Source organism: Streptomyces sp. DG2A-72, assembly GCF_030499575.1.
Lineage (GTDB): Bacteria > Actinomycetota > Actinomycetes > Streptomycetales > Streptomycetaceae > Streptomyces.
Genome location: NZ_JASTLC010000001.1, coordinates 2,693,973 through 2,918,984 on the forward strand (window position 1 = coordinate 2,693,973; position 225,012 = coordinate 2,918,984).

A 225,012-nucleotide genomic window follows, 5' to 3' on the forward strand; every position below is an offset into this window, starting at 1 on the left:
TGGACCCGGAGATGGTCGTGGACTTCGCCCGTCACTTCGAGGCGCGCTACAACCGCGCATACACCTGGGACCTGTGGGGCGCCGCCTGGGTGCTGCTCGACGGGGCGAGCGACGACGCGTTCGACTTCTTCCGGTGCTGGCTGATCGGCCAGGGCCGGGAGCTGTACGAGGGTGCCGTGCACGCTCCCGACTCGCTCGCCGATCTGCTGGACGACTTCGACGAGGAGCTCGACGGCGACGGCGAGGAGCTGGGCTACGCGGCCGACGAGGCCTACGAGCAGCTCACCGGGAGCGTCGCCCCGGACCTCGGCATCCCGCCCGCGCCCTCGGAGCCCGAGGGCAGGCCGATCGACTTCGAGGACGAGCGGGCGCTGGCCGAGCGGTATCCCAAGCTGTGGGAACGGTTCCGGGACTGACGCTCACCCGGCGGTGCGCCGGCGTCCCGCGTCCGACGGGATGTACGCCTGCGTCTGCTGGTCCGCCTTCACCGCGTGGTGCATCGGGGCGGTGTTGGCCTGATCGAGCGCCGACGCGGTGACCGCGGCCGGTCCCAGGACGACGGCCACGACCGCGCAGACCACGGCCCAGGGTCCACGGGCGGTCCTGGCCCAGCCGCCGGTGTTCTCCCTGGCTTCGGTGTGACTGCTGTTCATTTCTTCCCCACCTCCAGTCAGTGCGTGTGCATGACGATAGGAGGGCCGCCTCGGGGAGACCCTTGAGACGGCTACGAGAAACCTGTGAGGGTCAGATCTTGACCCGGCCCGTGATCGCCTGCCTAGGGTGGCCCGTCCCGAAGAGGAGCACCCTGCCCATGACCAGCCCCTACGTGCGCGAGATCACGCGCGAGGACCATCTCGCCCACCTTCGGCTGCACCCCGACGCGAGCCATCTCCAGATCCCCGAGTGGGCCGATGTGAAGCCCGGCTGGCTCGGGCAGAGCGTCGGCTGGTTCGAGGGCGAGTCGCTGGTCGCCACAGCGCTCGTGCTGTACCGCCCGCTGCCCGGCACCCGGCGCTTTCTCGCCTACCTCCCCGACGGGCCCGACATCGACTGGCGTACCCCGCGGCTGGAGCGCTGGCTGGACCCGCTCGTAGCGCATCTGGCGCGGGAGGGCGCGTTCGCGGTCCGGATCGGGCCGCCCGTCGTCGTACGGTGCTGGGATCCGTCCGTCGTCGCGGCGGGCGTCGCCGATCCCGCCGTACGGCATCTGCGGGAGCTGCCCGCGGCCGACATAGACGGGTTCGCGCTGGACGCCGGGGAGCGGCTGCGGCAGCTCGGGTGGCGGCGGTGCGAGGAGGACGAGGACAGCGGTTTCGGCCTCGGGCAGCCGCGGTTCGGCTGTCTGATACCGCTCCAGGAGCGCTCGGTGGACGATCTGCGCGCCGCCCTCGCGCCCCACTGGGAGCAGGCCCTGCAGACGGCCGAGTCGGCGGGCGTCCGGATCGTCACGGGCACCGGCGGCGACCTGCCCGAGTTCCACCGCCTGTACACCGCGACCGCCGCCCACGACGGCTTCAAGGCCCGCCCGCTGGACTACTTCCAGCGCATGTGGAAGGCCCTGAACGCGGAGGACGGCGACCGGGTGCGCCTCTACCTCGCGGAGTACGACGGGGAGGTCCTCTCCGCCGCGTTCATGATCAACGTCGGCTCCCGGTCCTGGCACTCGTATGCCGCCTCCGGCCGCCGGGGCCGTCAACTGCGGCCCAGCAGCGCGCTGTTGTGGCGGATGCTGTACGACGCGTGGGCGGCGAACGCCGAGACGTACGACCTGCGCTCGATCACCCCCACCCTCACCGAGAGCCGACTGCTCGGCCGGCTGCTGTTCAAGACGGGGGCGGGCGGCATGGCCGTGGAGTACCTCGGGGAGTGGGAGCGGCCGGTGGGCACCCAGGGCAAGGTGCTGCAGCGGGCGGTGAAGGCCTACCTGGGACGCAGGTGAATCAAGCCATTCATCTGCCCTGCAAGGAGGCCGCCGTCTGCCTGATCTGCGGGAGCAGGGCGCTGAGGGCGGCGCCCGGACAGTTCGTCATGAAGCCGTCCTTGTGGCCCGCGAGGGCGGGGAGCCGGGCGGTCGTTCCGGCCGCGTACCGGCTCAGGCCGTTGCTGGAGACCAGGGGCACGTTCGCGCGGGGGTCGATTCCGGACAGGCCCAGTTTCCAGGCGGCGAGGCGGGCGATCGCGTCGGTCATGACTTGCGGCACGGACACGCCCGCCGTGAAGGTGCCGAGGGCGGCGATGCCGGTGGTGCCGTGGTTGAAGCCCTGGGTGTGGGCGCCGGTGACCGGGCGGTCGACGCCGCCCGCGCGGCCCTCGTATATCGTGCCGCAGCGGTCGACGAGGAAGTTGTAGCCGATGTCGTCCCATCGGCGGGAGCCGGTCTGGCCCGCGTACAGGTGGCGGATGATGCGGGGCGCGTCGGCGCAGGCGTAGCCGTTGGGCGAGTCCGTGTGGTGGACGAAGACGGCGACGACCTTGGGGTCGTAGCGCGGCGGCGGCTGAGTGCGCCGCGCGCTGCCGTCCAGCCAGGCCGACCTCGGCACGATGTGCGGCTTCGCCGCGGAGTACGGCGTGACGGCGGACCGGGCCGCGACCGGCCGTGCGGACGCGGCGCCGGTCCGCTCCACCCCACTCGCGCACAGCGCCAGCGCGGCGACCGCGGCCAGCCCGGGCAGACAGCCGAGCAGCACCCGGACGGCAGCCGGTATGGGGACGGCGATGTGCGGTGTTCGTACGGCACGGCGTCTTCGCGACCCTCGCGCCCTTCGGAAGACACGCATGACCCCACTGTCGGCCGGATCCGTTCCGCCCGCGATGTGTGCTGTGCCACCTGGTGGAACCAACGTCATGGTCCGGGACGTTTTTACGGGTACACGCACGCGTGGCTGGTTCCGGATGCCACGCGCGCGTGGCTGATCACTGGGCTCCTCTTCCGCGTATTAGGGGGTCCGAGAGAAAGGCGGCCTGGTGGACCTGCTCGACATCCTGCTGTTGCTGCTGATCCTGGCCTACGCGGCGTCCGGCTACCGGCGCGGACTGGTGGCCGGCTGTGTCTCACTGGCCGGCTTCGTCGGCGGTGCGGTGATCGGCGTCTGGATCCTGCCGTGGATGGTGGACCTGGCGCCGCCGGGTACGACGGCGGCGACGGTGACCGCCGTGCTCACGGTGCTGGTGCCCGCGGTGGTGGGCCATGAACTGGCGGGCCGCCTCGCCCTGCGGCTGCGGCGGGAGCTGGACCAGGGGCCGCTGCGGGTGGCCGACGGAGTGGGCGGCGCCGTGGCGAACTCGGTGGCCGTACTGATCGTGGCGTGGGTGGCCGCCAGCGTCCTGGGCGCGTCCTCGTCCCCGCTGGTCACCACCGCGATCCGGGACTCCCGGCTGCTCGGGGCGGTGCAGGACACCATGCCCGAAACGACCCCGGCCTGGTTCTCCCGGGCCACGTCCGCGCTGACCGAGGCGGGCTTCCCGCAGGTCTTCAACCCGTTCGAGAGCGAGTCGACGGCCCAGGTCGCCGAGCCCTCCGGCGACAGCGTCACCGCCAGCGCCACCAACGCCGCCAAGCTCAGCACCGTGAAGATCGAGGGCGTCGCCGGTACCCAGGGCCGCGAGGGCAGCGGGTTCGTCTACGCGGACGAGCATGTGATGACCAACGCGCATGTCGTGGCCGGCATCGACGACCCGAGCGTCCGGGTCGGCGGGGTCGGGCGGTCGTACGAGTCGCGCGTCGTGCTCTTCGATCCGGACAAGGACGTGGCCGTGCTGTACGTGCCCGATCTGCGCGCCCCCGTCCTGCGGTTCGACGACGAGGCCGCGCGCGGCGACGCGGCGGTGGTCGCGGGCTATCCGGAGGGCGGCGACCTCAACCTCCAGGCGGCGACCGTCGCCAACCGCGTTCAGGCGACCGGCCAGAACATCTACAACGACGACACGGTGACCCGTGAGATCTACTCGGTCCGCTCGACGGTCCGCCCCGGCAACTCCGGCGGCCCGCTGCTGACCACCGACGGCCGGGTGTACGGCGTCGTCTTCGCCCGCTCCACCTCGGACGCGCAGACGGGCTACGTCCTCACCGCCGACGAGGTCGCGGGGGACGCCCGGCGCGCGGCGGACGCGACGGCACCGGTGGACACGGGCGAGCTGGTCACGACGTAGCGAAGCGCTCTGCGGGTAGTGCCGCGATTGGCCGTCGCTCGTCTGCGGGTCCGTCGTGGCTGGTCGCGCAGTTCCCCGCGCCCCTGACGGGGCGCTGCCGACAGGGCTACCTCAGGCTGCGCCCCATGCACACGTCGTCCACGTACTCGCCGTCCAGGAAGAACTCCTCCGGCAGCACGCCCTCCACCGCGAAGCCCTCCGACTCGTAGAGCTTGCGGGCCGCGGTGTTGTGGCCCAGGACGCGCAGGGTGATGCGGCGTGCCCCCTGCCGTCGTGCCTCGTCCTGCGCGGCCCGCAGCAGCGCCCGCGCGACTCCGGCGCCGCGTGCCTCCTCCGCGACCACGAGCCCTTGGATCTGGCGGACGTGGGAGTTGCACGCGAGCGGCGTCGGGAACCCCAGCCGGATATAGCCGACGACAGCCCCGTCGAGCTCGGCGACGAGATGGTCGCGCGGCCCGAACCGGTCGTTGTAGAAGGGCTCGTACGGCGGCTGGGGGCGCGGCTGGACGGCGTGCCGCGTCGACCAGGTGTCCCGGTCGAGGCGGCCGAGCGTCTCTTCGTCGTCGAGGGTCGCGTGGCGTATGTACGGGACAGGCATGGCGGCCACCCTATGACGGCACCCCGATCCGGCTCTGCCCATGGCCCCGTCCGCGCTTTGTCGCACCCCTGCGGTCATGCTGGAGCCCATGGAGCGTTCGCGAATCGCGGTGGCCGGTGCGTCCGGTCTGATCGGCAGTGCCCTGGTGCGGTCCCTGACCGCGGACGGACACGAGGTGGTACGCCTGGTGCGCCGCGCGCCCCGGGCGAAGGACGAGGTCCGCTGGGACCCCGAGACACGGCGGGTGGACGCGGCCGGGCTCGCCGGGTGCGACGCCGTGGTCAACCTCGCGGGCGCCGGAGTCGGCAGCCGGCGCTGGACGGACGCGTACAAGACGAAGATCCGCCGCAGCCGGGTCCTCGGCACCTCGGCGCTTGCGGAGGCCATCGCCTCCCTGGACGATCCGCCGCGGGTCTTCGTCAACGGCAGCGCGATCGGCTTCTACGGCGAGACGGGCGACCGCCCGGTCGACGAGAGCGCCCCGCACGGCGAGGGTTTCCTGCCCGAGCTGTGCGTGGAGTGGGAGGGCGCCGCGGCCCCCGCGCAGCAGGCGGGCGTACGAACGGTGTTCCCGCGCACGGGACTTGTGGTGGCCCGCGAGGGCGGAGCCTGGGCCAAGCTGTTCCCGCTCTTCAAGGCCGGGCTCGGCGGGCGGATGGGCGACGGACGGCAGTACTGGTCGTTCGTCTCGCTGCACGACGAGGTGGCCGCGATCCGCCATCTCATCGACACCGACGGGCTGTCCGGGCCGTTCGACGTGACCGCCCCGGAGCCGCTGACGAACCGTGAGATCACCGCGGCGATGGGACGCGTGCTGCACCGGCCGACCCTGTTCACGGTGCCCGCGCCCGTGCTGCGGACCGTGCTCGGCGAGATGGCCGGGGATGTGCTGGGCAGCGCCCGGGTGCGGCCGACCCGGCTGCTGGAATCAGGCTTCACGTTCGCGTTCCCGGACATCGAGGGAGCGATCCGGGCCGCGCTGTAAGGCCTACGGCCCCTTGCCGGTCGTATGCGACCGTTGTGCGACCGTGCCCGGTCGATGCGCGACTTCATTTGGCCGATCAGCGCCCTAACCTCAAGCCGTACTCGGGTATCCCCGGAGTCTGTTGGGGGCATGACGTCTCCACCGGCCGCGCAACCTCGAGGAGGGGCACGTGCTTGAGCCCGCGTACCAGGCGGACGTCGTCATCGTGGGAGCCGGGGTCGCCGGCCTCTCGGCGGCTCATCGGCTGACCAGCGCAGGAGTAACGACCGCGGTCCTGGAGGCCGCCCCTTACGTCGGCGGCCGGATGTCGACCGAGAAGGTCGACGGATTCCGGCTCGACCGCGTCGGACAGCTGCTGTCCACGTCGTATCCAGAACTCGGCCTCACCCCGGGGCTCGACGCACTCGTCCTGCGCCCGTTCGCGCCGGGTGTCCTGCTGCACAGCGGCGGAGTGCGCCACCGCGCGGGCGCCCCGGCGAACGGAGGGGGCGCAAGGAGCGCACTCCACGCTGTGCGCGCCCTCGCAAGCGCCCCCTTGCCGAACTCCGTGCGCGCTCTGGCCGGTGGCCCCTTGCCGACGTCCGCGCCCCTGGGCCGCAGCGCACCGCCGGGCACCCCCCGCAGCCGTACGGCCGCCCCGCGCCCCCGGACCGGCGCCCCCCTCGGCACCGCCGTCGACCAGGCCCGCCTCGCCGCCTCGCTCGCCCGGCTCGCGGGCACGCCCGTCGAACGGCTGCTGTCCCGCCCCGAGTTGCCGGCCGGCGAGGCCCTCGCCGCCCGAGGCCTCCCCGCGCGCACGATCGACGGCTTCCTGCGCCCGCTGCTCGCCGCCCTGCTCTACGACCCGGAGCTGACCACCTCCAGCCGCTGCGCGGACCTCGCCCTGCGCGCCTTCGCAAGCGGACGGCTGTGCGTACCGGAGGGCGGCGCCGAGATGCTGCCGGAACTGCTGGCCCGGACGCTGCCGCCAGGCACCGTGCACACCGGCGTGCGGGTCACGTCGGTCGCCACGACCTCGGTGACGACCGCCGAGCACGGCGAGTTCCCCTGCCGGGCCGTCCTGGTGGCCACCGACGCCCGCACCGCCGCCGACCTGCTGCCCGGCCTGCGCGTCCCCGGCTTCCACCCGGTCACGGTGGTCCACCACACCACGGACGAGCCACCGGGGACCGGCCCCTCCCTCCTCCTCGACGCCGACCGCGGCGGCCCGGTGGCCCACACGGCGGTGGTCAGCGAGGTCGACCCCACCCGGGCCCCCGCAGGCCGCGCCCTGATCTCCTCGACGATCCTCGGCCCACCCCCACCGGAAGCCGACACAGCCGTACGCATGCACCTCTCCCGCCTCTACGGCACCCCCACCACCCGCTGGGAAATCCTCGCCGTCCACCACACAGCCGAGGCCGTCCCCGCAATGAGCCCACCCCACGACCTACGCCGCCCCGTACGCCTCCTGGCAGGCCTGTACGTATGCGGCGACCACCGAGACACAAGCACAGTCCAGGGCGCCCTGCACTCAGGCCGCAGGGCATCGGCAGCAATCCTGACGGACCTGGGCGCGACAGGCTCAATGCACCAGGCGGACCCACACCCAACAACACAGGCCGCCTGAAAGCGCCCCGTCAGGGGCGCGGGGAACTGCGCGATCAACCACGACGGCGCCGCACCAGGCACTCAACAGCCAGCCCTACGGCGATACCCCCTACCCCAGCGCAGCGACCTTGTCCCGATACCCCCGAACCGGCGCCGCATCCTTATACGGCTCCAACCGCCGCTCAAAGTCCCGCACATACTCCACCGCCCGCACCGACCGCATCTCCGCCGCGGCCCCCGCCGCCTCCGCCCCCAACGTGCACGCCTGATCAAGCTCCCCCAGCCCAAGCCGCGCAGACGCCAGCACCACCCGACAGAACAACCGACTGCGCGCATACGACGGCGCACGCAACTGCAACGACCGCTCCGCATGCTGAGCCGCCGCACGAAACTGCTGCAGATCCCGATGGCAGTGCCCGAACTCATCGGCGAGCTGCGCCTCGTCGAAGAACCGCGCCCAGTGCGGAACCTCATCGCCGGGCCGAGCCGCCTCCAGCGCCCGTTCGGCCCGCACCAGCGACGCCGTGCAAGCCCGCACTTCGCCGAGCACCCCATGCCCACGCGCCTCGACCGCGTGCAGCAGCGCCTGCACGACGGGCGGCGCGGTCGTCCCGACCCCCTGCTGCGCCACCCGCGCCAGCTGAACGGCCTCCCGCCCGTGCCCGAGATACACGGCCTGCCGGCTCATGGTGACCAGCACGAACGAGCCGTACGCCCGGTCCGCCGCCGCCTGCGCCAGTCGCAGCGCCTGCACGAAATACCGCTGGGCGAGCCCGTGCGCGGCGATGTCGTACGACGTCCAGCCCGCGAGCCGGGTCAGATCGGCGGCGGCAGCGAACAGTCGGCGGCCGGTCTGCTCGCCGTATGTGCCGCGCAGCATCGGTTCGCACTCGTGCTCCAGATAGCGCACGAGGGCCTGCCGGGCGTGGCCGCCGCCGTACATGTCGTCCAGGGTGCGGAACAGCTCACCGACCGAGCGGAGGGCTGCGATGTCACCGCCGGTGACCCGCTGGCCGGGGCCGCGATCGGCCTGGCCGCGCTGGCGGGGCAGCACCGGGCGGCCCTGCGCGGGCACCCGGGCGGGCTGCTCGCCGCGGGCCACCTTGTCGTCGGCGCGGCCGATCAGCCAGTCCCGGCTGGGCACGACGAGCCCGGCCGCGGTGAACGCGATCTTGCGCAGTTCGGTGTGGCTGCCGGAGTCCTTGCGCCACAGCCCGCTGACGATGTCGACGGCCTCCTCGGGGGTGCCGGCGAATTCCAGCCCGGCGTACACCGGCGCACAGGCGTCGAGGCCGAGATCCTGGGCGGTGAGCCGCCGCCCGAGCCGCCGGGTGAACACCTCGGCGATGAGTGCGGGCGTCGTCCCCCGGGGCTGCTGGCCGCGCAGCCACCGGGTCACGGATGTCTTGTCGTATCTGAGGTCCAGCCCGTGTTCGAGTCCGAGCTGGTCCACTCGACGGGCGAGACCCGCGTTGGAGAACCCCGCTTCTGCGATGAGCGCGGCGAGCTGTCGGTTGGGAGTGCGCTGCGCGGGTCGTTCCGTCATCTGCGGTACGGTCTCCTGCCTTTCGGGCCTCGCGGAGGCCCTGCGCTGCCCGGAACGCCGGTGAGCAGCCTTTTTGGCCTCTGTGAACGGCGCGAATGTAGCGGAGAGTAAGCACGCAATCACACACTTCGCCGCCTATTCATCCGATCGTGTGAGGATTGCCCTCAGGACTGACGGGCATCGACCGGACGTACAGTGGCGTGGGCGCGTTACGTGCCTGACACAGCCGTCTTTGAGGGAGGCGCTTGCCGTGAGTGGGTTGCGGTTCGTCCGGATGGGATTCGGAGCGGACGCCGTCGAGTACCAGGAGGCGTGGGACGAGCAGCGCCGGGTGCACGCCGCGCGCTTCGCGGACGAGATCCCCGACACCGTGCTGCTCCTGGAGCACCCCCCGGTGTATACGGCGGGCCGCCGCACGGCCGACGACGAACGCCCCCTCGACGGCACCCCGGTCATCGACGTGGACCGCGGCGGCAAGATCACCTGGCACGGACCGGGCCAGCTGGTGGGCTACCCCATCCAGAAGCTCCCGCGTCCGGTGGACGTCGTGGCGCATGTACGACGCCTGGAAGAGGCCCTGATCCGCACCTGTGCGGAGTTCGGGCTGGAGACCAGCCGGGTCGAGGGCCGCAGCGGAGTGTGGGTCCTCGGCGACCCGGTCGAGCAGCGCCCTGCCCTTGGCGGACTGTCCCTGGACTTCGACCCCCGGCTGCACGACGAGGAGTTCGACCCCCGTCTCAACGGCCCCGAGTACGCCCCCTCCAACGCCGGCCAGCGCCGCGAGGACCGCAAGATCGCCGCGATCGGCATCCGCGTGGCCAAGGGCGTGACGATGCATGGCTTCGCCCTGAACGTGAACCCGGACAACAAGTGGTTCGACCGCATCATCCCCTGTGGGATCCGGGACGCGGGCGTGGCCTCGCTGGCGAGCGAACTCGGGCGGGACGTGACGATCGCGGAGGTGCTGCCGGTCGTGGAACGGCACCTGAGGGACGTACTCGAGAACGCGGAGCTGAAGCCGCGGGAGATCGAGAAGGCGACCGTCTGAGGCCGGGAATCAGCCCTGTGACGATGAGGTTGGCCTCAGAGCAGGGCTGAGTATGCACGGGCGTACGCTGGTGTACGCCGAAGAATCGAAGCTACAGGGAGCCGACGTGTCCGCAGTCTCACCGGACGGACGCAAGATGCTGCGCCTGGAGGTCCGCAACAGCCAGACCCCCATCGAGCGCAAGCCCGAGTGGATCAAGACCCGGGCGAAAATGGGCCCCGAGTACACGAAGATGCAGAGCCTCGTGAAGAGCGAGGGCCTGCACACGGTCTGCCAGGAAGCCGGCTGCCCCAACATCTACGAGTGCTGGGAGGACCGCGAGGCCACCTTCCTCATCGGCGGCGACCAGTGCACCCGGCGCTGCGACTTCTGCCAGATCGACACCGGCAAGCCCGAGGCCCTCGACCGTGACGAGCCCCGCCGGGTCGGCGAGTCCGTGGTCACCATGGACCTCAACTACGCCACCATCACCGGCGTCGCCCGCGACGACCTGGAGGACGGCGGCGCCTGGCTGTACGCCGAGACGGTCCGCCAGATCCACGAGCAGACCGCCTCCCGCGAGGCCGGCCGCACCAAGGTCGAGCTGCTCGCCCCGGACTTCAACGCCGTACCGGAGCTGCTGGAGCAGGTCTTCGCCTCCCGCCCCGAGGTCTTCGCGCACAACGTCGAGACGGTCCCCCGGATCTTCAAGCGCATCCGCCCCGGCTTCCGCTACGAGCGCTCGCTCGCGGTCATCACCGCCGCCCGCGACTACGGCCTGGTCACCAAGTCGAACCTCATCCTCGGCATGGGCGAGACCCGCGAGGAGGTCAGCGAGGCGCTGCGGCAGCTGCACGACGCCGGCTGCGAGCTGGTCACGATCACGCAGTACCTGCGGCCGAGCGTCCGTCACCACCCGGTGGAGCGCTGGGTCAAGCCGATGGAGTTCGTGGAGCTGAAGGACGAGGCCGAGCAGATCGGCTTCTCGGGCGTCATGTCCGGCCCGCTGGTCCGCTCCTCGTACCGCGCCGGGCGGCTGTACCAGATGGCTGTCGAGAAGCGTGGCGCGTACGTCGCGTCGCAGGCTGTCTGACACATCGTCACCTGCCTTGCCCCGTAAGGTGTGCGGCAAGCGTGTGAATTCGCGCACAAGAAACTACCCGCCGGTAGCGGCGGAATCGACGCGGCTCTGAACGTCCTCGCAGATGGAGGCGTACATCAGGGCCGCGTCAGGGTTTTTGGCCCTCGCATCAAGGTTTCATTGGCGTTTGACCGGTCGGTCACGCCCTGGTAACACCATTCAGTGACGCTCGACTCACGCCACGTACACCCGCATCCGCTGCCATACCGAGGGGGGACCTCCAACATGCAGGCCGCGCCCGTCCGCGCCACCGCCATCCCGTCCGTCACCGACGCACTCCGCGCCGTCGAGTCGCTGCTGATGAGCAGCGGCCAGCGCACCGCCCGTCGTAACGCCTGGACCTCCGTCCTGGAGGACCGCCGCCGCGCCAAGGACCGGGTCGAGGCGCAGCGCGTCCTGGAGCAGGCCCTCGCCGGGCGCTCCTGACCCGGCACCCCCTGAAGCCCTCCCCCTTCGTTCCGGGCACTGCCGTCGTTCGCGCTCCCGGGGCCACGTAGACTTCGTGGCATGGCGAGGAAGGACACGGCAGCGGATGCTGCGAACCCCGGGCGACTGAAGCAGATCGCTCTGACCTACAAGATGACCCGCAGGGCCGACAAGAAGATCGGTCTTGTACTCGCGGCAGTCGGAATCGTCACCCTCGGTGTCTTCCTCGCGATCGGTTTCTTGATCGGTCACCCCATTTACCTCGGCATCCTGGGCTTCTTGCTCGCCTTCCTCGCGATGGCGATCGTGTTCGGGCGCCGGGCCGAGCGGGCCGCCTTCGGGCAGATGGAGGGACAGCCGGGCGCTGCCGCGGCGGTGCTGGACAACGTCGGCCGGGGGTGGACGACGACCCCCGCGGTGGCGATGAACCGCAGCCAGGACGTGGTGCACCGGGCCGTCGGCAAGGCCGGCATCGTGCTGGTCGCCGAGGGCAACCCGAACCGGGTGAAGGGCCTGCTGGCCGCCGAGAAGAAGAAGATGAACCGCATCGTCGCGGACGTGCCGGTGCACGACATCATCGTCGGCACGGGCGAGGGCCAGGTCGAGCTGAAGAAGGTGCGCACCACCATGCTGAAGCTGCCGCGCGTGCTGACCGGCCCGCAGGTGACGGCCACCAACGACCGGCTGCGCGCCATGGGCGACCTGATGAGCAACATGCCGATGCCGAAGGGTCCGATGCCGAAGGGCATGAAGCTGCCGAAGGGCGGCCCGAAGGCCCGTTGATGTCCGAGGGGGTCAGGCCAGCGTCCTGAAGTCCCGGTCGTAGTAGACCATCGGGGATCCCTCACCCAGCCGTACACCCGTCACCCGGCCGATCAGGACCGTATGGTCCCCGGCCGGGTGACGTGCGTGTGCCTCGCAGTCCAGCTCGGACAGGGCCTGCCTGACCGTCGGCAGTCCGCCGGGGCTGAGCCACATCCCGCCGGCCGCGAACTTGTCGGTGCCCTTGGTGGCGAAGCGCAGGGCGAGCGGCTGGTGGACCGGGGTCAGCACGCTCACCGCGAAACGGTCGCAGCGCGCGAACGACCACGCCGAGTCGGCCGAGTTCGCCAGGCACACCAGGACCATCGGCGGCTCCAGCGACACCGAGCAGAAGGAACTGGCGGTGAATCCGCGCGGGGTGCCGTCCTGGCACCGGGTGGTCACCACCACGACGCCAGAGGCAAAGCGGGCCATCGCGGCCCGGAACTCCTCGGGCGCCACCAGCGCTTCCGCCAGGGCTACGTCATCCGGTATGGCCATGTCATCCGGTATGGCTATGTCCTGCTGCTCCGTCATGCGGCCGCACCACCTGTTGGCCTCGGCGACGACTCTCACTGACCGTGTTCAAGTGGCTATGTGATCGTCACCCGCGTTCAAGGTCGACTATGACGCCGCCACCCCTGCCCAGCAACCGGACGACGGCGTCAGACGGGCTCGGTCCGCCCGTCGCCGGACAGCGCCCAGGCGCCGTAGGCCGCACCGGTCGACTCGAAGGAGAGCGCCACATGGGAGGCGGCGCTGTTCACGTCCCGCCAGAAGCGCTGCACGGGGTCGGTGGCGGACTGTCCGGACGTCCCGCTGGTGCGGAAGACCCGGCCGACCGCCGAGACCAGCAGCTCCACCGCCAACGCGAGATCCCGGGCCCCACGGACCGCCGCCTCGCCCTCCGGCGGGCTCTCCATACCGTCGGCGACCGCCGCGGTACGCCGCACGAGGAGTTCCGCGGCGTCCACCTCGGCGGCCGAGCGGGCCAGGGAGACCTGCGTCGAGGGCATCTCACGGACGGCCCGGCCCCGCCGGTCGACGCGGGAGGCGGTCCGCTCGACCCAGGCGCGCATCGCGCCCCGCACCGCGCCGACCAGCGGGGCGGCGAACGGCAGTGAGTTCACGGCGTACATCGGCACGATGTGGCAGCGCGCGTCCGACGCGGGGGCCCGCCCGGCATGGACGGCGGAGCGTGCCAGGGTGCGGTGCTCGGGCACGTGGACGTCGGCCAGGACCAGGGTGTCGCTGCCGGTGCCGCGCATGCCCACGGAGAACCAGCTGTCGGTGATGGTGAAGTCGGTCTTCGGCACCGCGAAGTACCGCACTTCGGGCCGCCCCTCGGGGTCCGCGGAACGCTCCTGAGGTACGGCCGCGCAGGCGAGCGCCCAGTCGGCGAAGTGCACCCCGCTGATGTACTTCCACTCACCGCTGAGCCGCCAGCCGCCGGCCACGCGCTCCGCCGTGCCGGACGGCATGAGCGCGGCGGCCACCAGGGCGTCCGGACCGTCCGCCCAGATCTCCGCCTGGCCCTCGGCGGGCAGGAACGCCGCGTACCGTCCCGCGTAGGCGGCCAGCGACGCCGCCCAGGCCGCCGACGTACAGCCCTGTCCGACCACGAAGACCGCCGAGGTCAGCTCGGTGAAACCGCCGGCCGTGCCGCCGTGTGCCACCGGTACGAAGTGCCGCGCGAAACCGGCGTCCCGCACCGCGTGGACCACCTGCGGCGAGAGGCGCCGGGCGGCCTCCGCCTCCTGCGTGTGCCGGGCCGCGATGTCGGCGACCTGGGACGCCCGAGCCACGATCGTCGACATGTTGTCGTACGACATATTGTCCAACCACCTCCGCCGATATGGCGGCAGTGTTCCGAACGCGGTTCGGCGTGGACGGGACCCCGGGCCGTGGCCGGTCCGGCCGTCACCCGACCGGCGTCACAGAGGACGACCGGAGCGGCTGCGGTGACTCAGATCCGTACCTCGACCGTGCGCGCCAGCCGGTCGTGCAGCCCCCGGCCGTCGCGGTCCCAGATCAGGGCCGGGATGGCCACGCAGAGGAGGGCCGAGCGCAGCAGGGCGCGCACCGGGTTGGCCATGCCGGTGTCCAGGTGGACGACGCGCAGGCCGAAGAGGCGCTTGCCGGGGGTGAACCCGATCGTGCCGACGGTCAGGACGCTCATGACGAAGAAGATGAGCAGGGCCCAGTTTCCGGTCGCCTGCTGGTAGCCGTCCGTGATGAGGCCGTATGCGATCAAGAGGCTCAGCGCCCAGTCCACGGCGAGGGCGCCGAGGCGGCGGCCGGGGCGGGCGATCGAGCCGGGCCCCTCCTCCGGGAGACCGAGCTGCTCCCCCCGGTATCCGAAGTCGGCACCAGCCTCTTCCATGGCCGCGCGGGGGCCGGAAAGCCACGATCCGATTGCTTGCCTCTTGTCCACCCGTACACGGTACTGCGGCCTTGCCCGACCAGGGCACGGCGGGGTGTTTCCGAGCTACGGTGGAACCCGGGCCGGTTAACTTGTGCGAAACAAATGGGTCACGCCCGAGAAATCACGCGTCCCTAGGGTCGAGGTCAGCGTGTGCCACCGCACTGGCAGCACGAACGAACTACCACCCCGGCGGGACGGTCGGGAGTAGGAGGAGCTGGATGTTCCAGAACGCCGACGAGGCCAAGAAGTTCATCGCGGACGAGGACGTCAAGTTCATCGACGTCCGCTTCTGCGACCTCCCGGGCGTCATGCAGCACTTCACGGTGCCTGTCGATGCGTTCGACCCGGATGACGAGCTGGCGTTCGACGGCTCCTCGATCCGTGGCTTCCAGGCCATCCACGAGTCCGACATGGCGCTGCGCGCGGACCTGTCGACCGCCCGGGTCGACGCCTTCCGCCGTGACAAGACGCTGAACATCAACTTCTTCATCCACGACCCGATCACCGGCGAGCAGTACAGCCGTGACCCGCGCAACGTGGCGAAGAAGGCCGAGGCGTACCTCGCGTCCACGGGGATCGCCGACACCGCGTACTTCGGTCCCGAGGCCGAGTTCTACGTCTTCGACAGCGTCCGCTTCGCGACCAGCGCGAACGAGTCCTTCTACCACATCGACTCCGAGGCCGGCGCCTGGAACACCGGTGCCATCGAGGAAAACCGCGGCTACAAGGTCCGCTACAAGGGCGGCTACTTCCCGGTCCCGCCGGTCGACCACTTCGCCGACCTGCGTGCCGAGATCTCCCTGGAGCTGGGCAAGGCCGGTCTCCAGGTCGAGCGCCAGCACCACGAGGTGGGCACCGCCGGCCAGGCCGAGATCAACTACAAGTTCAACACGCTGCTCGCCGCGGCCGACGACCTCCAGCTCTTCAAGTACATCGTGAAGAACGTCGCCTGGCGCAACGGCAAGACCGCGACCTTCATGCCGAAGCCGATCTTCGGTGACAACGGCTCGGGCATGCATGTCCACCAGTCACTGTGGACGGCCGGTTCCCCGCTCTTCTACGACGAGGCCGGCTACGCGGGCCTGTCGGACACCGCCCGCTACTACATCGGCGGCATCCTCAAGCACGCCCCGTCGCTGCTGGCCTTCACCAACCCGACGGTGAACTCGTACCACCGCCTGGTCCCGGGCTTCGAGGCGCCGGTCAACCTGGTGTACTCGCAGCGCAACCGCTCCGCCGCGATGCGTATCCCGATCACGGGCTCCAACCCGAAGGCCAAGCGCGTCGAGTTCCGCGCGCCCGACTCCTCCGGCAACCCGTACCTCGCCTTCTCGGCCCTGCTCCTCGCGGGCCTGGACGGCATCAAGAACAAGATCGAGCCGGCCGAGCCGATCGACAAGGACCTGTACGAGCTGGCTCCCGAGGAGCACGCGGGCGTCCCGCAGGTCCCGACCTCCCTCCCGGCCGTCCTCGACTCCCTCGAGCGCGACCACGAGTTCCTCCTCCAGGGCGACGTGTTCACCTCCGACCTGATCGAGACGTGGATCGACTTCAAGCGCACGAACGAGATCGCGCCGCTGCAGCTGCGTCCGCACCCGCACGAGTTCGAGCTGTACTTCGACGTGTGATCGACGCCTGTGCCTCCGGCGGCGCCCCCGTTCCTGGTTCCCCAGGGCGGGGGCGCCGTCGTATGTTGGGGGTACGACTGTTCGAGGAAGGTAACGGGGATGTCCGAACGGCACGACGGGGAGCGGGAGTTCGACCTGAGATGGGCGGACTCGGCCGAGCACAAGGAGCCCTCGGCGCGGGCCCGGATGCTGGCCGCGCGGTGGAAGGAGAATCCGCCGGGACCCGTGCCGTTCCGTGCCGACCCGGGTCCGGTGCGCAGCCGTCGCCGCTCGCCCCGGATGCGGAGCACTCGCCACTCGTCCTGGATATCGACGGCGATCGTGCTCGGCTCCGTGGCCGCGATCATCGTGCTCCTCGGGTACCTGAACTTCCGGCCGACCTACTGAGGACGCTCACAGCTTCCCTTTGCAGGTCCTAGAACTGATCACAACCGCGTCATGGCGTGGCCGGGTGCACACTGGCAGTGGGGCGAGTGCCTGACTGCGAGGTGATGCAGATGCAGAGCCGATTCCGGAGTGACCGGGGCCTGACCGCGCGGATGACGGTCACGCTTTTCCTGCTGGGATTGCTGTACGTGGCCTTTGTCGCGGCGCTGATCGTGCTGCTGAAGTCCTGGGTGCTGGTCGTGGTGGTCGCGGCGGCGTTCCTCGGGGCGCAGTACTGGTTCTCCGACCGGATCGCGCTGTTCGCGATGCGCGGGCGGGTCGTGGAACGCGAGGAGTATCCGGAGCTGCACGCGGTGATCGACCGGCTGTGCACGCTGGCGGATCTGCCCAAGCCGACGGTCGCCGTGTCCGATATGGACATGCCGAACGCGTTCGCCACCGGGCGCAATGCGGACAAGTCGGTGATCTGCGTGACCACCGGTCTGCTACGGCGTCTGGAGCCGGCCGAGCTGGAGGGTGTGCTGGCGCACGAGCTGTCGCATGTGGCGCACAAGGACGTCGCCGTGATCACGATCGCGTCGTTCCTCGGCGTGATCGCCGGGCTGATCGTGCGGTTCGCGTTCTACTCGCAGCTCTTCGGCGGCGGGCGCCGGGACCAGAACACCGCGGTGGTCTTCATGGCGGTGATGGGTGTCTCCGCGGCCGTCTACGCGATCAGCTTCCTGCTGATCCGGGCCCTGTCCCGGTACCGGGAGCTGGCGGCGGACCGGGCGGCGGCGCTGCTGACCGGCCGTCCCTCGACCCTGGCGTCCGCGCTGACCAAGGTGTCGGGCGACATCGCCCGGATCCCGACCAAGGATCTGCGCACGGCCCAGGCCTTCAACGCCTTCTACTTCACCCCGGCCCTGGGCAAGGAGCCCGGCATCGCCCGGTACTTCTCCACCCACCCCAGCCTGGAGCAGCGGCTCGACCAACTGGCGCGGATCTCCGCCGAGTTGGGTGAGGCCGCGGCTCCCGGAAAGGCGTGAGCATGGGATTGCTGGACATCCTGCTCGGTCGTACGAAGCCGGCCGCGCCCGACCTCGACCAGCTCTTCGCCCTGCCGTCGGCGGCGGTGACGCTCCAGGCGGCGGCCTCCTTCACACCGACCGGGCGGGGGGCGGTGTGCTTCGCCACGGTCGAGGGCGCGGCCTTCGAGCAGACGCACCGCGAGGTCCAGGCACTGCTGGACGCGGACGCCGACCGCGACGGCCCGCCGGTGGAGTTGCGGCGCGACAAGTACGGCTACTCCTGGCTGGTCTCCCACCGCGGCCCCGACGAGCTGCCGCTCCTGGTCAACGACCTGCATGCGGTGAACAGCTCGATGGAGGTCAACGGCTTCGGCCCCCAGCTGCTGTGCTCACTCGCCGGCTTCCAGGACGAGCAGGACAGACGGCTGGCGCTGGTCTACCTCTACAAGCGGGGCACCTTCTACCCGTTCGCGCCGCTGCCCGGTGAGGGGCAGCGGCGCGACAACGCGCTGGAACTGCGGGTGAAGGCGGCCCTCGGCGACGACCTGCGGATCGAGCAGGACCTCAGCCGCTGGTTCCCGGTGTGGGGCGCCCCCGGTCTGTGACCGGCGGCGCTCACCACTCCGGGTCTCACTTGCTCTTCTGGCCCTTCTCGCGCTCCTGGCGGCGCGACTCGAAGGGGCGCTCGCGGCGGTAGCGGCGCTCCCACTTGGCCTGCTTGTCGCGGCGATCGCGATACGAACGGTAGTCGGACGGCACTGGGCCGGACCCACCCGAGGGGGAGGTCGGCGAGGAGCCGCGTCCGTACTGCACGTACAGGAAGAGCACCGCGACGGCGGCGAGCCAGTAGAGGTGGTTTCCGAACCCCAGAACGACCAGGACCGCGGTCCCGGAAAGGATGATGGTGCCCATGACGGGCCTCCGTGGGCGTGGGTGATCAGTGAGCGGTGATGAGGTGTTCCGACGGGGCGCTGGGGGTGGGCGTCCGGCCGTCGGTGCGTAGAGAGTAGCCCCACGTCCGCAAGGTGGTGCCAGTCCTGCGGCAAGCGATGGTGGGCAGCTCCGCTATGCGTGTCCAGCGTAGGGAAGCGGTCACGCGGCGTGCATCTCCTTTTCGAAGGCGGGGTCCAAGGCCTGAGGGAGACGTGCCCCATGAATGAATGGGCGCATGACTGAGCCTTCCTCGCCTTCCTCGCCTTCCTCCTTCTCGCCCTTCGTCGACGAGTACGACGGTGAACTCCTCAGAGGGGTCTACGGCGGTGACGGCGACGGTGACCCCGACGAGCGGGCCACCGTCGTTCTGCTGCACGGCGCGGGCGTACTCGGCAGCAAGGAGCGGCTGCTCCCGCTGCTCGGCGAGTTCGTCGCCCGCGGCTGCCGAGGCCTCGCCTTCGACTTCTCGGGACACGGCGAAAGCACCGGCGAGCTGAGGGAGTTGAGTCTGCGCCGGCGCTTCGAACAGGCGGTGTCCGTGATCGACACGCGCGCGTGCGGCCCGCTGGTGCTGGTCGGGTTCAGCATGAGCGGCCAGACGGTGGCCGACCTCGCCCGGCACTACGGCGAACGGGTCGTGGCCCTCGGCCTGTGCGCACCCGCCGTATACGCGGCCGAGGCGTGGGACGTGCCGTTCGGGGAGGGCGACGGCCGGTTCAGCGAGATCATCCGTACGCCGGACAGCTGGCGCGCCTCCCCCGCGCTGGACGCGCTTCGGGCGTACGAGGGCCGGGCGGTTCTCGCGGTGCCCGGCACGGACGCGGTCATCCCGCCCGCCGTGACGGAGGCGGTCCAGACGGCGCTGACCACACGCGCGCGGTTCACGCGCTTCGAACTGCCCGAGGCGGATCACATGCTGGGCCAGTGGTTCCGCGAACACGCGGACGACCGGGGGAGGTTCGTGGACACCGTGCTGACGGCGACCCGACTGTCAGTGGCGTCCGCGAAGATGCACTCACGGATGTGACGCGGCGGGTGGAGGTCGGTATGGGTGACGGGCGGCGGTATGTCGACGTGGCGGAGCGGCGGGCGCGGGTGGGGTTGCGGCATCGGCTGGCGGGTACGGCGCGGGCGGCGACGCCGGAGGAGATCGCCCGCTCACTGGTCGCGCTGCATGGCACCGATCCGGCGACGGTTCATCTGGCGGTGGGCGCGCGGCTCGGGGATGCGGCACGGACGGTGACCGAGACCGAGCGGGCGTTGTACGAGGACGGCAGCCTGGTCCGTATGCATGGGATGCGCAACACCGTGTTCGTGTTCCCGACGGACCTGACGGCGGTCGTGCACGCCTCCACGGGCATCACCGTCGCCGCCCGCGAGCGCGCCAACCTGCTCAAGCAGATGGCGGCGGCCGGGGCGCCGGACGCGGCCTGGCTCAAGGAGGTCGAGGAGGCCACGCTGGCCGTGCTGGAGCGCCGGGGGCAGGCGACGGCGGCCGAACTGGCCCAGGACGAGCCGCGGTTGAGAGAGCAGTTCCTGTACGGAGCCGGGAAGAGCTACGAGGGGCTGCACACCGTCTCGACACGGCTGCTGCGCCTGCTGGGCCAGGAGGGCAAGGTCGTACGCGGCCGGCCGCTCGGCTCCTGGACGTCGTCCCAGTTCCGCTGGGCGCCTGCCCCCGCGCATCCCGAACTGGACATCGCCGACGCCCAGGCCGCCCTCCTCGACCGCTGGCTGACGGCCTGCGGCCCCGCCACCGAGGCCGACCTCAAGTGGTGGACCGGCTGGAAGGTGACCGATGTGCGCCGGGCCCTCAAGGCGACCGGCGCGGAAGAGGTGCGGCTCGACGAGGGCACCGGCTACGTCGCCGCCGGTGACACCGACCCCGTGACCGAGCCCCCCGCCCCCTGGGCCGCCCTGCTGTCCGCCCTCGACCCGACGGCGATGGGCTGGCAGTACCGCGACTGGTACCTCTCCCCCGACCTGCGCCCCGCCCTCTTCGACCGCAGCGGCAACGTGGGCCCGACGGTGTGGTGGAACGGCCATGTGATCGGGGGGTGGGCCCAGCGGGCCGACGGCGAGATCGTGTGGCGCGTGCTGGACGGGGAGGGCGTCGGCAGCGAGGCGGAGGCCGCGATCGTGGCCGAGGCGGAGCGGTTGCGCGGGTGGGTGGGGTCGACGCGGATCACGCCGCGGTTCCGGACGCCGTTGGAGAGGGAGTTGGCGGGGTAGGGCGGGAATGCGGGGGCCGGGGGATGACGCAGCCCGTTCGGTTTCAGCGCCGGTCCGCATCATCCAACCCGTCGTGGGGGTCCACCCGCCCGAGCGAAGCCGGTTCGAGCGTAGGGGAGTCGGCGAGTGACGACAACGCGGCAGATGTGCGTGCCAGGGCCCGCGATGCCGGGCGGATCCAAACGACAGGCCCTATGGGCCGCCGAGGATCTTCGCCTCCACCTCCGGATCGAGCCCGACCGGAGGCCGGTCCGGGCGCTGAGGGGCTGTTCCTCCGACGCCGTTCAGCCACGTCCAGGTGTCGGTGACCGTCTCGGCTACTGGACGGCAGACAAGACCCGTCGCGAGCGCACGGGACACGTCGGCGCCGTGCAGGGCGGCGTGCAGCTCGCTGCCCGGCGGCACCCACACCGGCAGCTGGGTCCACGGCTCGACGCCCGCGCCGAGGACGACGTCCGGATCGGTCCAGCGCAGCTCGGCCGCCGCTCCGGTCGCCCTCAGGCACGCCTCCAGCAGTCCTGCCGTCGTCGTATGACCCTGTGGACCGATCAGGTTGTACGGACCGCTCAGCTCCCTCTCCACCGCACCGAGGATCCACTCGGCGAGATCGCGGACGTCGATGAACTGCAGCGGCAGATCCTTCGGACCGGGCGCCAGGACGGGACCGCCCCGCGCCATCCGGGTCAGCCACCACGGCAGCCGCCCGATGTTCTCGTACGGCCCCAGGATCAGCCCCGAGCGCACGAGCAGCGACCGGTCCGCACCGAACCCCGCCACGGCCGCCAGCTCGCCGCCCCGCTTGTCACGGGCGTACTCGGTGGCCTCCGCCTCGGCCGAGGCGCCCTCGACCAGGGGCGCGTCCTCGGTGTACCCGGCGGCGGGCGGCCAGGCGTACACCGAGCAGCTCGACACGTACACATACCGCCCGGCGCGGCCCCGCAGCAGCCGCGCCGAGTCCCGTACGGCACGTGGCGCCGACGACCAGGTGTCGACGACGGCGTCCCACTCGCCCTCCGCGAGGGCGGCGAGCCCGCCGGGTGCGGTGCGGTCGCCGTGCAGCGACCGCACACCGGGAGGCGGTGCGTGCCGGCCCCGGTGGAAGACCGTCACCTCCCAGCCCCGACCGAGCGCCGCCTCCACGACGGCCCGCCCCGCGAACTCCGTACCACCCAGCACCAGAAGTCTCATGACCTCGACTCTGCCGGGCCGGGCCGCGGGACGGAACGGGAATCTGCCGTCAGCAGAGGATCAACGCCCGGTCGGCGGCACGTACTTGTACCCGACCCGCCGTACCGTCTGAATCGCCCCACGGTGCTCCGCGCCCAGCTTGCGGCGCAGCCGGGCGATATGGACGTCGACGGTGCGGCCGTCGCCGACGTGTCCGTACCCCCAGACGGAGGTGACCAGCTGGTCGCGGGTGTGCACTCGGTTCGGGCGGGCGACGAGGTGGGCGAGCAGCTCAAACTCCAGGTAGGTGAGGTCGAGTTCGCGTCCGTCCACCTCGGCGGTGCGCCGGTCGGTGTCGACGCGGACGAGCTGATCGCCGTCGGGCTCCTGCGGCAGCGGCGGCTGCCGGTCGGCCGGGACGAGCACCAGGTAGCCGATCATGGGCGGCTGTCCCGGCAGGGTGGGCAAGGAGTGCTGGGGAGCGGGCAGCCAGGTGGCGCCCGGCGGCAGGAGGTCCGCGACGTCGATCACCTCGTCCCGGTCCACGGCACGCAGATGATGCCGGGAACCGGTGGAGGAGTCGAGCGTGGCGGCGGAGGACAGAGAACGAGTGTTCGCCATGAGAGGTCAGCTCTTTCGCGCGAGAAGGTCGTCGGAGAGACGTACATCGACTGCGCGCTGGCCGAAGGCCGGACGGGTGTTCGGCTTTAGAGGGCCCGCGCGTTCATCGCGCGACAACACACCCGGTCGAAGTCGTGGTGCTGACGGGAAGGCCAGAAGGGCTCGAGGTCATGGCGACCCGTCGCGGTGTGCTTCTGGAAGCCGGCCATGGGCCCATTGAAGCAGAGACGGGTGTACGACGCGAAGGGGCGCCCACCGTGCGGCGGGCGCCCCTTCCTGGAGCTCTGTGGCGGGGATCAGACCTGGCCGGCCTTCTCCAGGGCGGAGCAGCAGGTGTCGACGATCAGGCGGGTCACCACGTACGGGTCGACGTTGGCGTTCGGGCGGCGGTCCTCGATGTAGCCCTTGCCGTCCTTCTCGACCTGCCACGGGATACGCACGGAGGCACCGCGGTTGGAGACGCCGTAGGAGTACTTGTCCCACGGGGCGGTCTCGTGCAGACCGGTCAGGCGGTCGTCGATGCCGGCGCCGTAGTTCTTGACGTGGTCGAGCGGCTTGGAGCCCTCACCGAGCGACTCGCAGGCGGTGATGATCGCGTCGTAGCCCTCGCGCATCGCCTTGGTGGAGAAGTTGGTGTGCGCGCCGGCGCCGTTCCAGTCGCCCTTGACCGGCTTCGGGTCGAGGGTGGCGGCGACGCCGAAGTCCTCGGCGGTGCGGTAGAGCAGCCAGCGGGCCACCCACAGGTGGTCGGAGACCTCCAGCGGGGAGACCGGGCCGACCTGGAACTCCCACTGGCCGGGCATGACCTCGGCGTTGATGCCGGAGATCGCGAGACCCGCCTTCAGGCAGTTGTCGAGGTGGGCCTCGACGACGTCACGGCCGAAGATCTCGTCGGCGCCGACACCGCAGTAGTAGCCGCCCTGCGGGGCCGGGAAGCCGCCCTTCGGGAAGCCGAGCGGGTAGCCGTCCTTGAAGAACGTGTACTCCTGCTCGATGCCGAAGATCGGCTCCTGGGCGGCGAACTTCTCGGCGACCTCGGTCAGCGCGGCGCGGGTGTTCGTGGCGTGCGGGGTGAGGTCGATGTTCAGGACCTCGCACATCACCAGGATGTCGTCGCCGCCGCGGATCGGGTCCGGGCAGGAGAAGACCGGCTTGAGCACGCAGTCCGAGGCGTGGCCCTCGGCCTGGTTCGTGGAGGACCCGTCGAAGCCCCAGATCGGCAGCTCGGCACCCTTGGCGTCGTCGGCCATGATCTTGGTCTTCGAACGCAGCTTGGCCGTCGGCTCGGTGCCGTCGATCCAGATGTACTCAGCCTTGAAGCTCACGGGCCACATCCTTCGGGGTGGGTCTCTAGGCGCACTTGCGGGTGCTGCGGCGCTGCGGCACTGGGGCGCCGCTCTTGTTGCCCGCGAGCCTGTCAACAGGCGATTTCCCGATCATTGCTCGAATGTGAACCCCGTGTTACCTGGTAGTGCTGTGATACGACACACGGTGTGAGGGCGCCCGCGCGCGGCAGGGCGCCGCGGGCGGGGCTCGTATGTGATGGGGTTGAGCAGTGCCACGACGGTTCACTCGTCGCCGGCCGCCGCGTCCCGTACCGCGCCGAGAAACCCCTTGATCGCGGCCCGTTCCCCCTCGTCGTACGCCTGGAGCAGCTCCACCGCCCGGTCGATCAGTGGTCCGAAGAAGGCCCACCCGAGCTCGACCGCCCGCTCGTCCACCTCGACGACCACCTTGCGCCGGTCCTCCCGGCCGCGCACCCGCCGCACATGGCCGGCCCGCTCCAGCCGGTCGATGAGGGCCGTCGTCCCCGCCGAGTTCAGCCCGAGCGCGGCACCCAGCCGCCCGGCCGTCATCTCCTCGTCCGCCCGCGACGCGTCCATGAGGGCGATCAGGGCGCGCACATCGGTGGGGTGCATGCCGTTGCCGTGGGCGAACCGGGCACTGTGCAGCCCGAGTTCGACAGCCACCGCGCGCAGCAGGTGGACGATCTCCATCTCGCCGCCCTGGTCCGTCATACGTCCCCTCCGGCTATTATCTCGCTCAACGATAATCTCGCTAAACGAGATAATAGGGGGTCTCATGAGTGCCGCGTACGACAGGGACGGCTTCCTGGCGGCGTACGACAAGGTCATCGCCAAGTGGCCCGCCGAGCGGGAGGCGGTGACGGTGCCGACGCCGTACGGCATGACGTACGTCAACCTGTGCGGCCCGCGTGACGCTCCCCCGCTCGTGCTCCTGCCGGGCGGCGGGGGAGCGACCTCCGCATCCTGGTTCGCCCAGGTCGTCGACCTCGCACGCACACGGCGGGTCTGCGCCGTCGACCTGATCGGCGCCCCGGGCCGCAGTACGGCGGACGGCGACCGTCGCCTTCGCACGGTCGACGACCTCGAGGCCTGGCTGCACGCCCTGCTCGACGGCTTGGGGATCGAGGAGGCCGACCTCGGCGGCCATTCGTACGGCGCCTGGATCGCCCTGCACTACGCTCTGCGCGCGCCGGTCCGCGTACGCCGTCTGTTCCTCCTCGACCCGACCGGCTGCTTCGCCGGGTTCAAGGCGGCGTATCTGCTGAAGGCGCTGCCGATGCTGCTACGGCCCACACCGCGCCGAGTGCGCGCCTTCCTGGACTGGGAGACCGGGGGTGTACCGCTCGACCCCGACTGGCTGCGCCTCCAAGAGACGGCCGCCGGCTTCCCCTCCGTGAAGCCGGTGAGCGGTCCGCGTCCGGCGAAGGACGCGCTGCGGGGTCTCGACATGCCGGTCCTGCTGCTCCTGGCCGGGAGCAGCAGGACCCATGACACGTACGAAGTGGCGGAGCGGGCGGGTGCGGTGCTGCCGCGCGCTGAGACGGAGGTGCTGAGCGATGTCTCGCATCACGCGCTGCCGCAGGCGGCACCCGCCGAACTGGTCCGCCGCCTCACCGAATTCCTGCGCTCCTGAGCATCACCCCACCTTCTCGATCACGGCCCGGCGGATCGGGAACTTGCCGGGCTCGCGCACCTGCTCGAACGCCGCGTTGTTCAGCAGCGCACAGCTGCCGGAGACCGAAGTGACCTCCACCGTCGTGGACTTGTTGTTGTCCAGGCTGGTGACCTTCAGCCTCGTACCCGCCGGGAACTGATTGCTGGACGCGGCCGGGGCACCGCCCTCGCCGGACAAGGTGACCGTGGAGCCGTTGCCCACCTGCTCGCCGGATGCGGCGGCGCGGCCACCGGCGTTGCCTGCGGGTGCGGTCGCGGTCTGCGAGGGTTGCGCGTTCTGCTGACCGTTCTGCGCCGGCTGCGTCGCCTGGGAGCCCTGAGCCGACTCCCCAACGACACAGCCCGACGCCTCCTGCTGCACCTTGATCTGCGCGATGAACCGCTCGTTGTCGCCGAGGGCGGTGGCGAGACCCTGACAGACACCCGATTCGGCGGCGGTCTGCGCGTCGTTCGAGGCGCTCGCCAGAGTTCTCCTACGCGACATACGCGCCTCCTGAAGCGGTCGGGGAGCGTACGTCGCTATGTACGAGATACCGAACGATGTCACTCAGTAGTTACAGGAGCCAGCTGAAGTAACCTACGTCACACCGGAGTTGGGACGATCCGGCGGTGAAATCGGGCCTAGCGGGACAGGGCGTCACGTACGGCGTCGTCCGTGCGGGCGACGACCGCCGTGCCGTCGTCCGCCGTGATGATCGGCCGCTGGATCAGCTTGGGATGCTCGGCCAGTGCCGTGATCCAGCGGTCGCGTGAAGTCTCGTCCCGCGCCCACTCCTTGAGGCCCAGCTCCTTGCCGACGGCCTCCTGGGTGCGGGTGATGTCCCAGGGTTCCAGACCGAGACGGGTAAGTACGGCCTTGATCTCGTCCTCGCTCGGTACGTCCTCCAGGTAGCGGCGGACGGTGTATTCGGCGCCCTCGTCGTCGAGCAGTTTCACGGCGCTGCGGCACTTCGAGCAGGCGGGGTTGATCCAGATCTCCATGGGCCCCACGGTAGCTCCTCCGAGTGCCCGGAAAACCCGTCTTCCACCTGCGTCACAGCACCACCGAAAGCCCTTGTGGCCAGGGGCTTTTGTCAGTGGCAGACGCTAGAATAGAAGCAGTGTTCGAGGGTGTCGCCGAGGCCGCCGAAGTCCCCGGACGAGACCCTGACCGCGACAGGAGGATGCCTGTGCCCGCTGCCGCACTGAAGCCGAAGCCGACGCAGTCCACTGCGAAGCGCCCCGTCCTGCTCGACCTGCCGTACGAACCCGTGGAGAAGCGCCCGTTGCCGCCGGGCCGTCCCCGCGAGTGGTATGTCACACACAACCGCCGCCTCAAGGCCATGCGCCTCGCCATCGCCCTGCTCGACTCGGGTGTGTATATGCCGAACCAGGCCCGCAACGAGACGATACGGAGCACCGCGGAACTCATCGGCGTCCACCCGCCGTCGGACACGACGTGCCATATGGTCCGGGCGTTCATGCGTTACTCGAGGTGAGCCCTCGCGCCGGGTGCCGTGTGCTGTTCGGCGCCCGGCGTTGGGCTTGCCGTCTGGGGAGCTGCCGCCCCCAGGCCCCCGCTTCGGCCTGAACGACCTCGTCCTCAAACTCCCCCCACTATCGGCTTCGCTCGGCTCGCGCGGGAGGTACCTCCATCGCCCCCGCTCGGCTCGGCTCGGCCGAAAGGCACTGCACCTCACCAGCCGGCCTGATCCAAACGCCAGGGCCCAGCCCACGCAGGTGTACCTGGCACCACCTCCCGGTCCGGGCCCTTACCCCAGTGACCGGCCCTGTCCGCTCGGCCAGACTGACAGGCATGGACATCGACACGAGCACGACGAATGATGCCGCGCGCTCTGGGGCGCGGGGCATGGGACTGGCGGCGGTGCGGGGGCTCGGGCTCTCGCTGGTGGTGTTGCCGGGGGCGATCCTCTGTTACGTGCTGGCCGTGGTGTCCATCGCGCTCATCCCGATCGGGGTCGGCATCGTCACCACGCCCTGGGTGCTCACCGGAGTGCGGGCCTTCGCGGACTGGCGGCGCGTTCTGGCGGCAAAGTGGTGCGGGGTGCGGATCCCGTCGGCGTACCGGCCGGTCCCGAAGGACGCCAATCCGTGGACCCGTACCTTCACGATGCTCCGGGACCCGGCGACCTGGCGGGACCTGCTGTGGCTGAACGTCGACATGACCGCGGGCTACATCACCGCGTTCCTGCCGGCCGCGCTGCTCATCTACCCCCTGGAGGGACTCGCCGTGGCGGCCGGGCTGTGGCGAGTGCTCCCCGACGGCTACTGGTACGGATTCGTACAGGTCACCGGGCAGGCCTCCGCACTCGGCGCGGGCGTACTGGGCCTCGTCCTCCTCTTCTTCGCCCACTTCTTCAACACGCGGCTGCTGACGGTCCACTTCCGGCTCACCCGGGCCGTCCTCGCCCCCAACGAGGGCGAACTCGCCGAGCGGGTCCGGGTTCTCACCGAGACCCGGCGTGACGCCGTCGACACCTCCGCCGCCGAACTGCGCCGCATCGAGCGCGATCTGCACGACGGGGCGCAGGCCCGGCTGGTCGCCATGGGCATGGACCTGGGCACGATCGAGATGCTGCTCGACAAGGACCCGGAGCAGGCCAGGCAACTCCTCGCGCAGGCCCGCAAGTCCTCCGTCGAGGCCCTCGCCGAACTGCGCGACCTGGTCCGCGGCATCCATCCGCCGGTGCTGGCCGAGCGCGGCCTCGGCGACGCCGTACGGGCTCTGGCGCTGCGGCTGCCGGTGCCGACCGAGGTGACGGTGGAGCTGCCCGGGCGGGCGGACGAACCCGTCGAGTCGGCGGCCTACTTCGCGATCAGCGAGGTGCTCACCAACGCGGTCAAGCACGCCGACGCCGACCGGATCTATGTCGACCTCCACCACACCGACGGCATGCTGCGGACCTCGGTCACCGACAACGGCAAGGGCGGCGCGATCATCGGCGCCGGTTCGGGTCTGGCCGGAGTGGAGCGCCGACTGGGTACATTCGACGGCGTCCTGGCCGTCAGCAGTCCCGCGGGCGGTCCCACCATGGTCACCATGGAGATCCCTTGCGCGTTGTCCTAGCCGAAGACCTGTTCCTGCTGCGCGACGGACTGGTCCGGCTGTTGCAGGCCTACGACTTCGAGATCGCCGCGGCCGTCGAGACGGGCCCCGAGCTGGCCCGCGCGCTGGCCGAGCTGGAGCCGGACGTCGCCGTCGTCGACGTACGCCTGCCGCCGACCCACACCGACGAGGGCCTGCAGTGCGCGCTCCAGGCCCGGCGGGACAGACCCGGGCTGCCGGTGCTGGTGCTCTCCCAGCACGTGGAGCAGCTGTACGCGCGTGAGCTGCTCGCCGACGGCAGCGGCGCGGTCGGGTATCTGCTGAAGGACCGGGTGTTCGACGCGGATCAGTTCGTGGACGCCGTACGACGGGTCGCGGCGGGCGGTACGGCGATGGACCCGCAGGTGATCCAGCAGCTGCTGTCGCGGCGGGAGGCCGACGACCGGCCGCTGGGGCGGCTCACGGCCCGTGAGCGGGAGGTGCTGGAGCTGATGGCGCAGGGCCGCTCGAACGCGGCGATCGCGGCGCAGCTCGTGGTGACCGAGCGGGCGATCGCCAAACACACCTCAAATATCTTCGCGAAGCTGGGACTCGAGGTTTCGGACGACGACAACCGCCGTGTCCTGGCGGTTCTCGCCTATCTGGACCACGGACACTGATCCTGGGCGATCACAACTCCCGCGCTTTGTGGGGGAGTTGAGGGCGAATTGTCTCTTCAGTCTCTCATCAATTCCTGAGACGGCTGAACACTCCTGGGACCTCCTGCGTATGGATGGGAGCCGCTTCACTCCTGTCGGGCGTCTCGCTGCCCCGCAAGGAAGTCAGAGGAGTTCCATGGGACGCAACACACGAAAACGCCGTACGCCGCTGGCCACCAAGGCCATAGCCGCATCGGCGGCCCTAGCGCTCGGTGGGGGCGGGCTGATCTGGGCCAACTTCTATGCCTCTGCGCATGAGGAGAACTCATACGGAAACCAGACCAGGTCGGCCGGCGCCCAAGTCGCGACGATCAACTGCCCTGACGTCGGTCAGGAGCTGAACGACGTGCCCGAGGGTGCGCGCTCCGGCGTCGCCAAGGAGCTGGCGCTGCTCGACCAGCAGATCACGGACGCCTACTCGCGTCTCGCCTCGACGCGCCAGGCCCAGGCAGGGGACACGGGCTTCGTCAACAACGCCATCCTCGGCCCGCTGAAGTCCAAGCGGGTCGCCACGCTCGACCGGATCGGCATCAACATCAACCGCGTCGGCGGCAAGGCTCCGCAGGGTCTCGACCAGCTCGCCGAGTGCCAGGGCGTCCCGGCCGAACAGCCGGAGACCAACGACGGCAACGGCGGGGACCAGAACAACGACGGTCAGGACCAGGGCCAGGACCAGGGCGACGGTCAGGACCAAGGTGATGGTCAGGACCAGGGCCAGGACAACGGTCTGGACCCGGTACCCGAGGGCAACGGAGGTCAGGCCGGCAACGGCCCGGTGGCCGACGACTTCGTCAACATCGAGGACGTCCAACCGGGCTCCCGCAACCTGCCGAACGGTCTGGCCGCGAACGGGGACACCGGTTCCACCGGTACCTTCACTACAGAGTGCGGTACCAACGCGAACAACCTGTTCAACAGCGACAACATCATCGTCGCCCCAGGTGTCGACAACGGCGCGCACCACACGCACGACTACGTCGGCAACCAGGGCAACAACGCCTTCGCCAGCGACGATGACCTGGCCAACGCCGAAACCACGTGCCAGAACCAGGCCGACAAGTCCACCTACTACTGGCCGGTGCTCAGGCTCCAGGACGGCACCGACGAGTTCGACGCCAACGACGCGGGCGGTGGCGCCGAAGGCAACGTTGGCACGATCCTGGAGGCCAGCCAGGCGGAGATCAAGTTCGTCGGCAACAAGCAGAGCGACGTCGTCGCGATGCCGAAGTTCCTGCGCATCATCACCGGTGACGCCAAGGCCTTCACCAACGGTCTCGCGAACGCCAACACCTCGTTCAGCTGCACCGGCTTCGAGGACCGGCAGGCGACGGACAAGTACGTGATCTGCCCCGAGGGCAGCTCGGTCGTGCGGACGTCCAACTTCCAGAGCTGCTGGGACGGCCAGAACATCGACAGCGCCAACCACCGTGACCACGTGGCGTTCGTCCAGGAAGACGGCAGCTGCGCGAACGGCTTCCAGGCCATCCCACAGCTCCAGATCCGCCTGGTGTACGACGTGCCGGCCCCGACCGTCGAGAACGGTCAGGTGCAGAACGCGTACGCGGTGGACGGGTTCCCGGAGCAGTTGCACAAGCCGATCACCGACCACAACGACTTCATCAACGTCATGGACGAGGACTTGATGAACCAGGTGGTCGAGTGCATCAACTCCGGCCAGGAATGCCAGTAGCACTCAGCCGGTAACGCCTCATCAGGAAGCCGGCGGTGGGAGATCCCACCGCCGGCTTTCGCATGCCCGAGTCTGTTGCCCGAGTCTGTGCGGGTCAGCCTTTGTGGGAGGCGGAGTGGCCGTCCGAATGACCGGAGTGGTCGGTACCTATCTCTATGTCGCCGCCCAGATCGCCCTGCAGCGACGTCATGACGTCCTCGTGGCCGACGGCGACCCACTTGCGGCCGACGAGGTAGTAGCCGCCGTAGTCCTTGGCCGTGTTGATCCACTCGCGCTGGCCGCGGTCGGTGGCGAAGGTGGCGAGGACGTACTTCTCCTTGCCGGTCTTGCACAGGGCCTGGCGGATCTCGTCGGCGTCCGTCTGCATGTCCGGCTTGCACTTCACCTCGGCGGCCAGGTGCTCCAGGCTCCCGGTCGCCGTCTCCGGTACGGCCGCCTGGTCATCGCCGGAGCCGCAGCCCGTCAGCGCCAGTGCCGCCGCCGCGCCGACGAGCGCGAGCATCGGTCGGGTCAACCTCATCTGTTCCTCCGGTACGGGCATAGGTAGGGCACATGCCGAAGTCGGATACGGCTCCCGCGTGCGAAGCACTCAAAATGATCGGTGCCACACCGGACACACCTGTGCGAAGGTATGCCGATGACCGAGGACTGGGAAGAGCGTGTGGCCGCCGCCTGGGCCACCTTCGACGACTACCCCGAAGACCGGGCCGCGGATTTCCGGTCCGTGATCGACACGCTCGTCGCCGAGCTTCCCGCCGGAAGCCCGCTGGGCCCCTTCGAGCGGGCCTGCGCCTGGGACTCCACCGGCCACTCGGACCAGGCGGTGCCGCTGTACCGGGAGGCGCTGGCCCTCGGGCTCACCGGCTACAAGGGCCGTCGCGCGAAGATCCAGCTGTCCAGTTCGCTGCGGAACACCGGACAGCCGGAGGAGGGCGTCAAGCTGCTGACGCCGGAACTGGATGCGGCGGCGCTCCGCTAGGGGTGCGGTGATTCGTCTGCGGGTCGGTGGGGGCTGGTCGCGCAGTTCCCCGCGCCCCTTCGGGGCGCTGCCGACGTCCGGTGCGGATTGCGCCCTTAAGGGGCGCGGGGAACTGCGCGACCAGCCACGACGGCGCCGCAGACAAACGAGGGCATATCGCGGCACCCCCAGCGGAACGCTTGGCGGTAACCAGCCGTTGATTCGCTCGTTTTACTGAACGTGCAGTCACAGGATGTCGCCCCGCGCCCCACCCCCGCCGCCTCGTCCGACGGGCCCGCCGTCGATGTCGAGCAGGCCGAGGCCGCGCTCGTCGAGCACTATCCGCGGCTGGTCCGCCTCGCCTACCTGGTGCTGCCGCCGAGTCTCGGCCGCAACCGGCGCGTCCTGACCGCCCACGCCCTCACCCAGCGCACCCTCCCCCGGGGCCGCGCCTCGGCGTCCGTGATCCCGGCCCAGTCGACGGGACGGGACGGCGACCCGGGCTACTCCTTCGTCCGCCTTCAGGTGCTGCGTACGGCGCTGGAGGCGGGCCTGCCGCTCACCTTCAAGGCGTGGCCCAAGCGCTCCCAGCTGCCCCCGCTGCTCCCCCAGGTATGGGGCCTGCGCCTGTTCCCCCGCTCGGGCGGCGCCGACGAACTCGCCCTGGACCAGCGGCTGTCGGCCCTGTCCGCCCCGGCCCGCGCCGCGTACGTACTGCGCGGCCTGGAGCGGCTCGCTGACGGCGACGTACACAAGGTGCTGACCGCGGCCGGCGTCACCGACCCGGACACCGCGCTGGCCGAGGCCGACGGCCTACCGGCGCAGAACGCGCTGCTCGACTCCCCCGAGTTCGACCCCTGCTCGCTCCAGGCCCGGCCCACCGATCTGATGCGGCGCAGGCAGCACGGCAAGGCCGCGGTCGTCGCGGCGGTGGCGCTCGCCGTGTGCGGGGTGCTGCTCGGGCTGCCCGGCGACGGCTGGGGCCCCGACGGCGCCGCCGCACCGTCGTACGCGCAGAACCCGTCCGCGCAGGCCGCACTCGACCCGGCCAAGCTGACGAAGGTCGCCCCGACGGCCTGGCAGTCCTCCTCGCGCACCGACTTCACCGTCTGGCCCGCACGCGGCGACCGCACCGACGACAGCGCGCTCCTGCGCCGCGCCCTCGCCGTCTGGGCCCGCCCCGGCGAGTCCGTCCGCGTCTCGGCCACCCCCGCCACCCCGACCGGCGGCCCCGCCGGACCGCCCCAGCTCCTCTACGCCGGAACCGTCGACACCGCGCACGTTGTGCTCCTCTACGACGGTCTGCGCGTCGTCCGGTACGCCGAGCCGAAGGACGGCACGAGCGGCGCCGCCCTCGACTTCGGGCGGGCCGACGGTGCGACCCGCGCGGAGGCCGGCGCGGTGGTGCTCGCGCGGACCGACGGCAACGTCCGCTATCTGACGGCTCCTTGGGTGACCAAGGCGGTCGAGCGGGACCTGATGCAGCCGCGCTCGGGGGCGATGGACCTCGGCCTGACCGACGGCGTGACCGCACCGCTGGCGAGCCCGGGCGGGCAGAACGGCGCGTGCACGTCGTGGAACGTGCTGCAGGTGACGGACGGTTCGGGCACCCGGCTGATGACCGACCTCGGCGAGCTGGTCCCGGCCCATCTGACCACCGGGAAGCCCGGGTACACGAAGGAGGCGTCCGGTGCCCAGGCGCTGCGCACCTGGTCGCCGATGGCGTGCTCGCTGCAGGCGGTGCGGTCGCAGGGGGTGCGGTCGGTGAACGCCTGGGAGTATGCGCGGCAGTCGCTGCCTGCTCCGGGCGGCTCGGCCGCGTGGGTGTGCACGCGGGCCGAGACGTGGCGGGGTGGCGGGGCCCGGGTGCTGGCGCAGTTCCACACCCCGGGCGGGAAGTACGGGGCGGTGGCGGCGAAGGCCGAGAACTCTCCGGCGTGCGGCCCCCGCGACCCCCACGTGCTGGCCGGGGTGTTGTGGCGGTCGGATGCGGGGACCTGGTACCTGCTGGCCGCGGGCAGCAGGGACACCGCTTCCATCAATGTGTCCGGCGGGGTGAGCGGTTCCGCGAAGGGCTACCTGCTGGCGGCGGAGGCGAAGCAGGGCGCTCAGGCCAGGCTGAAGGGGACGCTGCACGACGGACGGACGATCGACGGCCTGCACTGACACGCACGTCGACCGCGCCGGCTGACACTCGCGTCAACAAGTCGCCTGCATCTGCTGCTGCCCGCCAGTGGCGAAGCCGCGGACCCTCGCCGTCGTCACCGCGCCGCGCTGCTCGCCCGGCGGACCCTGCGGCACCGCGTGCGGGCCTCGCCGCTGTGGCCGATGCCCGCCCTGGAGGAACCGGTCTCCGGGCGGCCCCGGTCGCGGGCGCTGCGGCTGCGGGTGGTGTCGTATCAGACCGTCGCCGAGGGCGTCGTACAACTGCGGCTGGAAGGGCGGGAGTTGCCGCGCTGGGAGCCCGGGGCACATCTCGATCTGGTACTGCCCTCGGGGCTGGTCCGGCAGTACTCGCTGTGCGGGGATCCGGAGGACACCTCGTCGTACACCGTCGCGACGCGGCTGGTGCCGGACGGGCGGGGCGGTTCGCTTGAGGTGCATGAACAGGTGTGGGAGGGCGGGGAGTTGGAGGTACGGGGGCCGCGCAACCGTTTCCCGCTCGTCCAGGCGGACTCGTATGTGTTCGTCGCGGGCGGCAGCGTGATCACGCCGGACCTGCCGATGGTGCGGACCGGGTGACCGTGGTGGAGGGGCAGCCCGATCTGGATCCGGTGTTCGCGAACGTGCGTGAGGGCGCCGAGCGGTTCGCGCCGCGCGTCCCGGCCGACGGCAACTGCTCCTTCGAGGTCGAACTCCGGTGCAATGGAAGGGCGTTGACCGTGGTCGCGGACAGTACTGTCCTGGCCGCCGTACGGGCCGAGTTGCCGTGACACGCCGTACACGTGCGAGCAGGGGGTTCTGCGGGACCTGCCAACAGCGGGTGCTGGAGGGCGAGGTGGAGCACCGGGACGAACTGCTGACGGATGCGGAGCGCGGAACTCGATGCTGATCTGTGTGTCGCGGGCCCGAAGTGATCGGCTGGTGCTGGACATGTGAGGGTTCATGTGAACACGGCGGTCGGTCCAGTCGGTTCGGGGCCGGATACGATCGGTAAGGTGTTCGTATGAGTACCGGGGTACGTCGCAGAATGGACGTCGAGGAGCGGCGGCAGCAGCTGATCGGGGTCGCTCTCGAACTCTTCAGCAGCCGCTCGCCCGACGAGGTGTCCATCGACGAGATCGCGTCGGCCGCGGGCATCTCACGGCCGCTGGTCTACCACTACTTTCCCGGCAAACTCAGCCTGTACGAGGCCGCGTTGAGGCGGGCCTCGGACGAACTGGCGGGCCGGTTCGTCGAACCGAAGGAGGGTCCGCTGGGGGACCGGCTGCTGCGGGTGATGCGCCGATTCTTCGACTTCGTGGAGGACCACGGGCCCGGTTTCTCGGCGTTGATGCGCGGCGGCCCGGCGGTCGGCTCGTCCACGACGAACGCGCTCATCGACTCCGTACGGCAGGCCGCGTATGTCCAAATCCTTTCGCATCTACGCGTAGAGGATCCGCCCGCGCGACTGGAACTGGTCATCCGGTCCTGGATCTCGCTCGCCGAGTCGACGGCCCTGATCTGGCTGGACGGCCGGCGCATTCCGCGGGCCGAGCTGGAAGCGCAACTCGTCCACGACTTCGCCGCGCTGGCCGCCGTGAGCGCCGCCTACGACGAGGAGATGGGCATGCTGCTACGCCGCATGCTCAAGGACGAACCGACCGACGGCCCCTTCAGCGACCTGGCCGCCCGCCTGATCGCACTGGCTTCTTAACTGTCGAACTTGCGGTACGACGGGTCGAGGTCACGCACCTCCGCGGAGGCGTGCAGCGCCAAACCCTCCGCGGGCTTCACATACTGCTTCAGCAACTCCAGGACCGTTTCGGTGAGTTGGGCCTTCGTGGCGTCCGTGCGCCCGGCCAGCAGACCGAGGGTGACATGGACGACCGCGTGCCCGTCGGCGTCGGGGCCGACCGTGGTGGCCTCGGTGCGGCGGAACTGCGTCTTGCACGCCGGCGGCTTCGCGGCCGCGATCTCGACCACGGCGGTGTGCAGCGCCTGAGCGAAACCGGGGCGGTCGAAGTTGTCCGCGAGCTGCTCCGAGTAGTCGACGGTGATCTGCGGCATGGGCACTCCTGTTCTGGGTCGGCAGGGCTCACCCTAGCCGCAGCGCCAGCATGGCGATGTCGTCCTCGTGGTCGTGGCCGAAGCAGGCCAGGAGGGTGTCGCACAGGGCGTCCAGGCCGGGCGGGGCGCCGGCGGCGGCTGCGCGGAGCTGTTCCATCGAGGCCTCCAGGTCGATGCCCCGGGTCTCGATCAGGCCGTCGGTGACCATGAGGAGCCGGTCGTCCGGGTCGAGGATCAGCTCGGTCGGCGGCGGGTGGTGCAGGCCCACGCCGAGCAGCGGGCCGGACGCCTTGGCGTAGTCGGTGCTGTCGTTGTCCCGGATGATCAGCGGCGGGATGTGGCCCGCGTTGGCGATCCAGGTGCGCCCGGTGCCCGGGTCGATCAGGACCAGGCAGACCGTGGCCGTGACCTCGGGGTGGTAGTGCTGGAGCATCCGGTCGAGGCGCTCGGCGAGCACGGCGGGGTCGCTCTCCTCGACGCAGTAGGCGCGCAGCGCGTGCCGGATCTCGACCATCACCGTGGCCGCGTCCAGCGAGTGCCCGACGACATCGCCGACGGCGGTCAGCATGCCGTCCCCGGTGCCCAGTGCGGCGTAGAAGTCGCCGCCGATCTCGGTCTGCCGGGACGCGGGCACATAGCGGACCTCGACGTCGATGCCGGGCAGCTTGGGCAGCCGGTGCGGCTGGGGCAGGAAGCTGTGCTGGAGAGTGAGGGCGACATGCCGCTCGACCTGGTACATCAGCAGCGGCTCGGCGGCGAGCGCGGTGGCCTGGGCGAGCCGGGCCACCAGGGTCTCGTCGGCCGGGTTCACCCTGTTCATCCCGCGAGTGGGCATGGCCAGGCAGACCGCGGCCTTGCCGTCCTGGGTGCGGATCAGCGCCAGCCGGGCGTCGTGCTGCACGCCGGGCCGGAAGAACCCGGCGGGCCACAGCGGCGCGGGCACGGTGGTGATCCGTACGCCGTCCTGTCCCCGGGTGAGCCGCCGCAGCAGTGCGGCCACGGTCCGGTGGGCGCCCTCGTCCGGCAGTGCGAGGGCGGTGCGGTCCCGGGAGGTGGCGCGGTACAGGTCGTCGTCCGGGCCGAGGACGAACACGGCGGCGGGCGAGCCGGTGAACCGTGCGGTGCCGTCGGCGGCGGCGTCGGCGAGTTCCTGCAGGGAGCGGGCCGCCTGGATGGTGACGATCGTCTCCGACAGCATCATCAGCCGCCTGGCCTGCGCCTGGTCGTCGGCCCGCAGCCGCGCCGCGCGCACCGCGGCCCGGATCACCGCGTCGATCTCCTCGGGCTCGGCGGGCACCGTCACATACGCCTCCCCGCCCACCTCGAGGCCCCGGCAGCGATCCTCCATGGAGCCGGCGGTGGCCGAGAAGTGCACCACGGGCAGGCCGGCCATGTGCGGGCGGGCCTTGATCCGGCGGCACAGCTCGAAGCCGCTCATGTCCGGCAGGTCCACGTCGATCAGGGCCACACCGGGAAGGATCCCCTTGCGCCGCCGTACGTCCAGTTCGACGAGCGCCTCGTTGCCGGTGGCGGCCGAGACGACCTGGTGACCGGCGCGGCGCAGCATGGCGCCCATGGCGTACCGGCTGGCCGCGACGTCGTCGACGACCAGCACGGTGGTGTCGGTTCGCTTGTCGTTGACGTCCATGTGTCAGCCCTTGGGACAGCACTGGTGGGGCAGACCAGGATGCACGGTCTGCCCCACCAAGGTAATGCCCTTGTCAGGAAGTCCGGGTAAATACCGCAACGGTCCGACCCGGAACGGCGAAGGTGCCCGAAATCCGCTCGAAGGAAGCCGACTTGGCGATAGGGTCCCCTCCCGACGCCTGCACCGGGTGCAGCCGGTAGCCGGTCCCGGCCGACGACTCGATCCGCTGCTTCTGCTCCTCGGGCGTCGCGTTGAACACGACGACCAGATCACCGAGCACCATGGTGATCACGCCGGGCGTCTCGTCCTTCCCCGACAGCGGGAAGGAGAGCGTCGACTGCACCTGGCCGGCGGTGTCGAGGGAGAAGGCCTTCTTGGTCGTACGGATCTTCAGCAGATCCCGGTACGCCGCCGCCGCCCCCTCGATCTGCTCGCAGCCGACCTTCACCGTGCCCAACAGTGGTTTGGCGTACGGCCACTTGGACTCGTTGTCGGCCGCCATCGGCAGCCCGCGCCCGAAGCCGTTGCCGTCCGCGCAGTTCCAGTGGACGGCGTTGAACCAGTCGCCGCTGTCGTACGAGTTGCGGTCCAGGGACTTGGAGCGCAGCAGGTCGGTGCCCGCCTGGGAGAGCGCCGGGCCCTGCGAGAGGGTGGCCGTGGCCATGGCGAGGACCTGCATCCGGGCGCGGTCGGCCGCGCTCGTCGTGGCGGGCAACTTGAAGGCCAGCGCGTCGAACAGGGACTCGTTGTCGTGCGCGTCGGCGTAGGCGAGAGCGTCACCGGGCGCGTCCGCGTAGCCGGCGGGCGAGCCGTTGTAGTCGACGTCGGCGCCGGTGACCTCCTTGCCGCTGGTGTCGGTGAAGGTGAACCGGGCGAGATTTCCGCTGAGCCCCACCTTGATCAGGTCCTGGTAGTGCAGCAGACGCGCCTTCTGCTCCGCCGTACTCCCGTTGCTCTCCGAGGAGTTGGGGTCCGTGTACAGCCCCGACGCGAAGCCCTGGACGCCGGGGTCCTCGTCGAAGGGGCCACCGCCGCGTACGGCGTCCCGCGCCCGGTCGGAGAAGGTCGCGATCCCTGTCCCCGCCATGTTCTTCTGCGTGGCCTGCACGAAGCGCGTGTCGTCGGCGACCTCGCCGAAGTTCCAGCCCTCGCCGTACAGGATGATCTTCTTGCCGTCGACGCCGTCCTTGGCGAGGGTCAGCGCGTCGAGGGCCTTCCTGACCGCCAGGATGTTGGCCTTCGGGTGGTGGCCCATCAGGTCGAAGCGGAAGCCGTCGACCTTGTACTCCTTGGCCCACGTGACGATCGAGTCGACGACGAGCTTGCCCATCATGGCGTTCTCGGTGGCCGTGTTGGCACAGCAGGTGCTGTTCGCGACCGAGCCGTCCGCGAGAAGCCGCTGGTAGTAGCCGGGCACGATCCGGTCGAGGACGCTCGTCCCCGCCTGACCGCTCGCCGCCGTGTGGTTGTAGACGACGTCCATGACGACCCGCAGGCCGTCCTCGTTCAGCGCCTTGACCATCTTGCGGAACTCGACCGTACGGCCGGTGCCGTCCGGGTCGGTGGCGTACGAGCCCTCGGGGACCGTGTAGTGGTAGGGGTCGTAGCCCCAGTTGTAGGCGTCCTTCGCGGCGATCTTCCCGATGCACTCCTGCTGCTTGTCGGAGTCGGCCGGGTAGGAGGCCAGGTCGCAGTCGGCGGTCGCCTGGTCGGATCGCTTCTCCGGAATGGTGGCGATGTCGAAGGCGGGCAGCAGATGCACATACGACGTCCCGGACTCGGCCAGCCGCTTGAGGTGCCGGGAGCCGTCGCTCGCCTTGTCGGTGAAGGCGAGGTAGGTGCCGGGGTGCTCGGACGTCCTGTCCTCCACCGAGAAGTCGCGGATGTGCAGCTCCTGGATCTGGGCGTCCTTGAGCGGTACGGCCTTCGGCTTTTTCAGTGACGTCCAGCCGCTGGGCGCGAGGGACTTGTCGGCGAGGTCGACGACGAGGCTGCGCTCGGAGTCGGCGGTGAGGGCGAGTGAGTAGGGGTCGGTGACCTTGTTGGTGACGACCTTCCGAACGCTGGGCGCCCAGACCTTCACGACGTACCGATAGGGCTTGTTCTGCCAGGACTTGGGGCCGGTGACGGACCAGACGCCGGTGGTGTCGTCGCGGCGCATCCGCTGGAGCGAGCCGTCCAGCTCGACGGCGACCGACTGCGCGGTCGGCGCCCAGACGGCCAGCGTGGGACGGCCCTTGTCGAAGGTCGGGCCGAGGTCGGCCGTCGTGGCGGTGGAGTAGAGATCGTCGAGCACTCCGGCGATCTGGACACCGGTCGCCGCCAGGACCGCTCCGTTCGCGGCCCGCTGGGAGGCGACGACCTGGCCGCGCAGCGCCTCGCGCACCCGGTCGCGGTCGCGGGGGTCGACGGACCAGGCGGTGTAGTCCTTCAGGTGCGGGAACCTGGCCTTCTGGGCTTCGGTGAGGGTGGACTTGGTGAGTCGGAGCCAGCGCTGGTCGTCGCCGGTCAGGGCGCCGTCCTCGACGGTGATCGAGCCGGTGCGGGAGTACAGCAGCTGGGTGGAGGCGGCCGCGTCGGAGCCGTTCCAGGCGACCGTGTTCCGGTCGATCCAGACCGCCTTGGAGGTGGTCAGGTCGAGCGCGGCTGCGGAGCCGGCCGGCTGCGGGAGCAGGTACTTCTCCTGGCCGTTCAACAGCCACACCTCATGGCCGTTCGCCCTGAGGTCCAGCGACTGGTCGGCGGCGAGGTCCTTCTCGTCGCCCTTGTGGATGATGTAGCTGAGGCTGCCGGCACCCTCGGTGAGCGGCACCTCGAAGACCGCGCCATAGGAATCAGTCTTCACCGGCTCGAGGGGGTTCGACCAGTCGGTGGGGTTCGCTGCACCCGTCCAGGTGTGCAGGCCCCAGCCGTCGTAGTTCCCGTCGGCGCGGTGGTAGTGCAGGACGGCCTTGGTCTTGTCCTGCGCCGGATACTCGGGCCGCTCCGTCTGTACGGCCTCCTTGCCCTGCTCGATCCAGACCTCGCCGGTCTTGGTGACGTCGATGGTCCGGTCGGCGGAGACGTCCTTGTTGCCGTCCTTGTCGATCACCAGGAAGCCGACACTGGAGGCGCCCGGCTTCAGCTTGACGTAGGCGAAGGCGCCGTAGGCGTCCCGGCCGATGAAGGGGTGGCGCTCGCCCTCGGCGTGCAGGCCCCAGTTCTCGTAGTCGCCGTCGGTGCGCTTGTAGTGGACGATCGCGTAGTCGCGGGAGGAGGCGGTGGGGGGCTCGGGAGCGGGCGGGGTGCCGGTGGTGGAGGCCGCTGTGGCGCTCGCCGTACGGCCCGCCGAGTCGATCACAACCGCCTTGTAGCGCAAGGCAGTTCCGGGCTGTACGTCCTTGCCGATGGTCTGGGTGACCTTGTACGGGGCGTGGTCGGCGGAGCCGAGGGTCTGCCACTTGCCGTTGCCGGTCTGCGCGGCGAAGACGACGCGGTTGAGCTGTCCGCCGTCGGCTTCGGCGATGACGGCCACTGTGCCGGTGGCGCCGGTGGCCGGGGCGTCGAGGGTGATGACCGGCTTCGAAGCGGGCTTGGCCAGGGGGCCTGCTGCCTTGAGGACGACGGCGGATCCGGCCGGGACGGTGACGGTGAGCTTCTTGTCGGCGCGGGAAGTAACGTGCGCGTCACTGCCGTAGATCCCGTGGAAGGCCATGCCCGCCGAACCGGTCGCGAAGGTCGCCGACTTGGCGTCGGCGGCGTTGTTGAAGGCGACGACGTACTCGATACCTGCCCGAGTGCGCGAAAAGGCATAGATTCCGGGCCCCTCGGCCGCGTACCGCTCGGTCTGGACGCCGTCCGTGAGGGCCGGGTTGGCCTTGCGGAGCTTGGCGAGAGCACTGATCTGCTGGTAGAGCGGTGCTCTCGTGTCGTAGGCGTCGCTCGCGTGGGTGCGGTCGGTGCCGAGCTGGTCGTCGTCGAGGTAGTCGGCGGTGGTGGACGCGAACATCGACTGGCGGGCGTCCTTGTCGCCGCCGGAGCCGGTGAAGCCCTGTTCGTCGCCGTAGTAGACCACCGGGTTGCCACGGCTGAGGAACATCAGCTCGTTGGCGAGCCTGTCCTTGGCGAGCAGTTCGGCGTCGGTGGCCTTCGGGTTGTCCTGGTTCAGGAAGTACCCGATGCGGCCCATGTCGTGGTTGCCGAGGAAGGTGACCTGCTCGTACGCGTTGGCCTTGTCGGTCGTGTACTTGTAGTCGTCGCCGAAGACGGAGGCCAGCTTCTGCGCGCTGCCGCCCTGGGAGACGTACTGTCGGGCCGCCTCCTGGAAGGGGAAGTCGAGCGTGGAGTCGAGGCGGCCCTGGGTGACGTACGGCGAAGTGATGTCGGTGTCGGCCGAGTAGACCTCGCCGAACATGAAGAAGTCGTCGCGGCCCTGCTTCTTCGCATACGCGTCGAGGGCTGTGGCCCACTGGGTCCAGAACTCCGTGTTGACGTGCTTCACGGTGTCGATGCGGAAGCCGTCGATGTCGAAGTCCCTGACCCACCGCTGGTAGATCTTCTCCATGCCGCGCACGACCTCGGGACGCTCGGTCCACAGGTCGTCGAGGCCGCCGAAGTCGCCATACGTGGAACTCTCGCCGGCGAAGGTGGAGTCGCCGCGGTTGTGGTACATCGTCGGGTCGTTGAGCCACGACGGGACCTTGGTGTTCTTCGTGGCCTTGGGGGTGCGGGGGAAGGAGTTCTCGCCCACGGCCGGGAAGTCCTTGGTGCCGTCCGCGTAGTCCGCGTCGTCGAAGGGTTCGCCGTCCTTCGTCAGGTACGGGAAGGCGCCCTTGGAGAGGTAGTCGTAGGACTTCTCCTCGTAGTCGACGACGTCCGCCGTGTGGTTGGTGATGACGTCGAAGAAGACCTTCATGCCCTTGGCGTGGGCCTTGGAGATGAGGGTTTCCAGGTCCTTGTTGGTGCCGAAGTGCGGGTCGACCTGGGTGAAGTCGGTGATCCAGTAACCGTGGTAGCCGGCCGAGGCGTTGGTGCCGGTGCCCTGCACGGGCCGGTTCTTGAAGATCGGGGCCATCCAGACGGAGGTGGTGCCCAGGCCCTTGATGTAGTCGAGCTTCTTCGTCAGGCCCTTGAGGTCGCCGCCCTGGTAGAAGCCCTTGTTGGTGGGGTCGTGGCCGGTGGAGAGCCTCGAACCGGTCAGCCCGCCCTTGTCGTTGCCGGTGTCGCCGTTGGCGAAGCGGTCCGGCAGGACGAAGTAGAACTGCTCGCGGGTGAGGTCGTGGCGGGCCGCGGCTTTCGCCAGCGCCGCGTCCGACGGCGGCGGAGGCGGGGTGTCGGCGCGGGCGGCGAGGGGCTGGACGAGCGCTGCGGCCAGCGCGGCAACGGTGACCGCGGCGACCCGTCGGGTGTGCTTGGTGCGGCGCCTCGACGGCACCGGCCATCTCGGTATCAAGATGTGGACTCCTTGCGGCGTTACGGCTCTTCGGGTCCGACCCCGCGCGACCGTATCGCCGCCGAAATGATTTCAGCAAGAGTCCTGAAACGACCGGAAAGAACTTTCAGCAGGGGGAGTTGGTCTGCATCAGCAACCCCAGCCGCCAGGGCAGGGTGCTGTACGGACCGCTCGCCGCGGGGTCCATGCCCTGGTAGAGGAACTGCAGGCGGCACGGGTTGATGGTGAGGGTCTGGTTGTTGGAGTGGCGGACCATCTCGCCGTGACTGATGTCCCGGGTCCAGGGGGTGCCGCTGAAGGCGACATTGCTCGACCGCGCGAACGGGTTGGACTCGGTGTCGGCCAGCGGGGTCCAGCTGCCGTTGATGCTGCTCGACGTCCAGGACCGGAAGTACCGCTTGCCGCCGCTGCCGATCGCCTCGTTGAGCAGCAGGTAGGTGTTGGAGTCCTTGAGCTTGTAGACGTTGGCCGCCTCCCAGAGGCGGTACCTGTTGGAGTCCTGGAGCGCGATGACGGTGTTGGTGAAGCCGTTCGGGAAGTTGGCCACCGTGGTCTCCGACCGATAGAGGTGCCCGTTGTCGGCGGAGGAGAACAGGTAGCACTTGGAGCTGTCGCAGACGTTCCAGAAGTCGACCCAGTGGCCGCTGCCGATGTTGTCCCGGATGATCTGCGGCATGCCGTTCGCGTACATCTTCTTCGGGGCGGTCCACGACCTGGGGTTGGCGATGTCCGAGGTGGTCGAGTACGCCGCGTTGTCCCCGGTCTGGTAGATCAGGTACCACAGCTTGCGCGGCTCGAAGTAGAACACCTGCGGCGCCGCCTTGTACCCGGCACCGATCGCGGTCCGGTCCAGGTAGTGATGCTGCGCGGAGCCGGCCGTCTGCCAACTGGTGAAGTTCAGGTACACCATGCTGTAGCTGCCGTTGGTGGTCGTGGTGGTGGCGAACACGTGCCACCGGCCGTTGTGGTACACGACCGATGGGTCCTTGATCGCGCTGAGCTGGTGACTCGCGTCGGACTTCGGGGAGATGAGCACGCCGCTGGAGTTCCACTGGAAGCTGCCCGGTAAGGCGGCCGCCGACGACGGCGACGCCATCACACCGAGCAACAGGGCCAGCCCGGCCGCCAGTACTCCGAGCATTCTTGTCACGCGCATTGCGACTCCTATGCTGTTCGAGCCGTTGGTGAGATACGGGGTCGCCGTCCCGCTGCTGATCCCGGTGTTCCGGAGGCGGTACGACACCTGCTGGGCACTGCTCGCGGCGTTCAGCGCCACGACCGTCACCGAACCGTCGGTGTTGCCGAACGCCGAGAACCTGAGGTTGGCGTCGGGGGTCGCGGCGCCGATGCGGGCGGCGCCGGGCCGGATGAAGCGGCTGTAGCCCGCGATCGCCCAAAGGCGCTTGGATACGCGGTAGTCGGCGCCGTCCATCTGGATCGGACCGCGCATCGCGCCGACCGAGGCGCCGTACCAGTACACGTATCCACTGGTGTTCCCCTTGGTGAGGGCGTCGTGGACCGCGGAGGCGAACGTGAATCCGTCGTAGCCGCTGCCGTCGTCCCAGTTCTCGTTCCAGGTGGTGCCGTTGGGCGACCACCGCCGTAGAACTTGGCGTACTGGACGAGGAAGTTCGCATACGCTCCGCGCCAGTCGCCGCTCGCGCAGGTGGCACCCGACAGGCCGCACAGGGTGCCGCCGCTGGCATCCGTCCCGTTGGTCTTCATGTACCCGGGCGCGGTCCACGCGTCGGCGTAGAACCGGGTGACGCCGTACGCCTTGGCCTGCTGGGCGAGCCACACCTGGCCCCTGTTCTCGGCGCCGGTGGTGCGGTTGAGCAGCAGGTCGAGGATCTCGCGCTGCTTCTGGGCCGCCAGGGACGTCAGCGTCCACCTTCTGAGTCTGCGCTGCATGACGATTCCCTCCACGGGAGCAATATGGGAGCGCTCCCATACAACGGGGAACGTAGAACCACACGCCACGAGCGTCAATCCCACGTTCCCCGCGAGTTCCAGCCTCCCTGCCAACAGGCGTTGACCGTGCTGCCGTTGCGCCCGGTGTCGCGGTTGTCGACGATCTAGATATTTCGCCGACCAGGTTGATAGTTCAAGGACAGCGCTGCAATACTCCAGTCTCCCCACACTCACAGTCCGTGATCAAAGCATTCCTTCACAGGCGCCCTCGCGGCATATTTTCGCAGCTCAGGATGGTCGCGCGCCCGGCATAAGGCAGCAAAGAAGGTGCATTATGTCCCTACACCCACCGCCAAACGACAGTTTTTACCCGCCTCCTCCACCAAACGTTGAACCTGTAAGTCCGGAGTCGATACACAACTCTCCTGAATTCCATTCAATGCGCAGCGCACACCGCTCCTTCGGCACAGCGGCGACGCTCGTCTCGGTGGGCGGATTCCTCACATACGTCCTGCTGTCGAGTTTCGCCGCCGGCCTGATGAACCAGTCGCTGATCGGCCATCTGACGATCGGGCTGGCCCTGGGCCTTGGCCAGTTCCTCCTCATGGGCACGACGATCTGGCTCTACGTCCGGCACATGGACCGGCGGATCGACCCGGTCACCCACCGCCTGCGGGCCCACATACGGGCCCAGGCACAGCGCCCCGCCCCCTCGGCAAGGCGGTCCGGCACGTGGTGACGCAGGCGGCCGGTCAACTGGTGCATCACGCAGCGGGTGTCACCGACGAGACCACTCAGAAGCTGACGCTCGTCCTGTTCATGTCTGTCGCCGTGGTCACCCTGTTCACGGTGCTGCTGACGGCCCCGCAGCGGGACGAGATCAGCGAGTTCTACCTCGGCAACCGTGACATGTCGCCGCTGCGCAACGGGCTCGCCATGTGCGGTGACTACCTGTCGGCCGCGACACTGCTGGGCAGTACCGGAATCGTCGCGCTGACCGGCTACGACGGTCTGCTCTACCTGGGCGGCACGGTGGTCGCCTGGATGATGGCGCTGCTGCTGATCGCGGAACCACTGCGCAACTCCGGCAAGTTCACGCTGGGCGACAACCTGGCGCTGCGGCTGTCGCAGGGACAGCGATCGGTCCGGCTGGCGCTCGTGCTGTGCACACTGGTCGTGTGCCTGCTGTACCTGGTCGCCCAACTCGTGGGCAGCATAGCCCTGTTGGCGCAGTTCATCGGCACCCCGAGCGGGACGGTCCGGACCATGTGCGTGGTGGTCATCGGCTCCATGGTCGTCGTGTACGCGGCGATCGGCGGTATGCCGGGTGCCACGGTCATCCAGGTGGTCAAGGCCGTGATGCTGGTCGTCGGGGTGGGGTTCACCGCCATCCTGGTGCTGCACCACTTCAGCTGGAACGTCGACAAACTGCTGTCGTCCGCCGCCGGCAACAGCGCCCTGGGCGACCGCTTCCTCGGCCCCGGACTGCGATACGGCGGGACCACCACCAACAAGCTGGACTTCTTCAGCCTGCAACTGGCCATCGTGCTCGGGCTGGCCGCACTGCCGCACATCATGATGCGGCTGCTCGCCCCGCGCACGACGCGTGTGCTGCGCGGCTCGGTGGTATGGGCCGTGGGGCTGATCGGCTTCGTGTGTCTGATGGCGGGCGTGCTGGGCCTGGGCGCCACGGCGATCGTGGGCCGGGGGGAGATCGCGAACGTCGACCCCAAGGGCGATGCCGCGGTGCTTCTGCTCGGGTACGAGCTCGGCGGCCCCATACTCACAGCGCTCCTGTCCAGCCTGGCCTTCGTCACGCTGCTCGGAGTGGCCGGCGGACTCACCCTCGCCGGGGCCTCCTCGATCGCCCACGACCTCTACGGCGCAGTGATCCGCAAGGGGAAGGCGACACAGACGCAAGAGGTGATCGTCGCCCGGCTCGCCGCTGCCGCCATCGGCATCATGGGCATGATGCTGGCCCTGCTGTCCTGGGGCACCAGCACCGCGACGCTGGCCTTCCTGGCCTTCGCGATCGCGGCGTCCGCCATTCTGCCGACGATCGTCTACAGCCTGTTCTGGCGGCGCTTCACCGCACGCGGCGCGCTGCTGAGCCTGTACGGCGGTCTGATCTGCTCGGTGCTCCTGGTGGTGTTCTCCCCGATCGTCTCCTCCACCCCCGACTCGATCTACCCCGGTGCCGACTTCGCCTGGTTCCCGCTGCAGAACCCCGGCATCGTGTCGATCCCGGCGGGCTTCCTGCTGGGCTGGCTCGGCTCCGTGCTGAGCCAGCCTCAGGAACCGCAGGTCTTCGAGGAGTTCGAGGTCCGGGCGCTGGTCGGCGCCGACGAACGGTGATTCGTCCGGAGGTCCTTGTCAAGGGCCTCCGGACCCGCACCGACGTGCGGCGTTCAGCAGTTGGACTTACCCGCGTAGATCGCGAGGGCCGTGTTGGCGCCGAGCGTGGCGGTGAACTGCCCACCGGAGTTCACCGCCACGGTCGTGTTGCTCTGCACATTGCAGTACGTCCCCGCCGGCAGCGACGTCTGATACGTCCGGCTCAGACTGCCGGACTCGTGGTTGATGGCGACGTAGCCCTTGGCACCCCGCCCGAAGGCGATCGCGTCGGCGCCGTTGTCCCACCAGTTGGTGACGGCCTCACCACGCGTGGCGTTACGGAAGGCGACCATCGACTTGATCTCGGGCCAGTTGTGCTGACACTTCCAGCCGTCCTGCCAACAGGCGCCCACCGTACCGCCGTTGGGCGGGCCCGCGTCCGTGTCGGAGAACTCGTAGCCGGAGTTGATGTCGGGGGCGCCGTAGGGCCAGGCCAGCATGAAGACGTTGGCCAGCGTGTAGTCGGCGCCGTCCTTGTAGTTGAGCGTGCTGCCGTTGCGCTCGGTGTCGTGGTTGTCGACGAAGACACCGGAGACACCGCCGCTCATGTAACCCCAGTCCTCGCCGTAGTTCTTCAGATAGGCGAGGTTCTCGCTGTTGAAGACGCGCTTGAGGTCGTAGGCGTAGCGGAACTCCTGGACGTCCCCGTTGCCGGTGTACTCCGTCGGCTGCACGGCCTCCCCGCTGCCGTGGATGACCTCCTGCTTCCAGTACACCGACGGGTTGCTCAGCCGGGACTTGATGTTGGCGAGGTCGGCGGCCGGCATGTGCTTGGCCGCGTCGATGCGGAAGCCGTCGACGCCGAGTGACAGCAGGTCGTTCATGTAGCCGGCGATGGCGCCGCGGACGTAGGACTCCCCGGTGTCCAGGTCGGCGAGGCCCACCAGTTCGCAGTGCTGGACGTTCCAGCGGTCCTGGTAGTCGGTGATCTGACCGGTGCAGTCGTCGAAGTCGGGGGACGAGTACAGGCCCGGGTAGTTGTACTTCGTGTACACCGAGCCGCCGGTGCCGGTGCCGCTGCCCGCCGACATGTGGTTGATGACCGTGTCGACGACGACCTTCACACCGGCCGCGTGGCAGGCGCTGACCATGTCCCGGAAGGCCGCGCGGTCACCGAGCCGACCGGCGATCTTGTAGCTGACGGGCTGGTACGACGTCCACCACTGCGCTCCCTGTATGTGCTCGGCGGGTGGGGAGACCTGGACGTAGCCGTAGCCGGCGGGGCCGAGGGTGTTGGCGCACTCCTTGGCGACCGAGGCGAAGTTCCACTCGAACATCACCGCGGTGACGTCCTTGGTGCCGGGCGGGGAGGCCTGCGCGGGAGTCGCGGGGGCTATGAGGGCCGCCGATGTGGCGGCGAGCGCGGTCGCGGTGACGGACCATCTCAATATCACAGGCGTCAACTCCTTGCGATGACGGCCAGGCGTCGTTGCCGGGCGCCGGCGTGACCGTACCGCCACGAAAGATCTGCAGCAAGAGAGTTGAAACCCATAGTAAGTTCTTTCATCCGTGGCCTTGACGTGCCCTCCTCAACTCACCATCGCAGCCTGGGGCGACAACCCCGAGCGCGTAACCAGCGGGCCCGCTTCGCCAAACTCTGTGGCGTCGCACCAGCCAGGGCGCGACGAGCGGGTGATGGCCGAAGGTCCTTCCCGGCGGAGTGACCTCCTGCTTCTCGGAGTGTGGAAGCGCCCCGCGGCCGACGCTCTCGCAAGAGTCCGAGGTCAAGTTGACACTCCCCGACGCCTTGCGGGGATGCCATGAGAGAGGCATCCCCGCAAGGGACAGGCCGTGACAGGCCCGTCCGCCTCGGCTACGCGGAAGGGGGGATCAGGTCGCCCACCTGTCGCAGGTGCTGGCGCCCACCCAGCGGTGCGAGCTGATGGAGTTGTTGGCCGAGTAGCCGCTGGTGAAGTAGTTGTTGGTGAGGTCGGAGGCGTAGTGCTCGCTGCGGGCGAGGCAGGTGTGGCCGCCGGTCCAGCCCGTGCCGGTTCCGTTGAAGAACTGGACCTCTTGGTGGTTGCCCTTGTTGAGGATGGACGACGCCTTGTTGGTGTCGCTGCCCCGGAACTGATGCGAGCTGTCGCCCCAGTTCGAGTCGTTGGCATCGTCCCTGCCGAGCGGCCCGACGCAGTCGACATAGTCGTAGGCGTACATGTAACCGCTGGCCGCGTTCCTGTAGTTGTCGGCGCAGCTCTCGACGGCGTGCGCGGAGGAGACGGGGATGACGGTTCCGAGAGCAGCCATGCCCAGGACGGTCAGGGCGGCGGGCAGTTTTCTCATGGGTGTAACTCCTCGATCATCTGATGGGTGGGGCTCCCCGCGGCCATGACGCCACGGAAATCTTCGGCGCACCTAACGGCTTTCGAGGTTCCTGGCCCGGGAAAGGGCGGACATCCTCATCTGCCGATAGGTCGCAAATTCTTCGGGGTAATCACGCAGCGTCTTATCTCTGTATTCACCTTCGAGAGAACGCGCGGTCTCCCCGAGGGATGTTCTGCGGGCACACTCGGCCTCGGCCACAGCCAATTTCACTTCGGCGCTCTGGGCTTGGGATGCATTCATCCCCTCGACCAGGGAGTCCCGTTTCTGACGTATCTCGTCCGGACTCCTGAAGGGGTTTTCCGACTCGTTCATGCATCGGGACCATGCCTTGACCGCGGTGACCAGGCGCTCGTCGCGGAGAATCCGCGGAACATACAGCGGAGTCAGCCCTGTCACGGTCTTCTTGACCCGGAACCAGGTCGGATAGTCGCCGTAGAGCCGCTCCCGTGCTTCGGCGTAACAGCCCTCGCGTGGTGTCCGAGTGGCGCCGCCGGCCGGCAGCTCGGCGGATATGACGTCGTCGAAATCGCCGTCGAGCGCGCGGGAGTAGCGGATGCGCTCCTGCTCAGGAAGTGAGTTGGGGTAGGTGACGCTGGGATGACTGCGGCGTGCCTCCGCGGCCGCGATGTCGAAGGTGCGACCGTAGCCGTACCGGCGAGCCCAGTCGACGTCGTCCACCACGTACGCCCCAGCCTTGCGTTCCGCGATGCCCGCCACCGGCGCCGGCCAGTAGGGGTGGCCCTGGCGCTCCATGCACTTCTCGACAAGTCTTTCTTCCGCGCGGTCGACCTCGACCTCTTCCGCGACGGTCAGGTCTCTGACCTGATTTCCCGCCACGCCGACCGCTTCGCCTTTCTGCGGCCGTTCCCTGTCCTCAGGGTTTCCGCTCTCGGCCGTGCAGCCGACCAGCAGGCAGGCGATAAAAGCAGCGGAAACGAGAACGGCGGATTTTTCCCTCACTTGACACGCCCCCTTGGCGTCTTCTTGTCCACCGGCTCCGCCCCCGTGTTCTCCGATGTTTTCCCCTCGGGCGGTCCAGTACGGAAGATTACGTGGCGGACTGGACCAAGACATGTCACGCGAACGCGTGACAACGCTTCGCACGCGCCGTCTGTCGGCCGCGCTCGCGTTCACGTAAGTTGGGAGCGGGTGTCATCGGCGTACGGGGGAAACACTGTGAGGAATGCGGTCGAATCCGCCCCTTTCTTGGCGGAGGCGGGAATTCCTCTAGTGGAGGCGGCGTGCTGACGCAGGGACCCGCCCAACTTCAGCTTCGGCGCAAGTCCGCACGCCTGTCGGCTGTCCTGAGGGCAGCGAGTGCTGTCGGAGCGGCCCTGGTCGCCGTGGTCGGTTTCGCACCGCCCGCACGCTCCGTCTGGGTGGCCGTCGCGGTCGTCGGACTCCTTCTGTGGAGCGGTCTGTTCATCGTGCTGATGTTCAGGCCGGAACCTCGTTCCTGGCTCTGTGCCGGTGACACCGCTGTCGTCGTGGTGCTCTGCCTGGCGCACGGCAACCTCGTCCCGGCCGAGGTCCTGGGAGCGAGCGCGGGCAGCGGATGGATCGACATGGTCGCCGGCAGCGGCATCTTCATCGCCCAGTTCGGTCTACGGCAGCCCCTGGCGATGGCGGCGGCGATCGCCATCGCGGCGGCTTACGCGGTGGGCGCTCCCGGCATCCGGGACGCCCCCCTGATCATGGTGCTCCAGGGACTGCTCGGCGCCACTGTCGTGTTCCTGCTGCGACACGGAGCGCGCAGGGCGGACCTCGCGCTGTCCGAGGAGGCGGCCGCGCGCGCGTCGGCGCGGGCCCGGTCCGCCGCCCGCACCGACGAACTGGACCAGCAGCGACTGCTGCACGACACGGTGCTCGCCACGCTCACCATCGTGGGCACCGGCAGCATCACCCGTGATTCCGCCGCGCTGACGGAACGGGCCGCGGCCGACCTGGCCGTCATCGCGGACCTGCGGGCGCATCCCGGCGTGGCACGCGACGCGGCGCACGAGCCGGCACCGCTGGATGTCGCGCTGCGCACCGTCGTACTGACGCGCCGCGTCGGCCTCCCGTCACTGGACATCGAGTTCGACGTGCCGCCGCTGGATCTTCCCCACGAGGTCGTGGAAGCCCTCTCGCAAGCGATCGCCGAGGCCCTGACCAACGTGGCCCAGCACGCGGACACCCGCGCTGCCGGGGTCACGGCCCGACGTGCCGGGGAGGGCGTCACCGTCGAAGTCTGCGACAGCGGACGCGGGTTCGACCCCGCGGCTGTTCCCTCCCACCGGCGCGGCCTGCGGGAATCGGTCTACGGCCGGATGCGTGCCGTGGGCGGCAGCGCCCGGGCGGTCTCGTCCCCCGGCGCCGGCACCCGGGTCGTGCTGAGGTGGGAACCCTGACCGCCGGCGTCGCCAGGGGAATGGTCGCCACCCGTTTCGCCATGGCCGTCAATATCGGGCTGGTGGCGATCGTCGGCGTCTGGCACCTGGGTCTGGACACCCTGCTGGTGCTCAGGGGCTGGCCGGTGTACGAGCCGCAGGCCGCCGCCGCGGGCTCCTGGCTGGCCCTCACGGTCATCCAGACGGTCGGGTCGGTCCTGCTGCTGCGTTCGGCGCTCAGCGGGCCCACCGCGCGGTGGCTCGCGGGGGCGGCGCTGGTCACCGGCGTCGTCGCCACCGCCACGTACCCGACGGGCGGGATGATCAGCGACGTGAGCTGGGCGTGGAACACCGTGGGCTGGTTCGGCGTGCTGCTTCTGACGCAGCGTCCGCTGTGGGAGCTGGTCGCCCTGCTCGGCGCCAACACGGCTGTCACGGTGGCCTTCCTGGCCGCCCACGACGCGCTCGACCATGTCATGGTCGCCCGTCTGCTGGCCGTGACGTGCACCACCGCCGGTGTCCAGTTGACCCTCGCGTATCTGGCACGGCAGCTCAACGACGGTGCGAGGGAAGCCACCGAGATCGCTGCCGGCCAGGCCGAGCGCCTCGCCCGTGCCACCGCCGACGAGACCGTGCACGCCGAGCGCCAGCGTCGTTACGAGTACCTGCGCAGCACAGTGGAACCGCTGCTGCGTGGTCTGGCAGAACATCAACTGGACCCGGGGGACACCGTCGTACGCCGGCGCGCCGCCGTGGAGGCGGCACGCCTGCGGAGGCTGTTCGTGGAGACGGACGACACCCCGCACCCGCTCCTGCACGAACTGCGGGCCTGCGCCGATGTCGCCGAGCGGCGTGGCGTACGCGTGGCCCTGCTGGGCTACGGCGACCTGCCCGACCTGCCGTCATCCGTCCGCCGGGAACTGGCGGAAGGGGCCCTGCTGGTCCTGGCCACCGCCGCCACCCGAGCGCGGGTGACCGTGGTGGCGACGCCCGAGGACGTTGTGGTGAGCGTGGTGGCCGACGCCCCGCCGCAGACGCTCGTCGAATCGCCGGGCCCTCTCACCGTGTCCGCCCAATACGACCAGGAGGAGGATCAGCTGTGGTGGGAAACCCGATGGCCGCTACGACCGGCCCCCTGACCGTCGCCATCGTCGACGATCACCCTGTCGTCATCGAAGGCATCCAGACCTGGCTGTCCGAGGAGCCGCGCATCTCGGTGGGGCACACCGGCGAAACCACGGATGTGGAGCCCGGCGTCGCGGATGTCCTCATACTCGATCTGAATCTGCACGGCAGACTCGTCATCGGCGACATCGCCACGCTGGCCGCCGCGGGCCAACGGGTCATCGCCTTCTCGCAGTTCACCGAGCAGCGGGTGGTGCTCGAATCGCTGGAGGCCGGAGCATGCGAGTTCGTCGCGAAGAACGAAGGACGGGCCCACCTGGTGAACGCGGTGCTGGCCGCGGCGGGAGACAGACCCTACGTCACGCCGACAGCCGCCGGAGTCCTGGTAGGTGACCGCGGCGCGAGCAGACCCAAGCTGTCCGCACAGGAACGCACCGCGCTGCTGTGGTGGTTCCAGTCCATGTCGAAGGCTTCGGTCGCCCGGCGCATGGGTGTGTCGGTTCACACCGTGGACGTGTACATCCGTCGGGCGAGAGTCAAGTACGCGCAGGTCGGCAGGACCGCACCGACAAAGGCAGACATGCTGGCTCGGGCGATCGAGGACGGCCTCGTGACGCCCGACGACATCACGGGCTACGAGTCGGCGGCGGTCAGCGGGAGTTGATGCCGCGACGTGTACGGTCGCGGCATCGGGCGGCGATTCCTCTCAGGCCGTGGTCCACCACACCGTCGTGTCGGCCGGCACCTTCGCCTCGCCGTCCGCCTCCGTCACCTCACCGCTGGCAAGCAGCACGCGACCATGCGCGGGCACCGTCACCGACTCACCGCCGGTGTTGGCCACGCACACGAACTCCCCGCGCCGGAAGGCCAGGACGCCCTCGGGAGCGCGCAGCCACTCCACCGCGTTGCCCGCGCCCAGGCCGGGCTGCTCGCGGCGGACGGCGAGCGCGGTGCGGTACAGCTCCAGCGTCGAGTCGGCGTCGCCCGTCTGGGCCTCGATGCTCAACTCGCCCCATCCATCGGGCTGGGGCAGCCAGCTGCCGCCCGTGCCGAAGCCGTACGACGGTCCCGTGCGCGTCCACGGGATCGGCACCCGGCACCCGTCGCGGAAGCCGTCCTGGCCGGCGCCCCGGAAGTACGCCGGGTCCTGGCGGACCTCGTCCGGCAGGTCGACGACGTCCAGAAGGCCCAGCTCCTCGCCCTGGTAGACGTATGCCGAGCCGGGCAGCGCCAGCATCAGCAGGGTGGCGGCGCGGGCGCGGCGCAGGCCCAGTTCGCGGTCGCCCGCCGAGCGGATCTGCGTGCCGAGACCCGGGGGGTTGGCGAAGCGGGTCGCATGGCGGGTGACGTCGTGGTTGGACAGCACCCAGGTGGCGGGGGCGCCCACCGGGCGCATCGCCTCCAGGGTGCGGTCGATGACCGTGCGCAGTTCCTCGGCGTCCCAACTCGTGCTGAGATACTGGAAATTGAAGGCCTGGTGCAGCTCGTCCGGGCGGACGTAGTTGGCGGTGCGCTCGACGGTCGGCGTCCAGGCTTCGGCGACGAAGATCCTCTCCCCCGCGTACTCGTCCAGGATCGTCCGCCACTGGCGGTAGATCACATGCACGCCGTCCTGGTCGAAGAACGGCATGACATCGTTGCCCAGCAGCTTGAGTTGGTCATGAGCACCCAGGTCCGGCAGTCCGTCCGCCTTCACCAGTCCGTGCGCCACGTCGATACGGAAGCCGTCGACGCCCATGTCCAGCCAGAACCGCAGGATCGAGCGGAACTCGTCCCCGACGGCCGGGTGCTCCCAGTTGAAGTCGGGCTGCTCCGGCGCGAAGAGATGCAGATACCACTCGCCGTCGGGCACCCTCGTCCACGCGGGCCCACCGAAGATCGACTCCCAGTCGTTGGGCGGGAGTTCCCCGTTCTCCCCCTTGCCCGGCCGGAAGTGGTACCGGTCCCGGAGCGGCGAACCCGCCCCCTCCGCGACCGCCCGCTTGAACCACTCGTGCTGGTCGGACGAGTGATTGGGCACCAGGTCCACGATGATCCTCAGACCCAGCTCATGCGCGTCGCGGATCAGCGCATCGGCATCGAGCAGATTGCCGAACATCGGGTCCACGGCCCGGTAATCGGCGACGTCGTATCCGGCGTCGGCCTGCGGGGAAGCATAGAAGGGGCTCAACCACACGGCATCGATACCGAGGTCCCGCAGATACGGCAGCCGGGACCGTACGCCTTCCAGATCCCCCATGCCGTCACCGTTGCTGTCGGCGAAGCTGCGCGGATAGACCTGGTAGATCACCGCATCCCGCCACCAGTCGCGGCGCTGGGCGACGGTGGCGAGAGCGGAGTTGACGGCCGGGTCGGCGGAGTGCTGGCTCATGGCGTCCTTGATGAATAACGGGGTCATCGGGCGTGTAAGACGAGACGGCCGCGGTGGAGCGGGGTCGGATGACCACCGCGACCGCCTCGAGTTTTCAGGAAGGGAAGGACAGCGCCCTGCTTTTAGGGGCGCGGGGAACTGCGCGACCAGCCACGACGGCGCCGCAGCCGAAACACAACTCACCCCTTGGTTCCACCGGCGGTAAGCCCTGTCACCAAGTTCCTCTGCACGAGATAGAAGAACCCAGCCGCAGGTATCGCGATCAACACTGCCGTCGCAGCCATCAGGTTCCGCTGAGCGTCATGCTCACTCACAAAGCTCTGCAACCCGACCGCCAGCGTGTACTTCGTGTCGGACAGCATGAACGTGGAGGCGAACGCGACCTCACCGAACGCGGTGATGAAGCTGTAGAACGCGGCCACGGCCAGCCCAGGCCTCGCGAGCGGCAGGATCAGCCGCGCGAACGTGCCGAAGGGGGTCAGCCCGTCGACGCGCCCGGCCTCGTCGATCTCGAACGGGATGGTGTCGAAGTAGCCCTTGAGCAGCCACGCACAGTACGGCACCGCCGTCGAGCAGTAGACGAGGATGAGGCCACCGTAGCTGTCGATGAGCTTCAGCTCCGACAGGATCTGGTACATCGGCACCATGAGTACGGCTACCGGGAACATCTGGGTGACCAGTAGCACCCACATGAACTTCCTGTAGCCGGGGAAGCGCATCCGGGAGACCGCGTATCCGGTGGTGGCGGCGACGAGCACACCGATCACCGTGGCACCCAGCGAGACGATCAGCGAACTCTTCAGCCAGTCGAAGAAGTTCGTGTCCGACAGGACGAACGAGTAGTTGTCGAACGTCATCTTCCCCCAGATCCCTCCGGGGTGCAGATAGTCGTCCTTGTCCGGGCCGAGGGAGAGGAAGACCAGCCAGGCGATCGGGAAGAGCGCGATCAGGCTCGCGGCGATCAGGATGCCGTGGGACGCGAGGGACGCGCCGGGGCCGCGCTCGCCGCGCCGGCGCACCTTGCGGGGTGCGTCGGACGCGGGGGGCTGATCGGCGGGAGCGGACGTCTTGACGGTCGTATTGCTCATGGGGGCTCCTGCCTCAGATCGCGAGCTGCTGGTCGTTGCGGTTCAGCCAGCGGCGGTAGAAGGAGGTGAAGACGATCAGGATGGCCAGCAGCAGCATGCCGTAGGCCGCCGACTGCGCGAAGTCGCGCGGCTGCTGTCCGAAGCCGAGGTAGTAGGCCCAGGTGACGAGGATCTGGGCGTCCGGGGCGGTGTCGCCGAACAGCAGGAAGATGATGGCGAACTGGTTGAAGGTCCAGATGATGCCGAGCAGTACGACGGTGGAGCTGACGGACCTCAGGCCGGGCAGCGTCACGTACCGGAACCGCTGCCAGGGGGTGGCGCCGTCCATCTCCGCGGCCTCGTACAGCGTCGAGTCGATCGACTGCAGACCACCCAGCAGCGAGACCATCATGAACGGCACCCCGCACCACGTGTTGACCATGATCGCGGCGAACCGCTGCCAGAAGGTGTCCTCCAGCCACAGCGGCGTCGGCAGATGGAGCGTCTCCAGCGCGGAGTTGATGATGCCGCCGTCCGCGAGCATGAACCGCCAGCCGAAGACGGTGACGAAGGTGGGCACCGCCCAGGGCAGGACCAGGATCAGCCGGTAGAAGGTGCGGCCGCGCAGCTTCTGGTTGAGCAGCAGCGCCAGGCCCAGACCGATGCAGTAGTGCAGGGCGACACAGGCCGCCGTCCAGAACACCGTCCAGATGAAGTGCGACCAGAAGCGGTCGTAGGCGGTCTCGCCCCACAGGATGTCGGCGTAGTTGTCGAAGCCGATGAACTTGTAGGTGGCCTCGATCTCGTTGACGCCGATCGTGCGACCGGTGTTGAGGCTGTTGGCGTCCGTGAGCGTCAGGTAGAAACCGTACGCGAGCGGATACAGCACGAGGACGCCGAGCACGATGACCACGGGGGCGATCATGGCGTAGGCGTACCAGTACTTCTGGTAGCTGTGCTTCAGGCGCTGGACGGCGACTGTCATGGTTCGACACCTTCTGGAAGATCAAGAAGATCGAAGATCGAAGATCAAGGGGTACGGCTGCGCAGGCCGATGGCCGCCGGATCCTTCCCCCCAATTCAGGAGGATCCGACGGCCATGCGGGGTCACTTGCTGAAGTCCGGCACCAGCTTGGCGATCGCGGTCTCAGCGTTGCGCAGGCCGTCGTCCAGGGACGCCTTGCCACCGGCGATGCCGTTCAGCTCGGTGTCGAGCGGGGTCCACAGGGAGCTGTACTCGGGCAGTGCCGGGCGCGGCTGGGCTACGGACAGGACACCCTGGTAGCCGGCGATGCCCGGGTCGGCCTTGACCTCGGCGGTGTAGGCGTCGTCGCGGGTGGGCAGCGTGGAGTTCTTCAGGGCGATGGTCTCCTGGGACTTCGCCGAGGTCATGAACTTCACGAACTTCAGCGCGGCCTGCTGCTTCGACTCGTCGGAGCCGGCGTACACGGAGAGGTTGTGGCCGCCGGTCGGGGCGCCCGCCTTGCCGGTGGAGCCGGCCGGGACGGTGGTGATGCCGAGGTTGGCCTTGTCCTTGAACGCGGAGCCCTTGTAGAAGTTGGTGATCTCCCATGGGCCCTGGATGATCGCGGCGACCTTGCCGCTGACGAACGCGTCCTGGATGTGGGCGTAGGCGTCGGCGGTGGTGTCGGCCTTGTGCAGGCCCTTGCCGTCGAAGAGGTCCAGCCAGGTGCCGTACGCCTTCTTGGCCTCGGCCGAGTTGACGGTGATCTTCTTGGCGTCGGCGTCGACGGTGTCGGTGCCCTCGCCATAGAGGAAGGGCTGGGCGTAGTAGCCCGCGGTGGAGCCCCAGTAGCCGTCGACGCCGGTCTTGTCCTTGATCGTGGCAGCGGCCTTCTTCAGGTCGTCCCAGGTCTTCGGGGCCTCGACGCCGGCCTTGTCGAAGAGTTCCTTGTTGTAGACCAGCGCGAGGGTGTCGGTGACGAGCGGCACGCCGTAGGTCTTGTCCTCGTACTTGGCCTGCTCGATCAGGCTGGGCTGGAACTTGCTCTCGTCGGCGAGGGCCTCGGTGCCGTCCAGCGGAAGGAAGAAGCCCTTCTTGGCGAAGGCGGGCGTCCAGCCGACCTCGGAGCGCAGCACGTCCGGGGCGCCGCTGGCACCGGCGGCGGTGTCGAACTTGTTCTGCGCCTGGTCGAAGGGGACGTTGACGTAGTTGACCTTGATGTCCTTGTTGGCGGCCTCGAACTCCTTGACCAGGGCCTGGTACGTCGGCGCCTCATTCGTGGCGTTGGAGGTGTCCCACCAGGTGATGGTGACCGGACCGTCGGCCTTGTCGCCGCTGTCGCTGTCTGAGCCGCAGGCCGTCGCCGCGAGAGCGAGGGACGCCACCAGCGCGGTGGCCGCTATGCCACGCCGCATGAGTTCTCCTTGAGGGTTAAAGCCCGAGTGGTGCAGGGGGCGGTCCCGTCGTCCGTCCCTGCGACTTGCCGACTGCGCCGTTGCGGCGGCCGGGCGTCGAGAACGTAACAGCGATGTAAGCATCGCGAAAGTCCTTGCAGCAAAAATGCGCAAGACGTCTCTGAAGTTATCCGGGCGTGACCTGTCGTCGACCGCTGTGAGACCGTTGTTCTGCGGGGTTGAGCGGGCATGGACGGTGCTGTGCAAGACTCTGCAAACTCTTGCCGTTCGTTTCCCGAGGGGACGCCATGCCGCAGCAACCCGCACCGCGCAGGTCAACCACCCGCGCCCGGCGTCCGGTCGGTGTGCAAGGCGTGGGACGGCCGGTACAGTCCAACCCCGTGACCACACGGCTTGCCGACATCGCTGCTCAGGCGGGGGTGAGCGAAGCGACCGTCAGCCGCGTCCTCAACGGGAAGCCGGGCGTCGCCGCCACCACCCGCCAGTCCGTGCTGGCCGCGCTGGACGTGCTCGGCTACGAGCGCCCCGTGCGGCTGCGGCAGCGCAGCGAGGGCCTGGTGGGCCTGATCACCCCGGAGCTGGAGAACCCGATATTCCCGGCGCTGGCCCAGGTGATCGGCCAGGCGCTGACGCGGCAGGGCTACACACCGGTGCTGGCCACCCAGACCCCGGGCGGTTCGACGGAGGACGAGCTGACCGAGATGCTCGTCGACCGGGGCGTCGCCGGGATCATCTACGTCTCCGGACTGCACGCCGACACCACCGCCGACATGCAGCGCTACGAGCAGTTGCGCGCGCAGGGCGTGCCGTTCGTGCTCGTCGACGGCTTCTCCCCCAAGGTGCAGGCGCCGTTCATCTCGCCGGACGACCGCGCCGCGATGACCCTGGCGGTCACGCATCTGGTGTCGCTCGGCCACACCCGGATCGGCCTCGCGCTCGGCCCGAAGCGGTTCGTGCCGGTCCAGCGGAAGATCGAGGGCTTCGTCCGCGCCGTACAGGACCAGCTCGGGCTGGCCACGGACACGATCGAGACGGAGCTGGTCCAGCACTCCCTCTACACGCTGGAGGGCGGCCAGGCGGCGGCCACCGCACTCATCGGCCGCAGCTGTACGGCGGTGGTGTGCGCCAGCGACATGATGGCGCTGGGCGCGATACGGGCGGCCCGGCAGAACGGTCTGGAAGTCCCCCGGGACATCTCGGTGGTGGGCTTCGACGACTCCCCGCTGATCGCCTTCACCGACCCGCCCCTGACGACGGTCCGCAAGCCGGTTCCGGCGATGGGGCAGGCGGCGGTGCGGACGTTGCTGGAGGAGATCGGCGGGACGCCCGCGCCGCACAGTGAGTTCGTGTTCATGCCGGAGCTGGTGGTGCGCGGTTCCACGGCTTCGGCGCCTGGTGAGAGGAGCGGGGACCGGAGTCGTCCCTGAGGCGGAGAACTTCCCTCCGTGGCAGTGCGCTGGTAGGAGGATGCGGCCTACGGTCGTCGTAGGACGTGCAGCCCGAACCCGACCAGGGGATGATCGGAGGGCGAAGGCTTTTCTGGCAGACTCTGTGCCCATGGGTGAGACGACCGTGACGACCGCCGAGGAAGGCCGCGAAGAGGCCGTTCCGCACCCTGTCACGGTCGAAACCGGGCCCGGTCCGCTGAGCAGGCTGCGCACTCCGCGGCGGCCCCGGCTGTGGTTCGAGATCCTTCTGATCGCGGTGAGTTACTGGACGTACTCACTGATCCGCAACGCCGTCCCGGAGCAAAAGGGACAGGCTCTGAGCAACGCCGACTGGCTCTGGCGGCTCGAGCACGATCTCGGCATCGCCGTCGAGGAATCCGTCAACCACGCGGTGGACTCGGTGACTTGGCTCATCGTCGGCATGAACTACTACTACGCGACACTGCACTTCGTGGTCACTCTCGGTGTCCTCGTGTGGCTGTTCCGCAGTCATCCCGGCCGCTATGCGGCGACCCGGATGGTGCTCTTCGCGACGACAGGTGTGGCCCTCGTCGGTTACTACCTGTATCCGCTCGCCCCGCCGCGGCTCATGAACGGCCAGAGCTTCATCGACACGGTGATGGTCCACCACACCTGGGGTTCGATGGCCTCCGGCGACCTGAAGAACATGTCCAACCAGTACGCCGCGATGCCGTCGATGCACATCGGCTGGTCGGTCTGGTCCGGCCTGACGATCTTCGCGCTGGCCTCGATCCCGTGGGTTCGTGTCCTGGGCATGCTCTACCCGGTGGCCACGCTCATCGTGATCGTCGCCACCGCCAACCACTTCTGGCTGGACGCCGTCGGCGGCCTGATGTGCCTCGCCTTCGGCTACGCGGTGGCGCGGGTCTGGTACGGGACGTTGCCTTACTCCTTGCCGAGGCTGGTGCCTGTGCGAAGTCCGGGCAGGGCGCTGTTGCCGGGAAGGTCCAAGGCGGCCTCTACTCCCCCCGGTGCACCACGTGACCACCGGTCACCGTCAGTCGTACCGGTGCCTGAGCCACCTCGTCCCCGGGAGCCGTCACCGGGTCCACCCCGAAGGCCGTGAGGCCCGCCCGAGCCGAAGCGGCGCCCTTCGGGCCGCGTGCCGTCGCCAGGACCGTCCGTACGTCGTAGTGGGCGATCGGCCGGTCCGAGCCCAGGGCGACCGTCGCGCCCGCGTCCCGCAGATCGCGCAGACGCCAGGCGTGGGCGGCCCGGGCCGGCGCCCAGGCGGCGGGACCACTCGTCGGTGCCGTCGGCGCGGGTGTAGGCGGTGTGCGGCGGCTGCAGGGAGGCGGCCACCCTACGCGTAGAAGGCGCCGCCGCTTTTGACGTGCCGGCTCATGCTCGTGAAGCCGACAGCGAAGACGGTGAGAGTGATGCCGGCGACGAGGTAGCCGACCGGGGCGCCGATGCCGCCGAGCAGGATCGCGAGCGGAGCGACGCCGGCCATGACGGTGAGCGGGGCGGCGGCGGAGACGGCGTAGAAGGCGATGTCGGCGGTGCCGCGGAGGCCGGCCGTGGCGGGCGGCGTCTTCTCCGCGGGGATGTCGGAGGCGGTCACGGACATGGGGAAGCCCTTCGAGCGGCGGACAGAGCGATACTCGGAGCCAACGGAGCACCGTTGACCTGGGCGATTCCAACGTGCCGCAGATCGCCAAGCGGCTCGGCGCGCAGACCGGCTCGGTGTATCACCATGTGGACGGCCGGGACGGCATCGTGGAACTGCTGCGCGAGCGGGTCGCGTCCGTGATCGACGCCGGGACGCTGTCCCTGGCGCCCTGGGACACGGCGCTGGAGGCCTGGGCGCGCTCCTACCGTGCCGCGTTCGCCGCACACCCGAAGGCGATCCCGCTGCTGATGACGTCACCGATGCGGGCGCCGCGCGTCCTGGAGCAGTACGAGCGGGCGGTGACGCTGCTCCTGGACGCCGGGTTCGCCCCCGCCGACGTCATGCCGCTCCTCGTAGCCCTGGAGAACCTGGTCCTGGGCTCGGCGCTCGACCTCGCGGCCCCGGAGACGATGTGGGAACTGACGCCGGACGCGCCGACGCCCCGGCTGGCGGAGGCGCTGGCGGCGGTGGGAGAAGGGCGGGCGGACCGGGCGTTCGAGGTGGGGCTGGAGGGGCTGATGACTCATGCTCGTGCGCTGAGGGTGCACGCGAAGAAGCGCTGAGGGTTCAGCAAGGTCGGTCTGCGGGTTCACGCCCCGTAGAACAGCTCCTCCACCACACCCCGCGCCCGCCTCGCCGTACGCCGGTACGCGTCGAGCATGTCGCCGACGTGTCCCGGGCCGTACCCCAAGTACCGCCCCACGGCGGCCATTTCACGTCCGTGCGACGGGAACGTGTCCCCGGCTCGGCCGCGCACCAGCATCACCGCGTTCCGCACCCGCGTCGCCAGCACCCACGCCTCGTCCAGGGTCGCCGCGTCCTCGCCGGAGACGAGTCCGGCGGCGCAGGCTGCGGCGAGGGCCTCGCGGGTGCGGGTGGTGCGCAGGCCCGGCTCGGCCCAGCCGTGGTGCAACTGGAAGAGCTGGACGGTCCATTCGACGTCGGAGAGCCCGCCGGGCCCGAGCTTGGTGTGCAGCTTCGGGTCGGCGCCGCGCGGCATCCGCTCGGACTCCATACGGGCCTTCAGACGCCGGATCTCACGGACGGCGTCGTCGCCGAGTCCCTCCGCCGGATACCGCAGCGGGTCGATCAGCTCGATGAAGCGCCGCCCCAAGTCCTCGTCGCCGGCGACGACTTCGGCCCGCAGCAGTGCCTGTGACTCCCAGACCAGGGACCAGCGGCGGTAGTAGGCCTCGTACGACTTCAACGACCGTACGAGCGTCCCGGACTTGCCCTCCGGTCGCAGGTCCGCGTCGATCAGCAGCGGCGGGTCGGCGCTCGGGATCTGGAGCAGTCGCCGCATCTCGGAGACGACCTTGTTCGCGGCGTCCGCGGCCTCCCGCTCCTCGACGCCTTCCCGCGGCTCGTGCACGAACAGGACGTCCGCGTCGGAGCCGTAGCCGAGTTCGTGCCCGCCGAAGCGGCCCATGCCGATGATCGCGAACCGGGTGGGCAGCTCCTCGCCCCAGCCCTCGCGGACGACGGCGCGCAGGGTGCCGGCGAGGGTGGCGGCCGTGAGGTCGGAGATCGCGCCGCCGACCCGGTCCACCAGGGCGCCCTGGTCCGCCTCGGCGGGCTGGGCCTCGGTGCCGTACGAGCCGACGATGTCGGCGGCGGCCGTACGGAACAGCTCGCGGCGGCGGACGCCACGGGCGGCCGTCACCGCCTGGACGGCACCGGCGGCGCGGCCGACCGCGGCGAGGATCTCCTGCTCCAGATGGGCGTGGGAGCGGGGGGCGAGGCCGCCGCCGTCACCGTCGCCGAGCAGCGCCACCGCTTCCGGCGCGCGCATCAGCAGGTCGGGCGCGAGGCGGCCGGCGGACAGCACACGGGCGAGATTCTCGGCCGCGGCGCCCTCGTCCCGCAGCAGCCGCAGATACCAGGGCGTTTTGCCGAGCGCGTCCGACACCTTGCGGAAGTTGAGCAGTCCCGCGTCCGGGTCGGCGGAGTCGGCGAACCAGCCGAGCAGCACGGGCAGCAGCGTGCGCTGGATCGCGGCCTTTCGGGTGACGCCCGAGGCCAGCGCCTCCAGGTGGCGCAGGGCGGAGGCCGGGTCGGCGTAGCCGAGGGCGACCATGCGTTCGCGGGCGGCTTCGGGGCTCAACCGGGCTTCGCCGGGGGCCAGTTGGGCGACGGCGTCGAGCAGTGGCCGGTAGAAGAGCTTCTCGTGCAGCCGTCGTACGACACTGCCGTGCCGCTTCCACTCGCGGTTCAGCTCGGCGACCGGATCGGTGCGCAGGCCCAGCGAGCGGCCGATGCGGCGCTGGTCCGCCTCGTCATTGGGGACAAGGTGGGTGCGGCGCAGCCGGTAGAGCTGGATGCGGTGCTCCATGGAGCGCAGGAAACGGTAGGCACTGTCGAGCTGGACGGCGTCGGCGCGACCGACGTACCCGCCGGCGGCGAGCGCCTGGAGGGCGTCCAGAGTCGTACCACTGCGAAGAGAGGCGTCGGCACGCCCGTGCACCAACTGCAGCAGCTGTACGGCGAATTCGACGTCCCGCAGCCCGCCCGGACCGAGCTTCAGTTCCCGGTCGACCTCGGCGACCGGGATGTTCTCGACGACCCGGCGGCGCATCTTCTGTACATCGGCTACGAAGTTCTCGCGCTCGGCGGCCTTCCAGACGAGCGGTTCGAGAGCAGAGACGTACTCCTCGCCGAGCTCGATGTCGCCGGCCACCGGGCGGGCCTTGAGCAGCGCCTGGAACTCCCATGTCTTGGCCCAGCGCTGGTAGTAGGCGAGATGGCTGCTCAGCGTGCGGACCAGGGGACCGTTTCTGCCCTCGGGCCGCAGATTGGCGTCCACGGGCCAGATCGAGCCCTCGACGGTGGTCTCGGAGCAGATCCGCATCATGTGCGAGGCCAGCTTGGTGGCGGAGCGCAGCGCTTTGCCCTCGTCGGCGCCCTCGACGGCTTCGCCCACGAAGATCACGTCGACGTCGGACACGTAGTTCAGCTCATGGCCGCCGCACTTGCCCATCGCGATCACCGCGAGCCGGCACGAGGCGGCGTCGTCGGGCGCGGCGGCGCGGGCGATGGCGAGGGCGGCGCGCAGGGTCGCGGTGGCCAGGTCGGCGAGTTCGGCCGCGGTCTCGGCGACATCGGTGGTGCCGCACACGTCACGGGCGGCGATGGACAGCAGACAGCGCCGGTAGGCGACGCGCAGGGTGACCGGGTCGCCGGCCTCGGCGAGACCGCGCTCGAACTCCGCCACCCCGGGGTGCAGGTCGCGCGGCTCGTACGTGACGAGCGCCTGCCAGTCCTTGGGGTGCCGGGCGAGGTGATCGGCGAGCGCGGCGGAGGCCCCGAGCACACCGAGCAGCCGGTCCCGCAGCGGTTTCGCCGCTATCACCGTGTCGAGCAGCTCGCGCTGCGCCAGGGGGCCGGGCTGCACCTCCAGCAGCCGGACCAGACCGTGCAGCGCGAGATCCGGGTCGGCGGTCGCGCCCAGCGCCTCCAGCAGCACCGGATCGTTCCGCATCGGCGACAGCTCCACGCCGTCCAGAAGCCGCTCGGCGGCCGAGGGATCGGTGAAACCGTGCCGCAGCAGCCGAGTGAAGGTACTGCTCCTGCGCCCCGGCGCCGTCATGCCCCGCCTCCTGTCGGATCAAGGTCGTACCCGCTTGAGCCTAACCGCAGAGCCTGAGAGAAGCGCCGATGAGTTCTGCCGCTGCGGACGGTCTGCCCTGTGGAGGGACATACGGCAGTTGGAGGCAGCTCATGACCGACACCACCCCGCAGACCCGACTGGACACCCGCTACAGCGAAGAGACGGCCACCGCGACCCCCTGGCCGGAAGCCGAGAAGCAGCTCACCGAGGCCGAGCTGTTCTGGATCTCGACCGTACGACCGGACGGGCGCCCGCACGTCACCCCGCTGCCCGCGGTCTGGGTACACGGCGCGCTGCACTTCTGCACCGGCCCCGAAGAGCGCAAGGCCCGCAACCTGGCCGAGAACCCCCATGTCGTCCTCACGACGGGCACGAGCACCTGGAACAAGGGGTACGACCTCGTGGTCGAGGGCGAGGCGCGGCGGGTCACGGACGACGCGGCGCTGCGCGAACTCGCGGCCCTCTGGGAGACGAAATACGGCCCCTTCTGGCACTTCGAGGTGCGGAACGGCTGCTTCCACCACGGATCGGGGCACGCTTACGTCTTTTCGGTGGCGCCGGTCACCGTTTTCGGCTTCGGTAAGGGGGAGCCGTTCAGCCAGACCCGCTGGCGGTTCGGCTGACGTGCCAACGGCGACCTGGAGGACCAGCGATGCAGTACACGCTCGAAGTGATCCCGCTGCCCGTGAGCGACATCGACCGAGCCCGCGACTTCTACCGCGACAAGGTCGGCTTCCACGTCGACATCGACCAGGAGGTCATGCCGGGCATGCGCATCGTCCAGCTGACCCCTCCCGGCTCCGGCTGCTCGATCGCCCTCGGCGACAGCATCTGGGACCTCACCAAGGGCGAGACCAAGCCCGAACCCGGCTCCTACCAGGGCCTCCAGCTCTGCGTCGCCGACATCAAGGCGGCGCACGCCGAGCTGCTCGAACGCGGGCTGGATGTCTCCGAGCCGACCCAGTACTCCCCCGACGACGGCGCGACGTTCATGTACTTCAGGGACCCGGACGGGAATGGCTGGTCGATCCAGGAGTACCGCCGCAGGGCGACGGAGCCGTTGCATCAGGTGCTGACGGAACAGGCAAAGCAAGGCCAGCAGTAGCGCCCCCTAAGGGGCGCGGGGAACTGCGCGACCAGCCCTCACCGGCCGCAACCGTGACACGCGCCCCTACGGTCGTGCGCACAACCCGTCCAACGCCAACCGGCTCTCCTCGTCCGCGGCGCGAAAGATCACCAACCGCTGATCCGGATCATGAAGCGGCACCAGCACTTCGAAATGCGCCGCGATCACGCCGACGTCAGGATGCCGCATCATCTTGCGCCCGCGACCATTGACCTTGATGTCCCGCTCGGCCCACAATCGCGCGAATTCCTCGTCGCGAGTGATGAATTCGGCAATGCGGTCGGTCAACGCCCGATCTTCCGGATGCGCGGCCCACGCAGCGCGCAGGTGCGCGATTCCCTCCCGCACGACACGTTCCCGGTCGACGTAGAACTCGCGTATCTCCGGATGCATCAGGCACAGCCAGATCGCATTGCGCCGCGCCGGAGGCAGGGTGTCGAAATCCAGGAGCAGCCTCGTCATTTCGCGGTTCCAGGCCAGGATGTCGTAGCGGTGGTTCATCAGCATGGCCGGTAGCGGCGACAGGTCGGCGACCATCCGGGCCAGCGGCGGCGCCGCGGTGGTGGCGGGCTTGTCGGCGTTGCGGGGGCGCTGCTGGGCCAGGTTGAAGAGGTAGGCGCGTTCGACGGGGGCCAGGTGCAGCGCCCGGGCCAGCGCCTCCACCACGTCCGCCGAGGGTCGCAGCCCGCGGCCCTGTTCCAGCCGCACGATGTAGTCGACGCTGACCCCGGCCAGTTCAGCGACCTCTTCGCGGCGCAGTCCCGGGGTCCGCCGGGCCTGCCGACGCGACGGCAGACCGAGATCGTGCGGATCCAGCCGTTCGCGCCGGGTCCGCAGGAACGCGGCCAGCTCCTGTGTGGTGTCCACGGTGTGGGTCGTCATGTCCGGTCCAACAGCCAGGGTAGGACCGGCGTTCCCAGGAACGTCCATCCCTTACCCCCGGCTCGCGGCGGTCACAGCCTTGTGCTCGGCAACGGATCACGAGCACAGGAGGACACCATGTCGCTCACCCTCGACACCTACCGGCTGCTGGGCCGCTCCGGGCTGCGGGTCTCACCGCTGGCGCTGGGCGCGGCGACCTTCGGCACCGAGTGGGGCTGGGGCGCCGAGCAGGACGAGGCACGCAAGCTGTTCGACCTCTATGTCGAGCGAGGCGGCAACTTCATCGACACCGCCAACACCTACACCTACGGCAGCTCCGAGCGCCTGCTGGGCGAATTCACCCGCGACAACCGCGAAAGCCTGGTGCTGGCAACGAAATACACGACGCTGCGCCGGCCCGGCGACCCGAATTCCGGGGGCAGTCACCGCAAGAGCCTCTTCGCTTCGGTGGAAGCGAGTCTGCGACAGCTCAATACGGACTACATCGATCTGCTCTACCTGCACGTGTGGGATTTCACGACACCGGTCGAGGAGATCCTGCGCGGCATGGACGATCTGGTCCGGCAGGGCAAGATCTTGTACGTGGCGATCTGTAACGCCCCGGCCTGGCAGGTGTCGCGCATGCAGGCGATCGCCGACCTGCGCGGCTGGTCGCCGCTGGTCGCGCTGCAGATCGAATACAACCTGATCGAGCGCACCGGGGAACGTGACCTGATCCCCATGGCACGCGAGATGGGGCTGGGTGTGATCCCGTATTCACCCCTGGCCGGCGGGGTGCTCACCGGCAAGTACAGCCGCGACGACCTGACCGGGACGAACGCCGCATCCGACGACGGCACCCGCAAGAGCTTCAACCTCGCCTTGGGCACGCTCACCGAACGCAACCTCGCCCTTGCCGATGTCGTGAAAGAGGTCGCCACGGACCTGGGCCGCACACCCGCCCAGGTCGGTCTGGCCTGGACCCTGCGGAACCCGGACGTGACGGCCCCGATCATCGGCGCCCGCACCCCCGCGCAGCTGGAGGACAATCTGGGCGCCCTGGAGATCGACTTCACCACCGCCCAACTGACCCGCCTCGACGAGGCCGGCACGATCGGACTCGGCTACCCGCACGACCTGCTCGCCAGCGACCACATCCGCAAGGTGACCGCAGGCGACCTGAAGATCGAAACCCGCCGCTGATCCCCGATCGAGCGCCGAGGGCAGCACAACCGCCGTCCTCGGGGCGATCTGCGCAGGGCCTGAGGTCGGTTGTGTGAGCGGGCGGATCTTGGTCGTGGTTGATCACGTTCTGCAGGGCGTAGTTGACGACCAAGATCCACGTCACGGTTGAGCAGGGCCGGTCCTGGAGGCGGCCGGCTGAGCCCGCCGTACAGGCCCCTCACAGAACCGGCAGAGACTTCCGCAGCTCGAAAGCCGTCACCTCGGAGCGGTACTCCTCCCACTCCTGCCGCTTATTGCGCAGGAAGTGACGCTGACCTGGCGTGACGTCGCTCGATCGACGTCGGCGCAGCGCTGACGTGGGCTCGAACGGTCGTCGTTGGTCGTTGTTGGTCACTGTGGGCCGCCCTTCGACGGCCCACAGACGGCCCCGCTTCAGCGCCGCGACAGACTTCTAGGGCCTGTTTGAGATGTTGACCAAGGCCGTGGAACGATCTTGGGATGGCTCGTGGCGATCTGACGGACGAACAGTGGGCGCGGCTGGAGCGTCTGTTGCCGCCAGTCGCGAAGATGGGCCGGCCGCCACGGGATCGGCGGCAGGTCTTCGACGGGATCTGGTGGAGTGCTCGCACTGGCTCGCACTGGCGGGACATACCCGAGCGGTACGGCCCATGGGAGACCGCTTACACGCTGTTCCGTCACTGGCAGATCGACGGCATCTGGGCCCGGCCCTTGAAGGAACTACAGGTCAAGGCCGATGCTGCTGGGCACATTGAGTGGGAGGTATCGGTCGATTCCACGATCTGCCGAGCCCGACGACCAGACACTCGGCCGCTCGCGCGGTGGCCTGACGACCAAGATTCATCTGGCAGCCGACGCCTCCTTTCACGTCCTGGCCGCTGTGGTCACCGCTGGACAGCGGGCCGACGCCCCGGTGTTCACCGAGGTCATGGACCGCATCCGCGTTCCGCGGATCGGTGGCGGACATCCGCGCACCCGCCCAGCTCATGTCCTTGCCGACCGCGCGTACTCCTCTCGAAAGATCCGCGAGTACCTGCGTCGACGGCAGATCCCGCCCACCATTCCGGAGAAGCGCGACCAGGCCGACCATCGTCTTCGTCGGGGTTCGACCGGTTGCCGCCCGCCGGGGTTCGATCGCGAGCGATACAAGGCCAGGCACAAGGTCGAGTGCCGGATCGGGCTCCTTGAGCAGGCCCGAGGCGTCGCTACACGCTACGAGAAGCTCGCCGTCCGCTACGAGGCCACCGTCCAACTCACCCTTGATACGCCAGGCGCTGTGACCACATCTCAATCACGACCCAGGTGTCGTCCAGCGGCTGCACTAGTGCTGTTCCGCGTTAGTTCGTGGAGGGGCGTTGATCAGGCTGCTTTGAGTGGGGTGCCCTCGTAGGTCCAGCGGTAGGGCTTGGCGGTGTCGTTGTGCTTGATCACGTAGCTCTCCAGCTTGTCGATCAGGTCGTCGCAGCTGGTGAAGTCGCCGTTGCGCAGGACCCGGCGGGTCAGGGTGGAGAAGAACAGCTCGGCCTGGTTGAGCCAGGAAGCGTGCGGCGGGGTCCAGTGGACGTGCCAGCGCGGGTGCGCGGCCAGCCATGCTTTCGTTTGTCTGGCGGTGTGGGAGGAGCCGTTGTCGAGCACGACGTGGATCTCCTTGTCGGGGGCGATGGCCCGGTTCAGCTGGTCCAGGAACGCGGTGAAGGTGACCGCGTCGTTGCGGGCGATCACCTCGGTGAGTACTTCGCCGCTGGTCACGTCCAAGGTGGCAACGAGGGAAGCGGTGCCGTGGTGGCAGTACTCGAACTCCTGGCGAGCGAACACGCCGGGGGCGGCGGGGCGCCCGGGATACCGGCGCGAGCGGGCGGCGATCGCAGTCTTCTCGTCGATCGAGAGCACCACCGCGCCCTGGGGCGGGTCGAGGTAGAGGGCGCACACGTCCGCCGCGCGTTCCCAGAAGCCGGGAGTGTCGCGGCGGGTGAGCCAGCCGCGGACCTTGTGCGGCTTCAGGTCCAGATCCGCCAGGATCCGCCCGACCTGTGAGGCTGAGACCGGCGCGAAGCAGGTCACCGCAACCTGCGCGGCGATGGTCCGGTGCGACCAGGTCGCCTCGGGATGCGGCGGTGCGCTGGTGGCCGTGACCACGATCGCCACTCGCACGTCGGGCCCGTAGATCCTCGGCCGTCCCGACCGCCCGGCGTCCCGCAGCCCGTCCGGGCCGCCGGCGGCGAACCGGCCCCGCCACTTGCGCACCGTGTTCACGCTGACCGCCAGTTCCCGGGCTATCGCGCCGTTGGCCCGCCCGTCCGCCGCCGCGAGCACGATCCGGGCCCGCAGCACCGCCCGCACCTGGGACTTCGACGAACAGACCGTCCGTATCAGCCGCTCGCGGACCTCCCGATCGAGCACCACCGTGACCGCCGTCCCCACCCGTCCTTCACCCTGCACGGCAGACGATCATGGCGGACGGGTGCCACACCCGGCAGGACGGGCCCGTGCCGAAGAACCCCCCGGAATCGATGCAGCACCACCTGCGCCAGCGTCTGAACACCCACGCCCAGGCACGCTGGCCGCAATTGGCCCGGATCGACGTCCGCTTCCGCGCCGGATTCGCCTACGTGGCAGCCGAGCTGAAGGACGGGGAAGAACTACCTCTGTGCCGCCTACGCTTCACCGGCGCACTCCCCACCTGGGGCTTCGCCCTCTACCTCGCAAGCCGGGGCGGCTACCAGGACAACTTCCTGCCCGCAGCGCTGCCCTCCGGCAGTCCCGAAGACTGCCTCAACTGCGCCGGTGGCCTCTATCTCGACACCCCCGCCTGACCATCCCCAGCACCCCTCCACGAACTTGCGCGGGCAGCACTAGGTCGCCAGTTCCGCCCTCCGCCTGCCGTCTCCGCGGCACCCCAGTCAGTCAGACCCTCGAAGATGGAGACGTCATCGACCTCGGCGACCGGCGCTTCACCGTCCTGCACCTTCCCGGCCACAGCCCAGGCAGAATCGGCCTGTTCGACCCCGACACCGGCACCCTCTTCTCCGGCGACGTCATCCACGACGACCAGCTCCTCGACGACATCCACGGAGCCGACCCCGCTCGATACGTCACGACCATGGCCCGCCTGCGGGACCTGCCCGTCACCGTCTGCCGCCCGGGCCACGGCCCCTCGTTCGGGGCCGCCCGCCTCCGCGAGATCGCCGACGCCTACATCACCGACCGATGCTGATGCCCGAGATGGCGCAGGACGGACGAGCCGTCACGGCGCGGCGCGCAGGCGCCTCCGGTGACGATGGCTCTTCGGATTCAGGCTCGTGTGTGACCAGCCTGACCGTTAGTCGGACGCGGAAGCGGTCTTCGCCCCCGGACCCGGTGCCGCTGTGACCTCACTGGGCGCGGTGATCTCGTGTCCGGAGGCGCAGGTCACCACGGTGTGGACCGGGCTGCCGCAGTCGTGGTGGAGCAAGGAGATCGTGGAGGCGCCGTCCGGGACGATCCACCGCTCGGCCCAGTCGTTGAGGGCGATCAGGATGGGCAGCAGGCTGCGACCCTTGTCGGTGAGGCGGTACTCGTCACGTCCACGCGCACCGGGAGCCCGGTAGCGGGTCTTCTCCAGGACGCCGTCGGCGACGAGGTCCCGCAGGCGGGCGGACAGCACGCTCGGGCTGATGCCGCAATGGCGCTCGAAGTCGTCGAAGCGGCGTGTGCCGTAGAAGGCCTCCCTGATGATCACACCCGTGGTCCGGGGGCTGAGGGACCGCAGGGCGAGGTTGATCGAGTCGGGTTCGATGTCCCACGCGTCCCGTTCCCACCGCTCCGGGTGGCCCCCAGTCGCTGCTTCGGCTGCGTCGCTCACGTCTTCCTCTCCTGGTTGCTGCGAGTCTATCCGCCTCCGTATGCTGACTACTGTTTTCCGAAGCCAGTTGAGGAGTCACCACGTGAGCATCGGTGAGAGCTACCACCGCAGTACGGTCGGCCAGGCTTGGGACGCGATCGTCATCGGATCGGGGATCGGCGGTCTGACCACAGCCGCCTTCCTGGCCCGGGCCGGACAACGGGTGCTCGTGCTGGAGAAGCACTCGACGGCGGGAGGCGCCACCCAAACGTTCCGGCGCGCCGGATACGAATGGGACGCCGGGCTCCACTACATGGGCGACGTCCACCGGCCCACCAGCGGCCTGCGCCGGATCTTCGACCACATCAGCGGCGGCAAGCTGGAGTGGGCTCCCATGCCGGACGTGTACAACCGGGTCTTCATCGGGGACCGGGAGTACGAGTACCGGTCCGGTGCCCAGCGGTTCAAGGACCGGATGAAGGAGTACTTTCCCCACGAGTCCGGGGCCATCGACCAGTACGTCGACCTGGTCCACGCGGCGAACCGCGCGGCTCGCCCCTACTTGGCCCACCGCAGTCTGCCGCACTCCGCGGGAGACGCTCTCTACGACGACCTGGCCGCACCCTTCCGCTCGTACGCGGACCACACGGTCACCGAGGTGCTCACCGACCTCACCGACGACGCGGAGCTGCGCGCCGTGCTCAGCGGCCACTACGGCGACTACTCCCTCGCCCCCGGCCGCGCCTCGTTCGGCATGCACGCCATGCTCATCCGCCACTACATCAACGGCGCGAACTTCCCCGTCGGAGGCTCCGCACGACTCGCGGAGACAGCGACCGACGTCATCACCGCGGCCGGAGGATCCGTACTGATCTCCGCGGAGGTCGAGAGGGTCACGCTGGACGACAAGGGTTCGGCCCGCGGCGTCCTCATGGCGGACGGAAGGAGCTTCCGGGCGCCGCTGGTCATCAGCGACGCCGGTGCGCTCAACACCCTGACCCGGCTGGTTCCGGACGGGGCTCCCGAAGCCGCCCGGCTCGTCGAGTCCCTGCGTGCCGTCGGCCCTTCACAGACGTACGTCATGCTCAACATCGGGATCCGGGAATCCGGTGACCGGCTCGACCTGGATGCGGCCAACATCTGGGCGCACGCCGGACCTGACATCGACGGTGACATAGCCGCGTTCGAGGCCGACCCCGAGCACCGCGCCATGCCGACGTACTTCATCACCTTCCCGTCCGTGAAGGACCCGTCGTGGGAAAGCCGCTATCCGGGGCGCACCACCATCGACATCGCGGGGCTGACCACCTGGTCGTTGTTCGAGCCGTACGCGGGAAGCGCATGGATGCGCCGGGGCGCCGACTATGAGCGCCTCAAGGAAAGGTTGACCGAAGAACTGCTGGGCCAGGTCTTCCGCTTCTGCCCCCAGTTGGAGGGCCGCATCGACCACACCGAGCTGGCGACGCCGCTCAGCTTCAACCACTTCCTCGGCCGGGAGAGGGGCGACTTCATGTCTCTCGCCCATACTCCGCAGCGGTTCGCCCTGCGTGACCTTGGTGCCCACACTCACGTCCCCGGCCTCCTGCTCACCGGCCAGGACGTGGCATCGGCCGGCGTCAGCGGCGCCATCATGGGCGGCGTCGTCGCCGCCTCGGCCGCCCTGGAGCGCGATGCCCTGGAAGACCTCGCGGCCGGATGAACAGCGGCGGTGAGGCAGCGAATGCGGCGAACACATGCGACCGGACCGGATCTCAACAGCCGACGGCCGCTTCGGCGCCGCGCATGACGACAGGCACCACTACGATCCTGAGCGACACCGACTTCGCCACCCCGATCGAGGACCGGTACTTCGAGGACTACGCACCGGGTGCGGTGTATGTCTACGGCAGCATCACCATGACGAGGGAGGACATCCTCCGGTTCGCAGACGAGTTCGACCCGCAAAGCATCCACAACGATCCACAGGCAGCCCGGCAGGGACCGTTCAGCGGTCTCATCGCCAGCGGTTGGCACACCTGTTCCGTCACGATGCGGATGTATGTCGACCACTACGTCAGCAAGGTGGCGAGCCTGGCCTCACCCGGCATCGACGAACTGCGCTGGGTCCAGCCGGTCAGGCCCGGCGACAGGCTGTCCCTGCGGGCAACAGTCCGGGACGCCCGCGTCTCGCGCTCCAAACCGGATCGCGGCCTCGTCACCACCGGCATCGAGGTCCTCAACCAGCACGGCCAGACAGTGCTGACCATGAGCGCCATGAACCTCTTCCTGCGCCGCCAGGTCATCGGCAGGCCAGGATGACGGTTCGCTGCCTCCACCCTCGAGGTCACCGGTGTAGCTCACCTGGGCACTGCCTGGACGCTTTCACCGGTGCGCGGCGGTCCCGCCGGGTGTCCGATGCTCGGGAGTTGATTCCGTCATTTCGGGCGCCACATGCAGTCAGAAGTCCATCGGGCAGCGGAAATCGACGCCTCGGATGCATCGGGAGTATTTGTCCGGCGCGTCTTCCCACTGACACGCTCCGGCATCGGTCAGGGCGGCGTGTGTTCCGGGTTCGGCAACAGGCTCGCGTTACGTATCTGCGGTGTCGATGGAGGTGGCACGTGCGACTTCTGTGAAACGCGCGCTCGATCGAAGCCGTTCAGGGGCTACTTGGGCCGATCCGAGCAGCTACCCGGGGCGAGCTGGTGCCAGTGGCCGCCGCCAGTCCGCCCCAGGGTGGCACCGAGCACACTGCCGTCTCAGGCGCCGCTGACCGGACCGGGCACGCCATGAGCGCCTCCGCCCGGCGGACAGCCCGCCGCCCTGCGCCACCTGCGGTGAACCGCCGCCATGGCCGTGCAGCAGCCGATGGCACGAGCGGTCCGGTCTTGGCGGCGCCGGTGGGGTGGTGTGCGGTGATCCGCAGCGGCCGCGACGACCTGATCGACAAGCTGGAGAGCTACGTGATCAGACACAACGACACCGCCAAGCCCTACCGCTGGACCTACGAGGGCACCCCACTCAAGGCAGCCTGACTCGCCACGGCGCCAGCCGGGATCAGCAAGCCGGTCCGGCACCCGCCGTGTCCCGAGCGCGGTGAGATCGCCGGTCACCAGCCCATGCCCTTGGCGACATCTGCTCGCGCCGCAGCGATCTCCTCGACCGTTACGCCAGGAACGTCGGTGTCCATCTCCAACCGACCCAGCAGGTCCACCAGGGCCTGTTTCTGCGCAGGATGCTCGATCGGGACCGCGTCGAGGTCCACGCTCATCAACCAGTCGAACAGGACCACCGCGTCCGCCCGCCACAAGCTGACTCTCACTACAGGCAAGTCCGGGTCCATGCCCGACATCGTGCCCGACCAGACACCACAACGCGATCAAATAGCTGCAGCAGCCTCTACAACACCCCTCCACGAACCAACGCGGAGCAGCACTAGAGTTGGCCAACCATGCCCGATCTCCTCGGAATCAACCATCTGACCCTGTCCACGACCGACCTCGATCGGCTCGTGACGTACTACACGGAGTTGCTCGGAGCGGCGCTCGCATTCGAGCGCGCTGCAACCTCTTCTGATCCTCGGATCGCAGTCATCGACGTCGGCGGGGACGACCACCTGATGATCGTGGAAACCGCTACCGCTCCCACCACTGATCTCGACCCCCTGAGCAGGGCGGGATGGGGGCTACGCGTGGGAACATACGCGCAACTGTGTGAGGTCCGCGAACAAATCCTGAGCGCCGGGTGGCCGGTCGGACAGATCGAGACACTGCCCACGCAGTGGACGATGACAGCTCGCGATCCCGATGGACGCCCCGTGGACGTTCGAGCCCATCGCCCCCGCGCCGCATCGCCGCCACCCACCACTGGCTCCTGAGGTTGAACTCGTGGTGTCGTAGGGGCTGACGGCTGGCCGTCGGCCGCGGTATCACCGGAGGCACGCGGTATCCACAAGGGGGCGGGCTGACCGCCGAACGTCAGCAGTTCTTGATCCCCAGACCGGCGGCAACCGACCTGATCGTTGCCCCGGCCATCGCATGGCCGCACTACACCGTCCTGCCGGCTGACCGGCAAACCCTGACGGCCTACGACCCGAAAGACCCTGGAGAACCAGACCACCGCGCTGGTCTCCGCCCTGCCCGAACACCGAAAATCGCGTCGGCCGCCCGACAGCAGTTCCCCCTCGACGAGTCCTCATCGCCCCAACCAAGACAGCGAGGTTGGATCGCTGATGAGACGTCTGGCCGACCACGCCTACGGGGCGCCCGCCTCCGCGACGGCCTGGGCGCCCGCTCGCTGCGCGACACGGGGATGGAGGAACTGCGCGAGCAACGAGACGCCGCACTCGCAGCCGGCCGCCAAGCAGAGACCGCCATGCAGGCACTCCGCAACGTCAACCAGCGGCTGACGGTCGAGAACAGCCGGCTGATCGCCGCAGATGCTCCGGAACCAACCCGGACAGCCCCAGCCGCCCGGCCCTTGAGAAGCCTGCCGCCGACCGACCTCTGACCGACACCCCCGGCAGCCTCGAACCCGACGGACGGAGTCGGTACGGATCTGACCGCATGACCAGGTGAGGCCCCTCCGACGCTTCGGAGAGGCCTCACCGATATCCAGAACCACCGGTACACGCCCCGGTCACGGTCTCGAACTCCTGAAGCCGAGAACTCTCCGCCGCGAGATCAACGGCGGACTGCAGGTCGTCGAGAGCCGGAACTCCACCAACGACAAGATCTTCTACGGCCGCGAGCACGCCGAGGTCTCCATGCTCGCACTCCATCTCCTGTCTCCTGCAGTCCAGCCTGGTCCTGATCAACACCCAGCTTCTCCAGGCGGTCCTCCGCGACCGCAGCGGGCCGGGAAGCTCACCGCCGCAGACCGGCGCGGGCTGTCCCCGCTGTTCTGGTCGGTGCCGCTTACTGCCCGTCGCCGTGATGCGGCGGCGGGCTCCGCGGTGGGCGCTCTCCTTTCGGTAATCCGTCAACCGTTTGCTCAGACGGGAAGTTCGGTGATGCTGAGGGCGAAGTCCAAGTTCCCCACCCCGTGGTTGGCGAGGCCCACCGTGACCAGGCCCGCTCCTTCCAGCCAGTGCGCCATTCTCAGGCCGCCGACGTCCAGCGGGCGCAGCCCGAGGGTCTCGATGAACGCCTCCACACTTGCCTTGGCCTGCGCATCATCGCCGGCGATGAAGACGTCGGGCCGCCCCTTCTCCAGGACATGACGGAAGACGGTGTTGAACGCCTTCACCACGCTGGCGCCGACCGGGGCGACCTTGGCGACTTCCTGCGCGATCGAGGTCTCCTCGCGGTGAGCCAGCCCGTCGAACGTGGAATTGAAGGGATTGCTGATGTCGACGATGACCTTGCCCGCGAGAGCGTCTACGTACTCGGCGACGACCGGCACGACACCGTCGTACAGCAGGGCCACGATGACGATGTCCCCGGCCGGAGCGGTGCCCCATTCTCCCGTCGTGGTGCCGCCGCCGAGAGCCTTGGCCAGGTCAGCGGCCTTGGCCTGATCACGGCCCATGACCTCGACGGTGTTGCCGCCCGCCACCGCCCGCGTGCCGATGGTGCGGGCCATGTTCCCGGTGCCGATGATGCTGATGTTGCTCATGAGATGTCCTTCCTGCCCTAAGTGTGTTGTGCGGTTCAGATGGCGGTGGTGCCGCCGTCGGCGACGAGTTCCATGCCGTTGACGTAGCTGGAGTCGTCGGAGGCGAGGAAGAGGGCGGCGGTGGCGATTTCGTCGGGGCGGCCCATCTGGCCGCGGGGGATGAGGGACTCGAACTGGCGCCTGGTGGCCTCGTCGAAGAGTTCTTCCTGCTTGGCGGTGGCGACCTGGCCGGGGGTCAGGACGTTGACGCGGATGCGGCGGTCCTTGAGTTCGTTGAGCCAGATTCGGGCCCAGGCCTGCTGGACGGCCTTGCTGCCGGCGTAGACGCTCCAGCCGGGGAAGGCGCCGAGGGAGGCGTTGGAGCCGGTCATGAGGATGGAGCCGCCGTCGTTGAAGAGCGGGAGGGCCTTCTGGACGGTGAACAGGGTGCCGCGGGCGTTGAGCCCGAACCAGGTGTCGAACTGGGCCTCGGTGATCTCGCCGAGCGGGGCGGGCTCGCCGCCGCCGGCGCTGGCCCACAGCACGTCGAGGCTGCCCTTCTCCCGCTTGACCGTGTCGTACAGGCGGTCCAGGTCGTCCAGGTCGGCGGCGTCGCCCTGGACGCCGGTGACGTTGCGGCCGATCTGCTTCACGGCCTCGTCCAGGGCCTCCTGGCGGCGGCCGGTGATGAAGACGTGCGCTCCCTCGTCGACGAACAGCTTCGCGCCGGCCAGCGCCAGGCCGGTGGTGCCGCCGGTGATGACCGCGACCTTGCCGTCAAGCTTTCCCATGGTCGTTCCCTTGGGTCGGTGGTGCCGTGTGTACCTGAGGCGATGCTGTTATGTACACCGCCCTGTTTATTTAAGGTACGTGGCGGACGGCCGGGACGCAAGCTATGTACACCGGTCGTTACCTAGCCGCGGTACGATGGAGCCATGACGGAGTTGGAGAAGGGCCCCACGGGCCGCCGCCGCGGCCGAGGCGCCCGCGAGCGCATCATCAGCGCGTCCCAGCAACTGTTCCGCGAGCAGGGCATCAACCGCACCGGCATGGACCAGCTCTGCGCGGCGGCCCAGGTGTCCAAGCGCACGGCCTACCAGCACTTCACCGGCAAGGACGAACTCGTCGCCGAGTACCTGCGCCGGTTCGACCCCTCCGTTCTGTCCGGCGTGTTCGACCGCACCGACCTCACGCCCCGCGAACGGCTCCTCGCCGCCTTCGACATCCCCCCCACCACCCCCCTGTGCCCCTACATCGCCGCCACCGTCGAACTGCACGATCCCCAGCACCCCGCATCCCAGTACGCACGCGACTACAAGAAAGCCGTCGCCGCGCGGCTCGCCGACACCGCCCGCGAAGCCGGCGCCGCCGACCCCGAACAGCTCGGCGAGCAGCTCGCGCTGCTCATCGACGGCGCCGCGGCCCGCACCCGGGTCCTCGATGCCGACGCCTTCCCCACCGCCGCCGCCATCGCCGCCGTCCTCATCGACAACGCCATCCCCGCCACAGCCGGCGATGACCGGCGGCGGGAGGAAGTGTCGAGTTGATTTGGCACTCCGAGGCCGGGCTGGACGCGCGACCGCATCCGCTGGTGCGCGACACCAGCCGCCCGGCACCTGGCCCGGACCTGCCGGCTTTCGGGAACCTGCTGCCCGCCTGCTGAAGGCCGCGGCAGAAGCCGCCGGGGAGATCGGCGACCCCCGAGGACCCGCCGACATGGTCGGCCTGGCACATGCCGGCCCCACACGCTGCCGTAGTGCTGAACAGCCTCAGCGCTCTGCCGGACAGCTCAGACGACACGATCGGGGCAGCAGCAGTCGTTCGGCGGGGCCGTCGTCCCGGACGACGCCATGCTCGCCGTCGCGCTTCACCTCTGCGACCAGAACTGAGCCTGCGGGAGCATGACGTGGGAGATTCTGCGCTCCCCTGGCAGCCATCTACGCCGCACTAGCGACGACCGGTTGGCTCTGCCGTTGCGTCTGTCCCGCGAGGGGGAACACGTGACGGACGCTGAGCTGACGCTGTCCCTGGTCGATGCCGAGCACCTGCACGCCGCTCTGTGCCGCGCCCTCGACGAGCAATCTGCGCCTGCGAACGCGCCCGGCTGCCGCACGCGGGTCGCGCCCGCCGACCCCAACATGGGCAACGGGAGGGCGCTGTGACGCGGTCGATCATCAGGGCCGCCGCATGGACGCTGGGGCGGAGATCGCCGGGGGCGCCCCGGCGGGCATCTACTCGGCGGAATGTCTGACCTGTGGGGCGCAGGCGCAGCCAACCGACGGGGAGCACCTGCCGGTTGAGATCTGGGCGCTGAAACACACGGGGCTCAATCCCTTTACAGGGCGCCTGAACGCTCGTACCGCCATACCGGATGGCTGCCGCTTCCCGGGCGCTGCGAGGCGCAAGGTCAGCACGCATGGCGCCCGCCCCGGCCTCCCCCGTCCGAGACGGGATACGCCCCCAACCGGACTTGGCCATTGGCCGGTTGGGGGCGCCTCAATGCTGTGGCTTCGGCCCGCCTACGCCGTCTCCCGCCACCCGTTCGTGATCGGCAGCCGTCGGTCCTTTCCGAAGCCCTTCGGTGAGATCTTCGTGCCCGGCGGATACTGGCGCCGCTTGTACTCGGCGGTATCCACCATGCGCAGCGTCTTCGTCACCAACGCGGGATCGAAACCGGCCGCGACGATCATGTCGGCGCCCTCGTCCCGGTCGACGTAGCGTTCGAGGATCGCGTCCAGGACGGGATAGTCCGGCAGGGAGTCCGTGTCGACCTGCCCCGGCCGCAGCTCCGCGCTCGGCGGCTTGGTGATCGAGTTCTCCGGGATCGGCGGCGACTGCCCCCGCTCGGCGGCAGCCCGATTGCGCCACTCCGCCAGCCGGAAGATCGACGTCTTGTAGACGTCCTTGATGGGGCCGTACGCGCCCACCGAGTCGCCGTACAGGGTCGAATAGCCCACCGCCAGCTCCGACTTGTTGCCGGGGGCGAGGACGATGTGGCCCTCCTGGTTGGAGATCGCCATCAGCATGGTGCCGCGCAGCCGGGACTGGAGGTTCTCCTCCGCCAGGCCCGACAGGCCCAGCGACCCCATGTACGCGTCGAACATCGGCTCGATCGGCACGGTACGGAAGTTCAGTCCCGTCCGCCGCGCCAGCTCCGCCGCGTTGCCCTTGGAGTGGTCGGAGGAGTACTTCGACGGCATCGAGACGCCGTACACGTTCTGCGCGCCGAGCGCGTCGCAGGCGATCGCCGCCACGAGGGCCGAGTCGATGCCGCCGGACAGGCCGATCAGGACCGACTTGAAGCCGTTCTTCGCGACGTAGGCCCGCAGGCCCACCACCAGCGCCGAGTACATCTCCTCGGCGTCGTCCAGCCGGTCCGCGTAGCCACCGGTCAGCTCCGGCTCGTACGGGGCGAGGGGCTCCTCGGACAGCACCAGCCGGTCGATGCGCAGACCGTCGTCCACGGTGCCGGTGGGCGCGTTGGGCGAGGCGGCCGGCAGGTCCAGGTCCAGGACCACACAGCCCTCCGCGAACTGCGGCGCTCGTGCGATCACCTCGCCGTCGCGGTCGACCACGATCGAGTCGCCGTCGAAGACCAGCTCGTCCTGTCCGCCGATCATGGCCAGATAAGCCGTCGTGCAGCCCGCCTCCTGGGCGCGCTTGCGGACCAGTTCGAGGCGGGTGTCGTCCTTGTCGCGCTCGTACGGCGAGGCGTTGATCGACAGCAGCAGGCCCGCCTCGGCCGAACGCGCCGCCGGCACCCGGCCGCCGTCCTGCCAGAGGTCCTCGCAGATGGCGAGGGCCACGTCCACGCCGTGCACTCGCACGACCGGCATCGTGTCGCCGGGCACGAAGTAGCGGAACTCGTCGAAGACGCCGTAGTTGGGGAGGTGGTGCTTGGCGTAGGTCAGCACGACCTCGCCGCGGTGCAGCACCGCCCCCGCGTTCCGCGGAGCCCGGCCGGCTGGCCGAACTTCGGCTGGGCGGCCTCGGAACGGTCGAGATAGCCGACGATCACCGGCAGCTCCCCGAAACCCTCCTCGGCGAGCCGCGCGGCCAGGTCGCGCAGGGCGGCGCGGGACGCCTCGACGAAGGACGGTCGCAGGGCCAAGTCCTCGACGGGGTAGCCGGTCAGCACCATCTCCGGGAACGCCACGAGATGCGCCCCCTGCTCGGCGGAGTGCCGGGTCCAGTGGAGGACCGTCTCGGCGTTCCCGGAGAGGTCACCGACGCGAGAGTCGATCTGGTTCAGAGCGAGACGAAGTTGAGGCACAGGCCCAGTGTAATCGTCAGAGCGACGCAATGGGGTGGCGTACGGGTGTGGTGCACCCCACGCCACCCCATGCGTCGGTCACCGTCGGCGATACGACTCCACGTAGCCCCGCGCGGGTGTCCCCACGCCCGTCACGTCGTCGTAGCCCTTGACCGCCTTCAGCGAGCTGTCGGTGCCGAGGGTGCGGACGGAGGTGGTCAGGCCGCCGCTCGCGTCGTAGCCGTTGACGAAGTCGACGCGGGCCACGGCGAGCCCGGAGCCGGTGGGGGCGTCCGTGACGTCGTGGTACGCCTTCGAGCCGTACTTGGCGTAGATCGACGGGTTGGCGAACCCGATCGCCTTCCCGCCGCGCGCCTCCTGCGCCAGCGCCTGCACCGCCGCGATGACCGGCGCGGCGAGCGAGGTGCCGCCGATCCGGTACTCGCTGTACTGCTGCGAGCCGTCCGGGAAGGTCTGCGTCTGGCCGACGAGGAACCCGGTGTTGGGGTCGGCGATGGCCGCGATGTCCGGGACGACGCGGTTGCCGGAGGCGCTGTTGGCCTGCGCCAGCGAGGACGGCACGACGCCCTTCTGGTAGTAGGGCTCGGCGACCGTCTTGCTGGTGCCGCCGCCCGCACCCGAGGTGTACGCGCCCGGGAAGCCGGTCCAGCTCTTGCCGTCGTCGGACAGCAGCGCCTTCTGGGTGCCCCAGCCGGTCTCCCACAGGTACGAGTCGCCCTTGCCGACCGCCAGCGACGTACCGCCGACCGCCGTCACCCAGGCCGAGTTGGCCGGGGTGTCGACCTGCTTCGTGCCGGTGTGGGCGACCTCGTCACCGTTGTCGCCGGAGGAGAAGTAGAAGCCGATCCCCTCGGCCGCGCCGAACTGGAAGACCTGGTCGTAGGCGGCCGCGAGGTCCGGCGTCTGGTGGGCCTCGATGTCGCCCCAGGAGTTGGAGACGATGTCGGCGAGGTGGTTGTCGACGACCTTGCTGAGCGCGTCGATCAGGTCGTCGTCCTGGCAGGACGCGCCACCCACGTACGTGACGTTCGCGTCCGGCGCGACCGCGTGCACGGCCTCGACGTCGAGGGTCTCCTCGCCGTACCAGCCGGCGGCGTCGCAGTCGTCGGCGCCGGTGTGCGTGTACTGCTTGGGCAGCACCTGGCTCAACTGGCCGGTCTTCCAGGCGGCGTCGCCGTGCTTCTTCGCGTAGCTCCCCGCGTCGTAGGCGATGGTCGGCGAGGCGTACGCGTCGGTGATGGCGACCCGCACCCCCTTGCCCGTGTGCGAGCCCGCACCGTACGCGGCCCGCAGCTGCTTGCCGGTGTAGCCCTGGACGACGTACGGGATCTTGGTGCCGTATGCGTCCGGCAGCGTGGTCGCGACGTTCGAGCCGTAGTACGAGGAGAACGGCCCGGCATTCTTGAACACCGTGGACGGCCCGGGCAGCTGGTCGTCGTGGCTCGCCCGGTGCGGGGCGTTGTCCAGGCCGGTGACGGTCAGGACGGCGCCGCCCAGGCTGTCGGGCGCGGACGCGGTCCTGGCGGGCGCGCGGTAGGTCTTCGTGCCCTTGCTGTAGGTGTGCAGCCGGGTGCCGAACGCCTTCTCGGCGGCGGCCACGTCACCGGTCACGGAGACGTAGTGCTGCGCGACACCCGTGACCTTCAGGCCCGCGGACGTCAGCCACTCCTTGACGGCGGCGATCTGGGCCGCCGTAGCGCCGAAGCGGGCCTGCGCCTGATCGGCGCTCAGATACTTGCCGTACGAGGCCGAATGCGGGTCGGACACGGCCTTGGCGTACGCGGCAAGACCGGTGGCGTCCCGGCCGGCGAGGTAGACCCGGGCGGTGACCGCGGAGCTGTCCGGCGCGGCCCCCTTGTCGGCCTTGGTCGTGGCCCACGCGGGCTTGGTGCCCGCGAGCAGGTCCCGGCCCGGGTCGTCCGCGGCGTGCGCGGCGGGTATCCCGAAGGCCAGCGCCCCGGCGAGCATCGGCAGCGTCGCCGCGATGCCCGCCATGGCGCGTGCCCTGGCGCGGTTGGATCTCATGGAACCCCCTGGATGCGGTTCGTCGCGAGTGATCACTCGACGGTGGCCACTCTCGCGATGAACCGTTCATGCCAGGGGAATCAGGGGGGAATGGCTCAGCCAAGAAGCACCCAAGGAACCGTATGCACAAGGGATTTGAGGCATACGTCCCCTCGGCGAGGCTCAACGCGCCTGCGCGCCCCGCTTCTTCAGCAGATCCGCCATGAGCTGGATCTCCGATTCCTGCGCGTCGACCATGCCCTGAGCGAGGTCCTTCTCCACGCCGACCGAGCAGCGCTGCACGCACCCCTCGGCCATGTGGACACCGCCCTTGTGATGGTCCGTCATCAGCTGCAGGAAGAAGATCTCGGCCTGCTTGCCGTCGAGCTTCCCCAGCTTCTCCATCTCGGTGTTGGTCGCCATGCCGGGCATCAGCGCGCCGTCCTTGCCGGAGGCCATGCCGCCCATGTCCATCCAGGTCATCGGCGGGTCCAACGACACCTTCGGCAGCCCCCACAGGGTCAGCCAGCCCAGCAGCATGCCGCGCTGGTTGGCCTGCGTCTGTGCTATGTCGTACGCCAGCCGCCGCACCTCCGTGTCGTCGGTGCGGTCGCGCACGATGTACGACATCTCCACGGCCTGCTGATGATGTACGGCCATGTCGCGCGCGAAACCGGCGTCCGCGGAGTCGGCGGCGGGCGGCTCGACACCGGAGTTGCCGTCCCCGGCGACCGCGTAGGTGATCGCACCGGCCGCGACGAGCGCGGCTGCCGCGGCCCCCGCGATCCAGCCGGCCTGCGCCCGTTTCACTTCGACAGCCCACCCGTGCAGGCGGCGCCCGGCTCGGGCGTCTGGTCACCCTGGACGTACTTCTCGAAGAACTTGTCGACATTCGGGTCGTCCGCGCCCGTCACCGTGCGCTGGTGCCCCCACGCCGAGAGCATGATCGGGTCCTTCTGCTTCTCGTCCGGGCTCATCAGCGTGTACGGCGTCTGCTTCACCTTCGCCGCCAGCGCGTCCACGTCCTTCTTGGCGGCCTTGCTGGTGTACGTCACCCAGACCGCGCCGTGCTCCAGGGAGTGCACGGCGTTCACGTTGTTGAGTTCCTTGGTGTAGACGTCCCCGTTGCAGTTCATCCACACCTGGTTGTGGTCGCCGCCGACCGGGGGCTCCATCGGGTAGCTGACGTCCTTGGTGACGTGGGTGCGGCTCAGCTTCCCGTCCCAGGTCTTCACGCCGTCCTTGCCCGTGACGAACTTCCCGGTGCTGGAGTCGCTCGCCTTGGCGTCGTCGTCGGACTGCGACTGCACAAGCACGACACCGCCGACGGCGAGACCGGCGACGACGACCACGCTGGCCGTGATGGTGAGGATGCGGCTGCGGCGCTCGCGGGCACGCTCGGCGCGCCGCATCTCCTCTATTCGCGCCTTGCGCTCTGCGGAGCTGCTCTTCTTGGCGGAGCCCATGGAGTGTGTCCTTCTAGGCAAGGGAACGGTCGGGTCAGCTGATCGTAATGGGGAAGGGGTGACCTCTCGAAGAGAGGTCACAGGAATTACGGATGTCGGCGGCAGGAGGCAGTATGGGCATGGAGCAGTACACCTGCCGTATCGGAGGCGTTCACGCCGAGGTCGGCCGGGCGATCATGGTCCGCAACGCGCACGAAATGGTGTTGTGGTGTGATGCTCAGGTGCCCGACCGCCTCGCACGGTTCCCGGGGCAGGCGGCCTGACCAGCAAGGATGGGGAAACGGAAGATGGACAAGCAGCAGGAGTTCGTGCTCCGTACGTTGGAGGAGCGCGACATCCGTTTCGTACGCCTGTGGTTCACGGACGTGCTGGGCTTCCTCAAGTCCGTGGCTGTCGCCCCGGCCGAGCTCGAGCAGGCGTTCGACGAGGGCATCGGTTTCGACGGCTCCGCGATCGAGGGCTTCGCCCGGGTGTACGAGTCCGACATGATCGCCAAGCCGGACCCGTCGACCTTCCAGGTCCTGCCGTGGCGTGCCGAGGCCCCCGGCACCGCCCGCATGTTCTGCGACATCCTCATGCCGGACGGCTCCCCGTCCTTCGCCGACCCGCGCTATGTCCTCAAGCGCGCGCTGTCCAAGACCTCCGACCTGGGCTTCACCTTCTACACCCACCCGGAGATCGAGTTCTTCCTGCTGAAGGACCGCCCGCTGGACGGCTCACGCCCCACCCCCGCCGACAACTCGGGCTACTTCGACCACACCCCCACCCACGTCGGCCAGGACTTCCGCCGCCAGGCGATCACGATGCTGGAGTCGATGGGCATCTCGGTCGAGTTCTCCCACCACGAGGGCGCGCCCGGCCAGCAGGAGATCGACCTCCGGTACGCCGACGCGCTGTCCACGGCCGACAACATCATGACGTTCCGCCTGGTCATGAAGCAGGTGGCGCTGGAGCAGGGGGTCCAGGCGACCTTCATGCCGAAGCCGTTCTCCGAGCACCCCGGCAGCGGCATGCACACGCACCTGTCCCTCTTCGAGGGCGACCGCAACGCGTTCTACGAGTCGGGCTCCGAGTACCAGCTCTCCAAGGTCGGCCGCTCCTTCATCGCGGGCCTGCTGCGGCACGCCGCGGAGATCTCCGCGGTCACCAACCAGTGGGTCAACTCCTACAAGCGCATCTGGGGCGGCTCCGAGCGCACGGCCGGCGCCGGCGGCGAGGCCCCCTCGTACATCTGCTGGGGCCACAACAACCGCTCGGCCCTCGTCCGCGTCCCGATGTACAAGCCCGGCAAGACCGGCTCCGCACGCGTCGAGGTCCGCTCCCTGGACTCCGGCGCGAACCCCTACCTCGCCTACGCCGTCCTCCTCGCCGCCGGCCTCAAGGGCATCGAGGAGGGCTACGAGCTGCCGCCGGGCGCCGAGGACGACGTCTGGGCCCTCTCCGACGCCGAGCGCCGCGCGATGGGCATCGAGCCCCTGCCGCAGAACCTGGGCGAGTCGCTGTCCCTGATGGAGCGGAGCGACCTGGTCGCCGAGACGCTGGGCGAGCATGTCTTCGACTTCTTCCTGCGGAACAAGCGGCAGGAGTGGGAGGAGTACCGCTCCGAGGTGACGGCGTTCGAGCTGCGGAAGTCTCTGCCGGTGCTGTAAGCACAGGTCAGAGCGGGTTTCCCGCTGATTCAGCTACTGGGGCCGACGGTCGGGGACCGTCGGCCCCATAGGTTTCCTCTTCCGTACGTTCGGGACCCCTCCCCATCCACCTGCCGCAGCATGGAGACCTGAGAAGGCACAAGGTCTCCTGTCCGTACGGCAGTTGGGGGAGTGAGTCGGTATGGCTGGATCCGAAGAGCCGTCGGGCGGAAGCGAGTTCACGCCGCCCGAGCCCCCGTCGTCGCCCCCTCCCCCGCCCTTCCCCCCGCTGCCTGATGGTCCGCCGGCCTCCGAGTGGCTGACCTACACGCTGCCGGAGGAGCCCGAGGACCCTGTACCCGCGGACCCGTGGCGGGTCGCGGCGGCCGGGCTGTTCAACCTCAGCGGGCTCGGGCTCGGGTACGTGCTCCTGCAACGCTGGCCGCAGGCCGCCCTGTGCTGGATCGCGTCCGGCATGCTGCTGGTGGCCGCGCTGCCCGCGGACCCCGACGGGCTGCCGGGTGGGGTGGTGTGGGCGTACGGCCTCGTGCTGGTGCTCGCCGCGGTGCACGGGGCGTGGCTGGCGCGCGGTGCACGGCTGACGTTGCCGTGGCGGTCGACGGTCGCCGCCGGGCTCGGGCTCGTGCTGCTCGCCGTGCCGGCCGGCGGGGCGGTGGGGTACGAGGCGGCGCGGGAAGAGGCGTACCAGCAGATGCTGCTCGACCGGCTCGCCGAGACGGACCGGCTGGTCACCACCGCCTCGCAGCGGGGCGGCTTCGCCGAGGGCAAGGACGACTACCAGCGGGCGCTCAAGGCCTACCGTGCGCTCGGCGACGACCACCCCGGCAGCCGGGCGGCCCAGCGCGTCCCCGACCGTCTGGACCGGTTCTACGACACCGTCGCCGCGCCGTACCGCGAGAAGGAGTACTGCGAGGCCCTGGAGCCGCTGCGCTATCTGTGGAAGCTGCCCGACACGATGGGCGGCAAGCGGCTCGGCCCCCTCGCCGACTGGCCCAAGGAGCCCCTGGCCACCTCGCTCTACGAGTGCGGCATCACGAACCTCGGCTCCAACGCCGTGACCGAAGCGGATGCGAACGGCGGCGCACTGGCCGACCTCCTGCGTACGTTCCCCGACTCGGCGCAGGCCGCCAAGGTCGGACCGGCCGTGAGCGCGGAGATCGCGAAACGGTCCAAGGCCCTGAAGGGCAACGACCCCTGCCCGGCCGGCGAACAGTTGCAGACCATCAGCCAGACCATCGTCGACCTGCCCGCCGGCAGCCCCGGTGACGGGCTGCGCACGAAAGCCGCGGGCGCGGTGGAGTCCGGCGCCTACGCCTGCGGGGTGGACGAGTTCGAGGACGACAAGTTCGGCGCGGCGGCCGTGACACTGGGCGACTTCGCCGACAAGTACAAGGACAACAAGAACGCCAAGCGTGCCCGGCAGATCGCCATCGCCGCGGAGATCGCCGAGGAACGGCCCGAGGCGGGCCGGAAGCTGCCGCCGTCCCGCAGCCCGGGCGGCTCCAGGATGCCCATGGAGATCAGCAACGACGCCCCGACCGCGGTCGAGTTCCTCTACACCGGCCCCGTCACCGGCAGCATCTACCTCCCGGCGTGCGCCGGCTGCACCAAGTACTCCAGCGAGTCGAACGCCGAGACCGCGGCCTGCAAGAACAGCGGCATCGACTACCCGACCAACTGGCTCAACCTGCCCGCCGGCAACTACCACACCCTCGTCAAGTACGCCGATGAGGACGCGGGGGAGGTGACGAACAAGGCCGACGGCATGCGCATCGATCCCGGATACACGTACACCAACTGCACCTACGTCGTGAGCGAGAGCAGCTACCCGGGGTATCCCGACATTCCGACCTTCCCGGAGCTCCCGGAGATCGAGCCCATCGAGCCCATCAAGCCGACCGGCACCTGACGGCGAAGCCCGCGCCGGTCAGGAACGCACCGTCTCCGACCGCCGCGGCACATTCCCCGCGACCAGCCGTTCCCGTCCGGCCTGGGGAGCGCGCCGCCGGTCCACGCCGTACGCCACACCCGCAACTCCCAGCCCCAGCACGGCAAGCAGCGCGCCCGCGAGCGCCGGAGACGTCACGCCGAAGCCCGCGGCGAGGGCCAGGCCGCCGATCCACGCTCCCCCGGCGTTGGCGAGGTTGAACGCCGCCTGGTTGGCGGAGGACGCCAGCGACGGGGCCGAGGACGCCTTCTCCATGACCATCAGCAGGAGCGGGGAGCTGGTGACGAAGGCCGCCGTGCCGAGCAGGACCACGGCGACAGGTGCGCTCCATGCCGTTCCCATCAGGACGGGGAACAGCGCCAGGACCGCCGCCAGCGAGACCAGCCCGCCGAAGAGCGTGCCCCTCATCGAGCGGTCCGCGAGGCGTCCGCCGAGCAGGTTGCCGGCCGTCGCGCCGACGCCGAACAGGGCCAGCAGCAGGGTCACGCTGGAGTCGGCGTACCCGGCGGAGTCGGTGAGCATCGGTGTGATGTAGCTGTACGCGGCGAACAGCGCACCGAAACCCGCGACCGTCGTGCCGAGGGCGAGCCACACGGGCAGCGACTTCAGTGCCGCGAGTTCACCGCGCAGGCCGGCGCCGGGTGCGTGCGTGCCGTCACGGGGGACGAGGAGTGCCAGGGAGACGACGGCCAGGACGCCGATGACGCTGACGCCGATGAAGGTCGAACGCCAGCCCAGGGACTGGCCCATGAGCGTGGCCGCGGGCACGCCGGCGATGTTGGCGACGGTCAGCCCGAGGAACATCAGCGACACCGCGCGTGCCTTGCGCTCGGGTGCCGCGAGGCCGGTGGCGACGACCGCGCCGACGCCGAAGAAGGCGCCGTGCGGCAGCCCACTGAGGAAGCGGGCGGCGAGCAGCCAGTCGTAGTCGGGGGCGAAGGCGGAGAGCGCGTTGCCCGCGACGAGCAGGGCCATCAGCGCGATCAGCACCGTGCGCCGGGGCATGCGCGCGGTGACCGCGGCGAGCAGCGGGGCGCCGATGACGACGCCGAGGGCGTAGGCGGACACCAGGTGGCCGGCGGCGGGGATGGAGATGTGCAGGTCGTCCGCGACGTCGGGCAGCAGGCCCATCATCACGAACTCGGTGGTGCCGATGCCGAAGGCGCCCACGGCGAGGGCGAGTAGGGCCAGGGGCATGAAGGGGCCTGTGCCTTTCAAGAGCGGAGTTCCACAGCGAGTCTATGTTCAACTGCGGAACAAAGCCTCTCGGGCCCGGTATTCCTCTCGGCTAAGAGGACGTGTCGACCTTCACACGCGCGGCCACCGGCAAGTGGTCGCTCCCGGTCTCCGGCAGCGTCCACGACGACACAGGCTCGACGCCCTTCACCATGATCTGGTCGATCCGCGCCATCGGGAACGACGCCGGCCAGCTGAACCCGAACCCGCTGCCCGCCGCGCCCTGTGTGGAGCGCATCTGGGCGGTGACGGCGTTCAGCGCGCGGTCGTTCATCGTGCCGTTGAGGTCGCCGAGCAGCACGACCCTCGGCAGCTTCTCGTGGGCGATGGCCTCACCGAGGGCGTTGGCGCTCTTGTCGCGCTGCCGGGCGGTGAACCCGGCCTCCAGCTTCACCCGCACCGACGGGAGGTGGGCGACGTACACCGCGACCTGCCCGGCGGGCGTGGTCACGGTGGCGCGCATGGCGCGCGTCCAGCCCAGCTTGATGTCGACGGGCCGGACACCGGAGAGCGGGTACTTGCTCCACAGTCCGACGGTGCCCTCCACGGAGTGGTACTTGTACGTCGACGCCAGCGCGTCCTCGTACGTCGGTACCGCCGCCCCCTTCAGCTCCTCCAGGGCGACCACGTCGGCGCCGGAGGCGGCCACGTCACGAGCGGTGCCGGACGGGTCGGCGTTGTCGGCGTTGACGTTGTGCGTGGCCACCGTGAGGTCGCCGCCGGCGCCGGTCTTGTCGGTGACCAGGCCGCCGAACATGTTCAGCCATACGATCGCCGGGACCAGCACCGCGATCAGCGCGGTCGCCGACTTCCGGACCAGCGCCAGCACGAGCAGCACCGGGATGGACAGCCCCAGCCAGGGCAGGAAGGTCTCGATGAGGCTGCCGAGGTTGCCGACCGCGTTCGGGATGCGCGAGTGCAGCACCATCACCAGGGCGAGCAGCAGTGCCAGGACGGCGACGACGAGGCCGCGGCGCCAGATCCGGGGGTCACCGCGCCAGCCGGTGGCCAGTCTGCCGAGCAGGCGCCGGGACCGGGAGCTTTGCGACTCGGGCCCCGAGCCGTCCTTGTCCGTCTCCGTCACGTATGCCTGCTGCGCCATACCGTCGCCTCACTACCTGCCGTGCACACCGTCCGTCCCCCCGTGTTCTACAGACCCTAGGGGATGATCGGCTCCGTTCCCGCCGTCTTCTGACGGCCGTACGGGCACGAGGACGTACAAGTCGGCGCGGGCAGTTCCGGTGCCGGGCGTGGAAAGCGCGCTCTGTGACGTACCACGCACATGCGGGTTACGCGGGTGGCGAACTGACGGGGCGTAGTCCGTCGAGGACCGCGTCGACGAGCTGCTCCGACATGCCCTCCGGAAGGTCGGCGTCCTGGCGCATCATGGCGCGGACGAGCATGGGCCCGACGAACATGTCGTTCATCAGCTCGATGTCGATGTCCGTGCGGAGTTCGCCGCTCGCCTGTCCCCGGCGCAGGATCTCGATCTGGCGCCGGCGCCGCGGCTCGATGACGGTCGCGTGGTAGGCGGCCCAGATCTTCGGGCTGCTCTTCATCTGGGCGTGGACATTGTGCAGCAGCACGGAGGAACGGGTCATCAGCCCACGTCTGCGCAGCTGTTCGAGGAGGGCCACGAGGTCGTCGCGCATCGAGGTGCCGGGGAGTTCGGGATCCGGCGGCTCGGCCGTGCGTACGACGTCGACGAAGAGCGCCTCCTTGCCGCTCCAGCGGCGGTAGATGGTGGCCTTGCCGACGCCGGCGGTGCGGGCGATGCGCTCGATGGACAGTTCCGCGAGCGGCACGCCCTCCTCCAGGAGCTTCACCACGCACTCGACGATGGCACGCTCCACGACTTCGCTGCGGGGGCGGCCCCGTGCGGGGCCCTCCTGCTTGGACTCGCTGCCGGCGAGGCTGCTCACGTCGGTCCGTCCCTTCTGTGGCCTGAGGTGATTCTCTCCCGGGTACGGCCCTTACTCGGCCGACACCAACTCCTGCTCCTCCTCGCTCTCCTGGCGTGCCGTCACCTTCCCCGGCAGGAACAGGCCCACCACCACGGCGCCGATCACCGCGACCCCCGCCCCGCACAGCGCGGTGAGGTGCATGGCGTGCAGGAAGGCGTCGTGGGCCGGGGTGATGAGCGACTGGCCCTGAGGGCCGAGCTTGGCGGCGACGCCGAGCGTGGCCTCGATGGACTCGCCCGCGGTGTGGCGTACGTCGGCGGGGAGCGCGCCCAGCTTGTCCTCGATGCCGGTGCGGTAGGCCGTCGACAGGACCGAGCCCAGGACCGCGATGCCCAGGGCGCCGCCGACCTGGCGGAAGGTGTTGCTGAGGGCGGAGGCGGAACCGGCCTTCTCGCGGGGCAGGGCCTGCATGATGACGACGCTGGTCGGGGTCATGATGTGCGCCATGCCGGTGCCCATCAGGAAGAAGATCACTTCGAGGATCCAGATGGGCGTGTCCGCCTCCAGCGTGGCGAACGCGGCCAGCGTCGCCGCGATGATCAGCATCCCGGCCGTGGTCGTCGCCCTGTTCCCGAACCGGTCGACCATCAGCCGGGCCCGCGGCGCGAAGATCAGCTGGGCGGCGGCCAGCGGCAGCAGCAGCAGGCCGGTCTGCAGCGGCGAGTAGCCGCGCACGCTCTGCGTGTAGAAGACGGAGAAGAAGGTCACGCCCATCAGCGCGAAGAAGACCAGCGCGATGGCGGCGATCGCGGCCGAGAAGACCTTGTTCTTGAAGTACCTGACGTCGATGGACGGATGGTCGCTGCGCGCCTCGAAGACGACGAATCCGACGAGTACGGCGAGCCCCGCACCGATCGTCGCCAGCACCTGCGGGTCGGTGAAGTCGGCGAGCTGGCCGCCCTTGATGATGCCGTAGACGAGCAGGACCAGGCCGACGACCGACAGGACCACGCCGACCGGGTCGATCCGGCCGGGCCTCGGGTCGCGGGAGTCGGGCACCAGCCACACCATCAGCGCGAGGGCGAGGATCACGATCGGCACGTTGATGAGGAAGACCGAGCCCCACCAGAAGTGGTCCAGCAGGACACCGCCGGTGATCGGGCCGATGGCGATGGCGAGACCGACGCCGCCCGCCCAGATGCCGATGGCCTTGGGCTGCTCCTCGCGCTCGAAGACGTTCATGAGGACGGCGAGGGTGGCCGGCATGACGAACGCGGCACCGAGGCCCATCACCGCACGGAAGGTGATCAGCTCGCCGGGCGAGCCGGACCAGGCGGCGAGGGCGGAGCCGGTGCCGAACAGGACGAGCCCGCCGAGCAGGACCTTCTTGCGGCCCAGCCGGTCGCCGAGGAGACCGGCCGTGAACAGCAGGCCGGCGAAGACCAGGGTGTAGGCGTTGATCGCCCACTCCAGCTCGCTCTGGGTGGCGCCCAGACCGGTCGGCGCGGGGGTCGAGATCGTCTTGATGGCGACGTTCAGGATGGAGTTGTCGAGCACCACGATCAGCAGGCTCAGCATCAGGACGCCGAGGATCGCCCAGCGGCGCCGGTGGACGGCATCCGGTATTCGAGGGCTGTCGGGGACGGCAGGCGTAGTCATGCCGCCGAGCGTAGACCCTTTACGATACGAGACCGTCTCGTATTGTAAATCTTTTACCCAGCTCTTACGTGAGGCCCCGCGCTCCTAGGTGACGAGGGTCCTCTAGCCGTCCTGTGGCACGAGGTGCCACCATGGAGGGGATCCGGGGACGCCGTCAGGGTGCCTCGAGATGACGTAAGGAGCCGTGCCATGACGCAGCTTCCGGCTGCCCAGACCGCGCAGCAGCAGAAACCTTCCGACGGCAGCAAGGCCCTGTACGGGGGCAAGAGCACTCGCCGCATCACTGTTCGCGACATCGCCGCCGCCAAGGAGCGCGGCGAGAAGTGGCCCATGCTCACCGCCTACGACGCGATGACCGCGTCCGTCTTCGACGAGGCCGGGATCCCGGTCATGCTCGTCGGCGACTCGGCGGGCAACTGCCACCTCGGGTACGACACGACCGTGCCCGTCACGCTCGACGAGATGACCATGCTGTCCGCCGCCGTCGTACGGGGCACCTCCCGCGCCCTCATCGTCGGCGACCTGCCCTTCGGGTCCTACCAGGAGGGTCCGGTGCAGGCGCTGCGCTCGGCGACCCGGCTGGTGAAGGAGGCCGGGGTCGGGGCGGTCAAGCTGGAGGGCGGCGAGCGGTCGCACCGGCAGATCGAGCTGCTGGTCGAGTCCGGGATTCCGGTGATGGCGCACATCGGACTGACGCCGCAGTCCGTGAACGCGATGGGGTATCGCGTGCAGGGGCGCGGCGAGGAGGCGGCGCATCAACTGCTGCGGGACGCCAAGGCCGTACAGGACGCCGGGGCGTTCGCGGTGGTGCTGGAGCTGGTGCCGGCGGAGCTGGCGGCCGAGGTGACGCGCACGCTGCACATCCCGACCGTCGGGATCGGGGCCGGGCCTCAGACGGACGCGCAGGTGCTCGTCTGGACCGACATGCTGGGGCTGACCGGCGGCCGGGTGCCGAAGTTCGTCAAGCAGTACGCCGACCTGCGTGAGGTCATGGGCAACGCGGCGAAGGCGTTCGCCGAGGATGTCGTCGGCGGATCGTTCCCGTTGGAGGAGCACTCCGTCCACTGACCCCAAGAGCCACTGCGGCACCACCGAGCAGCCCGCCGATCTTCCCCCGTCGGCGGGCTGCCCCCTGTCGTGGCTGGGGGTGGGTCGCGCGGCCCGGCGCTTGCGGGGTGCCGCCTGCGCCCACCCTCCCCCACTCTCGGCTTCGCTCGAGCGGGGGGACCCCCATCGCCCCAGGCGGCACGCATGCCCGCAGGCTCCGCGGCTTGTCGGCGGCCTGTCGGTCGTTTGTCGGTGGGCACTGGCACTGTCGCTGCCATGACGCGAATCGACAAGAACGCCACAGTCGCAGTGAGCGTGCGGGGGCTGGTCAAGCACTACGGAGAGACCAAGGCGCTGGACGGCGTCGACCTGGAGGTGCGTGAGGGCACCGTGATGGGTGTGCTCGGGCCGAACGGGGCCGGCAAGACCACCCTCGTGCGGATCCTGTCCACGCTCATCACCCCGGACACCGGACAGGCCACCGTCGCCGGGTACGACGTCGTACGGCAGCCCCGGATGCTGCGCCGGGTGATCGGACTCACGGGGCAGTACGCCTCCGTGGACGAGAAGCTCCCCGGCTGGGAGAACCTGTACATGATCGGGCGGCTGCTCGACCTGCCGCGCAAGGAGGCGCGGGCCCGCGCCGACGCGCTCCTGGAGCGCTTCTCGCTGACGGACGCCGCCAAGCGCCCGGTGAACACCTACTCCGGCGGTATGCGGCGCCGGCTCGACCTCGCCGCCTCGATGATCGGCCGCCCGCAGGTGCTGTTCCTCGACGAGCCCACCACCGGGCTCGACCCGCGCACCCGCAACGAGGTGTGGGACGAGGTCAAGCGGATGGTCGGGGACGGGGTGACCGTCCTGCTGACCACCCAGTACATGGAGGAGGCCGAGCAACTGGCCTCCGAGCTGACCGTCGTGGACCGCGGCAAGGTCATCGCGAACGGCGAGATCGAGGAGCTGAAGGCCAAGGTCGGCGGCCGCACCCTGCGGATCAAGCCGGCCGACCCGCTCCAGCTGCGCCCGCTCGCCCGCGACCTCGACGAGCTGGGCATCACCGGCCTCGCCGCCACCACCGTCGACACCGAGGGCGGCAGTGTCCTGGTGCCGATCCTCAGCGACGAGCAGCTCACCGCCGTGACCGGCGCGGTCGTCGCCCGTGGCATCACGATCAGCTCCATCACCACCGAAATGCCCAGCCTGGACGAGGTGTTCCTGTCCCTGACCGGCCACCGCGCGAGCGCCCCGCAGGACGCCGTGCCCACCGACGCCCGCGAGGAGGTCGCCGTATGAGCGCCATCGCTGTTGACACCGTTGACCTGAAGGACGACGCCCGCATCCCCCTGCGTGGCCATCTGCGCCACACCGGCGCCCTGGTCCGCCGCAACCTGCTGTGGATCCGGCAGGACCCCGAGTCGATGTTCGACGCCCTGCTGATGCCGGTCGTCTTCACCCTGCTGTTCGTGTACGTCTTCGGCGGCTCGATCGGGCAGGCGCTGGGCGGCGGTCAGGACGGGTATGTGCAGTACGTCATCCCGGGCATGATCGCGATGATGAGCATGACGCTCTCGCAAAGCGTCGGCACCGGCTTCAGCCAGGACTTCAGCTCCGGGGTCATGGACCGCTTCCGGTCCCTGCCGATCGGGCGCGGCTCGGTGCTGTTCGCGAAGATCTCGGTCGAGCTGCTGCGGATGCTGTTCGCGACGACCGTGCTGATGATCGTCTCCGTGCTGGTCGGTTTCGACATCAAGGACTGGCCCGGTCTGTTCGCGGCCGTCGGCCTGTCCACGGTGTTCGCCTCGTCGATCATGTGGGTGTTCCTCACCCTGGGCGTGATCCTGAAGAACGCGCAGTCGGTGCAGGCAATGGGCTTCCTGGTGCTGTTCCCGCTGCAGTTCGGCTCGTCGATCTTCGCGCCTACGGACTCGATGCCGGGCTGGCTGCAGGCCTTCACCGACTACAACCCGCTGTCCACGCTCGCGGACGCGTCGCGCGGACTGATGGTGGGCGGCCCGGTCGCGCACGACCTGTGGGTGACGCTTGGCTGGTCGGTGGCGATCACGGCGGTGATGGCGCCGGTGGCGATCCACAAGTTCCGCACCAAGAACTGACCCACCTCACACCAGGGCGGCGGCCTCCTCCGGGGAGAGGCCGCCGCCCTCCGCGTACGCCGTCTCGTACTCCTCGTCGCCGAGCAGTTCCCGGAGCGGCTGCTCGGCCCGTTCGTGGCAGGCGCGCTCCACGGTCGACCGGATGTGGCTGGGCGGCAGCGCGGCGTCGGCCGCGCCGAGGCAGCGGGCGGCGTCGCGGGCACGGCGGCCGCCGTCGAGGCCCGCCAGGGCGACGGCGGCGGTGGTCAGATACGCCGAGCTCATGTGCGGCAGCATGGCCTCGGACAGCGGGTCGCGGGCTCCCTCCAGCGCCCGCCGGATCTTGTCGAGAGCCTCCTCGTGGTCGCCGCCGACCGCGTCCAGCCAGGCCTCCGAGCCCAGGATGATGGTGTCGAACACCACGAAGTGGTGGATGGCGAACTCGCTGCGCAGCAGTCGCAGGTGCTCGCGCGCCTCCGGGACGCGGTCGGTCATGCCGAGCCACATGGCGAGGAAGAGCCGGGCGGCGGGCATGCCCTCGTTGTGGGAGCCGTTCTGCTCTGCGATGACATCGCGCAGGATGCGTTCGCCGCGCTCGGCCTCACCCGCCTCCAGCAGCGCGCTGCCGAGGCGGGCGCGGAGCATGGCCATGTGGGCACGGGCGCCGAGCCGTTCGGCCTGCTCGTTGGCCGCCTCGTAGTCGACGACGGCGAGGCGGTAGTCGCCCCTGCGTTCGCGGGCCTCGGCGCGGACGGCGAGCGCCTCCGCGGCGCCCCAGGCGTCGCCCAGCCGCCGGAAAAGCTCCAGCGACTCGTCCGCGTCCCGTGCGGCGTCTCCAGCCCAGTCGGCGCGGTTGGCCAGGAGGTTGGCGCGCATCTGGAGGCAGGCGGCCAGCTCCCACTCGTAGCCGGGCACGCCCCGGCAGGTACGGACGGCGGCGTCGCCGATCGCGCGCACCCGGCCCAGGTCGCCGGTCATCAGCACGGCGAAGAACCAGAGGATGCCGGGGCTGCGGCAGGTCTGCGGCAGTCCGGGCTCGTAGGTCGCGGCGATGGCCCGCATCTTCTCCTGTGCCTCGGGGGTCTGCCAGTCCTCCAACTCGGTGTCCATGCAGGCGAGATGGACGAGATGGACGCCGCGCCGCGCCTCGTCGAGCACCAGGCCCGTCCAGGGCGGGGGTGTGTCCGTGCAGCGCTCCCACAGCGGCTCGGCCGTGCGCACGGGCGCGGCGAAGGGGTCGGGGCCGAGGTCCTTGACCTCACGGGACCAGTTGCGGGCCTCGATACGCAGGTCGCGCATCTGCCAGTACCAGCCCAGCGACAGCACCAGACACAGCGCTTCCTGCTCGTCGCGGGCGGCGACGGCGTGGCGCAGGGCGGTGCGCAGGTTCTCGTACTCGCGCTCCAGCCGTTCGATGGCGGCGCGCTGCCCGGGGCCGCGCAGCAACGGGTCTGTGGTGCGGGCGAGTTCGCGGAAGTACGTCAGATGCGCCCGCTCGGCGGCGGGGCGTCCGCCGGACTCGTCGAGCCGTTCGCCCGCGTACTCGGCGACGGTCTCCAGGAGCCGGTAGCGCATCTCGCCGCCTTCCCCCGAAGGAGCCGCCACGACAAGGGACTTGTCGACGAGGGAGCCGAGCACGTCGAGGGCGGCCGGTCCGCAGACGGCCTCGGCGGCGGCGAGGTCGCAGCCGCCCGCGAACACCGACAGCCGGCACAGGACGTCGCGTTCGCCCTCTTCGAGCAGGTCCCAGGACCAGTCGACGACGGCACGCAGGGTCTGCTGGCGGGGCAGCACAGTACGGCTGCCGGAGGTGAGCAGCCGGAAACGGTCGTCGAGCCGGTCCGCGATCTGACGAGGCGTCAACATCCGTAGCCGGGCCGCCGCGAGCTCGATGGCCAGGGGCAGCCCGTCGAGCCGCCGGCAGATCTCGGCGGTGGCCTCGGGATCGTCCTCGATGCGGAAGCCCGGCCGGGCGGCGGCACCCCGGTCCGCGAGCAGCCGCAGCGCGACCGGCTCCGGCAGCGGCTCCACCGGCCGCACCAACTCCCCCGGCACACCGAGGGGTTCACGGCTGGTGGCCAGGACGGTGAGCCCCGGACACCGCTCCAGCAGCCGCTCCACCAGTCGGGCGGCGGCCTCGACGACATGCTCGCAGTTGTCGAGGACGATCAGCATCCGACGCCGGCCGCAGTGCTCGACAAGCCGTACGAGAGGGTCGTCATGCCGCTCCAGCCCGGCCCGTATCTCCTCCGCCCCGGCCCCGTACAGCACGGTCTCGCGAGCACCCACAGCCGTGAGCACAGCCTCCGGCACGGCGGCCGGGTCGTCGACGGGCGCCAGCTCGGCCAGCCACACCCCGTCCCGGGCCACGTACCGCACGGCCTCGGCGGCCTCCTGCGACAGCCGGGTCTTCCCCGCCCCGCCGGGCCCGAGCAGCGTCACCAGCCGGGCATCGGCGAGGTCCCCGCGGATGGCCTCGATGTCGGCCTCCCGGCCGACGAAGGAGGTGAGCCGGGCACGGAGATTGCCGACCGGCCGGCTCGAAGCCTCCGCCGGACGGAGCAACTCCCCGTGCAGCGCCCGCAGTTCTGCCCCGGGATCGGACCCGAGCCGGTCCGCGAGCAGGTGGCGTACGTCGTCGTAGGCGGCCAGCGCTTCGGCGGCCCGCCCGGTGTCGCGCAGGGCGCGCAGGCGCAGGGCCTGGAGGGGCTCGTCCAAGGGGTGGCTGTCGCACAGGGCGGTCAGCTCGGGCAGTGACTGCTCGGCCTGGCCGAGGGCGAGCGCGGCGGCGTGCCGGGCACGGAGCGCGTCAAGGCGCCGGGTCTCGCAGCGGGCCGCCTCCGCGGTGCGGTCGGGCAGATCGGCGAGGGCGGGGCCGCGCCAGAGCGCGAGGGCGTCGTCGAGAACCACGGCCGCCTTGGCGGGGTCGCCGTCGGTGAGGGCGCGCAGCCCGTCTCCGACCAGCCGCTCGAAACGATGCAGGTCGATGTCGTCACCCGAGGCGGCGAGCCGGTACCCGCCCTCCACGGACTCCACGACATTCGCGCCCAGCGCCCTGCGCAGCCGCCCCACCAGCGCCTGCACGGCCCCCGTCGCATCGGCCGGCGCCTCCCCGTCCCACACCTCGTCCACCAGCACACTCACCGGCACGGTCCGTCCCGGCCGCAGGGCCAGCACCGTCAGCAGCGCACGCAACCGCGCCCCGCCGACGGGGACGGTGGTGCCGTCGGGGTGGATTGCCTGAGTCGTGCCGAGGATGCGGTAGCGCACGGGCCCATTGTCCCTGCTGCCGCCCCCACGCTGCCTCCGGGTTTACCCGCGCATGAACCGTGCGGAGCCGGAACCCACAGCTGACCGCGAGACGTTTTCCCCCTGGGCCCGGTACCGTCGGGCAGTCGCAGCGCAGTGCAGATGAGCCAGGGGAGCCCGATGACCACCGCCACCACCCGCCACAGTGACCGGCGGATCAGTCCCGTCTTCGTCGGGATCATGGCCGTCACCGCGGTCACCGGATGGGCCACCTGGACCGGGTTCGCGGAGCAGCCCGGTGTGGCCGTGTTCCTGTTCGTGACGGCGGCGTGGATCGTCTCCCTGTGCCTGCATGAGTACGCGCATGCCCGCACTGCGCTGCACAGCGGCGACATCACCGTCGGGGCGAAGGGCTACCTGAGCCTGAACCCTCTCGCTTATACGCACGCCCTGCTCAGCATCGTCCTGCCCGTCCTCTTCGTGATCATGGGCGGGATCGGCCTCCCCGGCGGTGCCGTCTTCATCGAGCGCGGGCGGATCCAGGGGCGTTGGCGGCACAGCCTCATCTCCGCGGCGGGGCCGCTGACGAACGTCCTCTTCGCCGCCGTATGCACCGCACCGTTCTGGCTGGACGCGCTCGACGGCGTGCCGCGCGACTTCCAGTACGCGCTCGCGTTCCTGGCGCTGCTCCAGGTCACGGCCGCGATCCTGAACTTCCTGCCGGTGCCGGGCCTGGACGGCTACGGGGTCATCGAGCCCTGGCTGTCGCACAACGTCAGGCGCCAGGTGGAGCCGTTCGCGCCGTTCGGCCTGCTGTTCGTGTTCGCGCTGCTGTGGGTGCCGTCGATCAACAGCGTGTTCTTCGATGTGATCGATGCGATTCTGCGCGGCCTGGGGATCAACGACATCGAGACGTACTGCGGCTACGACCTGTTCCGCTTCTGGCAGGGCACGAACGAGTACTGCCAGATCAGCCAGTGACTTCAGGCCCGTCGGCCGGCCTTGCCGCGCTTGACGTAGTACCAGGCCATGTTGGAGGACAGCCCCGCCAGCAGCACCCACACGACGCCCAGCCAGCTGCCCTGCGCGAAGGAGACGACGGCCGCGGCGACGGCGAGGGCGCAGACGGCTAGGGCATAGACGGCGAGGCGGGGCATGGGGTCGGCTCCTGTCGGGGGGACACTGCGGATTGCGGCCTCCAGTGTCCCCCATCCCCTCATACGTCCGTGATGCGGAGCCCCGCGTGTGCCTTGTAGCGGCGGTTCACGGAGATCAGGTTCGCCACCAGCGACTCGACCTGGTGGGCGTTGCGCAGCCGCCCCGCGAAGATCCCGCGCATGCCGGGGATACGGCCGGCCAGCGCCTGCACGATCTCGACATCGGCGCGCTCCTCCCCCAGCACCATCACATCGGTGTCGATCTCCTCGACCTCCGGGTCCTCCAGCAGCACCGCCGACAGATGATGGAAGGCGGCGGTCACCCGGGAGTCCGGCAGCAGCGCGGCGGCCTGCTCGGCGGCGCTGCCCTCCTCCGGCTTCAGGGCGTACGCGCCCTTCTTGTCGAAGCCGAGCGGGTTGACGCAGTCGACGACAAGCTTGCCGGACAGCTCGGCACGCAGGGATTCGAGCGTCTTGCCGTGCCCCTCCCACGGCACGGCGACGATCACGATGTCGCTGCGTCGCGCGCACTCGGCGTTGTCGGCGCCCTCGACGCCGTACCCCAGCTCCTCGGCGGCGGACTGCGCGCGCTCGGCGGCCCGCGAGCCGATGATCACCTTCTGGCCGGCCCGGGCGAGCCGGTAGGCGAGGCCCTTGCCCTGCGGCCCGGTCCCGCCGAGCACGCCGACGACGAGACCGGAGACGTCGGGCAGGTCCCAAGGGTCCTTGGCGGGGGCCTTCGCGGGCTTCTGTGCAGCACTGTCGGTAGAGGTCATGGGCCTGACTTTACTGAGGCTCGCCTCACGTCGGCAGCGCCGGGCACCCCTGGCCCACCTGCTCTTCTGCTGAGGGTCCGGGGGTTATCCCCCGGGATAGTGCAGCACGTCTGCCCCCGCGGCCGTCACCGGGTCAGGTGAGCTGCGTCACGGGGATGCGCCGGAAGCTGATCGTCTCGTACGGGCCGAAGTCGCCCGTCTCGTAAAGCAGTCCGACGGTGGACGCGTCGACGCGGACCAGGTCGGAGTACCCGGCCGGGAGGCCGTCGACGGTGAACGCCGGCCGCCAGGTGGTGCCGCCGTCGGTGGAGGCGCGCAGGGTCATCAGGGCGCGGCCGTGGGCGGGGCCGGAGTACAGGAGCAGGTCGGGGTCGCGGAGCTGGAGGACGGCGGCCTGGCAGACGGGGGAGGTCAGTCCGGCCTGGGGGCGGAACGGCTTCACCAGGGTCCGGCCGCCGTCCTCGGAGTGGGCGTCGGCGCGGTTGCCGGGCGAGCGGGAGTCGGTGCGGGTGTTGAAGTAGACGCGGCCGTCGGGGAGTTCGGCGGCGGTGGTCTCGTTGGCGTTGAGGTAGTCGGTCGGGCTGTCGTCGACGTAGCCGAGGTACCAGGTCTCGCCGTGGTCGTCGCTGAGCAGGCAGTGGCCGCCGTTGTACTGGGGCTCGTTGCCGACGTCCGAGCCGGTGGGCGGCACGGTGTGGTTGGCGGGGACGACGACCCGGCCGGTGCCCAGCTGAAGGGCGTGGCCGGGCCCGGTGGCGTACCAGCGCCAGCCCGACTCCTTGACCTGGCCGGTGATCTCCCGGGCCGCCGACCACGTCACCCCGTCATCATCGCTGTGCTGCACCCACACCCGGCGCCCGTCCTCGTCCTTGACCTCGCCGCGCAGGATCGCGCTCTCGGCCGCCTCGGCGGCGGAACGGCACTGGACGAGCAGGACACGGCCGGTGTCGAGGACGACGGGGGCGGGGTTGCCCGCGAGGTCGCTGCCGTTGCGGGCGGCGACCTGCAACGCCCCCCAGGTGCGGCCGCCGTCCGTCGACCGCTTCAGCACGATGTCGATGTGCCCGTAGTCGCTCGCGGAGTCGACACGGCCCTCGCAGAAGGCGAGCAGCGTTCCGGAGGCGGTGGCGACGACCGCCGGGATCCGGTAGCTGGCGTAGCCGTCGTCGCCCGCGCGGAACGGGACGCTGGTCTCTGACATCGGCGTACTCCTCATGACGTGTTCGGCGGCGATCCGGCCCTGTGCCCATCATGGGCGAATTCGTGGTGAACTCCACATCACAAGTGGCGCCTTGCGGCAGGATGCCTTCGCATGGATGCCGTACGGGTCGCGCTGCTGCGCGAAGTGCTCGCCGGGACCGAGTGGTTGGGCGCCACGCGACGCTTCGCGGGGGTGCTGCGCGGTTCGGTCGTGTCGCACGGCGGGGGCCTGCTGCTGGTCGGCACACCGGAGTACGAGCCCTGGCATCTCGCCGCCCATCTCGTCGACGAGGCCGCGTGGTCGGGCACGCCGGAGCTGTCGCCGACTCTCGTACGACATGACGCGCGCCCCTCGGATCCGGCGCACCTGGCCGTGGGTCTGGGCCGGCTCGCGGCGGCCCGGCGAGGAGAGACGCTGCTGGTGGTCTCACCGGCGGGTTCCTGCACTCCCGCCACCCTTGAGCGGGTGCACGACGCACGGCGGGCCGGGGCGACGGTGCTGGCGCTCGGCGCCGACGAGGGCGAGTTGGCGGCGATGGCGCACGAAAGGCTGGCGGTGTCCGAGTCGGCCGAACTGGACCTGGACACCGTGCAGCACCTGGTCAGTGCCGCCGCCGGGGAGAGTTCGCTCCCGGTCTCCAGGGGACGGCGGAGGCTTCGGGACCGGCTGTCGCGGCTGGCGGACGAGCTGACCGCACCACCCCCCACCCCCTGGTAATTCGGTTGCCCCATCTCCAGGCGTCCTCAACCATGAGCCTCCGTGACCGACGACGCCCCCGACCCCCCTTCCGGCCTCCACGCCCTGTTACCCGACCTCGCACCCTGGCGGGCCTCCCGTGACTTCCGGCGGCTGTGGTTCTCGGGGCTGATCTCGAACTTCGGGAGCTTCCTCACCTTCGTCGCGCTGCCGGTGCAGCTGAAGGAGCTGACCGGATCGGCAGCGGCGGTGGGCGCGATCGGGGCCGTGGAACTCGTGCCGCTGCTGGTCTTCGGACTGTACGGCGGGGCGCTCGCGGACGCCTTGGACAAACGCAAGCTGATCATCTGGACCGAGGCCGGCCAGGGCCTGCTCAGCACGGCCCTGCTGGTCAACGCACTCCTCCCGCACCCCGCCATCTGGCCCCTGTACGTCGTCGCCGCCCTGTCCTCCGCCCTGATCTCGGTGCAGCGGCCCGCGCTCGACTCCCTCTGGCCCCGGATCGTGGCCCACGAGCACATGCCGGCGGCGGCCTCGCTGAACGCCTTCCGCTGGACGCTCGGCGGGGTCGCGGGCCCGGCCCTGGCGGGCGTGGTCGTCGCGTACGCGGGCGTGGGCTGGGCGTACGGCGCCGACCTCGCCACGTTCGCCGTCTCCGTCGTACTGATCCTCCGCATCGCCTCCTCCCCCGCGTCCCACGAGGCGTCGAAGCCGTCGCTGAAGGCCATCGCGGAGGGCGCCCGGTATGCGTGGAGCCGCAAGGAGCTGCTCGGCACCTATGCCGTCGATCTCGCCGCGATGTTCCTGGCGATGCCGCTGGCCGTCCTGCCGTTCCTCGCGGACGAGTTGGACGCCGAGTGGGCGCTGGGCCTGATGTACGCGTCGGTCCCGCTCGGCGCGATGCTGGTGAGCCTGACCAGCGGCTGGACGTCACGGGTCCATCGCCACGGCCGGATGGTGGTGCTGTCGGCGGCCCTCTGGGGCCTGGCGATCGCGGCCGCCGGAGTCGTCGGCGACGTATGGCTGGTGCTGCTGTTCCTGACCGTGGCGGGCGGCTGCGACATGGTCAGCGGGATCTTCCGCGCGGCCATGTGGAACCAGACGATCCCGGACGAACTGCGCGGCCGGCTCGCCGGGATCGAGCTGCTGTCGTACTCCGTCGGCCCGACCGTCGGCCAGGTCCGCTCGGGCGGCTTCGCCGCGCTGTGGGGCGTACGGGCGTCGGTCTGGTCGGGCGGCCTGCTGTGCGCGGGCGCGGTAGGGCTCCTGGCGCTCTGCCTGCCGAAGCTGATGACGTACGACGAACGCACCAACGAGCACGCGGTACGGCAGCGCGGGGTGGCTGCGCCGGCTAAGAGGTGATGCCCGTCGTTCGACTGCGGCGCCGTCGTGGCTGGTCGCGCAGTTCCCCGCGCCCCTTTGGGGCGCTTCAGTCGTCGTCGGTCTTGCCTGCCGGGGCGTCGTGCCACCTGGGGTCGTTCTCCCACTCCAGGTTGCGCTCGCGGGCGGTCGCCATGGCGTGCTCGGCCTCCGCGCGGTTGGCATACGGTCCGAAGCGGTCCTTGGCGGGGCACTCCGGCCCCTCCTCCACCTTCTTGTGCTCCAGGCAGTAGTACCACTCGCCCGGCTTTCCGACGGTGCGCTTCTTGAACAGGGCCATGACCGGCTCCTTTCACCACAGACATGTTCCCCCATGCCCGCCGTCTAGACTCGCTGGCATGTCTGGCCAGTCGCTGCTCGTACCAGGGGAGCTGTCTCCCACCCGTCCCGTGCCCGGAAACATCCGTCGCCCCGAGTATGTCGGCAAGCCCGCGCCGACGCCGTACACCGGCCCGGAGGTGCAGACGCCCGAGATGATCGAGGCGATGCGCGTCGCCGGCCGGATCGCCGCGCGGGCGATGGCTGAGGCGGCCAAGCTGATCGCCCCCGGGGCGACCACGGACGAGCTGGACAAGGCGGCGCACGACTACATGTGCGACCACGGCGCCTACCCGTCGACGCTCGGCTACCGCGGTTTCCCCAAGTCCCTCTGCACCTCGCTCAACGAGGTCATCTGCCACGGCATCCCCGACTCCACCGTCCTGCGCGACGGCGACATCATCAACCTCGACGTGACGGCGTACATCGGCGGCGTGCACGGCGACAACAACGCCACGTACCTGGTCGGCGAGGTCGACGAGGAGAGCCGCCTGCTGGTGGAGCGCACGCGCGAGTCCCTGAACCGCGCGATCAAGGCGGTCAAGCCGGGCCGCCAGATCAACGTCATCGGCCGCGTGATCGAGTCGTACGCGAAACGCTTCGGCTACGGAGTCGTCCGGGACTTCACGGGCCACGGCATCAACTCGTCCTTCCACTCGGGCCTGATCATCCCGCACTACGACAGCCCGCACGCCACCACGATCATGCAGCCCGGCATGACCTTCACGATCGAGCCGATGCTGACGCTCGGCACACACGAGTACGACATGTGGGACGACGGCTGGACGGTCGTCACGAAGGACCGCAGGCGGACGGCTCAGTTCGAGCACACGCTGGTGGTGACGGAGACGGGGGCGGAGATCCTGACGCTGCCGTAGCGCCTCACCGCCCTCGCAAGCCCGCCCTCTTTTGGAGGGCGGGCTTTCCTGTGCGTGCCCGACCGGAGCTGCGGGTACTCTTTTACCGACAGGACGTCGGCAAGTTTCCCGACAAGGGGTCGGGAAGTGGTTGACTTAGGTAAGCCTAACCATAGAAAATCAGGGCTCATGGACTCCTTCTCGACCCTCATCCGCACCGCGTCCCACGAGCAGCACGTGGAGGCGGAGACCTCGACGTTCATGAGCGACCTGCTCGGCGGCAAGCTCGGCGTCGAAGCGTACGCGCGCTACACCGAGCAACTGTGGTTCGTGTACGAGGCACTGGAGACCGGTACCGAGCGGCTGGCGTCGGACCCGGTGGCCGGCCCCTTCATCCAGCCCGAACTCCTCCGGCTCCCCGCGCTGCGGCGGGACCTGGAGCACCTGCGCGGCCCCGACTGGCGCGCGACCCTCACCGCACTCCCGGCCACACAGGCCTACGCGAACCGCATCGCCGAATGCGCCGACACCTGGCCGGCGGGCTACATCGCCCACCACTACACCCGGTACCTCGGCGACCTCTCCGGCGGCCAGATCATCCGCGACAAGGCGGAACGGACCTGGGGCTTCGCGAAGAAGGGCGACGGCGTCCGCTTCTACGTGTTCGAGGAGATCGCCAACCCGGCGGCGTTCAAACGGGGTTACCGGGAGCTGCTGGACGGGGTCCACGCGGACGACCTGGAGCAGCAGCGAATCGTAGCGGAGTGCAAGAGGGCATTCGCGCTCAACACGGCGGTGTTCCGGGCACTGGGCGAGGAGTTCCCGCTGAGCGCATAGCACTCAGTGCTCGGTACCCAGTGCTCAGCGCTCCAGGAACACGCGCCCTCCGACCTCCACCCAGCCGCCCGGCTGCGGAGCGGTGAGCATCTGAGATCCCGCCCCCTGCGCGATGTTGAGGGCCCTGCCCAACTGATCCGTGAGAAGCATGGCCGCCGCCCCGGTCGCCTCGTCCTCCTCGACACCGTCACCGCGACCGGGAAAGCCACGGGCCCGGATCCGCCCAGCGGCCTCGTCCTCCCAGGCCCAGGCGTAGATCCACTCCCCCGGCGGCGGCACGGGCAGGGCGTCGACCTCGGCGGCCGTGGCGTACCGGCGCAGGGTGCGCGGCGGAACCCACTCCGCCCGCGCCTCGATCCAGCTGAACTCCCCGTCCAGGCGGGCACCCACGACACCGGCAGGCGTGACCAGCTCCGGAACATCGAGAAGCCAGGCCGTACCGACGCAGGGATGCCCGGCGAAGGGCAGCCGTGTGCTGGGCGTATAGATGTCGATGATCCCCCGCTCGGGATCATCCACGAACACGGTCTCACTGAACCCGAGCTTCGCCGCGAACGCCTGCCGCTCCTCCCGCTCCGGCATCAGCGAGCCGTCGCGAACGACGCCGAGTTCGTTGCCGTATCCGCCCGCGGCACCGCAGAAGACACGCAGCACGTCGTAATCAGTCACGGAGGCATTGAAGCAGCACGCCGATGGCGGGCGAAGGTAAGGCTAACCCAAGCTTTGGCGCACCACCGGCTGGCTGCTGACCGTCGGCATGGTCGTCGGCCTTCTCGCCCTGGTCCCGGTCGGCGCGGTGGCCTCGATCGCGCTCGGGCGGCCGTACGGAGGTCGTGACGCTGATCCTCACGGGGATCGCCGTGAACGCGTTCTGCGGGGCGCTCGTCGGGCTGTTCATCTTTCTCGCCGACACCGCGGCGGTGAACCAGATCACCTTCTGGCAGCTGGGTTCCCTCTCCCAGGCGACCTGGCCGAAGGTGCTCGCGGTGCTGCCGTGTGCGGCGATCGGTCCGCTGCTGGCGCCGGTGTATTCGCGATCGGCTTTGTCGGTCCGGTCGTACCGCATCTGTTGCGGATGGTCTCCGGCCCAGGGCACCGGTTCCTCATTCCGGGAGTGCGCTGGGCGGGGCGGTGGTGTGCGCTTCTTGGCAGTCCGTTCTTTTTCTGCCTGTTGCGGAGGACTCGGCGTAGGCAAAGGGAGGTGGACCTAAGGAGGGTTGTGTGTCGTCTGCGGGTGTGTGGGGGCTTGTCGCGCAGTTCCCCGCGCCCCTTAGGTTCTTCAGTTCCCCAGCCCTCCACGTCCGGCTCGGTTCCCGCGTCGTCCTCCACGGAGTGTCCGTCACCGCCCGTGCCGCTGAAGTCCTTGCCCTCGTCGGGCCCAACGGGGCGGGAAAGTCCACCCTGTTGGGCGCCCTCGCCGCCGATCTTCCGGCCGCGGAGGGGGTCGTACGGATTCTCGGTCGTCCGGCGTCGGAGTGGTCCGCGCCCGAACTGGCCCTGCGTCGGGCCGTGTTGCCGCAGGCGGCGGCGCTGTCGTTCCCGTTCACGGTCGAAGGGGTCGTCCGCATGGGCCGCGCACCCTGGGCCGCAACCGCGATCGAGGACGACGACACAGCCGTGGCCGAGGAGATGGCCCGAGCCGAAGTGACCGCATTCGCCACCCGCCCGTTCTCCGCGCTCAGCGGTGGCGAGCGGGCGCGGGCCGGGGACGCCGTGGTGGTCGTGCTGCACGATCTGGGGCTTGCGGCGGCCTATGCGCACCGGGTGGCGATTCTGCGTGCCGGGGAGGTGGTGGCGGACGGGCCGCCCGGGGAGGTGTTCTCGGACCGCCTGCTCTCGGAGGTGTACGACCAGGAGGTTGAGGCGCTACCGCATCCCCGGACGGGCGCGGTCCTGGTGACCCCAAGGCGCGACCTTTGACGCTTCCTTGACCCTTCCGTGGGGTCTGTTTTGAGCCAGCGTGATCGGCTCGTGCTCATACACCGTCCATGAGAGCTGAATCACGGTACGGCGGGGTATCGCGCAGGTAAGGCTCGACTAAGTTAGGCGAGCCTAGCCGAAGCTACGTGTCCCCTGTCAGCGATTTCTCGCCACCCTCATGGAGCCTGTATGCGCCCCGCCAGACTCTCCGTCATCACCGCCGCCACCACCGTGGCGGCGCTGACCGCTCTCACCGGCTGTACCGAGAAGGGCGGTTCGGGCAGCGGTGACAACGTGATCAACGTGACCGCGACGGACGACAAGTGCGAGGTGTCGAAGCACGAGGTCCCGGCCGGGCATGTCGAGCTCGCCATCGAGAACAAGGGCTCCAGGGTCAACGAGGTCTACATCCTCTTCCCGGACGACCGGGTGGTGACCGAGCGCGAGAACATCGGCCCCGGCACCAAGCAGCGCGTCACCGCCGAAGTGAAGGCGGGCGACTACCAGATCGCCTGCAAGCCCGGCATGAAGGGCGACGGCATCCGCCAGGACATCAAGGTCACCGGCGGGACGGCGGCCAAGCGCGACCCGCGTCTCGACAAGGCCGTAGCCGCCTACCGCGAGTACGTCCAGACCCAGGCCGACGAGACGGTGCCGCTCGCCGAGACGTTCGCCAAGGCGGTCAAGGACGGCGACATGGAGGCCGCGATGAAGGCCTACGCGCCCTCCCGTATCGGCTGGGAGCGCACCGAGCCGGTCGCCGAGTCCTTCGGCGACATCGACCCCAAGGTCGACCTGCGTGAGGACGGTCTGGAGGAGGGCCAGGACCTGGAGAAGGACTGGACCGGCTGGCACCGCATCGAGCGCTCGCTCTGGAAGGACAAGAAGCTCACCGCCCGCGACTCCGAACTCGCCGACCAGCTCATCACCGACCTGAAGGACTGGCAGAAGCGGGTCGGCAAGGCCGAGATCACCCCGACCTCCATGGCCAACGGCGCCAAGGAACTCCTCGACGAGGTCGCCACCGGCAAGGTCACCGGCGAGGAGGAGCGCTACTCCCACACCGACCTGGTCGACTTCAAGGCAAACGTCGAGGGCGCGGAGAAGTCGTACGAGCTGCTGAAGTCCGTCGCCCAGGAGAACGACCCGGCGCTGGTGACCGAACTCGACAAGCAGTTCGCCGCGTTGAACGGGCTGCTCGACAAGTACCGGACGGACAAGACGTCGTACGACTTCACCTCGTACGACAAGGTCGGCGAGGCCGGCCGCAAGGAGTTGTCGGACGCCGTGAACGCGCTCGCCGAGCCCCTCTCCAAGCTGGCCGCCGCAGTTGTCGTGAAGTAGGGGGGCACCCTCATGACCGAGACCTCGGGATCCCCGTCCCGGCGTGCGCTGATCGGCTGGGGCGGTGCCGGGCTCGCGCTCGGTGCCGCCGCGGCCGGGAGTGCGGTGGCGATGGCCCGCACCGGCGACGATGTCGACCCGGCCGGCGCCGAGTCGGGCGCGGCGGTCGCCTTTCACGGCACGCACCAGGCGGGCATCGCCACGCCGGTGCAGGACCGGCTGTACTTCGCCGCGTTCGACGTGAAGACCGACGACCGCGCGCAGTTCATCCAGATGCTGAAGGACTGGACGGTCGCCGCGCGCCGGATGGCGGCCGGGCAGACGGTCGGTGAGGGCGCGTACGGCGGTCTGGCCGAGGCGCCGCCGGACGACACCGGCGAGGCGCTGGGCCTCAAGCCCTCGCGGCTGACGCTGACGATCGGCTTCGGGCCTTCCCTGTTTGAGAAGTTCGGGCTGGCGGACGCCCGTCCGGAGGCACTCGTCGATCTGCCGAAGTTCTCCGGTGACAACCTCGACAAGAACCGCAGCGGCGGCGATCTGTGCATCCAGGCCTGCGCGGACGATCCACAGGTCGCCGTGCACGCCATCCGGAACCTGGCCCGCATCGGCTTCGGCAAGGTCGTCATCCGCTGGTCGCAGCTCGGCTTCGGGAAGACGTCGTCGACGACGCCCGAGGAGCAGACCCCGCGCAACCTCATGGGCTTCAAGGACGGCACCCGCAACATCGCGGGGACGGAGACGGACCGGCTGAAGAAGTTCGTGTGGGTCTCCGACACGGACGGTCCCGGGTGGATGGTCGGCGGGTCCTATCTCGTCGCCCGGCGCATCCGCATGCACATCGAGACCTGGGACCGGACCTCGCTGCAGGAGCAGGAGGACATCATCGGCCGTGACAAGGGCGAGGGTGCCCCGGTCGGCAAGGCGAAGGAGCGCGACGAGCCGTTCCTGAAGGCGATGCTGCCAGGCGCGCATGTCCGGCTCGCGCACCCCGACACCAACGACGGGGCGACGATCCTGCGCCGCGGCTACTCCTTCACCGACGGCACGGACGGACTCGGCCGTCTGGACGCGGGCCTGTTCTTCCTCGCCTACCAGCGGGACGTCCGCAAGGGCTTCATCCCCATCCAGCGCAGCCTGGCGCCGGACACGCTCAACGAATACATCCAGCATGTGGGTTCGGCGGTCTTCGCGATCCCGCCCGGCGTCCGCGACAAGGACGACTGGTGGGGCCGGGCGCTGTTCTCCGAGGAGGCGTAGCCCGTGTTCTCCAACTACCTGATCGGACTGCGCGAGGGCCTGGAGGCCAGTCTCGTGGTCTGCATCCTCATCGCCTACCTGGTGAAGACCGACCGCAGGGACGCGCTGAAGCCGATCTGGACCGGCATCGGTGTCGCGGTGGCGCTCGCGCTGGGCTTCGGCTGCGCGCTCGAATTCGGCTCCCAGGAGCTGACGTTCGAGGCGCAGGAGGCGCTCGGCGGCTCGCTGTCGATCCTCGCGGTGTGCCTGGTGACGTGGATGGTGTTCTGGATGCGGCGCACCGCCCGGCATCTGAAGGCCGACCTGCACGGCAAGCTCGACGCGGCCCTCCAGATGGGCACGGGCGCGCTGGTCGCTACCGCCTTCCTGGCGGTGGGCCGTGAGGGCCTGGAGACGGCCCTTTTCGTGTGGGCGTCGGTGCGCGCGGCCGGCGACGGGACGCCGCGCCCGCTGGTCGGCGTGGCCCTGGGCATCGCCACCGCGATCGTGCTCGGCTGGCTGTTCTACCGGGGCGCGCTGCGGATCAACCTCGCCAAGTTCTTCACCTGGACCGGCGCCATGCTGGTCGTCGTGGCGGCGGGCGTCCTGGCGTACGGCTTCCACGACCTCCAGGAGGCGGACTGGCTGCCCGGCCTGAACAGCAAGGCCTTCGACATCAGCGGCACGATCCCGCCGGACAGCTGGTACGGCACTCTCCTGAAGGGCATCTTCAACTTCCAGCCGGACCCCACCGTCCTCCAGGTCACGGTGTGGCTGCTGTACTTGATCCCGACGCTCGCGTTGTTCTTCGCCCCGGTAGGGTTCGCCTCCGGGAAGGGGAAGGTAGCCGATGAGCAGGGATCGCGGCCTTCGAAGGCAGCTCAGCCTTCGCAGTCTTCGCAGGATTGACCGGAGCGCACTGGTAGCAGCCTCCGTGACCGCTTTGTCGCTGACCGCGAGCGGGTGCGTGGTGGTGCACGGGGAGCGCGAGGTGCTCCCCGCCGCCACCCGGGCCGAAGCCGCCAAGGCGCTCCAGCAGTTCACGAGCGCGTACAACGCGGCCGACAAGGCGTACGACAGCTCCCTGGACGCCGACCATGTGACCGGCGCCCTCAGTGACATCGACGCGGCGCGGCTGAAGGCCGGGCAGGCGCGCAGCCCCGAGGGCAATCCGAACCACGCACCGCTGAAGCTGTCGGACGTGAAGTACACGATCGTCAAGAAGGCGGGCTGGCCGCGCTGGTTCATCGCGGATGCGGCGGGAAACAAGGGCGGCAGCGCGCGCTGGCTGCTCGTGTTCACCCGCGGCGGGCTTCAGGAGCCGTGGGAGGTGGCGTATCTGACGCTGGTCGCGCCCGGCAACGTACCGGAGTTCCAGAAGGACAAGGACGGCCTCGCCGAGACCGTGCCCCTGAACTCCACGGAACTGGCCGCCGCGCCCGGCGAGTTGAGCCAGGAGTACGCCACCTACCTCAAGGACGGCGGGGAGTCGGCCTTCGCTTCGGGTGCGCACACCAGCGGGTGGCGTACCGAGCGGCAGCAGGAGGCCAAGAAGCCGGGTCTGGTCACCCAGTACATCGACGAGCCGCTGACGGACGGCGACTACGCCCCGCTGGCGGTGCGCACGAAGGACGGCGGGGCGCTGGTGTTCTTCACCACCCGCCACTTCGAGAAGGAGACGGCGGCGGCGGGTACGTCGGTGCCGACGCCGAACGATGACGTGCTGGCGCTGACGACCGGGGAGATCAAGCAGTCGCTGACGATGGAGTTCGTCTCCAACGAGGTGGCGCTGGACCCGAAGGGGCCCGGCAAGGTGTCGATCCTCGGGCGGATTCAGGGCCTCACGTCGGCGAAGGGCGAGTAGCCACTCCGGTCAGTGACGCAGGGGCCAGGCGGCCCCGGTCACATGGCCGGAGTCCTCACCGACGTAGCGGGCGCAGGCGTCGGTGAGGACTTCCAGCAGACTCAGCGGGTCGGGGAGCGGATGCTCCGGGCCGCGCAGCCAGTGCACGGTGTGGCCGTGGTCGCCGGGGAGCCGGGCGGGCGGCACCAGGACGTACGAGCCGCGGCAGTGCCAGCGCAGGCCGGGGTGCTCGTCCATCGTCTCGGGGTGGCAGTCCAGCTCGCAGGGCCACCACTCGTCCTCGTCCTCGGGGGTGCCGCGGGTGAGGGTGAAGAACAGCAGGCGTCCGTCGTCGCTCTCGGCGACCGGGCCGACCTCGATGCCGGAGGCCAGGAGCCGCTCCATGGCCTCCTGGCCCGCCTCCCGGGGGACGTCCAGGACGTCGTGGACCATGCCGGTCGCGGTGATGAAGTTGGCCTGCGGCTGGTGCCTGGCCCAGCGCTCGATCTGTGCGCGGTCGGTGGTGGACTGCGTCTGCCAGGCGAAGGAGACCGGGTGCCGGGCCGGGGTGGGACAGCCGACGCGGTCGCAGGAACAGCCGTAGCCGGCGGCCGGGTACGCGGCGGGAGCGAGCGGCAGGCCCGCCTCGGCGGCGGCGAGCAGCAGGGCCTCACGGCCGTCGTCGCCGACGGCCTCCTTCGGGCGGCGTCCCCGCAGCCACTGGGAGAGTTTGCCCTGCCGGCCGGAACGACCGCCGAACTCCGCGCTCATCTATCCCCTCGCCTCGCTGTGGTAGCGGACAGCATGCCCTATGGTCCCACCATCCTGCGCTCCGGGGGGCCGGAGCTGACATCCGGGGTAGGTGGGACGAGGCGGGTGCGGCTCCTGAATCGGGGGGCATCGACGGCTTTGGGGGGATTTATCGGGGCGCGATGCCGTGCAGGGCGTAGTCGACGAGGGTGTCCGTGTACTCGTACGAGATCGGGCCCGTGTACTGGAGCCAGCGCTGGGCGAGGGGGGAGACCCAGAGTTCGAGGGCGATGCGCGGGTCGACGTCCGGGCGCACCTGCCCGGCGTCCTGCGCGGCCCGCACCCGGTCGACGTACAGCTGGAGCGACGGTTCGAGGAGCTTGGCCATGAAGATCCGGCCGAGCTTCTCGTCGACCACGCCTTCGGCGGCCAGGGCGCGGGACGGCGCCTCGTACCGGGGGTCCTTGAGCTGGTCGACGGTGAGCCGCAGCACGGTCTTGAGGTCGGCGGCGAGGTCGCCGGTGTCCGGAATGACGTACGGCTCCTCCGCGCCCGCCTCCCGCGACGCCTGCTCGCTCAGATCGAGGAATGCCTCCAGCAGGACGTCCGCCTTCGACGACCACCACCGGTAGATCGTCTGCTTGCCGACGCCGGCGCGGGCGGCGATGCCCTCGATGGTGGTCTTGGGGTAGCCGACCTCCGCGACCAGTTCGAGCGCGGCGTCGTAGATGGCGCGACGGGACTTCTCGCTGCGACGGGTGGAGTCGGGGGCGGGGTTCTTGGCCATGGGGCGAATTTATCAGGTTGACAAGACGATGCGTCTCGCCGGACAGTGGGGAGTGCCATAGGCGAGACGATACGTATCGTGCAATACATCCGTCAGGAAAGGAGCCCGCCATGACGCGAGGCGGAGCCGGAAACATGCTCGGAGTCGGCGGCACCCGCAGGAAGCTCGGCCGCGACGCGCTGCGCGGCGGCGCACGAGGCAGCCGGGTCACAGGGTCCGTCGACCCCCAGGCCCAGAAGCGGGAACTGCTGCGCAAGCTCCAGGAGAAACATGAGGAGGGACGCACCGCAGACGAGTCATCGTGAACGGACCTCCCCCGCCCGGGGGAGAACGTCCCCCCGCACGCGGGATCTCCCCCCGGTGTCGGCCCGCTGTACTGAAGCGGTCACCGACACCGGGGAGGAATCACGATGCGCACGTGGACGAGACGCCGTCTGCTCACCTCGACGGCCTCGACAGCAGGCCTGGTCGTCGCCACCACCGTTCCCGCGGGGGCGGCAACGGGCCGCGTCCGCGCCGGGAACGGCGACGTGCTGGACGCCTTACGGGCCCTGCCCGGAGTGCGGGTGATCGAGGAACGGCCGGGCGCCGAGCCCGGGTACCGCTTCTTCGTCCTCGGCCTGCGCCAGCCCGTCGACCACGCCGACCCCGCGGCCGGCACCTTCGAGCAGCGCCTCACCCTGCTGCACACCTCGGCCGACCGGCCGACGGTCCTGTTCACGACCGGCTACGAGGCGATCCTCACGCCATACCGGTCCGAGCCGACCGTCCTGCTCGACGCCAACCAACTCCAGGTCGAGCACCGCTACTTCGGCACGTCCCGCCCGCCGGCCCTCGACTACACCCACCTGACGATCCGCCAGGCCGCCGACGACCACCACCGCGTCGTCCGCCTCTTCCGCAGGCTGTACGGCGGCGCGTGGATCTCGACCGGCGGCAGCAAGGGTGGCATCGCCAGCGTCTACCACCGCCGCTTCCATCCGTACGACGTGGACGGCACCGTCGCCTACTCCGCGCCGAACAACCTGGACGACCGGGACGACTCCGCCTACCTCCGCTTCCTGGAGACCATCGGCACCGCCGAGACGCGCGACGCGCTGAAGGCGGCCCAGCGGGAGATCCTGCTGCGCCGTTCCGACATGGTCGCCCGTTACGAGGCATGGGCGGCCTCCGCCGGCACCGGCTTCCGCATCGTCGGCAGCGCGGACAAGGCGCTCGAGATCGCCGTCCTGCGCGTGCTGTTCATGTTCTGGCAGAACGGCACGGGGGACGGCAGCACCATCCCCGGCCCGGCTGCCACGACCGACGAGCTGTACGCGTGGCTGGAGCGCACCGCCGCGCTGCCCGTGTATGCCGACGAGATCGCGACGCACTACATCCCCTACTGGTACCAACTCGGCACGCAGATGGGGTACTTGAGCGTCCCCACCGGCCACCTGGCCGGGTTGCTGCGCTACCCGCGGGCCATCGAGCCCCGCAGTTTCGTGCCACGTGACATCCCACTGCGCTTCGACTCCGACGCCATGCCGGACATCGACCGCTGGGTCCGCCGGCGCGGCAGCCGGCTGCTGTTCGTCAACGGCGCGATGGATCCGGCGGTCGCCGAGCCCTTCCGTCCCGGGGCGCACGACTCACGCGTCCTGTGGGCGCCGGACACGAACCACCACGTCAGGCTCGAGGACCTGTCCCCCGCCGATCACGCGGAGGCCGTCGCCACCCTGCGCCGCTGGGCAGGCGTGTCCTAGTCCTCCGCCTCGGGCGGCCACGCGTCGCCCCAGTCCGCATCCCGTGCCGCCTTGTAGAGATCGCCGTGGCGTTTGGTGACCGTGGTCCGGTGGAGGGCGGGTTCGGGGTCGGTCTCGCAGAGATCGAGGAGGACCTGGCCCTTGCGGATCTGTGGTTTGCGTACGACGCGGGAGGGGGCCGGGGTGACCGGGAGGCGGGTGGCGGCGACGTAGGCGAACTTCTCGTCCTCGTAGGCGAGGGAGCCGCCCTTGACCTGGCGGTGCAGGGAGGAACGGCTGACCCGGGCCGAGAAGTGGCACCAGTCCGTGCCGGGGACGATGGGGCAGGCCGCGCTGTGCGGGCAGGGGGCGGCGATGTGGAATCCGGCGGTGATGAGGCGGTCGCGGGCCTCGATGATGCGGGTGTAGCCGTCGGGGGTGCCGGGTTCGACGATCACTACGGCCTGGGCTGCGGTGGCGGCGGCGTCGATGAGGGCGGCTCGGTCGGGGGCGGTGAGTTCGTTGAGGACGTAGGAGACGGTGACGAGATCAGTGCTCTCGATTGTGAGCGCCGCTCCGATGCGAGAGCGCTGCCAACGGGTCTCCCGTAGCGCCGGGTTGGCGGCGGCGATCTCCCGACCGAGGGCGAGCGCGGGCTCGGCCCAGTCCAGCACGGTGACGCTGCGCTCGCCGGGCCAGGTCGCGGTGACGGCCCAGCTCGCGGCGCCCGTCCCGCCGCCGACGTCGATGTGGCTGCCGGGTGTCCACTCCGGCACGGCCCGCGCGAACGCCTCCAGCGCGGAGTGGGTCGCCTCGAAGGTCGCCGGCATCCGGTAGGCCGCGTAGGCCGCCACGTCGGCTCGGTCGCGGAGGATCGGGGTGTCGGTCGGGGTCGCGCCACGGTAGTTGGCGATCAGCCGGTCGACGGCCTGCGCGGCCTGGCGGGGCGGCAGGCCGTCGAGGAGGGCGGCGAGGGTATCGCGCAGTGTCTCGGCCGGGCGTACGGGGACGTTCACCCAGCGATTCTACGAGCGCGCGCCGGTCGCCCCCGCCGCCCCTACCCGTCCCATCCCTGGGGGCTGCGCCCCCAGACCCCGCTTCGGCCTGAACGGCCTCGTCCTCAAACGCCGGACGGGCTGAAAAACCAGCCCCTCCGGCGTTTGAGGAGCGGGGGTCCGGGGGCTGGCCCCCGAAACGGGGTCGAAGGGGCGGAGCCCCTTCAGGATGGGACGGGTAGGGGCGGCGGGGGCGAGAGACACCCTGCGGTGCCGCTACAGCGCCCGCACCGCCCGTGCCACCCGCGTCCCCGCCCGCGCCCTCGGCCTGCTGTCCGCAGCCCGCCTCCGCGGATGCACCGCATTCGCCAGCAGCACCAGAAACGTGTCCGTCGCCGGATCCAGCACCAACGACGTCCCCGTGAACCCCGTATGCCCGGCCGCCCCCTCCCCCGCCAGCTCCCCCATGAACCACGGCTGATCCACCGCGATCCCCAGCCCGGGCGGCGTCAGCAGCAGCTCCACGAAGTCGGGACCGAGGATGCGCGCGGGACCGTAGGAACCGCCGGCAAGCAGCGCCCGGCAGAACACGGCCAGATCCCGCCCCGTCGAGAAGAGACCCGCATGCCCGGCCACCCCACCCAGCGCCCAGGCGTTCTCGTCGTGGACGACCCCCCGCAGCATCCCCCGGTCCGCCTTGGCCCACGGCCGGCGCTGATCCTCCGTGGCCGCCGCATCGGGGCGGGGACCGTAACCCGTCGCCGTCATCCCCAGCGGACGTGTGATGCCGTCGTGGATCAGGACATCGAGCGCGCGGCCAGTGATGCGTTCCAGCACCTGCTGCAGCAACAACGGATTCAGATCGGAGTAGCAGTACGTACCGGGCCCCCCGACCGGCGCCTCCGCCCGCAGCAGCGCCAGCCGTTCAGCCGCGTCGGCGCAGTCGTACAGCGGGAGTTCGGGCCGCAGCCCGGAGGTGTGGGTCAGCAGCTGCCGCACGGTGATGCCGTGCGCGGCGGCGGCCGTGAAGTCGGGCAGATACGCACCCACGCGCGCGTCGATACCGAGCGTCCCCCGCTCGATCTGCTGCACGGCGGCGACGGCCGTGAACAACTTGGTCAGGGAAGCGATGTCGAAAGGGGTGCCGGTCGTCATCGGAACCCGTTCGGACGACGGCAGCTCCACGCCCGCGTCGGCCTCCGCGTCGTAGCCCTCGTACCGTACGGCCCACCCCACCGCCTCCTCGACGGCGATGACCGGCCCGCGCCCGACGACCACGACGGCGCCCGCCGCCCAGGGGCGTTCGCCGGTGGTGAGGTCGCTCACCTCGCGGACGAGGCGGCGGAGCTCCCCGGGGTCGAGTCCGGCCCGTTCCGCTGTGCCGCTGCGCAGTCTCGGCGCGCTCAGCTCCCTGCTCCCTCCGAATCCGTACGCCTGTTCCAAGGACGGCACATTCCCACGAAGCAGGCCAGTGCCACCAGTGCCGCCGCCAGTTGGACGACGGCCATCGGGACGGCGGTGTCCTCTCCGGCGATACCGACCAGCGGGGAGGCGATCGCGCCGATGAGGAAGGAGGACGTGCCGAGCAGGGCGGAGGCGGAGCCGGCGGCGCGCCGGGTGCGCATGAGGGCGAGGGCCTGGGTGTTGGGCAGGGTGATGCCCATCGCGGACATCAGCACGAACAGCGCGGTGGCCACCGGCACCAGCCCCACCTCGCCGAACACGTCCAGGGACATCAGCAGCAGCGCGGTAGCGGCGGCGATGACGATCACCAGCCCGACGGCCAGCACCTTGTCGAGGTCGAACCGCCCGACCAGCGCCTTCCCGTTGATCTGACCGACGGCGATCAGCCCGACCGAGTTGATCCCGAACAGCACGCTGAACGTCTGCGGCGAGGCCCCGTAGATCTCCTGGATCACGAACGGCGAGGCGGATATGTAGGCGAAGAGGGAGGCGAAGGCGAAGCCGCCCGCGATCATGTAGCCGGAGAAGGCGCGGTTGGCGAGCAGCCGCCGCATCGAGCGCAGGGTCTCACCCACCCCGCCGTCGTGCCGTTCGTCGGGCGGCAGCGTCTCCGGCAGCTTCGCCCAGACGACGGCGGCCAGCGCCACCCCCACGACCGTGAGCACGACGAACACGCCCCGCCAGTCGGTCACCTGCAGGATCTGCCCGCCGATCAGCGGCGCCACGATCGGTGCGACCCCGGAGATCAGCATGAGGGTGGAGAGGAAGCGGGCCATGTCCATGCCGTCGTACAGATCCCGTACGACCGCCCGCGCGATCACGATCCCGGCCGCGCCCGCGAGCCCCTGCGCCAGCCGGAAGGCGACCAGCGCCTCGACGGTGGGTGCCAGCGCGCACAGGGCGGTGGCGACGATGTAGACCGCGAGACCGATGAGCAGCGGACGCCGCCGCCCCCACTTGTCGCTCATCGGGCCGACGACCAGCTGCCCGAGCGCCATGCCGGCCAGACAGGCGGTGAGCGTGAGCTGCACGGTCGCGGCGGGCGCGTGCAGGGACTCGGTGACCTGCGGCAGCGCCGGGAGGTACATGTCCATGGTCAGCGGCGGCACGGCGGTCATTCCGCCGAGGATGAGGGTGACGAGCATGCCGGTGCGGCGCACAGCGCCGGCGGCCGGTGCCGGCTTCGGTGCCGGTACGGCCGCCTGCGTCTCGTTCTGCGTCTCGTTCAATATGGAGGCCCTGGATGCCCCACGTTCGGGCATGCGCCCTCCCTCTCTCCGCGATACGGCCCCTATGCTCTCAGTTCGAACACAGTGGCTGGGGTCACATGAACGAGGGCGGGACGGGATGACGGCGGAGAACGTGCGGTGGGGGATCCTGGCGACGGGCGGCATCGCGGCCGCGTTCACGGCGGATCTGGTGGATCTGCCCGACGCGGACGTGGTGGCGGTGGCCTCGCGCTCCGCGGACTCGGCGAAGGCGTTCGCGGAACGGTTCGGGATTCCCCGGGCGTACGGCGACTGGGGCTCCCTCGCGACCGACGAGGACATCGATGTCGTGTACGTCGCCACCCCGCACGCGGCACACCGGGCAGCCGCCGGTCTGTGCCTGGAGGCCGGGCGCAACGTGCTGTGCGAGAAGGCGTTCACGCTGAACGTGCGCGAGGCCGAGGAACTGGTCGCGCTGGCGAAGGAGCGCGGGAGCTTCCTGATGGAGGCCATGTGGATGTACTGCAATCCCGTGATCCGGCGGCTGAAGGCCCTCGTCGACGACGGCGGGATCGGCGAAGTACGCACCGTGCAGGCCGACTTCGGGCTGGCGGGCCCCTTCCCGCCCTCGCATCGTCTCCGCGATCCCGCACAGGGCGGCGGCGCGCTGCTCGACCTCGGGGTGTACCCGGTGTCGTTCGCGCAGCTGCTGCTCGGGGAGCCGTCGGACATCGCGGCGCGAGCAGTGCTCTCGGACGAGGGCGTCGATCTCCAGACGGGAGCACTGCTCTCCTGGGAGAGCGGCGCTCTCGCTTCGGTGCACTGCTCTGTCGTGGGCGGTACGTCCGTCTCCGCGTCGGTCACCGGCTCGCAGGGCCGCATCGACATCCCGTACGGCTTCTTCCACGCCGACCGCTTCGTCCTGCACCGCGACGGCCGCGAGCCGGAGGTGTTCGCCCACGACACGGCCGCCGACCCGCACAACAGCCTCAAGTACGAGGCCCGTGAGGTGATGCGGGCCCTGCGGGCCGGCGAGACCGAGTCCTCGCTCGTCCCGCTCGACGGCACCCTCGCCGTGATGCGGACGCTCGACGCGATACGGGACCGCATCGGCGTCCGCTACCCCGGCGAGGCCGACCGGGAAGCCGTACCGGCCGTCACACCGGCTTGAGCCCCGGCGAGGGCAACGCCCCGGCGCTCACACCGGCTTGAGCCCCGGCACCCCCGCCTCCGTCACGAAGGACGCGGCCGTCGTCAGCGGCGCGCCCGGCGTCGTCGCGTAGGCAAGGGTCTTGAAGTCGGCCCGCGCCGACTCCCGGCCCAGCGCGACCGTCGCATAGCCGCGCCGCCCGTTGTAGAACTTCATATGCGGGTTGGCGGCCATGTAAGTGGCCCAATTGGCAGGCTTCTCGGAGCCGTTGCCGCCGCTGGCGATCGAGGTGGCGACGATCTCCGTGCCGACGGTCGGGGAGTCGGGGTCGGCGAAGTCCCGCTTGATGTCGAAGCCGTAGCCCACGTGGACGTCGCCGGTGAGGACCATCAGGTTCTCGATGCCGGCCGCGTCGGCACCGGCGAGGACGCGCTCGCGGGAGGCCGGGTAGCCGTCCCAGGAGTCCATGGAGACCGGGGAGGGCGGCGTGGTGGTGTTGTGCCGGCGGGAGAAGGTGACCTGCTGCGGGACCACGTTCCACAGCGCGCGCGAGCGGTGCCAGCCGTCGATCAGCCACTGCTCCTGCGCGTCGCCGGTCAGCGTGCGCGCCGGGTCCTCGGACTCCGGCCCGGGCAGCTGCCAGCCGTCGCCGTACGCCTGGTTGGAGCGGTACTGCCGGGTATCCAGCACGTCGAACTGGGCGAGCCGGCCCCAGTGCAGACGCCGGTAGAGCTGGAGGTCGGGGCCGTCGGGCAGCTGGGGGCGGCGCAGCGGCATGTTCTCCCAGTAGGCGCGATAGGCGGCGGCCCTGCGGATCAGGAACTCCTCCGGCGGGACGCTGTTCTCCGGGATGTCGTCGGCGTAGTTGTTCTCGGTCTCGTGGTCGTCCCAGGTGACGATGAACGGGTGGGCCGCGTGCGCGGTGGCGAGGTCGGCGTCCGACTTGTAGAGCGCATACCGGAGCCGGTAGTCCTCCAGCGTCACCGTCTCGCGGTTGAGCAGGTCGGGCAGGGTGCCGGCCGGGTAGGCGCGGGCGCCGCCGACGGAGCTGACCGGGTACTCGTAGAGGTAGTCGCCGAGATGGAAGACGAGGTCCACGTCGTCCTCGGCGAGGTGCCGGTAGGCGGTGAAGTAGGCCTGGTCGTAACGCTGGCAGGAAACCACGCCGAAGGTCAGCGCGGAGACCTTGCTGCCGTGTCCGGGAGCGGTGCGAGTGCGGCCGGTAGGACTGATCCAACGGCCCACCCGGAAGCGGTAGTAGTAGACACGGCCCTCGTCCAGGCCGTCGACCGCGACATGCACGGTGTGGTGGAACTCGGGGTGCGCGGTCGCCGCACCCCGTCTGGCGATCCGGCGGAAGTTCTCGTCACGCGCCACCTCCCACTGGACGGTGACACGCGCGGCGGGCAGACCGCTGTCCGGTTGGAACGGGGCGGGCGCCAGCCGGGTCCACAGAAGTACGGACCCGGGCTGCGGGTCGCCGGAGGCCACGCCGAGCGTGAACGGGTCGTCGGCGATCTGCGCCGCGTCGAGCTCGGCGGCACTCGCGGTGCCCGCGCCGGGCAGATTCACCGCGAAGGCGAGCGCGGCGGCCGCGCCGGTGACGGTCAGAAAGCGGCGACGGCCCAAGTGGCGGGCGACCGCACGGAGTTCGGGGGTGTGCTGGGACTGACGAGCTGCGGATGTCATCCGGGTCCTCCCCTGGCAATGGGATGCAGGACGATTGGAGTGACCCAGGACGACCCCCGTTTGGCACGTACACAACACCCAGATGGCGGTCAGATGAGTTCCACTGGGCGGAGGCCAACGGCAGCACCCCGAAGGGGCGCGGGGAACTGCGCGACCAGCCACGACGAGCCCGCAGACAAGCGACGGCCAATCGCGGCACTCACCGCGGAGCGCCTACGCTTCGGCGCCATGAACCCCATGCAAATGAACAGGCAGACCGGCGACGAGACACGCGTCGCGGTGGTGACCGGCGCAGGCTCCGGCATCGGCCGCGCCGTCGCGGTGGAACTGCTGCGCGCCGGCTGGTCGGTAGCGCTGGCCGGCCGACACCCCGAGACCCTGGAGGAGACCGCGGCGCTCGCACCCGACGCCGCCGCCATCGCCGTACGGACGGATGTGTCACAACCGGAAGACGTCACCGCACTGTTCGCCGCGACCACGGACCGGTTCGGGCGGGTGGACCTGCTGTTCAACAACGCGGGAACGTTCGGCCCCGGCGGGGTACCCGTGGAGGAGCTGCCGTACGACGCCTGGCGGCACGTCGTGGACACCAACCTCAACGGGGCGTTCCTGTGCGCGCAGGCGGCGTACCGGCAGATGAAGGAGCAGGACCCGCAGGGCGGCCGGATCATCAACAACGGGTCGATCTCCGCCCATACGCCCCGCCCGCGCTCCGTCGCCTACACGGCGACCAAGCACGCGCTGACCGGCCTGACGAAGTCACTGTCGCTGGACGGGCGGCCGTACAACATCGCGGTCGGACAGATCGACATCGGCAACGCGGCGACGGACATGACGGCCCGGATGCAGACGGGGGCGTTGCAGGCGAACGGCGAGGTCGCACCGGAGCCGGTGATGGATGTGGCCGATGTGGCGCGCACGGTGCGGCACATGGCGGAGCTCCCGCTGGAGGCGAATGTGCAGTTCGCGACGGTGCTGGCGACGGCGATGCCGTACGTCGGACGCGGCTGAGCACACCACTCGAGCACACCCCTGACACGCAAGATTCACAACTTGCACAACCGGAATGTGACCGTCCGCTGCATTGGGGCCGGTGGGAGGCTTATGCTCAACACCTCTCCACAAGAGCTTCACAGTTGGAGTGCTCAGCTCCCGTCAGCCACAGCGAGGGGGAGACGGCAGCTGTTCCACGGCACCGGGTGGGGGGCCTCGCGCGGGACCGCGAGGTACGCACCGGACCGTGGAACAGCTGCCACAAGGCCGGTCCGCTCACCGCCCCAGGATGCCGTCGATCTCGGCCAACTGGGCGGCGGCGAGCGGCCCATGGGCGAGCGCGCCGGCGTTCTGCTCGGCCTGGGCAACCGTACGGAACCCCGGGATCGGCACGGTGCGCGGGCTGCGCGCCCAGATCCAGGCGAGGGCGCCCTGGGCGAGCGTACGGCCGCCGCTGGTGAGGATGTCCTTGAGCGCGTCGACCCGCTGCACCCACTCCGGGTCCGCGCCCGCACCCTGCGAGAAACCGGGCAGCCAGGCGGGCGGAGTGCTGCGGATGTCCCCGGCCTCGAGCGCCTGCCCGGCGGCCCGCTTCCCGGTCAGCAACCCCATCGCCAGCGGGCTGCGGTTGATGCTGGCGAGCCCCAACTCCTCGCACAGGGCGAGCATTTCGGGGGCGTCCTGGAGGATGTTGAGCCGATGCTGTACGGCGGCACAGTGAGCGCCCTCAGCGAAGACTGCGGCGCGGGCGGGGTCGTCGGTGCTCCAGGCGTACGACCGTATGAGCCCCTCGCTCACGAACTCCTCGCATGTCTCGCGGAGTTCGGCGGCCTTGTCGGGGTCGGCGTCGGAGAGGTGCAGTTGGTAGAGGTCGACGTAGTCGGTGTCGAGGCGGCGCAGGGAGGCGGTCAGGGCGCGGCGGGCGTAGGCCGGGGAGTCGTCGCTGCCGGTGAGGGTGCGGGTCTCCTCGTCGAAGATGTTGCCCCACTTGGTGGCGAGGACCACGTCGGCGCGGCGCTTGCCGAGCGCCCGGCCGAGGACGCGCTCGCTGTGTCCGGCGCCGTAGGTGTCAGCGGTGTCGAAGAAGGTGACGCCGAGGTCGAGGGCGCGCCGGACGGCCCGTACGGACTCCTCGTCGTCGACCGTGCCCCAGCCGAGCGGCTGCCCGTCCGGGTCCTGCCACTCACCGCCGATGGCCCAGCAGCCGAAGCCGAGGGCGCTGACTTCGATGCCGGTGCGGCCGAGGGTCCTGGTGTGCGAGATCGTCTCCATGACCCGGGACGCTATGGGTTGGAGTGCACTCTAGGGCAAGGGTTTTCTGAGCGGAATTTCGTTGCACTAGGGTCCGTTCACGCCTGGCCGGTCTCGAAGCGCCGGATCTTGCCGCTGTCGTCGACGTCGAAGCGCCACTGGGTGCGCATCTCGCCCCAGGTGTCGTTGCTGTAGCGGGCGACGAGGGCACGGCCGCCGTCGGACTCGCGGTCGACCTCCATGTGGCCGTGGGAGTCGAAGATCTCCCGGTTGATCCACTCGTCGAGGTCACGGTCGGAGCCGTCGTCCGCCATCGTCGCGTCCGGGGTGAGGAGCGCGAGGAAGGCATCGCGGTCGTGCGCGTTGACGGCGGTGACGAAGTCCCGGACGGCCGGGTCGCTGAGGTTCTTGGGCTGAATCGTCATGACTGCCAGACAAACACCGCTCCCGGGACCGCGCCACCCGAACGGCGGCCCGGGGAGGCTGGGTGGGTGTCATCGGTGGGACGGTGGAAACCCGTGAGGGGATGCGGGGGGACTGGAAAGCCACGGGGGAACTGTTTCTGCCGTCTGCTCCGGGAGTCACCGTGACCTGTTACGACCGACGAGATCTGGGCCTGCTGCTGCTCCGACTGGGTACCGGCGGAGTGCTGGCCGCGCATGGCGCGCAGAAGCTGTTCGGCTGGTTCGGCGGACACGGGATCGAGGGGACCGGCCAGTTCATGGAGTCCGTCGGCTACCGGCCCGGCAAGGCCAGCGCCACGGCGGCGGGGCTGGCCGAGTGGGGCGGCGGCACGCTGCTGGCGCTGGGCCTGGCCACCCCGGCGGCGGGTGCGGCGGCGGCCGGCGGGATGGCGGGCGCGGCCACGGTGCACATGCCGAACGGCTTCTTCAACCAGGAGGGCGGCTACGAGTACGCCGCGACCCTGGGCCTGGCCGCGACCGGCATCGCGGTGGCGGGCCCCGGACGCCTCTCCCTCGACCACGCGCTCGGGCATGTCTTCGACCGCGGCTGGATGGTCCCGGCGGCACTCGGGGCGACGGCGGCGATGACGGCACTGGTCATCGGGGCGCGGAACAAGAGGCTGGACGAGGCGAAGAAGGAGGAGCAGGCGGAACAGTTCGGGGAGCAGGATGCCCTGTTCGGGGAGTAGGGGGTCCGTTCGAGGAGTAGGAGCTCTGTTCGGGGAGTAGGAGGGTTTCTGCTCGCGGAACAGCCATGGCATGCCATGCCAAGCTGCCCGCATGACTGATCAGTGCGCCTCCCCCGAGACCTCCGCCGACTTCTGGACCGACATCGACGCCCTGTGGACCTGGCTGGACGAGAACCAGGCGCACGGCGACCAGGAGGGCCTGCTGCTGCGCATGCTCAAGCTGTCGGAGGAGGTCGGCGAGGTCGCCCAGGCCGTGATCGGCGCGACCAGCCAGAACCCGCGCAAGGGGACGACTCACACCGGGGAGGACGTCCAGTCGGAACTCTGCGACGTGGTGATCACGGCGCTGGTGGCGCTGCGCACGCTGACTCCGGACACGCGTGAGGTGTTCACGCGGCATCTGGCGAGGGTGAAGGAGCGTTCGCTGGGCGGGTCCTGAGCGCTCGCGGGGCGCGTCCTGAGCGACCACTCGACTGAACGGCTGATCGGCGGAGACGCGCCGAACGATCAGCCAATTCGGGGCGTTTCACCATAAGAGTGGGCGAATGCAGTCCCCCGCACTCACCCCCGCCCCACCACAGCCGACAGCACGCCCGCCCCAGCGCCACACCCCCTCGGTCCCGCTCATCACCACCTGCGCGACCCTCCCCCTCTACGGCATCTGGGCCACCCTCCTCGCGACGGGAGGCGGCGACCTGGCGGCCCAGTACGCCTGGGCAGGCTTCGCGGCAAGGCACCCCGGCACCCCATACGCCCTGTTCTGGTACGCCGGCACGCACACCGCCAACTACAGCGTGCTGTCACCGCCGTTGATGGCGCTGCTGGGCGTCCGTACGGTGTCGGTCCTGTCCGGCGTGACAGCCACGTGGCTGCTGTCCGCACTCCTGGCCCGGACGCTCGTACGATCCCCGCTCTGGCCGTCCCTGCTCGGCGCACTGGGCGTATGGGCGAACGTGGCCTCGGGCCGTACGACCTTCGCGCTCGGGCTGGTGTTCGGCCTGGCGGCACTGCTCGCGGTCGCGGACCGGGCCCACCTGAAGGTGGCAGCGCTCGCCGCGTCGCTGGCCACCCTGGCGAGCCCGGTGGCGGGCCTGTTCCTGCTGGTGGCGGCTGCGGGATACGGACTGAACCGGCGGTACGCGAAGTCGCTCGCGCTGGCACTCCCCCCAGTTCTCTTGGTGGCGTCGACGACCCTCCTGTTCCCCTACCAGGGCGAACAGCCCATGTCCGCGGGCAGGTTGGCGTTGCCGTTGCTGCTGTCGGCGATGGTGGTGTGGTCGGCGCCGCGCGAGTGGAGGGTGGTGAGGGCGGGCGCCGCGGTCTACGCGATCGGGGTCGTCGTGACGTGGCTGGTCCCCTCGCCGGTCGGCACGAACGTGGAGCGCCTGGCCATGCACGTCGCCCCCGCCGTACTCCTGGCAGCACTCCTCCACGTGGGCCGTCGCACCGTAGCCCTGTCCGCAGTTGTCGCGATCTCCGTCCACTGGTGCGTCCTGGCGACGGTGACAGACCTGCGCGTCACGACCCCCGTACCCGCCTGGGCCAGACACACCACCGGAGTCCGCACCGAATTGACCGGCCTAGGCGCGACCCGGGCCAGGATCGAGATCCCCCCGGCCCGCGACCACCGCGAGTCCACCCTCTTCGCCCCCCACATCCAGCAGATGCGCGGCTGGAACCGCCAACTGGACGTGGAGCGGGCCAGATTGTTCTACGACGACCACCTCGACGCGTCCCGCTACCGCGCCTGGCTGCACCACTGGGCGATCACGTACGTCGTCCTCCCCCGCGCCACCCCCGAGCCCCACTCCATCGCCGAGTCGACCCTGATCCCCCGGGCCCGCAAGTGGCTGCGCCCGGTCTGGCACGACGCCGACTGGCAGATCTACCGCGTCACGGACCCGACCCCGCTGGCCTCTCCCCCGGCCCGGGTACTGCGCGCGGACGAGGCGGCCGTACACCTGAGGCTGCCGCACGCGGCGACGGTCACCGTGCGGGTCGCGTACTCGCCGTGGCTGCGGGCGGAGGGGGCGTGCGTGCGGGAACGGGAGGGGTGGACGGAGCTGACCGCTGCGGAGGCCGGGGAGTACCGCCTGACGTCGAGCTATGCGGGGTTGTTGGAAGACCAACCGGGGTGCGGACGAACGTAATTACGCACGGCCTCGCGCAATCACACTGTGGATGAGCTGCCGCAGCTCGGCCCGAGCCAAGTCCTCGGACGTCCGCAACTTGACGTGCCGATGCACTCTCCCCCGCCCTCCACAGCCCCGCCGGATCGGGGAAGCTAGCGCCACCGGCGATGCCGAGCGTGATGTGCGCCTTGCTTGAAGTGCACCCCGACGAGCCGCACCGAGGCCGGGTACTCGACGAGGAAACGCCTCGTCCATACCCCCATGAACCACCCATCGGTGAACACTGCCGACGGCACCGAAGGATCGGAATCCCACAGGCGGGCGGGTCCACCCAGCTTGATGAACAGATGCGCCGACGGCATCGGCGGAACGTTCATCCGACGGTGCCGCGGCACCCCGGTCAGGCAGTAGATGTCATCAATGAACCGGTCGAGCGGCGGGGCGGGCACCCGGCCGACGAATTCCATGGAGTCAGTGTGGCCGACGGGGGGTTCGGTTCGCGAGGGAGCCGATCGGACGCGGATCGGCCGACGGCCGTGGCCAGGCCACGCGCGTGAACCACCCGCGCACCAGCGGCTCGCAGAACGAAGGCGCCCCGGCCGTATGCCGCCCCGAACGCCGGTCATCGACCGCCGGTCATCAGGTCACCAGCCCGTGCCGGTAGGCGTAGACGACGGCCTGGACGCGGTCGCGGAGGCCGAGCTTGGTGAGGATGCGGGAGACGAACGTCTTGACGGTTTCCCGGCTGATCAGCAGGGCCGCGGCGATCTCGCTGTTGGACAGGCCGTCCGCGATCAGCCGCAGGACCTCCAGTTCGCGGGGGGTCAGCGGAATGTCCCGGGCCGGGCCGTCCTCGGCGGGACGGATACGGGCGGCGTACTTGCCCACCAGTTGACGTGTCACGTCGGGGTCCAGCAGGGCGGCGCCCATGGCCACGGTGCGGATGCCGTGCAGCAGCCGGTCCGGCGGCGCGTCCTTGAGCAGGAACCCGCTGGCTCCGGCGCGCAGCGCCTCGTAGACGTACTCGTCGAGGTTGAACGTCGTCACCACGAGCACCTTGGCGGGGTGCGGCACCCCGGACCCGGCCAGCAGCCGGGTGGCCCCGATGCCGTCGAGTCCCGGCATACGGATGTCCATCACGACGACGTCCGGACACAGCCGGCCGACGAGATCGACGGCGGCCTGTCCGTCGCCGCACTCGCCGGCCACCTCCATGTCGGGCTGGGCGTCGATGATCGTCACCAGCCCCATGCGGACCAGTAGTTGGTCGTCGCAGACCACGACCCGGATCGGCTCTGTCACGACGGGCCCTTGGCGGGGATGCGCGCCCGCACCACGAACCCGCCGCCCGTGCGCCGGCCCGCGCTGAACTCGCCACCCAGGACGTCGACCCGCTCCCGCAGCCCGGCCAGGCCACGTCCGCTGCCGCCGGGGGATGTCGCCCGCGAGCCGGATGCCTCCGTAGTGACTTCCACGGTTATCTCCTTGTCGCCGTGGCGCACCATAACCGAAGTGCGAATGCCGTGGGCGTACTTGAGGGCGTTCGTCAGGGCCTCCTGCACCACGCGGTAGGCCACCAGGTGGGCGCTGCCGGTGGACTCCGGCGGGGTGCCCTCCTCGGTGAACTCCACCGGCTGGCCCGCCCTGCGCGTCTGTTCCACCAGGGTGCCGAGGGTGCCGGCATGCGCAGTCCTGTCCTCGGTCGGCTGCGTGCTGTGGTCGGGGTTGAGCAGGTCGAGCAGGTGCCGCAGGTCGCCGATGGCCTGCCGGCCGGTTTCAGAGACGGCGGTCAGGGCTTGTTCGAGGCGCTCGGGAGCGGAGGTCAGATAGCGGGCCGCCTCGGTCTGCACGACCATCGCCGTCACATGGTGGGTCACCACGTCGTGCAACTCGCGGGCGATGCGGGTGCGTTCGGCGGTGCGGGTCTCCTCGGCGACGCGGCGCCGGCGTTCGGCTTCCGCGATGCGGGCGGCGCGCAGCCACGCCCCCATGCCCCAGACCAGGGCCGTCGCCACGTAGAACATCACGAACCCGCTCGTCGACTCGCCAGAGCCGAGCCGGGAGAGGACGACGGCCAGCGGTACGTACGCCACGGAGAGGGCGAGGACGGTGGCGCGGCGGTGCTGTTCCGCTCGGGACCCGGCGCCCAGCAGCGCGAGGGCCAGCGCCGTACCGGCCAGCGAGTGGTAGCCGAGCAGTTGGTCCATGGCGAAGCCCACCGACACCAGTGCCACGCAGGCCAGCGGCCACCGGCGGCACATCATCAGCGGGAGGCTCTCCAGGGCGATGACCACCACGGCCAGCGCGTCGAAGGGCCGGTTCGGGACACCGCCGAGTTGTGTGCCGTGGCTCTGCAGCGAGGGGAGGAAGGACGCTGCCAGCAGCAGCGGGCCGAGGACGAGGTACCAGGCCGTCACGTCGAACTGGAGCCACTGGCCCGGGGTCCGGCGGAGCCGGATGCGGAGGAAGGCTCTCCGGCGGGCGATCACCGGACGAGCCTAGTGGTGGCGTCGTTCCGGTCGGTGCGTCGGCGGGGCACCACGTGGCCGCGCCGGTGGGCCAGCCACATGAACGCGATCGTCACGAGCACGCCGAACAGGATCGCGTACACACTGCCCTCCGGGCCGAAGTCGCCGCCAGTGAGCAGTTCCGGGCCCGACATCGAGGAGTTCAGCAGGCCCTGCGGGGTGTCGTTGCCGGAGACCTCGGTGCTGAAGATGCCGGACGCGGCGAAGTTCCAGCCGAAGTGCACGCCGATCGGCACCCACAGCCTACGGGTGGCGACGTACGCGGCGGTGAGCATGCCACCGGCCTCGATCGCGATGGCGAAGGCGCCCCAGAGGCTCGCGTGCGGGTTGAGCAGGTGCGACGCGCCGAAGAGCAGGCCGGTGAGGATCAGCGCGATCCAGGTGCCGGTGTGTTCCTCGACGATGCGGAACAGCACACCCCGGTAGAGGACTTCCTCCGTCACGGCGGCGGCGGCCATGAAGCCGAACAGTCCCACTGCGCCCGTCGGCGATCCGAGGCCGTCGACCTCGTACTGCCCGGAGGAGAAGAGGTTCACGATGACGGCCGAGAACATCGCGGCACCGATCAGCAGGCCCCGGCCGACCGCGGGGGCGGCGCCCTCCATCCCCACTTCCGTGGACGGGCGGTGCTCGGTCCGTCGCACCACCCAGCCGTAGACGAATATCGCGAGTACGGCGGCCAGGCTGCCGACGACCAGTTGAAGCCACGGATTTCCGTCCACCGCGGCAAGGCCCTGACCGCCTGCGAACGAAATTGCCACGACGGCCAGAAGCTGCCAGATGAACCTCATGAGAACCCCTCTGAATTCCTTCGGAAAAAGCCCGTTCGGCGTGCGCGCCGCGGCCAGGACAAACGCTAGGGATTTCGTGGTCCGGGATCGTCACCACGCAGAGCGCACTTGGGCGTAGCTCCCGTGGGGGACGGGCGCCGACTAGCGCTTGTTCCCGGCGGCCTGTGCGGCCTGTGCGGCGACGCGCTGGATGGCCTCGACGGCGATGTCTGGGCGGTCGACGTGGATGTAGTGGCCGGTCCCCGCGGCGGTGCTGAGCGTGCTGCGGGAGGACAGCGCGCGCCACTGCTGCTGGCCCTTGGACCACATCGTTTCCAGCGCGGGCCCGTACTCGGGGACCTCGGCGTACTGGGACTCGTGCTTGATGATCTGCACCGGGATCTTCCCGGCGGAGCGGACCTTAGTGTCGGCGATGATGAACTGCTCCGGGTTCTGCCCCTCGTTGACCGCAATGGTCTGGTCGCGCAGTTCGGCCGCCATGCCGGTGGCCGACTCGGGGATCGCCTTCGAAATGTCGGCGGTCAGGGCGGGGATGGTGGCATCCATGAGCACCAGTCCCTTGATCCGGTCCGGGTGGTCGGGGGCGTACCGGGCGGCGATGTACCCGCCCAGCGAGTGGCCGACCAGGACGACGGAGCGGTCACCGGCGAGGCGGTCGAGGACGCCGGTGAGGATCTTGGCGCTGTCGTCGATGGTCTGGGTGCCGTTCGGCTGGTCGCTCTTGCCCTCGCCGAGCCGGTCGTAGGAGCAGACCCTGCCCTTCTCACTCAGTGTCTTCTGCAGGTCGGCCATGGTGTCCAGCCCGTCGCCCCCGCCGGCCATCAGCATCACGAGAGGCTTGTCCTCCGTCGCGTTGCCCGAGCAGGAGACGTTCACGGAGTGCTTTCCGACCCGGATCTTCTTGGTGCCGGAGAACTGGTCTCCGTCCCGGTCCTCGTCCCCGAGGTTCTTCTCCGCGCTCTCCTCGGTGACCTTGCCGGCGGTCTTCTCCGCGGTCGACGCGGGTCCGTCGCAGGCGATGAGCGCGGCGCCGGCCACGACGGAGGAGAGTGCGGCGATGGCGGTTGCCTTGATCCTGCGGTTCATCCCTTGCCTCCATAGAGCGGTACACATTTCAAATGCGGTGTGTATTTCAAAGCGGTGTCTGTTTCGGGGCTCTGCGGCCACGACCAGAACGCTATGGAAAGCGAGGCGTGAAATCGTCACTCCCTGGCGCGCACTTGCGTGTGGCTCATCAGGGGGACAGGCAGGGTTTCGGGCGCAGTCGCACGATGCCCGGTTCGTGATCAACCGAGGGCGGAGGAGGAGTGCGAGGGGGCGGCGAGGGTCGCGGGCGTTGCGACGGAAGCCGGCCGCGATGTTCTTCGCCCTGGCCGCGCGGAGGGCTTCGATGGCGAGGTTGCGCCAGGTGGACCCGGTCTTACCGAAGCCCGTGCCGGTGGTCACCAGCGTCGGCTGCGGCTGGCGCCCGTCCTTGCTGGTCAGACGGGCGAACGCCTCGGCCTGATGCGCGTACGGCGGCGGGAAGTCCGCCGGTTACCAGTCCAGGTGCAGCTGTCGCCCGTCCGCCTCCGGACAGAGGGGACGGCGGATCCGTAGATACGACCCCCCGGAACAGCCCGTCGACCGGATCGGTGAGGAAGTCCTCCAGAGCGTCCTGGGTGTCGGGCTAGGCCAGCGCGAAGGTCGTCGTCAGATACTCGACCGTGGTGTCGCGCAGTGTCTGCGCGGCCAGTGTGGGTCTCATGACGCGCTGCGGCCCCGTCTCCCGCTGCCGTCCCGCCGATCGGAATCGATCACGTTCCACTCTGCGAGGAGGGGCCGACAACGCCACCCGGTTTCGCCGAGGTCAGATGAGATGCGGCGGCGGCACGATCAGCACCACTGCGACGAATCGGGCGTGCGGAATGGCTTGGGTCTCGAACCAGCCGCCGCACGGCAGCACATGCCGGCGTGCGCTTCTTCCCGCCGGCTCGCCGAGGTCGTTCGGATCGACTCCGAGGTTGGCCAGCTCGATGACCTTGCTGGTCATTTCCCTGACCTCATCCTGAACGATCTTGGGAAAGGACAGTTGGTCCTCAGCCGCGAAAGCGTAGTCCCACGTCCACTCGTCGCTCACCGGCCGGTGTCCTCAGGAAGGACTCCGGCAGCGATGGCGGCGGTGCGGCGGATGGCGGCGATCTGCCGGACGATGTCGCGGGCCTCCGCGAGGTCGGTGACGACGTCGGCCTTGTGTTCCAGAGTGCGCAAAAGGGCCGCGGCGTCCGGGTCCCGTTCTATCGCGACCTCTACCGCCCACATCTCGGTGAAGACCCGGAGCGGGGTGGGGTCGGTCGCCTCCCGGGCCTGTCCCGTGGCTTTGGCACGGGCTTCGTCGAACTCGGCGAGCCGGTGCGGGGCGACCTCTGTGAGAACGGCCCGCAGGGCCTCGGGGGTGGCGGGCATCTTACGGACTGCGGTCATCGGGTGCGGCTGCTCCTCAAGGTGTCGAGCTGTCTTCCGAAGGTACCGGGGCCGCAGGGCGAGGGCGAGCGGTTCGAAGGCCGAGGCCACCGCCGAGTGATCCGTCACTCACCGAATCCCTTGAGGTAGGCGCCGCGCCCGACGGACCAGGGGCTGGGCGAAGCCGGGAGTGTGTACTCCGCCCAGACCGTCTTGCCCGGCTCGTCCGGGCGCGGGTGCCAGTCCCAGCGCGTGGCCAGCCCCGATACGAGGACCAGCCTGCGGCCCGCCTCCTCCTCGGGGCCAGGCCCATCCTGGGGGGCAGGGCGGCGCGGGAGACATTCCGTGCGGGTGTCGGTGACCTCCAGCCCCTGAACGGCGAACGCCCTGTCGGAGTGAGGACCATGATCCTTTCCTCGACTCGCAGGGTCTCCCCGGAAGCACGACAGCCTCGATCCCTCCAGCAGAGCCTTGGGCCCCAGCCATCACCGGTGGCGAAGACGCCATTTGAACAGCAGCACCGACAGCTCGTTGGACAAGTGCTCAGCCTCGGCGAGCGGCGCCGTCCGGCCACACCACGTCCACGGGGATACCCGCCGCCTGGGCTTCAAGCACCATGTCGGCGGTGCCGCCCTTGCCGGTGGGCGGTTCACCGTTCCATACGGCAACGACTCGGTCGGCGCGTTGGATGAGTACGGCATTGGCGGCCTCGTACGCCTGCCGGCTGGCCGTCTCGTGCGGGAGGACGAGAACTTCCTCGGCAGCTTCGACGAGGCGATCGAAGATGAGGACGTGGTCGGGCTTGACCTTGTTCTGGCGGTAGTCCTGGGAGGGGACGACGACGGTAAGACGGCCGCCGGCGGCGAGAACGGCTTCGGCGAAGAGGGAGTCGGCGCCCTTGGCGATGCAGGAGACGCCGACGAGACCGCCGTCGTCGGCGTACTGCTTGAGCAGATCGTCCAGGGCGATGCGGACCAGAGGGACGCTGTCCTCGGTCAGGTCCATGTGCCCGGTCACCGCGATGGTCGTCACGGTCCTCTCCATCTGGACGTCACGCATCCGTCGGTGTCCGCGTAGCGCAGCAGCAGCGCTTGCGCCACGTCAGCACCGGAGGGCACATTTTCTCCACGAATCGGTGCAACCTTTTCCGTATTCGGAGAGTCCGCGTCTACATGCATACGCACGCCTTGGACGCGTAGGCCCAGTCGGGCCAGCTCGCCCCGCAGCCGGTCCCGCTCGGCCAGGCCGAGCCCCAGGGTTCGCATGCTCTGCGCGAAGACCGGCTCCGGCACGGCACCGTTCACGGCGGCACGCCTCAATCGGACAGCAACTCCCCCATCGCGGGCTCGCCCCGGAGACAGGAGCGCCACAGACTATGAGCACCCCGCAGTACCCGTCCAGTCCGCGTCCCTCGGACTACGAGCTCGACGCATGGCATGCCATCCAGCAGTTCAAGGGCCGCCCACTGTCGCGAGGGATGAGAAACGCCGGCGAGCAAGTGGCCAACGGCGTCGCGGAACTCGGCAAGCGTGCCGCGAAGCAACTGGAGAACCGCCCACGGGCGAAGTCGGCGGTTTCGCGTGGACAGGAAATCGTCGCCAAGGGCGCTCAAAAGGTCGGCGCTGGGGCGCGCGGAGCCGCCGATGCCCTGCCGGGCTGGAGCGGTACCGCCGTGCAGTCCATACGGCAGACGGTGGGGCGGGTCTCGCGAGCGGGACTCTCCTCCAAGCGGGTGGTGACGCTACACAAGAAGCGCGGGCACGACGTCGCGTCGCTGCCCGATCTGCGCCGCCTCGACCTCGAACAGATCGACGCGGTCCGTGGACGGGCGGTGAACTGGTACTACCCGGCCGCCGCGGCGGTCTCGGGAGCGGGTGCCGGACTAGTGATCTCCGGAGGGGAGCTCGTCATCGCCGCCTCCGCCGGCGCCGCGGCAGCGCCTTCAGCAGGTGCGATCGCGGGGGCTTTTGCTGCCGATACCGCAGCCGTACTCGGACTCGCGTCCCGCGCCGTCGGCCATGTCTCGCTGTTCTACGGCTACGACCCCGAGGAGCCTGCCGAGAAGCTCTTCGTGATGTCTGTCGTCAATGTCGGGACGGCAAGTTCGGCCACCTCCAAGAACGCCGCGATGGCCGACATCTCTCGGCTCACCCAGGCGCTCTTCCGCGGCAAGACGTGGGAGGTCCTGAACGGCGCGGTTGTCACCAAGGTTTCCCAGCAGTTCGCGAAGGCGTTCGGCTTTCGACTCACCAAGAAAGGACTCGGCAAGGCCGTACCCGCATTCGGGATCGTCGTCGGAGGCACCCTCAACTGGACCACTCTGGAGGGGATCGTCGACGCCGCCGAGATGGCGTACAGGCGGCGGTTCCTCCTGGAGAAGTACCCGCATCTCGCTGACGAGGAGGCATCCGGATCATTTGTCGACACCGGCCCGGACATCCCGGACGACGCCGACGAGGAGATCAGCTTGCTCGACGAGATAGCCGAGGCGGGCGGACCCAACCTCCACTGACTCGGCGTTCTGGCGGTGAACGTCTTCATGCGACCGCCAGGACGAACGCGGCTCAGGTGCCCCCGCCGCGAACCCGCTCCTCACGCCCGACGGCGAAGTGCGGGCGTGCCACGTCCTTGGAGTGGCGTACATGCACGGCCTGTTCGGGTACACCTCCACCCTCACTCCCCCAACCCCCAGGCCACAACCCCCGCCACCCGGCACCGAACCGCATCCGCCGGGCGGCAAGACCGTTTGGGCCGAGGTGGGTAACCGGCCCAGTTGACGAGGAACCTCCCGCCCAACTGGTCGGCTAAGGTTGCCCGTTCACTGTCCGTGGTCACCTTCGACGCGCTACGGTCCCAGCAGACGAACGCGAGGGGACGGGACGCCCCTCGGACGCGGCATACGGCGACGACGGGAGCGCAATGGCAGAGGACGCGGCGGCCGGGGCGGACAACCGAGGCCTCTTCGACGACTTCGGCGCCTTCCGGACCCCGACCACCGAGGACTTCAACTCCGTACTGACGCACGGCCTGGTCGCCCCCGACGCCAACGTCCTGTTGAACCTGTACCGCTACACCGAGCAGGCGCGCGGCGACCTGCTGCGCGCGCTCGGGGCCTTGGAGGACCGATTGTGGGTGCCTCACCAAGTCCTCGTGGAGTTCTGGCGCAACCGTGAGAGCACTCTCAGCGACGCACGGTCGTCCGGTGCGCAGGCCGCCGAGGACATGGCCGGTCACGCGGACCAGGCAGAGCGGACGCTGCGCACCTGGGCCAATCGTGTGGCCCTGCCGGAGGAGGAGACCGAGCATCTGCGCAGTCAGCTGAACAAGGTCTTCGACGACGCGCAGGAGACGATCGTCAAGGTCGGCGAGGGTGAGTGGCAGAACATCACCCACGACACGAGCACTGATCCGGTCATCACGGAACTGGAGCCCGCGCTCGACGGCCAGGTCGGTGCTCCGCTGAGTCCGGAGGATCACGACAAGGCGATCGCGGAGGGCATGCGCCGCGTCGAGAAGCGGCTGCCTCCGGGCTACATGGACAAGACGAAGGAGGGTGTGGGAGCCGCCGCCGACTATCTCGTGTGGGAGCAGATCCTCCGGGAGGCCGGCCGCCGCCAGTGCGACGTGCTGTTCCTGACGGCGGACGTCAAGGAGGACTGGTGGCGCAAAGAGCAGGGCTTCAACCGCGGCCCTCGGCCTGAACTGACCGAGGAGCTCAGGACCGCGGGCGGCGGACGGCTCTTCATGCTCACGCCCAAGCGGTTCCTGGAGGTCGCCGCGCCGATCCTGGAGTTCGGTCTCCGGGAGGGGTCCGTCGAGGACATCGAACGCGTCGAGCGAATCGGGACCGACGACGGAACCTACGGAGGCTGGACGACCGACGCGCTCCAGGAACTCTTCGACCGGCTGACCTACGAGAGCTACGAGGACAGGGTCGCCGTCATCAAGTACGCCGCTGAGATGGACGGTGTCGCGGACGCCAAAAGCGTCTACGCCATCTGCCACTACCCCGAGAGCCGCTCCCTGAGAGGCTTCACCAAACCGGTCACGCGCATTACCGGCCTGCTGCGCAACCTGGGAAAGATCCCGGAGTCGGCCGTCCAGGTCCTGAAGGCCGAATACGACGCGGGTCCAGGCCCCGCGTCCGGCTTCTGCGTCCACCCCCTCCTCGTACCGCTTGTCAACGAGCTGGGAGTCGAGGACGAATCGTGACCGCCAGCCGGGCATCTCACGTCACGGAAGCAGTTGGCGAAGCCGCGTTGTTACCCTCCGCGCCATGCCCCATTCAGCAGCGCGGGAGATGCGTCGTCCGATCCTGTCGATCCACCCGTACGTACCGGCCATTGAGCAACAGGGCGATGTGATCTGCTCCATGGCCTCGCGCGGCGACTGCGACCACAAGCTCATCGCGGAGGTATGCCCCGAGTTCAGCGACGGCACCACACCCCGCTGGTGGGTGTGCGGCGAGTGGCTGACCAGCCACTCGTCAGCCATCGCCCATATCACCACGAACGGCTTCCAGGTGCCCGCCGTACCTTAACGGGTCAGTGCCGGAGCCCTGCGGTGGCGACTACGCCGACCGGTACACGGCCTGATCCGGATCCGGCCTCACGATCACACCGTCCTGAGCGAGCTCGCGCAGGTTGCGGAGGGCCTCCTTGCCCGCGGCATTGTCGTCCGCCGGTCTGTACCCGGCGACTCGTAGGGCCAGTACGGCACGTTCGGTGTCCCAGGTGCCTCCCAGTGCCTGGATCACCTTGGCGAGCGCCTGCTTGTGCGACAGCGACTTCTCGGTCATCTCACCCTCCCCTTCCAGAAACCGCCACAGCATGGCATACGGCGGCAGGGCTACTGCCGACCGGACCAGCTCAGAATCGGAAACTGAAGAGACCGCCCTCCTCGCTCGCGTCCGTCAGCCGTGGGCCGATGACACGGTACTCGGCACTGAAGCCGCGCTGGACCGCTACCCGTCAGCAGCCACGCCTTGAGCAGGCGTCACACGCGCCTCTTCGCCATTTATCCGGCGTTTGCCAGTTGCCATGTCATGGGCATTCTGTATGGGTCTGATCACCTGCGTGGGTGCAGCCTTGGGGGGCCGATGTCACAAGGGGACGTCTGGGCGGGAAAGGGCACCACCGGATCGGTCGCAGACCTCGTCACCCGGTTCGGCCAGGAGGTCAGGGCCAAGCTGCAAGGTCCTGCCGGGGCGGTCAGCGGCAAGGAGGAGAGCCTCACCACGCCGGTGGAACACCTGCTGCGCGGTATGGCCTCGAGGCAACGCCTCAAACTCATCGCTCACGGTCAGAGTCGCGTCAAGAGACTCAGGATTCGACCGGACTTCGCCATCAGCTGCGGCGGCAGGACCATAGGGCACGTCGAGCTGAAGCAGCCGGGCAAGGGGGTCGATCCAGAGAAGTGGTCTGTGAAGAGCCACGACCGGAAACAGTGGGAGAAGATCAAGGCCCTCCACAACGTGCTGTACACCGATGGATACCAGTGGGCGGTCTACCGATTCGGTGTGCAAATCGGCCCTACTGGGCAACTCGTTGGAGATCTCCAATCCGGTAGTCGGCAACTCGTCGTCGCGGACGACGGGTTCGAGCGCGCCCTCACGCACTTCTTCACGCCGGCGCCCCTCACTCACGGCAGCATCGGCGAACTGGTCAAGCGCATCGCGGGAATCTGCGCCCTGCTGCGCGACGAGGTCACCGAACGTCTCACCCGCGAGGAATCCGGAGAGGCCAACGCATCGTTCTCGATCCTGGCCGGGAACTGGAAGGATCTACTCTTTCCCGATGCTCGTGCGGAGGAGTTCGCGGACCATTACAGCCAGACGCTGACCTTCGCCATCCTGCTGGCCCGCCTTGAGCGCATCGATCTGGACAAGCTCTCCCTCCCCGATGTAGCGATCCGATTAGGCAAACGGCACTCACTGATGGGCAAGGCGCTGGCGGTACTGACGGACGAAGCCCTCGACGATCTGCGCGGGATCACCGACACGCTGATCGACGTCATATCCGCCGTCGACCCCGAGATGTTCAAGGACGAGACCGGAGACGCCTACCTCCACCTGTACGAGGGCTTTCTGAGCGCCTACGACCCGGAACTGCGACGGCGGACAGGGACGTACTACACACCCGGCGAGGTCGTCCGCTTCATGGTCGGGTTCACCGACGAGGTGCTGCGGGACCGGCTCGGCCAGGAGGACGGGTACGGAAGTGAGGACGTCACGGTGGTCGACCCTGCCATGGGCACCGGGACCTTCCTCATCAACATCATCGACCACGTCGCCAAGAACCTGTCATTGAAGTACGGCAAGATTCTCAAGTCCGGACTCCTCCGGGACCTGTCGAGTCGACTCGTCGGTCTGGAGAAGCAGACCGGGCCGTACGCGGTGGCCGAACTCCGTGTGCACCACGCCTTCCAGTCCCACGACGCCGATGTCACCGGTCACCCACCGAGGCTTCTGGTGGCCGACACACTCGACGATCCCTCCGTCGAGCACCACCTGGGCTTGATGTACGAAGCGATCGCCCGCCACCGCCGCATGGCGAACAAGATCAAGGCGGACGAGAAGGTCATGGTGGTCATCGGCAATCCGCCCTATCTGCGGGGTGCGCGACAGTCGGGCGTCGGACGCTGGGTCACCGACGGCAACCCGAACGATCAGGGCCCGATCCTCGCCCGTTTCCATCCCGAGGACAACGGGCGTGTCGGATACGCCCTCGACAACCTCTACGTCTACTTCTGGGCGTGGTCCACCTGGAAGGTCTTCGACCAGGTGACGGCTTCGGGCACGCCGAAGGCGCCCAGCGGGGTCGTCGCTCTCATCACCAACTCCGGATACCTGGACAGTGAGGGCGCGGCCGGCATGCGTCACTACCTGCGCGAGGCGGCCGACGAGGGCTGGGTCATCGGTCTCTCCCCCGAAGGCCCCTACTCCGACACACGCACCCGTGTCTTCCAGGACGTGAAGCGCGAGGTCTGCATCGCCGTCTTCGTCCGCCGGGGTTCCCCGGACGCGAGTAATCCGGCGCGGGTGTGGCGACTCGACGTACCGGCGGGTACGCGCGAGGAGAAGTTCGGCTGGCTGGAAGCGCTCGGCGTCGAGGGCCACCGGAACGGGACTTCCTGGCAGCTCTGCCCCACACAGTGGACCGCGCCCTTTCACGTCACGCCCGACTCCGAGTGGTCAACCATGCCGCCGGTGGACGCCCTGCTGCCCTGGACGAGCACCGGCAACACGAACAACCGCAGTTGGCCCGTCTCACCCAGCCAGGACGTTCTGGAAAGGCGCTGGCGCAGGCTCGTCCAGGCTCCGACAGAGGCCAAGGCGACGCTGATGAAGAGCACCGGGGATCGCCGTCCGGACAAGCCCGAACCACCCCTGCCCGGCCAGCAGGAGAAGGGCAGTCTCGCCGCGGAGAAGGAGACGGTTCCGGTCATCGTCCGGTACGGACGGATGACCTTCGACCGGCAGTACATCATCGCGGACCGGAGAGTGATCGACCGGCCGCGGCCGGCCTTGTGGTTCGCCCACGACGACCGGCGTCAGATCTACCTGTCCGAACTCCACACAGAGTCAGGTCGGCCGGGCCCGGCGGTGAGTTTCACCGCCCTTCTGCCCGACGTTCACCACTTCAAAGGCACCGAAGGTGGCCGCGTCGCGCCCCTCTACCGCCACTCTCACCGGGCGGAACCGAACGTGACGCCCGGACTGCTGCAGCTGCTCACCAAGACGCACGGCGTGACGGTCACCGCCGAAGACCTCCTCGCGTACATCGCGGGCACAGCCGGCCACAGCGGCTACGCCCGCCGCTTCGCCACGAACCTGGCCGAGCGTGGCGCCCGCGTCCCCCTGACGCGCGACTCGGCCTTGTGGGCGGAGATGGTGGAGATGGGCAGGCGTACGGTGTGGATCCACACGTACGGCGAGCGTTTCGCTTCTCACCACCACAACAGCTCGCACGGACCGACACCGAGACTGCCCCCGGCAGAGCAACCGGAATGCGTCGTCGCGATCGGAGAGGACGACGGGCTGCCGGACAGCATCTCCTACGACGCGACGACGCGAACCCTCACGGTGGGCACTGGCTCCATACGTCCTGTGGCACCGGAAGTGTGGGACTACCGGATCGGCGGGGTGCAGGTGATCCGCAAGTGGTTCAGCTTCCGCAAGCGCAAGCCGGACGTGGAGCGGCAGACCCCGTTGAACGACATCCTGCCTCCAACCTGGCCTTCCCGGTGGACCATTGACCTGCTGGACCTCATCAACGCGCTCGGGCTCCTCGTATCCCTCGAGCCCCGACAGGCCTGGCTTTTGGACGCCGTCAGCAGCGGCCCGCTCATCACCACCGACGACCTCCGGGACGAGGGCATCCTGCCCGTGCCTGCCTACGCGACCAAGGAACCGAAGCCACCGCGGACGTCTCGGCGCAGTCCCGGGCCAGGTCAGGAGAGCCTCGACTTCCCAAGCTGACGCGCGCCCAGCCTGAGTTCCCGGCGGCCGTACCGCAAACGGAATGTGCCCGTGCTATGACGCACCGTACGGGCCGCACTCACACATGCGCGGAAGCTTCGCTGTGAACGACCCGCACAGGCCGATGTTGAGCGCCGTCAGTCGCTGCTGGCCGTCCAGGATCGCTGTGATTGCCCGGCTGCCCAGCGGACCAGTCGGTGCGCAGTGGGCGTTGTCAGGCTCGTGATAGTCGCGCATGAAGTCGTAGAAGGCGAAACGGCCGGAATTGCCCTCCTGAACCTGCCACATGAGGAACGAGCCGATGGGATAGCCACGCATCAGGCTGTCGTACAACCGCGTGATCTTGTCCCGCGACCAGACGAACTCACGCTGAATCGCCGGCAACACGTACTCGCGACGATGGATCGCACACCGTAGCGTCCGAAGTCAGGGCGTCGCAGCGAGTGGTAACACTCAGGCCGCCGGTTTCCAGCGGTACCCCTCGCGAGTTTCGTCGTACGGACGCGACAGCGGTTCAAGCTCCGTGCGCACGAGTTCGGCGTCAGGGTCAGCGACCCCCGCCGGTGCCGCGCCCCGGGCTACTGCCAGGCCCGTACCAGGTCTTCGGGTCCCCAGTGGGCCGCAAGGGGAAGATCGCCGGTCACGCCGCTGCGGGACACTGCGACCAGCGGGGTGTCCGGGCCGGCGCCAGGTACGGCCGGCACGTCCCGGACGAGAGTGTCGTATTCACGTCTGCCGAAAGGCTGGGACTCCAGCCACTTGATGGAGCCGACGAAGTGCACCGCGCCCGCCACGGGTTCGCGATCCGCGCCGATCAGGTCGACCTCGGGGTTGTTCTGCCGGTTCCACCAGCCGCCCACCGCCTCTGTCTCAGGCCAGTGCTCGTCGGGCAGCAGCCGTAGCAGTGACTCGCGAACGACCGGCTCGACGGCGCGTCCCCGCCAGGTCGTCCATGAGCGCTCGATGCGCTCCAGGGCCAGATCGCCGCGACCGCGTTCGATGAGCGGGATCCCTCGCTGCAGGAAGGCCAGCCAGAACCGCAGGTATGGATCGGCGATGCGGTAGCGCTTGTTCTTGGTGTCGGCCTTCCCGGACAGTGGCAGATCGGCCGCCAGGACCCGCTTGGTCTGCAGGGTGTTCAGCAACGGAGACAGCGTGCCCGACGGCAGCGCTCCCGTCCCGCCGGCCTGGGCGGCGATGGCGGAGAAGGTCCGCTCGCCGCTGCCCACCGCCTCCAGCACCGCCCGCGACAGCGAGGCTTCGGGAAACTCCCCGAGGAGCGACAGCTCACCCGCGACCAGCAACGGCGACAGCGGGTTGGTCACCGCCGCCCGCAGGAAGTCCGCCCGGCTCAGCCCCGGCCGCCACGACTGGACGATCTCCGGAAAGCCTCCCGTGATCAGCAACGCATCCACCGCGTCCGCTGCGTCGAGTTCCGTCATCGCCTGCACATCGGCCAGGTGCAGCGGCTGAACAGTCATCTTCGTCGCCCGCCCGAAGAACGGACGGCCGTAGGACTGCAGGGCCTCCATCACCGACATGTCACTGCCGACCAGGACCAGCAGGACCGGCTTGGCGGACAGATGGCGGTCCCAGACCGTCTGCAGCGCCCCCTCGAATTCCGCGTCCTGCTCCACCAGCCACGGCACCTCGTCGATCACAGCGATGCTCGGGGCGTCGTCCGGGAGCGCGATGGCCAGTGAGCGCAGCGCCTGATTCCAGTCCGCAGCCTGCAATCCGGCCACCAGCTCCGCTCCCGGCAGAGCAGCGGACTGCGCCAGCGCCGCGGTGAAGTCCGCCCGCTCGGCCGTGGCATTACGGCCCCGGGTTGCCTGGAACACCACGTACGGCATCCCGGACCGGTCGCAGAATTCCTGAACCAGACGAGACTTCCCCACACGCCGCCGCCCCGTCATGATCACGGCCTGCCCCCGAGTGCCCCCCGCACCTTCGATCACAGACCCGAGCTGTCGGCCCAGCAGATCGAGATCGGCCGCTCTGCCTTTGAAGTCCATCGGCGACCCCTCAGGAAGGAAAGTTAGATTGCATCTTACGTAGAAAGAATCTAACGCAGATGCCAGGAAATTTCCTTGAGATAAAATGGCCCGCCTCCAAGGCCATAAGTCCAGGTCAGAGCCGAGAAAGCAGACGAGTCGGGCTGTACGCCGGGTTCTGTCCCCCAGGTTCCTCGCGGAGCCCAGGGCGACGGCCATCCATCTAGGACCGGCGTTGCCGCCGGCCTCGTGCGGTCTACCCGCGGACTTGGGCGGGCAGCCCTCGAACGTCCGCGCAGAGACGCCCCTCTTTCGAGAAGGCGGCTCCTCTTGACCTTGCTCCGGGTGGGGTTTACCTAGCCGCCTGAGTCGCCTCAGGCGCTGGTGGTCTCTTACACCACCGTTTCACCCTTACCGAGGACCGAGATCCCCGGCGGTTTGCTTTCTGTGGCACTGTCCCGCGGGTCACCCCGGGTGGCCGTTAGCCACCACCCTGCCCTGTGGAGCCCGGACGTTCCTCGGGGAGGTCCATAGGAACCTCCACGCGGCCGTCCGCCCGGCTCGTCTGCCGTGTCGACCATGTTACCGGGCGTGGGTCCTTCCTCGATCCCTTCCTCGATCCCTTCCTCGACCCCCTCCTCGGTCCGTTCCTCGGTCCCGCCGCCGACGTCGCCAGCACCGAGCCCGCCAGGATCAGCGTGAAGGCCGCGACGATGCCTGCCGTCAGCGGCTCGTCCAGGAAGATCGCGCCCGCTGCCACCGCGACCGCCGGGTTGACGTACGTGAAGACCGTCGCCCTGGTCGGGCCCGCCTCCTTGATCAGCTCCAGGAAGGCGACGAAGGCGACCGCCGTGCAGACGGCGCCCAGGGCAGCCAGCGCGGCCAGGACCTGGGTGGAGGGCAGCTCGGCAGGCCTGGTCACCGCCGCCGCGGGGGCGTAGACCAAGGCCGCGAGGGCCAGGCAAGGGGCGATGAGCTGGAGGGTCGGGATGTCCTTGAGGTAGCGCGCGGCGATCAGGGGGGCGGTCGCGTAGCCGATCACCGTTACGAATACCTCGGCCAGGGAGCGGGCGTCGCCGCCGGTCAGGTGCGGGACCGTGAGGACTCCGACGCCGGCCAACCCCAGCGCCAGGCCCGTCGCACGCCGTACCCCCAGCCTCTCCGTGTGGCCGAAGAAGCGGGCCAAGGCCACTCCCACGATCGGGACTCCGGCGATCAGCAGGCCCGCCGTGGAGCTGGACAGGTGGCGTTCGGCGTCGGTCAGGGTCCACCAGGGGCCGATGATCTCGATGCACGCGAAGGCCAGCATCGGGCGCCAGTGGGTCCGTATCGTGCCGGGCAGGCCGCCCTGGCATATCGCGAAGGGCAGGAGCAGGGCGGCGCCCAGCGCGCAGCGCGTGAACACCACCGTCGACGGGGACAGCGGGGCGTCCACCGCCACTTTGATCAGCAGGTAGGGGATGCCCCAGACCACTCCCATCAGGGAGAACAGGAACCAGCCGCGTGCAGTCATGCGGCTATGATCACCGGATCAGCGGCGCCCGTCTTGAACGCTGTTGCGGTACGCCGCCGGCGTCACCCCCAGCACCCGCCGGAACCAGCGCGTGAGGTGTGCCTGGTCGGCGAAGCCCACCATCCCCGCGACCTCGGCCGGCCGCAGTCCGGACTCCAGCAGTCCGCGGGCCCGGCCCACCCGGTGCTGGGCCAGCCAGGCGTACGGCGGTATCCCCATCGTCGTACGGAAGGCCCGGAGGAGTTGGTAGCGGGACAGCCCCAGGTCGGCGGCGAGCTCGGCGAGGGAGGGCGGCGCCAGGAGCTCGTCGGCGAGCCGGTCGCGTACGACGTGGGCGATGTGCGCGGCACCGGGCACGACGTCGTTCGCCGCTCGGGCCGTCGAGTGGCGGCGGGCCAGCGCCGTCAGCAGCCACGGGAGGCGGGACTCGGCCTCCAACGGGTCGGGGCAGGCGCTGAGTTCGGTGTGGGCGCGGTGGAGGGCGGTGGCGAGTTCGGGGTCGTCGAGGAGGGGCTCGCGGAAGTACGGGAGGCTGTCGCCGAGGGTGCCTTCGGTGAGCAGGGAGGGGTCGGGGTACAGGGCTCGGTAGGCGTAGCCGTCGGACGCGGCGGGGCGGCCTGTGTGCATCTCGCCGGGGGCGAGTACGACGATGGAGCCCGGGCCGGGGCGGAGGTGGTCGCCCCGGTAATCGATGACCTCGGAGCCGCCGACGCAGATGCCGATGCTGAACTCCTCGTGCGTGTGCGAGGCGTAGACGTGCCGGTCGAAGCGGGCGGTGAGCAGGTCGAGCGGGGGGCCGCAGCGGCCGAGCCGTGCCCTGGTCCAGCTGGCCTGTTCCCGTGTGCTCACCTCGCACCCCCTCAGTCCGAGGGGATCAGAGGAAGTCCGTGGTGTCCAGTTCGAAGGCGAAGGGTTCGGGGAGGGCGAGCGGTTTACCGAAGGGGCGGGTGCAGTGCTCTCGGTAGTCGTCCTGCCTCGGGTCGCTGAAGAGTGTGACCTGGGAGGTTTCGCGGTCGGCCAGCAGATAGAGCGGGATGCCGCCGCGGGCGTAGCAGCGGCGCTTGGCCTCGCGGTCGGCCTGCGGTTTGGTGGAGGTCACCTCCAGCACCATGGCGACGCCCTCGCAAGGCATCCAGGAGTCGGCGCCCCCGAAGAGGTCGGATTCGACTGGCGCGAACGTGACGTCCGGGATCGCGTGGTTCTTCGGGCAGGCTCCCCCGCTCTTCAGCCTCAGGCCCTTGTTCCCGGAGAGATCCATGTCAGTCCGGGAATTCTTGATTACTTGCCGCACGATCCGGCTGATGTACTTCTCGTGCTCCCCGTCCGGCGGCGGCGTCACAACGATCTCCCCCTCGATCAGTTCTGCCCGGAAACCCTCCGGGGTGTCGAGGGACATAAAGATCTCCAGCAGTCCCTCAGCCGGCGTGGTGGGCTCATGAGCCACGGCAGTCATGTCACGCCCCTCCTTCGGTCGCTCGCCAGACTGGGACATCGGCTGATCACCTGTACGTGAGATCGGGATCCGTTCCCTCGATCGTGGCACACGATCACGGTCACCGTCAGAACACGTCTCGCTTGACCCTGCCGCAACGTCAACGTCTCTACTAAAGCCATGCGGATCGGAGAACTCGCCACAGCCGTCGGCGTCACCACGCGCACCGTGCGGCACTACCACCACCTCGGCCTGCTGCCGGAGCCCGAGCGGCTGTCGAACGGCTACCGGAACTACACCCTGCGCCACGCCGTCGTGCTCGCCCGTATCCGACGGCTGACCGAGCTGGGGCTCGGGCTCACGGAGGTACGGGACGTCCTCGCGGACGATGCGGGCCGGGACCTCGCCGAAGTGCTCACCGAGCTCGACGAGGACCTGGCCCGGCAGGAAGCAGCCGTCCGGGAGCGCCGGGCGCGGCTCCGTGCCCTCCTCGACTCCGAGGAGGATCTGCCCGCCGAAGGGCCCGTCTCGCCCGAACTGGCCGCGCTGTTCGCCGAGATGGCCCACCCCGACGAATCCCCCATGGCCGCCAAGGACCGCGAGATGCTCGCGCTCATCGAGACCACGGCCCACCCGGAGGAACGGGAGCGGCTGATGGGTCTGCTCGGCGGCGCCCTGGCCACACCCGGCGGTGTCGAACAGGCCCTCGCGGTCTACGCCCTCCTCGACGCCCTCGCCGACGCCCCCACCGACGATCCCCGCGTGGACGAGGCCGCCCGTGCCCTCGCCGACTGCATCCCCCGCGAGCTGCTCCCGGACGACGTCGGCATCGACCACGACGACAGTTTCCTGCGCGCCTTCTACGCCGACTTCGCCCCGGCGCAGGCGGAGGCGATCCGGCGCGCGCTGCGGATCGTGACGGGGGAAGAGGAGGGGCGGCCATGAGGATGACCATGCGGATCGCTGACGCCCTCCTCCGGCACGAGCTGCGGCTGCTCGTCAGCCTGGTGCTGTGGGCCACCAAGCGGCGGCACGGGACGGGCGGCGGCGGGCAGGCCTTCGGGTACGCGCGCGGGCAAGGTGCGGTGATGTTCGGGTTCGCGTTCGTGTGCGTGATCGAGACGCTGACGATGTCCGTCCTGCTGCGTCACTGGCCGACCGTCGAGCGGGTCGTGCTCGTCCTGGACGTGTACGGCGTCGTCGTCATCGTCGGCCTGCACGCCGCCTCGGTCGTGCGGCCCCACGTGCTCAACGACGGCGTGCTCCGCGTCCGTTACGCCGCCCACGTGGATCTGCGCATCCCCGTCACCCACATCGCTTCCATACGACGGGAGCTGCGGACCACGCACCAGCGCACCGACGGTGAACTCGACATCCCCGTGGGCTCGCAGACCGATGTCACGATCGAACTCACCGAGCCCGTCACCCACTTCACCTTCTTCGGGCGGCAGAAGACCATCCGACTCGTTCGCCTGCACGCCGACGACGCCGACAGCCTCGTACAAGCGACGAAGCAAGCGACCAAGGAAGCGATCACGCAGGCGCGAAACGCACCCTCGCCGCTGCCGGATCCGCTTGGGTGAGCCGTACGCGGAGGCGTTCGCCGAGGGGCAAGGGCTCGGCGTCGCTCTCGATGGGGGCTACCACCGCCGGGGACTCCAACTGGATCTTCCCGACCCTCGGACGGCGCTCCTCCACATCCACCACGCACCCGTCGAAGAACTCGCCCACCCGGTCCTTGAGCAGCGCCGCCTCCACGATGTCCACGCAGGCGCGCTCCACCTGGCCCGCCCTGCGCGTGCCGTCGGCCATCTCCTTGGGGAGGGTGTCGAGGGCGACGAGTACCCATTCGGGCACAACACCTCCGGAAACCGTCGCCAGGCAGATCTCGGTGGCGTAGCGGTCGGCGAGGCGGCGAAGGGGGGCCGTGCAGTGGGCGTAAGGCGCTGCTACGGCGGAGTGCGTCGTGATGTCCGGCAGGATCTCGTTCCGGAAGACCGTGTAGCCCGCGCCGCGCAGCAGCGTCGTGCACTCCAGCAGGAACGCCGCGTGGTGCGGGCGGTGCGGGTCGAGGGAGCGGATCAGGGCCGCGTACGAGACGTGGTGCGGCCAGTCGATGTGCAGCGCGTGTGCGGTACGGCGGAGGCGGCCGACGGCGCCGTCGGGGGCGGCGGGCAGGGTGCGGAGTACGCCGGTGCCGGCGCCCAGCATCAGATCCGCGGCCGCCATCCCCGTGAGCAGGGAGATCTGGGCGTTCCAGCCGTCTGCGGGGAGTGGGGCGCGGTAGCTGAGCTCGTATGTGTGGTCGTGCTCTACGATCTCCTGCTCGGGCACGTTGAGCGAGATGCCGCCGCGTTCGATCTCCAGGCGTTCCCTCGCCTCCCCGATCTCCTTGAGCAGCGCTAGCGGTTCCTCGGCCGTCTTGGCGTCGATCTGCTTCTGCACCCCCGCGTAGTCCAGCTTGGCCCGGCTGCGGACCAGGGCCCGGCGGACGTCGACGGCGAGCGTGCGGCCGTCCGCGTCGAGGTCGATGGTCCACAGGGCGGCCGGGCGGGGCTGGTCCGGGAGCAGGCTTGCCGCTCCCTCGCTCAGCAGCACCGGGTGCAGCGGGATCTTCCCGTCCGGGAAGTACAGGGTGGTCACCCGGCGGTGGGTCTCCAGGTCCAGCGGCGACCCGGGTACGACGAAGGCGGCGACGTCGGCGATGGCGTACCGGACGCGGTAGCCGGTGCCCTGGCGGGAGAGGTGCATCGCCTGGTCGAGGTCGGTGGAGGTGGGCGGGTCGATGGTGAAGAGGGGGATGTCCGTGGCGTCGTGCTCCGGCACGGCGGGTGTGGCCGGGACGGCTTCGGGCGGGAAGCTCTCGGAGACGCCTAGTTCGGTACGCAGCGCGGTGAGGGCGGCCCGGAGAGGGGCTTCGGGGGCGCCGGTCACGCGGATGTGGCGGCGGGGCATACCCATGAGCCTAGGCACAATTCGGCCCGGACGCCGGTGCGGAGCCCTGCCGAAGTACGCCGTACGCTGTCGCGAAGCCCGAAACACAAGGAGAACCCGTGCTCGTCCTGCTGCCGCCTTCCGAAGGCAAGGCCTCGTCCGGCCGTGGCGCCCCGCTGAAGCTGGAGTCGCTGTCGCTGCCCGGGCTCAGACCGGCCCGTGAGGCCGTCCTCGGCGAACTCGTCGAGCTGTGCGCGGGCGACGAGGAGAAGGCGCGTGAGGTGCTCGGGCTGAGTGAGGGGCTGCGGGGCGAGGTCGCCAAGAACACCGAGTTGCGGACGGCGGGGGCGCGGTCCGCCGGGGAGATCTACACCGGTGTGTTGTACGACGCTCTGGACCTGGCCTCCCTCGATACGGCGGCGAAGCGGCGGGCGGGGCGCTCTCTGCTGGTCTTCTCGGGGTTGTGGGGTGCCGTCCGGGTGACGGACCGGATTCCCTCGTACCGCTGCTCGATGGGTGTGAAGCTGCCGGGGCTCGGGGCGCTGGGCGCGCACTGGCGTGCGCCGATGGCCGACGTCCTGCCCGAGGTCGCCGGGGGCGGGCTGGTGCTGGATCTGCGGTCTTCCGCGTATACGGCTGCCTGGAAGCCGAAGGGTGACGTCGCCGGGCGGACGGCGACCGTGCGGGTGCTGCATGCGCCGACCCGGAAGGTGGTCAGCCACTTCAACAAGGCGACGAAGGGGCGGATCGTACGGAGTCTGCTGGCGGGCGGGGTGGCGCCGAAGGGGCCGGCTGAGCTGGTGGAGGCGCTGCGGGACCTCGGGTATGTGGTGGAGGCGGAGCCGCCGGTGAAGGCGGGGACGGCGTGGGCGCTGGATGTGCTGGTGGACGAGATCCACTGATCATTGATCCTGGTCGTTGCATCATGCGCAATGACCTTTGCGCATGATGTGTGCCAACGGCACGATACTGAGCATGAGCGCCTCCCTCCTTGATCTCGCCCCCGTCGTCCCCGTGGTCGTCCTACAGGACGCCGCCGACGCCGTTCCGCTCGCGCGGGCGCTGGTCGCGGGTGGGCTGCCGGCGGTCGAGGTGACGCTGCGGACGCCGGTCGCGCTGGACGCGGTCCGGGCGATCGCCGGGGAGGTGCCGGACGCGGTGGTGGGGGCGGGGACGGTGATCACGCCGGAGCAGGTGACCGCGTCCGTTGCAGCCGGGGCGCGGTTTCTGGCGAGTCCGGGCTGGACGGACGTACTGCTGGAGGCGATGCGGGCGTCCGGGGTGCCGTTCCTGCCGGGGGTGTCGACCACGTCGGAGGTCGTGGCGCTGCTGGAGCGGGGCGTGACGGAGATGAAGTTCTTCCCGGCGCAGGCGGCGGGCGGTACGGCCTATCTGAAGTCGCTGGCCGGGCCGTTGCCGCAGGCGCGGTTCTGCCCGACCGGGGGGATCGGGCTCGCGTCGGCTCCGGAGTATCTGGCGTTGCCCAACGTCGACTGTGTGGGCGGGACTTGGATGCTTCCGGAGGATGCGATGGCCGCGCGGGACTGGGGGCGGATCGAGTCGCTGGCCCGCGAGGCGGCGGCGCTCAGCGCAGGTGCGACGTGTCGTTGAGGAGCCGTACGCTCGCGTTGCCGTCCGCGTAGTACGCCACCGCCGAGAGTGAGGCCGCCGAGAGTTCCATGCGGAACAGGGACTCGGGCGGGGCGCCGAGGGCGAGTCGTACGAGCGTCTTGATCGGTGTGACGTGGGTGACCAGCAGGACTGTGTGGCCTGTGTACGCCGCCACCAGCTTGTCCCTCGTCGCCGCGATCCGCGTCGCCGTCGCCGCGAAGCTCTCGCCGCCGCCGGTCGGTTCGGCCTCCGGGGACGCGAGCCAGGCGCTCAGGTCATCGGGGTGGCGCTCCTGCACCTCGGCGAAGGTAAGGCCCTCCCACGCGCCGAAGTCCGTCTCGATCAGCCCGTCCTCGATGCTGACGTCCAGGCCCAGACGGGCGGCGACGATTCCGGCGGTCTCGCGGGTACGGGCGAGGGGGGACGCGAGGATGGCCTGGATCGTCCCGCGCCGGGCGAGAGCGTCCGCCACGCGTTCGGCCTGTTCCCTGCCGACGTCGGACAACGACGGGTCGGTACCGCCCCTCCCCGAGAAACGCTTCTGCGGCGTCAGGGGCGTTTCGCCGTGCCTCAGCAGCACGAACGTGGCGGGCGCACCGAGGTCGGCGCCACCCCACCCGACAGTCGGCGTCGCCACGTTCCGCGCGGCGCGGACGTCGGCGTCAGCCCTCGCGGCTCCACCGCCCAGCCCTCCGGCGTCAGCCCTCGCCGCTCCACCGCCCAGCCCTCCGGCGTCGACCCTCGCCGCTCCACCGCCCAGCCCCCCGGCGTCAGCCCTCGCCGCTCCACCGCCCAGCCCCCCGGCGTCAGCCCTCGCCGCTCCACCGCCCAGCCCCCCGGCGTCGACCCTCGCCGCTCCACCGCCCAGCCCCCCGGCGTCAGCCCTCGCCGCTCCACCGCCCAGCCCCCCGGCGTCAGCCCTCGCCGCTCCGCGGCGCAGAGAACTGGCGGAACTACCGGTGTCCATCGCCTCGTTCGCCAACCTGTCCGCCCGTCTGTTCATCTCCCGCGGAATCCATTCGTACGTCACCTGCCCCACCCCGAACACCGCCGCCGCCCGCGCGGCCAGCGGCTTCATGTCAGGGTGCTTGATCTTCCAGCGGCCCGACATCTGCTCGACGACGAGCTTGGAGTCCATCCGGACGTGGACCGTGGCGCCCGGGTCGAGGGCGTGGGCGGCGCGCAGGCCGGCCAGCAGCCCCCGGTACTCGGCGACGTTGTTCGTCGCGATGCCCAGGTACTCGGACGTCTCCGCCAGCGTCTCCCCGGTCGCCGCGTCGGTCACCACGGCTCCGTAGCCCGCGGGCCCGGGGTTGCCCCGTGACCCGCCGTCGGCCTCGACGATGAACTCCCGCACCGGAAAGGCTCCTAGAGGCCCGACTCGGACGTACGCACCAGGATGCGACGGCAGTTCTCGCACCGCACCACCGTGTCCGGCGCGGCGGCGCGGATCTCGTTGATGTCGGTGATGGACAGCTCCTGACGGCAGCCCTGGCAGGTGCGCTGGTAGAGCTTGGCCGCGCCGACGCCGCCCTGCTGCTCGCGCAGCTTCTCGTAGAGCTTGAGCAGATCGGCGGGGACGGACCCGGCGATGACCTCGCGCTCCTTGGTCGCCGAGGCGATCTCGCCGTCCAGCGACTCGCACGCGGCGTCCCGGCGGGCCGTCGCGTCGTCGATCTTCGTCTGGACGGAGGAGACCCGCTCGGTCAGCTCGGCGACCCGCTCCTGTGCGGACTCGCGGCGCTCCATGACCTCCAGGACGACGTCCTCGAGGTTGCCCTGCCGCTTGGCGAGGGAGGCGATCTCGCGCTGAAGGTTCTCCAGGTCCTTGGGGGAGGTGACGGCGCCGGAGTCGAGGCGCTGCTGGTCGCGGCCGGCGCGCTGGCGCACCTGGTCGACGTCCTGCTCGGCCTTGATCTGCTCGCGGGCGCAGTCGCTCTCCTCGGTCTGCGCGGCCACGAGCAGGTCGCGCAGCTGGGTGAGGTCCTTGGTCAGCGACTCGATCTCGGCGTGCTCGGGGAGCGACTTCCGCTTGTGGGCGAGCTGCTGGAGGCGGACGTCGAGGTCCTGGACGTCGAGGAGTCGGATCTGGTCGGCGGGCGCGGCGTTCAGTTGGGGGCTCCAATTGACGGGGAGTGGATGGTCCACGGGTCGGTGACCGTCTTGGACACATGGACGCGCAGGTCCCAGCCATTCCGGTCGGAGATCTCGTCGAGCTGGGCTGCTGCCAGCTCGCACCAGGGCCACTCGGTGGCCCAGTGCGCTGCGTCGAGCAGCGCGAGGGGACTGTGGGCGCGGGCCTCGGACACCGGGTGGTGTCGCAGGTCCGCGGTGAGGAAGGCGTCGACACCGGACGCGCGTACGTCGTCGAAGAGGCCGTCGCCGGAGCCGCCGCTGACCGCGATCGTCCGTACGACCGCCTCGGGGTCGCCTGCGACGCGGATGCCCTGCGCGGTGGCGGGCAGGCGTTCGGCGGCCCGCACAGCGAACTCGCGCAGGGGCAGCGGGTGGTCCAGCTCGCAGATCCGGCCGAGGCCCCGACGCCCGGACGGGTCGGCCGGGTCCGGCACGAGCGGTCGTACGACCCGCAGGTCCAGGGCGCCGGCGAGCGCGTCGGAGACGCCCGGGTCGGCGGTGTCGGCGTTGGTGTGGGCGACGTGCAGCGCGATGTCGTTCTTGATGAGGGTGTGCACCACGCGGCCCTTGAAGTGGGACGCCGCGACCGTCGTCGTACCGCGAAGGTAGAGCGGGTGGTGGGTGACCAGCAGGTCGGCGTCCAGCTTCACGGCCTCGTCGACGATCTCCTGGACCGGGTCTACGGCGAAGAGAACCCTTGCGACCTCCTGGCCGGGGTCGCCCACGACGGTGCCGACCGCGTCCCAGGACTCGGCCCGCTCGGCGGGCCACAGGTTCTCCAGCGCGGCGATGACTTCAGACAGACGGGGCACGCGCTCAAGGCTACCTGGAGGTTCTGTGCCGCTGAACCTGCGCCGGGGCCCCACCTGGGCCGTCGCCCCGTCCAGCACATCCGCCCCCGTTTCCTCAGGCGAATCGAATCGTGGCCACCCTTATGTGTGAAGCGAGTGCCCGGCGGTCCCCCGTCTGTGCGTGCGAAAACTAGCTTCGTCGCCGGAGGTGATCGACCGATGACGGCCTGTGCGATCGAACCCACCGCGGAGAACGAGGACGACCCGACCCCGCCGACGGGGTGCGCGATCACCGTGGACGGCTGCTACGCCGCACGCCTCGCCGCGGACGGCGACTCCCTGTTCCCGGAGCGCTGGACCCTGGACGGACCCGAACCGTACGCCGTGCCGCTGCCCGGCAACCAGCCCGAGGAGCCCGGCACCGAGGTACAGCCGATGAGCGACGGCCGGGTCCTGATCCGGCGCCTCACGGACGGACGGCATGTCTTCGCGCTGCTCTACCCGACCGGGCCCGGCACCGGTGAGCTGCCGCTGGGGGCCGTGGAGTGCCCGGACCCCGGCTCCCGGCTGCGGCTGCTGCCGCCCGCGCCGGGCGGCGACAAGGCGTACGCCCTCGCCGTGGGCCGGCGCTCCAGCGCGGTGTGGCTGGTGGCGGGCGGTGCCTTCGGGCCCGAGCAGCTCGCCGAGATCCCCGGGCGCTGCTCGGGCGGGGTGTGGCTGGACCGCGCGGGGCGGATACTGGCCCTCGACCGGGAGGTCGGCGGACGGACCAAGACCGTCGTCGTCGACCTGGAGCGCGGCGGCGAGGTGTCGCCGCTGCTGCAGATCGCCGCGGACAGCGAGGACCGGCTCCTGCTCGCCGACCCCGACAGCGGGCTGCTGCTGATCAGCTCCGACGCGCCCTCACCGGGGCAGGCCCGGCTGGGCTGGGGGGTGCTCGGCAGCACGCTGCCGGTGCGGTTCCCGGAGAGCCTGCGGGTGGCGGACTGCACGGTCACCCCGTTCGCCGTCCAGCCGGGGCAGATGCTGATGCCGGAGAGCTGTGCGGTGGCGCTCCGCGTCGACGGGCCGGTGAGCAGCTGGCTGGGTCTGTGGCGGCCGAGCGAGCGGCGGGTACGTCATCTTCCGGGGCCCGAGGGGTGGTTGGCGGGGGCGGGGGTGTTCACGCGGGACGGGGTACTGCAACTGCCTTATGCGTCGAGGGTGGTGGCGTGTGGGGTGGCTCGGGTGGAGGCGGGGGCGGGACCGGAAGTGCACGAAACGCCGCCGGAGGAACCGGCAGATCCCGCCCCCTCCGAGCCCGTCGTCACGCGCCCGGTATCCCTTCAGGAGGCACTTCTGCACGGTCGTATGGCGACCAGGTAACGAAGTCGTGGCGGTTGGCGTGTGCGGCTGGATTCGGTGACTGGTGTGCTGGTTACACTCGCCCGGCTGTAAGAAGGATCATGTTGACGGGGTGAATTTCTTCCGATGAGTGACGCCACTACGACCCAGCAGCCTGCCCAGACCCAGGAGTCCGCCGGTCGCGGCAAGCACCGGGGTCCGGTCTCGTCCCACGAGGGTGAGGCGGCCCCGCGCGGCCGTCATCGCAAGCCGGTGGAGCAGCAGACCGAGACGGCTGCCTGAAGGTAGGTCGATCGGCCCCGCTCGTCCAGTGGACGGGCGGGGCCGTTGTCGTAGGGGGAGTTGTCGGCTGGAGAGTTCGGGCTACCGGCGTTTGAGACCGAGCACTTCCGCCGCCGCGAACGTCTCGCCCTTCGTGTCCGCGTAGTGCTGCGTGAGTACGGCGTCCAGCTCGCCGTAGCTGAAAGTCTCCTGCTTGCTGTCGAACTGGGCCTGGACACGCGGACGTTCGACGATCGCGACCATGCCGCCGTGGACGACGAGCAGCTGGCCGTTGACGCGGGCGGCGGCCGGGGAGGCCAGGTAGCCGACGAGGGGGGCGACGTGATCGGGGGCGAGGGGGTCGAGGCCGCTGTCGGACACGTCAGGGAAGACGTCCTCCGTCATCCGGGTGCGGGCTCGCGGGCAGATCGCGTTGGCCGTCACGCCGTACTTGGCCAGGGCGAGGGCCGTGGAGGTGGTGAGGCCGACGATTCCGCCTTTTGCGGCAGCGTAGTTGGGCTGTCCGGCGGAGCCGGCGAGGAAGGCCTCCGAGGAGGTGTTCACGATCCGCCCGTACACCGGCCTGCCTGCCGCCTTGGACCGCTCGCGCCAGTGCGCGGAGGCGAAGCGGGTGGTGTTGAAGTGGCCCTTGAGGTGGACCCGTATCACCGAGTCCCACTCGTCCTCGGTCATGGAGAAGACCATACGGTCGCGCAGGATGCCCGCGTTGTTGACGAGGACGTCCAGCTTGCCGAACTCCTCGATCGCCAACTCCACTAGAGCGCGGGCCTGTTGGAAGTCGGCTACGTCCCCGGTGTGGGCGAGTGCCGTGCCGCCGGTCTTCCGGATCTCGGCGGCGACCTCCTCTGCGGGGGCGGCGGACGCCTCGCCGGAGCCGTCGCGGCCGGGCTGTCCGTGGTCGTTGACGACGACGGCCGCGCCGAGCCGGGCGAGTTCCAGCGCCTCGGCCCGGCCCAGACCGCGTGCGGCGCCGGTGACGACGGCCGCCAGGCCCTCAAGTGGCAGTGACATCAAGGTCCTTTCGCGAGAGGGGAGTCGAGAGCGGAGAGTCGAGAGCGGAGAGTCGAGAGCGAGGAGTCCCGAGAGCGGGGTCAGATCTCGATGCACGTGCGCAGTGCCGTGCCCGTCCGCATCTGGTCGAGGGCCTCGTTGATGTCGGCGAAGGCGACGCGGTGCGTGATCAGTCCCTCCAGGTCGATCCGGCCGGCCCGCCAGAGGGAGATCGTCCGCTCGTAGGAGCGCAGGACGTCGCCGCCGCCGTACATGGACGGCAGGATGCGCTTCTCGTCGAAGAACAGCTCGAACATGTTGAGCTGGAGGAAGTCGTCCATGGCGCCCGCGCCGACGACGACGAGGGTGCCGCCGCGGCGGGTGTTCTCGTAGGCGGTGCGCGCGGTGGCGGCCTTGCCGACGACCTCGAAGACGTAGTCGAAGCCCTCGCCGGCGGTGACGTGTTGCTTGACGTCGGGCAGCTCGTCCGGCGAAACCGCCTTCGTGGCACCGAACTTGAGCGCGGACTCGCGGCGCGAGGCGACCGGGTCCACGGCGACTATCTCGGCGGCGCCCTTGAGGCGTGCGCCCTGGATGGCGGAGACGCCGACCCCGCCGCACCCGATCACGGCGACCGACGAACCCGCCTCCACATCGGCCGTGTTGAGGGCCGCGCCCAGCCCTGTCGTCACCCCGCAGCCGATGAGCGCGGCGATGTCGAAGGGCACGTCGTCCGGGATCGGCACCGCGCACCGGGCGTCGACGACGACCTCCTCGGTGAAGGTGCCGGTGCCCGCCATGCCGAAGACGTCGCCGCCGGGGCGCTTGAAGTTGGGGGTGCCCGCGTTCATGAACCCGGCGAGGCACAGCTCGGTCTGCCCGCGCTTGCAGGCGGGGCAGGTGCGGCAGGCGGGCAGCCAGCACAGGACCACCCGGTCGCCGACGCTCAAGTCGCTCACGCTGTCGCCGACTTCGAGGATCTCGCCCGCGCCCTCGTGACCCGGCACGAAGGGCGCCGGCTGCGGCAGGATGCCGCCCATGGCGGACAGGTCCGAGTGGCAGAGCCCGGTGGCCCGCACCCGGACCCTCACCCTGCCTGGGCCGAAGCCCACCGCCTCGATGTCGTCGAGGACGTCGAGTTTGTCCTGGCCGATCTCGTGCAGTACGGCTGCGCGCATGGTGCGGCTCCCCTCGGAAGGCTCTTGGCTCACGAGTGCTGGACGATGGTGTCGGCGAGGACGGGCGCGTCCTCCCGCTCGACGGCGCTGACGGCCACGCGGATCACGGCCCCGGAAGGCCGCCACATACGGATGCGCAGGGTCTCGCCCGGGTAGACCACCCCGGCGAACCGTGTGTCATACGACCGCACGCGGGCGGTGTCGCCGCCTAGCAGCGTGTCGACGACCGCCTTGAGCGTGATGCCGTAGGTGCACAGCCCGTGCAGGATGGGCCGCTCGAACCCGGCGACCTTGGCGAACTCCGGGTCGGCGTGCAGCGGGTTCCAGTCGCCGGAGAGGCGGTAGAGGAGGGCCTGGTCCTCGCGGATCGGCCGCTCGACGACCTTGTCCGGCTCACCGGCGGGCGGTTCGAGGCGCGCGGACGGCCCTCGGTCGCCGCCCCATCCGCCTTCTCCCCGTACGAAGATCTGCGCGTCGTTGGTCCACAACGGGCCCTCGGCGTCGGTGACTTCGGTGCGCATGACGAGGACGGCGGCCTTGCCCTTGTCGTAGACGGCGGCGATCCGGCCGGTGGCGGTGGCGGTGCCCTTGACCGGGATCGGGCGGTGGAGGGTCAGGGACTGGCCGCCGTGCAGGACACGGGCCAGGTCGACCTCGACGCCGGGCATGGACAGGCTGCTGATCACGCCGGGCGAGCCGCTGCCCGCGACGGTGGCGAAGCTCGGCAGGACGTGCAGCCGGGATTCCAGGGTGTAGCGCAGTTCGTCGGGGTCGGTGGAGGGGGTCTCCTTGTCAGGATTCGCGCCGGCGCCCACCCCCAGGTGGTACAGCTGCACATCCTTGTGGTCCCAGGCGATCTCGCCGGAACGGGGTTCGGCGGCGAGCGCCTTGGCTGCGTCGATGGGCATAGGGCTCAGGACTCCTGACGACTCTCCCGGGCAGAGAACCTCGGCGCGGCCGTCCGCACCGTCGGCCGCACCGAGGTCGTTCACTGGCCGACCTAGAACGCGTTCCAGTCCGGCGCCCTCTGTATAGCCCAGGGCTCCGCAGTTGTGAAGGCTCCTGACAGGGTGTCAGACGTGTGCGGGGCCGGTTGGGCCATGACATTTGTCCCGTGGGAGTCCGTACAAGCGCATCTGCCCTGCCGGTGCCGCGGGTCCGTAGCGTCGAGGCATGACACAGACAGAACCTGCCGGGGCCTTCACGGGGGCGGCCGTGTCCTTCACGGGGGCGGTCAAGACCTTCGGCGCGGTACGGGCCGTCGACGGCCTCGACCTGGAGATCGCGCACGGCGAGACGGTCGCACTGCTCGGCCGCAACGGTGCGGGCAAATCGACGGCGATCTCGCTGCTGCTCGGCCTGAACGAGCCCGACGAGGGCACGGTGGAGCTCTTCGGCGAGCCTCCGGAGCGGTCGGTGCGGGCGGGCAGGGTCGGGGCGATGCTCCAGGAGGCGCGGGCGGTGCCCCGGGTCACCGTGCGCGAGCTGGTCTCCTTCGTGGCAGGCCGCTATCCCGCCCCGCTTCCCGTCGGCCAGGCGCTGGAACTGGCCGGACTCGCCGGGTTGGCGGAGCGACGGGTGGACCGGCTCTCCGGAGGCCAGACACAGCGGGTGCGCTTCGCGGTCGCGCTGGCCGGAAACCCTTCCCTCATCGTGCTGGACGAGCCCACCGCCGCCCTGGACGTGGAGGCCCGCCAGTCCTTCTGGCGCTCGATACGGGCGTTTGCGCGGCGCGGCCACACCGTCCTGTTCTCTACGCACCACCTGGAGGAAGCGGACGCGTATGCCGACCGGATCCTCGTCGTCGACCATGGCCGGATCGTCGCGGACGGCTCGGGCGAGCAGCTGAAACGGGCGGTCGGCGGCAGCGTCGTGGCGGTGGATGTGCCGTCCGGCGTGGACCTGGAGACGCTGCCCGGGGTGCGGTCGGTGGAGGTGCGCGGGGGCCGGGCGCGGTTGCGCACCGACGACTCGGACGCGACGGTGGTCGCGCTGGCGGCGCTGGGCGCGGTCCGCGGACTGGAGGTGGCTCCGGCGTCGCTGGAGGACGCGTTCCTGACGCTGACCTCGACCTCTTCCTCGACGTCGACCTCGACCTCGCTTGTCGCGGAGGCGGTGTGATGTCCGCGATCTCGGACTATCTGCGGCTTGAAGTGCGCCGGACGCTGCGCGACCGGGGGTTTGTGATCGGCGGGATCGCGATGCCGGTGATGATGTACCTGCTGTTCACCAACCTCGGTGCGAACGACGGGAGTTGGAAGGCGCAGTCGATGGTCGGAATGGCCGCGTACGGCGCGCTCGGCTCGGCCCTGAACACCGGTGGCGGGGTCGCCGAGGACCGGGCCATCGGCTGGCTGCGGCAGCTGAGGGTGACCCCGATGAGCCCGCGTGAGGTGGTGATCGGCCGGGCGCTGACCGGCTCGGTGACGGTGCTCCCGGCGATCGTCGCGGTCCTCGCGGCCGGCGGCCTGGTCAACGGCGTCCGGCTCGCCGTATGGCAGTGGGCGGCGATCGCGGTGCTGCTGTGGCTGGGGTCGGTGCCGTTCACGCTGCTGGGTCTGGGCAACGGCTACGGGCTGACCGCGCAGACCACCGGCGTGGCGAACATGCTGTGCAACCTGGGCCTGTCGGTGGTCGGCGGCCTGTGGTTCCCCATCGCTCTGTTCCCCGACTGGCTGCGCTCCCTGTCGACGTACACCCCCTCCAACCGCTTCGCCCAGCTCGGCCGGTCCGTCGTCGAGGGTCACGCACCGGCGGCCGCCGCGATTGTGGTGCTGGGAGTCTGGCTGCTGGCCTTTGGTTCGTACGCTGTGTTGTCGTACCGGCGGAACGCCGGGACCGTCTGATCGGGGGCAGGACATGTCCTGGTTGCGGAAGATCTCGTGCCGGATGGACGCGTGGCAGCTGGCGTACCAGCACGCGCGGGAGAGTCAGCAGTACTGGGAGGACAACAAGGAACGCCTCAAGGCCGCCCGGAAAAACGGGAAAGTCCCTGCAAACGCGGGCCCGGCTCCCACCGGCTTCAGCCTCCTGCCATGGCTGTTCATGGGAATGGGCTCCTTCTCCAACCTGTTCCAGGGCGAGACCTCGGACCCGTGGATCGCGGGCCTGGGGCTGCTCACCTTCAACTCCCTCTACATCTATGTGGCGTTCCGTGCCTTCCGGCGGGAGACCCGTGAGGCGACCTCCACTCGGGTGGCCCTGGTCCTGATGGGGCTGGTGACCTGCGGTCTGGGCATCGGGTACGGCGACACCTGGCTGCTCTTCTTCCCCCTGTTCGGCCTCGCGACGGGTGCGGTGGTACGGATGCCGCACCTGCGGTTGGCCGGCGCGATCGTGACCGTGCTGGCCGGCGTGGTGTCCGTCATCCGTGACGGCTGGGGCGGTCTCGACATCGCCTACGCCACGTGGATCTCGACGTTGGTGACGGCGGCGATCCTGTCCCTGTCCGAGGCGGTACGGGAACTGCTCGCCGCCCGTGAGGAGTTGGCCCGCCGTGCCGTCGAGGAGGAACGCCTGCGCTTCTCCCGCGACCTGCACGACCTGCTCGGCCACACGCTCTCGGTGATCGTCGTCAAGTCGGAGGCGGCCCGCCGCTTGGCACCCCGCGACATCGACGCGGCCCTCCTCCAGGTCAGCGACATCGAGTCCGTGGGCCGCCAGGCCCTGACCGAGATCCGCGAGGCGGTCACGGGCTACCGGGAGGGCAGCCTCACCACGGAACTGGACCGGGCCCGCTCCGCCCTCTCCGCAGCGAACATCGACTCCACGGTCCACCGCTCCGGCCCCCCTCTCCCCCGCAGACCGAGGCCCTGCTGGGCTGGGTGGTACGCGAGGCGGTCACCAACGTCGTACGGCACTCCGCCGCGGCCCGCTGCGAGATCACGGTGTCGGGGGCGACGGAACGGGTTCGGCTCACGGTGACGGACGACGGGACGGGGACGGGGGCGGGGGCGGGGGCGGCGGGGACAGCCGAGGGGACCGGCGCGGATGACGGGACGGGGACGGACGACGGAACGGGGACGAGGATGGTCGGGCGCAATCCCCTGGAGGGCGGCGGCACCGGTCTCAAGGGGCTGACCGAACGCCTCGCCACGGCGGGCGGCTCCCTCACGGCCGGGCCGGGATCTCGCGGGGGCTTCACGGTGACCGCGGAGTTGCCGGTGGACGCGACGGCCGTGCCACGACCGATACCGGCGGAGCAGCTCGCGTGACCGATGGGCGCCCTACTCTTGCCCCGTGAACGAGATGCCCCGCGATCATCGCCCGGCCAGGTCCATCCGCGTTCTCCTCGCCGAGGACCAGGGCATGATGCGCGGCGCCCTCGCCCTGCTGCTCGGGATGGAACCGGACATCGAGGTCGTGGCCCAGGTGTCGGCCGGCGACGTGATCGTGGAAGCGGCACAGACCCACCGTCCGGACGTGGCCCTGCTGGACATCGAGCTCCCCGGCAAGAGCGGTCTGGACGCCGCCGCCGAGCTGCGTGACCAGGTGCCGGACTGCCGGGTGCTGATCCTCACGACCTTCGGCCGCCCCGGATACCTGCGGCGGGCCATGGAGGCGGGCGCCGCCGGTTTCCTGGTGAAGGACGGTCCGGTGGAGGAGCTGGCCGCCTGCATCCGCCGGGTACTCACCGGGGAGACGGTGATCGACCCGGCCCTCGCCGCCGCCGCACTAAGCGCCGGCCCCAATCCGCTCACCCCCCGGGAGTGCGAAGTCCTCAAGGCGTCGGCGGACGGCGCGACGGTCTCCGACATCGCCTCCTCGCTCCACCTCTCCGAGTCCACGGTCCGCAACTACCTCTCCGCCGCGATCGGCAAGACGGGCACCAGAAACCGGATGGAGGCACTGCGGGAGGCCCGCCAGCAGGGGTGGCTCTGATCCCGCTGCCCCCGCCTCATCCCACGGACTCCTTGCCTTATCCCACGGACTCCTTCCTGTCCGGTTTCGCCACGAGGAACGGCACCGGCCTGGAGCGGTCCGCGTAGAACACGTCCCACCATGAGGCGCCCCGGCCCGTCCACCGGTCGGCGTCCGGCGCGAACCGGCCGTCCAGCAGCCGGAGTACGTCCTCCACTGCGCGTATTGCGGCCACTCCCCTACTTCGTCACCTTCACTTCCTGGTAGGCCGTCCCCTCCGGTGCCACGCACACGAACCAGTTCACGGGGGATCCGTCCACCGGGCGGATCACCTGGTCGTCGCTGTTCACGTCGTACCCCTTCGGCACCCGGTGGACGTCGGTGGTCGTGCCGTTCTTCCAGGTGCAGGTGACGCGCTGGACGGTCGGGGCGACCTGGCCGACGACCAGGCGCTGGGCGGCGTCGGAGTCGGTCGTCAGGCGAATCGCGCCGGCTTCGATGTCCGCGCCCGACATGGTGTCGTCGTGGGTCAACTGCCCTTCCATGACGGTCGTCTCCTCCCCCTCACCGTCGAGCCGGTACACGAAGTACGTGCTCTTGCCGATCAGTTCGGAGTCCTGGCGCAGGCCCGCCGGGAACTCCCCGTGATCCGTCATCGCGCTCACCTGGAGCCGCGCCTCCGACTCGTCGCGTGGTGCCGTCCAGACGTCGATGGCGACCTGCCAGTCCTTGCCCCCGTCGGTACCGAACCCCAGCAGGGTCCGCTGAGGATCCACCACGCTCGGAGCCTCGGTCGTCGGCGGCCGAGTCGCCACCACCGAGCCCCGGTCCCGGTCGCCCCCCGGCATCCCCGCGATCGCCAGTGTCCCCGCCGAACCGGTCAGCACCAGCGCCGTCGCCGCCACCACCGCCCAGCGCCGCGCCCTGCGCCGCCGGCCGCCGCGGATCACCGCCTGGTAGGGGGCTATACCGATCTCGACCTCGTCCGCGGCGTCGGCCAGCAGGAGGGCGATGTGAGTGTTCGTCATGTCGTGGTTCGTCTCCCGGTCCGCGCTCATCACTTCCGCCCTCCCTGCGTCACCGTCTCCGCCAGCCCCGGTATGGCCCGGAGTTTCGCGATCCCCTTCGCCGCGTTGCTCTTCACCGCGCCGACGGAACAGCGCATCGCCTCGGCGGTCTGGGTCTCCGTCAGGTCCTCCCAGTACCGCAGGACCACCGCCTCCCGCTGCCGTGGCGGCAGTTGGGCGAGCGCCTTCAGCAACTCGTTGCGGTCATCGGCCTGGGCGATGCGGTCTCCGCTGTCGGGCACCTCGCGCACGAGGCCCGAGTCGTCCTTCGGCGCCAGGTACTCCTTCAGCCGCCGACGGTGTCTGCGCGCATGCGCGTTGACCATCACGCGTCGTACATACGCCTCCGGGTCGTCGGCCGAACCGACCCTGCGCCAGGCCACATAGACCCGCTCGAGCGTGGACTGGACCAGGTCCTCCGCGGCGTGCTGCTCCCCCGTGAGGAGAAATGCCGTCCGCATCAGCCGCGGCCAGCGGCCGGTGACAAAGCTCTGGAACTCCGTGTCCCGAGCCTCCTTGCGATCCCCCATGGGCACCTCCTAGATATTCAAAGGAGTCCATGGGCCACGCGAACCGTTGCCCCGCCACTCAGAAATTTCTCTTGGCCCCCAGGCCTCTCAGTGCCCGGATTTTCTCCCCGGCAGCCACACCATCATCAGCACCGCCCCCGCCACCAGCACCCCCACACTCACCCGGAACGCCAGCGCGTACCCCTCCGTCAGCGCCTGAGGCGCAACGCTTCCCGCCGAACGCGCCGCCGCGATCGTCGACATGACCGCGAGCCCCAGCGAACCCCCCATCGTCCGCGAGGTGTTGACCAGCCCCGACACCAGCCCCGCCTCCCCCGGCGCCGCCCCCGACGTGGCCAGCGAGGCGAGCGGCGTGATCGCGAGGCCCGCGCCCAGCATCATCAGGATTCCCGGGACCATGATGGCGGTGAGGTACGGCCCGTCCGTGGTCAGCGTCGACTGCCAGCCGAACCCGGCGGCACCCACCAGCGTGCCCAGGACGGCCAGACCGCGCGCCCCGATCACGGGCATGAAGCGGGGCGCGAGCTTCGAGCCGAGGATCACGGCCAGGGAACTCGGCACCAGCGCGAGCCCGGCCTCCAGCGGCGAGTAGCCCCGTACGTTCTGGGCGTACAGCGTCATGAAGAACCACATGCCGAACATCGCCGAGCCGCTCAGGAACATCGCCACGTTCGCCGCGGCCACCGACCGCACCCGCAGCAGTCCGAGCGGCATCAGCGGAGCCGCCGTACGCGCTTCGACGACGAGGAACAGCCCGATGAGCGCGAGCCCGGCGAGCAGCGGGACGACGGTGGCCGACGCCGTCCAGCCCTCGGCCTCGGTCTGTGAGATGCCGTACGCCAGACTCGCCAGCCCCCCGGTCACCAGCAGTGCGCCGGGCAGGTCGAGGCGCCGTCCGTCCCCGGCCCGGCTCTCCGCCAGCCACCGCAGGGACCCGAGCAGCACCACCGCGCCCACCGGCACATTGATCAGCAGCACCCACCGCCACGACAGGGCGTCCACCAGCGCGCCGCCGACGAGCCCGCCCGCCGCTCCCCCGCCCGCGCCCACCGCGGTCCAGGTCGCGATCGCCCGAGCCCGCGCCGGCCCTTCCGGCACCGCCGAGGTCACGATCGTCAGCGTCGCGGGCGCCAGCACCGCCGCGCCCAGGCCCTGCACGGCCCGCGCCAGCAGCAGTTGCCACTCCTCCTGGGCCAGTCCGCCGCCCAGGGAGGCCAGCGTGAACAGGCCGAGCCCCGCCAGGAACATCCGCTTCCGGCCGTACAGATCACCGGCCCGTCCGCCGAGCAGCATGAACCCGGCGAAGGCGATCGCGTAGGCGTTCACCACCCACTGCAGGCCGGGAGCGCTCAGCCCCAGGTCGGCCCGCATCGAGGGCAGCGCCACGTTCACGACGGAGACGTCGAGCACGACGAGGAACTGCCCGGCACACGCGAGCGCCACCACCAGCCAGGCGGGAGGCGCGGTACGGCCGGCTATGGGGGTGGTGTCAGCGGCTTGGAGCATGGGCGTCATGCTCTCAACCGGGTTACGCCCATTGCATCGGGATTTCGCGCCACCCGTCCCTCGGTCATAGGTAGTAGGACCGCTGGCGGACGATCAGATCCCCATGAGACGGTCAAGAAACCGTTAGTGAGCCAAAGCATCGGAATAGTTGCCCGGGCACACCGGGTTCATGATGCACATGAACCCAACACCGACCGACCAGCCCACCCCGAGAGCCGGCGGTGCCGTCGTCCCGGTGCTCGCCTTCGCGGGCATCGTGGTCGCGGTGATGCAGACCCTGCTCGTCCCGGTCATCAAGGATCTGCCGCAGCTCCTCGACACCTCACCCAGCAACGCCACCTGGGTCCTGACCTCGACGCTTCTCTCGGGAGCCGTGGCCACGCCGATCATGGGCCGGCTCGGTGACCTGTTCGGAAAGCGGCGGATGCTGATCCTCAGCCTGGCCGTGATGGTGGTCGGCGCGCTGATCAGCGCCGTCACCAGCGACCTGCTTCCGATGATCGCCGGCCGTACGCTCCAGGGCTTCGCGATGGGCGCGATACCGCTCGGCATCGGCCTGATGCGCGACATGCTGCCCCGCGAGAAGCTCGGCTCGGCGATGGCCCTGATGAGCTCCTCGATCGGCGTCGGCGGCGGCCTCGCGCTGCCCGCCGCGGCCCTGGTCGCCCAGCACACGAACTGGCACGCCCTCTTCTACGGCGCCGCCGGCCTCGGCGTCCTCTCGATCGTCCTCACCCTCCTCGTCGTACCCGAGTCCCCGATGCGCGCCAAGGGCTCCTTCGACCTGCCGGGCGCGCTCGGCCTCTCCCTCGGCCTGGTCCTCTTCCTGCTCCCCATCACCAAGGGCAGCGACTGGGGCTGGACGTCGGGCACCACACTGGGCCTGTTCGCGGGCGCCGTCGTAGTCCTGCTCCTGTGGGGCGTCTACGAGCTGCGCACCGCGGCCCCCCTCGTCGACCTGCGCACCACCGCCCGCCCGGCCGTCCTCTTCACCAACCTGGCGTCGATCATGGTCGGTGTCTCCTTCTACGTCGTCTCGCTCGTCCTTCCCCAGCTGCTCCAGCTCCCGAAGGCCACCGGCTACGGCCTCGGCCAGTCGATGGTCGTAGCGGGGCTGCTCGTGGCCCCGCTCGGCCTGACGATGATGTTCACGGCCCCCGTCTACGCCCGCCTGTCGGCGAAGTACGGCCCCAAGAGCACCCTCGTCCTCGGCATGCTGATCATCGGGATCGGCTACGGCGCCGGGCTCGGCCTGATGAGCGCCGCCTGGCAGTCCCTGGTCATCGCGGTGGTCCTGGGCGCGGGCATCGGCCTCGCGTACTCCTCGCTCCCCGCGCTGATCGTCGGCGCGGTCCCGGCCTCGGAGACGGGCGCCGCGAACGGCCTGAACACCCTGATGCGTTCCATCGGTACGTCGGTGTCGAGCGCCGTGATCGGCATGGTGCTCGCCAACACCGCGAACGACGCGAACGGCGTCGCCGTCCCCACCATGCACGGCTTCCGGGTCTCCTTCCTGATCGCCACGGGCGCCGTGGCCGTCGGCCTGCTGATGGCCCTGTTCCTGCCGAAGCCGAACCGCGCGCCCCAGCTGCGCGCGAGCAGCGAGGAGGACTCGAACCTGGCCCGCGCCGAGGAGGCACTGCGCGGCTTCCGTGGCCGCGTCCTGGACGCCGGCGGCACACCGGTCGCCCGCGCGAAGGTCACCCTGATCGACCGCCGGGGCCGCCAGGCGGGCGCGACGCTCTCCGCCGACGACGGCAGCTACGCCCTGACGGTCCCCGCCCGGGGGGCATACGTCCTCGCCGCCCGCGCCACCGGCCACGCCCCGCTCGCCTCCGCGGCGACCCACGCCGGCGACGACCGCCCGGTCGACGTGGACCTTGCGCTGCCGGGTGAGACCGTCTCCGCACCCTGAGCAATCCGAACCCTGAGCAATCCGAACCCTGAGCAATCCGAAACCCTGAGGAATCCGAACTCTGAGCAATCCGAGGCGATTTCTTCCCCTCGAATCCATCCGGCGTTCATGATCAGAAAGGATTCCCCCCGCACCATCCATCTCTGCGATCTCCGTGTGACCGGAGATCAGCGGCACGCGCCTGACGGGGGTTCAGGGCGGGAGGGGGCGGGGCGGGATGATCGGGACGCTGTTCCGGAGCGAGGACGTGCCTGCGGAGGACAGGTTCGACCTCTGGCGAGAGCGCGTCGGCCGGACAGTCGCACCCGCCGACCTCACCAGTGACCACGCCGCCGACTACTGGGCGGAGCAGCGGCTGTTGCAGCTGGGACCGGTGACGGTGTGGCCGACCTCGTTCCTGCCGTCGCGGTTCCGCCGGAACGCGAGAATGGTGCGGCAGTCCGACCCCGAGCTGTACCACCTGAGGCTGGTGCTCGGCGGAGGGCTGGCGGTCGACCACGACGGACGGTACGACACGTACGGCCCGGGCGACCTGTACCTGGCCGACAGCTCACGGCCTGGCGACGTGCGGGCGTACAGCGACGGCGAGCGCCGCGCCTGCACGGGCGTGGGCGTGGAGGTTCCCAAGGCACTGATGCATGTGCCGCCACACCGGGAGCTGTTGGGCAGACGACTGTCCGGGCGGGAGGGAATCGGCGCTCTGCTGACGGACTTCCTCACCGGCCTGGACCGGCAGGCGGACACCCTGCGGCCGTCCGACGCACCGCGCCTGGGAACCGTCCTCGTCAACCTGCTGTCGGCCTGGATCGCCCAGGTGCTGGAGGCGGAGGGCGCCCTGCCGCCGGAGACCCGGCAGGGCGCCCTGATCACTCGCATTCACGCGTTCATCCAGCAGAACCTGCACGACCCGAATCTGGCACCGCCCGTCATCGCCGCCGCGCACCACATCTCGCTCAGCTACCTGCATCGCCTGTTCCAGGAAGCGGCGCAGGGCGAAACCGTCGCGGCCTGCGTCCGCCGCCGCCGACTGGAGGGCGCCCGCGGCGACTTGGCCGACCCGGCCCAGCGCACCACGCCGATCCACACGATCGCCACCCGCTGGGGTCTGCCGCGCGCCTCCGACTTCACCCGCGCCTTCCGCGCCGCGTACGGGATGTCACCCAAGGAGTACCGGCTCCAGGCGCTCGCCGTGCGGGAGTAGATCCACCGCCAAGTCTCAGTGGACTCACAGCTAACGACTTCCCCAGGAACTGCATCGCATTCTGATCAAGTCGCTGCGGGACCGTCCGACGGTGAAGACAACGATGGAAACAGAGAGGTTGCTCGATGTCATGCATATGAAAAACCTGCCCCGCGTCTTCGCGGCCGCCCTCATGGCGCTGTGCGCAGTCGCCGCCACCCTGGTGTACACACTCGCCTCGTCCACACCGGCGAACGCGGAGGACGACTGGAGAAACCTCCGCAACCTCAACGCGGGAAGATGCCTGGTCGTCCCGACCTCCAGCACGGCGAACGGCACCGGCCTGGTCCAGTGGACCTGTACTGAGGACTTCGACCAGGACTGGACGTTCACCAAGGTGGCGGGCGGCAACGGGGACCGCTACCTCGTCCGCAACCGCAACAGCGGCCAGTGTCTCGCCATGCCCAACTCCAGCCTGGCCGACGGGACACAGGCCGTTCAGTGGCCCTGCAACGCCGCGGGCAACGAGCAGGTCTGGGTCCACGACAGCTGGAACCGGTTGCGGAACCTGAACAGCGACAAGTGTCTGGCGGTCCCCAACTCCACCACCGCCAACGGCGCCGCGATCGTCCAGTGGACCTGCTCGACGAACCTGGACCAGCGCTGGGTGTGGTCCGAGGACACCTCGACCTACGCCCGTCTCTACAACTTCGGCACCGGCCAGTGCCTGGCCAACCCCGGCTCCAGCTACGACAACGGCATCGCGATGATCCAGTGGTCGTGCAGCAACAGCGACAGCAACTACTGGGCGCTCCAATCGGTGTCCGGCGGCTTCCGGGTCGTCAACAAGGCGAACGGCAAGTGCCTGGCCCTCGCGGGCGCGAGTACGCAGAACGGCGCCAAGGTCATCCAGTGGCCGTGCGGCGGCGGCGACGAGCAGGTCTGGGTCCGCATCAGCCTGGACCGGTTCCAGAACAAGAACAGCGGGCTGTGCCTCGCGATCCCCAGCTCCAGTCAGACCCCGGGAACGGAGGCCATTCAGTGGACCTGCTCGACAAGCGGGAGTCAGCAGTGGATGTGGTGAAGCTGGTGAAACGCAGACGGGCATGGCCCGCACTCCTGACCGCACTCGTCCTCACCGTCCTGTCCGGCCTGCTGCTGCCGGGGTCGGCCGCCGCCGAGGGCACGTCGTCCGAGTCGACGGTCTACGCGAACGTCGTCACCGGGGGCGACGGGACGCGCACCCCCGACATCGTCAGCACCAGCGCGAACAACGCGGTCGTCGCCTGGCGGGAGGGCCTCCGGCCCGGCAACGTCGACATGGGGTACATCCGGTACTCGTACACGACCGACGGCGGCGCCAACTGGAGCCGCCCCCAGATGCTGGCCCAGGAGACCAGCGCGTTCGCCTGGCACTACGTCATCCTCTACAAGGCGGGCAACGAGCTGTTCGCGTTCCTCGGGCGCACGCCGATCCGGGACACGGACAACGACGACAAGGACGACACCGCGGACGACGGGATCAACCACAACGGCCTGCCGATCAGCGACACCGTCGTAAAGCGCAGCACCGACGAGGGTCACTCCTGGCAGACCTACCCCGCCACCTTCCCGGACATCCCCAACATGGTCTTCGCCGGACACCCGCTGAAGTGGACGAACCCCAGCAACCCGGACGACGTCAGGCACGTCATGCCGTACTGGGCGAGCAAGCGGGAGAACGGAGTGCTGACCTCCACGGACATGAAGACCTGGTCGAAGGCAGGCTCGGTGATCAATGGAAACGACGACGCCGTCAAGGCCGGCGAAAACCAGATCGCCCTCTCCCAGTCCGGCACGGCCGGGAACGAACTGGTCATGGTCGCCCGCAGCGCCAACGACTACGCCATGAAGGCCACGAGCACCAACGGTGGCGCCAGCTGGTCGCCCTTCGTGCGGGACACCAGCCTGCCGAGCGCGGACACGTCCAAGGCCTACTTCACCAAGGACAGCAACGGGCAGTACCTGTACATCTACAACTACCCCGTTCGGAGCGCGAACCCACCGGACCCCGCCTACCGCGACGTCCTCTACTACAAGACCAAACGCCGCGATGGAAGCTGGAGCGCCCCCAAGTTCTTCGCCAACGGCACGGAGCCCGAGGTCGACTCTCCAGGCACCACAGGGGAGGGCTGGGACACATACGCGATGGCCGATGAGTACGCCCCGGGCAAGTTCTTCGTCGTCTGGGAGTACGACACCAGCCGCATCAAGGTGAACAGGCTCGACATCTCCGACGCACCCTGATCCACCCCGCCGTACCGCCGTACCCCCTGTCGCCCGCCGACCAGGGGGTACGGCGGCGTGGGCCGCCCAGACGCACGTACGACCGGAAGGCCCCCGCCCATGACCCCGGCCCCCAAGCCCGAGATCCTGGCCGCGTTCGAGGCGGCGAAGGGCTTCATGCCCACGGGTGAGGGCCTGGCCCTGTACGCGGCGGCGCTGGAGGCCGGGCGGCTCGGACTACCGATCCTCGAGGTCGGCACATACTGCGGGCGCTCCACCATCCTCCTCGCCGACGCGGCCCGCGAGGCGGGAGTGACGGCGCTCACGGTCGACCACCACCGCGGCAGCGAGGAGCAGCAGCCCGGCTGGGACTACCACGACCCGGAGACAGTCGACCCCGAACTCGGCCTGATGGACACGCTCCCGACGTTCCGCAGGACCCTGCACAGGGCCGGGCTGGAGGAGCACGTCGTCGCCCTGGTCGGCCGCTCCCCGCAGATCGCGCAGATCTGGAACTCCCCCCTCGGCCTCGTCTTCATCGACGGCGGCCACACCGACGAGCACGCGGGCGCCGACTACGAGGGCTGGGCCCCCCATGTGGCCGACGGCGGCCTGCTCCTCATCCACGACGTCTTCCCGAACCCGGCGGACGAGTTCACCGGCCAGGCCCCGTACCGCGTCTACCTCCGCGCTCTCGCGTCCGGCGCCTTCACCGAGGTCTCGGCGACCGAATCGCTGCGCGCGCTGCGGCGGACAGGAGCGGGAATCTGACGTCCCCTGCTGCCGAACAATGGGGTTGACTGCAAAATGACGACGCTGACTATAGAATGCAGTCATGACTGCGTTCACCGTGCGAGACGTCCCCGACGACATCGCCCGCACCATCAAGATCCGCGCCGCCGAGGCCGGCCAGTCCATACAGGGCTACCTCCTCGGCCTCATCGTGCGGGAGGCGTCGAAGCCCAGCCTCGCCGAGATGGCCGCCCGCGCCGAGCGCTACGCGAGCGACCAGGTCACCCATGACGACATCCTCGCCGCCTTGGACGAGGGACGGAGCGGCCGGTGATCGTCGTCGATGCCTCGGCGGTCACGGAGTTCCTCACCTCCAGCGGCATGCTCGCCCGGCGAGTGCGCGAGCGGATCGCGACCGAGGACGAGATCCACGCCCCGTACCTGATCGACACGGAGGTGGCCTCGTCGGTCATCGGCATGGGCACCAGGGGCGGCAAGCCGAAGCTCAGCAAGGGCGAGGTCGACCGCTACCTGAAGGAGTTCGCCGACCTGCCCCTCACCCGCCATCCGGCACTTCCCCTCACGGCCCGCGTACGCACGCTGGCCGCGAACCTGTCGGTGTATGACGCGACATATGTAGCGCTGGCCGAGGTTCTCGATCTCACCCTGGTGACCACCGATTCCCGTATCAGGCGAGGCATCGGGCGGATCGCCAAGTGCGACATCGTCGACTTCAACGCCTGACCGGACAGACCAAAGGTCCCGGAACCAGATCTGTTCAGGGTCCGCAGGGTGTGCGACCAGCGCAAGATTACCCAAGCCCGAGATCCTGGCCGCGTTCGAGGCCGCGAAGGGGTTCATGCCCACGGGCGAGGGCCTCGCGCTCTACGCGGCTGCCATGGAAGTCGGCACGTACTGCGGCCGCTCCACGATCCTGCTCGCCGACGCGGCCCGCGAGGCCGGAGTGACGGCGCTCACGGTCGACCACCACCGCGGCAGCGAGGAGCAGCAGCCCGGCTGGGACTACCACGACCCGGAGACAGTCGACCCCGAACTCGGCCTGATGGACACGCTGCCCACCTTCCGCCGCACCCTTCACCGCGCCGGACTGGAGGAGCACGTCGTCGCCCTGGTCGGCCGCTCCCCGCAGATCGCGCAGATCTGGAACTCCCCCCTCGGCCTCGTCTTCATCGACGGCGGCCACACCGACGAGCACGCGGGCGCCGACTACGAGGGCTGGGCCCCCCACGTGGCCGACGGCGGCCTGCTCCTCATCCACGACGTCTTCCCGAACCCGGCGGACGAGTTCACCGGCCAGGCCCCGTACCGCGTCTACCTCCGCGCTCTCGCGTCCGGCGCCTTCACCGAGGTCTCGGCGACCGAATCGCTGCGCGCGCTGCGGCGGACAGGAGCAGGGATCTGAGGGCCCGGTTAGAGTCGGCAGACGTTCCTGCGGCGGCCGGTCGCTACCGGCGCGTGCCGCGGGCCTGGACGATCAGAGTGCCGATGTGGCCCGGCTTCGGGGCCTCGATCACCTCCGCCTTGGCCGTGGCGAACCCGGCCCGGGTCAACAGCCGCTCCCACACCGCGGGCCGGTAGCTGTACCGATAGGCGTACATAGCCTTCCCTGCAAAGCCGCCCTTGTACATGCCCTGCGGCCCGTAGGCGCCGGGGATCGCCGTCGGGTGGGAGAAGACGAACGTCCCGTCGGGCTCCAGCCGGGAGTGCACGAGAGGGAAGAGCCGACTCGGGTCGGTGAACCAGACCGCGCCGAAGATGCTGTAAATGGCGTCGTAGGTCTCGCTGCTGGCAGCCAGGTATTCGAGGACCTCAACCTGGTGGAAGACGGCCCCCGTTGCTGCCCACTTCTCGCTGGTCTTCTTCACCATGACCGGGGACAGGTCCACGCCATGCTCGGTGACGCCCTGCTCGGCCAGGTACGCGAGGGCGCGGCCAGTGCCACAGCCGAAGGTGTCCCACAGTTCGGTCTCGGCGGCGATGTCGTGCGGTATGGGCACGGCGCGTTCCTTCGGCTTGTCGGGATGCGGGAGCCCCCGCCCTCGGGGAGATGTGAGGGCGGGGGCCGACTGTAGCGGGGTCAGTGGCTGTCGGGGACCTTGTCGTCGCACGGGGAACAGTCCGCGCCGTCGATGGCCCACAGCTCCTCGTCGATCGCCCAGCCCTGACTCTTCAGGAAGTCGCCTGTGCGCAGACACAGGCCGTCGCGGCGGCGCTCGATGAACGGAGCGTGGTGCTTGAATCGGCCGCCGTGCATTCACGCAGGCGCGCGCCGAGAGCCTCGCGGGCGGTCTGGAAGTCGGTGGTCACACGGTGGAACGTACCCGCTCAGCGAATTCCACAGCAGGCACGGCGTGATGCCAGGCCGCATCCCGGGCCTGGCAGGCGGCGAGGACCTCGGCCGGGTTCTCGGTGACGTACACGCCGAGGGTGGTGTCGTCCTCGTCGAACGCGAACCAGGCCAGGATGCGTGAGTCGAACAGCCAGAAATCGAAGTCCGGCAGCCTGTGCTGCACGGCGTCGGCGCGGGTGAGGTCACGGATGTCCTCCCCGGCAGCGACGTTGCTGGGAGCGCGGGCGAGGAGGAACTGCTGTCCCTGCGTGGGTGGTTCGTCGATGAGCCGTACGCGCTCGAACCGCTTGCCCGCGGCAGTCTGCTCGGCGACGTTCGCGCGCCAGGCGTTGGCCGACTCGTTGGTCACGTCCTCCCCGGAGAGGAATCGTGACCACAGCGGTGAGCTGCGGTCGGAGGCATAGCCGCGGCGGGTCTCCAGCCGCCAAGCGGTGTGCCGGAACTCCTGGAACAGGTGCGTGATTGACGCGAACGGGTGGAGCTGGGGCGCCTCGGTACGGGGTGCGTAGCGAGTGAGCAGGTCGCGAGGAACCCGTACGAAGGTCTCGGACGGCTTGACGTCGCGCAGCTGCACGAGTGGCTCGGGTCGGTCTCCCGTTCGCCTTGTACGAGGATCTCGTCTGTGCCATTGACCTCGTACAGGGTGGGGCAGTCGCCGTCGTCGCTGGTCGTGCCAAGGAACCTGAGCGCCATGTCGCCTCCGCAGCGTGATGGTTGGAGGTTCCAGAATGCGCGTGCAGGGATGGCTGCGCCGGAGGATTGCGGCAAATTGCGCGCTCGCTTGGCTGCCAGACGATTGCGCGCAAGTGGCTGCGGTGTCACTGCCAGTCGTCGCCGAGCACCTCACGCCGCGCCACCTCAGCCCGCCGGTTGAGTGCGCTCGTCATCCGGAACAGCGCCATAGTCAGCGCGAGGAAGACGACGAGTTCCACCCGAACCAGATCCGGAGCTTCTCGACACGTGCGGCCTTCTGGACCTCGCTGTAGCCCGTCATGGTCCCCCTGGACACGTGTGTTGGAGAGGGCATCATGCGGGCTGATGTGCACGGCATGGAGGGCATGTGCCCGAGTTGTGATCCCAGGTGGGGTGATGCGGCTCGCTTCACGAGCAACCCCCGACCGCATAGGGGCGCCGGGCTACACCTTCGGGACTGACCACTCGGCGGGCGACGAGAGTTGACCCCGCCACCGCACGCAGAGCCCACCCCGTGGAGCCACCACCGGGACGGACCTTCACTCCTTGCACTCATACTGGTAACAGAATCCAGCTCACCTCTTCACACAACACCTACATCCGATAACGTCCCCCATCTCACGAAACACCGCACCAAGGGGGGGCACATGAGCCAGCAGTACCCGCAGGAACCCGGATACGGGCCTCCGCAACAGCCGGGATGGGGAACACCACAACAGCAGCCGACGCAGTGGGGCGCACCACACCAGCAGCAGCCCGGCTGGGGCGCGCCATCACCGCCGCCCCCGAAGAAGAACAGCACCGGCAAGATCGTCGGCATCGGATGCGCCGGCGTTGTCGCGCTGTTCGTCATCATCGGGATCTTCAGCGCCGCCCTCGGCGGCGGCTCCGACGACAGCAGCAGCAAGGGCAGTACGGCCAGCTCTGAGGCCACCACAGAGGACTCCGGCACCGGCGACGACAAGACGGCCGAAGCGGAACAGGAGGAGCCCACCGAGGAGGCGCCCCCGGAGTCGCCCGTGAAGGTCACCGCGAAGAAGACGGCGTTCACGAAGAGCATCCTCGCTGACGGCAGCAACTACACGAGCGTCCTCGTCACCATCGCCAACAACGGCGACGAGCAAGTTGACGTCAATCCGCTGTACTTCACCATCACCGACACCGACGGCACGAAGCACACCGCCGAGCTGGCAGCCGACGAGAACCAGATCGACACCGTGGACCTGGCCCCTGGCGAGAACGTGTCCGGCACCATCACGGGCAAGGGCAAGTTCACTGCGAAGTACGTGACGTACACCGATGGGCTGCTCGGCGACTCGCTACGCGCCGACGTGCCCTGACGGAGGATCTGGCCCCGCGTTGCACACTGACGGGCCTGGCTCGCGCGGGCCCTCATCGTGAAGGCCATCGACGCACTGCACTGATCCGGCTGACGTTTCGGTACTCCCGATGTCGACCGCGCAGTACTGTTTGCGCACTCAAGTCAGAGGGCTGATGAGCAACGGAAGCTGCGGCGCGGTTGACGCTGGGTGTTCGTCGCGGCGCTCGTGCTGCTGTTCGTGAGCGTCGTGCGGGGCTGACCGGTCCTCGGGTGGCTGTGCGGCGCGGTACTGATCGGCGTCATGGTGACGAACGCCGCGCGCCGGCAGCGGGCACGCGACCGGCCGCCGTCGAGCGGGGAGCGGCCATGGCGGAGGAGTTCGGAGTAGCTCCTGCCGGATTCCGTGCGACCTTCGCCTTGTCTGTCGGTCGGCGCCGTGAGGATACGAGCACCATCCGGAAATCCGGAGGCAGGGACGGCCAGGGCGCAGGGAGGGAGGCGCGGCGGGGGCTGCCCCTGACGGTCGACGAGGCGATCGCCCGTCTGTCCGCGTAAAGCACGCCCCGTTTCCGGCCTCCCCAAGGGGTGCGCCTCCCTGGCCTCCCTGTGCCACGTATCCGCAGGCCAGCACAGGGAGGCGGTCAGGGAGAACTCCCTCGGATCTCGGCGCCTCTCTCCTCCTCGGAGTCGTCTTCCATCACGGCGAGGCGCTGCAAGATGGCGTCCTCGACGCTCTCACGGGAGACCATCATGACCCCGTCGTTCTTCTACGGCTTGGCCCCATAGGCTCCAGCTCGGCCTTCAGATCGGCGAACGTCCAGTCCGCATACACGACGTCGTTGCGCGATCGGAGCCGGTGCAACACCTCCTGCGTGCGCACCCAGGCGTCCTCTCTGAGGACGGCGCAGATGCCTGCGAGGTAATCGACCGGGCTTCGACGTCCAGCGCCTGCCCGGTTCTGACACCCGACCTGCGTGCCTTGGCCCGGCCGGTGAGGACGACCGCGTCGTCCCCGGAGATGTACTGCGTGCGCACGGTCACGGAGGCCTGGCCAGGCCATCTTGACGCCACCCGGGACGACCAGAGTTCCGTGGTCGAGGTCGCGGCGCAGCTTGTGCGGGGCGGCGCCTGCCCGGACCGGCCACCTCGCCGAGTGCCATCTTCGCCTGCGATTCGGTGCCCAGGACGAGGCTGCCACGGATGTGGTTGCCCTCGCGACCGCTTGGGCAGGTTCTCGTCCGTCGGGTTCTGCGTACCCTCCCAGATGGGGACGTTGACGGCCCGTCCCTGGTGCCTGAGACGGACTCCCACAGCCAGCGGATCTGTCGCTGCCGCGCGTGCGGCAGCCAGGCGTCCACGAGCAGCAAAGGCAAGCCACACTCGCCGAGCGGGAAGGCGCACTGCGCCCGCGAGTCCGAGTCGGCCGCCGAATCCTGACGGGAGCGACGGCCGTCTCACGCTCATCTCACAGACCTGACGGAGCCTGACTCACGGCTTCCTGAGCGTCACTCCGGCGGTCGTCATGGAGCCTATGGTCTCTGCGGACGGCCGCTAGGGTGGCAGACGTGTCGTACGTAGGCCCTGACTTCGAACCGCCCCGTCCCCGCCGCTCCCGGCGCGGGCCCCTGACTGTCGCCGTTGCCGCGCTCGTGCCGGGTGCGCTGCTGGGGTGGCTGGCGTATGAGGCGGTGGGTGGTACGGGGGGTGGCGGCGAGGACGACCGCCCGCAGGCGTCCTCGACCAGCTCGCCGGCCGTGGCTTTCCCGACCGAGGAGGCCGCCTCCCCGACCGAGGACGGCAAGGAGCCGAGCCCGACGCCCACGCCCGCCAACTCCTCCGGGTCCGGGCCCCTCGCGGGCAAGGTCGTCGTCATCGACCCCGGCCACAACCCCGGCAACTTCCAGCACACGTCCGAGATCAACCGCAAGGTGGATATCGGGACGGGCTTGAAGGAGTGCGACACTACGGGCACTTCCACCAACGCCGGTTACACAGAAGCCAAGTTCACGCTCGACGTCGCCCACCGCATGCGGACGATCCTGGAAGCCCAGGGCGCCACGGTGAAGTTGACCCAGGACGCCGACCGGCCCTACGGCCCCTGCATCGACGAACGCGCCCGCATCGGCAACGACGCCCGGGCCGACGCCGTCGTCTCCGTCCACGCGGACGGCTCCGGAACCGGCGACCGCGGCTTCCACGTGATCCTTCCGGGCTCAGTCGACGCCGGCGCCGCCGACACCCGCCCCATCGTCGCCCCCTCACGCGACCTCGGTGAGCGCATCGCGGGCAACTTCGTACGCTTCACGGGCAGTGCGCCCTCCAACTACGTCGGCGACGGCACCGGACTCGTCACACGTAAGGACCTTGGCGGTCTCAATCTGTCAACGGTTCCCAAGGTGTTCATCGAGTGCGGCAACATGCGCGATAGCAAGGACGAGGCGCTGCTCACCAGTGGCGCGTGGCGGCAGAAAGCGGCGCAGGGGATCTCTGAGGGGATTGTGAGTTTCCTGCGGGGGTAGTGCTCGGCGGGCTGATCCCTGCGGACACCCTGGTCGGGCGGACGATAGTGTCGTCCTTACGATGAGGGGCCACCCCCGCGCTTCACACCGGGGCCTTACGGCGACATGGTGACAGCGACGCCTCTACCTACGACGAGACGACCTACGAAGGACCTGAAGTGAATATCCGCTCCCTCACTCGAGGCGACGGCGTGGTGATCGGAGCAGCGGTGTTGCTGTTGATCGCGTCGTTCCTCGATCTCTACTCGATCGACGGTGCATCCGACAGCAGCGATCTCCCGAGCCTCTGGGGAAGCGGGCCGGTCGTGCTCGGTGTGGTGCTGGCGGGGCTGATCGGTGCAGCGCTCGTCGTCGTCACCCGTGCGCTGCCGCAGCCGCGCAAGGTCGCGGGGCTCGATCTCGGTCAGTTCGGCGCCGCCTTCACGGTCTTCGCCGCGTGGAGCGCCCTCGGCAACATCTTCGACCCGATCGGCGGCGTGGACAACGTCGGCGGTGCGACCGACGGTCCCAGCCCTGGCATCGGCCTGATCCTGGCCCTCATCGCGGCCCTGCTCATGGCCGCCGCCGCCATCGCCACCCCCCTGGTCCCCGCCCTCCAAGCCGCCCTCCTCCCGGCCCCCCGCCCCGCCGCCCCCCAGCCCTACGGCGCCCAGCCCCCCGGCGGCTACGGCTACCCGGGCGCCGGCGCCCGCAGCCCGGCCAGCCCTACGGCGGTCAGCCGCAGCCGGGCCAGCCCTACGGTGCGCAGCAGCCGCAGGCACCGCAGCCGCAGGCCGCCCAGCCCCAGCCGCAGCCCGGTGGGGACTTCTCGCCGTTCTGGTTCGCCGTGCCCGTGCCGCGCCCTCTGTTCGCGGAGGACGGTTCGCAGCAGCCGATCGCCGAACTGGCGCCGGGGACCTGGTACCTGGCCGTCGAGCAGCGCGGTCCGGGGCTGGTCGCGCAGACGCAGGACGGCCGTCGGGGTGTGCTGCAGGACACCTCCGGGATTCAGCGCGGCTGAGACCGGCAAGTAGCCGTACTACGGCCCCTCACCCTTCCCGGTGAGGGGCCGTTGTCGTACAGTCGCAGCCCTTGAAGAATAACTGACACCCCGTCAGGAGGAGCGGCGTATGCGGCTCGGTCTCGCACTCGGCTACTGGGGCCGCGGCCCCTCCTCCGACCATGTGCCGCTCGCCCAGGAAGCCGAGCGGCTCGGGTACGACTCCGTGTGGACGGCGGAGTCCTGGGGGTCGGACGTCTTCACGCCGCTGACCTGGATCGCCGCGCAGACGTCGAGGATCAAGCTGGGTACGGCCGTTGCGCAGATGGCGGCGCGGTCGCCCACCACCACCGCCATGCATGCGCTGACCCTCGACCATCTCTCCGGTGGGCGGATGATGCTCGGGCTGGGGCTGTCGGGACCGCAGGTGGTGGAGGGGTGGTACGGCCGTCCGTTCCCGAAGTCGCCGCTGACCGCGACCCGGGAGTACGTCGATGTCGTACGCCAAGTCCTGCGCCGCGAAGCCCCCGTCGCGCTCGACGGGCGATTTCACTCCCTTCCCTATCGGGGCGAGGACGGTTCCGGGCTCGGTAAGCCCCTCAAGCCCATCACTCATCCCCTGCGCGCCGAACTCCCCGTCCTGCTCGGCGCGGAGGGGCCGAAGAACGTCGCGCAGACGACCCGGATCGCCGACGGCTGGCTGCCGCTGTACTGGTCGCCGACCCGTCCCGAGGTGTACGAGGCGTCGCTGACCGACCTTCCTGAGGGCTTCCTCGTCGCCCCCATGGCCCGGGTGCACGTCTGTGACGACCTCGCCGAAGGGCTCCTCCCCGTCAAGACGATGCTCGGTTTCTACATCGGCGGCATGGGCCACGCCTCCCGCAACTTCCACGCCGATCTGATGGCACGGATGGGGTACGAGGAGGAGGCGCGGCGGATTCAGCGGCTGTTCCTGGAGGGGCGGCGGGAGGAGGCCGTACTCGCCGTTCCGGACGCCTTCGCCGACGAGATCTCCCTCGTCGGACCGCGCGAACGGATCGCCGAGCGGCTGGAGTTGTGGCGCAAGGGGCCGGTGACGGACTTGCTGGCGCTGGCGCCCGACCGGCGGTCGTTGCGGGTGCTGGCCGAGCTCAAGTCGTAGGTCAACTCACCGTCGTACGGCCGGTGTTCACTGGAAGATGGAGACCGGGTTCAGTGTGAGGACGCGCGTCGCGGCGTTCCAGGTGCGCACCCTGCCCAGGCAGGTCGCCGCGAACTCCTCGTCCTCCGCGTAGCTGTCCACCCCGAACTCCTCGCGGACCCAGGACTCCTCGCAGGTGATCTTCACATGCGCGGGTGGCATGAGGTTTCCGTAGCGGGCGCGCAGGACGACCTGGTCGCCGTCCACTCTGCGGACCGTGAACATGCCGGACACCGAGACATAGGCCGGCGGTCTGACCGCGCTCAGCGGTGCGCTGTGCTCGTCGTCGGTGCCCCGCAGTTCGTTGGCGAGGGTCGCGGTGGGGACGAGTTTTCCGGTGGTGAGGTCGGCGTCCACCACCATGTCCCGCTCCCGGAGCCGGTCCATGATGAGGCGGATGGTCTTCATGGGGGTGTTGGGCTCCCAGTACTCGGTACGGGTCGCCGTGCTCGTGTCACGCTTCGCGTTGCCGCCGCCGACGGTGAACTTGCTGAATACGCCGAACCCGGTGGAGACGCTGGTCTCCTGGGAGACGTTCATGTCCGCCTTCGGTATGCCGAGGTAGTCGGCGACGCCCTCGACCCGTGTCTCGTGCAGGTAGATGCACAGGCCGGAGACCGTCCCGCCACCGCGCCGGCGGACGCGGCGCCTCGCGATCCAGCGCGCCAGCACGTACTGGACGACGACGGCGAAGCACACCGCCGTCAGGAGCCAGACGACCATCCATGGCCACCGCATGCTCCACCACTGACTGTCAATGACACCCACGGATCTCCTTGAAAGCGTCGGAGAGTGAGGAAAGGTTGGCGTCGACCATGCGGCCACCGGTCGCGGTCGCGGCCTTCTCGAGTGCTCCGGCGTCGGCCTCGCCGAAGTGGACGGGGAAGGTGGGTACTTCGCGTGCGTCGGTCCCGAGCCGGGAGTGGCGGCGCAGGAACTCCGCATAACTGATGCCCGTGTTGCTCTCGCCGTCCGTCATCAGCACGATGGACACGGGCCGTTCGGGCGCCTCCTCCACGGCCGCCGCGGCGATGCGGTAGCCGCGGTCGAGGGCCGACCATACGGCGGTGGCGTCGTCGAAGTCGTCGGCGGCCACCACCTCGGCCAGGGTGCGGAGATCGCCGTCCCCGCGCACGGTCACCGTGCGTTCCTGAAGAACGCTGCCGCCGAATCGTACGACTGTGAGGTGCTCGCCCCGGTAGAAGCGGGCGAACTTCCCGGTGGACGTGGGGTCGGCGCCGCTGAGGCCGGCGAAGGCGGCGCGCAGGCCGGTGATCCGGTCGCCGCGCATGGAGGTGGAGAAGTCGAGCAGGAACACCACCTGGTCGGTGGTGGCGCTCGCGGGATCGCCGTAGTCGGCGACGAGTCGCTCGACGATGGACAGCCGGTCGGGGAAGGAGAGCGCGTTGCCGACCGGTGCCTGGAGGGGTTGGGCGGGCGTGACGTCCTGGTTGACCGGGCGGCGCCAGGTGCGCTTCATCAGCTTCTGCTGCACATCGGCGCTCAGCAGCCAGTCGACCACTTTTCCGTACGCGGTCCGCTGATCGGAGTTCAGGAGCAGCAGCGGGAAGTCGGACAGCACCATGCCGTCCTCCGGGTGCACGATCTGAAGCGGCTCGCGCAGCTTGTCCGTGGCGTTCAGGGACAGCAGCTCGGACTCGTGCGCGATCAGCGCGTCGGCCTGGTTCTGGTTCCGTACGTAGGCGTCGAGCAGCTCACGCGAGCTGGCGCCGGTGAGGGTCTGGCCCGAGCGGAAACCACGCAACCGGTCGCAGGAGACGTCCTGTTCGCGCAGCGCACTGCCCGTCCCCGCCGCCGCCGTGGCGACGCCGACGAGGGCCGCGCGCCCGGTGTCGCTGCGCCGCGGGTCGGCCATCCCGAACCGTACGGTCCCGTCGGCCGCCGCATCCGCGAGGTCCGCCCACGACAGCCGCCCGCCGGGCACCTTCGCCTTCAGATCCTGGGCGGCCTCGGGGGTGAGGCCGACCACCACCGGCGAGCGCATGATCGGGGTGGACTCGGGCCGGGCGGCCCGCTCGCCGGAGTCCTCCAGGCGCAGCAGGAAGGAGCGGTTGGAGGTGGGCCAGGCCAGGTCGTACGACGGTTTCCGGGCGCCCGCGAGATCGGCCGTGGCCCGATAGTCCATCTCCAGCTCGACGCCGGTGTCGTCCTTCAGCTCGCCCAACAGCGGTTCCAGGTCGGCGAGTTCGGGGCTGGCGAGGACCCGCAGGGTGACGTCCTCTTCGCCCGTGCCGCAGGAGGTGAGGGTGGCGAGGAGGGCCAGGGTGAGGGTGAGGGAGGCGGCGACGGTGCGGGCGTACCGGTTCATGGGGTGTCCCGTTCGGGCGGCGAGCACCCGCCGACGTCATCGATGATCCGCTCCAGGACCTCCAGGTCGGGCTCGTACATCGCGGTCTGGTCGGGATTGTCCACCGGCGCCTGTATCCCGTGCTCGCGCAGATACGTGTCGAGTTGCTTGCCGGTGCCGTCCTCGCCGGAGACCCGGACGCGGAAGCCCAGTTCGATGGCGCGTCGACGCAGGTCGCGATCCTCCTTGATGAGCTCGACCAGCCGGTCTCCCTTCTCGCTGAGGGAGATGAGCTGCGGCTTGGTGAGGGCGGAGGGAGAGGGGTAGAGCAGGACCCGGCGGGGGTCGGGCTGGTTGTGCTTGCGCACGTGGTCGATCTGGTGGGCCAGGTACTGGTGCTCGTAGATCAGGGCGATGGGGACGGTGTCGCCGACGTCGGAGAAGTAGCTGTCGGCCTGTTCGTCGTCCCACATTCCCTGGAGGGTGATGAGGGGCTTGATCTTCCGGGCGACCTCCTCGGCCTCCTTGATGGCGTCCTTGTCGTTCTCGTCCGCACCCGGTGTGCTGTCACCGTTCGCCACGAAGGCGAGGATGCTGAGGTAACTGCCCGCGGAGTTGGACTCGCAGACGTCGGAGGTGCGGACCAGGACACGGTTGCCGTTGCTGCGCCCGTTGCCTGTCTTGTCGAAGCCGATGCCGTTCCAGGTGTCGGCGCGTTCTTTGAGTTTGTCCCTGTCCTGGTGGGCGAGCACGCGTCCCTTGTGCAGGCCGTCGAGCAGATCCATGAACCTGGCCATGTTCAGGTCGTAGTAGAGCGTGTCGCCGCGGCCGTCCGTCGTCGGCTGCGCGGTCGCCACGCCCGCCTTCACCAGGGTCTCGGCGTACTGCTGGAAGGTGCCGAGCACCAGCGGTGTGACGAAGGGGCGTGCCGAGTCCACCGATTGTTTCTGCCGGTTGAGGATCAGCTTGGCCGCGGGCTGGCCGGACGGGAAGACCACGTCCATGCCTTCCAGGGACTGTGTGGCGATGCCGCGGGAGCCGAGCCGTTTGATGTCGACGCGGATGCCGTGCTTCAACAACAGCCGCTGTACTTCCGGGTCTTTGAAGTAGTCGGACTTGGAGGCCATGCGGGCGTGGATGGTGATGACGCGGTCGAACGGGCGCAGTGCGTTGCCCGTGACGAGCAGGGCGATCAGCCCGGTCAGGGCGAGTGGCAGTGCGATGGCGACGTGGAGTGGTAAGCGCCGGCGGCGGCGCTCCCTGCTTCGGGTGGCGAGCCGTGGTTCCGCTGCGGCGCGTGGTCTGTCGGCTTCGGATGTGGCGTGCGGTCTGTCTGCTTCGGACACCGGCTCTCCTGCCCTCTCCGGGGGCAGGATCATCGGTGATCACCTCTAACACCGGCCCTTGGTAGGGCCGATTTCGGTGGAACAAGGGGTGAACGGCGGTTGGCGGTGCGTTGCCTGAGCGCCGCTCACCTCGGCTTTTCGGCCACTTGGTTTGATTCAGGGTTCAAGGGCAATCCGCAAGGTATGTCTCCTACCTCTGGCTCCAATCAGGCCGGGAGGGTCATCGCCCTCGTCGCGGACGTCATGGCCGCCATCCTCGGGCTGTGGATCCTGATGTATCTGCTGGACGCGAACGGCGCGAACGACTTCGTGCAGTTCATCCACGACGCGGCCCGCTGGCTTGCCGGCTGGTCCCATGACCTGTTCACCTTCGACGAGCAATGGGCGCGGGTCGTCTGCGGCTACGGCCTCGCAGCGGTCGTGTACCTCTTCGTGGGCCACGCCCTGGCCGGCCGGATCGGCAAGCACTGAGCGCCCCGTAGGGGCGCGGAGAACTGCGCGACCAGCCACGACGGACCCGCAGACGAAGCACCGCAATTCCAGCGGAGCTCAGCCGCAACAGTCGGGGTCCAGTCCCCTCGGCAGGCGGTCCCCACCGAACACCGCGCACGTGGCCTCGTGGCCGCCGAGAGCGGCGACCGCGAGGAGAAGGGAGCCGGCTGTCCAGGTGGTCAGCTCGCGGGGCCAGACCGTGTGGTCCTCGAATACGTAGCCCGTCCAGTACAGGCCGGTCTCCGGGTCCCGCAGGTGCTGGATCGACTGCAGGATGTCCAGCGCGTGGTCGGACTCGCCCATCGCCCAGAGTGCCAGGGCGAGTTCGGCCGATTCCCCGCCCGTCACCCACGGGTTGGGGTCGACGCAGCGCACCCCGAGGCCGGGCACGACGAAGCGGTCCCAGTCCGCCTCGATCCGGGACTTGGCCTCCGCGTCCGTCAACACGCCGCCCAGCACCGGGTAGTACCAGTCCATCGAGTAGCGGTCCTTGTCGAGGAACCGCTCGGGGTGCCGGCGGATCGCGTGCCGCAGCGCGCCGACCGCCAACTCCCAGTCCGGCTGCGGCTCTTCACGCTGCTCGGCGATGGCGAGCGCGCAGCGCAGCGCTTGATGGATCGACGAACTCCCGGTCAGCAGCGCGTCGTTCACGCCCGTGCCGTCGTCCTCGCGCTTCCAGCCGATCTGCCCGCCCGGCTGCTGGAGGCACAGCACGAACTCGATCGCCGCGTAGACGACGGGCCACATGCGGTCCAGGAAGGTGTCGTCGCCGGTCGCCAGGTAGTGGTGCCAGACGCCTACGGCCGCATAGGCGACGAAGTTCGTCTCGCGGCCCCGGTCGGTGACCGCGCCGACATCGCCGTCGTGGTACGCCGCGTACCACGAACCGTCCTCGTTCTGATGGGCCGCCAGCCACAGGTACGCCCGCTCGGCGGCCTCGTGTTCACCGGCCGCGTCCAGGCCCATCGCCGCCTCGACGTGGTCCCACGGGTCGAGGTGATGCCCCCGGAACCACGGGATCGCGCCGTCCTCCCGCTGCACGGCGAGGATGCCGGCGACGGTCGCGGCGGCCTCCTCGGGGGTGAGGACCCCGGGCAGGACGAGGTGTTCTGTCCGGGGGGTGGTCACTTGGCGGCCACCTCGGCTTCGGTGAGACGCGGGAGGTGGGGCTTGGTCGCGTAGACCACGAAACTCTTGCCGATCAGCGGGTTCAGCGCCTGCTCGGCGACCCTCGTCGCCAGGGGCTTCTTCATGATGTCCCAGACCAGCAGCTTGTGGTACGCCTTGACCGGCAGCGCCTTGTCGTTGTCGACGCCGAACGCGCACTTGAGCCACCAGTAGGGGCTGTGGAGGGCGTGGGCGTGGTGACTGCCGTACGGCTCGAGCCCCGCCTCCTTGATCTTCCCGACCAGTTCGTCCGCCTTGTAGATGCGGATATGGCCGCCCTCGACCTCGTGGTAGGCGTCGGACAGGGCCCAGCAGACCTTCTCGGGGCCGTAGCGGGGGACGGTGACCGCGATCCGCCCGCCGGGCTTCAACACCCGCACCATCTCCGCGAGTACGCCCTTGTCGTCCGGGATGTGCTCCAGCACCTCGGAGATGATCACGACGTCGAAGGACTCGTCCGGGAAGGGCAGCGCGAGGGCGTCCCCCTCCATGGCGGTCGCGGTGGCCCCCTCCGGTGCCTCCCCCGCCTCCTTCATCGCCGCGAACCACTTCGCGACCTCACTGATCTCCTCGGTGTTCTGGTCGAGGGCCACGACCTGCGCACCCCGCCGATAACACTCGAACGCGTGCCGGCCGGCACCGCAGCCGAGGTCCAGCACACGGTCGCCCGGGGCGAGCGGGAACCGGGAGAAGTCGACGGTCAGCACGTGGCCCTGCTTTCGGGATAGACGCCTGTCTCAGTTGCCGAGGCTGTGGTGGCAGCCTTCGAGGCCGCGGAGCGGCCGGGAATCCGGGGCGCGGGGCCAGTCATCGCCTCGCGGTAGCGGGACACCGTGCCCTCGGCGGCTCGCGCCCAGGTGAAGTGCTTCAGCACTCGCTCACGGCCGGCGCGACCCAGCCGTGCTCTCAACTCCGGGTCACCGAGCAGCCGGTTCAGGCCGGAGGCCAGCGCGCCCGAGTCGCCCGGCGGCACCGCGAGGCACGTCTCCCCGTCGCGTCCGGCAACCTCCGGGATCGCGCCGCCGGTCGTGGCGAGCAGCGGCGTCCCCGTGGCCATCGCCTCGGCGGCGGGGAGGGAGAAGCCCTCGTAGAGGGACGGCACGCAGGCGACCTGGGCGGTGCGGACCAGGTCGACGAGTTCGGCGTCGGAGATGCCCTTGACGAACTCGACGGCGCCTTCGAGGCCGTACCGCTCCACGGCCTGGGCGACCGGCCCCTCCGCGGGGCGCTTGCCCACGACGACGAGGTGCGCATCGGGGTGTTCCGTACGGACCTTCGCCAGCGCCTCGACCAGGAACACCAGGCCCTTCAACGGAACGTCCGCACTCGACGTCGTCACGATCCGCCCCGGCACCTGCCGTACCGCGGGATTCGGCGAGAACAGGTCGGTGTCGGCGCCGATGTGGACGACGTGGATGCGGTCGGCGCGGACGCCGAGATCGTCGATGATCTCCTGGCGGGACGTACCGGAGACGGTGAGCACGGACGGCAGGCGGCGCGCGACGCGTTTCTGCATGCGGGTGAAGCCGTACCAGCGGCGCTTGGACCACCGCTGCTGCCAGCCCTCGGCCGCGTCCAGCTCCAAGCGGCGGTCCACGGTGATCGGGTGGTGGATGGTGGTGACGAGGGGCGCGCCCACGTCGCCCAACAGGCCGTAGCCCAGGGTCTGGTTGTCGTGGACGACGTCGAACTCGCCGCGCCGGGCGCGGAGATGACGCCGGGCGCGGAGGGAGAAGGTGAGGGGTTCGGGGAAGCCGCCGGTCCACATCGTCGCGACCTCGAGCGCGTCGATCCAGTCGCGGTACTCGCCGAGCTTGGGGGTCCGGAAGGGGTCCGGGTGGCGGTAGAGGTCGAGGCTGGGGAGTTCCGTGAGGCTCAGGCCGTCGTAACCCTCGTCCAGGACCGGGTACGGCTGGGCGCCGATGACCTCGACGCGGTGACCGAGGCGGGCGAGTTCGCGGGAGAGGTGTCGTACGTAGACGCCCTGGCCGCCGCAGAACGGGTTCCCTTTGTAGGTGAGGAGCGCGATACGGAGCGGTCGCCCGCCGTCGGCTGCCGGATCCTCCTCGGACCCCGCCTGACTGGCCTCAGCGGTCACTCTGGGCCCCCTTCTCCACACACTGTCCCGCGAGATTACGCCGGGACGCTAATCTAGAACAAGTTTCAGACTTGATCGTTCAAGAGGCTCTGAATCTACCGGCAGGTAGGGCTGCTGTGAGCGGAGGATCAGGTGATTCACGCCACGACGGCGCGACCGCGCCAGTACCTGCCATGCTGTCTGATCGCACGCCCTCACGGACTGTCACGGAACGGGACCCATGCCTGCGGACGCCAGTACCTCGCACCCTGCCTCCCCGCCCCTCACCGAGCGGCAGGAGGCACGCCGTCGTCGCATCCTGCACGCGAGCGCGCAGCTGGCGAGCCGGGGTGGTTTCGACGCGGTGCAGATGCGGGAGGTCGCGGAGTCCTCGCAGGTGGCGCTCGGCACGCTGTACCGGTACTTCCCGTCCAAGGTGCATCTGCTGGTCGCCACGATGCAGGACCAGTTGGAGCACATGCACGGCACGCTGCGGAAGAAGCCGCCGGCCGGGGAGACGGCGGCGGAGCGGGTCGCCGAGACTCTGATGCGGGCGTTCCGCGCCCTGCAGCGCGAGCCGCATCTCGCCGACGCGATGGTCCGCGCCCTCACCTTCGCGGACCGCAGTGTCTCGCCCGAGGTCGACCAGGTCTCCCGTCAGACGACCGTGATCATCCTGGACGCTATGGGCCTGGAGAACCCCACGCCCGAGCAGCTCTCCGCCGTCCGCGTCATCGAGCACACCTGGCACTCGGCGCTGATCACCTGGCTCTCGGGCCGTGCCTCGATCGCCCAGGTGAAGATCGACATCGAGACCGTGTGCAGGCTGATCGATCTGACGGACCCCGAGCACACATAAAGGACCTACGAGACGGGTTCCCTTCGCCGGCATGGTCCGGATCAGGTGACTGGAGGTCGCCTTCAGGCCCGACTACTGCCATCAGGCCTCTCAGCCCGACCGTCGACGTCGGCCCTGGCGGAGGCGCTTGCCTCCCGCCTGAGTCGGCTACTCCGGTTGGACTCCCTCACTCGTCCCGTAGGCCTATTACCAGGATAGAACTCCCAAGCCCCTACGGAACCCCCTGAATGGAAATTTTACGAATATGGGATGAAGGTGATTAATGAGACACGAGTGAAGGGGCCCAACAGATGCCGAAGTACCTCATCAAGGTCAGGTTGACCGTCGACGGGCTGAAGGGCCTGCTCAACGAAGGCGCAGCCGCGCGCCGCCAGGTCGTCGAGCGCATGGTCCAGGGACTCGGGGGCCGGCTCGAGTCGCAGTACTGGGCCTTCGGCGACGACGACGTCTACGTCACGGCGGAACTCCCGGACAACACCTCGGCGGCGGCCATCGGCCTGGTCACGTCGGCGGCGGGCGGCGTCCGCACGAGCACGGTCGTCCTCCTCTCCCCCGAAGAGATCGACGAGGCGATCCGCCGGAACGTGGAGTACAGGGCCCCAGGCGCCTGACTCATCCGGTGGAGTAGCGGGGAACACGGCTAATCCTCCGGCGGAAACACCGGCTCCCCGCTCCCCAGCAGGGTGATCATGATGGCCTCCACCGGGCAGCTCTCCGCCGCCTCCAGGATCTGTTCGTTGGCGTCCGTCTCGGGGTCGACGGGGTGGGACTGCCGTCCGGGGTCGAGGCGGAAGCCGTCCGGGGCGTGGTGGACGCACTGGGCGGAGCCGATGCAGATGGAGCGGTCGACCTCGACCTGCCAGCGGTCGCCCATGGCGCTACGCCTCCCAGCCCGCCGGGAGATGGATCATCTTGTGTTCGAGGTACTCGCCGTAGCCCTCCGGCCCGAACTCCCGGCCCAGGCCGCTGTTCTTGTAGCCGCCGAACGGGCCCAGCATGTCGAGGCTGAAGGTGTTCACGTTGTACGTGCCCGTACGGACCTGTCGCGCGACCTCGATGCCATGCTCGACGTCCGCCGTCCAGACGCTGCCGGACAGCCCGTAGTCGGAGTCGTTCGCGATCTTCAGGGCCTCGTCCTCGTCACCGTAGGGGAGGAGGCAGATCACGGGCCCGAAGATCTCCTCCCGGGCGATCCGCATCGAGTTGTCGACATCGCCGAAGAGCGTCGGCTCGACGTACCAGCCGCGCTCCAAGCCCGCCGGACGCCCGCCGCCCGTGAGGATCTTGGCGCCCTCCTCCTGGCCGATGCGGATGTAGTCGAGGCTGCGCTGCTGCTGGCGTTTTGCCACCAGCGGGCCGACCTGGGTGGCCGTGTCCAGCGGGTCGCCGACCACCAGCGCGCCCGCGGCGGCGGCGAGGGCCTCGGCGAACTCGTCGTAGCGGGAGCGCGGCAGCAGGATGCGGCTCTGGGCGACGCAGGCCTGTCCGTTGTTCATCCAGGCGGCGGGGACGATCCCGGCGACCGTCGTCTCGACGTCCGCGTCCGGCAGCACGACCGCCGCCGACTTGCCGCCCAGCTCCAGTGTCACGCGGGTGAGGTTGCGGGCGGCCACCTCCATCACCCGTTTCCCCGCGGCGACCGAGCCGGTGAAGGCGACCTTGTCGACGCCGGGGTGCCCGACCAGGTACTCGCTGACCTCGCGGTCGGCCGGCAGGATCGACAGCACGCCTTCCGGCAGCCCGGCCTCCTTCGCGATCTCGCCGAGGATGTACGCGTCCAGCGGCGACTCGGGCGACGGCTTGAGCACGACCGTGCAGCCGGTGAGCAGCGCGGGCGCGAGCTTGGCGGCGGCGACGAACTGCGGGACGTTCCAGGGGACGACGGCCGCGACGACCCCGACGGGCTCGCGGCGCACGAGGATGCGGCCGAGCACGCCGGTGCGCGTCTCCTCGTACACATAGTCCCGCGCGACGGTGATCGCCGCGTCCCAGACCATCATCGCGCCGAGCGCCTGGGCGAGGACGCTCCAGGAGTACGGCGATCCGTTCTCGGAGGAGATCACGCGGGCGATCTCCTCGTGCCGTACGGCGATCGCGTCCTTGATCCGGGTGACCACCGCGATCCGCTCGTCCAGCGACATCCGCGGCCAGGGCCCCTCGTCGAAAGCGGTGCGCGCGGCGGCGACGGCCCGGTCCACGTCCGCCTGCGACGCGTGCGGCACGCGTCCGATGACCTCTTCCGTATGCGGCGAGATCACCTCGATGACGTCCTTGCCCAGGGGGTCGGTCAACTCCCCGCCGATGAACAGTTGTCCGTGTTCCACGAGCTCGGTCATGGCCGACTGCCTCCCGCGAGCTGACTCCGACGGTTCTGACGGTTCATCAGATACGAGAACTGATACCAGTTCCGTTCCGAGGAGTCCACGGATCTCACACCACCGGGACGGGTGACTCGGGCTACCTTCGGAACTCGTTCTAGTTATAGTGGCCGGGAGACGGCGATGGGGGAGCTCATGGCGCAGGTGTCCGATCACGGCGGTGGCGTGCGGTCGATCCAGGTCCCCATCCCCGACAACCCCCTCGGGCACACGCTCGTGTACGTCGTCGACACCGACCGCGGACCGGTCCTGATCGACACCGGCTGGGACGACCCGACGTCGTGGGACACGCTCGCCGACGGGCTCGCGGCATGCGGGACTTCACCCGCCGGCATTCACGGCGTGGTCATCACGCATCACCACCCCGACCACCACGGCCTGTCCGCCAAGGTCCGCGAGGCGTCCGGCGCGTGGATCGCGATGCACGAGGCGGACACGGCACTCGTACGACGGGCCCGCTCGACCGGCCCCGGGCGCTGGGCGTCGTACATGACCGGCAAGCTCACCGCGGTCGGCGCCCCCGAGGAGCACATCGCGCCCCTGCGCACCGCCCGCCTCCGCTCCGGCGTCCCCGGCCTCTCCCCCGCCCTGCCCGACCGCGAGATCGTCCCCGGCGAACTCCTCGACCTCCCCGGCCGCCGCCTGCGCGCGATCTGGACGCCGGGCCACACACCGGGCCACGTCTGCCTGCACCTGGAGGAAGAGCACCCCTCTCAACTCCCGGGCCACGGACGCCTGTTCTCCGGCGACCACCTGCTCCCCGAGATCACCCCGCACATCGGTCTGTACGAGGACCCCGACGACGCCACCGTCACCGATCCCCTCGGCGACTACCTCGACTCCCTCGAACGCGTAGGCCGCCTGGCCCCCGCCGAAGTACTCCCCGCCCACCAGCACACCTTCACCGACGCACCCGCCCGCGTACGGGAGTTGCTCACCCACCACGAGGCCCGCCTCACCGGCCTCCTCACCCTCCTCGCCGAACCCCTCACCCCCTGGCAACTCGCCGTCCGCATGGAGTGGAACCGTCCCTGGGACCAGATCCCGTACGGCTCCAGGAACATCGCCGTCTCCGAGGCAGAGGCCCATCTGCGACGGCTGGTGAAGCTGGGGCGCGCGGAGGCGGTGACGGGGACGGATCCGGTGGCGTACGTGGCGGCGTACTGAGCGCTCCACGGGAAGTGCCGCGATGGGCCGTCGCCCGTCTGCGGGCCCGTCAATTGGAGCTGCCGCCCAGTCCCGGGATCAGTACCACCGCCACCGCCAGGTGCATCAGTGCGAGGAGACCCGGGTGCCGCCGTCCATGCCGTTGCCGATGAACGGCAGGAAGGACACGGCCAGTACGGCGCCGGCCACCCCGGTCCAGATGGCGCGGGCGCGCCGCGCCCCGAACCGCTCCAGGGCGGCCAGCAGTCCCCAGCCGGAAAGCGACGCGAGCAGTGCGACGACCGCCACGGGCACGGCGCCGATGTCGAGCGTCTGCTCACCGTCGGCGATCCGCAGCCGGCGCCCCAGCAGTGGGTCCGCGACCAGCCACACCAGGACGGGGGCCAGAACGGCCAGGGCCGTAACCCCCAGGCGCCTTGTCCGCGCGCTCACTTGGCGCTCCCCGAGAGCGCCCCGTGCAGGAAGACCTCCACCAGTTCCTGCGGGGTCAGGTCGGGCTCGTCCTCCGTACGCGGCTGGATGAAGAGCAGCCCGAAGAAGAGGGCGGCGATCTGCTCCGGCGGTCGGCGCAGGGCGGCCTTGTCGGGCTCCAGCAGCTCCGCGAGGGCCGCGCGGATACGGGTCGTCGACTCGTTGCGGCCCGCGCCGCGCACCGTGCCGGGGTGCTTGCCACCCCGATGCCCCAGCGAGCCGAGGATCGCGCCCATCCTGGACATGTGGGCCTGCAGCGCCTCGGCCGCCTCCGCGAGCCGGTCGGGCAGCGGCTGGGATACGTCGATCGCGTCGAGCTCGCGGACCGCGTGCTCGGGGGAGAGCGCCTCGGCAATGCATGCCTGCAGCAGCTCGTCCTTGTCGGCGAAGACCCGGAAGATCGTGCCCTCTCCGATGCCCGCGGCGCGGGCGATCTTCGCGGTGGTCACCGCGGCGCCGTACTCGGCGATCAGCGGGATCGCGGTCTGGATGATCATCGCGCGCCGCTCCTCCGGCGACATGCCGGGGGCGCGACGGCGGGTGGTCTGGTTCTCCTGCTGTGCTGTCATGACCGCGAGTGTACGGAGTGAGGACTCACTCCGTCAATGAGTGAGTCCTCACTCCGCTCACTTTCCCGTATGGCGCGTTCCTTGGCGAGCCGGCGCAGGGGGCGCGGGTGGAGTGGCTGAGTGCCAGGGGTTGGAGCAGCGGCAGGCTGTCGGCGACGGCGTCGGGGGCGAGTACCCGCGTCGCGGAGGCGACCGAGCGTTCCAGGTCGGTGATCTGTTCTTCGGGGACCATGCCCAGGGTTCGCCCGTCGATGTGCTTGCCGCTGCGTGGTGACCGGCTGGAAGCCGGCCCGTTCGGCAAGGTCGGGCACTACGTAGACGGCCAGTTCCATCGCCGCGCCGCGCAGCAGCGGGCCCAGGCTGGACAGCGCCGCTCCCATGAACCACGAGTCGCCTTTCAGGACTCGATCGACCGGATCATTTCTTCCGCCGCGCCCAGGAGTTCGACCTCTCTCCCGCTCATCGTCGGGTTGGCCGCACGCCGTCGCCGGGCCTCGGTCACCGCGTCGTCCGTGAGGTGGGAGGGGTCGGCGAGGAGGCTCGTGAGCAGGGTGGTGGCGGGGGCTGCGAGTGGGGTGTCGGCGACGGCGACCTGGGCGAGGATCATCGACGAGATGGCCCAGTCCAGGGCCGGGTCGCCCTCCTCCGTGTTGGTCCAGTCGATCACTCGGGGGCCGTCGGGGGTGAGGATGACGTTCTCGGGGTGCAGGTCGAGGTGGAGGATACGGGCCGTCTGGGAGCGGCGGGCGGGGATGGTGTGCAGGTCGCGCAGGAGGCGGGCGAGGATGGCGCCGCCCTCTGGCGGACCCAGCGAACCGGCGACGCACGCCTCCAGCATCGTGGGGCCCGACAGGCGTTCCATCACCAAGTCGGTCCGGGAGCAGTCGGACAGCCGCACCCGCGGGACCGGGTAGCCGTACGCGCGCACGTGCTCCATCACGGCACCCTCGGCCGCCGCGTTCCCCCACCCCTGCCGGCTGCGGCGCAGGACCCACGCCGTGTCGATCTCATACACGTCGGCGTCACGGCCGGAGCCGAGCAGTCTCCCCGGTGGCTGCATGCGCCGAGCCTAAGCGGGACTGGTGAAGACCGTGCGGTACAGCGCCCTGCAGGGGCGCGGGGCTGTGTCGATATGCGGCTCCGCCGCGTGGGCGCGACCAGCCCCCACCGACCCGCAGGCGAACCGCACTTCCCGCGGAGCGCTTGGCCCGGCCCACAGCCGCCCCTCAGCCGTTCGAGTACGGGCCGGTAGAGTGGGCAGGTCGTCATCACACCCGTACGGGGGGAAGCCGGTGCAAATCCGGCGCTGACCCGCAACCGTGAACCGGTCGTCGAAGGCCGGTGAGCCGGACTGCCCCGTGCGGATCGTGACCGGCTCAGGTGTACCGGCAACCGGCCGGTGCACGGCACCGTCGAGGTATACGGAGCCGAGCCGCCGGGGGTGTCCCGTGCTGCCCGGCTCCCTTGCAGGGAGAGGCACTCGCCGATCATGAACGTCCGCCGCAGCGCCGCGGTCCTGGCCGCCCTCGTCACGATCGGCGCGTCCACGCCGGCCGTCGCCGCCCCGTCCCCCTCCCCGTCGGCAGCGGTACCGGACGGGCTGTACGGCAGCACCGACCCGACGTACGACGGTGTCTGGCGCCAGTCACTGGCCCTGATCGCGCAGATCAAGTCGGACGTGAAGCCCGCGGCCGAGGCCATCGACTGGCTGCTCGGGCAGCAGTGCGGGAACGGGGCGTTCGCGGCCTTCCGCGCCGAGCCCGCCAAGGCCTGTGACGCCAAGGTCATGGTCGACACCAACAGCACGGCCGCCGCGGCCCAGGCCCTGTCCCTGGCCGGCGACGGCGATCACATGGACGTCGCCATGAAGGCCGCGCAGTGGCTGAAGTCGGTACAGAACAAGGACGGTGGCTGGGGCTACGCCCCCGGCGGACCCAGCGACGCCAACTCGACCTCCGTCGTCATCGGCGCCCTCAACGCCATCGGCCAGGACCCCGAGACCGCGGTGACCGACGGCAAGTCGCCCTTCGACGCCCTGCGCGAACTGGCCCTGCCGTGCGCCGAAGGCGGCGCCTTCGCCTACCAGCCGGACAAGAAGGGCAAGCTGACCGCCAACGCCGATGCGACGGCGGCGGCCGTGGTCGCCATGAAGGGCATGAGCATGGAGTCGGCGAAGGCCGCCGCCGACACGGACCTCGCCTGCGCCGACGCCACCCGACCCGCCCCGGACCGGGCCGCCGCCAACGGCGCGTCCTACCTGGCCGAGACCGTACGCAAGGACGGCTACCTGAAGTCCGCGCTCGCCGGTGCCGAGGACCAGCCCGACTACGGCAACACCGCGGACGCGGTCGTCGCCCTCGCCGTGACGGGCGGGCCGAAGACGGCGCAGAAGCCGCTGACCTGGCTCGAGCAGAACTCCGCGACCTGGGCCGAGCAGAACGGCCCCGCCGCCTACGCCCAGCTGATCCTCGCCGCCCACGCCACGGGCACCGACCCCCGCGACTTCGGCGGCACGGACCTGGTCAAGCAGCTCAACACGACGGGCCCGGCCCCGCAGCCCACCGAACAGGCCGCCGCACCCGCCGAGAAGAGCGACGACGACTCCTCCTCAAACGTCTGGTGGATCGTCGGCGTCGGTCTCGTCGCCGGTATCGGCATCGGCTTCCTGCTGAGCGGCCGCAACAAGAGGCAGCAGCCGTGAGGCTCCGTCGTGCTGCGGCCCTGCTGCTGACGTTGCTCGTCCTGGCGCCGGCCACCGGGCAGGCGCAAGCCGTCGGCTACCGCTACTGGTCGTTCTGGGACCGGGACGGAAACACGTGGACGTACGCCACGCAGGGCCCGTCCACCGCAGTCCCCTCCGACGGCGACGTCCAGGGCTTCCGCTTCGCCGTGAGCGAGGACTCGGCAGACGCGACCAAGCCCCGCAGCACGGCCGACTTCACCTCGATCTGCGCCAACACCCCACCGAAGGACGGCAAGAAGCGGATCGCCCTGGTCATCGACTTCGGTACGGCGACGGACGCGCCCGAGGGAGAAACCCCACCACAGCCCCGTACGGCTTGCGCGGTGGTCTCCCCCGACGCAACCACCGCCGAGGCCCTGGTCACGGTCGCCAAACCCCTCCGCTACAACACCAACGCCCTCCTCTGCGCCATCGCGGGCTATCCCAAGACGGGGTGCGGGGAGCCGGTGACGAAGGAGAACGACAGCACCTCGAAGCCGACAGAGACAGGGGGCAGGAAGGACGGCGGCCCGTCGGTGGGACTGCTGGCGGGTGCGGGGGTGGTGGCCTTGCTGGGCGCAGCGGCGGTGTGGCAAGCAAGGCGGCGCAAGCATGACTAGCAGCCAACCCACCCAGGCACGGGTGGGCGCAGGCGGCACCCGGTCAGTGCCGGTGGGCGAACCCACCCCCCGCCACCGCCCCCGCCGCCAACTCCACTCCGGCGCCTGGTGGCTCTGGTCCCTCTCCCTCGGCACCGCCGCCACCCGCACCACCAACCCCCTCCTCCTCACCCTCCTCATCGCCACATCCGCCTACGTCGTAGCCACCTGCCGCGCCAACACCCCCACCGCCCGTTCCTACACCGCGTTCGTCAAACTCGCCCTCGCCGTCATAGCCATCCGCCTCCTCTTCGCGATCGTCCTCGGCTCCCCCATCCCGGGCACGCACACCCTCCTCACCCTCCCCGAAGTCCCCCTCCCCGACTGGGCCCAAGGCATCCGCCTGGGCGGCCGGGTCACCGCCGAATCCCTCCTCGCCGCCCTCTACGACGGCCTACGCCTCGCCACCCTCCTCATCTGCGTGGGCGCGGCGAACGCCCTCGCCAACCCGTCCCGCCTCCTCAAGTCCCTCCCGGGCGCGCTGTACGAGATGGGCGTCGCAGTGGTCGTAGCCCTCACCTTCGCGCCGAACCTCATCGCCGACGTCCAGCGCCGCCGCGCCGCCCGCCGTCTGCGAGGCCGCCCGGACAACGGCATACGAGGCCTCGCCACCGTCGGACTTCCAGTCCTGGAGGGCGCGTTGGAACGCTCCGTCGCCCTCGCCGCCGCGATGGACGCCCGCGGATACGGCCGTACCGCCGACGTCCCGCCCGCCGTCCGCCGTACGACCACCGCCCTCACCCTCGGCGGCCTGCTCGGCGTCTGCGCGGGAACGTACGGACTCCTCACCGCCGAAGGCGGCACGTACGGCCTCCCGGTCCTGCTCGCCGGAGTCGCCGCGGCCCTCGCCGGACTCCACCTCGGTGGCCGCCGCTCCCCGCGCACCCGCTACCGCCCGGACCCGTGGAACGCGCACGCCTGGCTGGTCACCGCATCCGGCGTGGCCGTGGCCGCAGCCCTCACCCTCGCCGCGACCCACGACCCGGCCGCACTCCACCCCGGCCTCGTCCCCCTGGTCGCCCCCACCCTCCCCCTCTGGCCCGCGGCAGCCGTACTCCTCGGCCTGCTCCCCGCTTTCCTGGTCCCCACCCCGAAGGAACATCCATGATCCGCTTCGACGATGTCTCCGTGACGTACGACGGAGCGGCCGAACCCACCGTCAGCGGCGTCGACTTCGAGGTCCCCGAGGGCGAACTGGTCCTGCTCGTCGGCCCGTCCGGCGTCGGCAAGTCGACCGTCCTCGGCGCGGTCAGCGGCCTGGTCCCGCACTTCACCGGCGGCACCCTGCGCGGCCGGGTCACGGTGGCCGGCCGCGACACCCGCACCCACAAGCCGCGCGAACTCGCCGACGTGGTCGGCACGGTGGGCCAGGATCCGCTCTCCCACTTCGTGACGGACCTCGTCGAGGACGAACTCGCCTACGGCATGGAGTCGTTGGGCCTCGCCCCGGACGTGATGCGCCGCCGGGTCGAGGAAACCCTGGACCTGCTGGGCCTCGCCGACCTCCGCCACCGCCCGATCTCCACCCTCTCCGGCGGCCAGCAGCAGCGCGTCGCCATCGGCTCGGTCCTCACCCCCCACCCAAAGGTCCTCGTCCTCGACGAACCGACCTCCGCCCTCGACCCGGCCGCCGCGGAAGAGGTCCTGGCAGTCCTGCAACGCCTGGTCCACGACCTCGGCACCACGGTCCTCATGGCCGAACACCGCCTGGAGCGAGTCGTCCAGTACGCCGACCAGATCGCCCTGCTGCCGGGCCCTGGCGCCCCGCCGATCCTCGGCACCCCGGCGGAGGTGATGGCCGTATCACCGGTGTATCCGCCCGTCGTAGGCTTGGGCCGCCTGGCGGGCTGGACCCCACTTCCCCTGACGGTGCGGGATGCGCGCAGGCGGGCGGCGGACCTACGGGAACAGCTTGAGGAACGGGACGGCTTCGCCGCCAAGGGGCGCGGGGAACTGCGCGACCAGCCACAACAAACCCGCACCCGCCAACAATCCACACCCCCCACCCCATTGGGCGACCCCACCCCCCACCGCTGGTTCCGACGCAAACGCACCATCACCACCCCCCAATCCCCCTACGCAGCCGACGTACAAGCCCTCTCCGTAACCCGCGACCACATCCACGCCCTCCACCACATCACCCTCACCGTCGTCCCCGGCGAAACCATCGCCCTCATGGGCCGCAACGGCGCCGGAAAATCCACCCTCCTCAACACCCTGGTCGGCCTCGTGAAACCCACGGAGGGATCAGTCACCACCGGCGGAGCCGTCGGCCTAGTCCCCCAGGAACCCCGCGACCTCCTCTACGCCGACACAGTCGCCGGCGAGTGCACAGCCGCAGACGCCGACGCCGGCGCAGCGCCCGGCACCTGCCGCACCCTCATCTCCGAACTCCTCCCCGGCATCCCGGACGACACGCACCCGCGCGACCTGTCCGAGGGCCAGCGTCTGACGCTCGCGCTGGCGGTCGTACTCACCGCCCGCCCCTCACTCCTGCTCCTCGACGAGCCGACCCGCGGCCTCGACTACGCGGCGAAGGCCCGCCTGGTCACGCTCCTGCGCGAACTGGCCGCGCAGGGCCACGCGATCATCCTCGCCACCCACGACGTGGAACTCGCCGCCGAACTCGCCCACCGGGTCGTCCTCCTGGCAGAGGGCGAGGTGATCGCCGACGGCCCGACGGCGGAGGTCGTCGTGTCGTCCCCCTCCTTCGCCCCGCAGGTCACGAAGATCCTGGCCCCACAGCGGTGGCTCACGGTCACGCAGGTGAGGGAGGCCCTGGCATGACACGAGTGGTCCCCCTCGGCCCCCGCTCCCTCACCGCCCTCGCCCTCGTCAGCGCGGTAGGAGTGATCGCCTTCGGCTGGCCCTTCCTCGCGCCGCCCACCTCCCAGGTCAGCGCTCACGCCCAGGACGCCCCCTGGCTGTTCGCGGGCCTGCTGGTGCTCCTCGTCGCGGTCGTGGCGGCGACGATCTCCGAGTCGGGGCTCGGCCCGAAGGCGGTGGCGATGCTCGGCGTGCTCGCCGCGACCGGTGCGGCCCTGCGCCCCCTGGGTGCCGGGACGGCCGGCCTGGAGCCGATGTTCTTCCTCATGGTGCTGAGCGGCCGCGTCCTCGGCCCCGGCTTCGGCTTCGTCCTCGGCTCGGTGACCATGTTCGCGTCGGCGCTGCTCACGGGTGGGGTGGGCCCGTGGATGCCGTTCCAGATGCTGGCGATGGGCTGGTTCACGATGGGTGCGGGGCTGCTGCCGGGCGCCGAGCGCCTGCGGGGCCGTACCGAAATCGTCCTCCTCGCCGCGTACGGATTCCTGGCGGCCTTCGCGTACGGCACGGTGATGAACCTGGCGGGCTGGCCCTTCATGGGTGCGCTCGCCTCGAACATCGCCTTCGACCCGAACGCTGCCGTCCCCGCGAACCTGGCCCGCTTCATCGCGTACTGCGCGGCCACGTCGCTCGGCTGGGACCTGGGCCGTGCGCTCGTCACGGTCGCCCTCACGGTCACGCTCGGCCCGGTGATCCTCAGGGCACTGCGCCGGGCCACGCGACGGGCGGCTTTCGAGGCGCCGGTCACATTCGACGCTCCCGCTGGGTGAGAGGGCGTGGACCGTCTGTCAGCGAGGCGGTGAACCACCCCACATGACTCAGATCACCTACGATCCCACCTAGTCGGACAAATCGGATGCCATGCCCACGCCATTCCGCCCTCTGACCTGCACATAGAGAGCCACGTCACACAGGCCACGATCATCCCAGATGCGACCACAACTAGTAAAAGGGGTCATTGCGGACCGCCTCCCGGCCTGTTTCTCTGGATGACGTCGCACGGCGCCGACGTGCCCTCAGGGCCGCGGCGCCGACGCATGTCCCCACCGCCTCCGTGCGGCACCGGCATGTCCGCGGCGCACTGTCCCCGAAGAAAAAGGTTCTCCGTGTCTGTCTCCCGCATCGCTCGCCGCATCGCGTCCCCGAAGAAGGCCCTCACGACCGCCGCTGTGGCCGCTGCCGCCACCGGCCTGGTCCTGACCGCGGCCCCGGCGCACGCGGCGCCCGCTTCCTCCGCCGCCCAGGCGAAGGCGATCGCGAAGCAGATGATCCCGAACGCCGCTCAGTACAACGCCTTCAGCAAGATCGTCGAGCACGAGAGCGGCTGGGACGTCGACGCCATGAACGCCTCCTCCGGCGCCTACGGCCTCGTCCAGGCCCTGCCGGGCTCCAAGATGGCCTCGGCCGGCTCCGACTGGAAGACCAGCGCCAAGACCCAGATCGAGTGGGGTCTGGACTACATGAACGACCGCTACGGCAGCCCGGTCGGCGCCTGGAACTTCTGGCAGGCCAACGGCTGGTACTGACCCCGGCCCCCACAGCAGGCGAAGGCGGCGGCCCCTCGATCCCCGGGGCCGCCGCCTTCGCCGTACCCGCTGCGTGTGCGGGTGCCGCATATCGTCGGTGTATCGAAAACCGCATACGTGCCGGCAACACCGCGCTGCCTTGACTGGCGGCATGACCTACAGCGAAGCAGCACGAACAGCAGCCCAGGCCGCACCGCGCGCCACCGAGGGTTCGGGGGCGCGGGCGTGGGTCTGACCGTCGGGCGGATCAGCGCCGCCGAGCACTTGGCGTTCGTGCGGACGCAGCGGTCTGTCAGCTTCCTGCAGACCCCGGCGTGGGGCCGCGTCAAGACCGAGTGGCGCAGCGAGTCCCTCGGCTGGTACGACGGCCGGCGGCTGGTCGGTGCCGGGCTCGTCCTGCACCGCCCGGTGCCACGGCTCGACCGCTTCACGCTGGCCTATCTGTCCGAGGGCCCGGCCATCGACTGGACCGGCGAGATCGATGCGTGGCTCCACCCGCTGGCGGCCCATCTCAAGGCACACGGCGCGTTCGCGATCCGGCTCGGCCCGCCGGTGTGCACGAACACCTGGAGCGCCGCCCAGGTCAAGGAGGGCATCTCCGACCCGGGCATCAAGCGGCTCACCGAGATGTCCGGGCAGTGGGCCGACCCGGTCGGTGCCCGCGTGACCGGCCGGCTCCGGGACACCGGCTGGCTGCCGCAGAGCCCGGAGGACGGCTTCGGGGTCGGCCATCCGCAGTTCAAGTACGAGATTCCGCTGGCCGGCAGGACTGAGGACGACCTGCTCAGGGGCATGAACCAGCTCTGGCGCCGCAACATCAAGAAGGCGGCCAAGGAGGGGGTCGAGGTCACGGTCGATGAGGACCTGAAGGCGTTCCACGACCTCTACGTCCACACCGCCGAGCGCGACCGCTTCACACCCCGGCCGCTGCGCTACTTCGAGACCATGTTCGCTGCGCTGAGCGCCGAGGCCCCCGAGCGGATCAGGCTGTACCTGGCCCGCCACCGGGGCGACCTGGTCGCCGCCGCCATCCTGGTCCGCGTCGGCGCCCACGCGTGGTACTCCTACGGCGCCTCCTCCACCGAGAAGCGCGAGGTGCGCGGCTCCAACGCCTGCCAGTGGGCGATGATCCGCGACTCGCTGGCGGCCGGCTGCGACGTCTATGACCTGCGCGGCATCACCCCCACCCTCGACGCCGACGACCCGCACGTCGGGCTGATCCAGTTCAAGGTCGGCACCGGCGGTCAGGCGGTGAGGTACGTCGGCGAGTGGGACCTGCCACTGCGGCCGATGGTCTACCGGGCCTTCGACCTCTACATGAAGCGGCGCGGGCGATGAGCCTGGATCTCATGCTCGCGGCGGCTACGAGAAGCTGCCCGAGGTCGCCCAGCGCTACGACGGCAGCCGGCTCGTCCTCGCCCCCCGGCGCTCCTGGATGGCACCGCTCGATCGGCGGCCGCCCGGCAGGGTGATCACGTCGTCGAGCGTCCATTCCTCCACCGGAGCCTTCGGCGCTGTGCGGCCTTCGGGCGGCGCTGTGCGGCCTTCGGGCAGCGGCCCCCGAACAGCAGGGCGACGCGGATCTGCTGGTTCACCCCGCCGAACTACGCGAGCGCGGCGGCGACCTCGTCGAGACGCGCCCCTCGGGAGGCCTTGACGAGCACCACGTCGCCGGCGGCGAGGTGGCCGCGCAGCCAGTCGACGGCCGCGTCGTTGTCGGCCAGCGCCACCGCCCGCTCTCCCGCGCCGTCCGCGATCGGCCAGGCGGCCTCGCCGACCGCCACCACCACGTCGGCCCGGGAGGCGGCGTACTCCCCGACGGCGCGGTGCTCGGCCTCGCTGTCGTCGCCGAGTTCGAGCATCTCGCCGAGGACGGCGATGCGGCGCCCGCCCTCGATCGCCGCCAGCGCGTCCAGGGCGGCGCGGGTCGAGTCGGGGTTGGCGTTGTAGGAGTCGTTGAGCAGCGTCGCGCCGCCGGCGAGGTCGCGCAGCTCCATACGCCACTTCGACAGCGAGGCGGTGGCCAGCGCTGCCGTGGCCATGTCGAGGGACACGCCGGCCGCCAGCCCCGCCGCCGCGGCAGCCGACGCGTTGAGCGCCTGGTGGGCGCCCACGAGCGGCAGCGCGACGGGAACCGAGGCGTCGGCGGTCCGCAGCGTGAAGGACGGCCGGCCGAGCCGGTCCAGCGACAGGTCGAGCACCCGCACGTCGGCGTGGGCCGCCCGGCCGAAGGTCAGCACCGGACCGTCGGTGAGCGAGCGCATCGCGACCACCCGGGGATCGTCGGCATTGAGGACGGCGGTGCCGCCGGGCGTCAGCCCCCGCACCAGCTCGCCCTTGGCCTTGGCGATGGCCGCGCGCGACCCGAACTCGCCGAGGTGGGCCTGGCCGACGTTGAGTACGACGGCGACGTCGGGCGCGACCAGGCCGGTGAGCTCGGCGATGTCGCCGATGTGGCGGGCTCCCATCTCAAGGACGAGGAACCGGGTGGCCGCGTCGGCGCGCAGCATGGTGAGCGGCACGCCGAGTTCGTTGTTGAGCGAACCGATCGTGGCGGTCGTCGGCGCGGTGTTCGACAACACGGCCGCCAGCAGGTCCTTGGTCCCGGTCTTGCCCTGGGAACCGGTCAGCCCGACAACGGTCAGCCCGTCGCGCAGCCGGGCCACGACGTGGGCGGCGAGCGCCTGCAGCGCGGCCCGGGCGTCCTCGGCGACGACGGTGGGCAGCGGCGTGGGCCGGGAGCCGAGCACGGCCACCGCGCCGGCCCGGCCCGCCTGGCCTGCGTAGTCGTGGCCGTCGGTGTGCTCGCCGGCGAAGGCGACGAAGAGGCCGCCCGGCTCGGCCTGCCGGCCGTCGAGCACGGCCTGCGCGGTCACCGTCAAGGTGCCGTCGCCCGCGATCTTCCCGCCGACGACCGCGGCGATCTCGCCGAGGCTGAGCGGGATCATGAGCGGACGCCGTGGGGGCTGACGGAGGCTGGTTCGCTGTAGGTCATGCCCCCAGTGAAGGTGGCGTGATGTTGCCGACGTGTATGCGACTTTCGATATGCCGAAGATATGCTACCGGCCGGTAATGTATCGTCGGCATATCGAAAAACTCATACGTGCCCGCAACACCGCACTGCCTTCACTGGAGGTATGACCTCCTCGGCCGTCCCGGCGACGGGAATCACAGTTTATGGATGCGGGCAGGACGAGGCCGTTCTGTTCCAGGAGATGGCACCCCGCTTCGGTGTAATACCGACCATCACGGCGGCGGCGGTGTCCGAAGCCAATATTGAACTGGCCTACGGAAACCGGTGCATCAGCGTAAGCCATAAGACCCGGATCGCCAATTCCACGCTTCTTGCGCTCGGACGGGCCGGCGTCGCGTACATCTCCACGAGGAGCATCGGCTACAACCATATCGACATGGAATACGCGGACCGTGTCGGTATCTCCGTCGAAAATGTCGCCTATTCGCCCGACAGTGTGGCCGACTACACGCTGATGCTCATGCTGATGGCGATACGGAACACAAAATCCACTGTCCGCCGCACGGACCTGCATGACTACAGACTGAACGATGTACGCGGTAAAGAACTGCGCGACCTGACCGTCGGGGTGATCGGAACAGGGCGCATCGGCACAGCCGTCGTGGACCGCCTGCAGTGTTTCGGCTGTCGAATACTGGCCCATGACAACAACGCCAGGATCGCCGCCGCCGATTACGTTCCCCTGGATGAGCTACTGCGGCTGAGCGACATCGTGACGCTCCATGCACCGCTCACCGCGGATACGCACCATCTCCTCGACCGTCGGCGTATCGAGCGGATGAAACACGGTGCGTTCGTCATCAATACCGGACGCGGTCCACTGCTCGACACAGAGGCCCTTGTGCCGGCACTGGAAAGCGGCAGATTGGGCGGTGCGGCGTTGGATGTCCTGGAAGGAGAGGAGGGAATCTTCTACGCCGACTGCCGAAACAAACCCATCGAGAGCAAAACGCTGTTGCGGCTGCAAGAGCTGTCGAACGTGCTCATCACCCCGCACACCGCCTACTACACGGACCACGCCCTGAGCGACACGGTCGAGAACTCCCTCACCAACTGCCTGAAATTCGAAAGCGGGAACCAGCATGGCTAGGTTGCAGGTCGGAATCATATTCGGAGGCTCTTCCGAAGAGCACCCCGTCTCCGTCAAGTCCGCGCAGGAGGTTGCCCGAAACCTCGACATCGAGAAGTATGAACCGTTCTATATCGGAATCACGCAGAGCGGTGCGTGGAAACTCTGTGACGGCCCTGACCTGAGCGGGGATAACGGCAGTCGCCGTCCGGTCGTGCTGTCGCCGGACAGCGGCGTGCACGGACTGCTCGTTCTGGAGCAGGGGCGATACGAAACGATCCGGCTGGACGTCGTGCTGCCCGTTCTGCACGGCAAGCTCGGTGAGGACGGTGCGGTGCAGGGTCTGCTGGAGCTCTCCGGCATCCCCTATGTGGGCTGCGATGTCCAAAGCTCCGCTCTGTGCATGGACAAATCCCTTGCCTATATCGTCGCCGGTAACGCGGGAATCGCCACGCCGAATTTCTGGACCGTCATGGCGGACGAGAACATGGATCCCGACCGGCTCACCTATCCCGTCTTTGTGAAGCCGGCCCGTTCGGGGTCGTCCTTCGGCGTCAGCAAGGTGTCCCGGAAAGATGAGCTCCTGAGTGCGGTGGAGACCGCGAGGAGGTACGACTCGAAGGTCCTGATCGAAGAGGCTGTCGTCGGCAGCGAGATCGGATGCGCCATCCTGGGGAACGAGCTGGATTTGGTCGCTGGCGAGGTGGATCGAATTGCTCTCTCGCACGGCTTCTTCAGAATCCATCAGGAGCACGAGCCTGAAATCGGTTCCGAAAACTCAACTCCAATCGTGCCCGCCGACATTCCGGCAGAGTCACGATCGCTCGTTCAGGAGACAGCGAAGGCCGTATACCGCGCCTTGGGATGCAGAGGGCTTTCGCGGGTGGACATGTTCCTCAAGGAGGATGGAGAAGTAGTCCTCAACGAGGTCAACACTCTGCCCGGTATGACCTCGTACAGCCGTTATCCGAGGATGATGGCTGCCGCAGGGTTGCCGCTTGCCGAAGTGATCGACCGGATGGTGTCACTGGCATTGACCGGGAAAAGCCGATGAAGGATGACTTCGTCTTCATGGACGAGTTTGTGCCCGGCATACGCTGGGATGCCAAGTACGCCACCTGGGACAACTTCACCGGCAAACCCGTGGACGGATACCTGGCAAATCGCATCGTCGGCACGAGGGCTTTGTGCGCGGCCTTGGAAAGAGTGCGGGAAAAGGCCGAACCTCTCGGCTTCGGCCTGCTTCTCTGGGATGCATATCGCCCGCAGCGCGCCGTGGACTGTTTTCTGCGCTGGTCAGAACAGCCGGAGGATGACCGGACGAAGCTACGGCACTATCCGCACATCGACCGAGCCGAGATGTTCGAAAAAGGATATGTGGCCGCCAAGTCAGGCCACAGTCGGGGCAGCACCGTTGACTTGACGCTCTATCACTTGGCTACCGGCGAACTTGCTTCCATGGGTGGTGGCCACGACCTGATGGATTCGATCTCGCATCATGGAGCAAAAGGGATCACGCAAGTCGAAGCCGGAAACCGGCAACACCTCCGCTCCATCATGGAGGCCTGCGGTTTCAGCGCATACGACTGCGAGTGGTGGCATTACACACTCAAAGACGAACCTTATCCGGACACCTACTTTGACTTTCCCATCAGCGGGTGAAGCTGAACGGTGGTCAGAGGCAGTAGGACTCCAGCGTGCCGCGGCGGCGGATGTCGAGGGTGGCGCAGTGGAATGAGCCGCCGAAGGGGGCGTAGTGCAGCAGGTCGGACGGGACCGGCTCGAAGCCCCAGGATTCGAGGGCGCGCAGCATCCTGGTGTGGTGGCGTTCCGCGATCACGCGGGTGCTGTCGAGCATGAGGACGTTCATGCTGAGCCACTTGCCGCACATCGAGGTGACCTTGAGCAGGCGCTCGTCGATCGGGTCCGGCTCGGGGGCGATCAGGACGTCCCAGGACTTCAGGACGTCGGGGAGGTGGTCCACGTCGATGTACTCGGGGTTGACCAGGACCTTTCCGGGCGCGAGCGGGAGGAAGGTCGTGTCGATGTGCATCGGCGTGCGACAGCGGCTCTCGATCTCGTGGATCCGGTAGCCGGGCCCGAGATGGCGGCGCAGCCACTCGATGCCCATGCGGTTGGTGACGTTGCTCCGGGTGACGAAGAGATCCCGTCCCGCGCGTACGAAGTCGGCGGCATCGAAGACCGGCTCGAACTCGGTGAGGATGTAGCGCATCGGCTCGCCGGGCCCGGGGACACGGAAGTCCGGGTCGAACAGGGCGTCGGTGAGCTGTGGCTTCGGTGCCGCCGTCCAGCGCGCGCCGCGCCGGAAGTAGTCCTTCAGGAGCGTGCGGTAGGGGTGGGTCTCGAAGTACCGGCACGGCCACGCCATCGGCGTCTCGATGATCTCGTCGCCGATCACGAGGAGGCTGTCGCGCGGGCAGGTGGTGCAGAAGCCGTACGACGACCAGTCGGGGGTGGCGAAGCGCCGCCGGTGGTCGACCGGGTCGGGGCGGGTGACCGTGATGCCGAGGGAGCGCAGTAGCGCGACGAACTCATCGAGTTCCTGCTGCGCCGGCTCGATCAGCCTGCGCGGATACCGGAGGCCGGCGGCCATCCCCTGCAGCCGCGCCGCCCACCCCGGAATGTTGCAGGTCACGACCGGGTGGCCGGAGGGGATGGTGGCGCCGTCGAGACGTCCGACGATGACCTCCTCCAGCGGGTCCCACTCGTTGTGGGAGCTGACCGGGGAGGTGAGGGGCTCCGCTGCGGGCGCGGTGGTGGTGGAGGTTGCGGTCATACTCCCGGCGCTTTCGGTCACGGAGGGAAAGGCTCGGTCACCGAGTTGCCGAATCTCCGCGAGCCATGCCTCCGCGGCGTCCGGTGAGGTGTCGCGGGGGAGGCAGGAACGGGGCGTAGGGGGATGCTCCTGCCTCCCTCGGGACGGGCCGGCGGCGCGCCGGGAGCAGCCGCCGGCCCGAGCGTCAGGCCAGGCTCACCTGGAGTTCCTTCACACCGTTGATCCACGCCGAGCGCAGCCGCCGCGGGTCGCCCACCAGTCGCAGGTCCGGCATCGCGTCGGCGATCGCGTTGAAGATCAGGTCGATCTCCAGGACGGCCAGGGACTTGCCCAGGCAGTAGTGCGGGCCTCCCCCGCCGAAGCCGAGGTGCGGGTTCGGATCGCGGGTGATGTCGAAGGTGTCGGGGTTGTCGAAGACCTCGGGGTCATGATTGGCCGAGGCGTAGAAGATGCCGACCCGGTCGCCCTTCTTGATCTGCTTGCCGCCCAGCTCCGTGTCCTGGGTGGCCGTGCGCTGGAAGGAGTTGACCGGGGTCGCCCAGCGGACGATCTCCTCCGCGGCCGTCGCGGGACGTTCCGCCTTGTAGAGGTCCCACTGGTCGGGGTGGGTCAGGAACGCGTGCATGCCATGGGTGATGGCGTTGCGCGTCGTCTCATTTCCCGCCACCGCCAGCATCAGCACGAAGAAGCCGAACTCGTCGGAGCGGAGGTTGCCTTCGTCCTCCGCCGACACCAGCGTGGTCACGATGTCCTTGGCCGGGCACTCCTTGCGATCGGCGGCCATGTTCATGGCGTACGCGATGAGTTCGGTGGCCGACTGGGCGCCGACCTCCTCGGTGATCGCGTACTCCGGATCGTCGTACGAGATCATCTTGTTGGACCAGTCGAAGATCTTGGCCCGGTCGTCCTGCGGGATGCCGATCAGCTCGGCGATGGCCTGGAGGGGCAGTTCGCAGGCGACGGAGGTGACGAAGTCGAAGGGGCCGGGGTGGGCGCGGGCCTCCGCCACGATGGAGCCCGCCCTCGCCCTCAGCCGGTCCTCCAACGCCCGTATCGCGCGTGGCGTGAAGACCCGCTGGACGATCTGGCGGACCCGGGTGTGCTCCGGCGGATCCATGTTGAGCAGGATCAGGCGCTGGGCGTCGATCGCGTCCCGCTCGATGTGCTCGTTGAAGCGGATGATCGCGGTGTTGAGGTAGGAGGAGTAGAGCTCGGGGTGCGTGGAGACGTACTTGACGTCCGCGTGCCGGGTGACGGCCCAGTACCCCTCGTCCTGGAAACCGGCGAGGTTGGACGGCTGGGGGATCCAGCGGACCGGTTCGGCCCGGCGCAGCTCGGCGAACTCCGGCAGGGGCACTCGGTGGTGCAGCAGATCGGGGTCGGTGAAGTCGAACCCGTCGGGAAGCGCTGGACAGGACATCGGCGGCTCCGGCCATCTGACGGTCCATCAGTAACGGGGAATCGCCGTGAAGGTAGTAACGGGTTCTACAAGTAGCAAGGGGTACGGCACGTCCAATTGCGTGCAGAACTCGCGCAGATCGCAACTTCGGAGGCTGCACGACCCTTGCGGCAATGGACGGCGTGTCAGCAAACTGCAGACAGAACTAGAACGCGTACTAGTTCTGCGTGGCGGGCTGGCCGGGACGCCCCCGCGCCGCGCGGGTAACCGGGCCTGTCCGGCGGATCAGGCCGGCCTCGGCCCAGGGCGCCCGAAGAAGCACGGGTGAGCGGGGCCTGGTGCGTGCAGCTGCAAGGCGGAGGAGGGAGTCGACGCGGAGCGTCGGCGACTGACGACAACGCGGCAGATGTGCGCACCAGGCCCCGCGACCCAGGCCTGATCCGCCGGACAGGCCCACGGAGAGGACCCACCCCCATGGCCGCGGAACCCGTGATCGTCGAAGCCGTACGCACCCCCATCGGCAAGCGCGGCGGTGCGCTCGCCAACCTCCACCCCGCCTACCTCCTGGGCGAGACCTACCGTGAACTCCTCGGCCGCACCGGCATCCCCGCCGACTGCGTCGAGCAGATCGCCGGTGGCACCGTCACCCACGCCGGCGAGCAGTCCATGAACCCCGCGCGGACCGCGTGGCTGACCATGGGCCTGCCGTACGAGACGGCCGCCACGACCGTCGACTGCCAGTGCGGCTCCTCCCAGCAGGCCTCCCACATGGTGGCCAACATGGTCGCCGCGGGCGTCATCGACGTCGGCATCAGCTGCGGCGTCGAGGCCATGTCGCGTGTGCCGCTGGGGTCGGGGTCCAAGCACGGGCCCGGGAAGCCGTTCCCCGAGGAATGGAACGTCGACCTGCCCAATCAGTTCGAGGCGGCGGAGCGGATCGCGCGCCATCGTGGGCTGACGAGGGAGAACGTCGACTCGCTCGGGCTCATCTCCCAGGAGCGGGCCGCCAACGCCTGGGCCGAGGAGCGGTTCAAGAAGGAGACCTTCGCCGTCCAGGTGCCGACCACCGAGGACGAGCAGCGGGCCGGACAGGGCATGTGGCGGCTCGTGGACAAGGACGAAGGGCTGCGCGACACGTCCATGGAGGCGCTGGCCGGGCTGAAGCCGATCATGCCTACGGCCGTCCATACGGCGGGCAACTCGTCGCAGATCTCGGACGGTTCGGCCGCCATCATGTGGGCGTCGAAGCGGATGGCGCGGGCGCTGAAACTCCGCCCCCGGGCCCGGATCGTCGCCCAGGCCCTCGTCGGCGCCAACCCTCACTTCCACCTCGACGGACCGATCGACGCGACGCGTGCGGTGCTGGGCAAGGCGGGCATGACGCTGAAGGACATCGACATCGTCGAGATCAACGAGGCGTTCGCGTCCGTAGTGCTGAGCTGGGCCCAGGTCTTCGATCAGGACCTGGCGAAGGTCAACGTCAATGGCGGTGCGATCGCGCTCGGGCATCCGGTGGGCGCGACAGGGGCCCGCCTGATCACCACCGCGCTGCATGAACTGGAGCGGGCGGACAAGGAGTTCGCGCTCATCACCATGTGCGCGGGTGGCGCGCTGTCCACCGGCACGATCATTCAGCGGCTGTAAATCCGCGGCGCCGTCGTGGCTGGTCGCGCAGTTCCCCGCGCCCCTTAGGGGCGCTGCCGAACCGGAGTGGACTTCGCCCGTCCTGCTCAGTCGGCGGCTGCGGTCCAGGAGAGGAAGGTGGTGAACGCGGCGGGATCGAGGGTGAGCATCGGTCCCGCCGGGTTCTTGGAGTCGCGGATGGCGATGGTGGCGCAGGGGGCTTCGGCGATCTCGACGCACTGGCCGCCCTGGTCACCGCTGTACGTCGACTTGCACCAGGCCAGGGGCCCGAGCGGCGCGCATTCGACGCAATCGCCGCCCTGGTCGCCGCTGTAGCTGGACTTACGCCACTGGATGCCCGTCGGAATCGCGTTGCTCGCCATAGCGTTCCTCCATTACCCGCCGCATCAGGTCCGCCGAATCCCTGAGGGAGAGCGCGGCGGCTTGAAGATGATCGTAACGGAGCGAGCAGTCTTTGACGGTGTCCGGGTTGGCGGTGGGGTGCCCGCTGCCGTAGCCCTCCGTGTAGACGATGGTCGGGTCGCTGGGAAAGCGGTAGAGGTTGAATGAGCCTTGCAGCCCTGCATGCGCACCCGCCGAGAACGGCAACACCTGCACATTGATCCGCGGATTGCTCTCGAAGCCCAACAGATGCGCGAGTTGGTTCCGCATGACCTCACGGCCACCGATCTCCTGGTACAGCGCAGCCTCGCTGACGATCATCCAGAAGACCGGCGCTTCCTCCTTCTCGAAGATGCGCTGACGAGCCAGTCGCACGGCGGTGCGGTCATCGAGGTTGGTCTCGTCCAGCACGCTGAGGACGGCACGGGCGTATGCCTCGGTCTGGAGGAGGCCGTGGACCATGTGCGTCTGGAAGGTGCCGATCTCCGTGGCCCGTACTTCGAGTTCCGCCACCTGTTGAAACCAGGCCGGAAGTTGACTACGCAGCACCAGATCAACCAGCCGGTACAGCAACCCGCCCGTCTCCAGCGCCGCATCCGCCCGCTGGCTGAACTCCGGCGTCGGCAGCTTCCGGGCCGTTTCGATCTGGCCGACCATCGAGCCGGTGTAGTTGAGGATGTCGCCGAGCTGGCGTTGCGTCAGGCCGGCGACCTCTCGGTGGCGGCGCAGCTCGAAGCCGTAGTAGTCGAGCGGCGAGGCTCCCGGATCCAGAACGTTGATGTGCGTCACTAACAGCCCCCACTGCAGAGCCAGTTGTATCCGTTCGGTAGCCCACAGTAGTCGCGCCAGGCCAACCTCGTAGTGTGAACGAACCAATCCAGTACGCCATGCGCCTCACCGTCGGCGCACACTCGGCTCGCCACATCCGCCGTATCGTCCGCTCGCTGCTGCACGAGTGGGAGATGGCGGAGCTGTCCGACGCAGCCGAACTGGCCGTGACCGAGCTGGTCGCCAACGTCGTACGGCATGTTCCGGACCGGCGATGCCAGCTGGTGGTGCTGCGGCAGGCGGGGGCCGGAGTGCGGGTGGAGGTGTCCGACGGGTGCTCCCGACTGCTTTCCCTGCGGAGTGAGCTGCCGCCGGAGGCGGAGGGCGGGCGCGGGCTGGTGCTGCTGGATGCGGTGGTCGACAAGTGGGGGGTGGACCGGCGAGCGGACGGCGGCAAGACCGTGTGGTTCGAGTGCCGTAACCCGAGCGGATGAGTGGCTTTCGGGAGGGGTCCCGAGCAGTGACCGGTTGAGTTAGGGCGTGAGCAGACTTGTCCCCAGGTTTGAGACCACCGCGGCCCTGATCCAGGCGACCAACGAAGTGCGGGAACAGGTCGTGCGCGCGCTCGCCGCGTATATCGAACTGTCCGGCCGGATGCGGGAGTTCGAGGACACGTTCAGCACGCAGGTGCTGCATGCCGCGCAGCAGCTGCACGACATCATCGGGCAGCGCAGGCGTCTGGAGGCGGAGCTCGACCGGATCCGTACGAGGATCGAGCGGGACGGCTACGAGAGCGCCCAGGAGATCGAGGACTACGTCCACGCCGTGCTCACCGCCGAGCCGGACGACGCGGCGGAGACGGCCCGCCGTGGTGCCGTCCCCGACGCCGAGGACGAGCCGATCGCAGACGGGGACGACGGACTGGACGACGCCGCGCGCAAACGCATCGTCCGGGACTTCAAGCGCATCGTCCTGCCCTCGGTCCACGCCGACACCTCGGACGCCTCCTTCGCGGTCTTCGATGTGGCGTACTCCGCGTACAAGGCCAAGGACCACGTCGTCATGGAGGCCCTCGTCATCCAGTACCGGGGCGAGATCGGCGCGGAGGACGACGCCGGGCGGACCGTGCTCCAGGAGGAGGCCGCGGCCCGGCTGAGCGAGTACCGGGCGGCGGCGCGGCGGCTGGACGAGCGGCTGCGGTCCGTCCGGCGGCACGTCACCGACGCCGAGGTCCACAACCCGGAGGAGACCCGGCTGCGTATGCGGCAGCGCAACGAGCAGATCCGGCGGGCCATCGACGAGGAGGCCGAACAGGTGCTGGAACTCCGCCGCCGTCTGGAAGCACTCCTCGACAGCGCACGCGACGGATCGGATGGGACCGCCGATGAATGAAAAATCACTGCGCCGCTGGTCGTCCCGCGGGCCCACGGCCCGCAGCGACGTACGCGACCTGATGAGGGAGTTCCTCAAGGAGGACGAGCAGGCCGAAACCCTGGAGTGGGACTCCTTCACCACGGCGAACGGGCTGCCGCACAACTGGATCTACGACCTGTTCCAGGACTCCGCCGGACGCGTCTGGGCCGGCACCTGGGGCGGCGGTCTCGCCCTCTACGAGCACGGCACATGGCGGGTCTACGACCGGCGGCACGGGCTCGCCAGTGACGCGGTGACCTGCCTCGCCCAGGACGCGCGGGGGACGATCTGGGCCGGGACGAACGCCGGGCTGAACCGCCTCGACGACGAGACCGGCAGGTTCGTCAACGCGGGACTGACCGGCAAGAGCATCCTGAACATCCGCTTCGACCGCGAGCAGAACCTGTGGGTGGGTTGCTGGCGTGCCACCAGTTCGGGCGGCGGTCTGCACCGGTTCGACGGGCAGCGCTGGCACTCCGTCTCCAAGAGGGACGGCCTGCCGAGCCTGGAGATCCTGAAGGTGTTCGAGGACTCGCGCGGCCATATCTGGGTGGGCACCTACGAACACGGACGCGGCGCCGGCGTCGGCCGCTGGGACGGCTCGTCGTGGCAGCGGTTCACACGCCGGGACGGGCTGATCAACGACTGCGTCTACTCGATGTTCGAGGACCCCGAGGGCCGGATGTGGTTCGGCACGCTCGACGGCATCTCGGTCTACGACGGCCGCGGTTGGCACCGGATGACCATGATGGACGGTCTGGTGGACGACCGGGTCTACGCGATGTTCATCGACCGGGACGACAAGATGTGGTTCGGCACCGAAGGGGGCGTCAGCCGCTTCGACGGCACGGCGTGGGAGTCGTTCACCCGCGACAACGGCCTGGTGGAGAACCTGGTGCGGGCGATCATGCAGGACCGCGACGGGAACCTCTGGTTCGGCACGTACCCGTACGCGCCCGACGCGGGCGGCATCAGCCGGGCCCGCAAGCGCGACAGCCGTCAGGACATCGCCGAGGCGACCCGGCGATACCTGCAGCCCGGCTCCAGAAGGGAACTGCCCGGCGAGTGACCGCGGCGCCGGTTCAGGCGCCCGGTTTCACCAGCTCCCGCTCCTCCCCGACAGCGGCCTCCTTCACCATCCGCGCCCGCGGCCCCTGGAACACGTACGCCAGCCCGAACCCGGCACCGACCACCATCGCGCCGCCCACCGCATCGAGAATCCAGTGGTTCCCGGTGACCACGATCGCCGTGAGCGTGAAGAACGGATGCAGCAGCCCCAGCCCTCTCATCCACCACTTCGGCGCGATGATCGCGATGACGAGCCCGCACCACAGGGACCACCCGAAGTGCAGCGACGGCATCGCGGCGTACTGGTTGGTGAGCGCGGTCAGGGTGCCGTAGTCCGGCTTGGAGAAGTCCTGCACGCCGTGCACGGTGTCGATGATGCCGAGGCCCGGCATCAGGCGGGGCGGGGCGAGCGGGTACAGCCAGAAGCCGACCAGGGCCAGCAGTGTCGTGAGGCCGATGGACGCGCGGGCCCAGCGGTAGTCGACCGGGCGGCGCCAGTACAGGACGGCCAGCACGCTCAGCGGGACCACGAAGTGGAACGACGTGTAGTAGAAGTCGAAGAAGCCCCGCAGCCAGTCGACCTTGACCACGGCGTGGTTCGCCCAGTGCTCGATGTCCATGTGCAGGAACCGCTCCAGCGACAGGATCTGGTCGCCGTGGTGCTCGGCCGTCGCCCGGCCCTCCGCGTTGCTGCCGCCGGTCGCCGCGAGACGGACCTTCTGGTAGGCGGCGTAGGTGACGCGGATGAGCAGCAGCTCAAGGAGCAGGTTCGGGCGGGTGAGGACGCGGCGCAGGAACGGCAGGAGGGGGACGCGCTTGAAGCGGGCCGGGACGGGTGGGGCGTACTCCGTGGGGATCGGTGCGCGGTAGTACGGGGACGTCCTCGACAGGAACGGGATGGCGGTGGCGGCGGCCACGGCGGCGATCAGGACCACGTTGTCGCGGAGCGCGTACACCGCCGACATGTTCGGCAGCAGCATCTTCGCCGGGAGCGTCATCACGATGACCACGGCGACCGGCCAGACGTAGCGGTCGGAGGCCCGCTTGCCGACCCGGCCGACGACCGCGAGGAGCACCCACAGGAGCTGGTGCTGCCAGGTGGTCGGGGAGACCGCGATCGCCGTGCAGCCCGTGACCGCGACCGCGAGGAGCAGCTGGCCGTCGCGGGCGTAGCGCACGGCGCGGCGCAGGCCGAGGACGGCGACGGTCGTGCCGAGCGCCAGGAACAGTCCGATCTCCAGCGGACCGGACAGCCCGAGCCGCAGCAGCGCGCCGTGCAGGGACTGGTTGGCGAGGTCGTCGGCCGCGCCACCGAGGCCGACGCCCGCCATGTGGTGCACCCAGTAGGTGTACGAGTCGTGCGGCATCGCGGCCCATGCGAGCGCCGTGCACGCGGCGAACGTGACGCCCGTGGACAGGGCGGCCCGGCGTCTGCCGGTGAACCACAGCAGCGGGGTGAACAGCAGCACCGCCGGCTGGAGCGCGGCGGCCAAGCCGATCAGGACGCCGCTGGCGCGCTCGCCGCGGACGGCGAAGCAGCCGGCCAGGACGAGCAGGACGGGGATGATGCCGGTCTGGCCGAGCCAGAAGGCGTTGCGCACCGGCAGCGACAGCATCAGCAGGCTGATCGCGACCGGCGCGGCCAGGATGGAGGCCCGCCAGGTCACGGGCTTCGGCAGGGCGCGGGCCACGACCAGGCCGAGCGCGACGACCAGCAGCAGGGTGCCGAAGGTCCAGCCCCAGCCGAGCGCCTGTTCGGCCGACCGGGTGAGGGGCTTGAGAACGAGGCCGACGACGGGGGTGCCGGTGAACTGCGTCGAGTCGTACAGCGAGCCATTGACGTGCAGGACACCGTTGTCGCCGACCCAGGTCTCCAGGTCCGTCAGCCGCTCTCCGCGCGGGGTGCTGAGGACGACGGCCACCTGCCGTACGGCGAGGATCGCGGCGACCAGCCACAAACCCAGGCGGGCCGCGCGCAGGCGTGCCCTGGCCGTACCGATGGCTGTCGCTCCGAACGCACCCGCCGGTCGCCCTGTGTGTTCCGCATTCGCCACGCCTCGTCGGCCTCCCGCCCCGTTCGCCCCACGCGTCTCACGTGTGAGGACCCTTTGCGAACCCTGTGGGGCTCGCACCGCCCCCGGAGAAGGACGCAGGCCATCCCGGCTTCACCTGACGTCCCCTCTTCTTTTGTCTGGAAGACGATAGTGCGAGGGAGGGGAGGTTGCCTCCGCGGGACGCGATATGGATCACACTGGCAGGGAACCCGACCGCGGTTCTTTCCGACCAGCCCTAGGGAAGGCAGCAGGCGCATGAGCGAGTCGCAGCGCTGGGACGACGTCGACTTCTACTTCTCCACCCACCTCTCACCGGACGACGCCGCCCTGCACGCCGCCCTGCGCGACAGCGAGGCCGCCGAGCTCCCGCATGTCAACGTCACGGCGCCGCAGGGCAAGCTGCTCCAGCTCCTGGCCGAGATCCAGGGCGCCCGGAACATCCTGGAGATCGGCACGCTCGGCGGCTACAGCACCATCTGGCTGGCCCGCGCGCTCCCCTCCGACGGCCGCCTGATCTCGCTCGAGTACAGCCCCAAACACGCCGAGGTCGCCACCCGCAACATCGCCCGCGCGGGCCTCGACAAGCTCGTCGAGGTACGGGTCGGCCCGGCCCTGGACTCGCTGCCCCACCTCGCCGACGAGAACCCGGCCCCCTTCGACCTGGTCTTCATCGACGCCGACAAGGCCAACAACCCGGGCTACGTGGAGTGGGCGCTCAAGCTGACCCGCGCGGGCAGCCTGATCATCGTCGACAACGTCGTCCGCGGCGGCCGTGTCGCCGACGCCGACGACACCTCCCCGGACGTCCGGGGCACCCGCACCGCCCTCGAACTCATCGGCTCCCACCCGAGGCTCAGCGGCACCGCGATCCAGACGGTCGGCAGCAAGGGCTACGACGGTTTCGCGCTGGCCCGCGTGCTCGCGTAGGGCCTGTCCGGCGCTCAAGCCTCGTGGTAGAAGCCGACGTTGACGCTGCGCGGGGCGGTGCGGTCCACGATGACCAGCTCGCCGCTGCCGCCCCTCGGCAGCGGCACCGTCCCGCCGTAGCCCAGCGGCTGGGCATGCCCGCCGGCCGTCAGTCGCACCTCGGAGGACGGATCGGGCTGCGAGCCGCGCAGCCAGGTCACCTGCCAGCTGCCGTCCGGTCCGCACAGGAACTCCAGGTGGACCCGGGAGACGAACAGCCAGTCATCTGGCGTCGACAGCCTGCACACCGACTTGTCCCGGCCCACCCGCAGCACGGCGCCCGGGTCACTGGGCGCGTCGGCCATGAGCATGCCGGCCGTGGCGCCCGCTTCCGCCGCGGAAACGGCGGCCATGGTGAGTTCGAGCACGTGCGCTCCTCGTGAAGTGTCCCTACCTGGCCGCCGCATGATAAATCGCCCGGCCTCATGGCGTCCGGCACAATGGGCTCATGACCGAGCGAAAGCCACCGGGTGTGCCGTTCGAGTCCTGGGTCGACAAGCAGATCCGCGACGCCGAGGGGCGCGGCGAGTTCGCCCAACTGCGCGGCGCGGGCAAGCCGTTGCCGTCGGGCTACGACACCACGTACGACGAACTGTGGTGGATCAAGGAGAAGATGGCCCGCGAGGGCCTTTCGGTACTGCCGCCGAGCCTCGCACTGCGCAAGGAGGCGGAGGACGCGCTGGCGGCGGCGTACGCGGCACCATCGGAGCGGATCGCCCGGAAGATCATCACGGACGTCAACGTCAAGATCCGCGAGATGATGTTCAAGCCGCCGCCCGGCCCTCCGCTCGGGATGAAGCCGTACGACGTCGAGGACGTCGTACGGCAGTGGCGGGAGCGCCGGACGGCGGATGGCTCAGCCGACTCGGACGGCTCAGGTGACTCACTTGACTCAGATGCGTAGCAGCCGTTCCGCGAGCTCGCGGTAGTCGCGCAGGGCGAGACGCAGTTGCTCGGTGTCTGTGGCCGCCGCGGGCTCTCCGGCGTCGGCGGACTGCCATGTCCGCCGCAGGGTGCGCCGGCGCTGGGTCAGGGAGTCGGTGACGCGGCCGGTGATCTCCTCGACCACCCGGTCGACCTCCTCGACGGAGGCCCGGGGGCTGTCGACGAATCCGGAGACCGCGTGCTGAAGGCGCTCCGTGAGCTTGTCACGCTCGTCGTGCGGGAGGAGCGGGGTTGTCGCTTCCGGCATGTTCTTCAAGTCCTCAGCTCCTTTGCAGCTGGTGCGTGTCGACGAGGTCGTCGAACAGCTTCCGCGCCTCGATCAGGGCCTCCCGCATCTCCTCCGTACCGGCGCGGGTGTCCCCGTCGGTGCCCATACGGGCGTTCGCGACGCGGTGGACGCGCCGGTAGCCGTGCACATGGTCCGCGTGGTGCACGGACAGCGCGGCGAGCTGTTCGTCGTAGTGCTCGCCGTCCGGGAACCCGCGGACGGTCGCCACCTCGGCCAGCAGCCGGTCGGCCTCGGTGACCGCCACGCGCGGCGATTCGACGAAGTGCTCCTGCACGGCCGTCCAGCGGGCCGTGTACTGCTCACGCACGGCAGGCTCCAGCGGCTGCTCCCGCAGCCCACCGTGCCGCTCCACCCGCTCGGCCAGCTCGCGCTCGGCGGCCTGCGTGTCCCCGTCGTGCCGGGCCACGGTCCGGTCGTACTCGGGCCCGAAGCGCTTCTTGAGATCCCTGCCGCCGCCGAACGAACCCCGGCCGCGCAGGGTCAGATAGACGGCCGCGCCGATGACGGCGACCGCCACGATCACGATCAGAGCGATGATCACGCCAGACATGAATGCCTTCCGGGTTCTCGACCCACCCGACTCTCCCTACGAGCCGGTCCACCGCCCGGGTTGCCCCGACGCCCCACCTCAAACGGCGCCCCCGACAATGACAGCCATGACCTCCTGGACCGTCGCCCCCGAACCCGTCGACTCCCCCACCGCCGCCGCGCTCTGGCGGGCGTACTACACAGAGGTCAGCGACCGCTGGTACCTCCTCCACGAGGGCCGCCGCACCGACCCGGCAGAGCTGGAGCGAGAGATCGCCGCCGACACGGGCGCCGGACTCGTACCACCGAGTGGTCAGCTGCTCGTGGCCCGGTACGAGGGCGAGCCCGCGGGAACGGCAGGCGTACGACTCCTGGACGCAACGAGCGCCGAGCTGAAACGCGTCTTCGTGCTGGAGGCGTTCCGCGGCAAGGGCGGCGCCGCACTCCTCGTACGGGCCGCGGAGAATACCGCCGTCGCCCTCGGCGCCGAACGCATGGTCCTCGACACCCGCCACGACCTGATCGAGGCCCGCGCTCTGTACACACGCCTCGGCTACGAGGAGACCGAGCCGCACAACGACTACGAATACGCCGAGCACTGGTTCAGCAGGAAGCTAGGGGGCTTCGATTCCAAATGACCGGTGACTGCACGCCCCAAAGGGGCGCGGGGCTGTATCGATATGCGGCTCCGCCGCGTGGGCGCGACCAGCCACAGACAACCCGCAGCCGCCGACGCTCAGACACCACCCCCCACAGCCCGCCCCGCCGCCCCGTTACGCGGCCGCTCCCGTTCCGACCCGCACAGCTCCTCGTTCAGCTCCTTGACCAGCTCGGTCAGATCGGTGGGCCGGTCGGCGGTCCACCAGTTGCCCAGGAGGTCCGCGAGGGAGTCCTCGCGGGCCTGGGCGAGGCGTTCGGCGATCGCGCGGCCCCGGTCGGTCAGGACGAGGTCGATGCCTTCGCGGACGGCCAGCCTCCGCTCCTCGACCTGCCGCGCGGCCTCAAGGATGACGGTGAGCGGCACGGAGCTGCGCTCGGCGAGAACGCCAGGTTCCGCCCACCCGTACTTCTTCATCCGCAGCAGCAGCCAACTCGCCGCCGGCAGCAGGTCGTACCCCGCCCGTTCCGTGATCGTGAGATAGATCTCGCGCCGCCCTTCCCGCGTGCCGAGCACCGACAGCGCCCGGCACACCTCGTCGTACGACGACCGCTCGACCGGATTGCTGGCGAGCGTCTCCGTGAGGTCGGGCGCCGTCACCGACCCGCGCAGCCGGTCCTCCTTGAGGAACCACGCGAGGACGAAGCCGAGGAGGGCGACAGGAGCGGCGTACAGGAAGACGTCGGTGATGGATGAGGCGTAGGCGGCGAGCGCCGACGGCCGTAGTGCCGCGGGCAGTTCCGCGATACCGCGCGGGTCGGCCTCCAGCGCGTCCACCGAGACACCGGGCGGCAGTTGAGCACCCCGGAACGCGTCCGTGAGCTTCTCGCCGAGGCGCCCCGCGAAGATCGTGCCGAAGATCGCCACGCCGAACGACGCCCCGATGGACCGGAAGAAGGTCGCACCGGACGTGGCGACGCCCAGATCCTCGTACGACACCGCGTTCTGCACGATCAGCACCAGCACCTGCATGACCAGACCCAGACCGAGACCGAAGACGAAGAAGAACGTGCTCATCTCGGCCGTGGAGCTGTGCTCGTCGAGCTGGTGGAGGAGGAGCAGACCCAGCGCCGTGACGCCGGTGCCCGCGACGGGGAACACCTTCCAGCGGCCGGTGCGGCTGACGATCTGCCCGGAGGCGGTCGAGGCCAGCAGCAGGCCGAGCACCATCGGCAGCATGTGCACGCCGGACATGGTCGGACTGACGCCCTGTACGACCTGGAGGAACGTCGGCAGATACGTCATCGCGCCGAACATCGCGAAGCCGACGATGAAGCTGATGACGGCGGAGAGGGTGAAGGTGCGGATGCGGAAGAGTTTCAACGGCAGCACCGGCTCCGCCGCCTTGCGCTCCACGGCCACGAACGCCAGCGCGAGGACGACCCCGAGCACCGCCAGCCCCACGATCTGCGGCGAGCGCCAACTCCACGTCGTTCCGCCGAGAGAGGCCGCCAGCACCAGGCAGGTCGCGACCGACGCGATCAGGAACGTGCCGAGGTAGTCGATAACGTGCTTGGCCGCCCGGTGCGGGATGTGCAGGGCCGCCGCGATGACGGCGAGCGCGACGACGCCGATCGGCAGATTGACGTAGAACACCCAGCGCCAGCTCAGATGCTCGGTGAACAGCCCGCCCAGCAGCGGCCCGAGCACACTCGTCGCACCGAAGACCGCACCGAACAGCCCCTGATAGCGCCCGCGTTCACGCGGTGGCACGAGGTCGCCCACGATCGCCATCGACAGCACCATCAACCCGCCGCCACCGAGACCCTGAAGCGCCCGGAACGCGATCAGTTCGGACATGCTTTGCGCCATTCCGCACAACGCCGATCCGATCAGAAAGATCACGATCGCGATCTGGAACAGCCGCTTCCGTCCGTACTGGTCACCGAGCTTGCCCCACAGCGGAGTCGCCGCCGTCGACGCCAGCAAGTAGGCGGTGACCACCC

Annotated in this window: 206 protein-coding genes, 1 other RNA gene, 16 pseudogenes and 1 riboswitch (2 of these 224 running past the window's edge); of the genes and pseudogenes, 114 read left to right on the forward strand and 109 right to left on the reverse strand. The window is 69.7% G+C overall.

What is annotated here, in order from left to right; genetic code table 11:
* Positions 1 to 416, forward strand: partial view of a DUF4240 domain-containing protein gene (locus tag QQY66_RS12885; RefSeq protein WP_301987285.1) — the 3' portion only. Its footprint begins 103 nt before the window's first position; 416 of the gene's 519 nt are visible here — the last part of the coding sequence; the start codon falls outside the window, past its left edge; the stop codon is at positions 414 to 416.
* 3 nt (positions 417 to 419) lie between these two features.
* Here QQY66_RS12885 and QQY66_RS12890 read toward each other — a convergent pair whose 3' ends face one another.
* Complete coding sequence (locus QQY66_RS12890) at positions 420 to 653, reverse strand: hypothetical protein (protein ID WP_301979383.1); 234 nt, start codon at positions 651 to 653, stop codon at positions 420 to 422.
* Between the two features lie 158 nt (positions 654 to 811).
* Between QQY66_RS12890 and QQY66_RS12895 the strand changes: the two genes are divergently transcribed.
* Positions 812 to 1,939: a peptidoglycan bridge formation glycyltransferase FemA/FemB family protein gene (locus tag QQY66_RS12895; RefSeq protein ID WP_301979385.1), complete on the forward strand. Its 1,128-nt coding sequence runs from the start codon at positions 812 to 814 to the stop codon at positions 1,937 to 1,939.
* 10 nt (positions 1,940 to 1,949) lie between these two features.
* On the opposite strand, the gene QQY66_RS12900 is transcribed toward QQY66_RS12895, so the two are convergent.
* Entirely contained in the window at positions 1,950 to 2,876 is a 927-nt protein-coding gene (locus tag QQY66_RS12900; RefSeq protein ID WP_301979387.1) for a peptidoglycan recognition protein, read from the reverse strand.
* A gap of 88 nt (positions 2,877 to 2,964) precedes the next feature.
* On the opposite strand from QQY66_RS12900, the gene QQY66_RS12905 reads away from it, so the two are divergent.
* Positions 2,965 to 4,149 carry a MarP family serine protease gene (locus QQY66_RS12905; protein WP_301979389.1) on the forward strand — a complete coding sequence of 395 codons (1,185 nt, stop codon included), beginning with the start codon at positions 2,965 to 2,967 and terminating at the stop codon, positions 4,147 to 4,149.
* 106 nt (positions 4,150 to 4,255) lie between these two features.
* Here QQY66_RS12905 and QQY66_RS12910 read toward each other — a convergent pair whose 3' ends face one another.
* A complete protein-coding gene (locus tag QQY66_RS12910; protein ID WP_301979390.1) occupies positions 4,256 to 4,747 on the reverse strand; it encodes a GNAT family N-acetyltransferase in 492 nt (163 codons plus the stop codon).
* Between the two features lie 88 nt (positions 4,748 to 4,835).
* Between QQY66_RS12910 and QQY66_RS12915 the strand changes: the two genes are divergently transcribed.
* Positions 4,836 to 5,732, forward strand: a complete 897-nt coding sequence (locus tag QQY66_RS12915) for a TIGR01777 family oxidoreductase (RefSeq protein ID WP_301979392.1) — start codon at positions 4,836 to 4,838, stop codon at positions 5,730 to 5,732.
* A 169-nt stretch (positions 5,733 to 5,901) separates the two neighbouring features.
* Positions 5,902 to 7,341: an NAD(P)/FAD-dependent oxidoreductase gene (locus QQY66_RS12920; protein ID WP_301979394.1), complete on the forward strand. Its 1,440-nt coding sequence runs from the start codon at positions 5,902 to 5,904 to the stop codon at positions 7,339 to 7,341.
* A 90-nt stretch (positions 7,342 to 7,431) separates the two neighbouring features.
* Here QQY66_RS12920 and QQY66_RS12925 read toward each other — a convergent pair whose 3' ends face one another.
* Positions 7,432 to 8,868: a regulator gene (locus QQY66_RS12925; protein ID WP_301979396.1), complete on the reverse strand. Its 1,437-nt coding sequence runs from the start codon at positions 8,866 to 8,868 to the stop codon at positions 7,432 to 7,434.
* 250 nt (positions 8,869 to 9,118) lie between these two features.
* On the opposite strand from QQY66_RS12925, the gene lipB reads away from it, so the two are divergent.
* From lipB to QQY66_RS12945, 4 genes are all read left to right on the forward strand, one after another.
* On the forward strand, positions 9,119 to 9,916 hold the full coding sequence (gene lipB, locus QQY66_RS12930; RefSeq protein ID WP_301979397.1) for a lipoyl(octanoyl) transferase LipB: 798 nt from the start codon (positions 9,119 to 9,121) through the stop codon (positions 9,914 to 9,916).
* Positions 9,917 to 10,022: 106 nt separating this feature from the next.
* The gene (gene lipA, locus QQY66_RS12935) at positions 10,023 to 10,988 is read left to right on the forward strand and encodes a lipoyl synthase (RefSeq protein WP_301979398.1); all 966 of its coding nucleotides are present in this window, start codon (positions 10,023 to 10,025) and stop codon (positions 10,986 to 10,988) included.
* 273 nt (positions 10,989 to 11,261) lie between these two features.
* Positions 11,262 to 11,462 (forward strand): hypothetical protein, encoded by a 201-nt coding sequence (locus QQY66_RS12940; protein ID WP_210576234.1) that lies wholly within the window; start codon positions 11,262 to 11,264, stop codon positions 11,460 to 11,462.
* 81 nt (positions 11,463 to 11,543) lie between these two features.
* Positions 11,544 to 12,245 (forward strand): DUF4191 domain-containing protein, encoded by a 702-nt coding sequence (locus QQY66_RS12945; RefSeq protein ID WP_301979401.1) that lies wholly within the window; start codon positions 11,544 to 11,546, stop codon positions 12,243 to 12,245.
* Between the two features lie 12 nt (positions 12,246 to 12,257).
* Here the strand turns inward: QQY66_RS12945 and QQY66_RS12950 are convergent, their stop codons facing one another.
* From QQY66_RS12950 to QQY66_RS12960, 3 genes are all read right to left on the reverse strand, one after another.
* Positions 12,258 to 12,764, reverse strand: a complete 507-nt coding sequence (locus tag QQY66_RS12950) for a flavin reductase family protein (RefSeq protein ID WP_301987286.1) — start codon at positions 12,762 to 12,764, stop codon at positions 12,258 to 12,260.
* Between the two features lie 164 nt (positions 12,765 to 12,928).
* On the reverse strand, positions 12,929 to 14,095 hold the full coding sequence (locus QQY66_RS12955; protein ID WP_301979403.1) for an acyl-CoA dehydrogenase family protein: 1,167 nt from the start codon (positions 14,093 to 14,095) through the stop codon (positions 12,929 to 12,931).
* A 134-nt stretch (positions 14,096 to 14,229) separates the two neighbouring features.
* A complete protein-coding gene (locus QQY66_RS12960) occupies positions 14,230 to 14,697 on the reverse strand; it encodes an RDD family protein (protein ID WP_301979405.1) in 468 nt (155 codons plus the stop codon).
* 209 nt (positions 14,698 to 14,906) lie between these two features.
* Between QQY66_RS12960 and glnA (QQY66_RS12965) the strand changes: the two genes are divergently transcribed.
* The 4 genes from glnA (QQY66_RS12965) to QQY66_RS12980 all read left to right on the forward strand — a co-directional run bounded on the left by glnA (QQY66_RS12965) (position 14,907) and on the right by QQY66_RS12980 (position 18,318).
* Complete coding sequence (gene glnA / locus QQY66_RS12965) at positions 14,907 to 16,316, forward strand: type I glutamate--ammonia ligase (protein ID WP_301979407.1); 1,410 nt, start codon at positions 14,907 to 14,909, stop codon at positions 16,314 to 16,316.
* A gap of 99 nt (positions 16,317 to 16,415) precedes the next feature.
* Positions 16,416 to 16,703, forward strand: coding sequence for a hypothetical protein (locus tag QQY66_RS12970; RefSeq protein WP_301979408.1), 288 nt, complete (start codon positions 16,416 to 16,418; stop codon positions 16,701 to 16,703).
* A gap of 110 nt (positions 16,704 to 16,813) precedes the next feature.
* Positions 16,814 to 17,731: a zinc metalloprotease HtpX gene (gene htpX, locus QQY66_RS12975; RefSeq protein WP_301979409.1), complete on the forward strand. Its 918-nt coding sequence runs from the start codon at positions 16,814 to 16,816 to the stop codon at positions 17,729 to 17,731.
* Positions 17,732 to 17,733: 2 nt separating this feature from the next.
* Positions 17,734 to 18,318, forward strand: a complete 585-nt coding sequence (locus QQY66_RS12980; protein ID WP_301979410.1) for a hypothetical protein — start codon at positions 17,734 to 17,736, stop codon at positions 18,316 to 18,318.
* A gap of 25 nt (positions 18,319 to 18,343) precedes the next feature.
* Here the strand turns inward: QQY66_RS12980 and QQY66_RS12985 are convergent, their stop codons facing one another.
* On the reverse strand, positions 18,344 to 18,625 hold the full coding sequence (locus QQY66_RS12985; protein ID WP_301979412.1) for a hypothetical protein: 282 nt from the start codon (positions 18,623 to 18,625) through the stop codon (positions 18,344 to 18,346).
* Positions 18,626 to 18,881: 256 nt separating this feature from the next.
* Between QQY66_RS12985 and QQY66_RS12990 the strand changes: the two genes are divergently transcribed.
* Together QQY66_RS12990 and QQY66_RS12995 are read left to right on the forward strand one after the other, a co-directional pair.
* Positions 18,882 to 19,673, forward strand: coding sequence for an alpha/beta fold hydrolase (locus QQY66_RS12990; RefSeq protein WP_301979413.1), 792 nt, complete (start codon positions 18,882 to 18,884; stop codon positions 19,671 to 19,673).
* A 20-nt stretch (positions 19,674 to 19,693) separates the two neighbouring features.
* Positions 19,694 to 20,878, forward strand: coding sequence for a winged helix DNA-binding domain-containing protein (locus QQY66_RS12995; RefSeq protein ID WP_301979414.1), 1,185 nt, complete (start codon positions 19,694 to 19,696; stop codon positions 20,876 to 20,878).
* Positions 20,879 to 21,070: 192 nt separating this feature from the next.
* Here QQY66_RS12995 and QQY66_RS13000 read toward each other — a convergent pair whose 3' ends face one another.
* The 4 genes from QQY66_RS13000 to QQY66_RS13015 form a co-directional block, all read right to left on the reverse strand.
* Positions 21,071 to 22,066 (reverse strand): SDR family oxidoreductase, encoded by a 996-nt coding sequence (locus QQY66_RS13000; RefSeq protein ID WP_301979415.1) that lies wholly within the window; start codon positions 22,064 to 22,066, stop codon positions 21,071 to 21,073.
* A 60-nt stretch (positions 22,067 to 22,126) separates the two neighbouring features.
* Positions 22,127 to 22,666, reverse strand: a complete 540-nt coding sequence (locus tag QQY66_RS13005; RefSeq protein WP_301979416.1) for a winged helix-turn-helix domain-containing protein — start codon at positions 22,664 to 22,666, stop codon at positions 22,127 to 22,129.
* Positions 22,667 to 22,962: 296 nt separating this feature from the next.
* Complete coding sequence (gene glnII, locus QQY66_RS13010; RefSeq protein ID WP_301979418.1) at positions 22,963 to 23,991, reverse strand: glutamine synthetase; 1,029 nt, start codon at positions 23,989 to 23,991, stop codon at positions 22,963 to 22,965.
* A gap of 243 nt (positions 23,992 to 24,234) precedes the next feature.
* On the reverse strand, positions 24,235 to 24,684 hold the full coding sequence (locus QQY66_RS13015; RefSeq protein ID WP_301979420.1) for a MarR family winged helix-turn-helix transcriptional regulator: 450 nt from the start codon (positions 24,682 to 24,684) through the stop codon (positions 24,235 to 24,237).
* 64 nt (positions 24,685 to 24,748) lie between these two features.
* Here QQY66_RS13015 and QQY66_RS13020 point away from each other — a divergent pair, with 64 nt between their 5' ends.
* Positions 24,749 to 25,606: an alpha/beta fold hydrolase gene (locus QQY66_RS13020; protein ID WP_301979422.1), complete on the forward strand. Its 858-nt coding sequence runs from the start codon at positions 24,749 to 24,751 to the stop codon at positions 25,604 to 25,606.
* A 3-nt stretch (positions 25,607 to 25,609) separates the two neighbouring features.
* On the opposite strand, the gene QQY66_RS13025 is transcribed toward QQY66_RS13020, so the two are convergent.
* Positions 25,610 to 26,131 (reverse strand): hypothetical protein, encoded by a 522-nt coding sequence (locus QQY66_RS13025; protein WP_301979423.1) that lies wholly within the window; start codon positions 26,129 to 26,131, stop codon positions 25,610 to 25,612.
* A 137-nt stretch (positions 26,132 to 26,268) separates the two neighbouring features.
* Positions 26,269 to 26,628, reverse strand: a complete 360-nt coding sequence (locus QQY66_RS13030) for an arsenate reductase family protein (protein WP_301979424.1) — start codon at positions 26,626 to 26,628, stop codon at positions 26,269 to 26,271.
* 188 nt (positions 26,629 to 26,816) lie between these two features.
* Here QQY66_RS13030 and QQY66_RS13035 point away from each other — a divergent pair, with 188 nt between their 5' ends.
* The 4 genes from QQY66_RS13035 (at position 26,817) to QQY66_RS13050 (ending at position 31,081) form a co-directional block, all read left to right on the forward strand.
* Complete coding sequence (locus QQY66_RS13035) at positions 26,817 to 27,125, forward strand: hypothetical protein (RefSeq protein ID WP_301979425.1); 309 nt, start codon at positions 26,817 to 26,819, stop codon at positions 27,123 to 27,125.
* A gap of 317 nt (positions 27,126 to 27,442) precedes the next feature.
* Positions 27,443 to 28,714, forward strand: a complete 1,272-nt coding sequence (locus tag QQY66_RS13040; RefSeq protein ID WP_301979426.1) for a sensor domain-containing protein — start codon at positions 27,443 to 27,445, stop codon at positions 28,712 to 28,714.
* A complete protein-coding gene (locus QQY66_RS13045) occupies positions 28,699 to 29,352 on the forward strand; it encodes a response regulator transcription factor (RefSeq protein WP_301979428.1) in 654 nt (217 codons plus the stop codon). Before QQY66_RS13040 ends, QQY66_RS13045 begins: the two co-directional genes overlap by 16 nt.
* A gap of 175 nt (positions 29,353 to 29,527) precedes the next feature.
* Positions 29,528 to 31,081 carry a DUF1996 domain-containing protein gene (locus tag QQY66_RS13050; RefSeq protein ID WP_301979430.1) on the forward strand — a complete coding sequence of 518 codons (1,554 nt, stop codon included), beginning with the start codon at positions 29,528 to 29,530 and terminating at the stop codon, positions 31,079 to 31,081.
* 94 nt (positions 31,082 to 31,175) lie between these two features.
* Here QQY66_RS13050 and QQY66_RS13055 read toward each other — a convergent pair whose 3' ends face one another.
* Positions 31,176 to 31,601 (reverse strand): hypothetical protein, encoded by a 426-nt coding sequence (locus tag QQY66_RS13055; RefSeq protein WP_301979432.1) that lies wholly within the window; start codon positions 31,599 to 31,601, stop codon positions 31,176 to 31,178.
* 117 nt (positions 31,602 to 31,718) lie between these two features.
* Between QQY66_RS13055 and QQY66_RS13060 the strand changes: the two are divergent.
* The 4 genes and pseudogenes from QQY66_RS13060 to QQY66_RS13075 all read left to right on the forward strand — a co-directional run.
* Positions 31,719 to 32,045 (forward strand): annotated as a pseudogene (locus QQY66_RS13060) (tetratricopeptide repeat protein); the annotation flags it as partial.
* 234 nt (positions 32,046 to 32,279) lie between these two features.
* Entirely contained in the window at positions 32,280 to 34,205 is a 1,926-nt protein-coding gene (locus QQY66_RS13065) for a hypothetical protein (RefSeq protein ID WP_301979434.1), read from the forward strand.
* A gap of 57 nt (positions 34,206 to 34,262) precedes the next feature.
* Positions 34,263 to 35,138, forward strand: a pseudogene (locus tag QQY66_RS13070) (2Fe-2S iron-sulfur cluster-binding protein).
* A gap of 67 nt (positions 35,139 to 35,205) precedes the next feature.
* The gene (locus QQY66_RS13075) at positions 35,206 to 35,895 is read left to right on the forward strand and encodes a TetR/AcrR family transcriptional regulator (protein ID WP_301979436.1); all 690 of its coding nucleotides are present in this window, start codon (positions 35,206 to 35,208) and stop codon (positions 35,893 to 35,895) included.
* Here the strand turns inward: QQY66_RS13075 and QQY66_RS13080 are convergent.
* The 4 genes from QQY66_RS13080 to QQY66_RS50365 all read right to left on the reverse strand — a co-directional run bounded on the left by QQY66_RS13080 (position 35,892) and on the right by QQY66_RS50365 (position 45,014).
* Complete coding sequence (locus QQY66_RS13080) at positions 35,892 to 36,248, reverse strand: 5-carboxymethyl-2-hydroxymuconate Delta-isomerase (RefSeq protein WP_301979438.1); 357 nt, start codon at positions 36,246 to 36,248, stop codon at positions 35,892 to 35,894. The genes QQY66_RS13075 and QQY66_RS13080 overlap by 4 nt on opposite strands.
* A gap of 28 nt (positions 36,249 to 36,276) precedes the next feature.
* A complete protein-coding gene (locus QQY66_RS13085; RefSeq protein ID WP_301979440.1) occupies positions 36,277 to 37,896 on the reverse strand; it encodes a fused response regulator/phosphatase in 1,620 nt (539 codons plus the stop codon).
* Positions 37,897 to 37,969: 73 nt separating this feature from the next.
* Positions 37,970 to 43,327, reverse strand: a complete 5,358-nt coding sequence (gene pulA / locus QQY66_RS13090) for a pullulanase-type alpha-1,6-glucosidase (RefSeq protein WP_301979442.1) — start codon at positions 43,325 to 43,327, stop codon at positions 37,970 to 37,972.
* A gap of 106 nt (positions 43,328 to 43,433) precedes the next feature.
* Positions 43,434 to 45,014: a non-reducing end alpha-L-arabinofuranosidase family hydrolase gene (locus tag QQY66_RS50365; RefSeq protein WP_367666971.1), complete on the reverse strand. Its 1,581-nt coding sequence runs from the start codon at positions 45,012 to 45,014 to the stop codon at positions 43,434 to 43,436.
* Positions 45,015 to 45,572: 558 nt separating this feature from the next.
* On the opposite strand from QQY66_RS50365, the gene QQY66_RS13105 reads away from it, so the two are divergent.
* Complete coding sequence (locus tag QQY66_RS13105) at positions 45,573 to 45,977, forward strand: DUF485 domain-containing protein (RefSeq protein WP_301979443.1); 405 nt, start codon at positions 45,573 to 45,575, stop codon at positions 45,975 to 45,977.
* Between the two features lie 80 nt (positions 45,978 to 46,057).
* Positions 46,058 to 47,593, forward strand: a complete 1,536-nt coding sequence (locus tag QQY66_RS13110; protein WP_301987288.1) for a cation acetate symporter — start codon at positions 46,058 to 46,060, stop codon at positions 47,591 to 47,593.
* A 53-nt stretch (positions 47,594 to 47,646) separates the two neighbouring features.
* On the opposite strand, the gene QQY66_RS13115 is transcribed toward QQY66_RS13110, so the two are convergent.
* From QQY66_RS13115 to QQY66_RS13125, 3 genes are all read right to left on the reverse strand, one after another.
* Positions 47,647 to 49,026, reverse strand: a complete 1,380-nt coding sequence (locus QQY66_RS13115) for an alpha-amylase family protein (RefSeq protein ID WP_301979444.1) — start codon at positions 49,024 to 49,026, stop codon at positions 47,647 to 47,649.
* Positions 49,027 to 49,462: 436 nt separating this feature from the next.
* The gene (locus QQY66_RS13120; protein ID WP_301979445.1) at positions 49,463 to 49,915 is read right to left on the reverse strand and encodes a hypothetical protein; all 453 of its coding nucleotides are present in this window, start codon (positions 49,913 to 49,915) and stop codon (positions 49,463 to 49,465) included.
* 72 nt (positions 49,916 to 49,987) lie between these two features.
* Positions 49,988 to 50,917 carry a hypothetical protein gene (locus QQY66_RS13125; protein ID WP_301979447.1) on the reverse strand — a complete coding sequence of 310 codons (930 nt, stop codon included), beginning with the start codon at positions 50,915 to 50,917 and terminating at the stop codon, positions 49,988 to 49,990.
* Positions 50,918 to 51,198: 281 nt separating this feature from the next.
* Between QQY66_RS13125 and QQY66_RS13130 the strand changes: the two genes are divergently transcribed.
* From QQY66_RS13130 to QQY66_RS13140, 3 genes are read left to right on the forward strand one after another with little or no spacing between them, the layout of a single operon-like run.
* Complete coding sequence (locus QQY66_RS13130; protein WP_301979449.1) at positions 51,199 to 52,347, forward strand: sensor histidine kinase; 1,149 nt, start codon at positions 51,199 to 51,201, stop codon at positions 52,345 to 52,347.
* Positions 52,335 to 53,465, forward strand: a complete 1,131-nt coding sequence (locus QQY66_RS13135) for a hypothetical protein (protein WP_301979451.1) — start codon at positions 52,335 to 52,337, stop codon at positions 53,463 to 53,465. The genes QQY66_RS13130 and QQY66_RS13135 overlap by 13 nt, the downstream gene beginning before the upstream one ends.
* Positions 53,441 to 54,115, forward strand: coding sequence for a response regulator (locus tag QQY66_RS13140; RefSeq protein WP_301979453.1), 675 nt, complete (start codon positions 53,441 to 53,443; stop codon positions 54,113 to 54,115). Before QQY66_RS13135 ends, QQY66_RS13140 begins: the two co-directional genes overlap by 25 nt.
* A gap of 42 nt (positions 54,116 to 54,157) precedes the next feature.
* On the opposite strand, the gene QQY66_RS13145 is transcribed toward QQY66_RS13140, so the two are convergent.
* From QQY66_RS13145 to QQY66_RS13160, 4 genes and pseudogenes are all read right to left on the reverse strand, one after another.
* Positions 54,158 to 55,822 carry a glycoside hydrolase family 13 protein gene (locus QQY66_RS13145; protein WP_301979455.1) on the reverse strand — a complete coding sequence of 555 codons (1,665 nt, stop codon included), beginning with the start codon at positions 55,820 to 55,822 and terminating at the stop codon, positions 54,158 to 54,160.
* Positions 55,823 to 56,001: 179 nt separating this feature from the next.
* On the reverse strand, positions 56,002 to 56,910 hold the full coding sequence (locus QQY66_RS13150) for a sugar ABC transporter permease (protein ID WP_301979457.1): 909 nt from the start codon (positions 56,908 to 56,910) through the stop codon (positions 56,002 to 56,004).
* A 13-nt stretch (positions 56,911 to 56,923) separates the two neighbouring features.
* Positions 56,924 to 57,859 (reverse strand): annotated as a pseudogene (locus QQY66_RS13155) (carbohydrate ABC transporter permease); the annotation flags it as partial.
* 137 nt (positions 57,860 to 57,996) lie between these two features.
* Positions 57,997 to 59,268, reverse strand: coding sequence for an extracellular solute-binding protein (locus tag QQY66_RS13160; protein ID WP_301979458.1), 1,272 nt, complete (start codon positions 59,266 to 59,268; stop codon positions 57,997 to 57,999).
* Positions 59,269 to 59,648: 380 nt separating this feature from the next.
* Here QQY66_RS13160 and QQY66_RS13165 point away from each other — a divergent pair, with 380 nt between their 5' ends.
* Positions 59,649 to 60,695, forward strand: coding sequence for a LacI family DNA-binding transcriptional regulator (locus QQY66_RS13165; RefSeq protein WP_301979459.1), 1,047 nt, complete (start codon positions 59,649 to 59,651; stop codon positions 60,693 to 60,695).
* 130 nt (positions 60,696 to 60,825) lie between these two features.
* Positions 60,826 to 61,803, forward strand: a complete 978-nt coding sequence (locus QQY66_RS13170) for a phosphatase PAP2 family protein (RefSeq protein WP_301979460.1) — start codon at positions 60,826 to 60,828, stop codon at positions 61,801 to 61,803.
* Here QQY66_RS13170 and QQY66_RS13175 read toward each other — a convergent pair.
* Positions 61,697 to 62,039 (reverse strand): annotated as a pseudogene (locus QQY66_RS13175) (amidohydrolase); the annotation flags it as partial. The gene QQY66_RS13170 and the pseudogene QQY66_RS13175 overlap by 107 nt on opposite strands.
* Before the next feature lie 4 nt (positions 62,040 to 62,043).
* Positions 62,044 to 62,307, reverse strand: a pseudogene (locus QQY66_RS13180) (amino acid transporter); the annotation flags it as partial.
* Between the two features lie 62 nt (positions 62,308 to 62,369).
* Between QQY66_RS13180 and QQY66_RS13185 the strand changes: the two are divergent.
* Positions 62,370 to 62,912 (forward strand): annotated as a pseudogene (locus QQY66_RS13185) (TetR/AcrR family transcriptional regulator C-terminal domain-containing protein); the annotation flags it as partial.
* A 26-nt stretch (positions 62,913 to 62,938) separates the two neighbouring features.
* Here the strand turns inward: QQY66_RS13185 and QQY66_RS13190 are convergent.
* Entirely contained in the window at positions 62,939 to 65,935 is a 2,997-nt protein-coding gene (locus QQY66_RS13190) for a bifunctional [glutamine synthetase] adenylyltransferase/[glutamine synthetase]-adenylyl-L-tyrosine phosphorylase (protein WP_301979461.1), read from the reverse strand.
* A 131-nt stretch (positions 65,936 to 66,066) separates the two neighbouring features.
* Between QQY66_RS13190 and QQY66_RS13195 the strand changes: the two genes are divergently transcribed.
* Both QQY66_RS13195 and QQY66_RS13200 read left to right on the forward strand, forming a co-directional pair.
* Positions 66,067 to 66,579 (forward strand): pyridoxamine 5'-phosphate oxidase family protein, encoded by a 513-nt coding sequence (locus QQY66_RS13195; RefSeq protein WP_301979463.1) that lies wholly within the window; start codon positions 66,067 to 66,069, stop codon positions 66,577 to 66,579.
* Positions 66,580 to 66,608: 29 nt separating this feature from the next.
* Positions 66,609 to 67,061 (forward strand): VOC family protein, encoded by a 453-nt coding sequence (locus tag QQY66_RS13200; RefSeq protein WP_301979465.1) that lies wholly within the window; start codon positions 66,609 to 66,611, stop codon positions 67,059 to 67,061.
* Positions 67,062 to 67,127: 66 nt separating this feature from the next.
* On the opposite strand, the gene QQY66_RS13205 is transcribed toward QQY66_RS13200, so the two are convergent.
* On the reverse strand, positions 67,128 to 67,964 hold the full coding sequence (locus QQY66_RS13205) for a helix-turn-helix transcriptional regulator (RefSeq protein WP_301979467.1): 837 nt from the start codon (positions 67,962 to 67,964) through the stop codon (positions 67,128 to 67,130).
* A 117-nt stretch (positions 67,965 to 68,081) separates the two neighbouring features.
* Between QQY66_RS13205 and QQY66_RS13210 the strand changes: the two genes are divergently transcribed.
* Entirely contained in the window at positions 68,082 to 69,146 is a 1,065-nt protein-coding gene (locus QQY66_RS13210) for an aldo/keto reductase (protein WP_301979469.1), read from the forward strand.
* Positions 69,147 to 69,345: 199 nt separating this feature from the next.
* On the opposite strand, the pseudogene QQY66_RS13215 reads toward QQY66_RS13210, so the two are convergent.
* Positions 69,346 to 69,432, reverse strand: a pseudogene (locus QQY66_RS13215) (glutamine synthetase); the annotation flags it as partial.
* A 194-nt stretch (positions 69,433 to 69,626) separates the two neighbouring features.
* On the opposite strand from QQY66_RS13215, the pseudogene QQY66_RS13220 reads away from it, so the two are divergent.
* A pseudogene (locus QQY66_RS13220) lies at positions 69,627 to 70,401 on the forward strand (IS5 family transposase); the annotation flags it as partial.
* A 104-nt stretch (positions 70,402 to 70,505) separates the two neighbouring features.
* Here QQY66_RS13220 and QQY66_RS13225 read toward each other — a convergent pair.
* Positions 70,506 to 71,585, reverse strand: coding sequence for an IS630 family transposase (locus QQY66_RS13225; RefSeq protein ID WP_301979471.1), 1,080 nt, complete (start codon positions 71,583 to 71,585; stop codon positions 70,506 to 70,508).
* Positions 71,586 to 71,632: 47 nt separating this feature from the next.
* On the opposite strand from QQY66_RS13225, the gene QQY66_RS13230 reads away from it, so the two are divergent.
* On the forward strand, positions 71,633 to 71,959 hold the full coding sequence (locus tag QQY66_RS13230) for a hypothetical protein (RefSeq protein WP_301987766.1): 327 nt from the start codon (positions 71,633 to 71,635) through the stop codon (positions 71,957 to 71,959).
* A 2-nt stretch (positions 71,960 to 71,961) separates the two neighbouring features.
* On the forward strand, positions 71,962 to 72,360 hold the full coding sequence (locus tag QQY66_RS13235) for an MBL fold metallo-hydrolase (RefSeq protein ID WP_301987290.1): 399 nt from the start codon (positions 71,962 to 71,964) through the stop codon (positions 72,358 to 72,360).
* A 105-nt stretch (positions 72,361 to 72,465) separates the two neighbouring features.
* On the opposite strand, the gene QQY66_RS13240 is transcribed toward QQY66_RS13235, so the two are convergent.
* On the reverse strand, positions 72,466 to 72,987 hold the full coding sequence (locus QQY66_RS13240; RefSeq protein ID WP_301979472.1) for a helix-turn-helix domain-containing protein: 522 nt from the start codon (positions 72,985 to 72,987) through the stop codon (positions 72,466 to 72,468).
* Positions 72,988 to 73,069: 82 nt separating this feature from the next.
* Between QQY66_RS13240 and QQY66_RS13245 the strand changes: the two genes are divergently transcribed.
* Both QQY66_RS13245 and QQY66_RS13250 read left to right on the forward strand, forming a co-directional pair.
* On the forward strand, positions 73,070 to 74,665 hold the full coding sequence (locus tag QQY66_RS13245) for an NAD(P)/FAD-dependent oxidoreductase (RefSeq protein WP_301979474.1): 1,596 nt from the start codon (positions 73,070 to 73,072) through the stop codon (positions 74,663 to 74,665).
* 83 nt (positions 74,666 to 74,748) lie between these two features.
* Positions 74,749 to 75,264 carry a MaoC family dehydratase gene (locus QQY66_RS13250; RefSeq protein ID WP_301979475.1) on the forward strand — a complete coding sequence of 172 codons (516 nt, stop codon included), beginning with the start codon at positions 74,749 to 74,751 and terminating at the stop codon, positions 75,262 to 75,264.
* A 790-nt stretch (positions 75,265 to 76,054) separates the two neighbouring features.
* Here QQY66_RS13250 and QQY66_RS13255 read toward each other — a convergent pair.
* Positions 76,055 to 76,288 carry a hypothetical protein gene (locus QQY66_RS13255; protein WP_301979477.1) on the reverse strand — a complete coding sequence of 78 codons (234 nt, stop codon included), beginning with the start codon at positions 76,286 to 76,288 and terminating at the stop codon, positions 76,055 to 76,057.
* Positions 76,289 to 76,396: 108 nt separating this feature from the next.
* Between QQY66_RS13255 and QQY66_RS13260 the strand changes: the two genes are divergently transcribed.
* Complete coding sequence (locus tag QQY66_RS13260) at positions 76,397 to 76,822, forward strand: VOC family protein (RefSeq protein ID WP_301979478.1); 426 nt, start codon at positions 76,397 to 76,399, stop codon at positions 76,820 to 76,822.
* Between the two features lie 1,115 nt (positions 76,823 to 77,937).
* Here the strand turns inward: QQY66_RS13260 and QQY66_RS13265 are convergent.
* Both QQY66_RS13265 and QQY66_RS13270 read right to left on the reverse strand, forming a co-directional pair.
* Positions 77,938 to 78,561: an NADPH-dependent F420 reductase gene (locus tag QQY66_RS13265; protein ID WP_301979479.1), complete on the reverse strand. Its 624-nt coding sequence runs from the start codon at positions 78,559 to 78,561 to the stop codon at positions 77,938 to 77,940.
* 35 nt (positions 78,562 to 78,596) lie between these two features.
* Positions 78,597 to 79,331, reverse strand: coding sequence for an SDR family NAD(P)-dependent oxidoreductase (locus tag QQY66_RS13270; RefSeq protein WP_301979481.1), 735 nt, complete (start codon positions 79,329 to 79,331; stop codon positions 78,597 to 78,599).
* 144 nt (positions 79,332 to 79,475) lie between these two features.
* On the opposite strand from QQY66_RS13270, the gene QQY66_RS13275 reads away from it, so the two are divergent.
* Positions 79,476 to 80,087: a TetR/AcrR family transcriptional regulator gene (locus QQY66_RS13275; RefSeq protein ID WP_301979483.1), complete on the forward strand. Its 612-nt coding sequence runs from the start codon at positions 79,476 to 79,478 to the stop codon at positions 80,085 to 80,087.
* 453 nt (positions 80,088 to 80,540) lie between these two features.
* Complete coding sequence (locus tag QQY66_RS13280; protein WP_301979484.1) at positions 80,541 to 80,702, forward strand: hypothetical protein; 162 nt, start codon at positions 80,541 to 80,543, stop codon at positions 80,700 to 80,702.
* A 357-nt stretch (positions 80,703 to 81,059) separates the two neighbouring features.
* Here QQY66_RS13280 and QQY66_RS13285 read toward each other — a convergent pair.
* From QQY66_RS13285 to QQY66_RS13300, 4 genes and pseudogenes are all read right to left on the reverse strand, one after another.
* Positions 81,060 to 82,813 (reverse strand): annotated as a pseudogene (locus tag QQY66_RS13285) (NAD+ synthase).
* 78 nt (positions 82,814 to 82,891) lie between these two features.
* Complete coding sequence (locus QQY66_RS13290) at positions 82,892 to 84,838, reverse strand: protease pro-enzyme activation domain-containing protein (protein WP_301979485.1); 1,947 nt, start codon at positions 84,836 to 84,838, stop codon at positions 82,892 to 82,894.
* 162 nt (positions 84,839 to 85,000) lie between these two features.
* A complete protein-coding gene (locus QQY66_RS13295; protein WP_301979487.1) occupies positions 85,001 to 85,627 on the reverse strand; it encodes a DUF305 domain-containing protein in 627 nt (208 codons plus the stop codon).
* Complete coding sequence (locus QQY66_RS13300; protein ID WP_301979490.1) at positions 85,624 to 86,283, reverse strand: DUF3105 domain-containing protein; 660 nt, start codon at positions 86,281 to 86,283, stop codon at positions 85,624 to 85,626. The genes QQY66_RS13295 and QQY66_RS13300 overlap by 4 nt, the downstream gene beginning before the upstream one ends.
* Positions 86,284 to 86,402: 119 nt before the next feature.
* On the opposite strand from QQY66_RS13300, the gene QQY66_RS13305 reads away from it, so the two are divergent.
* The 3 genes from QQY66_RS13305 (at position 86,403) to QQY66_RS13315 (ending at position 89,841) form a co-directional block, all read left to right on the forward strand.
* Positions 86,403 to 86,546, forward strand: a complete 144-nt coding sequence (locus QQY66_RS13305) for a hypothetical protein (protein ID WP_301979492.1) — start codon at positions 86,403 to 86,405, stop codon at positions 86,544 to 86,546.
* A 24-nt stretch (positions 86,547 to 86,570) separates the two neighbouring features.
* On the forward strand, positions 86,571 to 87,932 hold the full coding sequence (gene glnA / locus QQY66_RS13310; RefSeq protein WP_301979494.1) for a type I glutamate--ammonia ligase: 1,362 nt from the start codon (positions 86,571 to 86,573) through the stop codon (positions 87,930 to 87,932).
* A gap of 181 nt (positions 87,933 to 88,113) precedes the next feature.
* Positions 88,114 to 89,841 carry a hypothetical protein gene (locus QQY66_RS13315; protein WP_301979496.1) on the forward strand — a complete coding sequence of 576 codons (1,728 nt, stop codon included), beginning with the start codon at positions 88,114 to 88,116 and terminating at the stop codon, positions 89,839 to 89,841.
* Between the two features lie 18 nt (positions 89,842 to 89,859).
* On the opposite strand, the gene QQY66_RS13320 is transcribed toward QQY66_RS13315, so the two are convergent.
* The 4 genes from QQY66_RS13320 to QQY66_RS13335 form a co-directional block, all read right to left on the reverse strand.
* Entirely contained in the window at positions 89,860 to 91,077 is a 1,218-nt protein-coding gene (locus tag QQY66_RS13320) for an MFS transporter (RefSeq protein WP_301979498.1), read from the reverse strand.
* 91 nt (positions 91,078 to 91,168) lie between these two features.
* Positions 91,169 to 92,218: an endonuclease/exonuclease/phosphatase family protein gene (locus QQY66_RS13325; RefSeq protein WP_301979499.1), complete on the reverse strand. Its 1,050-nt coding sequence runs from the start codon at positions 92,216 to 92,218 to the stop codon at positions 91,169 to 91,171.
* A 187-nt stretch (positions 92,219 to 92,405) separates the two neighbouring features.
* A complete protein-coding gene (locus QQY66_RS13330; RefSeq protein WP_301979501.1) occupies positions 92,406 to 93,038 on the reverse strand; it encodes a TetR/AcrR family transcriptional regulator in 633 nt (210 codons plus the stop codon).
* 51 nt (positions 93,039 to 93,089) lie between these two features.
* Positions 93,090 to 94,679, reverse strand: a complete 1,590-nt coding sequence (locus QQY66_RS13335; RefSeq protein WP_301979503.1) for an MFS transporter — start codon at positions 94,677 to 94,679, stop codon at positions 93,090 to 93,092.
* A gap of 189 nt (positions 94,680 to 94,868) precedes the next feature.
* Between QQY66_RS13335 and panB the strand changes: the two genes are divergently transcribed.
* The 3 genes from panB (at position 94,869) to QQY66_RS13350 (ending at position 97,837) form a co-directional block, all read left to right on the forward strand.
* Positions 94,869 to 95,747 carry a 3-methyl-2-oxobutanoate hydroxymethyltransferase gene (panB, locus tag QQY66_RS13340; RefSeq protein ID WP_301979505.1) on the forward strand — a complete coding sequence of 293 codons (879 nt, stop codon included), beginning with the start codon at positions 94,869 to 94,871 and terminating at the stop codon, positions 95,745 to 95,747.
* 255 nt (positions 95,748 to 96,002) lie between these two features.
* Positions 96,003 to 97,019, forward strand: a complete 1,017-nt coding sequence (locus tag QQY66_RS13345; RefSeq protein ID WP_301979507.1) for an ATP-binding cassette domain-containing protein — start codon at positions 96,003 to 96,005, stop codon at positions 97,017 to 97,019.
* Positions 97,016 to 97,837, forward strand: a complete 822-nt coding sequence (locus QQY66_RS13350; RefSeq protein WP_301979508.1) for an ABC transporter permease — start codon at positions 97,016 to 97,018, stop codon at positions 97,835 to 97,837. The genes QQY66_RS13345 and QQY66_RS13350 overlap by 4 nt, the downstream gene beginning before the upstream one ends.
* Positions 97,838 to 97,843: 6 nt before the next feature.
* On the opposite strand, the gene QQY66_RS13355 is transcribed toward QQY66_RS13350, so the two are convergent.
* A complete protein-coding gene (locus QQY66_RS13355; RefSeq protein ID WP_301979509.1) occupies positions 97,844 to 101,086 on the reverse strand; it encodes a BTAD domain-containing putative transcriptional regulator in 3,243 nt (1,080 codons plus the stop codon).
* A 159-nt stretch (positions 101,087 to 101,245) separates the two neighbouring features.
* Here QQY66_RS13355 and QQY66_RS13360 point away from each other — a divergent pair, with 159 nt between their 5' ends.
* A complete protein-coding gene (locus QQY66_RS13360; protein ID WP_301979510.1) occupies positions 101,246 to 102,046 on the forward strand; it encodes a site-2 protease family protein in 801 nt (266 codons plus the stop codon).
* A gap of 2 nt (positions 102,047 to 102,048) precedes the next feature.
* On the opposite strand, the gene QQY66_RS13365 is transcribed toward QQY66_RS13360, so the two are convergent.
* From QQY66_RS13365 to QQY66_RS13375, 3 genes are all read right to left on the reverse strand, one after another.
* The gene (locus QQY66_RS13365; protein WP_301979511.1) at positions 102,049 to 102,222 is read right to left on the reverse strand and encodes a hypothetical protein; all 174 of its coding nucleotides are present in this window, start codon (positions 102,220 to 102,222) and stop codon (positions 102,049 to 102,051) included.
* 59 nt (positions 102,223 to 102,281) lie between these two features.
* Positions 102,282 to 102,998, reverse strand: a complete 717-nt coding sequence (gene npdG / locus QQY66_RS13370; protein ID WP_301979512.1) for an NADPH-dependent F420 reductase — start codon at positions 102,996 to 102,998, stop codon at positions 102,282 to 102,284.
* A 133-nt stretch (positions 102,999 to 103,131) separates the two neighbouring features.
* The gene (locus QQY66_RS13375) at positions 103,132 to 104,199 is read right to left on the reverse strand and encodes an exo-alpha-sialidase (RefSeq protein WP_301979513.1); all 1,068 of its coding nucleotides are present in this window, start codon (positions 104,197 to 104,199) and stop codon (positions 103,132 to 103,134) included.
* Between the two features lie 111 nt (positions 104,200 to 104,310).
* On the opposite strand from QQY66_RS13375, the gene QQY66_RS13380 reads away from it, so the two are divergent.
* A complete protein-coding gene (locus QQY66_RS13380) occupies positions 104,311 to 104,916 on the forward strand; it encodes a hypothetical protein (RefSeq protein ID WP_210577704.1) in 606 nt (201 codons plus the stop codon).
* A 42-nt stretch (positions 104,917 to 104,958) separates the two neighbouring features.
* Positions 104,959 to 106,257, forward strand: coding sequence for an MFS transporter (locus QQY66_RS13385; RefSeq protein WP_301979515.1), 1,299 nt, complete (start codon positions 104,959 to 104,961; stop codon positions 106,255 to 106,257).
* Between the two features lie 67 nt (positions 106,258 to 106,324).
* On the opposite strand, the gene QQY66_RS13390 is transcribed toward QQY66_RS13385, so the two are convergent.
* Positions 106,325 to 106,555, reverse strand: a complete 231-nt coding sequence (locus tag QQY66_RS13390; RefSeq protein ID WP_301979517.1) for a hypothetical protein — start codon at positions 106,553 to 106,555, stop codon at positions 106,325 to 106,327.
* Between the two features lie 58 nt (positions 106,556 to 106,613).
* Here QQY66_RS13390 and map point away from each other — a divergent pair, with 58 nt between their 5' ends.
* Together map and QQY66_RS13400 are read left to right on the forward strand one after the other, a co-directional pair.
* Positions 106,614 to 107,471 (forward strand): type I methionyl aminopeptidase, encoded by an 858-nt coding sequence (gene map, locus QQY66_RS13395; RefSeq protein ID WP_301979518.1) that lies wholly within the window; start codon positions 106,614 to 106,616, stop codon positions 107,469 to 107,471.
* 168 nt (positions 107,472 to 107,639) lie between these two features.
* Positions 107,640 to 108,287: a heme oxygenase (biliverdin-producing) gene (locus QQY66_RS13400; protein WP_301979519.1), complete on the forward strand. Its 648-nt coding sequence runs from the start codon at positions 107,640 to 107,642 to the stop codon at positions 108,285 to 108,287.
* A 24-nt stretch (positions 108,288 to 108,311) separates the two neighbouring features.
* Here QQY66_RS13400 and QQY66_RS13405 read toward each other — a convergent pair whose 3' ends face one another.
* Positions 108,312 to 108,956 carry a PhzF family phenazine biosynthesis protein gene (locus tag QQY66_RS13405; RefSeq protein ID WP_301979521.1) on the reverse strand — a complete coding sequence of 215 codons (645 nt, stop codon included), beginning with the start codon at positions 108,954 to 108,956 and terminating at the stop codon, positions 108,312 to 108,314.
* A gap of 137 nt (positions 108,957 to 109,093) precedes the next feature.
* Here QQY66_RS13405 and QQY66_RS13410 point away from each other — a divergent pair.
* The 6 genes and pseudogenes from QQY66_RS13410 to QQY66_RS13435 form a co-directional block, all read left to right on the forward strand.
* Positions 109,094 to 109,482: pseudogene (locus tag QQY66_RS13410) on the forward strand (iron chelate uptake ABC transporter family permease subunit); the annotation flags it as partial.
* Between the two features lie 41 nt (positions 109,483 to 109,523).
* Positions 109,524 to 110,207 (forward strand): ATP-binding cassette domain-containing protein, encoded by a 684-nt coding sequence (locus QQY66_RS13415; protein WP_301987291.1) that lies wholly within the window; start codon positions 109,524 to 109,526, stop codon positions 110,205 to 110,207.
* Positions 110,208 to 110,396: 189 nt separating this feature from the next.
* Positions 110,397 to 111,551 (forward strand): iron uptake system protein EfeO, encoded by a 1,155-nt coding sequence (gene efeO, locus QQY66_RS13420; RefSeq protein ID WP_301979523.1) that lies wholly within the window; start codon positions 110,397 to 110,399, stop codon positions 111,549 to 111,551.
* A gap of 12 nt (positions 111,552 to 111,563) precedes the next feature.
* Complete coding sequence (gene efeB, locus QQY66_RS13425; RefSeq protein ID WP_301979525.1) at positions 111,564 to 112,808, forward strand: iron uptake transporter deferrochelatase/peroxidase subunit; 1,245 nt, start codon at positions 111,564 to 111,566, stop codon at positions 112,806 to 112,808.
* A gap of 3 nt (positions 112,809 to 112,811) precedes the next feature.
* Positions 112,812 to 113,696 carry an iron uptake transporter permease EfeU gene (gene efeU / locus QQY66_RS13430; protein ID WP_301979526.1) on the forward strand — a complete coding sequence of 295 codons (885 nt, stop codon included), beginning with the start codon at positions 112,812 to 112,814 and terminating at the stop codon, positions 113,694 to 113,696.
* Positions 113,638 to 114,651 (forward strand): hypothetical protein, encoded by a 1,014-nt coding sequence (locus QQY66_RS13435; RefSeq protein ID WP_301979528.1) that lies wholly within the window; start codon positions 113,638 to 113,640, stop codon positions 114,649 to 114,651. The genes efeU and QQY66_RS13435 overlap by 59 nt, the downstream gene beginning before the upstream one ends.
* 9 nt (positions 114,652 to 114,660) lie before the next feature.
* On the opposite strand, the gene QQY66_RS13440 is transcribed toward QQY66_RS13435, so the two are convergent.
* Both QQY66_RS13440 and QQY66_RS13445 read right to left on the reverse strand, forming a co-directional pair.
* Positions 114,661 to 115,401, reverse strand: a complete 741-nt coding sequence (locus tag QQY66_RS13440; protein ID WP_301979529.1) for a bifunctional DNA primase/polymerase — start codon at positions 115,399 to 115,401, stop codon at positions 114,661 to 114,663.
* 148 nt (positions 115,402 to 115,549) lie between these two features.
* Positions 115,550 to 116,167, reverse strand: a complete 618-nt coding sequence (locus QQY66_RS13445) for a TetR/AcrR family transcriptional regulator (protein WP_301979531.1) — start codon at positions 116,165 to 116,167, stop codon at positions 115,550 to 115,552.
* A 110-nt stretch (positions 116,168 to 116,277) separates the two neighbouring features.
* Between QQY66_RS13445 and QQY66_RS13450 the strand changes: the two genes are divergently transcribed.
* Together QQY66_RS13450 and QQY66_RS13455 are read left to right on the forward strand one after the other, a co-directional pair.
* Positions 116,278 to 116,472 (forward strand): DUF6243 family protein, encoded by a 195-nt coding sequence (locus QQY66_RS13450; protein WP_301979533.1) that lies wholly within the window; start codon positions 116,278 to 116,280, stop codon positions 116,470 to 116,472.
* Between the two features lie 105 nt (positions 116,473 to 116,577).
* On the forward strand, positions 116,578 to 117,912 hold the full coding sequence (locus QQY66_RS13455) for a S28 family serine protease (protein ID WP_301979535.1): 1,335 nt from the start codon (positions 116,578 to 116,580) through the stop codon (positions 117,910 to 117,912).
* Here the strand turns inward: QQY66_RS13455 and QQY66_RS13460 are convergent.
* The 3 genes from QQY66_RS13460 to QQY66_RS13470 form a co-directional block, all read right to left on the reverse strand.
* Positions 117,909 to 118,907: a small ribosomal subunit Rsm22 family protein gene (locus QQY66_RS13460; RefSeq protein WP_301979536.1), complete on the reverse strand. Its 999-nt coding sequence runs from the start codon at positions 118,905 to 118,907 to the stop codon at positions 117,909 to 117,911. The genes QQY66_RS13455 and QQY66_RS13460 overlap by 4 nt on opposite strands.
* Positions 118,908 to 119,162: 255 nt before the next feature.
* Positions 119,163 to 120,338, reverse strand: a complete 1,176-nt coding sequence (locus tag QQY66_RS13465) for a serine hydrolase (protein ID WP_301979538.1) — start codon at positions 120,336 to 120,338, stop codon at positions 119,163 to 119,165.
* Positions 120,290 to 121,612 carry a multidrug effflux MFS transporter gene (locus QQY66_RS13470; RefSeq protein WP_301979539.1) on the reverse strand — a complete coding sequence of 441 codons (1,323 nt, stop codon included), beginning with the start codon at positions 121,610 to 121,612 and terminating at the stop codon, positions 120,290 to 120,292. The genes QQY66_RS13465 and QQY66_RS13470 overlap by 49 nt, the downstream gene beginning before the upstream one ends.
* A gap of 85 nt (positions 121,613 to 121,697) precedes the next feature.
* On the opposite strand from QQY66_RS13470, the gene QQY66_RS13475 reads away from it, so the two are divergent.
* Positions 121,698 to 122,729, forward strand: coding sequence for a Gfo/Idh/MocA family protein (locus QQY66_RS13475; RefSeq protein WP_301979541.1), 1,032 nt, complete (start codon positions 121,698 to 121,700; stop codon positions 122,727 to 122,729).
* 27 nt (positions 122,730 to 122,756) lie between these two features.
* On the opposite strand, the gene QQY66_RS13480 is transcribed toward QQY66_RS13475, so the two are convergent.
* Entirely contained in the window at positions 122,757 to 124,397 is a 1,641-nt protein-coding gene (locus QQY66_RS13480; RefSeq protein ID WP_301979542.1) for an alkaline phosphatase, read from the reverse strand.
* 228 nt (positions 124,398 to 124,625) lie between these two features.
* On the opposite strand from QQY66_RS13480, the gene QQY66_RS13485 reads away from it, so the two are divergent.
* Positions 124,626 to 125,408, forward strand: a complete 783-nt coding sequence (locus QQY66_RS13485) for an SDR family oxidoreductase (protein WP_301979544.1) — start codon at positions 124,626 to 124,628, stop codon at positions 125,406 to 125,408.
* A gap of 258 nt (positions 125,409 to 125,666) precedes the next feature.
* On the opposite strand, the gene QQY66_RS13490 is transcribed toward QQY66_RS13485, so the two are convergent.
* A complete protein-coding gene (locus tag QQY66_RS13490) occupies positions 125,667 to 126,662 on the reverse strand; it encodes an aldo/keto reductase (protein WP_301979545.1) in 996 nt (331 codons plus the stop codon).
* 77 nt (positions 126,663 to 126,739) lie between these two features.
* Positions 126,740 to 127,066 carry a nuclear transport factor 2 family protein gene (locus QQY66_RS13495; RefSeq protein ID WP_301979546.1) on the reverse strand — a complete coding sequence of 109 codons (327 nt, stop codon included), beginning with the start codon at positions 127,064 to 127,066 and terminating at the stop codon, positions 126,740 to 126,742.
* 161 nt (positions 127,067 to 127,227) lie between these two features.
* Between QQY66_RS13495 and QQY66_RS13500 the strand changes: the two genes are divergently transcribed.
* From QQY66_RS13500 to QQY66_RS13510, 3 genes are all read left to right on the forward strand, one after another.
* The gene (locus QQY66_RS13500) at positions 127,228 to 127,794 is read left to right on the forward strand and encodes a DoxX family protein (protein WP_301979547.1); all 567 of its coding nucleotides are present in this window, start codon (positions 127,228 to 127,230) and stop codon (positions 127,792 to 127,794) included.
* A 91-nt stretch (positions 127,795 to 127,885) separates the two neighbouring features.
* Complete coding sequence (locus QQY66_RS13505; protein ID WP_301979549.1) at positions 127,886 to 128,233, forward strand: MazG-like family protein; 348 nt, start codon at positions 127,886 to 127,888, stop codon at positions 128,231 to 128,233.
* A 106-nt stretch (positions 128,234 to 128,339) separates the two neighbouring features.
* Positions 128,340 to 129,944 carry a hypothetical protein gene (locus tag QQY66_RS13510; protein WP_301979551.1) on the forward strand — a complete coding sequence of 535 codons (1,605 nt, stop codon included), beginning with the start codon at positions 128,340 to 128,342 and terminating at the stop codon, positions 129,942 to 129,944.
* A gap of 134 nt (positions 129,945 to 130,078) precedes the next feature.
* Here the strand turns inward: QQY66_RS13510 and QQY66_RS13515 are convergent, their stop codons facing one another.
* From QQY66_RS13515 to QQY66_RS13560, 9 genes are all read right to left on the reverse strand, one after another.
* Positions 130,079 to 130,393 carry a DUF6597 domain-containing transcriptional factor gene (locus tag QQY66_RS13515; protein WP_301979553.1) on the reverse strand — a complete coding sequence of 105 codons (315 nt, stop codon included), beginning with the start codon at positions 130,391 to 130,393 and terminating at the stop codon, positions 130,079 to 130,081.
* A 172-nt stretch (positions 130,394 to 130,565) separates the two neighbouring features.
* The gene (locus QQY66_RS13520) at positions 130,566 to 131,228 is read right to left on the reverse strand and encodes a response regulator transcription factor (RefSeq protein ID WP_301979554.1); all 663 of its coding nucleotides are present in this window, start codon (positions 131,226 to 131,228) and stop codon (positions 130,566 to 130,568) included.
* Positions 131,225 to 132,343 (reverse strand): sensor histidine kinase, encoded by a 1,119-nt coding sequence (locus tag QQY66_RS13525; protein WP_301987293.1) that lies wholly within the window; start codon positions 132,341 to 132,343, stop codon positions 131,225 to 131,227. Before QQY66_RS13525 ends, QQY66_RS13520 begins: the two co-directional genes overlap by 4 nt.
* A gap of 68 nt (positions 132,344 to 132,411) precedes the next feature.
* Positions 132,412 to 133,245: a CPBP family intramembrane glutamic endopeptidase gene (locus tag QQY66_RS13530; protein ID WP_301979556.1), complete on the reverse strand. Its 834-nt coding sequence runs from the start codon at positions 133,243 to 133,245 to the stop codon at positions 132,412 to 132,414.
* Between the two features lie 141 nt (positions 133,246 to 133,386).
* Positions 133,387 to 134,331 carry an alpha/beta fold hydrolase gene (locus QQY66_RS13535; RefSeq protein WP_301979557.1) on the reverse strand — a complete coding sequence of 315 codons (945 nt, stop codon included), beginning with the start codon at positions 134,329 to 134,331 and terminating at the stop codon, positions 133,387 to 133,389.
* 583 nt (positions 134,332 to 134,914) lie between these two features.
* The gene (locus QQY66_RS13540) at positions 134,915 to 135,052 is read right to left on the reverse strand and encodes a hypothetical protein (protein WP_301979559.1); all 138 of its coding nucleotides are present in this window, start codon (positions 135,050 to 135,052) and stop codon (positions 134,915 to 134,917) included.
* 42 nt (positions 135,053 to 135,094) lie between these two features.
* Positions 135,095 to 135,364, reverse strand: coding sequence for a hypothetical protein (locus QQY66_RS13545; RefSeq protein ID WP_301979560.1), 270 nt, complete (start codon positions 135,362 to 135,364; stop codon positions 135,095 to 135,097).
* Entirely contained in the window at positions 135,361 to 135,708 is a 348-nt protein-coding gene (locus QQY66_RS13550) for a hypothetical protein (RefSeq protein ID WP_301979562.1), read from the reverse strand. Before QQY66_RS13550 ends, QQY66_RS13545 begins: the two co-directional genes overlap by 4 nt.
* A gap of 522 nt (positions 135,709 to 136,230) precedes the next feature.
* Positions 136,231 to 136,719: a hypothetical protein gene (locus QQY66_RS13560; RefSeq protein ID WP_301979564.1), complete on the reverse strand. Its 489-nt coding sequence runs from the start codon at positions 136,717 to 136,719 to the stop codon at positions 136,231 to 136,233.
* Between the two features lie 343 nt (positions 136,720 to 137,062).
* Here QQY66_RS13560 and QQY66_RS13565 point away from each other — a divergent pair, with 343 nt between their 5' ends.
* The 3 genes from QQY66_RS13565 (at position 137,063) to QQY66_RS13575 (ending at position 140,227) form a co-directional block, all read left to right on the forward strand.
* The gene (locus QQY66_RS13565) at positions 137,063 to 138,199 is read left to right on the forward strand and encodes an EcsC family protein (protein WP_301979565.1); all 1,137 of its coding nucleotides are present in this window, start codon (positions 137,063 to 137,065) and stop codon (positions 138,197 to 138,199) included.
* Positions 138,200 to 138,606: 407 nt separating this feature from the next.
* Positions 138,607 to 139,899, forward strand: a complete 1,293-nt coding sequence (locus QQY66_RS13570) for a PIN-like domain-containing protein (RefSeq protein ID WP_301979567.1) — start codon at positions 138,607 to 138,609, stop codon at positions 139,897 to 139,899.
* A 64-nt stretch (positions 139,900 to 139,963) separates the two neighbouring features.
* A complete protein-coding gene (locus tag QQY66_RS13575; protein ID WP_301979568.1) occupies positions 139,964 to 140,227 on the forward strand; it encodes a hypothetical protein in 264 nt (87 codons plus the stop codon).
* Positions 140,228 to 140,257: 30 nt separating this feature from the next.
* Here QQY66_RS13575 and QQY66_RS13580 read toward each other — a convergent pair whose 3' ends face one another.
* Positions 140,258 to 140,485, reverse strand: a complete 228-nt coding sequence (locus tag QQY66_RS13580; protein ID WP_301979569.1) for a hypothetical protein — start codon at positions 140,483 to 140,485, stop codon at positions 140,258 to 140,260.
* Between the two features lie 300 nt (positions 140,486 to 140,785).
* On the opposite strand from QQY66_RS13580, the gene QQY66_RS13585 reads away from it, so the two are divergent.
* Entirely contained in the window at positions 140,786 to 144,166 is a 3,381-nt protein-coding gene (locus tag QQY66_RS13585; protein ID WP_301979570.1) for a type ISP restriction/modification enzyme, read from the forward strand.
* Between the two features lie 54 nt (positions 144,167 to 144,220).
* Here QQY66_RS13585 and QQY66_RS13590 read toward each other — a convergent pair whose 3' ends face one another.
* The 6 genes and pseudogenes from QQY66_RS13590 to QQY66_RS13620 all read right to left on the reverse strand — a co-directional run bounded on the left by QQY66_RS13590 (position 144,221) and on the right by QQY66_RS13620 (position 149,126).
* Positions 144,221 to 144,571: a DUF262 domain-containing protein gene (locus tag QQY66_RS13590; RefSeq protein ID WP_367667081.1), complete on the reverse strand. Its 351-nt coding sequence runs from the start codon at positions 144,569 to 144,571 to the stop codon at positions 144,221 to 144,223.
* 173 nt (positions 144,572 to 144,744) lie between these two features.
* Positions 144,745 to 146,181, reverse strand: coding sequence for a DUF234 domain-containing protein (locus QQY66_RS13595; RefSeq protein WP_301979573.1), 1,437 nt, complete (start codon positions 146,179 to 146,181; stop codon positions 144,745 to 144,747).
* A gap of 130 nt (positions 146,182 to 146,311) precedes the next feature.
* An RNA gene (rnpB, locus tag QQY66_RS13600) (RNase P RNA component class A) lies at positions 146,312 to 146,724 on the reverse strand.
* A gap of 166 nt (positions 146,725 to 146,890) precedes the next feature.
* Positions 146,891 to 147,673, reverse strand: a pseudogene (locus QQY66_RS50370) (DMT family transporter); the annotation flags it as partial.
* Between the two features lie 18 nt (positions 147,674 to 147,691).
* Complete coding sequence (locus tag QQY66_RS13615; protein WP_301979577.1) at positions 147,692 to 148,522, reverse strand: AraC family transcriptional regulator; 831 nt, start codon at positions 148,520 to 148,522, stop codon at positions 147,692 to 147,694.
* Between the two features lie 25 nt (positions 148,523 to 148,547).
* Positions 148,548 to 149,126 (reverse strand): Uma2 family endonuclease, encoded by a 579-nt coding sequence (locus QQY66_RS13620; protein ID WP_301979578.1) that lies wholly within the window; start codon positions 149,124 to 149,126, stop codon positions 148,548 to 148,550.
* Between the two features lie 159 nt (positions 149,127 to 149,285).
* Here QQY66_RS13620 and QQY66_RS13625 point away from each other — a divergent pair, with 159 nt between their 5' ends.
* Together QQY66_RS13625 and QQY66_RS13630 are read left to right on the forward strand one after the other, a co-directional pair.
* Complete coding sequence (locus QQY66_RS13625; RefSeq protein ID WP_301979579.1) at positions 149,286 to 150,050, forward strand: MerR family transcriptional regulator; 765 nt, start codon at positions 149,286 to 149,288, stop codon at positions 150,048 to 150,050.
* An 8-nt stretch (positions 150,051 to 150,058) separates the two neighbouring features.
* Entirely contained in the window at positions 150,059 to 150,688 is a 630-nt protein-coding gene (locus QQY66_RS13630; protein WP_301987295.1) for a hypothetical protein, read from the forward strand.
* Here the strand turns inward: QQY66_RS13630 and QQY66_RS13635 are convergent.
* Positions 150,639 to 152,060, reverse strand: a complete 1,422-nt coding sequence (locus tag QQY66_RS13635) for an RNB domain-containing ribonuclease (RefSeq protein WP_301979581.1) — start codon at positions 152,058 to 152,060, stop codon at positions 150,639 to 150,641. The two genes, QQY66_RS13630 and QQY66_RS13635, sit on opposite strands and share 50 nt — an antisense overlap.
* A 98-nt stretch (positions 152,061 to 152,158) precedes the next feature.
* On the opposite strand from QQY66_RS13635, the gene yaaA reads away from it, so the two are divergent.
* Both yaaA and eda read left to right on the forward strand, forming a co-directional pair.
* On the forward strand, positions 152,159 to 152,941 hold the full coding sequence (gene yaaA / locus QQY66_RS13640) for a peroxide stress protein YaaA (RefSeq protein WP_301979583.1): 783 nt from the start codon (positions 152,159 to 152,161) through the stop codon (positions 152,939 to 152,941).
* A 73-nt stretch (positions 152,942 to 153,014) separates the two neighbouring features.
* Positions 153,015 to 153,650: a bifunctional 4-hydroxy-2-oxoglutarate aldolase/2-dehydro-3-deoxy-phosphogluconate aldolase gene (gene eda / locus QQY66_RS13645; RefSeq protein ID WP_301979584.1), complete on the forward strand. Its 636-nt coding sequence runs from the start codon at positions 153,015 to 153,017 to the stop codon at positions 153,648 to 153,650.
* Here the strand turns inward: eda and QQY66_RS13650 are convergent.
* From QQY66_RS13650 to QQY66_RS13660, 3 genes are read right to left on the reverse strand one after another with little or no spacing between them, the layout of a single operon-like run.
* Positions 153,625 to 155,007 carry a bifunctional RNase H/acid phosphatase gene (locus tag QQY66_RS13650; RefSeq protein ID WP_301979585.1) on the reverse strand — a complete coding sequence of 461 codons (1,383 nt, stop codon included), beginning with the start codon at positions 155,005 to 155,007 and terminating at the stop codon, positions 153,625 to 153,627. The genes eda and QQY66_RS13650 overlap by 26 nt on opposite strands.
* 11 nt (positions 155,008 to 155,018) lie before the next feature.
* Entirely contained in the window at positions 155,019 to 155,762 is a 744-nt protein-coding gene (locus QQY66_RS13655) for a zinc ribbon domain-containing protein (RefSeq protein WP_301987296.1), read from the reverse strand.
* A complete protein-coding gene (locus QQY66_RS13660; protein WP_301979586.1) occupies positions 155,759 to 156,598 on the reverse strand; it encodes a Nif3-like dinuclear metal center hexameric protein in 840 nt (279 codons plus the stop codon). Before QQY66_RS13660 ends, QQY66_RS13655 begins: the two co-directional genes overlap by 4 nt.
* Before the next feature lie 198 nt (positions 156,599 to 156,796).
* Here QQY66_RS13660 and QQY66_RS13665 point away from each other — a divergent pair, with 198 nt between their 5' ends.
* Together QQY66_RS13665 and QQY66_RS13670 are read left to right on the forward strand one after the other, a co-directional pair.
* Positions 156,797 to 157,942 (forward strand): hypothetical protein, encoded by a 1,146-nt coding sequence (locus QQY66_RS13665; protein ID WP_301979587.1) that lies wholly within the window; start codon positions 156,797 to 156,799, stop codon positions 157,940 to 157,942.
* Between the two features lie 105 nt (positions 157,943 to 158,047).
* Entirely contained in the window at positions 158,048 to 158,203 is a 156-nt protein-coding gene (locus tag QQY66_RS13670) for a hypothetical protein (RefSeq protein ID WP_301979588.1), read from the forward strand.
* Positions 158,204 to 158,284: 81 nt separating this feature from the next.
* On the opposite strand, the gene QQY66_RS13675 is transcribed toward QQY66_RS13670, so the two are convergent.
* The 3 genes from QQY66_RS13675 to QQY66_RS13685 all read right to left on the reverse strand — a co-directional run bounded on the left by QQY66_RS13675 (position 158,285) and on the right by QQY66_RS13685 (position 161,279).
* Complete coding sequence (locus QQY66_RS13675; protein WP_301979589.1) at positions 158,285 to 159,214, reverse strand: 3-oxoacyl-ACP reductase; 930 nt, start codon at positions 159,212 to 159,214, stop codon at positions 158,285 to 158,287.
* An 80-nt stretch (positions 159,215 to 159,294) separates the two neighbouring features.
* Positions 159,295 to 160,371 (reverse strand): Zn-dependent alcohol dehydrogenase, encoded by a 1,077-nt coding sequence (locus tag QQY66_RS13680; protein WP_301979590.1) that lies wholly within the window; start codon positions 160,369 to 160,371, stop codon positions 159,295 to 159,297.
* Positions 160,372 to 160,400: 29 nt separating this feature from the next.
* Positions 160,401 to 161,279, reverse strand: a complete 879-nt coding sequence (locus QQY66_RS13685) for a MaoC/PaaZ C-terminal domain-containing protein (RefSeq protein ID WP_301979591.1) — start codon at positions 161,277 to 161,279, stop codon at positions 160,401 to 160,403.
* Positions 161,280 to 161,544: 265 nt separating this feature from the next.
* Here QQY66_RS13685 and QQY66_RS13690 point away from each other — a divergent pair, with 265 nt between their 5' ends.
* The 4 genes and pseudogenes from QQY66_RS13690 (at position 161,545) to QQY66_RS13705 (ending at position 165,252) form a co-directional block, all read left to right on the forward strand.
* Positions 161,545 to 162,492, forward strand: coding sequence for an ABC transporter ATP-binding protein (locus tag QQY66_RS13690; protein ID WP_301979592.1), 948 nt, complete (start codon positions 161,545 to 161,547; stop codon positions 162,490 to 162,492).
* A gap of 8 nt (positions 162,493 to 162,500) precedes the next feature.
* Positions 162,501 to 163,217 carry an ABC transporter permease gene (locus QQY66_RS13695; RefSeq protein ID WP_301987298.1) on the forward strand — a complete coding sequence of 239 codons (717 nt, stop codon included), beginning with the start codon at positions 162,501 to 162,503 and terminating at the stop codon, positions 163,215 to 163,217.
* Between the two features lie 13 nt (positions 163,218 to 163,230).
* Positions 163,231 to 164,585: pseudogene (locus QQY66_RS13700) on the forward strand (sensor histidine kinase).
* A 34-nt stretch (positions 164,586 to 164,619) separates the two neighbouring features.
* Positions 164,620 to 165,252, forward strand: a complete 633-nt coding sequence (locus QQY66_RS13705) for a response regulator transcription factor (protein WP_301987300.1) — start codon at positions 164,620 to 164,622, stop codon at positions 165,250 to 165,252.
* 58 nt (positions 165,253 to 165,310) lie between these two features.
* On the opposite strand, the pseudogene QQY66_RS13710 reads toward QQY66_RS13705, so the two are convergent.
* From QQY66_RS13710 to QQY66_RS13725, 4 genes and pseudogenes are all read right to left on the reverse strand, one after another.
* Positions 165,311 to 165,466, reverse strand: a pseudogene (locus tag QQY66_RS13710) (SAM-dependent methyltransferase); the annotation flags it as partial.
* Between the two features lie 4 nt (positions 165,467 to 165,470).
* The gene (locus tag QQY66_RS13715) at positions 165,471 to 166,259 is read right to left on the reverse strand and encodes a hypothetical protein (RefSeq protein WP_301979594.1); all 789 of its coding nucleotides are present in this window, start codon (positions 166,257 to 166,259) and stop codon (positions 165,471 to 165,473) included.
* A 29-nt stretch (positions 166,260 to 166,288) separates the two neighbouring features.
* Positions 166,289 to 166,828: a SigE family RNA polymerase sigma factor gene (locus tag QQY66_RS13720; protein WP_301979596.1), complete on the reverse strand. Its 540-nt coding sequence runs from the start codon at positions 166,826 to 166,828 to the stop codon at positions 166,289 to 166,291.
* Positions 166,829 to 166,915: 87 nt separating this feature from the next.
* Complete coding sequence (locus QQY66_RS13725; RefSeq protein WP_301979597.1) at positions 166,916 to 168,334, reverse strand: MFS transporter; 1,419 nt, start codon at positions 168,332 to 168,334, stop codon at positions 166,916 to 166,918.
* Between the two features lie 178 nt (positions 168,335 to 168,512).
* On the opposite strand from QQY66_RS13725, the gene QQY66_RS13730 reads away from it, so the two are divergent.
* The 8 genes from QQY66_RS13730 to QQY66_RS13765 all read left to right on the forward strand — a co-directional run bounded on the left by QQY66_RS13730 (position 168,513) and on the right by QQY66_RS13765 (position 175,849).
* Positions 168,513 to 170,249, forward strand: a complete 1,737-nt coding sequence (locus tag QQY66_RS13730; protein ID WP_301979598.1) for an MFS transporter — start codon at positions 168,513 to 168,515, stop codon at positions 170,247 to 170,249.
* A gap of 217 nt (positions 170,250 to 170,466) precedes the next feature.
* Positions 170,467 to 171,450, forward strand: a complete 984-nt coding sequence (locus QQY66_RS13735; protein ID WP_301979600.1) for a helix-turn-helix domain-containing protein — start codon at positions 170,467 to 170,469, stop codon at positions 171,448 to 171,450.
* A gap of 130 nt (positions 171,451 to 171,580) precedes the next feature.
* Positions 171,581 to 172,513: an RICIN domain-containing protein gene (locus QQY66_RS13740; protein WP_301979602.1), complete on the forward strand. Its 933-nt coding sequence runs from the start codon at positions 171,581 to 171,583 to the stop codon at positions 172,511 to 172,513.
* Positions 172,471 to 173,715, forward strand: a complete 1,245-nt coding sequence (locus QQY66_RS13745) for a sialidase family protein (RefSeq protein ID WP_301979604.1) — start codon at positions 172,471 to 172,473, stop codon at positions 173,713 to 173,715. The genes QQY66_RS13740 and QQY66_RS13745 overlap by 43 nt, the downstream gene beginning before the upstream one ends.
* A 99-nt stretch (positions 173,716 to 173,814) precedes the next feature.
* On the forward strand, positions 173,815 to 174,465 hold the full coding sequence (locus QQY66_RS13750) for a class I SAM-dependent methyltransferase (protein WP_301979605.1): 651 nt from the start codon (positions 173,815 to 173,817) through the stop codon (positions 174,463 to 174,465).
* A 64-nt stretch (positions 174,466 to 174,529) separates the two neighbouring features.
* Positions 174,530 to 174,760: an antitoxin gene (locus tag QQY66_RS13755; protein WP_301979606.1), complete on the forward strand. Its 231-nt coding sequence runs from the start codon at positions 174,530 to 174,532 to the stop codon at positions 174,758 to 174,760.
* Positions 174,757 to 175,170 carry a type II toxin-antitoxin system VapC family toxin gene (locus QQY66_RS13760; RefSeq protein WP_301979607.1) on the forward strand — a complete coding sequence of 138 codons (414 nt, stop codon included), beginning with the start codon at positions 174,757 to 174,759 and terminating at the stop codon, positions 175,168 to 175,170. Before QQY66_RS13755 ends, QQY66_RS13760 begins: the two co-directional genes overlap by 4 nt.
* Positions 175,171 to 175,285: 115 nt before the next feature.
* Entirely contained in the window at positions 175,286 to 175,849 is a 564-nt protein-coding gene (locus QQY66_RS13765) for a class I SAM-dependent methyltransferase (protein WP_301979608.1), read from the forward strand.
* Positions 175,850 to 175,892: 43 nt separating this feature from the next.
* On the opposite strand, the gene QQY66_RS13770 is transcribed toward QQY66_RS13765, so the two are convergent.
* From QQY66_RS13770 to QQY66_RS13780, 3 genes and pseudogenes are all read right to left on the reverse strand, one after another.
* Entirely contained in the window at positions 175,893 to 176,444 is a 552-nt protein-coding gene (locus tag QQY66_RS13770) for a class I SAM-dependent methyltransferase (protein WP_301979610.1), read from the reverse strand.
* Between the two features lie 80 nt (positions 176,445 to 176,524).
* Positions 176,525 to 176,701: a hypothetical protein gene (locus QQY66_RS13775; RefSeq protein ID WP_301987767.1), complete on the reverse strand. Its 177-nt coding sequence runs from the start codon at positions 176,699 to 176,701 to the stop codon at positions 176,525 to 176,527.
* Between the two features lie 49 nt (positions 176,702 to 176,750).
* Positions 176,751 to 177,490 (reverse strand): annotated as a pseudogene (locus tag QQY66_RS13780) (DUF6879 family protein).
* 647 nt (positions 177,491 to 178,137) lie between these two features.
* Between QQY66_RS13780 and QQY66_RS13785 the strand changes: the two are divergent.
* The 4 genes and pseudogenes from QQY66_RS13785 to QQY66_RS13800 all read left to right on the forward strand — a co-directional run bounded on the left by QQY66_RS13785 (position 178,138) and on the right by QQY66_RS13800 (position 183,450).
* On the forward strand, positions 178,138 to 178,830 hold the full coding sequence (locus QQY66_RS13785; protein WP_301979612.1) for a DUF4352 domain-containing protein: 693 nt from the start codon (positions 178,138 to 178,140) through the stop codon (positions 178,828 to 178,830).
* 1,546 nt (positions 178,831 to 180,376) lie between these two features.
* Positions 180,377 to 181,330 carry an N-acetylmuramoyl-L-alanine amidase gene (locus QQY66_RS13790; protein WP_301979614.1) on the forward strand — a complete coding sequence of 318 codons (954 nt, stop codon included), beginning with the start codon at positions 180,377 to 180,379 and terminating at the stop codon, positions 181,328 to 181,330.
* Between the two features lie 158 nt (positions 181,331 to 181,488).
* Positions 181,489 to 182,330 (forward strand): annotated as a pseudogene (locus QQY66_RS13795) (DUF5336 domain-containing protein).
* Between the two features lie 109 nt (positions 182,331 to 182,439).
* Entirely contained in the window at positions 182,440 to 183,450 is a 1,011-nt protein-coding gene (locus QQY66_RS13800; protein WP_301979616.1) for an LLM class F420-dependent oxidoreductase, read from the forward strand.
* A gap of 27 nt (positions 183,451 to 183,477) precedes the next feature.
* Here QQY66_RS13800 and QQY66_RS13805 read toward each other — a convergent pair whose 3' ends face one another.
* The 3 genes from QQY66_RS13805 to QQY66_RS13815 are packed head-to-tail and all read right to left on the reverse strand — an operon-like array spanning position 183,478 to position 187,143.
* Positions 183,478 to 184,257 (reverse strand): hypothetical protein, encoded by a 780-nt coding sequence (locus QQY66_RS13805; RefSeq protein ID WP_301979617.1) that lies wholly within the window; start codon positions 184,255 to 184,257, stop codon positions 183,478 to 183,480.
* Positions 184,244 to 185,818 carry a VWA domain-containing protein gene (locus QQY66_RS13810; RefSeq protein WP_301979618.1) on the reverse strand — a complete coding sequence of 525 codons (1,575 nt, stop codon included), beginning with the start codon at positions 185,816 to 185,818 and terminating at the stop codon, positions 184,244 to 184,246. Before QQY66_RS13810 ends, QQY66_RS13805 begins: the two co-directional genes overlap by 14 nt.
* Positions 185,815 to 187,143: a hypothetical protein gene (locus tag QQY66_RS13815; protein WP_301979619.1), complete on the reverse strand. Its 1,329-nt coding sequence runs from the start codon at positions 187,141 to 187,143 to the stop codon at positions 185,815 to 185,817. The genes QQY66_RS13810 and QQY66_RS13815 overlap by 4 nt, the downstream gene beginning before the upstream one ends.
* Positions 187,144 to 187,326: 183 nt before the next feature.
* Between QQY66_RS13815 and QQY66_RS13820 the strand changes: the two genes are divergently transcribed.
* Positions 187,327 to 187,614, forward strand: coding sequence for a hypothetical protein (locus QQY66_RS13820; protein ID WP_301979620.1), 288 nt, complete (start codon positions 187,327 to 187,329; stop codon positions 187,612 to 187,614).
* A 78-nt stretch (positions 187,615 to 187,692) separates the two neighbouring features.
* On the opposite strand, the gene QQY66_RS13825 is transcribed toward QQY66_RS13820, so the two are convergent.
* The 3 genes from QQY66_RS13825 to QQY66_RS13835 are packed head-to-tail and all read right to left on the reverse strand — an operon-like array spanning position 187,693 to position 190,900.
* Positions 187,693 to 188,763, reverse strand: a complete 1,071-nt coding sequence (locus QQY66_RS13825; protein WP_301979622.1) for a prenyltransferase — start codon at positions 188,761 to 188,763, stop codon at positions 187,693 to 187,695.
* The gene (locus tag QQY66_RS13830; RefSeq protein ID WP_301979624.1) at positions 188,760 to 189,509 is read right to left on the reverse strand and encodes a class I SAM-dependent methyltransferase; all 750 of its coding nucleotides are present in this window, start codon (positions 189,507 to 189,509) and stop codon (positions 188,760 to 188,762) included. The genes QQY66_RS13825 and QQY66_RS13830 overlap by 4 nt, the downstream gene beginning before the upstream one ends.
* Positions 189,503 to 190,900, reverse strand: a complete 1,398-nt coding sequence (locus QQY66_RS13835) for a glycosyltransferase family 4 protein (RefSeq protein WP_301979626.1) — start codon at positions 190,898 to 190,900, stop codon at positions 189,503 to 189,505. The genes QQY66_RS13830 and QQY66_RS13835 overlap by 7 nt, the downstream gene beginning before the upstream one ends.
* Before the next feature lie 220 nt (positions 190,901 to 191,120).
* On the opposite strand from QQY66_RS13835, the gene QQY66_RS13840 reads away from it, so the two are divergent.
* Both QQY66_RS13840 and QQY66_RS13845 read left to right on the forward strand, forming a co-directional pair.
* Positions 191,121 to 191,738: a TetR family transcriptional regulator gene (locus QQY66_RS13840; protein WP_301979627.1), complete on the forward strand. Its 618-nt coding sequence runs from the start codon at positions 191,121 to 191,123 to the stop codon at positions 191,736 to 191,738.
* 290 nt (positions 191,739 to 192,028) lie between these two features.
* Positions 192,029 to 192,349, forward strand: coding sequence for a GYD domain-containing protein (locus QQY66_RS13845; protein WP_301979629.1), 321 nt, complete (start codon positions 192,029 to 192,031; stop codon positions 192,347 to 192,349).
* A gap of 29 nt (positions 192,350 to 192,378) precedes the next feature.
* Here the strand turns inward: QQY66_RS13845 and QQY66_RS13850 are convergent, their stop codons facing one another.
* A complete protein-coding gene (locus QQY66_RS13850) occupies positions 192,379 to 192,612 on the reverse strand; it encodes a ferredoxin (protein ID WP_301979631.1) in 234 nt (77 codons plus the stop codon).
* Between the two features lie 4 nt (positions 192,613 to 192,616).
* Positions 192,617 to 194,074: an aldehyde dehydrogenase gene (locus tag QQY66_RS13855; RefSeq protein ID WP_301979633.1), complete on the reverse strand. Its 1,458-nt coding sequence runs from the start codon at positions 194,072 to 194,074 to the stop codon at positions 192,617 to 192,619.
* Between the two features lie 177 nt (positions 194,075 to 194,251).
* Here QQY66_RS13855 and QQY66_RS13860 point away from each other — a divergent pair, with 177 nt between their 5' ends.
* On the forward strand, positions 194,252 to 195,283 hold the full coding sequence (locus tag QQY66_RS13860; RefSeq protein WP_301987302.1) for an MBL fold metallo-hydrolase: 1,032 nt from the start codon (positions 194,252 to 194,254) through the stop codon (positions 195,281 to 195,283).
* Positions 195,284 to 195,388: 105 nt separating this feature from the next.
* Here the strand turns inward: QQY66_RS13860 and QQY66_RS13865 are convergent, their stop codons facing one another.
* The 3 genes from QQY66_RS13865 to QQY66_RS13875 form a co-directional block, all read right to left on the reverse strand.
* Entirely contained in the window at positions 195,389 to 195,715 is a 327-nt protein-coding gene (locus QQY66_RS13865; protein WP_301979635.1) for a DUF6069 family protein, read from the reverse strand.
* A complete protein-coding gene (locus QQY66_RS13870; protein WP_301979637.1) occupies positions 195,712 to 196,323 on the reverse strand; it encodes a TetR/AcrR family transcriptional regulator in 612 nt (203 codons plus the stop codon). Before QQY66_RS13870 ends, QQY66_RS13865 begins: the two co-directional genes overlap by 4 nt.
* A 397-nt stretch (positions 196,324 to 196,720) precedes the next feature.
* Positions 196,721 to 197,383, reverse strand: coding sequence for a phosphotransferase (locus QQY66_RS13875; protein WP_301979639.1), 663 nt, complete (start codon positions 197,381 to 197,383; stop codon positions 196,721 to 196,723).
* Positions 197,384 to 197,605: 222 nt separating this feature from the next.
* A riboswitch (cobalamin riboswitch) is annotated at positions 197,606 to 197,680 on the forward strand.
* Between the two features lie 132 nt (positions 197,681 to 197,812).
* On the opposite strand from QQY66_RS13875, the gene QQY66_RS13880 reads away from it, so the two are divergent.
* From QQY66_RS13880 to QQY66_RS13910, 7 genes are all read left to right on the forward strand, one after another.
* A complete protein-coding gene (locus QQY66_RS13880; protein ID WP_301979640.1) occupies positions 197,813 to 199,024 on the forward strand; it encodes a prenyltransferase/squalene oxidase repeat-containing protein in 1,212 nt (403 codons plus the stop codon).
* Positions 199,021 to 199,665 carry an SCO2322 family protein gene (locus tag QQY66_RS13885; protein WP_301979642.1) on the forward strand — a complete coding sequence of 215 codons (645 nt, stop codon included), beginning with the start codon at positions 199,021 to 199,023 and terminating at the stop codon, positions 199,663 to 199,665. Before QQY66_RS13880 ends, QQY66_RS13885 begins: the two co-directional genes overlap by 4 nt.
* 22 nt (positions 199,666 to 199,687) lie before the next feature.
* Positions 199,688 to 200,812 (forward strand): energy-coupling factor transporter transmembrane component T, encoded by a 1,125-nt coding sequence (locus QQY66_RS13890; protein WP_301987304.1) that lies wholly within the window; start codon positions 199,688 to 199,690, stop codon positions 200,810 to 200,812.
* Positions 200,809 to 202,491: an ABC transporter ATP-binding protein gene (locus QQY66_RS13895; protein ID WP_301979643.1), complete on the forward strand. Its 1,683-nt coding sequence runs from the start codon at positions 200,809 to 200,811 to the stop codon at positions 202,489 to 202,491. Before QQY66_RS13890 ends, QQY66_RS13895 begins: the two co-directional genes overlap by 4 nt.
* Positions 202,488 to 203,297, forward strand: a complete 810-nt coding sequence (locus QQY66_RS13900) for an ECF transporter S component (RefSeq protein WP_301979645.1) — start codon at positions 202,488 to 202,490, stop codon at positions 203,295 to 203,297. The genes QQY66_RS13895 and QQY66_RS13900 overlap by 4 nt, the downstream gene beginning before the upstream one ends.
* A 336-nt stretch (positions 203,298 to 203,633) precedes the next feature.
* The gene (locus tag QQY66_RS13905) at positions 203,634 to 204,053 is read left to right on the forward strand and encodes a transglycosylase SLT domain-containing protein (RefSeq protein ID WP_301979647.1); all 420 of its coding nucleotides are present in this window, start codon (positions 203,634 to 203,636) and stop codon (positions 204,051 to 204,053) included.
* Positions 204,054 to 204,278: 225 nt separating this feature from the next.
* Positions 204,279 to 205,391, forward strand: a complete 1,113-nt coding sequence (locus tag QQY66_RS13910) for a peptidoglycan bridge formation glycyltransferase FemA/FemB family protein (protein ID WP_301979648.1) — start codon at positions 204,279 to 204,281, stop codon at positions 205,389 to 205,391.
* Between the two features lie 266 nt (positions 205,392 to 205,657).
* On the opposite strand, the gene murF is transcribed toward QQY66_RS13910, so the two are convergent.
* Positions 205,658 to 207,001 (reverse strand): UDP-N-acetylmuramoyl-tripeptide--D-alanyl-D-alanine ligase, encoded by a 1,344-nt coding sequence (gene murF, locus QQY66_RS13915; protein WP_301979649.1) that lies wholly within the window; start codon positions 206,999 to 207,001, stop codon positions 205,658 to 205,660.
* A 189-nt stretch (positions 207,002 to 207,190) separates the two neighbouring features.
* Here murF and vanH point away from each other — a divergent pair, with 189 nt between their 5' ends.
* From vanH to vanX, 3 genes are read left to right on the forward strand one after another with little or no spacing between them, the layout of a single operon-like run.
* Positions 207,191 to 208,177 (forward strand): D-lactate dehydrogenase VanH, encoded by a 987-nt coding sequence (gene vanH / locus QQY66_RS13920; RefSeq protein WP_301979650.1) that lies wholly within the window; start codon positions 207,191 to 207,193, stop codon positions 208,175 to 208,177.
* Positions 208,170 to 209,210 (forward strand): D-alanine--(R)-lactate ligase VanA-Sc, encoded by a 1,041-nt coding sequence (gene vanA-Sc, locus QQY66_RS13925; RefSeq protein WP_301979651.1) that lies wholly within the window; start codon positions 208,170 to 208,172, stop codon positions 209,208 to 209,210. Before vanH ends, vanA-Sc begins: the two co-directional genes overlap by 8 nt.
* On the forward strand, positions 209,207 to 209,818 hold the full coding sequence (gene vanX / locus QQY66_RS13930) for a D-Ala-D-Ala dipeptidase VanX (protein ID WP_301979652.1): 612 nt from the start codon (positions 209,207 to 209,209) through the stop codon (positions 209,816 to 209,818). Before vanA-Sc ends, vanX begins: the two co-directional genes overlap by 4 nt.
* Before the next feature lie 13 nt (positions 209,819 to 209,831).
* Here the strand turns inward: vanX and QQY66_RS13935 are convergent, their stop codons facing one another.
* Together QQY66_RS13935 and QQY66_RS13940 are read right to left on the reverse strand one after the other, a co-directional pair.
* A complete protein-coding gene (locus QQY66_RS13935; RefSeq protein ID WP_301979654.1) occupies positions 209,832 to 210,953 on the reverse strand; it encodes an amidinotransferase in 1,122 nt (373 codons plus the stop codon).
* 184 nt (positions 210,954 to 211,137) lie between these two features.
* Positions 211,138 to 212,373, reverse strand: coding sequence for a cytochrome P450 (locus QQY66_RS13940; RefSeq protein WP_301979656.1), 1,236 nt, complete (start codon positions 212,371 to 212,373; stop codon positions 211,138 to 211,140).
* Between the two features lie 453 nt (positions 212,374 to 212,826).
* Between QQY66_RS13940 and QQY66_RS13945 the strand changes: the two genes are divergently transcribed.
* Positions 212,827 to 213,996 (forward strand): steroid 3-ketoacyl-CoA thiolase, encoded by a 1,170-nt coding sequence (locus tag QQY66_RS13945; RefSeq protein ID WP_301979658.1) that lies wholly within the window; start codon positions 212,827 to 212,829, stop codon positions 213,994 to 213,996.
* An 86-nt stretch (positions 213,997 to 214,082) separates the two neighbouring features.
* Here the strand turns inward: QQY66_RS13945 and QQY66_RS13950 are convergent, their stop codons facing one another.
* Both QQY66_RS13950 and QQY66_RS13955 read right to left on the reverse strand, forming a co-directional pair.
* Entirely contained in the window at positions 214,083 to 214,358 is a 276-nt protein-coding gene (locus QQY66_RS13950; protein WP_301979660.1) for a DUF397 domain-containing protein, read from the reverse strand.
* Positions 214,318 to 215,166, reverse strand: a complete 849-nt coding sequence (locus QQY66_RS13955) for a helix-turn-helix transcriptional regulator (RefSeq protein ID WP_301979662.1) — start codon at positions 215,164 to 215,166, stop codon at positions 214,318 to 214,320. Before QQY66_RS13955 ends, QQY66_RS13950 begins: the two co-directional genes overlap by 41 nt.
* Positions 215,167 to 215,240: 74 nt before the next feature.
* On the opposite strand from QQY66_RS13955, the gene QQY66_RS13960 reads away from it, so the two are divergent.
* Genes QQY66_RS13960 through QQY66_RS13970 form a run of 3 tightly spaced genes read left to right on the forward strand, consistent with a single transcriptional unit; the run spans position 215,241 to position 217,627 of the window.
* Entirely contained in the window at positions 215,241 to 215,639 is a 399-nt protein-coding gene (locus tag QQY66_RS13960) for an ATP-binding protein (protein ID WP_301979664.1), read from the forward strand.
* 46 nt (positions 215,640 to 215,685) lie between these two features.
* Positions 215,686 to 216,537 (forward strand): hypothetical protein, encoded by an 852-nt coding sequence (locus QQY66_RS13965; protein WP_301979666.1) that lies wholly within the window; start codon positions 215,686 to 215,688, stop codon positions 216,535 to 216,537.
* A complete protein-coding gene (locus QQY66_RS13970; protein WP_301979668.1) occupies positions 216,530 to 217,627 on the forward strand; it encodes a two-component regulator propeller domain-containing protein in 1,098 nt (365 codons plus the stop codon). Before QQY66_RS13965 ends, QQY66_RS13970 begins: the two co-directional genes overlap by 8 nt.
* A 13-nt stretch (positions 217,628 to 217,640) precedes the next feature.
* Here the strand turns inward: QQY66_RS13970 and QQY66_RS13975 are convergent, their stop codons facing one another.
* Positions 217,641 to 219,680, reverse strand: a complete 2,040-nt coding sequence (locus QQY66_RS13975; protein ID WP_301979669.1) for a bifunctional glycosyltransferase 87/phosphatase PAP2 family protein — start codon at positions 219,678 to 219,680, stop codon at positions 217,641 to 217,643.
* 255 nt (positions 219,681 to 219,935) lie between these two features.
* Here QQY66_RS13975 and QQY66_RS13980 point away from each other — a divergent pair, with 255 nt between their 5' ends.
* Positions 219,936 to 220,607 (forward strand): O-methyltransferase, encoded by a 672-nt coding sequence (locus QQY66_RS13980; protein WP_301979670.1) that lies wholly within the window; start codon positions 219,936 to 219,938, stop codon positions 220,605 to 220,607.
* A gap of 14 nt (positions 220,608 to 220,621) precedes the next feature.
* Here QQY66_RS13980 and QQY66_RS13985 read toward each other — a convergent pair whose 3' ends face one another.
* Positions 220,622 to 221,014 (reverse strand): hypothetical protein, encoded by a 393-nt coding sequence (locus QQY66_RS13985; protein ID WP_301979671.1) that lies wholly within the window; start codon positions 221,012 to 221,014, stop codon positions 220,622 to 220,624.
* Between the two features lie 80 nt (positions 221,015 to 221,094).
* Here QQY66_RS13985 and QQY66_RS13990 point away from each other — a divergent pair, with 80 nt between their 5' ends.
* A complete protein-coding gene (locus tag QQY66_RS13990; protein WP_301979672.1) occupies positions 221,095 to 221,550 on the forward strand; it encodes a DUF1992 domain-containing protein in 456 nt (151 codons plus the stop codon).
* On the opposite strand, the pseudogene QQY66_RS13995 reads toward QQY66_RS13990, so the two are convergent.
* Both QQY66_RS13995 and QQY66_RS14000 read right to left on the reverse strand, forming a co-directional pair.
* Positions 221,539 to 221,817, reverse strand: a pseudogene (locus QQY66_RS13995) (hypothetical protein); the annotation flags it as partial. The gene QQY66_RS13990 and the pseudogene QQY66_RS13995 overlap by 12 nt on opposite strands.
* A gap of 34 nt (positions 221,818 to 221,851) precedes the next feature.
* The gene (locus tag QQY66_RS14000) at positions 221,852 to 222,430 is read right to left on the reverse strand and encodes a hypothetical protein (RefSeq protein WP_301979673.1); all 579 of its coding nucleotides are present in this window, start codon (positions 222,428 to 222,430) and stop codon (positions 221,852 to 221,854) included.
* Positions 222,431 to 222,527: 97 nt separating this feature from the next.
* Here QQY66_RS14000 and QQY66_RS14005 point away from each other — a divergent pair, with 97 nt between their 5' ends.
* Positions 222,528 to 223,046, forward strand: coding sequence for a GNAT family N-acetyltransferase (locus QQY66_RS14005; protein WP_301979674.1), 519 nt, complete (start codon positions 222,528 to 222,530; stop codon positions 223,044 to 223,046).
* A 98-nt stretch (positions 223,047 to 223,144) separates the two neighbouring features.
* Here QQY66_RS14005 and QQY66_RS14010 read toward each other — a convergent pair whose 3' ends face one another.
* Positions 223,145 to 225,012, reverse strand: the 3' portion of a protein-coding gene (locus QQY66_RS14010) for an MDR family MFS transporter (protein WP_301979676.1). 226 nt of this gene lie beyond the right edge of the window; 1,868 of the gene's 2,094 nt are visible here — the last part of the coding sequence; its start codon lies beyond the right edge, outside the window; its stop codon occupies positions 223,145 to 223,147.

Excerpts from the sequence above, each read along its gene's own strand:
- QQY66_RS12890 (WP_301979383.1), bottom strand. The coding sequence starts at position 653 with ATGAACAGCAGTCACACCGAAGCCAGGGAGAACACCGGCGGCTGGGCC.
- QQY66_RS12895 (WP_301979385.1), top strand. The coding sequence starts at position 812 with ATGACCAGCCCCTACGTGCGCGAGATCACGCGCGAGGACCATCTCGCC.
- QQY66_RS12910 (WP_301979390.1), bottom strand. The coding sequence starts at position 4,747 with ATGCCTGTCCCGTACATACGCCACGCGACCCTCGACGACGAAGAGACG.
- QQY66_RS12915 (WP_301979392.1), top strand. The coding sequence starts at position 4,836 with ATGGAGCGTTCGCGAATCGCGGTGGCCGGTGCGTCCGGTCTGATCGGC.
- QQY66_RS12925 (WP_301979396.1), bottom strand. The coding sequence starts at position 8,868 with ATGACGGAACGACCCGCGCAGCGCACTCCCAACCGACAGCTCGCCGCG.
- QQY66_RS12940 (WP_210576234.1), top strand. The coding sequence starts at position 11,262 with ATGCAGGCCGCGCCCGTCCGCGCCACCGCCATCCCGTCCGTCACCGAC.
- QQY66_RS12945 (WP_301979401.1), top strand. The coding sequence starts at position 11,544 with ATGGCGAGGAAGGACACGGCAGCGGATGCTGCGAACCCCGGGCGACTG.
- QQY66_RS12950 (WP_301987286.1), bottom strand. The coding sequence starts at position 12,764 with ATGGCCATACCGGATGACGTAGCCCTGGCGGAAGCGCTGGTGGCGCCC.
- QQY66_RS12955 (WP_301979403.1), bottom strand. The coding sequence starts at position 14,095 with ATGTCGTACGACAACATGTCGACGATCGTGGCTCGGGCGTCCCAGGTC.
- glnA (WP_301979407.1), top strand. The coding sequence starts at position 14,907 with ATGTTCCAGAACGCCGACGAGGCCAAGAAGTTCATCGCGGACGAGGAC.
- QQY66_RS12970 (WP_301979408.1), top strand. The coding sequence starts at position 16,416 with ATGTCCGAACGGCACGACGGGGAGCGGGAGTTCGACCTGAGATGGGCG.
- htpX (WP_301979409.1), top strand. The coding sequence starts at position 16,814 with ATGCAGAGCCGATTCCGGAGTGACCGGGGCCTGACCGCGCGGATGACG.
- QQY66_RS12980 (WP_301979410.1), top strand. The coding sequence starts at position 17,734 with ATGGGATTGCTGGACATCCTGCTCGGTCGTACGAAGCCGGCCGCGCCC.
- QQY66_RS12985 (WP_301979412.1), bottom strand. The coding sequence starts at position 18,625 with ATGGGCACCATCATCCTTTCCGGGACCGCGGTCCTGGTCGTTCTGGGG.
- QQY66_RS12990 (WP_301979413.1), top strand. The coding sequence starts at position 18,882 with ATGACTGAGCCTTCCTCGCCTTCCTCGCCTTCCTCCTTCTCGCCCTTC.
- QQY66_RS12995 (WP_301979414.1), top strand. The coding sequence starts at position 19,694 with ATGGGTGACGGGCGGCGGTATGTCGACGTGGCGGAGCGGCGGGCGCGG.
- QQY66_RS13000 (WP_301979415.1), bottom strand. The coding sequence starts at position 22,066 with ATGAGACTTCTGGTGCTGGGTGGTACGGAGTTCGCGGGGCGGGCCGTC.
- QQY66_RS13005 (WP_301979416.1), bottom strand. The coding sequence starts at position 22,666 with ATGGCGAACACTCGTTCTCTGTCCTCCGCCGCCACGCTCGACTCCTCC.
- QQY66_RS13015 (WP_301979420.1), bottom strand. The coding sequence starts at position 24,684 with ATGACGGACCAGGGCGGCGAGATGGAGATCGTCCACCTGCTGCGCGCG.
- QQY66_RS13020 (WP_301979422.1), top strand. The coding sequence starts at position 24,749 with ATGAGTGCCGCGTACGACAGGGACGGCTTCCTGGCGGCGTACGACAAG.
- QQY66_RS13025 (WP_301979423.1), bottom strand. The coding sequence starts at position 26,131 with ATGTCGCGTAGGAGAACTCTGGCGAGCGCCTCGAACGACGCGCAGACC.
- QQY66_RS13030 (WP_301979424.1), bottom strand. The coding sequence starts at position 26,628 with ATGGAGATCTGGATCAACCCCGCCTGCTCGAAGTGCCGCAGCGCCGTG.
- QQY66_RS13040 (WP_301979426.1), top strand. The coding sequence starts at position 27,443 with ATGGACATCGACACGAGCACGACGAATGATGCCGCGCGCTCTGGGGCG.
- QQY66_RS13050 (WP_301979430.1), top strand. The coding sequence starts at position 29,528 with ATGGGACGCAACACACGAAAACGCCGTACGCCGCTGGCCACCAAGGCC.
- QQY66_RS13055 (WP_301979432.1), bottom strand. The coding sequence starts at position 31,601 with ATGAGGTTGACCCGACCGATGCTCGCGCTCGTCGGCGCGGCGGCGGCA.
- QQY66_RS13075 (WP_301979436.1), top strand. The coding sequence starts at position 35,206 with ATGAGTACCGGGGTACGTCGCAGAATGGACGTCGAGGAGCGGCGGCAG.
- QQY66_RS13080 (WP_301979438.1), bottom strand. The coding sequence starts at position 36,248 with ATGCCGCAGATCACCGTCGACTACTCGGAGCAGCTCGCGGACAACTTC.
- QQY66_RS13085 (WP_301979440.1), bottom strand. The coding sequence starts at position 37,896 with ATGGACGTCAACGACAAGCGAACCGACACCACCGTGCTGGTCGTCGAC.
- QQY66_RS13105 (WP_301979443.1), top strand. The coding sequence starts at position 45,573 with ATGTCCCTACACCCACCGCCAAACGACAGTTTTTACCCGCCTCCTCCA.
- QQY66_RS13110 (WP_301987288.1), top strand. The coding sequence starts at position 46,058 with ATGTCTGTCGCCGTGGTCACCCTGTTCACGGTGCTGCTGACGGCCCCG.
- QQY66_RS13120 (WP_301979445.1), bottom strand. The coding sequence starts at position 49,915 with ATGAGAAAACTGCCCGCCGCCCTGACCGTCCTGGGCATGGCTGCTCTC.
- QQY66_RS13140 (WP_301979453.1), top strand. The coding sequence starts at position 53,441 with ATGGCCGCTACGACCGGCCCCCTGACCGTCGCCATCGTCGACGATCAC.
- QQY66_RS13145 (WP_301979455.1), bottom strand. The coding sequence starts at position 55,822 with ATGAGCCAGCACTCCGCCGACCCGGCCGTCAACTCCGCTCTCGCCACC.
- QQY66_RS13150 (WP_301979457.1), bottom strand. The coding sequence starts at position 56,910 with ATGAGCAATACGACCGTCAAGACGTCCGCTCCCGCCGATCAGCCCCCC.
- QQY66_RS13160 (WP_301979458.1), bottom strand. The coding sequence starts at position 59,268 with ATGCGGCGTGGCATAGCGGCCACCGCGCTGGTGGCGTCCCTCGCTCTC.
- QQY66_RS13170 (WP_301979460.1), top strand. The coding sequence starts at position 60,826 with ATGGGTGAGACGACCGTGACGACCGCCGAGGAAGGCCGCGAAGAGGCC.
- QQY66_RS13190 (WP_301979461.1), bottom strand. The coding sequence starts at position 65,935 with ATGACGGCGCCGGGGCGCAGGAGCAGTACCTTCACTCGGCTGCTGCGG.
- QQY66_RS13195 (WP_301979463.1), top strand. The coding sequence starts at position 66,067 with ATGACCGACACCACCCCGCAGACCCGACTGGACACCCGCTACAGCGAA.
- QQY66_RS13200 (WP_301979465.1), top strand. The coding sequence starts at position 66,609 with ATGCAGTACACGCTCGAAGTGATCCCGCTGCCCGTGAGCGACATCGAC.
- QQY66_RS13205 (WP_301979467.1), bottom strand. The coding sequence starts at position 67,964 with ATGACGACCCACACCGTGGACACCACACAGGAGCTGGCCGCGTTCCTG.
- QQY66_RS13210 (WP_301979469.1), top strand. The coding sequence starts at position 68,082 with ATGTCGCTCACCCTCGACACCTACCGGCTGCTGGGCCGCTCCGGGCTG.
- QQY66_RS13250 (WP_301979475.1), top strand. The coding sequence starts at position 74,749 with ATGACGACAGGCACCACTACGATCCTGAGCGACACCGACTTCGCCACC.
- QQY66_RS13255 (WP_301979477.1), bottom strand. The coding sequence starts at position 76,288 with ATGGACCCGGACTTGCCTGTAGTGAGAGTCAGCTTGTGGCGGGCGGAC.
- QQY66_RS13260 (WP_301979478.1), top strand. The coding sequence starts at position 76,397 with ATGCCCGATCTCCTCGGAATCAACCATCTGACCCTGTCCACGACCGAC.
- QQY66_RS13265 (WP_301979479.1), bottom strand. The coding sequence starts at position 78,561 with ATGAGCAACATCAGCATCATCGGCACCGGGAACATGGCCCGCACCATC.
- QQY66_RS13270 (WP_301979481.1), bottom strand. The coding sequence starts at position 79,331 with ATGGGAAAGCTTGACGGCAAGGTCGCGGTCATCACCGGCGGCACCACC.
- QQY66_RS13275 (WP_301979483.1), top strand. The coding sequence starts at position 79,476 with ATGACGGAGTTGGAGAAGGGCCCCACGGGCCGCCGCCGCGGCCGAGGC.
- QQY66_RS13290 (WP_301979485.1), bottom strand. The coding sequence starts at position 84,838 with ATGAGATCCAACCGCGCCAGGGCACGCGCCATGGCGGGCATCGCGGCG.
- QQY66_RS13300 (WP_301979490.1), bottom strand. The coding sequence starts at position 86,283 with ATGGGCTCCGCCAAGAAGAGCAGCTCCGCAGAGCGCAAGGCGCGAATA.
- QQY66_RS13305 (WP_301979492.1), top strand. The coding sequence starts at position 86,403 with ATGGAGCAGTACACCTGCCGTATCGGAGGCGTTCACGCCGAGGTCGGC.
- glnA (WP_301979494.1), top strand. The coding sequence starts at position 86,571 with ATGGACAAGCAGCAGGAGTTCGTGCTCCGTACGTTGGAGGAGCGCGAC.
- QQY66_RS13315 (WP_301979496.1), top strand. The coding sequence starts at position 88,114 with ATGGCTGGATCCGAAGAGCCGTCGGGCGGAAGCGAGTTCACGCCGCCC.
- QQY66_RS13320 (WP_301979498.1), bottom strand. The coding sequence starts at position 91,077 with ATGCCCCTGGCCCTACTCGCCCTCGCCGTGGGCGCCTTCGGCATCGGC.
- QQY66_RS13325 (WP_301979499.1), bottom strand. The coding sequence starts at position 92,218 with ATGGCGCAGCAGGCATACGTGACGGAGACGGACAAGGACGGCTCGGGG.
- QQY66_RS13335 (WP_301979503.1), bottom strand. The coding sequence starts at position 94,679 with ATGACTACGCCTGCCGTCCCCGACAGCCCTCGAATACCGGATGCCGTC.
- panB (WP_301979505.1), top strand. The coding sequence starts at position 94,869 with ATGACGCAGCTTCCGGCTGCCCAGACCGCGCAGCAGCAGAAACCTTCC.
- QQY66_RS13345 (WP_301979507.1), top strand. The coding sequence starts at position 96,003 with ATGACGCGAATCGACAAGAACGCCACAGTCGCAGTGAGCGTGCGGGGG.
- QQY66_RS13350 (WP_301979508.1), top strand. The coding sequence starts at position 97,016 with ATGAGCGCCATCGCTGTTGACACCGTTGACCTGAAGGACGACGCCCGC.
- QQY66_RS13360 (WP_301979510.1), top strand. The coding sequence starts at position 101,246 with ATGACCACCGCCACCACCCGCCACAGTGACCGGCGGATCAGTCCCGTC.
- QQY66_RS13365 (WP_301979511.1), bottom strand. The coding sequence starts at position 102,222 with ATGCCCCGCCTCGCCGTCTATGCCCTAGCCGTCTGCGCCCTCGCCGTC.
- npdG (WP_301979512.1), bottom strand. The coding sequence starts at position 102,998 with ATGACCTCTACCGACAGTGCTGCACAGAAGCCCGCGAAGGCCCCCGCC.
- QQY66_RS13375 (WP_301979513.1), bottom strand. The coding sequence starts at position 104,199 with ATGTCAGAGACCAGCGTCCCGTTCCGCGCGGGCGACGACGGCTACGCC.
- QQY66_RS13380 (WP_210577704.1), top strand. The coding sequence starts at position 104,311 with ATGGATGCCGTACGGGTCGCGCTGCTGCGCGAAGTGCTCGCCGGGACC.
- QQY66_RS13390 (WP_301979517.1), bottom strand. The coding sequence starts at position 106,555 with ATGGCCCTGTTCAAGAAGCGCACCGTCGGAAAGCCGGGCGAGTGGTAC.
- map (WP_301979518.1), top strand. The coding sequence starts at position 106,614 with ATGTCTGGCCAGTCGCTGCTCGTACCAGGGGAGCTGTCTCCCACCCGT.
- QQY66_RS13400 (WP_301979519.1), top strand. The coding sequence starts at position 107,640 with ATGGACTCCTTCTCGACCCTCATCCGCACCGCGTCCCACGAGCAGCAC.
- efeO (WP_301979523.1), top strand. The coding sequence starts at position 110,397 with ATGCGCCCCGCCAGACTCTCCGTCATCACCGCCGCCACCACCGTGGCG.
- efeB (WP_301979525.1), top strand. The coding sequence starts at position 111,564 with ATGACCGAGACCTCGGGATCCCCGTCCCGGCGTGCGCTGATCGGCTGG.
- QQY66_RS13435 (WP_301979528.1), top strand. The coding sequence starts at position 113,638 with ATGAGCAGGGATCGCGGCCTTCGAAGGCAGCTCAGCCTTCGCAGTCTT.
- QQY66_RS13440 (WP_301979529.1), bottom strand. The coding sequence starts at position 115,401 with ATGAGCGCGGAGTTCGGCGGTCGTTCCGGCCGGCAGGGCAAACTCTCC.
- QQY66_RS13445 (WP_301979531.1), bottom strand. The coding sequence starts at position 116,167 with ATGGCCAAGAACCCCGCCCCCGACTCCACCCGTCGCAGCGAGAAGTCC.
- QQY66_RS13450 (WP_301979533.1), top strand. The coding sequence starts at position 116,278 with ATGACGCGAGGCGGAGCCGGAAACATGCTCGGAGTCGGCGGCACCCGC.
- QQY66_RS13455 (WP_301979535.1), top strand. The coding sequence starts at position 116,578 with ATGCGCACGTGGACGAGACGCCGTCTGCTCACCTCGACGGCCTCGACA.
- QQY66_RS13470 (WP_301979539.1), bottom strand. The coding sequence starts at position 121,612 with ATGCCCGAACGTGGGGCATCCAGGGCCTCCATATTGAACGAGACGCAG.
- QQY66_RS13475 (WP_301979541.1), top strand. The coding sequence starts at position 121,698 with ATGACGGCGGAGAACGTGCGGTGGGGGATCCTGGCGACGGGCGGCATC.
- QQY66_RS13480 (WP_301979542.1), bottom strand. The coding sequence starts at position 124,397 with ATGACATCCGCAGCTCGTCAGTCCCAGCACACCCCCGAACTCCGTGCG.
- QQY66_RS13485 (WP_301979544.1), top strand. The coding sequence starts at position 124,626 with ATGAACCCCATGCAAATGAACAGGCAGACCGGCGACGAGACACGCGTC.
- QQY66_RS13490 (WP_301979545.1), bottom strand. The coding sequence starts at position 126,662 with ATGGAGACGATCTCGCACACCAGGACCCTCGGCCGCACCGGCATCGAA.
- QQY66_RS13495 (WP_301979546.1), bottom strand. The coding sequence starts at position 127,066 with ATGACGATTCAGCCCAAGAACCTCAGCGACCCGGCCGTCCGGGACTTC.
- QQY66_RS13505 (WP_301979549.1), top strand. The coding sequence starts at position 127,886 with ATGACTGATCAGTGCGCCTCCCCCGAGACCTCCGCCGACTTCTGGACC.
- QQY66_RS13510 (WP_301979551.1), top strand. The coding sequence starts at position 128,340 with ATGCAGTCCCCCGCACTCACCCCCGCCCCACCACAGCCGACAGCACGC.
- QQY66_RS13515 (WP_301979553.1), bottom strand. The coding sequence starts at position 130,393 with ATGGAATTCGTCGGCCGGGTGCCCGCCCCGCCGCTCGACCGGTTCATT.
- QQY66_RS13530 (WP_301979556.1), bottom strand. The coding sequence starts at position 133,245 with ATGAGGTTCATCTGGCAGCTTCTGGCCGTCGTGGCAATTTCGTTCGCA.
- QQY66_RS13535 (WP_301979557.1), bottom strand. The coding sequence starts at position 134,331 with ATGAACCGCAGGATCAAGGCAACCGCCATCGCCGCACTCTCCTCCGTC.
- QQY66_RS13550 (WP_301979562.1), bottom strand. The coding sequence starts at position 135,708 with ATGACCGCAGTCCGTAAGATGCCCGCCACCCCCGAGGCCCTGCGGGCC.
- QQY66_RS13565 (WP_301979565.1), top strand. The coding sequence starts at position 137,063 with ATGAGCACCCCGCAGTACCCGTCCAGTCCGCGTCCCTCGGACTACGAG.
- QQY66_RS13570 (WP_301979567.1), top strand. The coding sequence starts at position 138,607 with ATGGCAGAGGACGCGGCGGCCGGGGCGGACAACCGAGGCCTCTTCGAC.
- QQY66_RS13575 (WP_301979568.1), top strand. The coding sequence starts at position 139,964 with ATGCCCCATTCAGCAGCGCGGGAGATGCGTCGTCCGATCCTGTCGATC.
- QQY66_RS13580 (WP_301979569.1), bottom strand. The coding sequence starts at position 140,485 with ATGACCGAGAAGTCGCTGTCGCACAAGCAGGCGCTCGCCAAGGTGATC.
- QQY66_RS13585 (WP_301979570.1), top strand. The coding sequence starts at position 140,786 with ATGTCACAAGGGGACGTCTGGGCGGGAAAGGGCACCACCGGATCGGTC.
- QQY66_RS13595 (WP_301979573.1), bottom strand. The coding sequence starts at position 146,181 with ATGGACTTCAAAGGCAGAGCGGCCGATCTCGATCTGCTGGGCCGACAG.
- QQY66_RS13620 (WP_301979578.1), bottom strand. The coding sequence starts at position 149,126 with ATGACTGCCGTGGCTCATGAGCCCACCACGCCGGCTGAGGGACTGCTG.
- QQY66_RS13625 (WP_301979579.1), top strand. The coding sequence starts at position 149,286 with ATGCGGATCGGAGAACTCGCCACAGCCGTCGGCGTCACCACGCGCACC.
- QQY66_RS13630 (WP_301987295.1), top strand. The coding sequence starts at position 150,059 with ATGCGGATCGCTGACGCCCTCCTCCGGCACGAGCTGCGGCTGCTCGTC.
- QQY66_RS13635 (WP_301979581.1), bottom strand. The coding sequence starts at position 152,060 with ATGCCCCGCCGCCACATCCGCGTGACCGGCGCCCCCGAAGCCCCTCTC.
- eda (WP_301979584.1), top strand. The coding sequence starts at position 153,015 with ATGAGCGCCTCCCTCCTTGATCTCGCCCCCGTCGTCCCCGTGGTCGTC.
- QQY66_RS13665 (WP_301979587.1), top strand. The coding sequence starts at position 156,797 with ATGACGGCCTGTGCGATCGAACCCACCGCGGAGAACGAGGACGACCCG.
- QQY66_RS13670 (WP_301979588.1), top strand. The coding sequence starts at position 158,048 with ATGAGTGACGCCACTACGACCCAGCAGCCTGCCCAGACCCAGGAGTCC.
- QQY66_RS13675 (WP_301979589.1), bottom strand. The coding sequence starts at position 159,214 with ATGTCACTGCCACTTGAGGGCCTGGCGGCCGTCGTCACCGGCGCCGCA.
- QQY66_RS13680 (WP_301979590.1), bottom strand. The coding sequence starts at position 160,371 with ATGCGCGCAGCCGTACTGCACGAGATCGGCCAGGACAAACTCGACGTC.
- QQY66_RS13685 (WP_301979591.1), bottom strand. The coding sequence starts at position 161,279 with ATGCCCATCGACGCAGCCAAGGCGCTCGCCGCCGAACCCCGTTCCGGC.
- QQY66_RS13690 (WP_301979592.1), top strand. The coding sequence starts at position 161,545 with ATGACACAGACAGAACCTGCCGGGGCCTTCACGGGGGCGGCCGTGTCC.
- QQY66_RS13705 (WP_301987300.1), top strand. The coding sequence starts at position 164,620 with ATGCCCCGCGATCATCGCCCGGCCAGGTCCATCCGCGTTCTCCTCGCC.
- QQY66_RS13715 (WP_301979594.1), bottom strand. The coding sequence starts at position 166,259 with ATGACGAACACTCACATCGCCCTCCTGCTGGCCGACGCCGCGGACGAG.
- QQY66_RS13720 (WP_301979596.1), bottom strand. The coding sequence starts at position 166,828 with ATGGGGGATCGCAAGGAGGCTCGGGACACGGAGTTCCAGAGCTTTGTC.
- QQY66_RS13725 (WP_301979597.1), bottom strand. The coding sequence starts at position 168,334 with ATGCTCCAAGCCGCTGACACCACCCCCATAGCCGGCCGTACCGCGCCT.
- QQY66_RS13730 (WP_301979598.1), top strand. The coding sequence starts at position 168,513 with ATGAACCCAACACCGACCGACCAGCCCACCCCGAGAGCCGGCGGTGCC.
- QQY66_RS13735 (WP_301979600.1), top strand. The coding sequence starts at position 170,467 with ATGATCGGGACGCTGTTCCGGAGCGAGGACGTGCCTGCGGAGGACAGG.
- QQY66_RS13740 (WP_301979602.1), top strand. The coding sequence starts at position 171,581 with ATGCATATGAAAAACCTGCCCCGCGTCTTCGCGGCCGCCCTCATGGCG.
- QQY66_RS13750 (WP_301979605.1), top strand. The coding sequence starts at position 173,815 with ATGACCCCGGCCCCCAAGCCCGAGATCCTGGCCGCGTTCGAGGCGGCG.
- QQY66_RS13755 (WP_301979606.1), top strand. The coding sequence starts at position 174,530 with ATGACTGCGTTCACCGTGCGAGACGTCCCCGACGACATCGCCCGCACC.
- QQY66_RS13765 (WP_301979608.1), top strand. The coding sequence starts at position 175,286 with ATGCCCACGGGCGAGGGCCTCGCGCTCTACGCGGCTGCCATGGAAGTC.
- QQY66_RS13775 (WP_301987767.1), bottom strand. The coding sequence starts at position 176,701 with ATGCACGGCGGCCGATTCAAGCACCACGCTCCGTTCATCGAGCGCCGC.
- QQY66_RS13785 (WP_301979612.1), top strand. The coding sequence starts at position 178,138 with ATGAGCCAGCAGTACCCGCAGGAACCCGGATACGGGCCTCCGCAACAG.
- QQY66_RS13800 (WP_301979616.1), top strand. The coding sequence starts at position 182,440 with ATGCGGCTCGGTCTCGCACTCGGCTACTGGGGCCGCGGCCCCTCCTCC.
- QQY66_RS13810 (WP_301979618.1), bottom strand. The coding sequence starts at position 185,818 with ATGAACCGGTACGCCCGCACCGTCGCCGCCTCCCTCACCCTCACCCTG.
- QQY66_RS13820 (WP_301979620.1), top strand. The coding sequence starts at position 187,327 with ATGTCTCCTACCTCTGGCTCCAATCAGGCCGGGAGGGTCATCGCCCTC.
- QQY66_RS13840 (WP_301979627.1), top strand. The coding sequence starts at position 191,121 with ATGCCTGCGGACGCCAGTACCTCGCACCCTGCCTCCCCGCCCCTCACC.
- QQY66_RS13845 (WP_301979629.1), top strand. The coding sequence starts at position 192,029 with ATGCCGAAGTACCTCATCAAGGTCAGGTTGACCGTCGACGGGCTGAAG.
- QQY66_RS13850 (WP_301979631.1), bottom strand. The coding sequence starts at position 192,612 with ATGGGCGACCGCTGGCAGGTCGAGGTCGACCGCTCCATCTGCATCGGC.
- QQY66_RS13855 (WP_301979633.1), bottom strand. The coding sequence starts at position 194,074 with ATGACCGAGCTCGTGGAACACGGACAACTGTTCATCGGCGGGGAGTTG.
- QQY66_RS13860 (WP_301987302.1), top strand. The coding sequence starts at position 194,252 with ATGGCGCAGGTGTCCGATCACGGCGGTGGCGTGCGGTCGATCCAGGTC.
- QQY66_RS13870 (WP_301979637.1), bottom strand. The coding sequence starts at position 196,323 with ATGACAGCACAGCAGGAGAACCAGACCACCCGCCGTCGCGCCCCCGGC.
- QQY66_RS13875 (WP_301979639.1), bottom strand. The coding sequence starts at position 197,383 with ATGCAGCCACCGGGGAGACTGCTCGGCTCCGGCCGTGACGCCGACGTG.
- QQY66_RS13880 (WP_301979640.1), top strand. The coding sequence starts at position 197,813 with ATGAACGTCCGCCGCAGCGCCGCGGTCCTGGCCGCCCTCGTCACGATC.
- QQY66_RS13895 (WP_301979643.1), top strand. The coding sequence starts at position 200,809 with ATGATCCGCTTCGACGATGTCTCCGTGACGTACGACGGAGCGGCCGAA.
- QQY66_RS13900 (WP_301979645.1), top strand. The coding sequence starts at position 202,488 with ATGACACGAGTGGTCCCCCTCGGCCCCCGCTCCCTCACCGCCCTCGCC.
- murF (WP_301979649.1), bottom strand. The coding sequence starts at position 207,001 with ATGATCCCGCTCAGCCTCGGCGAGATCGCCGCGGTCGTCGGCGGGAAG.
- vanH (WP_301979650.1), top strand. The coding sequence starts at position 207,191 with ATGACCTCCTCGGCCGTCCCGGCGACGGGAATCACAGTTTATGGATGC.
- vanA-Sc (WP_301979651.1), top strand. The coding sequence starts at position 208,170 with ATGGCTAGGTTGCAGGTCGGAATCATATTCGGAGGCTCTTCCGAAGAG.
- vanX (WP_301979652.1), top strand. The coding sequence starts at position 209,207 with ATGAAGGATGACTTCGTCTTCATGGACGAGTTTGTGCCCGGCATACGC.
- QQY66_RS13935 (WP_301979654.1), bottom strand. The coding sequence starts at position 210,953 with ATGACCGCAACCTCCACCACCACCGCGCCCGCAGCGGAGCCCCTCACC.
- QQY66_RS13940 (WP_301979656.1), bottom strand. The coding sequence starts at position 212,373 with ATGTCCTGTCCAGCGCTTCCCGACGGGTTCGACTTCACCGACCCCGAT.
- QQY66_RS13945 (WP_301979658.1), top strand. The coding sequence starts at position 212,827 with ATGGCCGCGGAACCCGTGATCGTCGAAGCCGTACGCACCCCCATCGGC.
- QQY66_RS13950 (WP_301979660.1), bottom strand. The coding sequence starts at position 214,358 with ATGGCGAGCAACGCGATTCCGACGGGCATCCAGTGGCGTAAGTCCAGC.
- QQY66_RS13970 (WP_301979668.1), top strand. The coding sequence starts at position 216,530 with ATGAATGAAAAATCACTGCGCCGCTGGTCGTCCCGCGGGCCCACGGCC.
- QQY66_RS13980 (WP_301979670.1), top strand. The coding sequence starts at position 219,936 with ATGAGCGAGTCGCAGCGCTGGGACGACGTCGACTTCTACTTCTCCACC.
- QQY66_RS13990 (WP_301979672.1), top strand. The coding sequence starts at position 221,095 with ATGACCGAGCGAAAGCCACCGGGTGTGCCGTTCGAGTCCTGGGTCGAC.
- QQY66_RS14000 (WP_301979673.1), bottom strand. The coding sequence starts at position 222,430 with ATGTCTGGCGTGATCATCGCTCTGATCGTGATCGTGGCGGTCGCCGTC.
- QQY66_RS14005 (WP_301979674.1), top strand. The coding sequence starts at position 222,528 with ATGACAGCCATGACCTCCTGGACCGTCGCCCCCGAACCCGTCGACTCC.